We start from the raw sequence: 230,686 nt of genomic DNA, 5'->3' as shown, positions 1-230,686 counted from the left end.
CAATGGTGAGCACATCCACATCCTGTCCAAATTGGTATACTGCGTCGTAATCCATCAAACTGCCCTGAACAAATTCGTTGCATGCAATTTTACAGGGGGCATCTGCCGCCGCATCCATTACTTTGGTGTAAATGTCCCATTTACGGGTTTCGTAGAGCATCATCTTGCCCAATTGTCCTCCTCCTAAGATTCCCAGTTTAAAGTTGGATGAAAAAAATTGCATTGATCAGCGAATTGGAATGAAAGCAAAAATACATGAAATCCATGAAGGTATGAAAGATCTAAGGTTATACCACCTGTAAAAATGCTATCTTTGCCAACCTGACCATAACGAGAATACTGTGATCAAGCTTCACGATAAATTTTTTAAACCTTATCTTAAAGAGGAGCAGATCCTCAATGCCATTGCAAAAATGGCCAAGGACATCGCCAAGGATTATAAGGATGAGGTGCCTTTGTTCGTAGGGGTCCTCAATGGTGCCTTTATGTTCGTTTCCGATTTTTTGAAGGCCTACCAACATCCATGTGAAGTTTCCTTTGTGCGATTGAGTTCGTACCAGGGACTCACCTCCACAGGAATTGTGGAAACCTTATTGGATGTTCCTGAGGAAATGGAGGGAAAGAGCGTAATCATTTTGGAGGATGTTGTGGATACCGGCCGCACATTGAAGCAGTTGGTACACCTGTTCTCCAATACCAATGTAAAGGAATTCAAGATAGCTGCCCTGTTCTATAAATCGGAAGTGTATAATGGCGAGTATCCGATAGATTATATCGGATTGGACATCCCAGATAATTTTATCGTGGGATATGGACTGGATTACAACGAGTTGGGCAGGAACCTGAGGGAAGTTTACCAATTAAATCAAGCTAATATGATCAACATAGTGCTTTTTGGCAAGCCAGGGGCCGGAAAAGGTACCCAGGCCGGGTTTTTAAAAGAAAAGTATAATCTAAAACACATTTCTACTGGGGATGTTTTTCGCTATAACATCCAAAACGGTACAGATTTGGGCAAGTTGGCCAAATCTTATATCGATAGAGGAGATTTGGTTCCCGATGCGGTGACCATAGACATGCTGAAGGACGAAGTGGAGAAAAATCCGGATGCCGCTGGTTTTATTTTTGATGGATTTCCACGTACTGCTGCCCAGGCCGAAGCATTAGACAATTTTTTGGAATCCAAGAATATGAGGGTAGATGCCACTATTGCCTTGGAAGCCGATGATGATATTTTGGTGGCCCGTTTGCTGGAGCGCGGGAAGGTAAGCGGTCGTTCCGATGATCAGGACGAAAGTAAGATCCGTAACCGTTTTGACGAATACAACGAAAAGACGGCACCTCTTAAAGCCTACTACCAAAAGCAGGGCAAGTTCCATTCTGTGAACGGAATCGGGGAAATTGATGAGATCACCACTCGTTTGAGCCAGGTGATAGAATCTTTGGATTGATTTCTTATGGCCATTTAGGCCTTTTGCTTTTAAACTAAAACCGATAAGATGACCGAGGGCAATTTTGTGGATTATGTGAAGGTACATGTCTCTTCCGGTAACGGGGGCAAGGGCTCTGCGCACCTGCACCGTGAAAAATATGTGGCCAAGGGAGGTCCCGATGGTGGTGATGGCGGCCGTGGTGGCCACGTAATAGTACGGGGCAATAAAAACCTTTGGACGCTTTATCACTTCAAGTTCCAAAGGCATTTTAAGGCAGGCCATGGGGAACATGGAGGTAAAAGCCGAAGTACGGGTGCCGATGGTACCGATGTGTATATGGAAGTACCCTTGGGTACAGTGGTACGCGATACGGAAACCAATGATATCCTTTTTGAGATTACTGGGGACCAAGAGGAAAGGATTCTTTTGGAAGGTGGTATGGGTGGTCGTGGAAACTGGCATTTTAGGACCGCTACTAACCAAACCCCTCGTTATGCGCAACCTGGTATTCCTGGTCAGGACACCCAAGTAACTTTGGAATTGAAAGTTTTGGCCGATGTAGGACTTGTGGGATTCCCAAATGCTGGGAAATCTACCTTGCTTTCTGCCATGACCTCGGCAAAACCAAAGATTGCCGATTACGAGTTTACCACACTGAAACCCAATTTGGGCATTGTGGAATATCGCGATTTTCAAAGTTTTGTGATGGCCGATATCCCGGGCATCATTGAAGGGGCTGCCGAAGGCAAAGGTTTGGGCCACTATTTCTTACGTCATATTGAACGGAATGCCACCCTATTGTTTTTGATTCCTGCCGATAGCAAGGATATTAGTCAAGAATACAATATCCTTTTAGGAGAATTGGAGCGGTACAATCCGGAGTTATTGGATAAAAACCGATTCGTTGTGATCTCCAAATGTGATATGTTGGATGCTGAACTCATACAAGAAATGAGCGAGGATATGATGGAGGATTTTAAAGATGTTCCCTATATGTTCATCTCCTCAGTAAGTGGTTTGGGCATACAAACGTTGAAAGATAAACTGTGGGCACTGTTGAACGAATAAAGGCCCTTCTTTCCTTATCCAATCATTTAATTGTCTAATTTTAAGGGAATCAGATTTGCCATTTATGCGCTTTGTATATTCCTTTTTATTGGTTTTCCTGTTGCTCTCCTGTACTTCCGTAAGAGTGAATTATGACTATGACAAGGATATTGACTTGTCAAACTATACTACCTATAACTACTATTCCGATATGCATACCGGCCTCAGTCAATTGGATGAGAAACGTCTAATACGCATTTTGGATTCGACCATGTCAATAAGAGGCTACCGATTGGCCGAAGAGCCTGACTTCTTTGTGAATATCCTAAGTAATGAATTCCAAGGGGCCCCTAGCAGTTCTGTAGGAGTTGGTATCGGTGGAGGAGGACGTAACGTTGGCGGTGGCATATCCCTTGGGTTACCTGTTGGTAGTCCCGGTATCCAGAGGAACATTCAATTCGATTTTGTGGATGCCCAAAGGGATGCCCTGTTCTGGCAAGCCACCGCCCAGAGTGGTTATAGGGAGAATGCCTCGCCCAGTGTCAGGGAAAGCAATTTAAGGGCTTTGGTGAAAAAGGTGTTTTCCAAGTTCCCACCAAAAGCTAAATAGCAAAGATTCAGCTACATGTCCGAAATATTCATCATTTCTCATCTTTTACCGTTCAAGTAATCCTATTTACCATTGGTCATAATTCCGGTTTCAGGACAATTGACTTGTTTTACTTTAGCCAAACAATCACAAATCAAAAAGCCATGATCGTACTTGCAAAATTGATTATCGCCGTATTAGTAAGCATTCTGCTATAATCAGGCAGGCCATCTGTAAAACAAAAAGTCATGAAAAAACTTAGAACATCGCAAATAGTAATCATCGCCGTTGGTATCATAGGCGGTCTCATAGGTATCTTCGGAAAATTTGATGGATGGGATTACAATACCTATTTTCCATTTTTCTATTCTGGAATGACCATGGTTTGGATCTCCTTTTTGCCAAACAAAGGATGCTGTTGTAATCTTTTCAAAAGAAAAACAGCACAAAATTAGTAACCAACAGCAGAATGGGCAATAATTTGCCATTTGCGGTATTCCGTAAATTTGGACATATTGCCGGCGTTATATGGAACTAAGCGGAAAAAGAAGAACATATGCCTTTTGGATCCTCCAACTTATAGGTTGGGGATTTATCAATTCCATTGTGCTGCTCGTTCCGAAGGAAATCAGTGTGGAGCTTTCCATTTTCTCCTTTATTTTTGGCATGTTCATTGGGATAGCGGCCACCTCTATGTTAAGATGGTATTTAAAAAGGTTTGTATCCTTTGATGACTTCAAATGGATTGACCTAGGCAAGATTTTTATTGGTCTCTGCCTTACTGCCTTCATATTTGCTGGTTTGAACATTGCTTTTGGCTATCTCTATATAAAAATTGGATTTGTATTGACCGAGGCAGAAAAAGTAATGTTCAAAGGGTATAACAATCTTTTGATGCAGATTCTGAACTCGTTCTTTTTAGTGGGGGCTTGGATGGTTACTTATTTGGTAATCAAATTATTGCTTAAACTGAATCAAGAGCGTATCGAAAGATTGGAACTTAATACCAGCCTGAAACAGGCCCAATTGAATACCTTGAAAGGACAGATCAACCCCCATTTTATGTTCAATAGCCTGAACAACATCCGCGGGTTGATGTTGGAGGATGTGAACCGTTCCCGGGAAATGCTAACAAAGCTATCCGAGATTTTGAGGTACTCCCTGACCAAGAACAACGTAAACGATATTCCAGTTCGGGAAGAATTGGAGGTGGTCGATAATTATATAGACCTATCCAAGATTCAATTTGAGAATCGCTTGGATTTTATTAAACAAGTGGACCCTGAAACCTTGGATATGAAAATTCCACCCATGGTGATTCAATTGTTGATTGAAAATGCCGCAAAGCACGGTATTGCCAACCTAAAGAACGGGGGAAGAATTGTATTGACTATTCAACGGATGGATGATGGGCTGTTGATCGAGGTCAGGAACACTGGTAAGTTGAATATTTCCAAGGATTCCACGCAATTGGGGTTGCAAAACATCAAACAGCGCTTAAAATTGTTATATGCCGACAAGGCATCCTTTACCTTGGAGGAGATTTCCGATGAAGTGATGGCCAAAATCATAATTCCCATGTCATGAAGATAAGAGCGGTCATAGTGGAAGATTCCCGTTTGGCAAGAAATGAATTGAAGGAACTCATCAAGCTGCATGAGGACCTTGACCTTATTGGTGAGGCCAAAAATGTGGACGATGGTGTGGAACTGATCCATTTGGAAAGGCCCGACCTCTTGTTTTTGGACATCAACATGCCCGAAAAAGATGGATTTGAGCTCCTCGAGATGTTGGATGAAGTGCCCATAACGGTATTTACCACCGCCTATGATGAGTACGCCATAAAGTCGTTCGAGTACAATGCGCTCGATTATCTTTTAAAACCTGTTAGTGAAAAACGCTTCGGTATTGCTTTGGAAAAAGTAAGGGCCAAATTGGAAACCAGGAACAACCAAACTCAGGCAAAAAAACTGACAGAAGGCAGCCAAATTTTCATTAAGGATGGGGAATCGTGCTGGTTGGTAAAAGTAGGGGACATTGCCTTGTTCGAGATTGTTGGAAATTACACCAGGGTCTATTTTGCCAGCGAAAAACCGCTCTTATACAAATCGCTCAATCAAATTGAGGAAAAACTTCCGGATGAATCGTTCTTTCGTGCCAATCGGCAACAAATTGTCAACACGAATTTTGTTGAGGGCGTAGTTCCCTGGTTCAATGGCAAGTTGAAATTGACCTTGACGAATGGGGAAGAGGTTGAAGTTTCCCGGAGACAATCCTACATCTTTAAAGACCGGATGAGTTTATAAAAAAGGCCTTCTTAAGAAGGCCTTTTTAAATATTATGCACGGAGGATATCCTTGTATCGATCTTTGTAGCCCACAAGGACCACTATGTTCAAGATCAAAAGGGCCAAGGCGGGAGCTATGGTGTCCGGTGCCATGGTTATATGGAAGAGTACGGCGCAGACCGATACACTCATCAGGATCAAGGCCATTAGTGCTCCATATTTGTTAAGGATAAAGGCAATTCCTGAAACAACTTCCACCAATCCTACCAAAAGCAAGGTTTTGGATGTGGTAAGCGCTGTAAAATAAGTCATCAAACCATCTGGCATTTCTTCTGGGGCAGGGAGAAAGGGGTAAAGTTTGTTCGCCCCAAAAACGATGACAAAAAGCCCCAAAAGGATACGGGCAACCAAAAAAACTTTTGAATTCATAGGTGATTGTTTTGTGGATTAGACAATAAATGTACCTAAAAATCAAGCATCCTATAATTTTAAAACGACCTAATTTATTGAAAATGAAACATTTTAAAGTGATTTCAACAACCCGCCATCAATAGGAACGTTGGTTCCAGTGATAAATGCTGCTTGGTCCGAGGCCAAAAAAGCAACCAAATAACCGTACTCATCAGGTTTTCCAATTCGTTTCGTTGGAACTTGCTCCTCCATGTTGGCACGGACCTCATCTGGAGAGATTGCGAGTTTTTCAGCTTTTTTGGAGTTGAGTTGTGCAATCCGGTCAGTATCAAAATAGCCAGTGAGGGTACTGTTCACTGTGATGCCATCTTTGGCAACATCATAGGCCAAACTCTTTGCCCAAGTAACTACAGCCGCCCGAATGGAATTGGATAATGCCAGGTAGTTCAGAGGTTCCTTAACAGAAATGGAGGCGATATTGATGATGCGCCCCCAATGTTGTTGTTGCATATGGGGAAGCGCCAGTTGAGTGGTTAATACAACGGATTTGAAAAGGAGATCGAACGCCTCTTGATAGTCGTCCACATTTTTTTCGAGGGCACCACCCGCTTGTGGTCCTTGGGTATTGTTCACCAAAATGTCCACGGTATTTTTTTTAAAATAGCTGGTCAGGGTTGTTTTGAAACTCTCAAAATCTGAAAAATCGACCACCAGATATTGATGTTGTTGGCCCTGTTCAGTGTCCAATTCCGAAACAATGGTCTTCATCCGCATTTCGTTTCTGGCCATAAGGGTCACTCTGGCACCACTGGCCGCTAATTGCCGGGCAATGGCCTCTCCGATTCCTTTGCTGCTGCCCCCCACAAGGGCATTTTTTCCTTTTAATGAAATGTTCATGTTATTTGTATTCTTCCCTTACAGGACTGAAAATATCCATTAATTTACAGGCAGTGATGGCCTTTCCACTATGAGGGGCATTGGATGGGATGATAACGACATCACCTGGACCATAAGTTTTTGTCACTCCGTCCAGGGTGAATTCAAAAGTGCCTTCCACCACATGCATGATCTGTTCGTGTATATGATGGTGTTCAGGAACTTTGGCACCAAGCTCCACCTCCCAGAACGCCCAGCTCATTTGTTCACCATGTACCAATTTTCCATGATAGCCCGGCATAATTTCCTTTGATTCGATTTCCGATAGGTTCATTGTTCTCAATTTTACCACCAAGATAAAAATTAATAGGGGTTTCATTGTTTGGTTTGGGTCAGGCAATGGCTATTTTTGAACCATATTCGAATTTGATGCACATACATTTTATTGCCATAGGGGGTAGTGCCATGCACAATTTGGCCCTTTCACTACAAAAAAAAGGATTTACGATCACAGGGAGTGATGACGTGATTTTTGAGCCTTCCAAAAGCAGGTTGGAGGCCAAAGGACTGTTACCGAGGGAATTTGGTTGGTTTCCCGAAAAAATAAGCAAAGGTTTGGATGCAGTGATCTTGGGCATGCATGCCAAAGCCGATAATCCGGAGTTGCTCAAGGCCCATCAATTGGGACTTAAAATCTATTCCTACCCTGAATTTTTATATGAGCGATCAAAATTCAAGACCCGGGTAGTGATTGCAGGAAGCCATGGGAAAACGACCATTACGTCCATGATCCTTCATGTGCTCAAGTACCATGGTATTGATGTGGATTACATGGTCGGTGCCCAATTGGACGGATATACAGACATGGTTCACCTAACGGATGAAAATGATTTTATGGTTTTGGAAGGGGATGAATACCTATCCTCCGCCATTGATCGTAGGCCCAAATTCCACTTATATCAGCCCAACATTGCATTATTGAGCGGTATCGCCTGGGATCATATCAATGTGTTCCCAACATTTGAAAGCTACGTGCAGCAATTCCGCATTTTTGTGGATAGTATAGTGAAAGGTGGAAGCATTACCTATTGTGAAGATGATCTAGAAGTGAAAAAACTGGTGGAGGCTACCGAAAACCCGATTCGAAAGTTTCCGTATTCGGTGCCTGCTTACCGAGTGGAAGATGGTGTGACCTTGCTCGAAACCGAAGAAGGTGAAATGCCTTTGGAAATTTTTGGCGAGCACAATTTGACCAATCTGGCCGGGGCCAAGTGGATCTGCCAACAAATGGGTGTGGACGAGGAGGATTTTTATGAGGCCATTTCCACGTTTAAGGGAGCCTCTAAACGGTTGGAGAAAGTTGCGGAAGGCAAAAATAGTGTTGCGTACAAGGATTTTGCCCATGCACCAAGTAAAGTCAGGGCAACAGTGAATGCCGTTAAAGAACAATACCCAAACCGAAACCTGTTGGCCTGTTTGGAGTTGCACACCTATAGCAGTTTAAATCCGGAATTTTTGGCGCAATACCGCCATACCTTGGATCAGGCAGATCAGGCAGTGGTATTTTACTCGTTGGATGCCTTGAAGATCAAGGGGCTGCATGAAGTAACCCCGCAACAAATTTTGGATGCCTTTGGTAGCCCCGACATTAAGGTTTTTACCGACGCAAAGGATTTTCAGGACTTTGTATATGCGCAACAGTTTGAAAATTCAACGCTGTTGTTGATGAGTTCAGGTAATTATGGCGGCCTTGATTTTGATAGATTGGCTGGGATGTTTTAAACCCCGAACTGCCGTAAGTGATGATCTAGATGTTTGTACTGCATCTGGCCCCATTGCTCCGGGGTGAAATATCCAAAAACGGGATGCGGGTCCCATTCGGTCTTGTCTTTTTCTTGGTGAAAGTCGTTGATCAACGCTACTAATTTATCCTTCTCCACTGAAAAATCCTTTTCCTCGACTACTTTTAGTCCTTTGGCCGTAGGAAGGTTGTGTCGCCAAGGCTTGTCGTTGTATAGGGTTTTTCTGAACATTTTGCCCATAAGTTTCAATAGGGGATTGGCGTTTTTATAGGTATTGGTCCTTCCCAACCCTATTTTGAGCGGAAATTGACAGTGGTGCAGCATTTGTCCCACCTTCATTTTGCCCCATTGCCCTTCCGATTTTGCCGTTAAAAGTTCTATCCTAGCTAGAATTTCAGCATGGGCAGCATCATTAAAAAGTGATTTCATGTGGAAGGGTTTATCCTGAAAAATACATAAAATTATTCTCCTATCTTTAGACCATGCAAGAAAAACCAGTTTCCTTTTCCATAAAAAATTGGGCAGATGATGACCGGCCAAGGGAAAAATTGGTGCAAAAGGGCAGTTCCATTTTGTCAGATGCAGAGCTAATAGCCATTTTGATAGGTTCGGGAAGCAGAAGTGAGAGTGCAGTAGAACTTTCCAAACGTATTTTGGCGTCGGTGGACCACAACCTGAACGAGCTTGGAAAACTTTCCGTGAACCAGTTGATGCGATTTAAGGGTATTGGCGAGGCCAAAGCGGTGACCATAGCCGCGGCACTGGAAATTGGAAGAAGGAGAAGGGCGGAGGATACCAAAAAGATTGCCAAGATAACCGGTAGCCATGATGTTTTTGAACTGTTGTATCCCATGATAGGGGAACTGCAGCATGAAGAATTCTGGATCATTTACCTGAACAATTCCAACAAGGTAGTGCACAAGGCACAGTTGAGCAAAGGCGGTATCACGGGAACTTTGGTAGATGTGAGATTGGTATTGAAACAAGCCCTTGAACTAGGCGCGGTGGGTATCATTTTGGCACACAACCACCCCTCGGGTACCCTAAAACCAAGTGCGGCGGACAAACAGATTACCCAAAAATTGAAAACTGCTTCCGAGGCTTTGGATATAAAGGTGCTGGACCATTTGATTATAGCCCAACACGATTATTTCAGTTTTGCGGACAAAGGAATATTATAGCCCATGCTGTTGATATTTACCCATAAGGTTACAAATAGGCTTACCTACACGGCCAAACAGATTTTTGAAAAAATTCTTGGTGTGGAGGTGACCTTTGCCACCAAGGTGGAGGATTTCATCAAGCATAATGGCCCTAAAATGACCTATTCCAAACAGCCCCTACAGAATGAATTCTTTATCCGTAGTAACGATCTTCTGTTCGAACAAGGAATCAATGATTTAGAGATAAAAGTTTCTGATTGGGGTGGTGTTCCCTGCTTTTTTTCGAGTGGGGAGAAAAGTTCAATACCGTATGATATTTTTTCGGCCAGTTTTTTTCTACTGAGTCGATACGAGGAATACCTGCCCCATGTAAAGGACAGTGTGGGACGGTTTCCTGTAAAGGAAAGCTTGGCCTATCAGTATAAGTTTTTGGAGTTGCCCGTTGTGGATCTTTGGGCCTACAAATTATTGGGGGCTCTAAAGGAACGTTTTCCCAAATTGGAACATCGGGAAAGGACGTACAATTTCACCTCCATCATCAATGTTACCACATCACATGCCTTTAAAATGAGGGGAGTGGCACGAACTTTAGGTGGATTGTTCCTTGACCTTGGCAATTTTAAGTTCGGTTATGTTTGGGACCGTATTTCGGTATTGTTGGGCCTAAAAAAAGATCCTTACGATAATTTTTATGAGTTGGTGGAAATACATAAGAAGTTTCCCATCAAGACCATGTTCTTTTTTCAGTTTGCTAAGCATTCGGCACATGACAAAAATGTCTCTCCGAACAACAATAAATTTCGATATCTCATCAAATCCATTGCCGATTACAGTATCGTATCCCTCAGCACCTCTTTTCTTTCCTCGACTGACAAGAATGTATTGAAAGAGGAAAAGAAACAATTGGCCAATCTTGTGCATAGACCCATCAACTATTCCAGATTAAGGTACAACAGGGTCAATGTGCCTGCCGCGTACCGAAATTTGGTTGAAACCGAGTTTACCGATGATTTTTCCATGGGCTATACCCACGAGATTGGTTTTAGGGCCGGAACCTGCACACCATTTCATTTTTATGATATCAATATGGAGGTAAGGCAACCGTTAAAAGTGCATCCCTTTGCATTGCATGATTATGCCTTGGTTAGTTTCAAGAATCCCTCGGAAGTGTTTGAGAAAATGGATAGGGTCTATCGTACGGTGAAACAGGTAAATGGAGATTTTGTCATGGTATTTTCCAACGAACTTTTGGGTGGAAAGCACAGGATGGACTGGATGGAACTGTATCAATCGTTCTTAAAGCGTTATTATGTTTGAACACGAGGTTACGGACATTTTTTTTGATCTTGACCATACCCTGTGGGATTTTGAAAAGAACTCTGCCCTTACCTTTGCCAAAATATTGGCAGAAAATAAGGTGGATGTTGATCTTGCTTCTTTCCAGGAAATCTATTCGCCGATCAATTTTCAGATGTGGGCCCTTTACCGCGAAAACAAGATCGGTAAATCGGAACTTCGGTACCAACGGTTGAGACAGACTTTTGATGCCCTTAATGCCCCTATATCCGACGAACTTATCAATATATTGGCCCATGAATATATTGAGCAGTTGTCCACATTTACCCATTTGCTGCCGAATGCAGTGGAAATCTTGGAATATCTATCGCCCAAATATAAGCTCCATATTATAACCAATGGGTTCCAAGAAGTACAGGAACGTAAACTAAAGGGAAGCAGCATCCATCATTATTTTGATCAGGTGGTAAATTCGGAGATGGCTGGGGTTAAAAAGCCTCATCCCCGCATTTTTGAACTCGCCTTGGAAAGGGCTCGGGTACAACCAAGGAACACGCTTATGATCGGGGACGATCTGGAAGCCGATATACAAGGGGCAAGGGCAATAGGGATGAAAGTGATCCATTACAATTCCAACAATGCCACAACCCATGAAATCTGCATCATGATTAACGATCTGATCGAAATAAAAAACATTTTATAGAGTTATAGTAACAGCGGTATACTCCGTTACGGACACTGGAAATGTTTTTGGCTATGAAAAGATCATTTTACCTACTCCTCTGCATCACTGCAGCGTTGTTGCTTTCCCAATCCTGCACAGAGCCCCAGGATTTTAGTCAGTTTGAAGACCTGAGCATTACCCCAACTTTGGCCACGGGCCTATTTTATATGGAATCCGACGAGGAAACCATCAATGAGGCCGGGTCCTTGGTTACCTTTTATTCGCAAACCGTAAATTTTGATGCTTTTAACGAACAATATGTAGCAGAACATTTGATTGAAGGTACCATCACTTACGAAATTGTGAATACCACGAGTAAGCAACTGCGTATCACGATCGAGTTTTTGGATGAAGCAGGAAACACTTTGGATGTCGAGCAATTTGATGTAGAGGCCGATCCATCGGGAACCAATATTTGGGAAGTGGCCTATGGTCCAGGGGGCAAAAGTTTGGATATTTTGGCCAATACCTCAAGCCTTCGAATCACTGCATTCAACTTTGGGGATGCTTCCAGTGTTTCTGCCCAAACGGAGCCAAAGATCAAATTTAAGTCTGCTGCCGAGTTTTTATTTAGGTTGAAATGAGGGGGCGGTTCTATTTTCTATACCTATTTCTATTCGGAAGTTCCGTTCTTTGTGCGCAGAACAAGGAACTGCTCTACGATTTTTATGAAATTCCACAGTCCTTGATGATCAACCCAGGGGTGAAGACCTCCGAAAAATGGCATGTGGGTATTCCGGTGATTTCCGGATTGTCCGTTCAAGGGGCCACAAGTGGTGTTACCGTGAACGACCTCTTTGCCAACGATGGAATTGATTTCACCACAAAGGTCCAAGAACGTGTTTTGGATGCGATGACCCGAAAGGACGATTTCAGTACCACCAGTCAAATTGAAGGAATTACGGTGGGTTTTAGGGGTAAAAATCGCCCTGATGACTATTACTCCTTCGGAATGTATGGAGAAACCGATATCATTGTTTATTGGCCAAGGGATTTGGCCCTTTTGGCTTTTGAAGGTAACGGTGGCAGCAATATTGGTAGAAGTTTTGATCTTGGCGATCTGAACCTTCGCGGTGAGATGATCAACGTGTTCCATTTTGGTATCAATAGAAAGATGACCGAATCCCTTACCGTTGGGGCCAGGGCCAAATTATATTCCAGTATTTTTCAATTTCAGTCCATAAAAAACTCAGGTAGTTTTAGGACCACGGTGGGGCAGGACAATATTTATGTGACCTCTATAGCTGCTGACATGCAATTGCAGACCGCTGGCGTAAAAGGTTTTTATGATATTGTTGAAGAGGATACCGGTACCACCAAAAAGGATGTGACGAGCCTTTTTACCAATCGCGTATTGTTGGGAGGCAATTTAGGACTTGGGTTCGATGCAGGTTTTAGTTATCAGTTAACCCCACAGACTACCATTACAGGGAGTATTTTGGATGTCGGTTTTATCTATAATAGCAAGGATGTTTGGAACTATAACCTCAATGGTAGCGCTGCTACCGAAGGTATTTCAGTATACTTGCCCGAGGATATTGATAATTTGAACAACGATCTTTGGCAAGAACTTATTGATGATATTGATGCAGCATTGCCACATGGCGAAAACCAACAGTCCTATATTTCCTTTAGGCCGGTTAAGGCATATGGGTCTATTCGTTACGATTTTGGCGAGGCGGGCGGCAACCCGTTCAACAATTGCGGATGTGGGGTGAACGAACAGGGAGGAGGTGGCAATCGGGACTACTATCCAAACAGTGTAGGGGGGCAGTTGTTCATGATGAAAAGGCCACGGGGGGTACAAGCGGCCTTGACCGGGTTTTATCAAAAAAGATTTGGCAGGGTGTTGGCATTGAAGACTACCTATACCATCGATAAATATTCCTTGACCAATATGGGCCTTGGGCTTAATCTTCAAGCAGGTCCCGTTAATTTTTATATCCTTGGGGACAACCTTTTGGGCTATTCCAACATAGCCGACAGCCATTATGCTTCTTTACAGTTCGGAATTAATATCATATCTTGGAACGATAATTGATTTATCTTCCTTATGAAGCTGAAAGTTGTATATATTTTGTTGTTTGCAGTGGGATTTAGCACTGCTATGAAGGCCCAATTGAACGATTACAAGTACATCATTGTGCCCAAAAGTTTTTCTATTTTCAAAAAGGAAAATGAATACCAGACCAGTACCTTGATCAAGCACTATTTTGTACAAAATGGTTTCAATGCGGTGTATGAGGATGAGCTTCCTGACGATTTGATTACCAATAGATGTTTGGGTCTTGAAGCCGATTTGATCAATAACTCTTCCTTGTTTACCACCAAGACGAGTATTGCCCTAAAGGATTGCCATAATGTGGAGGTCTTTCGGTCTTTGGAAGGTACGAGTAAGATAAAAGAATATGCTGGTGCCTACAAGGAAGCCATTCAACAAGCTTTTGTTTCGTTTGCAGGTTTGGATTATAGCTATCAACCCAAACAGACGGAAACACCAAAGGACCCTGTGGTTATTAGCTTTAAGGACGATGTAAAAACGGTTGTGGAAAAAGAGAAGGATAAAGTTGTGGAACAAAAGGCCACAACGGAAGAGCAAGTATACAAAAGTGTGGAGCCAAGACCTTCTAACTTTACCAAATCGTTGCCAACAGAAGGGGCCAAACCAGTTACCGTGGATCTTTTATATGCCCAACCCATTGAAAATGGGTATCAATTGGTAGACAGTACGCCGAAGGTAGTTCTAAAATTGGAGTCCACATCCATGGACAATGTTTTTTTGACCCAATTTGAAGGAAACAATGCTGTAGTGTTCAATAAGGATGGCAAGTGGATCTTGGAGTATCAGGAAAACGGGAACAAGCACCAAAAGGAGCTGAACATCAAGTTCTAATAATCGTATTTATCTTTCCAACGGATCTTTAAAAAATCTTTCATGGCCTTTTCCCTAGCGTTGTTTCCGGGATGATAAAAGGTGGTTCCTGCTATTTCCTCAGGTAAAAATTCTTGTTCGGCAAAATTGTTTTCATGGTTGTGGGCATAGTCGTAGCCTTGTCCGTATCCCAAATCTTTCATGAGTTTGGTGGGAGCATTTCTTATGGCCATTGGAACGGAAAGATCTCCGGTCTGCCTTACCACTTGTTGCGCTTCGTTAATGGCTATGTAACTTGAATTGCTTTTTGGTGAACTTGCCAGATAGGTGGCGCACTGACTTAGAATGATGCGTGCCTCGGGATGCCCAATGGTGTTCACGGCCTGGAAAGTGGTATTGGCCATCACTAATGCGGTCGGATTGGCATTTCCAATATCCTCCGAAGCCAGGATGACCATTCTTCGTGCAATGAATTTTACATCCTCACCACCTTCGATCATTCGGGCCAACCAATATACCGCGGCATTGGGATCGCTTCCCCGAATGGATTTGATGAAAGCAGAAATTATGTCGTAATGTTGCTCCCCGGTCTTATCGTACAAAACGGTGTTCTTTTGTACCTTGCCCATGACCAGATCATTGGTGATTGCAATAGAATTCCCAGGTTCGGAATTTACGATCAATTCAAAAATATTCAGCAATTTACGGCCATCTCCACCAGAAAGTCTCAACAAGGCTTCGGTTTCCAGCAGGTCGATTTTTTTGGATTTGAGGACACTGTCCGTTTTTATGGCACGTTCCAAAAGGGCAATTAGGTCCTCTTTTCCAAAAGGGTTAAGAATATAGACCTGGCAACGGGACAGCAATGCGGGAATCACTTCAAAACTTGGGTTTTCGGTTGTGGCTCCGATCAAGGTCACCCAACCTTTTTCCACGGCTCCCAATAGGGAATCTTGTTGTGACTTACTGAACCTGTGGATTTCATCAATAAAAAGGATGGGGTTTTTGGATGTGAAGAGTCCGCCACTTTGTTTGGCCTTATCAATCACTTCCCGAACGTCCTTAACCCCACTACTAATGGCACTCAGCGTATAAAAGGGGCGTTGGCTTTCTGTTGCAATGATATTGGCCAAAGTGGTTTTTCCCGTCCCGGGAGGACCCCATAAAATCAGGGAAGGGATCACACTGTTCTTGATCTGGTTGGTCAATGCGCCATGTTCGCCTACCAAATGTTGTTGACTGATGTAATCTGCCAAGGTTTTAGGCCGTATCCGTTCTGCCAAAGGTTCGTTCATGGTGATAAAAGTAAGACAAATTTAGAGGTGATGGTTGTTGTTATCGGCGCTAGATTTTAACCAAAACTGACAATTTGTGTAAATTGGATACTGTGGTAAGTTATTTGATTCTCGATTGAAGTATGAAGCCATCTGAACCTTTCAAAATCCCTATAAGTGTGGTATTGGTGCCGTTGGTGGCCATGTTATGCATTTGGTCGGTATATTGGTATGAAGTTGCTGCCGGGGTCAACCTGAACGATTATGGCATATATCCACGGAAAATGTGGGGTTTGAGGGGAGTGGCGCTGAGCCCGTTCATTCACGGGTCCGTGGAGCATCTTTATAACAATACCATACCGTTGGCCATTTTGCTGGCCTTCCTCTTTTATTTTTATGAAAAGGTAGCCCTAAAAGTCTTGGTTTATGGGGTGTTGCTATCCGGATTGCTAACTTGGACCATAGGAAGACCATCCTATCATATAGGGGCCAGTGGCGTTATCTATGTTTTGGCTAGCTTTATCTTTTTCAAAGGAATTCTGGCCAAATATTTCAGGTTGGTAGCACTTTCATTAGTAATAGTTTTTATTTATGGAAGTATGATCTGGTACATTTTTCCAGTGAGGGAGGAAATTTCATGGGAAGGGCATTTGGCAGGTTTTATAACCGGATTGATATTGGCCTTTTTGATAAAGACGGAAGTGCCCGAAGTCAGAAAGTACGATTGGGAAAGGGATGATTTCAAGGAGGAGGATGACCCTTTTCTGCAACACTTTGATGAGAACGGCAACTTTATAGAAAACAAAGAAATTCCGGAAGAACCACCAATCCAGATCAAGTATCATTTTAAGAAATCCGAGGAAGATTAAAGCTGTTTTAGACGTTGACGGACAACTTCATACAAGAAAACGCCACAGGCCACGGAAACATTTAAAGAACCTATGTTGCCCAATAAGGGAAGTTTGACTTGATGGTCTACCATTCCCAAGACAGAAGGGGAGATGCCCTTTTCCTCAGAGCCCATGATGATGGCCGTTGGCCGATCAAAAGCAATGGCATAGATGTCTTCATCGGCTTTTTCGGTAGCGGCAGTAATGGCAATACCTGAAGATTGAAGATAAAATAAAGCGTCCTTTAGATGGTCCACTTTTGCGATCGGTACGTTGAAAACGGCTCCAGCGGAAGTTTTGACAGTGTCATCGTTGATGGGGGCAGACCCATTTTTTGGCACGATGATTCCATGTACACCGCAACATTCGGCGGTGCGAATAATGGCGCCAAAATTGCGTACATCGGAAACTTGATCCAATAGCAGAAAGAACGGCGTTTCTTGTTCGGAAAGGACTTTTTCCACCATCGCTTCAAAATCTTGAAATTGAACAGGAGAAATTTGGGCCACAACACCTTGATGGTTGTTACGGGTCATCCTATTCAATTTTTCGATGGGAACATAGGAGGAGCTGAGTCCAGATTTACGGATAGTGCTCTCCAGCTCTTTGAAAAGATCGCCTTTCAACCCTTTTTGAATGAATATCTTGTTAATGGGCTGGTCGGCATGTATTGCCTCCAAAACGGCACGGATGCCATAAATGAGCTGGTTGTCTTTCATGGCACAAAAGTAAATAAAAAACCGCCAAGACAATTGACGGTTTTTATGATTACTGTTCTTTTCGATTTAGGATAAACCCATTGTTATTTTGGGATTTTGTCCTATTTGAGAACCGATGAATTTTTATTGTTGGGCGTCGATGAACTCAAACAATTTTATAAGATCGGCCTCTTCCTTCATATCAATTTTATTTTCCTTGATGTAGGTTTTGATCTTGGTCTTAACCGGCTCTTTGTACAACTTCAAAAGTTGGCCTTCCTTAAGTGGAATCTCGTCGATTCTGTTGACACCTTCTTTTTGGTAGTAATATTCGGTAAAGTGTGTAAACCTATTGGGCACCGCCTTAACAAAGGAGTTTTGTGCTCTTTGTCCTTCAGTGAACTTCACCTTGTCCCTTCTGTATAGATCAATGTTCTTTCCATCGAGCAACGTGGTCAAATATCCATTGGTGGTATTCCCTTTTTTGTCGATAAAAGTGGAAAAACCCATAGGTTTTCCATTAACCATTATTCTTATGGATTTGTCTTTCACGAGGCTGCTCACTTTTTCCTCGGGCAAAATGGTTTTTTTGATTTCTATCTCTTCATTGTAAGCATTGTACCTGTAGTAAAAAGATCCCATGCTTTCTTCATTATAAAATACCGGGGCCGTGGCAAAATTGTCGTCCGTGTAGGGTGATCCGGAAAATTCGTCTATCCCCGTCTTTTTGGCCAAACGGTCATATTGGTCGTCCATATCCCCAATGACACTTGCCACCATGGCGTTGGAAACTCCGGCACTGCCGCTGGCAACCTGTACTTGACCTGCGTATTGCGCAAAAGTGACATTGATTGCGAAGAGGGAAATAGAGAATAAAATAATCTTTTTCATGTGATTGCTGTTAACGTGTTGATTTACAAACGGCTTGTAAGTTATAAAAAATAGTTTGAGAATTTTCTTAATATATATCAAAAATAAGCCGTTTGTATTAAAAGGATACTTTTTATGGTGTGATATTATTTTGATTTTATCAATAAAAATTTTGTTTGATATGGGGACAATAAAAAAGCCGCTTCTTAAGAAGCGGCTTTATGTATGTTGTGAAGATTGAATTAATCTTTACAGAAATCAATGGTGATTGGTCCAGCAGGTGCATTAGGACCAACATCTGCAACAGTATTTCCAAATGGTGTTATAATCTGGAAAGAGATTTCTCCATATTGATCACCGGGGAAATTGAAATCCGCAGAGGTAGTCCCGGCAGGAATTTCAAAAGTTGCCGTACCGGTGAAACCATCGTTAGGGGAGCAATCGCCACTTCCAAGGAAAGTTCCAGCGGCTGCTGTATAAGGTGAACACATACCGACTTCAATCACGGTACCGTCATTCAAGGTAATGGTAATACCATCTCCACCATTACCGTCGTTGGTCTGCCATCCATCACCATAGGAATCCTGCATTTCGATAGTCCAAGTACCAGGAGATGGTGCTTTTGGAGGACATACTACAGTAGAGGAATACAGGAATGGAGAGCGGAAGAATGATCCTGTTGAAGTATCAGAGTTATCACCATTAGAGAACCTTCTTCCATCAACCATTACAGCCACAAAACGAATAGCGAAGGTGTCGCTTCCGTCAACATTGGCTTCGGATACCCCAAGTGCACTCAACATTTCTGGAAGTGTGATTTCATAGGTATAACGGGGTAACCCAAACTCACCGGTGTAAAACTCAGAGGAAGGAATGGTAGAAACCAATTCTTCGCTGGACGAATAATCAGTACCTCCTTCAGCAATTGTGTTATCGTTAAAAGTGATATAAACCTCCAAACTCTGGACCAAAGAACCATTCTCCTTTGTCTGCACTTCAACTTCTACAGAGAAATTGGAATCGGATTGACCGATTGGCAGTTCATCGGAAATGATTCTAACTGTTCTTACAACAGCACCACTCGTGGTGTTGTCGAATACTTCATCCACCACGGTGTTGCTTTCTTCACATGAGTTAAATGTGAATACTGCTAGCGCTGTTGTCGTGGCTAAAAGTAATTTATTTATGATTTTCATGATTTTCAATTTTTTTAAAAGTTATTGAGCTAGAGGGAACGCTGGTGACGCTGGGTTGGTATCCCAGAATACCTGTCCTTTCAAATCCGTCTTTTGGGTCAGATTAGGATTGGTGATCACCTCGTTCTGAGGGTACAGGAAGGTTCTTGGGAACGGACCAGGGTTTGCTTCCCAGTTTGGTGCCAAATTGGTTGGGTAACCTGTTTTTCTGTAGTAGTTATAGGCTTCCACAGAACCACCATAAAGGGCAACAAAATACTGGTTGGAAAAGATGTTCATCTTGTCGTCACCGGTAGCTGCATTGAAATCGGCAATGATGCCGTTAATCCAATCTGTTACCTCAGTCTCAGTTGGGGCATAGCTCAAGTTTCCTGTTGGATCCAAGCCACCAAAAGTCATTACTTTGTCAATGGACTCCTGCAATGCTTCCCTGAAAAAGCCGGCAACAACATCATTGGCTGCACCTTTGGCAATGGCATTGTCAGCCTTCCAGAATTTTACATAGGATGAAAGGATGATAGGCTCGATACCGGCACCGCCTCCACCTTTACCCAGACCAACGGTTGGGTCATAAGTAGAATCATCTGGATCAACATCAAAGTCGTTGTCATCAAATTTACCGGCAGCTGGATATACGCCAGGAGCAGTTTTGAAGAAACCATCTGGTGGTCCACCTTCATTGTTACCGTGAGATCTTCCCCAATAACCATTTGGAACGCTGCAATAAGCCCATCCACTATCCACATAATGTTGTGGTGGAACAGCCAAGGAACAGGCCAAGGTCTCCTCATTTGGATCGGCATCAGCGCCAGGAGTGGCACCTACCTGACGGTAGAAATAGTAACGAATCCTTGGGTCTGGAGTACCTCCTTCGTTCAACATATATTCCATCAACCAGTTGGAACGATAACCACCAGCACCACTAGGAGTGTATCCTTGAGCGTAGTCAGGGTGGCGGGTGTCAGGTTGCAATTCACGGCTTCCATATTGGAATTGGAAATCGTCCTCTGCATCATCAATGTAATTGTTGCCTGCAATCACTTGATCGAAGGCGGTAGTGTTTCCTGTGGTAACGTAGGCCTTCAGTCTTAAGGAGTTTACTACCTTGATCCAGTTAGAGGTGCTGCCATCGTAGAAGAAATCGGTGGCTCCATTGGTGCTAGGACCAGCAGCGAACAATGCTTGTGCTTCACTCAACAAAGCCAAGGCACTTGCGTATACTTCTTCGCCAGAATCCATTAAAGGGGCTGGAAATTCCAAAGGATTTCCTGCTTGCGAATATACCGCTTCACCAAGATAGTCGGTCAAAAGCATCAACATGTGCGCCTGAAGGGTTTTCCCTACCGCAATATGGAATGAATAGTCTACATCGGTAATCGCGTTGATGTCGATCAATGCTTGGATGTTGGTGAACATACCCATGGATACATTACTGATGGATCCACCACTACTATAGGTTCTTGACCAGATACCATCAAAAGTAGATCCTGGGTAGTTGTTAAAATAATCCCTACCGCTCATATAATCGATCCTGGTAAGCTGGCCACCCAAATTGCTAATGTCCCTAATGTTGTTGACATAGGCCAATTGAATTGAATTCAATAGCAACGCCGGATCTGCCTGATCGGCCGCAAGGTCATTTGGACTTACTCTGAGGTCCAGATCGGTTGTCTCACAAGACTGCAAGAATCCTGTTAACAAGAGAACAACGGTTATATATTTAACTATATTTCTCATAATATTTTAGCTATTTTTTTTTGATTAGAACGTTACTTTGACGCTTATACCATATTTTTTGGCACTAGGACCGTTGATAAAGTCAAATCCTTGAGAGTTACCAATACCAGCTCCTTGAACGTTCGGGTCAAAGCTGGCACCCTTTGGAGTGTTGTAAGCTTCATACCATAGGTTGAATCCTTGTGCGGTGATGCTCAAAGAACCGAATGGGGTTTTATCCAAAAATTTGGATGGGAATGAATAGCCCAAAGAAACTTCCTGAAGTCTTACAACAGAGGCATCGTAAATCTTCAACTCGGCAGGACCGAACAAAATGTTGTCGAAGTAATAAGATGAGTTGTTGGTTTGAACGGTGTTTGGTTCACCTGTTGTTTGGTTCACACCAGGAAGGATATATGTATTTTCCCTATCCAATGTTTCGGTGATCAAACCACGACCCAACAAGGTAGCAATGGTACTGGACATCATATCTCCACCTTTGGTCCAGTTCACTTGGAAACCGAAGTTCCAGTTTTTGTAAGAAATGTTATTGATGAAGTTGCTGATGAAATCAGGGTTTGGATCCCCAATGATCGGCACATTGCCATCTAGGTCTTGTTCAACAATGACATAGTCACCCACATCGTTCACCAAGAAGTTTCCATCGGCATCCCTGCCAACGGCAGTACCAACGATTGATCCTAGTGGTTTTCCTTTGATGGCAGCGTTACCACCAACAAATAGGGTAGAGCTACCAGCATAGATAATAATGTCCTGCTCTTGCTCTGTGACCACCGGTTTGTAAGTAGAGAAATTGGCTCTAGTACTCCAGTTGAATCCACCCGGGCTATCGCTACGGAACCAATCGATAGAAGCATCTATTTCAAAACCATCTCCTTCAATCTTACCAACGTTACTTTGCGTGAACGTAAAGCCAGTTGATGGGGAAAGAGGTTCTGAAACGATCAAATCTTTGGTCACACGGTTAAAGTACGTGAAATCCAATGAAACCCTGTTGTTGAAAAATTTGGATTCGAAACCAAGCTCGTATTCAGTCAAAAGCTCAGGTTTCAAATCTGGGTTTGCCTTGAATCCAGCAACCTGGTTGGTAGTGGTTTCCCCGCCCTCGCCAAAAACTTGAGTGCTTTGCTCAACAATACTAACGGTTGGGTAACCAGTTGGGAAAGTAGCTGAAGAACCAACACCTGCTCTCAATTTCAAGAAATTAAGACCGCCTTGCGATTGCAATTCTGGAAAAGCAGCGGTAGGCAAGAAGGAGATGCTTCCACTGGGGTAAGTTCTACTGTTGTTCTCTGTGATCAAGTTGGAAACCCAGTCAGTCCTGGTAGAACCTGTCAAGAATAACATATTGTCATAATCCAACGTTACCTGACCTAAAATACCGGCAATGTTTCTTCTTTCGGTATACTGGATAGGTGTTTGGTTGGAATAGTTGAAGTGACGTGTTACACCGTAAACCAACTGTCCTGTACTGGCAACACCCTGTCTGTCATAAATATTTGATCTTGTAGTGGCACCTGCGGTAAAGGTCATACCCAATTTCTCGGATAGGTCATAGTTACCGTTAAGGGCCAAGTAATGATCCCAAATGGTGTTGTTGTTGTCAAATGTGTTCAGGAATCCGAAAATTGCAGAAGTAAAACCAACCCCACCTTTGTTGGAGTATTGTGTGTTTCTCTCGTTGTAGAAGTCCATACCACCCCTATAGGTAACATCCAAATTGTCAGACAACGCATAAGTGGCTGACGCATTCCAGAAGAACCTGTTGGTCAACTGGTTGTTAGAGATGTTGTTCAAAATCCATCTTGGGTTGATGATGTCATTTCCATTTCGGTAATATACACTGGATTTATCGATGGGGTTTTCATAAGGAAGACCCATCAAATCCACGTTTCTTGGTGTGAAGAATACGTGTCCGAACAAGGAAAGACCCAAACTACCGTTACCTCTACTCGCAGCAATTGGTGGCGAAGTATAGTCGGTTCTTGAGAAGTTCATGGCAGCACTGATGGTAAATTTGTTCGTCAGTTTGCTTCTACCACCAACAGAGATATTGAATCTGTCCAATTTGTTTCCTGGTACAAAGCTCACATCGTTCAAGTAACCAGTGTTCACGTTAAAGGAGGTGTTGCCATCGGCAGTTCCACCATTAATGTTCACAGAAGTACTGCTAACACCACCTGGACTGAAGAAATCCTCAACGCTGTCATAAGGTTTCCATGCATACCTTGCATTTTGAAGTTCAGGGAATGCTGCCCTTGTTTTGGCAATTGAGGTAGTGGAATAAGGGTGCGGTACAGTACCTTGGTCGTCAATGGCAGCCTGGTTACCCCAACCTGCTACTCCATCTCTTCTAAAACTTGGTCCCCAGTTACTAAAGAACCAACCGAAAGCTTGGTCAAAACCACCACCGTACTCATCTTGGTAGTCTGGCAAGGAAGCCATCGCGTTCACAAAGTAAGATTGGTTCACGGTAATCTCTGTTTTCTTGGAACCACCTGAACCTGCACCGGCTTTAGTGGTAATCAAGATAACACCGTTTTTACCTTGTGTACCATACAGAGTGGCCGCAGCCAAACCTTTCAGCACTTCTACATTGGCAATGTTGTTAGGGTCCAAATCCAAGAACCTGGAAGAACCAGTGTTTCCCGAAAGGAATCCTCCGGCATTGGTATCGCTACTGAAAGGTACACCGTCTACTACGAAAAGTGCTTGGTTACTTCCGCTGAAGGAGCTCAAACCCCTGATTACAACGTTGGTACCGGAACCGGCCATACCACCGGCGGCTGTAATGTTAACCCCGGAAGCCTTCCCGCTCAAAACCCTGGCCACGTCACCATCCGCACGTTGCTCAAGATCTTCCTCACCTACTGAGGATACGGCGTAACCCAAGGCTTTCTTCTCGCGCTTGATACCTTGTGCGGTAACAACTACTTCTTCAAGGGCCTGGGTGTCTTCCACCATTTGCACATTGATTACACTTGCTGCGCCAACAACACGTGTGGATGGCTTTTGACCTATGTAAGTGAAGAGAAGGGTTTGCCCTGCACTTGCACTGATTGCATAGTTACCATCAAAATCTGTTTGGGTACCGGTAGTGGTCCCCTCAACGACAATGTTGACTCCAGGTAGCGGGAGGCCATGGGCATCCGTAACAGTACCTGTAATCGTCTTGTCTTGTGCAAAGGATATATGCACAACAAACGCCAATAATAGCGTTAACAATCCATTAAGTTTTGTTCTCATTGTTAAATTATTTGAATTAGCTGAGGGCTAAAATCATAATTTCATGTTAATAATCCAAACTAATTTTATAAAATCTTTAAGAGTCCCTCTCTAAATGCAATAAGTGCAAAATGTTTATGAATGATTGATAAGTCTGCAATTTGCAGGGGGGTGAATTGATCTTAATGCAAATTATCCCTTGCTTGCCCCGCAAATACTAGGGGTCTAACTTTGGCAGATGTGGAAATGATTTTTTTTGACGACATTTAAAGAGCCTTATTGCGTTCAAAAAGGCTTAAGTTAAAATTAACATGATGTTAAAATGGGTTGTATACCTTATTATATAATTTGCTTCTAGGGTTCAAAATTGAATTGGTAAGAACAAGAATTATTTTCCCAACTTGAATGGAGAATGGTCATTTAAGATTAGAGTTCAATATTTTTATAGAAGATTACAGGCCTGTTTTTGCCATTCGTTGGTTTTCCCCTGGAAAGTTTTTTTTCGGCCAGGTGTAAAATTAATTCCCATCCATTTGAATTATTCCGAAATATCACTACATTTGCAGCCCTCAAAATGAGGGTTATTCAGTTTTTAAAAGAAATTTAATGCCAACAATTTCACAATTAGTACGAAAAGGAAGGGCCACGATTACCAAGAAGAGTAAATCGGCTGCTTTGGATTCGTGTCCTCAAAGAAGAGGGGTTTGTACGCGTGTGTATACCACTACACCGAAGAAACCAAACTCTGCAATGCGTAAAGTTGCCAGGGTAAGGTTGACCAACGGTAAAGAGGTGAATGCCTACATCCCTGGAGAGGGACACAACCTTCAAGAGCACTCGATAGTATTGGTAAGGGGCGGAAGAGTAAAGGATTTGCCTGGTGTTCGATACCATATCGTTCGCGGTGCGTTGGATACTGCCGGTGTTGCCGGTAGAACACAGCGTCGTTCAAAATATGGTGCTAAGCGTCCTAAAAAGTAATCAACTTTAAGAAGAAGCGATGAGAAAAAAGCAGGCAAAGAAAAGACCGTTATTGCCAGACCCAAGATTTAACGATCAACTTGTTACACGTTTTGTGAACATGATGATGTGGGATGGTAAAAAGTCAATTGCATTCAAGATTTTCTACGATGCAATCGATATTGTTGACCAGAAAAAGACCGACGAGGAGAAAACAGCCTTGGAGCTATGGAAAGATGCCCTTTCCAATGTAATGCCGCACGTAGAAGTAAGAAGTAGAAGGGTTGGTGGCGCTACATTCCAGATTCCAATGCAGATTCGTCCGGACAGAAAAATATCCACTGCCATGAAATGGTTGATCAGTTACTCCAGAAAGCGTAACGAGAAATCCATGGCCCAAAAGTTGGCTTCCGAAATATTGGCTGCTGCCAAAGAAGAAGGTGCTGCCGTGAAGAAGAGGGTTGATACCCACAAAATGGCCGAGGCCAACAAAGCATTCTCACACTTTAGATTTTAATCAGAAATGTCAAGAGATTTAAAATACACAAGGAATATAGGTATTGCAGCACACATTGATGCTGGAAAAACAACTACTACTGAGCGTATTCTTTTCTATACAGGTGTGAGCCACAAGATTGGTGAGGTGCACGATGGTGCTGCCACTATGGACTGGATGGAGCAAGAGCAGGAACGTGGTATTACCATTACTTCGGCTGCTACCACTTGTTCTTGGCAGTTCCCAACAGAGCAAGGGAAACCAACTGAAGATGCAAAATCATACCACTTTAATATTATCGATACTCCCGGACACGTGGACTTTACCGTTGAGGTAAACCGTTCTTTACGTGTATTGGACGGATTGGTGTTTTTGTTCAGTGCCGTTGACGGTGTTGAGCCACAATCTGAAACCAACTGGAGGTTGGCCGATAACTATAAAGTGCCACGTATCGGTTTCGTGAACAAAATGGACCGTCAAGGATCTAACTTCTTGAATGTGTGTAAACAAGTTCGCGAAATGTTGGGATCAAACTCTGTACCAATTGTATTACCAATTGGTGATGAGGCAGATTTCAAAGGTATCGTAGACCTAGTGAAGAACAGGGCTATTGTATGGCATGATGACAACTTCGGATCTACTTTTGATGTTGTGGATATTCCTGCCGATATGGAAGCTGAAGTAAGGGAATATAGAGCTGCTTTGATCGAGGCGGTGGCTGAATATGATGAGGCTTTGATGGAAAAATTCTTCGAAGATGAAGATTCCATCTCCGAGAATGAAATCCACGCTGCACTTCGTGCCGCTGTAATGGATAGGGCCATTATCCCAATGATCTGTGGTTCTTCCTTCAAAAACAAAGGGGTTCAGTTCCTATTGGATGCTGTTTGCCGTTACTTGCCTTCTCCAATGGATAAAGAGGCTATTATCGGTATTAACCCTGATACTGAAAAAGAAGAAAGAAGAAAACCAGACCCAAAAGAGCCTTTTGCCGCATTGGCATTTAAGATTGCTACCGATCCTTTCGTAGGGCGTTTGGCATTCTTCAGGGCTTATTCTGGTCACTTGGATGCAGGTTCATATATTTTGAACAACCGTTCTGGTAACAAAGAGCGTATCTCCCGTATCTATCAAATGCACGCCAACAAACAAAATGCCATCGAGTTCATCGAGGCTGGAGATATTGGTGCGGCTGTTGGATTCAAGGATATCAAAACCGGGGATACCCTTTCTGATGAAAAACACCCAATCGTTTTGGAAAGCATGCAGTTCCCTGATCCAGTGATCGGTATCGCTGTTGAGCCAAAGACCAAGGCGGATGTTGATAAAATGGGTATGGCTTTGGCCAAATTGGCCGAAGAAGATCCAACCTTCCAGGTGAAAACCGATGAAGCTTCGGGTCAGACCATTATTTCTGGTATGGGTGAGCTTCACTTGGACATCATCGTGGATCGTTTGAGACGTGAGTTCAAGGTAGAGGTAAACCAAGGTAAGCCTCAGGTAGAGTACAAGGAAGCCCTTACTGCCAAAGCGAACCATAGAGAGGTTTATAAGAAACAGACCGGTGGTCGTGGTAAATTTGCGGATATCGTTTTCGCAATGGAACCTGCTGCTGAAGGTAAAGTTGGATTGGAGTTTGTAAACGAAATCAAAGGAGGTAACATTCCTAAAGAATATGTGCCATCCGTAGAAAAAGGATTCAGGGAAGCCATGAAAAACGGACCTTTGGCCGGATTTGAGATGGATAGTATGAAAATTACCCTTATCGATGGATCTTTCCACCCTGTGGATTCTGATTCGTTGTCCTTCGAATTGGCTGCAAAATTGGGCTATAAGTCGGCTGCCAAAGCTGCCAAGGCGGTGTTGATGGAACCAATCATGAAATTGGAGGTTCTTACACCAGAGGAGAATATGGGTGATATTGTAGGTGACTTGAACCGTAGAAGGGGACAAGTAAACAACATGGACGATAGGGCCGGTGCAAAGGTTATCAAAGCTGAAGTACCACTTTCTGAAATGTTCGGATACGTAACTTCCTTGAGGACCTTGTCTTCGGGAAGGGCTACATCCACTATGGAATTTTCACACTATGCCGAGACCCCTTCCAACATTGCAGAGGAAGTGATCAAAGCTGCCAAAGGAATAACAGCATAATTATCAGCAAGATGAGTCAAAAAATTAGAATTAAATTGAAGTCTTACGATCACAATTTGGTGGACAAATCTGCTGAAAAGATCGTGAAAACAGTGAAAACCACTGGTGCGGTGGTAACGGGACCTATTCCATTGCCAACGAACAAGAAGATATTTACGGTTTTGCGTTCACCCCATGTGAACAAAAAATCTAGAGAGCAGTTCGAATTGAGCTCTTACAAGAGACTTTTGGACATTTATAGCTCTTCATCAAAAACCATCGACGCCCTCATGAAGCTTGAGCTTCCTAGTGGAGTTGAGGTTGAGATCAAGGTCTGATAGGTTTTGAGTATTGGGTTAAAGGTTTTTGCACTTAGAAAGTGATTTAAAACTGTCAACTTAAAACTTAGAACTAAAAAAAAACATGTCCCTGACGATGGTCCGGGAAAAACGGAGAAAGAAAAAAAAATCTGGGTCAGAGCAGAATTATTTTCTTGACCCAATTTTTTTGCCAAGTGATTGGCGTAACAAAAAGTAATCAATTAATAATTAATAAATATGTCTGGGTTAATAGGAAGAAAAATCGGCATGACCAGCATTTTTGACGAGAATGGAAAAAACGTTCCATGTACCGTTATTGAAGCTGGACCATGTGTGGTTACCCAAGTCAGAACCGAAGAGGTTGACGGGTACAAGGCCCTTCAACTTGGTTTCGATGACAAGGCAGAAAGACATGCTAACAAGGCCGAAACAGGTCACTTTAAGAAAGCAGGTACTTCTACCAAAAAACAAGTCATTGAGTTCCAAGGATTTGAAGGAGAATACAAATTGGGAGACACCGTAGGTGTTGACATTTTTCTTGAAGGAGAGTTTGTTGACGTGGTAGGTACATCCAAAGGAAAAGGTTTCCAAGGTGTTGTTAAGCGTCATGGTTTTGGTGGTGTTGGTCAATCAACCCACGGTCAGCATAACAGGTTGAGAGCTCCAGGTTCCATAGGTGCTGCTTCTTATCCTGCCAGAGTTTTCAAAGGAATGAAAATGGCCGGTAGAATGGGTGGTGATAGAGTGACTGTACAAAACTTAAGAGTATTGAAAGTGGTTCCAGAGAAAAACATCTTGGTTGTTAAAGGATGTGTACCGGGTCACAAAAATTCATACGTAACTATTCAAAGGTGGCAATAATGAAGGTAGCAGTATTAGATATCACAGGAAAAGAGACCGGAAGAAAGGTAGAGCTTTCTGATGAGGTTTTCGCCATTGAGCCCAATGAGCATGCCATTTATTTGGATGTTAAGCAATATTTGGCCCACCAAAGACAAGGAACCCACAAAGCCAAAGAAAGAGGGGAGATCTCCGGAAGTACCCGAAAGCTTAAAAAGCAAAAAGGTACTGGTACCGCTAGGGCTGGTAGCATCAAGTCTCCGGTTTTTAGAGGCGGTGGTCGTGTGTTCGGTCCTAGGCCAAAGGATTATTCCCAAAAGTTGAACAAGAACCTTAAGCGTTTGGCCAGAAAATCTGCCTTGAGCCTTAAGTCTAAAGAGAACGCTTTGGTAGTGGTTGAGGATTTCAATTTTGAGGCTCCAAAGACCAAGCAATTCGTTAGTTTCTTGACTTCATTGGGATTAGAAAATAAAAAGTCTCTTATTGTGTTGGGCGATACAAATAATAACGTATATTTGTCGTCGCGTAATTTGGAGCGTTCCGAAGTTGTAACTGGTTCAGAATTAAACACTTACAAAATTGTTCACGCGAACAGTGTAGTGCTTACTGAAAGTGCTTTGGAAGGAATTGAATCGAATCTAAAGAAATAAGAAAATCATGAGTGTGTTGATAAAACCGATCATTACGGAAAAAATGACCGCTGACAGCGAGCTACACAATCGCTATGGTTTCTTTGTTGACCCAAAGGCCAACAAGTTGGAAATCAAGGCTGCGGTAGAGGCTACTTATGGTGTTTCTGTGGAAAAAGTTCGAACCATGAACTACGGTCCAACGCGTAAGAGTCGCTATACAAAAACCGGAATCCAACATGGAAAAACGAATGCCTTGAAAAAGGCGATCGTTGATGTTGCCGAAGGTGATATTATTGATTTTTACAATAATCTATAAAGACAAGAGATGTCAGTTAGAAAATTAAAACCGATAACCCCTGGTCAGCGTTTTAGAGTAGTAAACGGATTTGACGCGATTACTACTGATAAGCCGGAGAAAAGCTTGCTTGCTCCGTTAAAAAGAACAGGTGGTAGGAACAGTCAAGGTAAAATGACCATGCGCCATATTGGTGGGGGTCATAAGAGAAGATATCGTATTATCGATTTCAAAAGGGATAAACAAGGAGTGGATGCCACCGTGCAGTCTATCCAGTACGATCCCAACAGAACTGCATTTATTGCCTTGGTAGAGTACGCAGATGGTGAAAAAAGATATGTGATCGCCCAAAACGGATTGCAAGTGGGTCAAGCCATTCAATCCGGAACTGGATCAGCCCCTGAAATTGGAAATGCACTTCCATTGGGTGAGATTCCGTTGGGTACCATTATTTCATGTATCGAATTGAGACCTGGTCAAGGTGCCGTTATGGCCCGTAGTGCCGGTACATTCGCCCAATTGATGGCAAAGGACGGTAAGTTCGTAACCATTAAATTGCCTTCTGGTGAAACCCGTATGGTATTGGCCACTTGTTTGGCTACCGTAGGAGCTGTTTCCAACTCCGACCACCAATTGTTGGTATCTGGTAAAGCAGGTAGAAGCAGATGGTTGGGCAGAAGACCAAGAACTAGGCCAGTGGCTATGAACCCTGTGGATCACCCAATGGGTGGTGGTGAAGGTAGGGCTTCAGGAGGTCACCCAAGATCTAGAAAAGGTATTCCGGCTAAAGGTTACAGGACCCGTTCCAAGACCAAGGACACCAACAGGTACATCGTAGAACGTAGAAAGAAATAAAAGAAAAAGTAAATGGCACGTTCGTTAAAAAAAGGACCATTCGTTCATAATAGTCTGGAGAAAAAAGTCCAGGCCAATATAGAGACAGGAAAGAAGACAGTTATCAAAACGTGGTCAAGAGCCTCTATGATAACCCCAGACTTTGTGGGACAGACCATCGCAGTGCACAACGGAAAACAATTTGTTCCCGTTTATGTAACCGAGAACATGGTAGGACACAAACTTGGAGAATTTTCACCAACACGATCCTTTAGAGGTCATGCTGGAGCTAAAAACAAAGGTAAAAAGTAAGTAAGCAATGGGAGTTCGTAAAAGACAAATGGCCGAAAGGTTAAAGGAAGAGAAAAAGCAACTTGCTATCGCAAAGCTTAACAATTGCCCAACATCTCCAAGAAAGATGCGTTTGGTGGCAGATTTGGTAAGGGGAAAACAAATAGAGATGGCTTTGGCCATCCTAAGGTTCAATCCTAAGGAAGCCTCTAGAAAGTTGGAAAAACTTTTGCTATCCGCCATCGCCAACTGGGAAGCTAAAAATGAGGACGCCAGTATCGAGGATGCTGATCTTTACATCAAGGAAATCCGTGTAGACGGTGGAACCATGTTGAAGAGATTGAGACCAGCTCCACAAGGTAGGGCCCACAGAATCAGAAAACGTTCCAATCATGTTACCATGATCTTGGAGTCCAATAACAACGTTCAAAGCTAGAAGAAGAATATGGGACAAAAGACCAATCCAATAGGAAATCGCTTAGGAATTATCAGAGGATGGGAATCCAACTGGTACGGAGGAAACGATTACGGCGATAAGCTGGCTGAAGACGATAAGATCAGAAAATATGTCCATGCCCGTTTGGCCAAGGCCAGCGTGTCAAGGGTCATTATCGAGAGAACCTTGAAATTGATCACCATCACCATCACCACGGCCCGTCCTGGTATCATCATCGGTAAAGGTGGACAAGAGGTTGATAAACTTAAGGAAGAGCTTAAGAAGATCACCAACAAAGAGGTTCAGATCAATATTCACGAGATTAAGAGACCTGAATTGGATGCCAATTTGGTGGCTGCCAGTATCGCAAGACAGATCGAGAGCAGGATTTCATACAGAAGAGCCATCAAAATGGCTATTGCAGCAGCAATGCGTATGAATGCAGAAGGGATCAAGGTTCAGATTTCAGGACGTTTGAACGGTGCTGAGATGGCTCGTTCAGAATCTTATAAAGAGGGAAGGATTCCATTGTCCACTTTCCGTGCCGATGTGGATTATTCCTTGCAAGAAGCCCACACTACCTATGGTAGATTGGGTGTGAAGGTTTGGATCATGAAGGGTGAGGTCTATGGAAAAAGAGAACTTTCCCCATTGGTGGGATTGAGTAAGGCTCAACCAGGAAAAGGCGGTAAACAAGATGGTGGTAAAAAACCACGCCGTAGAAAGTAATAAGATAAAGTAAGGTAAGATGTTACAGCCAAAAAGAACAAAGTTTCGTAAGGCCCAGAAAGGGCGTATGAAGGGAATCTCTCAAAGAGGCCACCAACTTTCCAACGGAATGTTCGGTATCAAGTCCTTGGATTCAGAATTCATCACCGCCCGTCAGATAGAGGCTGCACGTATCGCTGCGACAAGGTACATGAAGAGACAAGGTCAATTGTGGATCAAGATATTCCCGGACAAGCCCATTACCAAAAAACCTCTTGAGGTTCGTATGGGTAAAGGTAAGGGGGCTCCTGAATATTGGGTGGCCATTGTAAAACCTGGAAGGATCATGTTCGAGGTGGCCGGGGTTCCCCTAGATGTTGCCAAGGAAGCCTTGAGGCTTGCGGCACAAAAGTTGCCTGTTAAGACCAAGTTTGTGGTAGCTAGGGATTATTCCGCCTAATTTTTAATTGAGAAGAAAGATGAGACAATCAGAAATAAAAGAACTTTCAATTGAAGAGCTAAAGGAAAAGTTGGCCGAGTTGAAAAAACAACATGCCGACCTAAAAATGGCCCACGCCGTTACTCCTTTGGAAAATCCTTTACAGATCAGAAAGACCAGAAGGACGGTGGCAAGACTTGCAACTGAATTAACTAAAAGGGAATTACAATAATTGGTTCTGCCTTATGGAAAACAGAAATTTAAGAAAAGAAAGAATAGGCGTTGTTACCAGCAACAAAATGGAGAAATCAATTGTGGTTTCTGAGGTAAAACGAGTTAAACACCCTATGTACGGTAAATTCGTTTTGAAGACCAAGAAGTATGTAGCCCACGATGAAAAGAACGATTGCAACGAAGGTGACACCGTTAAAATAATGGAAACCAGACCTATGAGCAAAACAAAGTGCTGGAGGTTGGTAGAAATCCTAGAAAGAGCTAAATAATTATGGTACAGCAAGAATCAAGATTAAAGGTTGCGGACAATACCGGTGCAAAAGAAGTTTTGACCATCCGCGTACTGGGAGGTACAAAGAGAAGATATGCTTCCCTAGGTGACAAGATTGTTGTGTCCGTTAAGGAGGCAACTCCCAACGGTACCGTGAAGAAAGGTTCTGTTTCCACAGCCGTTGTGGTTAGGACGAAAAAGGAAGTAAGAAGACCTGATGGATCTTACATCCGTTTCGACGACAACGCCTGTGTATTGTTGAACGCTGCTGGTGAGATGAGAGGTACCCGTGTATTCGGACCTGTTGCAAGGGAGTTGAGGGACAGACAGTTCATGAAGATTGTTTCATTGGCGCCAGAAGTGCTATAAAAGAATTATCAGAGAGATGAAGTTGAAAATCAAAACAGGGGATACGGTCAAGGTCATTGCGGGAGACCACAAGGGCAGTGAAGGTAAAGTACTTCAAGTGGACCGTGAAAAGAACAAAGCTATCGTGGAAGGCATCAACGTGGTGTCCAAACACGAAAAGCCAAGTGCTAAGAATCCTCAAGGAGGCATAATCAAAAAGGAGGCACCTATCCAAATCTCCAACCTAGCTTTGATCGATCCAAAATCTGGAGAGGCAACCCGTGTGGGGTACGAAGTAAGGGATGGTAAAAAAGTTAGGGTTTCCAAAAAATCCAATGAAGTAATTTAGTCATGAGCTACATTCCAAGATTAAAACAAGAATATAAGGAGCGTGTGATCAAGGCTCTTACCGATGAGTTTGGGTACAAGAACGTAATGCAGGTACCTAAGTTGCAAAAGATCGTAGTAAGCCGTGGTGTTGGTGCTGCCGTATCCGACAAAAAGCTTATCGATCACGCTGTTGACGAGTTGACAATGATCACTGGTCAGAAAGCAGTGGCCACCCTTTCCAAAAAGGACGTTGCTACCTTTAAATTGAGAAAAGGTATGCCCATCGGAGCCAAAGTAACCTTGAGAGGTGAGCGTATGTACGAATTTTTGGATAGATTGATTACCTCTGCCCTTCCAAGGGTACGTGATTTCCAAGGAGTAAAAGCTACCGGTTTTGACGGTAGGGGTAACTACAACTTGGGTATCACCGAGCAGATCATCTTTCCTGAGATCAATATTGACAGGATCAACAGGATCAATGGTATGGACATTACCTTTGTTACCTCCGCTGAGACTGATAAAGAAGCAAAATCATTGTTAACCGAATTGGGAGTACCCTTTAAAAAGAACTAGTATGGCCAAGGAATCAATGAAAGCCCGTGAGAGAAAAAGGGCGAAAATGGTTGCAAAATATGCCGAGAAAAGAAAAGCCCTGAAAGAGGCCGGCGATTATGAGGCACTTCAAAAGCTTCCAAAAAATGCATCTCCGGTACGTATGCGCAACCGTTGCAAATTGACCGGAAGACCAAGAGGTTACATGAGAACCTTCGGTATATCAAGGGTTACTTTCAGGGAAATGGCCAACCAAGGTCTTATCCCGGGAGTTAAAAAGGCAAGTTGGTAATTTAGATAAAGAAAAGAAATGCTTACAGATCCAATTTCAGATTATTTGACCAGGATTAGAAATGCCAGCAAGGCAGGTCATAGGGTAGTGGATATCCCCGCTTCCAATCTAAAGAAACAGATTACCAAAATATTGTTCGACCAAGGATATATTTTGAGCTACAAATTTGAGGAAGACGAGGTACAGGGTAATATTAAGATCGCCCTTAAGTACGACAAGTTCACCAAAGAACCCATCATAAAGAAACTACAAAGGGTTAGTAAACCCGGTTTGCGCAAGTATGCTGGTTCCGATGAGCTTCCAAGGGTCTTGAACGGTTTGGGTATTGCAATTGTGTCCACCTCCCACGGAGTGATGACTAGCAAACAGGCCAGACAAGAGAATGTGGGTGGCGAAGTATTGTGCTACGTATATTAATAGAGAAAAGAGTAGAAAAATGTCAAGAATAGGTAACAATCCAATTACAATTCCTGATGGAGTGACTGTTGAGGTAAAAGACTCAATGGTGACTGTAAAAGGTAAGCTTGGGGAACTTTCACAAGAGTTTTCAGAAGTTGAAATGAAAGTGGAGGATAGCAGTGTATCGGTAGAAAGACCTTCCGATTCCAAGGAACATAGAGCAAAGCATGGTCTATACAGGGCACTTGTGGCCAATATGGTGAAAGGTGTTTCACAAGGATGGACAAAGGAGTTGGAATTGGTAGGTGTTGGATACAGAGCCAGCAACCAAGGACAAAAGTTGGATTTGGCCCTAGGATTCTCCCATAACATTATTCTGGATATTGCTCCAGAGGTGAAAGTTGAGACTGTATCCGAAAAAGGGAAAAACCCTATTGTTAAACTAACATCTCACGATAAGCAATTGGTAGGGCAGGTAGCCGCCAAGATCAGGTCTTTCCGTAAACCAGAACCTTATAAAGGAAAAGGTATCAAGTTTGTTGGTGAGCAATTAAGAAGAAAAGCAGGTAAATCAGCTTAATAATTAAGACTATGGGATTATCTAAGACTGAAAGAAAATTACGCATCCGAAGAAGAATCAGAAAAGTATCCTTCGGAACTGAAACAAGACCAAGATTGTCTGTGTTCAGGAGCAATAAAGAAATATATGCCCAGTTGATCGACGACAACAAAGGGGTAACTTTGGCATCCGCCTCATCTAGGGATAAGGAAATCGATGCAAATGGTACCAAGAGCGATGTCGCCACAAGCGTGGGCAAGGCCATAGCGGAAAAGGCCCTTAAGCTAGGAATCGAGGCCGTGGCATTTGATAGGGGAGGAAACCTATATCACGGAAGAGTAAAATCATTGGCTGAAGGAGCTAGGGAAGCAGGACTAAAATTCTAAGAAAACTATGTACCAGAATTACAAGAACGTAGAGACAGTTAAGCCAGGTGGACTGGAGTTGAAAGACCGTTTGGTCGGAGTACAAAGGGTTACCAAGGTAACCAAGGGAGGTAGAGCCTTTGGTTTTTCAGCGATTGTCGTTGTAGGTGATGAAAACGGAGTTGTTGGACATGGTTTGGGAAAATCCAAAGAGGTTGCCACGGCTATTGCAAAAGCCATTGAGGATGCCAAGAAAAACTTGGTTCGTATTCCTTTGAACAAAGGAACCCTTCCCCATGAGCAAAAAGGTAAATTCGGTGGTGCCAGGGTATATATACAACCAGCATCACACGGTACCGGAGTTATTGCCGGTGGAGCCGTTAGGGCGGTATTGGAAGCTGTTGGTATTCACGATGTATTGTCAAAATCACAAGGTTCCTCTAACCCTCACAACGTGGTAAAAGCTACTTTTGATGCCTTGTTGCAATTGAGAAGTGCCGATACCGTAGCCAAGCAAAGAGGAGTTTCTTTGGAAAAAGTCTTTAAAGGATAAATCGAGGATAGTATGTCAAAGATTAAGGTAAAACAAGAAAAAAGCGCCATCAAAAGGCCAGAGAACCAAAAAAGAACTTTGGAGGCTCTTGGTTTGCGCAAGATAGGACACGTTGTGGAACACGAAGCAACACCTAGTATCCTTGGAATGATTAATAAGGTAAAACACTTGGTTTCCACTGAGGAAGCCTAAATATAAAGGCACATGGATCTAAATAATCTTAAACCAGCCGAAGGCGCTGTGCACAAGGAAGGAAAACGTGTAGGTAGGGGTGAAGGTTCCGGTAAAGGAGGTACTTCTACCCGTGGTCACAAAGGAGCCAAGTCTAGATCTGGATATTCCAAGAAAATTGGATTTGAAGGAGGTCAGATGCCATTACAGAGACGCGTTCCCAAGTTCGGTTTCAAGAACATCAATAGAAAAGAGTATAAAGGAGTCAATTTGGGCAAATTGCAAGAATTGGTAGAAAAAGGTGCCGTTAAAGGTGAAGTAACCTTGGATACCTTGATCGACAACGGATTGGCACACAAAAATGATTTGGTAAAGATTTTGGGTGATGGTGAATTGAAAGCATCCCTAAAAATATCTGTACATAAATTTACTGCTTCCGCTAAGGCCGCTATCGAGGCTGCTGGAGGTGAGGCAATAAATTTATAAGGAATAGAGCAGCATGAAGAAATTTGTTGAGACCATATCTAATATCTGGAAGATCGAAGAGCTGAGACAGCGCATCATCTTAACTCTTGGGCTATTGTTGGTATACCGATTTGGTGCCCAAGTTGTGCTTCCTGGTATTGATACAACCCAATTGGCCCAGTTGACCTCTCAAACGGAAAGTGGGATTTTGGGTATATTGAATGCTTTTACGGGTGGGGCGTTTGCCAACGCATCCGTTTTTGCCTTGGGTATCATGCCCTACATCTCCGCATCCATTGTGGTACAGTTGATGGGAATCGCGATTCCATATCTACAAAAACTTCAAAAAGAAGGAGAAAGTGGTAGAAAGACCATCAACCAGATTACCCGTTGGTTGACCATCGGTATCTGTATTGTTCAGGCCCCAGCTTATTTGTATGGATTGGGAGCTTTGGGTGTGCCGGATAGTGCATTCGTTTTGGGCAAAGGATTGGATTTCATCGTGCCAGCAGTAATCATTTTGGTGACTGGGTGTGTATTTGCCATGTGGTTGGGTGAGAAAATCACCGACAAGGGTATCGGAAATGGTATCTCCCTTTTGATCATGGTGGGTATCATCGCTAGGATGCCCGTCGCATTTGCACAAGAATTTGATTCAAGGACAAGTTCTGGTAATGGTGGCCTAATGTTTATTTTGATCGAAATCATCGTCTGGTTCTTAGTCATCTTGGCAAGTGTTTATTTGACCATGGCTGTAAGACAGATTCCTGTTCAGTATGCACGCAGAACCGCTTCTGGTGGATATGAAAAGAACATCATGGGAGCAAGACAGTACATTCCTTTGAAGTTGAATGCTTCTGGGGTAATGCCTATCATCTTTGCCCAGGCCATCATGTTCGCACCAAGTTTGTTGGGTAGAACGTTCAACAATACCGCTGCTGGTCAGTGGATGGAGGTTCAGTTTGCGGATCCTTTTGGCCTAGCATATAATTTATTATTTGCAGCGTTGATTGTGATTTTCACCTATTTCTATACTGCGATCACAGTGCCTACCAATAAAATGGCCGATGATCTGAAGAGAAGTGGTGGTTTCATCCCAGGTGTTCGTCCAGGTAAAGAAACTGGGGACTTCTTGGATCATATCATGTCCTTGATTACCTTGCCAGGTTCCATTTTCTTGGCCCTTTTGGCGGTTTTGCCTGCCATTGTGGTAAAGTTGATGGATGTTCAATCAAGTTGGGCCTTGTTTTATGGAGGAACTTCCCTATTGATTATGGTAGGTGTTGCAATAGATACTGTACAGCAAGTGAATTCTTATTTGTTGAACAGGCATTATGACGGCTTGATGAAAACCGGCAAAAACAGAAAAGTAGCATAGTTTATGGCAAAGCAGTCGGCAATAGAACAAGACGGGACTATTATTGAAGCATTGTCTAATGCAATGTTCAGGGTAGAATTGGAAAATGGGCATGTTGTTACGGCGCACATCTCGGGAAAAATGAGGATGCACTACATCAAATTACTCCCAGGGGACAAAGTAAAGTTGGAAATGAGCCCATACGATTTAACAAAAGCAAGAATTACTTATAGATACTAGTTACAATGAAGGTAAGAGCATCAATAAAGAAGAGAAGTGCCGACTGCAAGATTGTTCGCAGAAAAGGCAGATTGTACGTAATCAATAAAAAGAATCCTAGATTTAAACAAAGACAAGGGTAATTATGGCAAGAATTGCAGGTGTAGATATACCTAAACAAAAGCGTGGCGTTATATCGCTTACCTACATTTTCGGTGTGGGCAAGAGCAGGGCGCAAGAGATTTTGAAGACAGCCCAGGTAAGCGAGGATACCAAGGTTTCAGATTGGACCGATGACGAGATCGGTAGAATTAGGGATGCAGTTTCCGCTTTCACTATCGAAGGTGAGCTTCGCTCCGAGACCCAAATGAACATCAAGCGTTTGATGGATATCGGTTGTTACCGTGGAATCCGTCACAGAGCTGGTTTGCCACTAAGGGGTCAACGTACAAAGAACAACTCTAGGACCAGAAAAGGAAAGAGAAAAACTGTTGCTAACAAGAAAAAAGCAACTAAATAATAAAACATAGTCATTAGTCTTTAGAGTTAGAAGAATCTGTTTGAAATGTAAAAGTCTAGGATTCCAATAACTAAGAACTAACACTAGAAACTAAAAAATATGGCAAAGACAAATACCAAAGTCGCTAAAAAGCGCAAAGTAATCGTAGAATCTACAGGAGAGGCGCACGTAGTGGCTTCCTTCAACAATATCATCATTTCCCTTACCAATAAAAAGGGTGATGTGATCGCTTGGTCCTCTGCAGGTAAAATGGGATTCCGTGGATCTAAGAAGAACACCCCATATGCTGCCCAGGTAGCAGCCGAGGATTGTTCCAAAGTAGCTCACGAAGCAGGGTTGAGAAAAGTGAAGGTTTATGTAAAAGGACCAGGTAACGGTAGGGAATCGGCTATCCGTTCCATCCACAACGCAGGAATCGAGGTTACCGAGATTGTTGACGTTACCCCACTACCACACAATGGTTGTAGACCTCCAAAAAGAAGAAGAGTTTAATCAATTTTAATAATGGCCCGATAAGGGTCTTCACCAGAAGGCGCAGTTTAGATTATCGAAGGATTAGCCTTAATTCATAATCGCGCATTCCAATTTTAAGAAGATGGCAAGATACACAGGACCAAAAACAAAAGTCGCCAGAAAGTTCGGCGAAGCAATTTTCGGGGACGACAAGTCTTTTGAGAAGAAAAATTACCCTCCAGGGCAACACGGTGCCAACAAGCGTCGTGGAAAAAAATCGGAATATGCTGTCCAGTTGATGGAAAAGCAAAAAGCAAAATACACGTATGGTATTTTGGAAAGACAATTCCGTAACCTGTTCGAAGAGGCCAAAAGAAAAGAAGGTGTAACCGGTGAGATCCTACTTCAATTGTGCGAATCCCGTTTGGACAACGTGGTGTACAGAATGGGAATCTCTCCCTCAAGAAGAGGTGCACGCCAATTGGTTTCACACCGTCATATCACCGTTAACGGTGAGGTAGTGAACATTCCTTCCTACAAATTGAGAGCTGGCGACGTAGTTGGTGTTAGGGAGAAATCAAAATCCGTTCAGGCCATTGAAGATTCATTGTCGGCGAATAGTTCCGTTTATGAATGGATCACTTGGAACTCTGAGAAAAAAGAAGGCACCTACGTGTCCGTTCCAGAAAGACTTCAGATTCCAGAGAACATCAAGGAGCAACTGATCGTCGAATTATACTCTAAATAAGAATTCAACATTAATCCAATTATGGCATTACTTAATTTTCAGAAGCCCGATAAAGTTATAATGATAGATTCAACAGATTTCGAAGGGAAATTTGAATTTCGCCCTTTGGAACCTGGCTACGGATTAACAGTTGGGAATGCGCTGAGAAGGGTATTGCTTTCCTCTTTGGAAGGTTTCGCCATCACTTCTGTGCGCATAGATGGAGTTGAACATGAGTTTTCTGTTATCCCAGGCGTTGTTGAAGACGTAACTGAGATCATACTGAACCTAAAACAAGTTAGGTTTAAAAGACAAATTGATGATGTTGAAAGCGAGACCGTTTCCATTTCAGTAAACGGAAAGGAACAGATGACCGCTGGAGATTTCCAAAAGTTCATTTCAGGATACCAAGTCCTTAATCCCGATTTGGTAATCTGCAACATGGATCCAAAAGTGAGCATCAACTTGGAGATCGTTATAGAAAAAGGACGTGGATACGTTCCTGCCGAGGAGAACAAAAAATCCAACGCACCGCTTGGTAGCATTGCAGTGGATTCTGTTTACACTCCGGTCAAGAACGTAAAGTACAGCATCGAGAACTACAGGGTTGAGCAAAAGACCGATTACGAAAAATTGGTTTTTGAGATCATCACCGATGGTTCCATCCACCCTAAAGATGCGTTGACTGAAGCTGCAAAAGTTCTGATCCACCACTTTATGTTGTTCTCTGATGAGCGCATCACTTTGGAGGCTGACGAAATTGCACAGACCGAAACCTACGATGAGGAATCTTTGCACATGCGTCAGCTGTTAAAGACCAAATTGGTAGACATGGACTTGTCTGTAAGGGCATTGAACTGTTTGAAAGCCGCCGAGGTGGATACCTTGGGAGATTTGGTTTCTTTCAACAAGAACGATTTGATGAAGTTCAGGAACTTCGGTAAAAAATCCTTGACAGAATTGGAGGAGTTGGTCATCAACAAAGGTCTCCAATTTGGAATGGATTTGAGCAAATACAAATTAGATAAAGATTAATTAATCATATTTTGCTCTCCCTTTTGGGATTTGGCAGCAAGATGATAAACTGTAAAAATGAGACACGGTAAAAAAATCAACCACCTAGGAAGAACATCGGCCCACAGAAAGGCCATGTTGGCCAATATGGCTTGTTCCTTGATCGAGCACAAAAGAATCAACACCACTGTCGCCAAGGCCAAAGCTTTAAAACAGTATGTTGAGCCTTTGATAACCAAGGCAAAGACAGAGAACAACCAGACAGCCGAAAAAGGCATGCACAATAGAAGGATTGTTTTCAGCAGCTTGAGAAACAAACATGCCATCACCGAATTGTTCAGCACCGTTGCTGAAAAAGTAGGTGACAGACCGGGTGGATATACAAGAATCATTAAATTGGGTAACCGTTTGGGTGACAACGCGGATATGGCCATGATCGAATTGGTCGATTTCAACGAGTTGTACAACGCCGGTGAGACCAAGAAAAAATCTACAAGAAGAAGCAGAAGAAGCGGAGGTGCAAAAAAAGCGGAGGCTCCGGCACCTGCAGCAGCCCCTGCGGCTCCAGAAGCAACAGAAACCAAAACTGATGATTCTGAAGAATAAAAATAATGTTATTAACTATTGCATTAGTGGAAAAAGGATAAGTGAGAACTTATCCTTTTTTTATGTTTTTTTGCCATAACTGAAATTTTAGAACACGACATGAAGTATCACACAAAGAAAAGAGCATTGATTTTGTTGGCCGACGGAACCATTTTCTATGGTAAAGCTGTCGGCGGAAAAGAAGGTACCGCTGTTGGGGAAGTATGTTTCAACACAGGGATGACAGGGTATCAGGAAATTTTTACCGACCCATCCTATTACGGTCAACTCATGGTGACCACCAATGCCCATATCGGTAATTACGGTACCAATGAAGATGAAGTGGAATCCGATTCCGTTAAAATAGCAGGGCTGATCTGCAAAAATTTCAGTTATGAATACTCCAGGCCCAATGCCGATTCGAGCCTGTTGGATTTCTTGAACAAAAGCAACTTATTTGCCATTTCCGATGTGGATACCCGAGCATTGGTAAGTTACATTCGGGACAACGGTGCCATGAATGCCTTGATCTCTACACGTGTGGACGAGATCGATATGTTAAAAGAAGAGTTGAAGCAGGTTCCTAGCATGGAAGGCTTGGAACTTTCATCAAAGGTGTCTGCCAAGGAGCCTTATTATTATGGTGATGAAGATGCCCGGTACAAGATTTCGGCCTTGGATATCGGAATCAAAAAGAACATTTTGCGCAACCTGGCCAAAAGGGGAGCCTACATAAAAGTGTACCCATACAATACGCCGTTTTCAGAAATGAAATCATGGAACCCTGATGGATATTTCATTTCCAACGGGCCCGGGGATCCAGAACCTCTGACCGATGCCATTGCAGCTACTAAGAAAATGATCGAATCCGACAAACCCGTTTTTGGAATTTGTTTGGGACACCAGGTACTGGCCTTGGCCAATGGCGTGTCCACCTATAAAATGCATAACGGTCACAGGGGAATCAACCATCCCATCCTTAATTTGATGACAGGCAAAGGAGAGATTACTTCCCAGAACCATGGTTTTGCCGTGAACAGGGAAGAAACCGAGGCACATCCAGAGTTGGAGATCACCCATGTGCATTTGAACGACCAGACCGTAGCCGGCATACGAATGAAGAACAAAGATGTATTTTCGGTACAATACCACCCAGAGGCAAGTCCTGGACCGCATGATGCCGATTACCTTTTCGACCAGTTCTTCGATGCCATCAAAACAGCAAAAAACTAAAACGTTATAGTTTTATTTTTAAGCATTTATGTACGTTTTGTGTGCAATATGTTAAAGTTAAAAGGCACTGCTTTTGTATCTTTACCTAAATAATCACAACTATAAATATTGAATAAAAAATGAGCATTATTATCAACATTCATGCAAGACAGATATTGGATTCAAGGGGTAATCCTACCGTTGAGGTAGATGTAGTTACCGAAAATGGTACTTTGGGACGCGCTGCCGTTCCATCAGGAGCCTCAACAGGGGAGCATGAAGCTGTTGAGTTGCGTGATGGGGGAAACACTTTTATGGGCAAAGGTGTTACCAAGGCCGTGAACAACGTAAATTCCATATTGGCCGAAGAGTTGATTGGAACCTCGGTTTTTGAACAAAACTATATCGATCAAACCATGATCGAACTGGATGGTACCCCAAATAAATCCAAATTGGGCGCAAATGCCATTTTGGGTGTTTCATTGGCTGTGGCCAAAGCTGCTGCCAATGAGTTGGGTATGCCTCTTTACCGCTATGTTGGTGGTGTAAGTGCCAATACCCTTCCTGTTCCCATGATGAACATTATCAACGGTGGATCTCACTCAGATGCGCCCATTGCTTTCCAAGAGTTCATGATCATGCCGGTAAAGGCCAAAGATTTTAGCCATTCCATGCAAATGGGGACCGAAATATTCCACAACCTTAAAAAAGTGTTGCATGACCGTGGTTTGAGCACTGCCGTGGGTGACGAAGGTGGTTTTGCCCCTACTTTGGAAGGTGGTACCGAGGATGCCTTGGATACCATCGGAAAAGCCGTTGCCAAAGCAGGCTACAAATTGGGTGATGACGTAATGATCGCGTTGGATTGTGCCTCAGCAGAATTCTATGTGGATGGTAAATACGATTACACCAAGTTTGAAGGGGACAAAGGTAAGGTGAGGACTTCTGCCGAGCAGGCCCAGTACCTTGCTGACCTTTGTGAAAAATATCCGATCATTTCCATTGAAGATGGTATGGATGAGAACGATTGGGAAGGTTGGAAACTTTTGACCGAGAAGATTGGAGACAAAGTTCAGTTGGTAGGGGACGATTTGTTCGTTACCAATGTGGAGCGTTTGTCAAGAGGTATCGAAAATGGTATTGCCAACTCCATCTTGATCAAAGTAAACCAGATTGGAACCTTAACAGAGACCATCGCAGCTGTCAACATGGCCAAAAATGCTGGATATACCTCGGTAATGTCTCACCGTTCCGGGGAAACCGAGGACAATACCATCGCCGACTTGGCTGTAGCATTGAACTGTGGTCAGATCAAGACCGGTTCTGCTTCTCGAAGTGACCGTATGGCCAAGTATAACCAATTGTTGAGAATAGAGGAAGAATTGGGTGATACTGCTTACTACCCACAAGAAAAAGCCTTCAAGATTAAATAATCATAATGATTTATTGGTTTACAAAAAACCTTTCCCATTTGGGAAAGGTTTTTTTTTGCTACAGTAATAAACTTTGTCTAAATTGAATATTCAACAGAATAAACCTTCAAAATTTCCCATATGAACAATTTCCTTTTTGTATCCGCAGAAAATGATGCCCTTGCCAATTGTAAAGCTGGAGGTATGGGTGACGTGGTTCGCGATGTGCCCAGACAAATTTCTGAGCGTGGGGATAAGGTACACGTTATTGTGCCGGCCTACTCAAGATTGCATCATGGGGGATTGCCGAAGGCAACATTGAATTTTTCATTGAGGGGATTGAATTACACCGCAGAATTGTTCGAAGTAAAACCCAAGAAAGAATTCCCTAACATCTTCCATTATGTGCTGCACCACCCTGAAATTGAAGCAGGGGATATTGCCCATATTTACCACAACGACCCTGAGGAACCCTTCTATACAGATGCCATTAAATACTTCATTTTTTGTACAGGCGTGGCGGAAGCCATCAAAAAAGGGGCATTTGGGGATTTGGATGTGGTTCACCTGCACGATTGGCATACCAGTCTATTGTTGTTTTTGAGACAATACCATCAAGAGTATACCAACCTAAAGGATATAAGGTTTGTGTACAGCATCCATAATCTGGCCATACAGGGTATCCGTCCCTTCAATGGCAATTATTCGTCTGTAAAGAACTGGTTCCCCAGCGTGCCGTTGGATTATCAGCGATTGATGGATTACAGGTATCAGGATTGTATCAACCTGATGGCGGTGGGTATCCGTTTTGCGGATGCGGTGCACACGGTTTCACCTTCCTATAAAGAAGATGTACTACTGCCCAGTTCGCCACCTGAATTCATAGGGGGAGAGGGATTGGAAAAGGATTTGCAGCAGGCCGATGCGGAAGGAAGGCTCTTTGGAATCTTGAATGGGTGCAATTATAAAAACATCAATAAGGAGAAAAAAGGAAACATCTACCGAAATACGGTAAAGGCACTGTTTGGGTGGTTGCAACAGGAAGACAAAAAATACAAGGCCGATTTTTTGGCCCATACCGGTGAAAAGATCATGGATTATGTGGAAGATAGGCCCAAGTTTATCGCTTCAAGTGTGGCTCGACTTACCGAGCAGAAATTTTATTTCATCATGCGTTCACCCGAAGCATTTGTGGAAATCCTTAAAAAGCTGGAAAAGGTGGATGGTATTTTCATGTTGTTAGGTACCGGGGCGCCAGAATATGAGGACCTTTTCCGGAAACTGAGCTATCAGTATAAAAACTTCATCTTTACGAACGGTCAATCCGAAAAACTCATCGACTCCATGTATTTGGAATCTGATTTATATTTTATGCCAAGTCTGTTTGAACCCTGCGGAATTAGCCAAATGCTGGCCATGCGCAACGGCAATCCATGTTTGGTGCATCACACAGGCGGATTAAAGGACACCGTGGAGCATATGAAGACGGGTTTTAGTTTTGATGGTAATACCTACGATGAGAAAATTGAGAACATGCTCCAAGTGTTTGACGAGGCTTTGGATGTTTTTGCCAATGACAAGCCTACCTGGAAGAAAATTCAAGCCTCTGCCAAGAAAATGCGCTTCACTTGGCAAAAGTCAGTGGACCAGTATTACGAGCTTTTGTACAAATTGGACTAGCTAGGTTTTACCCATTAAATTTTATTGTTAACAACAGCACAAATAGCGGTCGGAAATTGTTAATGGTCGCGCTTTTTCGTAATTTCCGCATTCTATTTTTACTAAACTATTAAAATATAAAATGTCGGATACAGCTATACTCGAATATGAGGGAAAACGGTATGAATTCCCTGTAATTAAAGGTACGGAAGATGAATTGGCTATAGATATCAATACCCTTAGGGCCACAACAGGAATGGTGACCATAGATCCCGGGTACAAGAACACAGGATCTTGCGAAAGTGCCATCACCTTTTTGGATGGTGAAAAGGGAATTTTAAGGTACCGTGGGTATTCCATTGAAGAGCTAGCTGAAAAGGCCGATTTTTTGGAAGTTGCTTATCTTTTGATTTTTGGCGAATTGCCAAATAAGGAGCAACTGGCCAAATTTCACCACGACATTAAAGAAGAGTCCCAAGTGGATGAGGAGATGAAGAAGATTTTGGATGGATTTCCAAAAGCGGCCCACCCAATGGGTGTCCTCTCATCCCTTACCAGTGCCTTGGTGGCATTTAACCCCAGTTCCGTAGATGTGTCTTCCGAGAAGGCCATGTACAACTCCATTGTACGTATTTTGGCCAAGTTTCCGGTATTGGTGGCATGGACCATGCGTAAGAAGAAAGGACTTCCGCTTGATTATGGGGACGACACCTTGGGTTACGTGGAAAACATCCATAAAATGATGTTCAAAAGACCCAATCAAGAGTACAAAAAGGACCCCATAGCCATCGATGCTTTGGACAAACTGTTGATTCTTCATGCGGATCATGAACAAAACTGTTCTACTTCAACGGTACGTATTGTGGGATCTTCACATGCTGGTTTATTTGCTTCATTGTCAGCAGGGATTTCCGCTCTTTGGGGGCCATTGCATGGTGGTGCCAACCAAGCCGTTTTGGAAATGTTGGAAGCTATTGAAGCAGATGGAGGGGATACCAAAAAATATATGGCGAAGGCCAAGGATAAGGATGACCCTTTTAGATTGATGGGCTTTGGACACAGGGTGTACAAGAACTTTGACCCTCGTGCTAAGATCATTAAGAAAGCCGCGGATGACGTTTTGGGCAACTTGGGTATAGATGATCCGATATTGGACATTGCCAAAGGATTGGAAAAAGAAGCTTTGGAAGATCCATATTTTGTAGATAGAAAATTATACCCCAATGTAGATTTCTACTCTGGAATCATCTATAGGGCGTTGGGTATCCCTACCGAAATGTTCACTGTAATGTTTGCCCTTGGGCGCCTACCAGGATGGATCGCCCAATGGAGGGAAATGCGCCTAAGAAAGGAACCAATAGGAAGGCCACGTCAAATTTATATAGGCGAAAACCTGAGACCCTTTGTGCCTTTGGAAAAAAGGTAAGATTTGGGATGACACATAAAAGAAAAGGGCGGTATTACCGCCCTTTTTTGGCTTATAGTTGTACGGGGGAACTGTGGTTCAGGAACCGATCACTATCATAGCACATTCGCATGATCTCACAATGGTAATATTTTCGAATATCGGATATATCGGTATTCTCCAACATGGATTTTGACCTTAGGAATTCCTGATGTATAAAATTATGTGCATCAATGGAGTTCAGGCTCTGTAAAGTGGAATCCATGGACTTACTATACTTTTTAAGCGAGGCGTCTACCTTCATTGTACTCCAATCCCAACTATTGCTGGGATGGTTTGCCATCGAGTTGAAATCCCTTGGAAAATCCTCTTGGGAAATGCAGTCCTGGTATTTCACGGAATAATTTGTTGAGATGTTTTGGTTGATGCTTTTTGAATCATCAATTTTACCAATGGCACGAAAAGCATTCATGCTTCCCAAAACGGCGAAAGCACTTGCTAGTAGCATGGATGAAAATAGCAATTTTTTCATAAGTAGGAAAAATCTTATTACAAATGTAGTTATTATTTATTTTCATCCATCGATTTTCATCTCTAAAATGTTAGAAATGCATAATTTTTAAATATTTGATAAACAATAGGTTGTGTTTTTTTTATTTTTTGATTTCCCAAAAGTGAAAGCCTGGTCTTACCTATACATTGTCCTTTTTTTGTAGGTGTAAAATACGGACTAAAACACTAGATTTGCCATAGAATTTATGTGGAAAAATCCCAAATGTTTTTTTCAGTGAAGACTGCTGGGACATAAAATCCGCACACTTATGATACAATTGAACATTAAGGACGAAACCAGTCCTTTAAAGGCCGTGATACTGGGAACCGCAAAGAGCAGTGGCCCAGTCCCAAATGCTGAAGAAGCGTACGATCCCAAGTCGTTGGAACATATTTTAGCGGGCACCTATCCCAAAGAAGAGGATATGGTCAAGGAAATGGATGCCTTTGCCCAAGTATTCCATAAATATGATGTTCAAGTGTTCCGACCCGAAGTCTTGAAAGATTGCAACCAGATTTTTGCACGCGACATTGCCTTTGTGATCGAGGATAAATTGTTTCATGCCAATATCTTACCGGATAGGGAAAGAGAGTTTGAAGCCATTCACGAGGTTTTGGACAGAATCGATCCCAACAAGATCATCAGGCCGCCGGAAGAAGTGCACATAGAAGGTGGTGATGTGATGCCCTGGAACGACCATATCTTTATCGGCACCTATACCGCACCGGATTACAAGAACTATATTACGGCCCGGACGAACAGGGAGGCCGTGGAGTATATTCGGGATATGTTCCCAGATAAAACCGTAAAATCCTTCGAGTTGCGAAAATCCAATACGGACCCTAAAGAGAATGCCCTTCATTTAGATTGTTGTTTTCAACCTGTGGGAAAGGACAAGGCCATTTTGCACAAAAACGGATTTTTGGTAGAGGAGGAGTACGAATATTTGGTGGATTATTTCGGCCCGGACAATATCTTTGAAATCGATAAGGAGGAAATGTACCAAATGTTCAGTAATGTATTTTCCATATCCCCGGAAGTGGTGGTATCGGAGCGTAACTTTACCCGGTTGAACCATTGGCTTCGCGATCAGGGTTTTACCGTTGAGGAAATTCCCTATGCAGAGATTGCCAAACAAGAAGGGCTATTGCGTTGTAGCACCATGCCCTTGATCAGAGAATAAATGAATACCACTTCCTGCTGCCACAGGTAAGCCAAAAACATACAACAGTTGAGAGCACAGATTACCAACACCATTCTTATGGTTCGTCCCGTGAGTTTTCGGATGAACGAACAAACGGCGGTCAATAATTATTTTCAGGAAGACCCACATCTAAAAAATACCGTGATCAACCAACGGGCACAGGAAGAGTTCGACCAGTTTGTAAAAGTACTTCGGGAGCATGGCGTTAATGTCATTGTGGTAGAGGATACCTTGGAGCGCGATACCCCGGATTCCATTTTCCCGAATAATTGGGTTTCCTTTCATGAAAATGGAACGGTTTGTATCTATCCCATGTTTGCACAAAATCGCCGTAAGGAACGCCGAGAGGACATCCTGGATCTTTTGGAAGAGGAAGGATTTGTGATCAACGAAGTCATGGACTATACGGTTGCGGAAGAGGATGATATCTTTTTGGAAGGAACGGGCAGTATTCTCATGGATAGGGTAAACCAAAAGGCCTATTGTGCCCTTTCGGAACGGGCCCACGAGGAACTGTTCATTGAGTTCTGTGAGGATTTTGATTGTTTCCCCGTTATTTTCCATGCCAACCAGACCGTGGATGGCAAACGACTTCCCATTTATCACACCAATGTGATGATGGCCTTGGCGGAGACCTTTGCGGTTATCTGTTTGGATTCCATTGACGATAAAAAGGAACGTAAGAACGTGGTGGAACACCTCAAAATGGACGGTAGGGAGATCATTTCCATCACAGAGGAACAAATGTGCCACTTTGCGGGGAACATGTTACAGGTAATCGGCGCGAATGACCAACGCTATATGGTCATGAGTTCCCAAGCGTACAAAAGCCTTACGGATGCACAGATCAAGGCCATTGAAAAACACGGTCCCATCATCCACAGCTCTTTGGATACCATAGAGCTTTGCGGTGGAGGCAGTGCCCGTTGCATGATGGCAGAGGTGTTTTTGCCCAAAGCTTAACTAGTTGCGATGATCCTGTACATTGCTTATTGTTCATTGCTCATTGATTATTGAACATTGTTTATTGTAAACTGTTCATTGATAATTGACCCTTGAATTCATTATCTTCGACCATGCGCAGAAATTTTGAAATTTTGGGTTTTACCATGTCGTGTTTTGCCGTGGTCACCCAATTGATTTTGATGCTTCACAACCGGGAGGCGGGCGTAGGAGAAACCATGTTACGCTTTGTAAGCTACTTTACCATTCTAACGAATGGTTTGGTCTCCTTATACTTTGCCGTTCGGGTGTTTGGTCTTAAACGGCGTATGTGGGTGCTGTTCCATAGAAGGGCGACTCCCATGGCCCTTACGGCGTTTATTTTGGTGGTGGGATTGGTGTACCAAGTAGCACTGCGCAAGATTTGGAACCCCACTGGTTTACAAATGATCGTGGATGAACTTTTGCACACCATTGTTCCCGTGTTCATGTATGTATATTGGTTGATGTTCCAAGCCCGTAACTTGGTCATGTGGCAGGAGCTTCGTTCATGGTTGCTCTTTCCTGTGCTGTATTTGGGATGGGTACTGCTTAGGGGCTATTATTCCGGTTTTTATCCATACCCGTTCTTGAATATGGACCAGTTGGGCACAGGTACCTTGGTTTTGAATATTTCCATGGTATTGGCCTTGATGCTCTTGGTCATGGCAGCGCTTTATTTCCTCGGAAGACTCCTCCGACCCAAACAATGAACAATGAGCAATGAACAGAAAGCAATTTCAAGTTGTTGTCCCACCCTGTCATTTTGAGTGAAACGAAAAATCTCTAGGGGGTTGACACGAATTGCACTAATTTTTACGAATATCCTAATTGTCATTTCGAACGAATGTGAGAAATCTAAACCTGTTTGGGATTTCTCAATCGTTGCGTTGCCCCTCATTTCGAAATGACACTTTCCGTCATGCTGAACTTGTTTCAGCATCTCACTTTTTTGGATGGGATTCCGTGTCAAGCACGGAATGACATTACCCTGTCATTTGGAGCCATGTCCTGAGCGTAGTGATGGAGCTACGAAAAATCTCTTCTAGGGGATTGACACGAATCGCACTAATTTTCACGAATATCCTAATTGTCATTTCGAACGTCCCGATAGTTATCGGGAGTGAGAAATCTAACCCTATTTGGGATTTCCCAATCACTGCGTTGCACCTAATTTTTTGAATGACACAACGTACCTCTCTGATGCTGATGGAGCCATTACGGAAAAGCGTAAGTAATTTCAAGCATAAAAATGTATATTTAGTTGATTTTTAGATGTTTCTATGCCCAAATATTTGTTTAGAATAAAAAGCACTCAGCTGATTCGCCTTAAAAAATAACACTTTGAGAATGAGTACTGTAATAAGGTTTTTAAAAAATAAGCTTGTTCTTTTTACAATTCTTTTGTTAATAACACTCTTTCTGTCCAAATGGCTTACTGGGGCTTATTTTCCTTCAACAACAAACGAGAATTTATGGTTTTATTCTGGCATCTTTATGGTGCTAGTTTCTTCTTTTTTTATTGAAGAATACTATACTTCTCCAAGAAATATTCTAGCAAATCTTCTGCCTTTAGTTGTGATTTTAGTTTCGGTAAGGCAAATTTTTATTTCAAATGATCATGATTGGTTATGGTGGGTTGGCTTTTCCTATATTTTGATAATTTTATTATGTGCATTTTTATCAATTGTATTAAATGATGAAGACCAAAGCTCCAGTAATATTAAAAATATTATCAGCGAGATTTGTAAAAATTTAGCTACCACCTTTGGTAAAGGAAGACTGGTTTTTTCAGCCATGTTTTTATATTTTCTTTTGACTTTTTATTCTATCAATAATATCAGAGTTTTAACCTTAATGTTGTTTTGGTGGTTTGTAATTGTTGTAGAACCTCAAAAGCTAATCAATAGGCTTTCAATTAAAAAAAGAATAAAGGATAATTCGATTGGAAGGATTATTAGCGTTCAATCAAAAAAAGTTTTTCTTGTACGTTTATTTCAGGACAGCTTAAAATCTAAAACATTTGATTTAGTTAGGTTTAAGTATGCGGCACAGGATGATGAAGTAACCGTTTGTTATGGGTTCATTCTTGAAACCTTTTTACTTGATGATCAAAAATGGGTTAAAGTTTTGTTGACAAAGAAAGAATTGAACATCGAGTTGAAAAGAATTGTAAAAAGGAATATTGTGTACAAAATAGATGTAGAGGAATCAGTACAAGGTATTATTGATCGATTCGTTGGTGTGGTTGTTGAGGGGTCAGATATTGGAAAAATTTGCTTTGAATGTTATAATTCAAGTAAAATACAAGAAGGAGATTTACTTGAGATTGAGCTTGAAGATGTAAAAGTTTACTACCAAATAATTCAAGGGATAACACAGGAGGAAAATGTTGAGAGAAGGAATGAAACTGGTTTCATCCGTGGAGAAGCCATTCAGTTAGGTGCTTGGAATCATGAGAATTGTTCATTCGAAAAATATGGTTGGGTACCTGATATAAACTCTATTGTGCTTCTTGCAGAAACGGATAATATTGAGCATCCGGAGATTGAATACCCTGAATATATATTAGGAACTATACCCAATACCTCCCTGCCTGTGGTTATTAATTTAGATGATGCAATTAGTCATCATTTTGGAATACTTGGGGTGACAGGTTCTGGAAAGTCATTTATCACTTTTGAAATATTAAAAGAACTTCAAAACAATCACAAAATTATTTGTGTTGATTTTACGGGTGATTATTTGGGGAAATTAAATGATCTCAAATTAAACCCTGTGCCAATTATGGATGATCCTAAAGGTTTAATTATAATTGAGGAAATGATTGCCAAGAAACAGGCTGCTGTCAATGCAAAAACCAAAGACCCAGAAACAATCTTAAATTTTAAAAAAGATATTCAGAAAAAGCTAAATGATTATGTCTTAAAATTTATTGAAGGTGATGATAAAATTGGCTTATTTGAATTACCAGATTTATCGAACACTTCATTTGTTTTAGAGTTCACGCAGTTCTTTTTAGAAAATGTTTTCAATATTGCCAAAAATGGTATTGATGAAAAAATATGTATTGTTCTAGAGGAAGCCCATACAGTCGTTCCTGAAACAACATTTCTAGGTGATTTGGGTGATTACGGTAGCAATAAAGCAATTGTTAATAAAATAGGTCAAATTGCATTGCAAGGAAGAAAGTACGGAGTTGGATTATTGGTAATTGCGCAAAGAACGGCAAATGTATCTAAAACAGTATTGACACAATGCAACACTATTTTGTGTTTTCAAGCTTTTGATGAAACCAGTTTTTCCTTTATTGGTAATTATTTAGGTAAAGATATGGTTACAACTCTCCCTAACTTGATGAAATACCATGCTATTGTCACCGGAAAAGGGGTGAAATCTAATGTGCCAATGATTGTTGACTTGACAAGAAAAACTGAAGCTTGAACTTTATGAATTGTTCCTCAACCCCACCACAATCCCCCTAAGCGCAGCCACCACCTGTTGCACTTCTTTGCGGTCAAAGGTATCTTCTTCCAAATAGAACAACATTTCTATATTTAGGTCTAATACTTTTGCCAGTTCCTCAGGAGTGCCATACGTATCTTCAATCCATTGCAATAAAGTAGTTTCCTTTCCCATCCTTACCTTTAGGTAAGCAAGTAAGGCATTTGGGTCAAAAGCTTACATGCCATATATGGCAAGTCATCTAGCCAACCCCAACAACTAAAAACTAGGAACTTAAAACTTAAAAACTACTGCTCTTCTTCCGAAACCGTAAAACCACGGATGGCTTGGTTGGGCTCCATGATGTTATAACCCTTCCAAAACTCGGGATCATAGTTGGGCATATAGGTAGCGCGTACGGTCTTGTCCTCCTTGTAATTGGTAAAAGTGCCTTCGGCAATCTCTTCTTGGTTAAAGACCACCAATTCCCATTTATTGGTCATGTTCATGCGAAAATCGATGTTCAACAACAGCTCGTTCTGTTTGCGACGACCCTTTACATGCTTGTTCTTTTCCACCACTTTTAGGGGTCGGTCCACGGCAAAGTAGCGTCCTTCGGCAAAATCCATGAACTGAAGATCGTATTTGCCACTGGGCAATTTGGCGAAGCGCATGGTGCCTTTGTACACGTTTTCGCGGTAGGTAATGCCCAACAACCTAAAATTGCGCAGGCGTTTCGTGTTCTCAAAGTCGAGGCGCATAATGGCAAAATCCTCAATGTTGATATACAGTCGGCCCCTGAACTCGGCACTGCTACGCTTGGGCTTAAAGTCGATGACGTACACCCCGGCATCATTGATATCGGCATAGCCCACCAATGTAAACTCGTAGCGGTTCGTTTTTTCAACCAGGTCCAGTTTGGTGTCCTCCTTGTAGTAGAGTTGGCTCAACATTTCGCGAAGCTCGCCCCGTTGGCTGTCCGTTAATCCGGAAATGCTGTCCTTTTGCATTTGGGACTTTACCTTTTTCATCTGTTCCACCCGCTCGTCATCAAACGTATCGATGATGGAATCCACTTCTATCTTTTCACTAAAGATTCCCGATTTGATCTTGAGGTACGAACCAGGTTTCACATTCTTTTTAAAAATCTCCTCCATGTGTTCGGCCAATTCCTCAAAAGAGCTTACGTCCTTTTTGTCGAACAGGTCCGCTGCTTTAAAAATATCAAGCTTGTATTTGGTGTGGTGCTTGTACAAGTCGCCCAAACTTTCGGTATAGTGATGCGCATTTTTGGGGATGGAGTTGGCAATGCTGTCCATAAGTTCCTTGTTCAGTTCCTTGATGGACGACTTTTCAAAACCAAAATCCACTTTTTGCATATTGGCCAGTTCGGAGGTCCGAAGGAAAAAACGTTGCTTTATGGGGTCTTTGTTCACATTCTGGGGAATGCGTTCCTTCATTTTCTCGATGATGTCATCCACCTCCAGTTCCTTGTCGAACACGTATACCCCACTCAGTTCAATGGCTTTGGAATTTAGCAGGATGATACTGTCCTGCAATTGTTCCAAGGAGTAACCCTTTTTCTCATACCCCATAGAGGTCACATATATGGAATCGGGCAAAGTGGCACCTGCGTCCAACACAAAACTGAAACGGCCTTCCTCGTTGGTGATGGTGCCTTGGTGCTCTCCATATTGCACGGTGGCATAGGGAATGCCCTTCTTTGTCTTGGCATCTACCAAACGGGAGCTTACGGTCTGTGCCGAAAGGGACAATCCAATGAAAAGGGTAAATAAATGGATCAGTGTTTTATTGATTGACATAGCTTTTTTTAAAGGTTCTACCATAAAGACACCTTTTGGGGGCCAAAGGTTGCTTCGGTGATTAGACGAGCTTTTGGGGAATTTGTGACAAAGAACGTCAAACAATGGTCAATAAACAATTCACAATGAGCAATGGTCCATACCGTTCTTTTGTTTTTTCAATAACGGCTAATTGGAGATTGTTCGTGCGATGTTCCGGATCATTCCTCCAAAAATAAAAACATGGAAAGGAAGCACGGAATACCAGTACAATCGTCCCCAAAGGCCTTTGGGCCTAAAAGTGGCGGTTTGGAACAATACGCCATCCACAATCTTAAATTCGAGCCAAGCTTCTCCCGGAGTCCTCATTTCTGCAAATAGCAGTAAACGTTTGGCTTTTCGGTCGGCCAATAGCACGCGCCAAAAATCCAGTGCATCTCCTGGATATAACCGATCGGGATGCGTCCTGCCACGGCGCAACCCGGGTCCCCCAGCGAGTTTATCCAAGAACCCCCTTACTTTCCAAAGCGAATTCCCATAATACCAACCCGTTTCACCCCCAATTTTCCAAATGTTGTCCAGAACGGTTTCCTCATTTTGAATGGCAAGGGATTTTCGGTCTTGGAGCACCCCATATTTGGGAACCTGTATGTAGGTTTCAAGATCCTCCTTGATCTGTCCACTGGCAATGCTGTCCTTCCAACTGCTCACCACTAAATTTTGTTCAATTTTTTTGAAGGCCATATCAATGGCTTCTTCATAGGTATTTGCCGGTACACCTAGCATTTCCTGTAATCGGTTATCCTTGGCCACTACTTCCATCTTCATGCTGTCCACAAGATTCACGGCCAGTTTATAAGAGGTTGAGGTAACAAAATACAGCCAATAGGAAGAAAGTTTGGGAGTCATCACAGGAACGGTAAGAATCCAATTCTTAAATCCCCGGACCTTGGCATAACGTTGCAACATATCCTTGTAGGTGAGGATGTCCGGACCACCAATATCAAACGATTGATCGTAGGTCTGTGGATTTCCCAATACCTTGGTCAAAAATTGAATGACATCCCGAATGGCGATGGGCTGGGTTTTGGTGAGCACCCATTTTGGAGTGATCATCACCGGTAATTTTTCACACAAGTCCCGAATGATCTCAAAGGACGAACTCCCCGATCCAACAATGATCCCTGCCCGAAGGACGGTCAATTGGAAAGATCCTTGGTAAAGGATGTCCTCTACATTTTTTCGGGAACTGAGGTGCCTTGAAAGTTGTTTGTCATTTACAATACCACTGAGATAGATGACCTGCTTACATTGGGTCCCTTCCAACAATGTATTGAAATGCCTGGCAGCTAGGGCCTCCTTTTCATCAAAATCGGTAATGGAGGAAGCCATGGAATGGATCAGGTAATATGCCGCTTCAATGTCAGTAGGGAGCGCTTGCTGGTTGGAATCGTCCAAAAAATCCAATTCCACTACTTCAATCTTTTTTCTAAGATGGGGTTCTACGGATAGTCGCTTCTCATCACGAACCGCACAAACCACATGATGGCCCATATCCAATAAGTTGGGCAATAATCGCATTCCAATATAACCGTTGGCACCTGTCAACAAAATCTTCATAGATCTTCGATGTTTGTAGGCAGATTATCGGCGCGGTGATCCAACAGCTTTCGGAAGAATTTTTGAACGGCCATACTGTCCGAACGCACCTTGATGAAATGGTGGTCCATGAAAATGGAATGGATGGCCATCTCGCCTTTATAAAGATTCAGTTTGTAGTATGGGATTACCAGACCGAAGGTTTCCAACAAGGAACGGAACCGGACAATGATGCCCTTGGGGCGTAGTTCAATATTGCAGGTGTTGAGGTTATTGTCCAGAATGAGCAGGTTATGGATTTCCACGCTGGCTTCGGTTATATAAAGTTTGGGACTGCCAATACCGCCCATGGCAAAGCGTTCCTTTAAGGGAAAAGGCTTACCAACGGCCTCGTCTATTTTTTTGGTGATGTTTTTATCAGTGTACGAAACGTTCAGAAGCATCTTTACAGTTTTTGTCCAAACCGCAGCAGGTTTCCTTCGCCATCAAGGGCAGAAAACTCCCGAAGTCCCCAAGGTTTGTTGCCAAGGGGCCCATTGGGGTGCACCACGCCTGTCTTTTTCAGTTCGGCATAGAGTCCATCCACATCGGTCACATGGATGTAGCAGCTGGTGTTCTCGGGGAAAATCTTATCGTTGCATTTGGCAATGTGCAGTTCTATTTGGTCCCGACCGATCACGGCATAGTGGTCATCGACCCACCCTTGTTTGTCGAAACCAAATTTTTCACGATAAAAAGTGACCGATTTGCGCACATCCATTGCGAATAGCACCGGAACGGCACGTTGTAAATGCTCCATTTGCTAGTTTTTTCTAAAATTACGGATTCTGCGATGTCAACACCACACCAGATTGCCAAAAAAGGGCAAAAAATGTGTAATTTTGCGGGCTGAAAAGCCTTTTAGATGAGTTTGCAGAACGATTTGACCCAAAAAGTGATCGAGGCGGTAAAACAACTGTACCAAGTTGACCTGCCCGCGGTGGAATTTCAACCTACCCGAAAGGATTTTGAAGGAGATATTACCGTGGTGGTATTCCCCATGTTACGCTTTGTAAAGGGAAATCCTGTACAGATCGGTACACAAATCGGGGAATACCTGCAGCAACATGTGGAGGAAGTGGCCAAATGCAATGTGGTCCAGGGCTTTTTGAACATTGTGATTTCGGAACGTTATTATCTGAATTTCTTCAATAGCATCAAGGATGAGGTGGATTTCGGTTATGTGAAAATACCATCCAAAGGAGCCACCATGGTGGAATATTCTTCACCCAATACCAACAAACCGTTGCACTTGGGGCATATCCGGAACAACTTATTGGGTTATTCGGTTGCTGAAATTTTGAAGGCCTCCGGTAAAAAAGTGTACAAAGCGCAGATCATCAATGATCGGGGCATCCACATCTGCAAAAGCATGTTGGCTTGGCAGAAATTCGGAGAAGGGGAAACCCCAGAATCCTCTGGAATGAAGGGGGATCACTTGGTGGGGAAATACTATGTGGCTTTCGATAAGGCCTATAAGGAACAGATTGCCGAATTAGTGGCAAGTGGAACACCCAAGGATAAAGCAGAGAAAGAAGCGCCCATCTTGTTGGAAGCCCAAGAAATGCTCCGCAAGTGGGAAGCCGGTGATGCAGAAGTAGTTTCCTTATGGAAAACGATGAATGGTTGGGTGTATGAAGGTTTTGATACTACCTACAAAAACCTCGGGGTCGATTTTGATAAATTGTACTACGAGAGCGATACCTACTTGTTGGGCCGTGATGTGGTGAAAGATGGTCTTGAAAAAGGGGTCTTCTTTAAAAAAGAAGATGGTAGTGTGTGGATCGACCTGACCGAGGATGGCTTGGACGAGAAAATCGTATTGCGTTCCGATGGCACCGCGGTGTATATGACCCAGGATATTGGTACGGCCATCCAAAGGGTGACCGATTTTCCGGATATCAACGGAATGGTGTATACCGTGGGGAACGAGCAGGACTATCACTTTAAGGTGCTTTTCCTCATCTTGAAAAAGTTGGGGTATAACTGGGCCGAGAAATTGTACCACCTGAGTTATGGGATGGTGGACTTGCCTAGCGGTAAAATGAAGAGTAGGGAAGGTACGGTGGTAGATGCCGATGACCTTATCCAAAACATGGAGGAGACCGCCGAGACCATTTCCAAGGAACTGGGCAAACTGGATGGCTATTCCGAAGAAGAAAAACAAAAACTATATCGAACCATAGGTTTGGGGGCGTTGAAATATTACATCCTAAAGGTGGATCCTAAAAAACGAATCCTGTTCAACCCGGAAGAGTCGGTGGATTTTCAAGGGAATACGGGTCCGTTCATTCAATACACCTACGCTAGGATCCAATCCATTTTAAGAAAGGCAGATTTTGACGTCTTGACTGTGCTCAACGTGACCATGGAGCTTCATGAAAAGGAAAAGGAACTGTTGAAACAGATCCAATTGTTCCCGGAAACCATACAACTGGCGGCCGAAAATTACAGTCCGGCCCTTATTGCCAACTACACCTACGATCTGGTGAAGGAGTTCAACTCGTTTTACCAACAGGTGTCCATTCTCGGGGAAACGGACGAGCAAAAGAAAAACTTCAGGGTGCAGTTGTCCAAAAAAGTAGGGGAGGTGATCCAATCAGCCTTTAGACTTTTAGGGATAGAGGTGCCCGAAAGGATGTAATGCAACAAATTTCCGAAGCAGATAAGCAGTTGGCAGCCATCATTTTGATGTGCGGACTCTTTTTTTTTCTGGCCAAGGCCATTTATGAAAATGTGGCCAAGGAACGGCTTACCCTATTCAACTTGTTGCATCCCGTTAAAAAAATCACGGTCAAAGAGCGGCAGTTCATTTCCCAGTTCTTACAACCTTTCCATATTCTGAACCCAGAACAACGTAGAACATTTCTGGAACGTTTCGCTTGGTTCAAGTCGAAAAAACCCTTTATTTTTTATGGCAACATTGAGAATAAGGAAGAAATAAAGGCTTATGTGACGGCTTCTGCAGTACTGTTGACCATGGGGATGAACAACTATCGGTTTGAGAAATCCATCGTGCGGGTCATCATTTATCCAAGTAAATATTATTCCAAAATTTCCCGAAGACATCATATTGGGGAATATAATCCGAGGTTGCGAACCTTGGTGTTTTCTGCGGAAGGTTTGAAGGATGGTTTTGGGATCCCAAATGACAATGTGAATTTAGGAATTCATGAAGTGGCGCATGCCTTGATGATCGAAACATTGAGAAAACCAACATTTGAGGCCAAGAGTTTTCAAGTGGGGTTGGTCAAGATCAAGAAACTGTACGAGACCGATGCTTTTTCGGAACTGTTATCTCAAACCACTTATTTTAGGGAATACGGCAAGATCAATTTTGTGGAATTCTTTGCAGTGATCACAGAAAACTTTGTTGAAACTCCCCAAGTCTTCAAACAGGATTTCCCTGACTTATATGAAATTGTTCGGAGAATGTACAATTTCGATTTGAACGATACCAGTTGGAAGATCAAAAGTTGATCCTAAAACTCAAATTAGGGGTCAGACCCAACGATACATTGTCCACGGTTTCAATTTCGTCCTCATCGTTCACCCGATAGTATCTGTTCAGTGTGTTTTTCCGGTTGGTCACGTTCAGGACCGAAAGACCGGCATTGGCGTTGATCCTCGGGCTCAATCTAAAACTGTAAATGGCCGAGGCATCTGCCCTAAAATACTCAGGTAGTCTGCTGCTGTTAGGGGATTTAAAGTTGATCCGCGATGGAGTATAATCGGTATCCAGACCTTGGTCGCCATCCATGGGTTCGGTAAAGGGTTTACCCGTTCTGTAATTAAGGCCAATACTCAATTTTAGGTTGTTGTAGGTGTAGGTTCCGGCAAAGGTGAGCGTGTGTCTAATGTCCAGATTATTGGGGAAATTTTGGGGCACAATGGAGTCAAAAGTGTAATCGTTCTTGTTATAGGCATAGCTCAACCAAGTGCTATAATTCTCTCCTTTTTTATTGACGAGGAATTCAATGCCCTTAACGTCATAACTTCCAATTTCTCCAGAAAATTGGTACTGGTTCTGAAACCCTTGGGTACTGGTACTGATGCCATCCACTTGTTTATAGAAACCTTCCAGCCCCACATAAAAGTGGTTTTTTTCATAATTCATTCCAACAGAGCCCTGCTTGCTTTTGGTTACGGGAAGGGAACTATCATTGGAGAGGATCCATCTGCGTTTCTCAATTCCCAAAAAGTTTTGTTCCAAATCCACCACTTGGTTGGTGGTCTGGCTCTTGAATTCGCCCAAAACTTCTACCCTTAAATAATTGGCCAGTTTAACGTTGAGATTCACCCTGGGTTCAATCAGCAATTCCTTGAAGGTGTTCAAGTTTTCAATAAAATTGAACCGGGCGCCCACTTTAGCGATAAAGGTATTTTCCGGGGAGTGATAGTCGAACTGCGTATAGGGTGCATGTATCCTAACAACCCCTTTTACTTTGCTATTGAAGTCAGGCTCGTTTAGTACCGTGACATTGGTGATACCCGTCTCAATATATTGGTAGCCATTGTTCCAATTGAACTGGTCGGTCAATTGATAGTCCGTGTTCAGTTTTACGGCGTTTTCAATGACTTCGTTTTGTTGGAACAATTGCTGTACCTGGTTCCCGAAAACGTTCTGTGCATCCAGATTATATCGGGAATAATACATGTTCAAATGAGAAGAGAACCTATTGTTCCACTGACTTTGCAGTTGTCCACCAACGGATAGGTTGTCCTGTTTCAACAGGCTTATATTGGTTTCCCTGTCCGTTATGTTGTTCTCTGCATATTTAAGGTTGTTCTTGATGTGGATGGCACTGAACCTTAATTGGTGGTCATCGTTGATGTTGTAGAGAATCTTTCCTGAAAAATCATAAAAGAAGAAATCCTCTTTTCTTTGGATTTCATCATCCACCGAGTTATTGTTCTGGTCCGTAATCTCACTGTCCTGAAAAGCACGGTCAAAAAACTGGTTGTAGGTTGGGGAGTTCAAAAAATCGGTAGCCGATCGTCTAGCGGCAAACTGAATCCCCAATTTATCGCTAAGGGGAACTTCGGTATAAAAATCCCCGCTGATAAGGTTAAACCCGGCACCACCTTTCCATTGCTCTGCTATTTTGTTGCTGGTTTCCATTTGGATCACGCCGCTCACGCCATCACCATAAGCAGCTGGAGTGCCATTTTTATAAATAGTGACTTGGTCGGTCAAATAGGGATTGAAGGCGGATATCAACCCAAAAAAATGTCCGGATTGATACATTTTGATACCGTTCCACAACACAAGGTTCTGATCGTTGGTGCCACCCCTCACATTGATGTCGGACACCGTCTCATCAATACTTTTGATACCCGGGAGTGCTTGAACAGTCTGAAGTATATCAGGTTCTATCTGCCCGGGAAGAATACCAAATTCGGCTGTATTCAAGGTGATACTTGCATCTTTTTCCTTAATGATACCAGTGGTGAGGAATTGATAAACGATGACTTCGTTCAGTTGTTCCATGTGTGGTGTCATCAAAATTTTAGGACATTCCCCTAAACCGAGGAACTCAGCAACACTCATGTTTTGGGTAAGGAATCCCAAATAACGGATTCGTATGGAAGCATCTTTTGGAACATCTTGTATGGAGAACTTTCCATCGTCGTCTGTTATCAATGCCCGGTTGGTTCCCAAGATTTCAACGGTGGCGCCGGGTATGGTATTGCTGGCAAAATTATCCAGTACCATTCCACACAAATCAACGTGGGAGTTTTTGATTAGGGTGTAATAACGGTCGTTGAGTTTTTTGTATTGAATTTGAAACTGCTCTTGAATGTAAGATAGTATATCTTCCAATGACTCCGGTTTTTTTTGGGCATCAATAGTTAAACCTTCAAGGTCTTCATTGATATAGGAAAATTTTACGTTGAAACGTTCCTCTAAGGTCTTGATATAGGAAACAAGGGCAATGGAAGGTTGTTGTTCTTCCTGGGCATGAATGGAAACCAAACAAAAAAGGAAAAACAAGAAACCCAATATGAGGTTTGAATGCTTATTACGGCGTGTTCCCAGCATAAAAAAGTACGTTATCGCCTTCTACTCTGTACTTGATTTGAGACGGGGTACTTATACTTTTTAACGCCATATCGAGGTCTGTGTTGTTAAAGGTACCTGTAAAATTGATATCTGTGTTCACATTTTGGGTAGTGACCTTCACATTGAACTGTCGCTCCAATTCGGCAAGAACGTATTTGAGTGGGATGCGCTCAAAGCTACTCTCGTTGTTCATCCAAGCGGGAACGTCACCTTTTGGCATTGGCGATTCTACAATTTCACCGTTGATGACCATAAAGGAGGTGCCGGCGGGCAACTTGGTTTCCATTCCTTGGTAGGTTACGCTTACCAATCCTTCAAAGCAGGTGACTTCAAAAAAGTTTTGTCTGTTTTCCACATTGAACTGGGTTCCCAAAACGGCTACGGTGCCCTGATCGGTAGAAACGGTGAATTTTTTTCCTTTGGAAACCTTAAAGAAAGCTTCCCCTTTTAGTTTTATGTTACGTTGTTTGTCCCAATTCTTCTTACTGTAAGTTACCTGGGATTCTACGTTCAAAAATATTTCGGAGGCATCCGGAAGGGTCACTTCGGTACGTTGAGCGTATTCAGTAGAAACGGTTTCGTTCAAGGTGTTCACGTAAAAATAGGAACCGGCGAGCAATATGGCAATTACCGCGGCCACCTTTAAGAAATTCTTGAAAGGGTTCAATGTAATGACCTTGGGTGCCGTGCCAATAAGCTCTTCCTTCAAATGGGCGAGGGCTTGGTCCACATCAAAGTCGGGGGCCTTTAAAGTATTGGTGACCTCCATCAGCTTTTGGTACGAAGCATACTCAGCAGATGCTTTAAATTCTGCCAGCTCCGTTTCCGAAAGCTCTCCGTTGAGCCACTTTGCCAAGTAATTTTCTTGCATGGTTTCTATGCTTTACCTTGTTATAACAATCAACTCCTTAAAAACCCTACCGCTACTTTGTTGAAAATCAACATTTTTATAAAATCAGGTTTCAAAGTAGTTTCTATTTTGTGTTGAATTATGTTAAACAATTACAAATCAATTATTTAAATTTCAAATACCATCTATATGTTCGCGAAGGCTTTTTAATGCCAAATGCATTCTTTTTTCAATGGCCTTTACACTAACGCCTTCCATTTCGGCAATTTCGGCGTATTTCTTCCCATCTACCCGGTTGAGCAAAAAAGTGGTTCGTTGATTTTCTGGTAAGGCGTTCAGGGCATCCTCCAATTTTTGCTTGTATTCTTTTTCCTCCATTAAAAATTCGGGAGATTCATGCGAGCGGTCATTGGATGCATCGGCATATTTCATCCTGACCTTTTCCGCTTTGATCACATTAAGGTACAAGTTGTTGGCCACGGTGTATACAAAAGACTTGGCTTTATCTGGACTCACCTTGGCACAGTTCTCCCAAAGCTTCACAAAAGCTTCCTGTACGGCATCGTGTGCTTTCTCCTCGTTTCCGAACTTATAAAAGATATAATTGAAAACCGTTTTGGAATGGGCTTTGAAAACGGAACTGAAAATATGGTCTTCGCAGACGTTGCTCATTTGGCAAAAATTGTAAATCCAATCAAAGATATTTTAAAAAAAATTAAGATAAAGTAGGGTTTTTTTTAAGATGGTTGTTTCACTATCGAATTATAACCCCAAAATTCAATTCGTTATGAAAAAGTTGATGAACAACGTTTTGCGCGTAGCACTAGTTGTACTTATTTTTAGTTTTGCTTCCTGCCAAGAAGAATTTGAAGTAGTTGGCGGAGGTTCAGAGGAACAGACCATCTCTGCAAGTTCCTCCACAGCCGTACTTATTGAGGATACTTGTTCCCATGATGGCTCTTTTGACAATATTGTGGATGGTGCCAGTTGTTTCGCCGTCCAATTTCCATATACCGTTGAGGTAAATGGAGTTCAGGTTACCATCGATTCTGAAATCGACCTTAAGGTAATCGAGGAAATTTTTGATGAATTCGATACTGATGACGATATTTTGGATATCGCTTTTCCAATCACCATTACGTTGGCCGATTTTAGTGAAATTACGATCAATAGTATGGATGAACTTGAAGCCATGGCCCGCGAATGTTTGGAAGGTGGCGATGATGATGATATCGAGTGTATCGATTTTGTTTATCCCATTACCTTGTTCACTTTTGATGTGAATAACCAACAGACTGGTGAAATTACTGTAGAAACTGACAGGGGTATGTGCAGGTTCTTCTCCGAATTGGAGGATAATGAACTGGTAAGCATTGAATACCCCATTACCCTTAAAAAATATGATGGTACCCAAGTTGTGGTGACCAACAATGCCGAATTGGCGGCTGCATTGCAATTGGCCAAGACCGAGTGCGATGAGGATGATGACAATGATTACAATGATGACGACTTTACCAAAGAGGAGTTGGATGCTTATTTGGTTACCTGTCCATGGGAAGTACGCCAGATCATCAGAAACGAGGTAGACAATACCGAACAATATTTTGAGCACATCATGACCTTTACCGAAGATGGTAATGTAGTGCTGGGTGGAGGTGCCAACGTATCCATTACAGGAACTTGGACTACTACTACAACTGATAATGGAGTGTACTTAAGATTGAACTTTGAAGCAATGGTCGATTTCAATATTGAAGGTCAGGTTTATGAACTTGAAGATGGTGTCATTAAACTGTACCAAAATAGTGGCAACAGGATCGTACTTAAAAAGAGATGTGATGTTGACCCAATTGGAGAAACCGATCCAGATACTTTAAGGGCCATTTTGAACGAATGCCAGTGGGTGATCAAAAAAGTCAAGAACCAAGGCGAGGAAGTTGAAAGACTTTTGGGCTATCAATTTGAATTCTCGGCGGAAGGAACCGTAACCTTGAGCAATGGTGTGGATGTTAAAGAAGGTACTTGGGAATTGGGTTACAACAGCCAGTTGCAATTGTCCCTAATGATCACTATGGGTGATGAAGCCGCCGTAAGTTTTGAATGGCCGGTACGTGAATTGACCCAAACCCGATTGAAATTCGAGATTACCGATACCGATTATGAAATGGTTCTCTTGAGTGTTTGTAACGATAGTGCCGATGATGGTGATGTATTGGAGATCAGGAACATTGCCATGGGTGGCCCTTGGAACGTGGCCCTTTACAAAGAAGGTGAAGTGGACATGACCGCTTCCTACACTGGAATGGACTTTAATTTCAACGCTATGTATCAACTTGAGGTATCTGTAAATGCTGATCCTATTGCCAATGGACTTTGGAGGGTATTGCGTGACTCCGAGGACGGGTTGAAATTCTACATCAATTTTGATAGTACCGATGAACTTGGGGACCTAACGGACGATTGGAAGATTGTTTCCATCACCTCCACAAGAATTGAACTCTCCGATGAGAGTGGCGATGGAACTATAGAGACCTTGGTATTCGAGAAACCTTAATTAAATAACCAATTACAACGAGAACACTATTTGCTATGAAAACCTCAGTATTAAAATTCGCATTCATTATGCTGATTGCTTTTGCCAGTTGCAGCACTGACAATAACGATGAAGGAACAACCGATAATTTGACCGCTTCCCAAATAACGGAGCTAAACGGAATTGCCTTGAGTGGTGATTGGGTCATCACCTACTTTTTCGATACCGATAAGGAAGAAACTTCAAATTTCAACGGTTATACCTTCAAATTTAATGCTGATGGTACGCTGGTTGCATCCAATGGCACCACAGATGTCAATGGAACATGGTCCATTACGGATTCCAATTCCAGCGATGATGATAGCAACAAGGACAGTGATGTAGATTTTAATATTTTATTCGCTTCACCTAACAATTTCGAGGATTTGTCAGATGATTGGGATATTGTTTCCTTCACCTCTACTCGAATTGAGCTTATTGATGTAAGTGGTGGTAACGGGGGTACGGATAAACTGGTATTTGAGATCAACTAGATAAATTTCCCCAATCTTTTTTTAAAAAAAGGACGGCTCTCCCCAAAGCCGTCCTTTTCTTTTTTTATTATTCTTAAATTTGTGCTTCCTTTTAAACAAAGAGAACCTATGTTCGACAATTTAAGCGAAAAACTGGATAAGGCGCTCCACGTCCTCAAAGGGCATGGACAGATTACGGAGATCAATGTTGCGGAGACCCTCAAAGAGATCAGGAGGGCCCTGTTGGATGCTGACGTCAACTTTAAGATAGCCAAGGATTTTACCAATAGGGTGAAAGAAAAGGCTATGGGTCAAGATGTATTGACCACCCTTCAACCAGGGCAATTGATGGTGAAGATTGTGAAGGACGAACTCACCGAACTCATGGGAGGAGATGCCGAAGGAGTCAACCTTTCCGGTAACCCTTCCATCATTTTAATGTCCGGTCTGCAAGGTTCGGGTAAAACCACTTTCTCCGGAAAGTTGGCCAATTTTCTCAAAAATAAAAAAAGCAAAAAACCTTTATTGGTAGCCTGTGACGTATACAGGCCTGCTGCGATTGATCAGTTGCACATCGTTGGGGAACAAATCGGGGTAGAGGTTTATTCCGATCGGGAGAACAATGATCCTGTGGCCATAGCCAAGGCAGGTATTGCCCACGCCAAGAGTTTGGGCTGTAATGTGGTCATCATCGATACCGCGGGTCGTTTGGCCGTGGATGAACAGATGATGGCGGAGATTGCCAACATCCACAAGGCGATCCAACCGCAAGAGACCTTGTTCGTGGTTGATGCCATGACAGGTCAAGATGCCGTGAACACCGCCAAGGCGTTCAACGATGTCCTGAATTTTGACGGGGTAATCCTTACCAAACTCGATGGTGATACCCGTGGTGGTGCCGCCATTTCCATCAAATCCGTGGTGAACAAACCCATCAAGTTCATCGGTACGGGAGAAAAAATGGAAGCCATCGATGTGTTCCACCCTTCTAGGATGGCCGATCGTATTTTGGGCATGGGTGACGTGGTCTCATTGGTGGAGCGTGCCCAGGAGCAGTTTGATGAAGAGCAGGCGCGAAAGATCCAAAAGAAAATTGCCAAGAACAAGTTCGGTTTCGATGATTTCTTAAGCCAGATTCAACAGATCAAGCGCATGGGGAACATGAAGGACCTCATCGGCATGATCCCTGGAGCCGGAAAGGCCCTTAAAGGCTTGGATATTGACGATGATGCCTTCAAACACATTGAGGCCATTATCCATTCCATGACCCCGGATGAACGATCAACCCCTTCTTTACTCAATGCCAGTAGAAAAAAGCGGATTGCTTCAGGTAGTGGAACCTCCATACAAGAAGTGAACCAGTTGCTGAAACAGTTCGATCAAATGAGCAAGATGATGAAAATGATGCAAGGCGGCGGCGGTAAAAAGATGATGCAGATGATGCAGAATTTGAGGTAATTTAACGGCGCTATTTCGGCACACCCACTATACTAATGAAAAAAACCTTGTTCGATCTTACCAAAGAGGACTGGAATACGCTTTTTCCAGTAGAATTGGTAGACCATGACCCCAATTGGAAATCTATTTTTGAAGCTGAAAAGCATCTGATTTTCAATGCTATTGGGTCTGACAGGATTTTGAGGATCGAACATTTCGGAAGCTCTTCCATACCAAATATTAAGGCCAAACCTTACATTGATCTATTAATCGAAATTCCTGAAAATCTGCTGTTTGATGAAACCCTTATTGAACAGTTCAAGGATTTGGGATATACGCATTTTAAAGTACCTGCCAGAGAGGGAATCGATGCCTACATGTCCTTCGGGAAGGGATATAATTTGGACGGGGTTAAGGAGCAGATATTCCACATCCACATGTGTCCCAAAAACAATATCATGTGGGAACAGATTCAATTTCGGGATTATTTGATTGAACATCAAGATAGGGCCCAGGCCTACGAAGACCTTAAGGTTGGGTTGGCGGCAAAGTATCGGAACGATAGGGGAGCCTACGTGCTCGGTAAAACCGAATTCATCCAAGAAACACTGAAAATCATTACCTTAAATAACCAAAAATAAGACCATGGAAATCCTCGACGGAAAAAAGATATCGAACCAGATCAAAGAAGAAATTGCCGTTGAAGTGGCACAAATGAAGTCAAGGGGAGAAAAAGTGCCCCATTTGGCCGCCGTCTTGGTGGGTAATGATGGTGCCAGTCTTACCTATGTGGGCAGTAAGGTACGATCCTGCCAAAAAATCGGTTTCGAATCCACCTTGATCCATCTTCCAGAGGAAACTTCCGAAGAAGTATTGTTGAAACAGGTGCACGACCTCAACAACAACTCCGATATTGATGGCTACATTGTTCAATTGCCATTGCCCAAACACATTGATGAGGAAAAGGTTTTGATGGCCGTAGATCCCGATAAGGATGTGGATGGGTTTCATCCCACCAATTTTGGAAAAATGGCGCTTGAGATGGAATCCTTTATTTCGGCAACTCCCTTCGGGATTATGGAACTATTGGGTCGTTACAATGTGGAAACGGAAGGCAAACACACCGTGGTAATCGGTCGTAGCCATATTGTGGGTAGGCCCATCAGCATTTTGATGAGTCAAAAAGGAAAACCGGGCAATGCTACGGTAACCTTGACCCATAGCCGTACTAAGGATATCAAGGCACTTACCCTTCAGGCGGATATTGTGGTATCCGCATTAGGTGTTCCCAATTTCTTAAAGGCCGATATGGTAAAAGATGGCGTGGTCGTAATTGATGTAGGCATCACCCGTGTAGCCGATGATTCACATGAAAAAGGGTATTACATTACCGGCGATGTCGACTTTGAAAATGTAAGCAAAAAAGCGTCCTACATCACACCCGTTCCCGGAGGTGTTGGACCCATGACCATTGCCATGCTCCTCAAAAATACATTGTTGGCGAGGGAGCGCCACAACGCCAAATAAGCTAGTTCGGCTGCTCTTGTACGGTATCCGCTACTTGGGTGGCTTGTTGTTCCTCATCTGGATTGATGTAGTCAAATTCGGTATCGCTTTCGTCATTGGTGCAGCTAGATACCGCCATGGATGAGAACACAATGGTGATCAAAAGTAGAATTGTTTTCATATTCGTAGGATTTGGGATGGCCCTTGGGCCTGTTCTACGCACTTATAACGATTTGCTTGCTAAATTCTTGTTTTTCTGAACAAATATTCGATAACTTACTTCCTTGTAAATCAAACGATATGGCCAAAAAAGTAAGGAATAAGGTTGCTTGGATAGTGTTTGTGTTGCTGGCCATTGGTATTGGTCTTTATCCCTTGTTCTATCTTGTAACTTCTGGCGAGTTTGGCCTGCTGTTGGGTAAAGACGAGGCTGTCCGGACGAGTGAAGTCTGGCGTTTCGCCTTTTATGGGCATATTATTTTTGGTGGATTGGCCTTGTTGTCTGGTTGGTCACAGTTCAGCAAAAAACTGCGAACCAAAAAACTGAATCTGCACAGAAACTTAGGTAAATTCTATGTGATTTCCGTTCTCGTCAGCGGTCTTTGTGGCATCTATTTGGGAATCTATGCCACAGGTGGCATCATTCCATCAGTTGGATTCATCAGTTTGGGGATTGTATGGCTCTTCACGACCATATGGGCCTATTTGGCAGTGAGGAAAAAGGACTTGACCCTTCACCAAGGGATGATGATCTATAGCTACGCCGCTTGTTTTGCTGCCGTGACCCTTCGTATTTGGCTGCCCTTCCTTACCATCATTTTTGGTGAATTTCTATTGGCCTATAAAATTGTGGCTTGGCTCTGCTGGGTGCCCAATATGATTTTTGCCCATCTGTGGGTTCGAAGAAAGGGACTTACCTTGGCGTAATCTATTTGGCGAACAACTGCCCCATATCCTTAAACGCCTTGAATTCCAAAGCATTTCCTGCAGGGTCTAAAAAGAACATGGTAGCCTGTTCTCCCACTTCTCCTTTAAAACGGATGTAGGGTTCGATGACAAATGCGATACCCTTGGCTTCCAGTTTTTTGGAAAAGGATTCAAAAGTGTCCCAAGGCAAAACCACACCATAATGGGGAACTGGCACATTTTTTCCATCAACAGGGTTGGTGTGCAGCGCTTCTTCGGATTTGGGTTTGTAATGGATTACCAATTGATGTCCGAAAAGATTGAAATCTACCCAATGATCGGCAGATCGTCCTTCCTCGCATTCCAATACTTCTCGGTAAAAAGTCCTGCATTCATCCAAATTGTGAACGGGGATGGCCACATGAAAAGGGGTAACGTTTTGCATCTTCTATTTTTTCTGAAAAGTAGGATAACTTTTTTAAGCTTGCAAAAATGAGATGATTTGATCGTTCACATCGTCCTGGTGCATGGAATGTCCGAGTCCTTCTGTACTGATCAACGTACTGCCCTCCCAATTTTTGTTCACGGCCACCGAGGCATGGTAAGGAGTAATCTGGTCTAATTTATCATGGAACAAAAGACCTTTTTTACTGATGGATTGGGCAAATTTTGAAGTGGAGAATTCATTGATGCGAAAACCAAAACGATTCAAAACATAGGCATCAAGTTGCTTCATCACGCGATCGTTGAACTTTAGAATGTTCTGAAAATGCTGCATGATCTCGTGAAACTCAGAAGGGGATCCTATAGTGACCATTTTCTCCACTTCTGGACTTGGATTTTTGTATTGGTTGTAGATAATGGTCATCCCACCAACCGAATGCCCAATCAAATGTTTGGGGTTGTATTTTTTGACCATGTGGTTCACTGCAATTTCATACAGCGGAACGTATAAATGCTTACCGGTTGAGTAGCCATGGGATGGTGCATCGAATGCAATGATATTGAAATCTGCCTCCCGAAGCTTTTTGATAAGATTGCGCCAACGGAACGTATTGCTCTCCCAACCATGGACCAACAAAACGGTTTCCTTGTTCCCGGGCCAGTGATAGGACTGTATCTTATGTTCTGCCACTTCCTCCATGGCCAATTTGGCCCCGTTTAAATAATCGGCCTGTTGTGGCATTACCCTACCTTTTCTAACCGTGCAAAATAAATGAAAGGCACTGTCGGCTGCTTTTTGGGGAGCGACCAAGGTGTACACATTGTAATATTGGCCGTAAGCCAAGGGCAATATCTTTTTGAGCATTTTCTTCATTAGGTTACTTTTTGTAACTTACTCTTGATTTGAAACTAAAATTACATATTCCTTTTCGAACAAGAAAGAGGTGACGAACTGAAAACTAGGTGTTTATATGGAAACTATTGCTGAAAATCAGAAAGTTAGAACCGTAAAAAAATTAGAAAAAATGTTCGGGCATATTGATTACAGGAACCCACCGGAACTTTGTCCCGTGCGTGACGTCATGTCCGTGGCTTCGGATCAATGGAGCATTTTAATCCTTTTATGGTTGGGTTATTTTTCCGTTTTACGCTTTAACAAACTCAAAAAGTATGTGTATGGCATATCCAACAAAGTCTTGAGCCAGCGTTTAAAAATCCTTGAGGCGGATGGGTATATTGAAAGAAAAGCCTATCCGGAAGTTCCCATTCGGGTAGAATACAAACTTACCGAATTTGGACAATCCTATGTGGAAAAACTATTGGAACTCGCCGAATGGATGCACGATAATAGTCCTAAAGTTATCGCCAATCGGGAACAGTATGGATTGAATTGATGCAAATAGATCACTGATCTATTCCCATCCCAACATCAGATATTTCAACTTGGCCTCATCAGGGATTTGAACTTCTTCAATATTGGACATGGTGAACCTGAGATTGCCCGGAAGTTCTTTCTTGTCAATCGTAAAATAAAGATTGCTTTCCTTTGGGAAGATCACAACACTGTTCAAAGTGGTCACGATTTTTTTGATGGGGTATTTCTTTTTAAGCTCCGCAAAGGTACTTTTCAATCCAATGCCTTTGTCGGAAACATACCTTGGATCCATAATCCTTACATTTTCAATACTTTGGATACTGTCCTTACTGGGCGTTATAGAGAGTAAATGCTTACCACCTTTTTCATAGATCTCTATTTTGCTCGATTTGGTTCCTGAGACAATCCTTGTGGTATCCATAACAACGGAATCTAGGGCGAAGACAGATTTCAGTTGGTTTACTTTGGTGGTTTTGGTCATGGGACCCACACTGGTTTCCGTAATTAAGAAGGTAGTATCCTTTTCGCAGGATTGTAATAGAATAAGGCCCAAAGTTAGGGCGATTGCTTTCGCGGTATTTTTCATAAAACTATCGGATCACTTTTTTTAATACTCCCAAGACTCCCCTAATGAATGTGGCACTGGTAAGCACTTTTACCACAGGGTTCATGCGGGTGCTACTGCGGGATGTGGTAGTTCTTCCAGTAGTGGTTTTTTGTTCTTTTACTTTTTCGGCTTCTTTCTCAGCCTTTTCCATTTTTGCATTGAGGATCTCGTAGGCACTTTCACGGTCCACTTCCTCATTGTATTTTTTGATCAACTTGGATTTGCCAAGCACCTCCTTTATCTCGGTATCGGTCAAAACATCCATGCGGCTCATTGGGGCTCGCATCATGGTGGCCGCAAGCGGGGTAGGTCTTCCTTTTTCATCCAAAGCGGAAATAAGGGCCTCCCCTGTACCAAGTGAAGTCAATACTTCGGCAGTATCGTAAAACTCGGAGATAGGATAGTTCTGTGCCGTTAATTTGATTGCCTGTCGATCTTTGGCGGTAAATGCCCTTAGGGCATGTTGCACCTTCAAACCTAATTGTGCCAGCACATCGTCCGGCACATCGGTTGGGTTTTGGGTCACAAAATACAGCCCGATTCCTTTGGAGCGGATCAATTTTACAATGCTCTCGATTTGATTCAAAAGAGCCTTGGAAGCATTATCAAAAATCAGGTGGGCCTCATCAATGAACAGCACCAATTCCGGTCTGTCACTATCACCCTGCTCGGGAAAAGTGGAATAGATTTCTGCCAAGAGGCTCAACATGAAAGTGGAGAACAATTTAGGGCGGTCTTGGATATCTGTCAATCGGATGATGTTCACATAACCTCTTCCATTTTCATCGATTCGAACCAGATCTTCCACATCAAAGGATTTTTCACCAAAGAATAGATTGGCCCCCTGTTGTTCCAACTCAATGATTTTTCTCAATATGGTCCCTGTGGAACTGGTAGAAATACGTCCGTACGATTCCTGAAATTCTTCCTTTCCTTCCTCAGTGGCATATTGCAATACTTTCTTAAAATCTTTTAGGTCGAGGAGCGGTAACTTGTTATCATCACAATATTTGAAAACCACGGCCACAATACCTTCCTGGGCTTCGGAAAGGTCCAAGATCCTTGACAACAACACTGGTCCGAATTCGGATACGGTGGCTCTTAAACGAATCCCGTCCTGGTCTGAAAGCGACATAATCTCCACCGGAAATCCTTTGGACTCAAAGGGCAACCCTATCTTGGCATGGCGCTCATCTATTTTTGGGTGTCCAGGACTAGGCTGGGCAATACCACTCAAATCCCCCTTCAAGTCCATCAATAATACTGGAATCCCTTTGTCGGATAGATTTTCAGCCAAAACCTGAAGGGTCTTGGTCTTACCGGTACCCGTGGCCCCGGCAATCAAACCGTGACGGTTGAGGGTTTTTAGGGGTATCTTCACAAAGGCATTGGTCATGGTTTCCCCATCCAGCATAGCAGCTCCCATAACAATGGAATCGCCTTTCATGGTGTAGCCTTGCTCTATATGTTCAAAGAATTTTTCTTTGTCGCCCATGGTGTTCAATTTCCGATAAAAATAGGGTAATTTTAAGCAAAACTAAAAAACGAACTATGAAACCTTTTCACTACGCCGTGTTGTCGTTATTGATGAGCGGGGTGATGGCCACAACCTACGCCCAAGAAAGTACCGAAATCATTTTTCATAAGTCACATGAACCAAAAAAGCAGAATGCCCCCTTCAGTGATGCCGTTCAGGCCGGGAACACCTTCTATTTGGCTGGGCAAATAGGTATGGACCAAGCCACCAGAACCTTGGTGGGTGGTGGTGTGCAGGCGGAAACCGAACAGGCGATTAAAAATATTGCGGATGTTTTGGCCCAACATGAAATGACTTTGGACAATGTGGTAAAATGCACCGTGATTTTAAGTGATATCTCCGATTTTGCCGCCTTTAATGAAATCTACACCCAATATTTTACCAAAAAACCGGCACGGACCACTTTTGCCGCTAGCGGTATTGCGGCCAATGGCAAGGTGGAAATTGATGTCATTGCCGTTAAATGACCCAGGCTATCGTTAAAATTCCAGTGTATTAATGGAAAGTGTATTCCGAAGGATAAGTTTGTATCTTTCTAGTTATCGCATTAAACAATCACATGCAGTTTTGGTATCGATTTAAGGATAAAAAAGCGTCCCTTTTAATTATGGGTCTTCTACTTTTTTGCCTTGATTTTGCCCAAGCCGCCTACAATGTGGCTCCGGAAATTTTTGCTGAAGGTGACCAAGTATATTGTCCGCTGACAGCAATTCCCATCGTGACCAATTTTGATATCATTGATCCTGACGATACCGGAATAGATGCCTTCTATATTCAGATTTCCACAGGATATCAGCGAGGATTTGATTTGTTGTCCCTGACAAATTCCCATCCCACTATTTCAGCTAGTTGGAACAGTCAAGAGGGGAAACTTACCCTAACAGGAACAGGCGGTGGTTCCATGTTGTACGCAGATCTAATTGCCGCAGTAAAAGATGTGATCTTTGAAAGCACTTCAGAATCACCAACCGAGGAAAAGTTTTTCTCCTTTACCATTGGCAGTGCCAATTATCTGCCCGAAACAGGGCATTACTATGAATATGTCCCTCAAGTTGGTGTCAATTGGGAAGATGCCCGAGTTGCCGCACAAAACAGGATTTATTTTGGGCTGCAAGGCTATTTGGTTACGGTGACATCGGCCGCTGAGGCACAAATTACAGGAGAACAAGTAGCCGGAACGGGTTGGATAGGTGGATCGGATGCCCAAACAGAAGGAGTTTGGAAATGGATGACAGGTCCGGAAGCAGGACAGATATTTTGGAACGGAAACTATACTGGCAGTACGCCAAATTTTGCATTTTGGAACACTAATGAACCCAACAACCTTAATGATGAGGATTATGCCCACGTCACCGCGCCAGGAGTTGGGATCATCGGGTCTTGGAACGATTTGCCCATTGGAGGAGGTGATGGAGATTATCAGCCCAAAGGCTATGTGGTAGAATATGGAGGAATGCCAGGGGATCCTGTGCTGAACCTATCAGCGAGTACAAAGATTACCGTTCCCAAAATTTCAGTGATTTCTTCAGGCACCAGATGTGGCCCCGGTACAGTTATTCTTGAGGCAACTGCCACCTTGGGCCAAGTACTCTGGTTTGATGCTGAAGGAAACAACCTAGGGTCTGGGGATAGTTTTGAGACTCCTTTTCTGGATAGCACATCTTCTTTTTATGTCTTGGCTTCCTATAATGGATGCACAACGGGTCAAAAAGCTCTGGTTCAGGCAGAGGTGAAGGTGGTGCCCGAAATCAATGATGGGATTACCCTAACCAACTGTGATGGGGATGGTGTTCCCGATGGGTTTACCAATTTCGACCTTACCCAATATCTCTATCTGCTGAGCGCAAATTATGAATCGTTTAACTTTTCGTTCTACCTCACCGAAATGGATGCAGAAAACGAGGTGAACCAAATTACTGCCAACAACTTTAACAATGCAGTGACCAATGAGCTTTTTTTCAGGGCCAATGGGGTTGGGGAGTACTGCCATGCTGTTGGGTCGCTATATCTTGAAGTGTCCACTACTTCATTTCCCGAAGGCTATAGTTACGATTTGCAAGCATGTGATCAAGGGGAAAATGATGGTATTGCCAAGTTTAACCTTCAAGATGCTGAGGCCGATATGATGGCACAGTTTCCTTTGGAAAACGGTTTAACGGTGACCTTTTATCAAACGGAAGATGATGCACTTTATAAGCGGAACGAGATAGGAAATATAGGAATGTATTCCAACAGTGTTCCCTATTCCGAAACCTTGTTCGTTCGGGTGGATGATGAAGGTTCGGGCACCTGTTTTGGCGTGGGGGAATACCTTACGTTGACCGTATGGCCCATTCCTTCCTTCGAGTTGGAAAGTGAATATTCATTCTGTACTGGAGGACAAGTTGTGGTTTCGCCCATGAATACCGCTGGCAGTTACTCTTATTCTTGGCGAAATGCTGCCAACGATGAAATAGGAACGGCAGCTACCATTTCTATTTCTGAAGTGGGAAGCTATAGTGCCGTAGGTACTTCCGAAGAAGGTTGTATATCGGCGCCTGTCTATTTTGAAGTAACTGAATCAGGTCCACCCCACCTGTTGCCAGAGTATGTTGTGGTAGATGATGACGAGGATACGGGTACCATCACCATTCTGAATGAGAATGGGGAGTTGGGTCTGGGGGAATATGATTTTTTTTTGGATGAATTATATGGTACTAATGGTAGAACCTCTGTGTTTAAAGATGTGGAACCGGGCCTGCATACCCTTTTTGCTGTGGATAAAAATGGCTGCGGAATGGATTGGATTCAAGTAGGGGTGGTGGGAGTACCCAAATTTTTCTCGCCTAATGATGATGGTGTCAATGATATTCTCGGAATAAAGGGAATCACTAATGAGTTTTATCAAGAAGGCAGTTTTTCCGTCTTTGATAGGTATGGCAAATTATTGGTTCAATTGGACCCCCTTCTTCATGGGTGGACCGGTTTTTATAATGGACGACCCTTGCCGCCCTCCGATTATTGGTATGTGCTGCAGTTGGTGGACCATGATGGGGCCCTCCATCTGAAAAAGGGACATTTCACCCTAAAGCAATAATAAAAAGATAGCTGGGAATCAACGGGCAGTAACGTATCTTTGCACCATGGTTGAAAACAACGTGATGGATTTGGTGGAAAAGGGCCTGATGCTTCCCTTGATGGAAGAATTTTATACCATTCAAGGAGAGGGGTTCCATAAAGGAACAGCGGCTTACTTTATTCGGGTGGGTGGTTGTGATGTGGGTTGCCATTGGTGCGATGTGAAGGAAAGTTGGAATGCTGAAACGCATCCTCCAACCGCCATTGAAAGTATCATTTCCAATGCCGAAAAATATTCCGATACCATTGTGATCACGGGTGGAGAACCGTTGACGTGGGACATGGGTCCACTTACCGAAGGTTTGAAGGCCAAAAAGATGAAGACCCACATTGAAACTTCCGGGGCCTATCCACTCACAGGGGTTTGGGATTGGATTTGTCTGTCCCCAAAAAAGAACAAATTGCCCGTGGGAGATGTGCATCAAAAAGCGGATGAATTGAAAGTCATCGTCTACAACAAACACGATTTTATCTTTGCCGAAGAACAGGCCGCCCAAGTAGGGGGAAATTGTATCCTTTACCTACAACCGGAATGGAGCGTGCGAGACAAAATGGTACCCTTGATCGTGGACTATGTCATGCAGCACCCCAAATGGAAGGTTTCCCTACAGACCCATAAATATTTGAATATCCCTTAAGCAAGACTTTAGCGACCACCATATTTTTGCAGGTCCAACAGGCATTCCGAATCAAATTCCGGAATAGACGCCAAACCTTTGGATGCACGGTTCTGCATGGTCTTCAACAAGGAAGTCCCAAATTCGAGTTCGGCACGCATCAAACAACCGGCCACGTTACAGTGGTTGGAGGCATCTGGGTCTTCATGATCGTTGACCGATTGGGTGCTTAAATTGACCAATCCGAACAAATGCCCAAATTCATGGAACAAGGTAGCGGTCTCCACATCGGCAACAGTTACTACAGAACTGGCATTGGCCAAATCCCTAATGGTGGCCTCATATGCGATCATGGAGGTATTTCGATATACAGCACCCAACGTCACGGTCCCTTCGTCTGGATTGTCAGAATCCGAGGGAGCATCGGCAAAGTAGATGTAAATGGCCAAGGTGGAGCCGTCGTTGTATTCGGTCCTATTTTTGTTTTCCAAGTCGACCACTTCATCAAGGGTCAACGTTTCCTCGCCTGGAGAAGTCAGAGGAGTGTATTTGAACTCAATGTTTTCCTTATAGGTGCGGGCCCTTAAAAAATTCTCAAAATTGGTAATGGCTTCGGTTGTAGGTTGATGACCGGAAACGTATCCTATTTCAATCAAAAGTTTATCAAAATTGGTATTGGCCAAAAGGTCACTGGCGGAGGCTCCCGTTGTCAATCGGTTTCCTGATTTGTCAATAGTGGATGACGAATTTGAAGATGTAATATCGGAATCCTTGGAGCATCCGATTAAGAGCATCAATCCAAAAATGGTGTACAATACATTTCTCTTTTTCATATATAGCAAATATAAAATAGAACGTTCCATATCGGAATCTATTACCTTTTTAAGGTGAGCTTGGCCAAATAGTCGTAATGTTTACCAGAAACGATCAGTTCACATTCCAACCCGTTGGCCCAACAAGCATTTTGCAAGGTATTATAATCCAAATAAATCCAATCAAAGGGTTCTGTTTTCCATTCTTTGTATTGCATGGTAAAGTTCACCTCTCCGTAATAGTGTCCGTTGTTCGGAATCCAAAATCCGCCATCCTCATCTTCATCAAACATATAGATGATATCGCTGGAATCTAACAATATTTGTCCATTTTCCCTCAACAATGAGGCCAAATGTTGTAGGAATGCGGTCAAATTGCTAAGCGTCCCTGCCAACCCTATGCCGTTCATCAATAACAATAAGGTATCGAAGGTATCACCAGAATAGTCTAAAATTGGACTTAATATGGTCTTTTGAACACCTCTTTCCTTGGCTACGGCAATACACCCTTCGGAATTGTCCAAAGCAGTCACATCCAAACTCTTGTCCTGGAGATAAAGGGCATGGCTACCCGCACCACAACCAATGTCCAAAACCTTGCCGTAGGCCAGTTTAAGGGCTTTTTGTTCAATTTTGGGCATTTCTTTAAAGTTTCTGAATAGGTAAGGGATAGGGATTACATCCTCCTCGTCCAAGGAGGAAAAAGTTTTAATGTCCTCTGTATAGTTTCCTTGTTGAAAGTCCATGACGGCCTTGCCTAAAACATCTGCCATGAAATTGGTGTTTTTACAAAGGTGGGACTTTAATTGCAGAGTAAAGTTTAATTTGGATAAGTTTGTGCGATATGGATGAAATTCTTGATGGGTTGCCCCAAAAGGCCAAAGAAAAGCATGCGGAGAACAAAAAATTCTTCAGCAAACTAAAACAGCGTCCGCCCAAGGACCTGGATTATGTAATGCAAGGACTTCACGAAGCGGAATTTGAACGTACCGATTGCCTTACCTGTGCCAATTGTTGCAAGACCACAGGTCCTCTTTTCACCAATGTGGATATAGAGCGGATTGCAAAACATTTTCGGATGAAACCCTCGCAGTTCATCGATACCTATCTCAGGGTTGATGAAGAGAACGATTACGTGCTCCAAAGTGTACCCTGTACTTTTTTGGGAGCCGATAATTATTGCTCTATTTACGAAGTAAGACCCAAGGCCTGTCGCGAATTTCCACATACCGACCGGAAAAAATTCCAACAGATCAGCAACCTCACCCTTAAAAATGTGGCCATTTGCCCAGCTGCCTTTAATATTGTTGAGGAAATGAAAAAGCGAATTAAATTTTGACGATTTTTTATATTTGAAAGTATGGAGCAGATCATTTCATACTTTGAGACCATTCCTTCCTCACACCGAAGCCTTATTTTGGTAGGTGGAATCACTTTTTTCTGGATTTTGGAAGGCATAATGCCGTTGTTTGGTACTCCCTACAAAAAATGGAAGCACTCCGTTCCCAATTTCTTTTTGACTATGACCACGATCATCGTGAATTTTCCGCTCGCCTTTCTGTTGCTCAAGACTTCGGATTGGGCCGTGGAAAACCAATTTGGCATCATTAATTGGTTGCCAGCGATGCCGTTGTGGTTGTATGTGTTGCTAGGGGTCATGTTGCTGGACTTGATTGGAGCCTATGCTGCCCATTGGGTGGAGCATAAGGTGAAACCGCTTTGGATGGTGCATTTGGTACATCATTCAGACCATCATGTAGATACCACAACTGCCAATAGACACCATCCATTGGAGAGTTTGATACGCTATACCTTTACCTTGGCAGGGGTCTTGATCGTGGGCGCTCCCATCGGTATCATTATGCTCTATCAAAGTTTGTCCGTGGTGTTTTCACAATTTAACCATGCCAATATTAGACTGCCCAGAAAGGTGGACAACGCATTGAGTTGGTTTGTGGTAAGCCCGGATATGCACAAAGTGCACCATCATTATCAATTGCCTTATACCGATTCCAACTACGGAAATATTTTTGCCATTTGGGATAGGTTGTTCGGTACCTATATGACCATGGAAGTGAAGGATATTGTGTATGGTGTAGATACTTTTCCCGATGAAAAGGAGAACAGCAGTATTACTGGATTGCTCAAGCAACCCTTTCATAAATACAGAAGACCAACTACCGAGCAAAGGGAGGTAATTTCGAAATGAGAAGCTTTGCTTCGATTGAGAAATCTTTAATGTTTTGAGACATCTCGACTGCGCTCGATGTGACAACAAGAAAATTCGAGAGCATTCGAACAATTCCTGCCTGCCGGAAGCAGATGTGTCAAACCCTTACTTATTTATTCGTAGATCAAATACTTCTCCCTAATTTTCTTGAAGTTTTCCAGGTCGTCTTGCCAAGTGGCTTTGATTTCATCTTCGGAAAGTCCCGCCTCTATTTGTTGCTGCAACAAAGTCGTTCCCGCATGTTTGGTGAACCCACTGGTCAGGAAAAATTTGGACTTGTCCAATGTATTCTTGTAGGCGTCGATAACCCATCGTAAGGTCATTTCGTTCATTCTTGGGCTTTGGGAAAGGTCTTTTCCATAACAGGTTTTACCTTCCTCTTTGGGAGTTTTGGAACCGAAATTGGGTTCTGGCACATAGCTGAATTCATATTGGGTACTATCCATAAACGAGGCCCCATATCGCTGGAACTGAAACTCAGTGCCCCTACCCGCATTTACATTGGTGCCTTCAAACAGACCCAAACTTGGGTATAAGGTGATGGAAACATCATTGGGCAGGTTAGGCGAGGGACGAATGGGTAAATGATACTTGGAAGCGTGCGTATAGTTTTCAAGTTGGACAACCGTTAAGTCAGCCTTGCTGCCGTTTTCCAACCAACCTTCACCATTCAGCATTTGGGCATATTCGCCCATGGTCATTCCATACACCAATGGAATCGGTTGCAGGCCCAAATAGCTGGCATGTTCCTTCATCATGGTAGGTCCGTCCACATATTGTCCGTTCGGATTGGGTCGATCAAGCACCATGATGGGTGTTCCGAGTTCCGCGCAGGCTTCCATCACCAATTGGAGTGTGGCGATAAAAGTGTAAAAGCGGACTCCAACATCCTGAATGTCAAATACCATCACATCCAATTCGTCCAACTGTTGCTTGGAGGGTTTTCGGTTTTTTCCATAAAGGGAGATGATGGGCACCCCAGTTTTGGCATCCACACCATCCTTCACATGTTCCCCGGCATCGGCAGTGCCACGAAATCCGTGTTCCGGGGCAAAAACTTTTTTTACATCAACCCCAAGGGAAACCAAGGAATCCACCAAGTGGGTGTACCCTTTGTCATGAAAAATAACGCTGGTGGGATTCGCTACGATACCCACCTTCTTGCCTTGTAGCATAGGTAGGTATACTTCCGTACGGTTTGCGGCCACTTTTATTTCAGGAAGAGGAGTGATAATTTCCCCAATTGGTGTGTTGATCTCCTGTTTTTGCTGGCCCTTGCAACAAGAAAGCGCCAAAAACAATAAGAAAACAGTACTTTTGAGATTAGATAAAATGGGCATCCGTTGAATTTAGAATTGTTTATTGCCAAACGCCTGATTACAGGGAAGGAACATAAAATTAGTATTTCCGCCCCTATAATAAAAATCGCTATTGCTGCAATTGCGATCGGTGTGGTCATGATGCTCATCGCCATAGCCACAGGTGTTGGGTTGAAAAACAAAATTCGCGAAAAGGTCTCGGCTTTCAATGGCCATATCCAGATTTCCAATTACGACAACAATACTTCCGAAGTTTCCGTTTCAGCTATTTCAATCCATCAAGATTTTTATCCCGAGTTCAAAAATGTGGATGGGGTACGCCATGTGCAGGCTGTGGCCACCAAAGGTGGAATCATCCGCACCGAGGATACCTTTGAAGGAATGCTGGCCAAAGGTGTCGGCCCCGATTATGATTGGAGCGCCTTTAAGGAATATCTGGTAGAGGGTAGGTTGCCAGATTACACGGGAAAGCTCAATGATGAGGTGTTGATCTCAAGGATGATGGCCAATCGTCTACAGTTAGGGATAGGCGAAGATTTTTTCTCCTTCTTTTTGAAGGATGGGGATGCTTCCCAGATTCCCAATAACCGAAAGTTCAAGATTGTGGGCATTTATGACAGTGGATTTGAGGAATTTGATGCCACCTACGTATTTGTGGACATTCGCCATATACAGCGGATGAACAAATGGGAAGCTGACCAAATCGGTAATTTTGAGGTGTTTCTGGACGATTTTGACCAATTGGAGGAAAAAAGCAATGAAATCTATGGCAAGACGGTTTCCAGTCTCGATACCCAGAACATCAAGACCAAGTATTACCGCATTTTTGAATGGATCCAACTCTTCGATTTCAATATTGCCCTGATCATTGGGATCATGATCATTGTGGGAGGTATCAACATGATTACCGCACTATTGGTATTGATTCTGGAGCGCACCCAAATGATAGGTATATTAAAGGCTCTTGGTTCCGCCAATTGGAGTATCCGAAAAGTGTTTTTGTACAATGCGGCTTACTTGATTGCCATTGGACTGTTTTGGGGTAATTTGATAGGATTGGGAATCATTTTCCTTCAGGCTGAATACCGAATGTTCAAGTTCCCAAATCCGGAGGAATATTATATTGAGTATATTCCGGTCCATATGGATGCCCCAACCGTTTTATTGCTCAACATCGGGGTTATGTTCTTGTGCCTTTTGATGCTTTTGGTACCATCATACATTATTACCAAAATTACGCCTGTGAAAGCCATACAGTTTGAATGATCACTGGGACCTTTCCTTTTAAATTGATACATTAGGGACAAAATAATCCATCATGACCCTAAGACCGTTTTTCACTTGCATTTGCTTGGTATTTGCCGTTTCCATAACGGCGCAAAAATTGACCCGGACCGAAAAAAAGATTGTTGCCACGATTGAAAAGAACAGCGACGAAGCCATTTCATTTTTGGAAAAAGTGGTGAATATCAACAGCGGTACTTTAAATGCGGAAGGTGTGAAAGAAGTTGGCATGGTGTTCAAAGATGAGTTTGACCATATCGGTTTCCAAACCAAATGGATCGACATGCCTGCCGAAATGGACCGTGCAGGACATCTGTTTGCGGAAACCTCAGGCAACAAAGGCAAGAAATTGGTATTGGTAGGTCATTTGGATACCGTTTTTGAAGAAGATAGTCCGTTCCAAAAATTTGAAAGGGTAAATGACAGTATTGCCCACGCTCCCGGTGGTAACGATATGAAAGGCGGGGATGTGATCGTGCTGTATGCCCTAAAGGCATTGTACGATAATGGCTTGTTGAACGATGCCCAAATTATCGTCGCTTTTACTGGGGACGAAGAAAGTACAGGGAAACCGTTGGATATCAGTCGGAAGGATCTGATCGAAGCTGCCCAAAGGAGTGATGTTGCCTTGGGATTTGAAACATCCACAGGGTTTAATTATGCCACGGTAGCGCGCAGGGGAGCCTCTGGCTGGGAAGTGGAAGTAGAAGGAAAACGAGCCCATTCTTCAGGTATTTTTAGCGAGAGTACCGGTGCGGGTGCCATTTTTGAAATGTCGCGCATTCTTCATGAATTCTATACTGATGTAAAAGGTGAAGATCTGTTGACCTTCAATCCTGGAATATTGTTGGGAGGTACCTTTGTAAATTATGATCCTTCCACAGGTAAGGGAGATGCCTTTGGAAAAAGCAATGTGGTGGCTCAAAAAGCAATTGTAAAAGGAGGTCTCCGATTTATTTCCGAAGAACAGAAAGAAAGGGCACGTGAAAAGATGATGGAAATTGTAGGCAACAATCTTCCCAAAACTTCTGCCACGGTCAGCTTTACAGATAGCTATCCTGCCATGCAGCCTACCGAGGGAAATATGGGATTGTTGGGTATTTTGAACGAGGTAAGCCTTGATCTGGGTCAAGGGGAAGTATTGGCCTATGATCCAGGAAGACGGGGAGCTGCGGACGTTTCTTTTATAGCCGAATATGTGGATTGTTTGGATGGATTGGGAACCATGGGGTCGGGGGCGCATACTCCTGAAGAAACTGTGAACTTGAACACCATCAAGGATCTCACCAAACGGACAGCCATTTTAATATACCGATTGATAAACGCCAAATAATGGTCAAATTGAAAAGCAGAGATTGCACGGTTGGCATAGATGCTGGCGAGTTGGCCAGTTTTGTGCGCGGTGGCCATGAATTTATTCACCAAAAAGGAAGTCCTGGTTGGGGGAGTAGTGATACGGAGATGTTCCCGATCATCGGTCCTTTGGACAAGGCCAATTTTAGAGTTCAAACCCCTAAAGGTAAAGCCGTCCAGGACCAGCACGGTTTGTTGAGGCAAATCCCTTATGAATTGATTTTACAAACAGAATCTACCGCTGTTTTTGCAAAGGAATATACAGCGGGTACCGAAGTGAAAAATTCCAAATACCCTGCAAAATCTACCGAACCTTTCATGGACTGGCCCTACAGTTTCCGATTTGAAAAATCCTTTGAATTGAAGGAGGGGGCATTGGAAATTATTTTTCGGGTTTCTGGGGAAGAAGGCATGCCGTTTATGTTGGGATACCATCCTGCGTTCAGGCTCCATTCCGATGCACCGATGATTATTGCCAATGATCAAGAAATTTCCTTGGGTGAAGTTTTGGCCGTGGGCAGTAGGGCGTTTCAGGTGCCTAATTGTACTTCCATCACGTTACAGGATGAAAAGCAGATAACCATTGGAACCAAAGGTTTTGGGCATTTCATGTGCTGGACGGAAGTAAGGAATATGATCTGTATCGAGCCGATTTCCTTTTATCCCTACGCAGTGGAGCAAAAAGAGTTGGACCAAGGGTTTCAATACCTAAAGGACAAGGCTGAATTCAAGGTCGTGATAAAACCAAACTTGTAGCCTAGCTGAATTTTTTCTGGAGTTCTTGCACAACTTTTTCGGTCTTCAGATTGCGCTCCTGTCTTTTTAAGATGTTAGGTTGTGCTTGTCTCACACCGCAATCGGCAATGGCGCAACGTTCACAGGTTACCCCAACATCATATGTTTTAATGGATGGGTCGTTCAAAAAAGCAACCTTTTTTTTAAGCTCGGAATTGATCAACAACCCCAAACTTACACTTCTGTATTGATCCTTTTTAAAAGGGTCTACCGTGGCACTGGAGAAAATAAGATACGAAAGCCCATCACTGGGGTAATGCGATATCTGTACATCCATGTGGTGTTCCTCCCCCGTTTTGGCAATTTCCTGCAATACCCGAATGGAAACCCATCGCCTGCAATACTTTTCATTGGTTTCATTGCCATGGGGCGAATGATGATGGGTCAAATGGAGTTCTTTGGTAATATCAAAACGGTTGGAGTCCTTTTTATGACTCAAACGAAGAAAGAAAAGGTTCTCCAAATGGTAATCGTTCGGCAGAATATTGGTCAAACGCTGATAAAGGGATTCAGGTGAGGCATTGTAATAATTTTTGATTCCCGTTAAAAAGGTCTTGTCGAACTTGGGCTTGGACAGGAAAGAGTCTACATGCTTTTTGATGAGATCCCGTGGGATGACCAAAGCTCCCGCAAAGTAGGAGGCATAAAAATTGTTGAGGACCTGGTCAAAATTATGGAACTTGATCCAAGTGAACGTGTAGAGGCGCTCCTCAATATTTAAAAAATTATAACCGATTTCTTTGGCATAAATAAAAGTACGCTGGGCTTCATCAATATGGTTGGCCACCAAAAGGGTTTTGGTCTTGGGAATGAACATGGAACGCAGGTTGTCCAATTCCTTGTACTTGGTCAGTTCCTCATTATTGATGGTATACCCGTACTCTTCCACCAAAATTTCTTCCAGTTCCGATGAACTTACTGATTTTTTCAAGTCCACTTGATATGCTTTGGCAAACTGGATAGCAGTATCTTCCAAGTCTGGAAAAAAATTGTTGCTGGCTTCTTGAAAGGAACGGAGGGAAGCCAAATAAAAGTTTTCCTTCCCAAAGTTATAATGTTTGGCGATTTCTATGATGGTGCTGATAAAGGCGTTCACCTTGGTCGGGGCATTGGCCACGATATCGATGAGGTCACTTTCCTTGATTCCGAACAATTCCAGGGGCAGTTCCTTAAAAACCTTGGATTGTAACAGTTCGCCAACAGGAGCGAGGTTTTTGTCCAATTTTAAGGAAACCAAGCTATCATAGGGCACTTCCAGCTTTTCGGCCAGAAGGGCGATCTTATCCGTTTTAGGGTATTTCTTGCCTTTTTCAATCTCGTTCAGGTACGATTTTGAAAGTCCCGTAAGCTTGGAAAGACCAAATAGGGATAGCTTTCGCTTGGTCCTTACCTGCTTCAATTTTAGGCCAAAAATCAATTTGATGTATTCCTCTTCCATTTTTCTTGATCAAAGATAGGCTATTTTGCGAATCTTCTAAAAATAGCGTATTTGTACAAAAAAGCGAACGTTCGCTTGTTTTTCTCAAACGTTTGCGTTAATCTTGTTGAATAAAATGATACTGTTATGGAAGAAGCATTGATTACCAGTACACAATTGCAGTTTGCAAAGGAGGTAGAACACTATTATCCTGAGCTGTTGACCGATGGTGCCTTGGAGTTTTTGATCGCATTGCACCAAAAATTCAACAGGTCCAGATTGCAGTTGTTGGAAGAACGAGCAAAACGACAAGTACAATTTGATTTGGGTGAATTCCCAAATTTTTTACCTGAAACAGAACAGACAAGGACTGCCAATTGGAAGGTTAAACATATCCCGGATGATTTAAGGGACCGACGCGTGGAGATTACCGGACCCGTAGATCGCAAGATGGTCATCAACGCCTTGAATTCGGGTGCCAAAACTTTTATGGCTGATTTTGAGGACAGTAATGCACCCACTTGGTACAATTGTATGCAGGGGCAACAAAATTTGATCGATGCCAACAACGGGACCATTTCCTATTTCGACTCCAAAAAGGGAAAAAGTTATGAATTGAACGATGAGGTGGCCGTGCTTCTGGTTCGCCCTCGGGGACTGCACTTGAATGAAAGACATATTCTCATCAATGGAGAAATGACCTCGGGAAGTTTGGTGGATTTTGGACTGTATGTTTACCATAACTCGGGTGTCCTGAGAAGAAGAGGTTCGGCCCCCTATTTTTATCTGCCAAAATTGGAGCATTATCTGGAAGCCAGATGGTGGAACGATGTGTTCACCTTTGCGGAAGAGTATATTGGTATTCCGGTAGGTACGTACAAGGCCACGGTTTTGATTGAAACCATTACCGCTAGTTTTCAGTTGGACGAAATCATCTACGAACTGAAAAACCACATTGTGGGACTCAACTGCGGACGCTGGGACTATATTTTCTCTTACATCAAAAAATTTAGGAACCATCCGGCCTATATTTTGCCGGATCGTGACCAGGTGACGATGACCGTTCCGTTTATGGATGCCTATTCCCGATTGGTCATACAACGATGCCATAAAAGAGGTATTCACGCCATGGGCGGGATGGCGGCACAAATTCCTATCAACAATGATCCTGTGGCCAATGAAAAAGCTTTGGAAAAAGTACGCTTAGATAAAGAACGCGAGGTAAAGAACGGGCACGATGGTACCTGGGTGGCGCATCCTGGATTGGTAAAGATTGCCATGGATGTTTTTAACAAGTACATGCCAAAAGCCAATCAATTGGAGAAGTTGAGGGAAGATGATCATATTTCTGCCACGGATTTGATTGCCATTCCCGATGGTACAATCACCGAAAAGGGTATTCGAAAGAACATTTCAGTGGGGATTTTGTATTTGGAATCTTGGCTAAGGGGCAACGGCTGTGTGGCCATCAACAACCTGATGGAAGACGCAGCAACGGCCGAGATTTCCAGGACCCAAGTGTGGCAGTGGCTCAAGTTCAATGCCCGGTTGGATGACGGCAGAAAGCTCACCAATGAACTATACCAATCCATTTTTGGAGAGGAAGTGGTAAAGATCCGGCACTTGGTAGGGGAGGGCAACCTGCACAACACCAAATTTGAAGAGGCCATTGCCCTGTTCGATAAATTGGTGAGAGCCAACGAGTTTGAGGAATTCCTTACGATAAAAGCCTATAACCAGATATAGGTGCACTGGTCATATCAATAAAAAAATCCCAAGAATGCGCGAACATTACATGGGATTCAAGTCAAATTTCGAATTATAAAATTATGGAAAAAAAGGAGAAAATTCAAGCTTTGGTAACGGATTGGACCGTGAACCCTAGATGGAAAGGTGTTGAACGCCCTTATACGGCGGAAGAAGTCATCAAACTTCGAGGGTCGTATGAAATAGACCATTCCATTGCGCGGATGGGAGCCGAAAAACTTTGGAAAAAGTTGAACGAACAGGATTTTGTGGCAGGATTGGGTGCCTTGACGGGCAATCAGGCCATTCAGGAAGTGGAAGCCGGTTTGGATGCCATTTACCTTAGTGGCTGGCAAGTGGCGGCCGATGCCAATCTTTCAGGGGAAATGTATCCCGATCAATCCCTGTATCCTGCAAACAGTGTGCCCATGGTGGTCAAACGCATCAACAATGCTTTGTTACGTGCCGATCAAATCCAAACGGTGAATGGCGTTGCCGAAAAAAAAGATTATTTGGTGCCGATCATAGCCGATGCCGAAGCTGGTTTCGGGGGAAACCTAAATGCCTATGAACTTATGAAATCCATGATAGAAAATGGGGCTTCTGGAGTGCATTTTGAGGACCAATTGAGCTCCGCAAAAAAATGTGGACACTTGGGAGGCAAGGTTTTGGTCCCTACCCAAGAGGCCATCAATAAACTGATTGCGGCCCGTTTGGCAGCCGATGTCATGGGGGTGCCCACCATCATCATTGCAAGGACCGATGCCGATGCCGCCAATTTGTTGACAAGCGATATAGATGAACGAGATCATAAATTTTTGACAGGGGAACGCTCTTCCGAAGGATTTTTCTATGTAAAAAATGGCCTGGAGCAGGGGATAGACCGAGGTTTGAGCTATGCTCCCTTTGCGGACCTGATCTGGTTGGAGACCTCTACACCAGATTTGGAACAGGCCAAAAAGTTTGCGGAGGGTATCCACAACAAATACCCTGATAAAATGTTGGCTTACAACTGTTCACCATCCTTCAACTGGGCGGCCAAGTTGAGCATGAAGGAGATGGAAACGTTCAGGGAAGAACTGGCGGCCATGGGTTATAAGTTTCAGTTCATCACCTTGGCAGGTTTCCATGCCTTGAATACGAGTATGTTCGAACTTTCCAGATCATATAAGGAAAGGGGAATGGCTGGGTATTCCGAATTGCAGGAGCGGGAGTTCGCCTTGCAAAAGGATGGCTTTAAAGCCGTAAAACACCAAGGATTTGTAGGAACTTCCTACTTTGATATGGTACAAAACGTTGTTACGGCCGGCAAGGCAAGCACCATGGCCATGAAGGGCAGTACCGAAACGGCACAATTTTAATTTTGGGAATTTTTCAATCTGTAGTTATTTGCTCATAATTCCATGCCCCCTTTTTAGGGGGCTTTTTTATGTATCAGGATATAGGGGTAGTGATTTGAATGTTTGTGTTTTTGAGCAAATAGGCCCCGAGAATACTTTCGGTTTCGATGGTGTTCTTTTGGGGAGTGATGTAGGCCTCGATATCCTCAAGGGTGGAAACCTCTGAGTCATTATCGATAAAACCGTAGCCTTTGTAAATGCCATCAGCAATCAGTACAACGGCACTTTCATTTTCGTCCCTGCCTTTTTCTTTGATGATCTTGACCTCTGAAGCCAATAGCTTCATGTGTGAAATGGCCTCTTGCACCTTTTCGTTATAGTGCTCCACAGGTTCCTCTCCCTTGCAAATGCCCCCACAAGTGGTAATTTCGTGGTGGGAACATGCTGTATTGGTTTGTTGCAAATGACAGTAGCGTGGGCAAAGGGAGAAGGTTTTACAGATTTGTTCCAAATAGGCCCTGCATTCCGTCTGGCCGTAAAAAATCTTCAATGGATTAGGGGCTCCCTTTATGATGTTGTATGCCAAATGCACAATCCCATTACGATCTTCGTAGGCAAAAATGGCATATTGCTTTACAATTCTTTTTTGGGCCCTGTTGTAGGGTGGAAAAAGACGTTTGATTTCTGCGGATTCCATCAAAAGAGCCACCAATTCGCTACCGGACAATTGATAATCAATGTGGGCGGTTTCACTGCACATTTGAATTTCCTTGGTGGTTTTATCGTAAAAATGTCCTAATACCCTTTTTTTTAGGTTGATGGCCTTACCGACATAAATGATTTCCCCCTTTTGGTTTTTGAAATAATAGATCCCAGGTTTTGAAGGAATTTTGTTGAACACCGATTTAGGAAGATGCGGGGGCAAAGTAGCTTCTTGACTTCGGGCATTCAGAAATTTTTTGAAAATGCCATCTGCACCTTCCATGTTGATCAATTTTTTAAACAGTAGCATGGTGGCATGGGCATCGCCTCGGGCCCGGTGGCGGTCAACCAACGGAATTTGAACAGAGGAGCACAGTTTTCCCAGACTATAGGAGCTAAGTCCAGGGATCAAACTTCTTGACAATCGTACCGTGCACAGTTTTTTTCGGGTGAAGTCGATACCAATTTGACGAAATTCTTCCTTGATCACCCCATAATCAAAATTCACGGAGTGGGCCACAAATATGGCATTTTCGGTCATGTTCAAAATGTTGTCCGCAATTTCGGCAAAGGTAGGTGCGTGTTGCACCATGTGATCATCTATACCGGTCAGTCCAGTAATAAAATAAGGAATGGGGCATTCGGGATTCACCAAGGTAGTAAACTCATCCACCACGTGGTCCCCGTCAAACTTAAAAATGGCAATTTCGGTCACCTTGTTCCCTTTAATGCCATTTCCCGTAGTCTCTATGTCGATAATGGTGTACAGAATCCTAGAATTTGTATCATTAAAGTTAGGGTTTTTCTAAGGGATCCAAAAACATAGACTTTGTGAATAATCGATGTTGGGAACAATGTAACGAGAAGAAGTTAAAATCAAAAAATAAGTGTTAAAAATATACTTGTTAACATTAAATTGATAGGATTGAATCCTCTAAAATACAAAAAAGTATATTGATTGGTCAATATAGTATCAAAACCGGATAATATTTCCCAAAATCTTGAACGTCTTAAGTATACATTTACAAGTGTAAAATTAACGCTTCTTAATCTTTAATTCAATTTAAAGAACCGAAACGATGAGTTTTAAGTGACGAATAATTCAAACAAACTAAAAATGTATTATGAAATTGGCTAACTTTTTATTTAAAGCATGTTTAGGGACCAAAGGTTTAAAAATGCAGCTTTTGTTTTCCATGTTTTGCCTCTTTGCCGTTCAGGCAGGGTTCTCCCAACAGAAGATTACCGGTAGCATTACAGATGAGCAAGGTGTTCCCATTGCCGGGGCGTCCGTGCTGGAAAAAAATACCGCTAACGGTGTTGCTTCGGATTTTGATGGAAATTTTGAAATTACCACTTCGCGACCAAATGCGGTATTGGTATTTTCCTACTTGGGCTTTTTGGCCCAAGAAATATCCGTTCAAGGGTCCGCAACATTAAATGTGGTGTTGAAAGAAGATCTGCAGCAACTTAATGAGGTAGTGGTAATCGGTTACGGTACGCAAAAAAGAGCCGATGTGACGAGCTCGGTTGCTACGGTAAAATCTGAGAATTTTGTTCAGGGTAATGTTAAGGATGCTGCTCAATTGATTCAAGGCAAGGTGGCGGGTCTTTCGGTTTCGGCCCCGTCTGGGGACCCAACGGAAGGCACTCAGATCAGTCTTAGGGGTACTTCTTCTATTTTGGGCGGTACAAACCCTTTGGTATTGGTAGATGGTGTGCCCGGCAGTTTGTCAACGGTAGCGCCGGAAGATATTGCATCCATTGATGTACTGAAAGATGGTTCGGCTACGGCCATTTATGGAACCAGGGGTACCAATGGCGTAATCATCATTACCACCAAAAAAGGTAGTAACGATATGAAATCTACCATAGAATACAATGGTTATGCTTCCCTTTCAACTATAGCCAACAGAATGGACTTTTTGGACGCCAACGAGTTGCGTCAAAAGTTTAGCGAGGGCTACACTTTCAACGGGGCCAACCTTCAGGATTACGGTGCCAGTACTGATTGGGTGGATGAAATTACTAGGGATGCCTTCAGCCAGGTTCACAATGTGATCTTTAGGGGAGGTAACTCTACTTCTAACATGACCGCTTCTGTTAACTATAGGGATATAGAAGGTATTTTTTTGAAATCGAACAATGAAAAATATACGGCCCGTGTCAGTGTAAACCACGCCATGTTCGACAATAAACTTAAAACCAATGTAGGGGTGATCCTAAGTGAACAAACCTACAATGCATTGGGCGATGGCTACAGTTTTAACCCTTACATTTATAGACAGGCCATTATAAGAAACCCTACGGAACCGGTTTATAATGAAGATGGTAGCTGGTATGAAAGGGATGTGTATTTCTATGACAACCCCGTGGCCTATATCCAAGAGACCATTGGTCAGAACCGTTACAGAAACTCCCGGTTCGATTTCTCCCTAAGCTATGACTTTGGAGATCATCTGACCTTGAAAGGATTGTATACCCGTAAAGGAAATTCCAATATCAGGGGCTTCTATCAGACCAAGAACCATGTATCCACTACCAAAAATGGCCAGGAAGGTTTTGCATCTCGTGGTACCGATGATTATGTGGGCAATTACGGCCAGTTCACGGCAGATTATAACAATGCCTTTGGCAAGCACAGGGTTACTGGATTGGTAGGTTACAATTATGAGGACAATACCAATGAAGGGTTTTATGCAACCAACCGCCGTTTCCCAACAGATGGGTTTACTTATAATAACCTGGGAAGTGGACAAGGGCTTCAGTTGGGTGAGGCCGGTATGGGAAGCTATAAGGATTCCGATAAGTTGATAGCATTCTTCTCTAGGGTAACCTATAACTATGATGACCGTTATCTTTTAATGGCAAGTTTACGCCGTGAAGGTTCTTCGCGCTTTGGTGAGGATTACAAATGGGGTAACTTCCCGGGTATTTCGTTGGGTTGGAGAATTGATCAAGAATCCTTTGCGGATAATTGGGATTGGTTATCCAACTTAAAACTGAGAACAGGTTTTGGAGTTACCGGTATCAATGCAGGTTCCAACTACCAGTCGTTAAGCGGACTTACCTATGGCACTTATTTCTTGAACAATGGACAATGGGTAAGACAGTTGGTGCCTTCTCGAAACGCCAATCCAAACTTGCGTTGGGAAAAAAAGGAAGAGTTTAACCTAGGTATTGATTTTGGATTCTTGGAAGGACGTATCAACGGTGCCATAGATTATTACGACAGGACCACCAAGGATGCCCTTTACAACTATAGCGTGCCAACTCCACCTTATTTCTATGGAAGCATTGCCGCCAACGTGGCCGAGATCAAAAACTCTGGTTTGGAATTTCTTTTGAACGTTACCCCTGTACAAACGGATAACCTTCAGTGGACAGCCAACTTGACGTACTCTACAAACACGAATAAAATTGTTTCCCTGTCCAATGACGAGTTTCAGTTGACCAACGATTTCTTTGATGAAGGGTATACTGGGGAACCTATCCAGATCAGTACCCATAGGGTACAGGAGGGTGAGCCCATTGGTAATTTCTATGGTTTGAAAAGTGTGGATATTACGGATGATGGTATCTGGATCATAGAAAGACCTGATGGAACACGTGTTCCGGCCACCGAAGCCACTAATGATGACAGACAGGTTTTGGGCAACGGTCTTCCAAAGGCCTACTACAGCTGGAACAACACGGTGAGGTACAAGAACTGGGACCTTATGGTGAACCTTAGGGGAGCCTTGGATTATCAAATCTTGAATTTTTCCCGTATGTTCTATGAAAATCCGACCATTAGCTATAACACTTTGGACTCTGCCTACGATTTGGTATACGGCAAGGCCGTTTTGCAAGATGTACAACGTTTTGTGAGCTATTATGTTGAAGATGGCGATTTCTTGAAGATAGACAACGTTACATTGGGCTACACCTTGCCAAAGGACGCTATCAAGTTTGCCCAAACCTTCCGAATCTATGCATCGGGTCTTAACCTGGCTACCATAACTGGCTATAAGGGTATCGATCCCGAAGTGAACAGGAACGGACTTGCGCCTGGTAACGATGAAAGGGATAAATATCCTTCTACCAGGACATTCACATTGGGCATCAATTTTACATTCTAAAATAAAAGACTATGAAAAGTACAATCAACAAAGTGATTTCACTTAGACTACGAATTTTTACACTGGCGATTGGTGCTCTCTTCCTTCAAATAGGATGTACCGATCTTGAGGAACAAGTGTATTCCGAAGTAACGGAATCTTCCTTTACCCCATCGGAGTCGGATATTGTTTCCGTAATGGCTTCAGCCTACACTCCCCTGCGTTTTGTAATGGGATGGCAAGGGTATTTTGACCTGCAGGAAGAACCTGCCGATATGTTTGTGACCCCAACAAGACCCAATGGATGGGATGATGGGGGTACCTATAAAAGAATGCATTTTCACGAATGGACAGAGACCCAATGGCAACCTAGGAATACTTGGATTACCTGTTTCAACGGGATCAACTCTACCAACAGGGTAATCTTGCAGATTGAGTCAGGACAACTTCCCGTAAGCGAGGAACAGGCGAAAAGTATCGTTGCCGAAATGAGGGCCCTAAGGGCGTTGTATTATTCCATGTTGGTGGATACCCATGGCAATGTTCCGATTATTTCAAGTTATAGTGATGAGCTTCCGGTACAGAGTAGCCGTACCGAGGTGTATAACTTTATCGTTTCGGAATTGACCGCGGTTATACCTGATTTGAGTGGGACTGTAGATCAGTCAACGTACGGTCGGGTAACCAAATGGGGTGCCCTACAGGTTTTGGCAAGGGTTTATTTAAATGCTGAAGTGTATACTGGAACGGCCCAATGGGGAAAAGTGATAGAAACCTGTGACCAAATCATCAATAGCGGGGCGTTTGAGCTTTCTTCCAGCTATTCGGATATTTTCAGCACCAACAATGATGGAAACTCGGAATTGGTCTTTGCCATTCCTTATGATCAAATCTTTGCACCTCAATGGAACGCCCACATGAAAATGTTGACTCCCGATCACCGATTGGTTTTTGGAATGCAGGCACAGCCATGGGGAGGTTCTAGCTGTAACCCGCAGTTTATCAATAGTTATGACCCTAACGACAAGCGACTTTCAGATACATGGTTGATGGGTGATCAATTGAATGCCTCTGACGGTAGTGTGGTCATGACCTTGGTAAATGAAATGCCCAGTATTTATGGTTGTGAGTTTACCGAAGGATTCAGATGTGGCAAGTACGAAATCGAACCAGGGGCCACAAGTGGTCTTAGTGTAGACTTCCCGTTCCTAAGATATACCGATGTGTTGATGATGAAGGCAGAGGCTTTGTTAAGAACAGATAGAAGCGATGAGGCGGCGGCCATTGTAACCCAAGTACGCATGCGTTCTTTTGACAATCTTGCCGATGCTACGGTCACTGGAGCAGAATTGGAAGGCGATACCACCGTTGAATATGGTACGTTGGCAGAAGATGGAACCATTGCGGATCCAGGAGATCAATCCGTGGTGCCCTATGGGCGTTTCTTGGATGAACTAGGCTGGGAATTTGCTGCAGAGGCGAGAAGAAGATCTGATATGATCCGTTTTGGAGTATACCAAACCAAAAATTGGTACAACCATACACCAAAAGGAGACTACACTACTTTGTTTCCTATTGGTCTAGAAGAGTTGAACACCAATACCAACCTTACCCAAAATCCAGGGTATTAAACAGGAATTCAGCATTTAAGTGCGTTTTCAATTAATAATTGTTTGAGTTTGTTAGTTAAGAAAGCGAATGGGGTTCCATTCGCTTTCGATTTTAAGGTGTAGCCATATCTTAAAATAGGATAATTAGTAGTACATAGAGAATAGTGGATTCGGTTGGCCTTTCTTTTAGGAAGGCCAATCTTGTTTTTTTGGGGGTGCAAGAATACACTGTATTGACCTATGGTCAATGACAGGACTATGGTTGCTATGGGCTTTGGATTGGCTTTTGTTCCCGGTCCCTGGATCTAAAACTGGGACCTGTACTGGGTAGGTGTGCAACCCTTGAGTTCTTTGAACTTTCGGTTAAAGTTGGCAATGTTGCTAAAACCACATTGTTCGGAGATCAAAGAAATGGGAAGCTCGGGCTTGTTGATGATCATTTTACAGGCACTTTCAATACGGATTTCGATTAAAAATTGAAAAAAGGTCTTGTTCGTCCTTTTTTTGAAGTACCGGCAAAAAGCATTCTTGCTCATATTGGCCCGTTCCGAGATTTCCTCCAGGGAAATTTGTTCATGGTACTTTTCCATGGCATATTCATACACATTGCTCATGCGTTTTCCTTCGTCGTCCGAATAACTTTTTCGGTACACAAAAGAAGAAAGAGGTTCCGTTTTCGATTTGGTGATTTGGCTGATGACCAGCAATAATGTGGCAATTTGCTCCACTTTGTTTTGATGTTCCAACAAACTGAATAGGGAAATGATCTTATCCTGGTTGGATAGCACTTTCATGCCGTATTCCGACTGTTTAAAGAATTCATTTGTCAATGAAAGGTCGGAAAGCTTAAAAAAGTCCTTTCCAAAGGAATTGTAGTCAAAGAACAACGTATGCATGACCGATTCTTTGGTTGCATTGGCATCACTTCTAAAAACATGGGGTATGAACCCACCGATGATCAAAATATCACCCTCTTTGTATTCATTAATGGTATCTCCAACGATCAAAGTGCCGGAACCTTCCTCAACATAGCTTATCTGTATCTCCCCGTGTTGGTGCAGTTGGTCATACAGTATCTTCTCCCGATCTACTTGGTACACCAAGGCTTCATCCTTGGGTTTTGGGATTTTAAAAGGTAGAACTTTCACTGTGTTTTTTACAAATATTATTAAAAAAAATCGCATTGGTCAATATACGGGTTAATATAGTATTATAATAAGCTAATAATATGAACATTTGTTGCGGGCAACTCTTTTTACTTTTGTAGTCTAAACAATTGACTATTATGATTAAATGGGAAGGCGTTATGCCTGCTTTAACCACTAAATTTACTAGCGAGGACCGATTGGACCTTGCCATGTTCGAGAAAAATGTAAAGGCTCAAATGGAAGCTGGTGTTCATGGCATCATTTTGGGGGGAACCCTGGGTGAGGCCAGTACCTTGGAACAGGATGAAAAAGAAACCTTGATCAAAACTTCCCTGTCCATCGTGGAAGGCAAGATTCCGGTAATCATCAATATTGCGGAGCAGAGTACCAAGGCTGCCATTGCCGTTGCCCAACATGCGGAACAAGTAGGCGCACAGGGACTGATGTTGTTGCCGCCCATGAGATACAAGGCCACCGATTATGAAACCGTTGCCTATTTTAAGGCTATAGCTAACAGCACCTCACTTCCCATTATGATCTATAACAACCCTGTGGATTATAAAATAGAGGTAACTTTGGACATGATGGAAGAACTGTTGGAATGTGACAACATCCAGGCCATCAAGGAATCAACAAGGGATATTACCAATGTTATCCGTTTGCAGAACAGGTTCGGGGACCGCTTAAAGGTCTTTACAGGTGTGGATACATTGGGTCTTGAAAGCTTGGTCATTGGTGCGGATGGCTGGGTGGCCGGACTGGTTTGTGCCTATCCTGCGGAAACTGTTGCCATTTACGAATTGGTAAAGGCCGGAAGGATTGAGGAGGCATTGAAAATTTACAGATGGTTCATGCCTTTGTTGGAGTTGGATATCAGCCCTCAATTGGTACAGAACATTAAATTGGCCGAGGTGGCCACGGGCATCGGTACCGAAAATGTAAGGGCACCAAGATTGCCACTTCAGGGAGAGGAAAGAGAAAGGGTTCTCAAGGTTATTGAGACTGCCATGGCATCCAGACCTGAACTGCCCGAATATAAAAACCTTAAAAGTGTAGTATGATTACAGGTAAAAACTGTATCGCAGGAGAATTTATCGCAAAGGGCAAGGTGGAATTCAGAACCATCAACCCAAAATTGAATATGGAGAACCCTACCATTTTTGTGGAAGCCACAAAAGAGGAAATAGGGGGAGCCGTGGACATGGCATGGGAAGCCTTCAAGGTTTTCCGAAAAATGTCGGGTACCAAAAGAGCTGAATTTTTAAATACCATAGCCGATGAAATATTGGCTTTGGACCAAGAACTGGTAGATACGTACATGTTGGAATCTGGGTTACCGGAAGGTAGGGCCGTAGGAGAAAGAGGTCGAACCGTTTTCCAGCTAAGGACCTTTGCCGAGTTGGTGGCCAAGGAGGATTGGCGTGAGAACACTTTTGATGCCGCCCAACCCGATCGTAAACCCCTTCCAAAGGACGATATTAGAAAAACCATGATCCCATTGGGCCCCGTGGCCGTTTTTGGGGCCAGTAATTTTCCTTTGGCGTACTCTACCGCAGGGGGCGATACGGCAAGTGCATTGGCTGCCGGTTGTCCGGTTATCGTAAAATCGCACCCCATGCATGCCGGTACTTCTGAATTGGTCGCTACGGCCATTGTAAAGGCGGCAGAAAAAACAGGAATGCCGAAAGGAGTGTTTTCCAGTATCAATGGTGGAATCCAAGCTGGCGTGGATTTGGTCAACCATCCGAAAGTTAAGGCTGTTGGGTTTACAGGAAGTATTGCTGGTGGCAGGGCGTTGTTCGACCTAGCTTCCAAAAGGGAGGAACCGATTCCGGTATTTGCGGAAATGGGGAGTATCAACCCAGTGATCATTACGCCCAATGCTTTGGCCAAAAGGGCATCGGAAATAGCCAAGACCTATGCAGGATCCATCACTTTGGGTACAGGTCAGTTTTGTACCAATCCCGGTTTGTTGCTAACGGTCCAAGGTTACCATACCCAAGAGTTTATCCAAGAACTGGCCAAGGAGACCATCGCCCTAGATCCCCAATGCATGTTGCACCCCAACATCAAAAGTGGGTACGAAAAGAAGGGAGAGAATGTCACCTCGCAAAGTGGGGTAACCGTTGTGGGGAAGGTAGAAGGAACATTGGAGCCCAATTATGCAGCATCGGTCGTCGCCACGGTTTCGGGAGCCGATTTTTTGGCCAATCCAAAATTGCACCAAGAGGTCTTCGGACCTTTTTCCATGGTGGTCCAATGCAAAAACGAAGCAGAGCTTCTTCAGATCATTGAAGGTTTGGAAGGCCAATTGACCGGTACTATCATTGCCGAGAAGGATGATGACATGGATTTGATCGAACTTGTGGATACCCTTCAAAATAGGGTGGGCCGGATTATCTATAACGGTGTCCCAACCGGGGTAGAGGTGTGCCCGTCCATGCAGCATGGAGGTCCCTATCCCGCATCTACCGATTCAAGGTTTACGGCGGTAGGTATCCATGCCATTAAAAGATGGGTGAGACCGGTGAGTTATCAGTCCTTTCCACAGGAATTATTGCCCGATCATTTAAAAGGGTAAGGTTCACTTAAAGAGAATATTGCATAAAATAGGATAGTTTTAAAGACCTGCGAGTGGCAAGAAAAACTTTTTTTTGTGTAGATGCACATACCTGTGGCAATCCCGTGCGGGTTGTTGCAGGGGGAGGTCCCAATCTTTTGGGCGCAAACATGAGTGAAAAAAGACAGCATTTCCTAAAGGAATATGATTGGATCCGCAAAGGACTCATGTTCGAACCAAGAGGGCACGACATGATGAGTGGAAGCATTCTTTTCCCACCGCATGATCCCCAAAATGATTTTGCCATTTTGTTCATCGAGACTTCTGGGTGTTTGCCCATGTGCGGACATGGTACCATTGGAACTATTACGATTGCCATAGAAGAAGGACTCATCACACCAAAAATTCCTGGTAAGATAAGAATGGAAGCCCCTGCGGGATTGGTGGAAATTGAATACCAACAGACCGGGAAAAAGGTAGATTGGGTGCGATTGGTGAATGTAAAATCCTATTTGGCCGCCGAAAATTTGACAGTGGAATGTCCAGAGTTGGGTAAACTCACTTTTGATGTGGCCTACGGAGGTAACTACTACGCCATCGTGGATCCACAAGAAAACTTTAGCGGTGTACAGGATTTTACGGCTGGCCAAATCATACAATACTCCCAAGTGGTGAGGAGGCGTATCAACGAAAAATATCCTGACCTATTTATCCATCCAGAAAATAGCACCATTCGCGATGTAAGCCATATGTTGTGGACGGGTGAACCCATTGATCCTACCTCTTCAGGAAGGAACGCCGTTTTTTATGGTGATAAGGCCATTGATCGTTCTCCTTGCGGAACAGGTACGTCGGCCCGAATGGCACAACTGCATGCTAAAGGAAAGTTGAAACAGGGCGAACCGTTTATCCATGAAAGTTTTATCGGGAGCAAGTTTGTGGGTAGGGTGGAACAAGAAACCACCTTGGCCGACAAGAAGGCGATCGTTCCGAGCATTCAAGGTTGGGCGCAGGTAACGGGCTATAACAACATCATCATAGATGATGACGACCCCTACGCCCACGGGTTCCAGGTTTTATGATGTAATCAGCTAAAAATGAAGAGAATAGTTGTTGTGGGAGGTGGTATCTCCGGGCTTTGTAGTGCCTATTATTTGGTAAGGGGAGGGCACCAGGTAACCGTTTTGGACCGTACGGATATATCCACAGGAGCCTCTTTTATAAATGCAGGGTACATAACACCGAGCCATTTTATTCCCTTGGCCGCCCCAGGGATTATTACCCAGGGCATCAAATGGATGTTCAATGGTTCCAGTCCCTTTTACGTCAAACCGAGATGGGATATGGAATTCTTCAAATGGGCCTTGCTTTTTAAGAAAGCCGCCACGGCTTCGCAAGTAAAGAGGGCCGTTCCCATAATCAAGGAACTTAATCTGAAGAGTAGGGAGCTGTATGAGCAAATGGTTGCCGACCTTGATTTTGCTTTTCACTACGAGAGAAAAGGTGTTTTGATGGCATACAGTACGGCCAAAAGTGAACATGAAGAGCATGAAGTAGCCGAAAAAGCCATAAAATTGGGATTGGACGCCGTGGTGTTATCCAAGGAAGAATTGCAAAAAATCCAACCTGTGTTATCGGACAAGGTGTTGGGTGCTGTGCATTACACATGTGATGCCCACATGACTCCCAATCAATTCATGAAGGGTATGAAAACTTGGTTGAAATCAAAAGGTGTTATTTTTGAATACAACCAGGCCGTGGATAGTTTTTTGTTAGATGGGAATTGCATAAGCGCGGTGAAAACCCAGGATTCCGTTTTTGAGGCCGATGCGTTTGTGTTGGCCAGTGGAAGTTGGACCTCCCAGTTGGCAAAATCCTTAAAACTGAACATACCCATCCAAGGGGGAAAAGGTTATAGTATGGATGTGCACCGTCCAACGGGAATTACATTGCCCACCATTTTGGTGGATGCCAGAGCCGCCATTACCCCAATGGAAGGTTTTACCCGTTTTGCGGGAACCATGGAATTTTCGGGCAACAATAGCACCGTTCGCAAAGAGCGTGTGAATGCCTTGGCCAATGCAGTCAAGGAACATTATCGGGAAGTGGAAATCAATGAAAATGAAAAGCAAAATGCTACCTCTGGGTTAAGACCGGTATCACCTGACGGTCTGCCCTTCATTGGTAGAACATCCAAATATTCCAATTTGACCATAGCCGCTGGGCATGCCATGATGGGATGGAGCCTTGGCCCCATAACCGGTAAATTGATTGCCGATGAAATTGACAATAGATCTACTTCAATCAATCTTGACCCGATATCCCCCGATAGATATTAACACCGCCATTTCAATTTGTCCCATGCTATTCTGACCTTTATAGAAGCCGATATTTCATATCACTTGACCAATTATCCGTATTTTTTTGCCCATTGTAGGATGTTAAGGGTAATATAGTATTGGTTTGTGGTAATATGAAAGGGTAAATCAAAGGAGATTATCTCTAGTTTTAGGCTTATTTAAGTTATGAGATCTTTTGTCAAAAAAATAAGTGTACTTTTTATACTTATAACCTTTGGAGCTGCATTTGGGCAGGGAACGGTAAAGGAATATAAAAAGGCCATTGCCTTGGACTCCCTATTTCGGAATAAAGTGTTCAATACCCCTTCTGAATTTCACTGGCTACCCAACAATCTACTTTGGTATGTAAACAATACGTCTCAAGGAAAGGAATATTTGTGGGTAGATCCTACGACCGGTATCCAGAAAAAGTGTTTTGATCAAGTGGCGTTGGCCAAATTGCTTACCGACCAATTAGATAAGGACGTGGACTCCGATAATATGGAAATCACTGAATTGGATTTTGATGCCAGCTTCAGGGAAATCAAATTGGTGTTCAATGGAAAAAGACTTTCCTATTTGCCGGGCTCCAATAGTTTGACCGCACTTGATACCATAGAAGAAAAGAAAGGTTGGGAGCGGGGTTATTGGGGAAGTAGGTTCGATGAAACCAAGAATCCACCGGTAGTCTCACCGGATTCTACCATGACGGCCTTTATCAAAAACAGTAACGTTTATATCAAGGAGAACAAATCGGGAGAGGAAACCCAGTTGAGTTACGATGGGGCACCCGGGTTTTTCTATTCAACCTACCTAAAATGGTCACCTGATGGCAAGAAGATCATGGCGTACAAAGTCCGGCCTGGGGACGATCGCAAAATCTATTTTGTGGAATCTAGCCCAACAGATCAATTTCAGCCCAAATTGCAATCCAGGGACTATTTAAAACCTGGTGACGAATTGCCGTTTAAAAGTCCACAACTGTTTTTGGTGGATTCCAAAAAGCATATTGAAATACCCACCAACGAGTTTAACCATCAGTTTGGTCTGAACAATATGGATTGGCGGGAAGATAGCCGTGCCTTTACCTTCGAATACAATCAAAGGGGACATCAAGCCTACAAAATTATAGAAGTAGATGCTTCCACAGGAAAAGTGAAGGTGCTGGTGAATGAGACCAGCAACACCTTTATCGATTACAGTAGCAAAAAATACCGGTATGATGTTAAGGATGGACAAGAAATCATCTGGACATCGGAACGGGATGGCTGGAACCATATTTATCTGTACGATGGTAAAACCGGACAGGTGAAAAAGCAGCTTACCAAAGGGGAATGGGTGGTGCGCAAGGTTGTTCATGTAGATGAGGAAAAAAGGGAGGTCTACTTCACGGCCAGTGGGTTGGACAAAGACCAGGACCCTTATTTTATCCATTATTGCAAGGTGGATTTTGATGGAAAGAATTTTATCCGTTTCACCAAGGAAGATGGTAACCATGACGTAACTTTTTCCGAGGACTACAGGTATTATGTGGATCAGTATTCCAGGGTTGACACACCACCTATGACCGTATTGAAATCGGCCCAAGGGAATAAAAACATGAAGACCTTGCAACAGGCGGATCATGCTGCTTTGCTTAAGGAAGGATGGATTGCTCCCGAAGTCTTCACGGCAAAGGGGCGTGACGGAAAAACCGACATCTGGGGTGTCATTATTCGCCCCACCTCTTTTGATCCCAACAAAACCTATCCTGTAATCGAGTATATTTATGCAGGGCCTCATAGTTCGTTTGTGCCAAAGGATTTTAGGGCCTACTACTGGTCCATGTCCTCAATAGCAGAGTTGGGTTTTATTGTGGTTCAGATTGACGGAATGGGAACATCCAACCGCTCCAAGGCCTTTCATGACGTTTGTTGGAAGAACCTGAAGGATGGAGGTTTTCCCGATCGCAAGCTTTGGATCCAGGCCGCCGCCAAAAAATACCCATACATGAATGCGGACAACGTGGGAATTTTTGGAACATCGGCAGGTGGACAGAACGCCGCTGCCGCCTTGGTATTCAATTCGGATTTTTACGATGTGGCCGTTTCTTCCTGTGGCTGCCATGACAACAGAATGGACAAGATCTGGTGGAACGAACAATTTATGGGCTATCCCGTCGGACCCCATTATGCGGCATGTTCCAATGTGGAAAATGCGGCCCAAATGGGTGGCGATTTAATGCTCATCTTGGGAGAGGTGGACGATAACGTGGATCCAGCAACCACTATGCAATTTGCCAATGCCCTGATTAAGGCCAACAAGGATTTTGAGTTGGTTACCATTCCGGGTATGGGCCACTCCTCTGGAGGCGATTTTGGGGAGCGAAAACGCAAGGATTTTTTCGTGGAACATCTTTTGGGGGTTACCCCTCCTTCTTGGGAAGAAGTCTATAATTAATTAAAAACTATAATTGAACTGGAAATGTTCAGAATAAAAGTAATGGCATCAGAAATGAAAATGATCAAACGATTTTACTTCACCATGTTGGGCCTTGTTGTGGGGATGTCAACAATGGTGGGCCAAAGCGGTAACCAAATATTGGATGGTATCGGCGAAACGGGAATGATAGCCCGATATATCTTCAACGGGGATGCCAAGGATTGGTCCCGGAACAATCTACATGGCAGGATTTATGGTCCCAACGCCAAGTTTGAAGATGACGAAAAGTTTGGTAAAGTGCTTTTGTTGCCTGGAGATGACAAGACCTATGTTTCCATTTCGGGTGAGGCAATAGAAGGTGAAGAATCTTTAAGTATTACCGCATGGGTCAATTTCAGCTCCGAGCAAATGGGTCAGACCCTTTTTGATTTTGGCAAGGATGATAGGACCCATTTTTTTGTATCTCCTTTTGGAACCAAGAAAAAGGAAGGCTACCAGGCACAGATCATTCAAAATGGCAAGCAGAAATATGTGGCCCTTTCCAACGATATTAAAATAGAGACAAACCAATGGGTGCACTTGGCGGTGGTCCTTGACATTCCTTCGAAAACCATGGGAATCTACATCAATGGGAAGCAAGTGGGAAAGGTGGAGCACATGGAAATGGAGTTGAAAGAGTTGTTTACACATGAAAACCAGCTTTACATTGGAAGATCCATTGCATCGGGCAATCCATTTCTCAATGCAAAGATCCATGATTTCAGATTGTACAGAATCCCCTTAAGTGAACAGCAGATAGAAAGGATTCGGTATATAGCCTTAAAGGGAGGTGATGAAGTGGTCAAAAGAGAAAAACCCGTGGACAACCTGCCCCAATTTGAGCCGAGCAACCCGCAACTGTACAATACATACTTGACTGGAGTCCCAAATGTAGAGGTAGAGACCGTGGTGGGCTACCTTCCTAGGTTACCACGTTATGTGAAGGGTACTTATAAAGATGGTGTGCAAGGTCCGGAAGTTAGGGTATTGTGGCCATCCCCAACCGATAATTCCAGTGTTCAACAACCCGGCACATATGAGGTGATAGGAAAAGTGGCCGGAACCAATTTTCAACCCAAAGCGATTATCACCGTTAAAAATGGTGAAACTGGAGGTACGCCCCATCAAAACTTGGAAGCATTTGAATTGGAGGATGTTTCTCTGGATTATGATGCCTTGGGAAATCAAACAAAATTCATAGAGAACAGGGACAAGTTCATCAATACCTTGGCGCAGACCAATCCTGATAATTTTCTCTATATGTTTCGAAATGCTTTTGGCCAACCACAACCTGAAGGAGCAACCCCGTTGGGCGTTTGGGACAGTCAAGAGACCAAGTTGCGTGGCCATGCCACCGGCCATTATCTCACGGCCATAGCCCAAGCCTACGCCAGTACGGGATATGACAAAAATTTACATGCCAATTTTGCTCAAAAAATGGATTATATGGTGAATACCCTTTATGGGCTTTCCCAACTTTCTGGGCATGCAAAGGAAGCAGGTGGTCCATACGTTTCCAATCCCACTGAGGTGCCCCCTGGTGCTGGTAGGGAAGGGTTTGATTCCGATCTGAGCGAGAGTGGTATACGTACCGATTATTGGAACTGGGGAGAAGGATTCATCAGTGCCTATCCTCCCGATCAGTTCATCATGTTGGAAGGTGGGGCCAAGTATGGTACCCAAAAAAACCAAGTGTGGGCTCCATACTACACCTTGCATAAGATTTTGGCCGGGTTGATGGATATCTATGAAGTGACCGGTAACCAAAAGGCCTTGGATATCGCCAAGGGAATGGGAAACTGGGTTTATGCCCGTTTGAGCCAAGTGCCAAAAGATACCCTTATCAGCATGTGGAATACCTATATTGCTGGAGAATTTGGAGGGATGAACGAAGCCATGGCACGTTTGTATCGAATCACTAATGAACACCGCTATTTGGAGGTGGCACAATTGTTCGATAACATCAAGGTGTTCTTTGGTGATGCAGAACATTCACACGGATTGGCAAAAAATGTGGATTCCTTTAGAGGCCTACATGCCAACCAACACATCCCACAGATTATGGGAGCCCTAGAAATTTATCGCGATTCCGAATTACCCGAATACTTCCGAGTAGCGGACAATTTTTGGTATAAGGCCAAGAATGATTACATGTACAGCATTGGGGGAGTGGCCGGTGCCCGTAATCCTACCAATGCGGAATGTTTCATAAGTCAACCTGCTACCTTGTATGAAAATGGGTTTTCCGCAGGTGGGCAGAACGAAACCTGTGCCACCTATAACATGCTCAAGTTGACCCGCAACCTCTTTATGTTCGATCAGCGAACCGAGTTGATGGACTATTATGAACGTGGACTTTACAACCATATACTTGCTTCCGTGGCCGATGACAATGCAGGCAATACCTACCATGTGTCTTTACGACCCGGTTCCATGAAAAGGTTTGGCAATGCAGATATGTCAGGTTTTACTTGTTGTAATGGAACTGCTTTGGAGAGCAGTACCAAACTACAGAATTCCATCTATTTTGAAAGTCACGATCATAAGGCATTGTATGTGAACCTGTTTGTTCCATCTACCTTGCAATGGAAAGAAAGGAATATCATCGTGGAACAGAAAACCACTTTCCCGAAGGAAGATCATACACAATTGATTGTAAAAGGAAAAGGAAAGTTCGACCTTAACGTTCGCGTACCCCAATGGGCCACCAAAGGGTTTTATGTAAAGATCAATGGTAAGGAAGAGAAAGTATCGGCCCAACCTGGAACTTACCTGACTTTGTCCCGAAATTGGAAAAACGGGGATACCGTCGACATTCAGATGCCATTTCAGTTTCATTTGAATTCTGTGATGGACCAACAGAACATTGCCAGCCTATTTTATGGTCCCATTTTGTTGGCGGCCCAAGAACCGGAGGCAAGAAATGATTGGCGTAAAGTAACCCTGGACGCCGAGGATCTTGGAAAAACCATACAAGGGAATCCCCAGAAATTGGAGTTCACCATTGATGGGGTGGTTTTTAAACCCTTTTATGAAACCTATGGAAGGCATTCCGTGTATTTGGATGTAACCCTAAAATAAGTATCAGCAAGAAAAAGAGACAACAATTTAATACCTTGGAAGACCAATAGATGCACCCAAGGTGTATCCCAAAAAACCAACACAAACATGATCAAAATGGGTTTAAAGAAAATCGGGACTTTGGCAATTGCCTTGATGGGTACCCTTGCCTCGGCACAGAACAGTAAATTGGCCGACATTGTGACGGAGTTCGAAGCGGACAATTGGGCGTTGAACCGTACCTACAATGTCCACGAATCCCAAGAATATTATCAAAGGTTCAAAACTTTTTATTCTGATTGGGAGAAAAAGATGGACGCCGTGGATTTTGACGGGCTCTCACAACAGGGAAAGGTGGATTATGTGTTGTTGAAGAACCAAGTGACCAAGGGGTCCTATTTTTTAAACCAGGATTATGATGAATTCAAACAAGTAGAGCAAGTAGCGGCATTTGCCAAGGATATCTACCCGTTCATCAAGGAAAGAAGAAGAGGGAAAAGACCCGATGCTAAAAATTTAGCACAGATTCTTCAAAATGCATCAAAGACCATAGCTGCTGATACTGAAGCTTGGAAATCCAAACCTTTCAAAGATTGGCAAACGGCCGACAAGGCTTCGGGAGTGGTGGTATCTCTTCAAAAAGGACTGGAAGAAGCCTATAATTTCTACTACGCTTACGACCCGAATTTTACCTGGTGGGTGAAGGAGCCATACAAAAAAATCAATGAAGAGCTTACTACCTATGCCGAGTTCCTCAAAAACAACTATTCACAGAACAGTGTTAAGGATGATGGAAGCGGAATCATAGGGAAACCTATTGGTGAGGCGGCCCTCAAGGAAAGTTTGGCCATGGAGTTCATACCTTACACCCCTGCAGAACTCATCAAGACGGCAGAAGAACAATTTGCGTGGTGCAAAAGCGAGATGATCAAGGCATCACGCGAATTGGGTTACGGTGACGACTGGAAAGCTGCTTTGGAACATGTGAAGAACACCTATGTGCCAGCCGGGGATCAACCCCAGGCCATCATGGACCTGTATTCCCATTCCGTGAAATTCATAGAGGAAAGGGATTTGATAACCTTACCAGAATTGGCCAAGGAAACATGGGGCATGGAAATGATGAGTCCGGAGCGCCAAAAAGTGAACCCTTTCTTTTTGGGAGGAAGGGATATCATCATCTCGTATCCTACTTTGGACATGGATCATGACGATAAATTGATGAGTATGCGTGGCAATAACCCCAATTTTTCGTTTCCCACGGTACAGCATGAATTGTTGCCGGGCCATAATTTGCAGTACTTTATGACCAGTAGGCACAAGAGCTACAGAAGACCCTTTTCCACTCCATTTTGGACAGAAGGTTGGTCACTGTACTGGGAAATCATTCTCTGGAACAAGGATTTTCCACAAACACCCGAGCAAAAAATGGGCATGCTTTTTTGGAGGATCCACCGTTGTGCGCGGATCATCTTCTCCTTAAAATTCCATTTGGGTGAAATGACCCCGCAGGAATGTATCGATCTATTGGTGGATCAAGTAGGGCACGAGTATGCCAATGCAGAAGCCGAGGTGCGCCGTTCCTTCACTACCAATTATCCGCCTTTGTACCAATTGGCCTATATGATGGGTGGCCTGCAGTTTTATGCGCTCCGAAATGAGATGTTGGAAAAGGGTTGGACGGAGAAACAGTTCCATGACAGGGTGATGCAGGAAGGTAGGATGCCCATTGAACTATTGCGAAGCTTGTTACAAGATCTTCCCTTGAACAAAAATTACAAGACCAAGTGGAAATTCTCCACTCAGTTCAAGTAGCAATGATGACAGAATAGATGAATTGTACTGGACAGAACCGATTGTCCATTCCTTTACTATCAAAACAGAACAAACAACCAAAATGAAGCATATCAAACTTTGGATGGCTGTCCTTCTATGCGCCATCATATTACCTGAAGCACAAGCGCAACAGACCTATTGGAGTCGCGTTGAAAAGAGGGAATCCACCTTGGGGGTTTCCGATGTATATCAAAAATTTGAAACGCCGGATTTCAGGTTGAAATTGGTGCGAGCTTCCCAAACCGTTGCCGCTTTGAACCCAGTCAAAGAACCTTATTTTGATTTCACTCCAGGTGACCGATTGGAAATTAGGGACAAGGATAGTCTGTATCATTTGGGAGACATCAATCTTAGAATCAAGGAAGCCAATGACGAGTGGAAAAAGTATTCCACTGCATATCACCGGGCTACAGTCACTCCTTTGTCAACCTCTGGAAATATATTGGCCGCCGCCGATTTGGCCAATACCCTGCCATCCGATATTCCGGTTTCGGTAAAACGCTATTACGAATTGGATAACGACAAGCTGGTCATACGTTTTGAAATTACAAACAAGTCGGGTGCGCCTATTGAAATTGGAGCATTGGGTATCCCGATGATCTTCAATAACATTCTGGAAGGCAAGTCGCTTGTGGAGACCCATGCCCAAAATGTGTTCTTCGATCCCTATATGGGAAAAGATGCCGGGTATCTGGAAGTAAAACGTTTAAGCGGAAGAGGACCGGCCCTTTTGGTATTGCCGAAAGAAAACATGGCTTTTGAAGCTTACCGACCTTTATTGGACGACCCCACCCCGAAGAGCATTGTGTTTGAAGGTTTTCATGAGTGGATGGTATACAGCAAGGCTTATGCAGATAACGAATGGAAAGGGGTGGAGCAGTGGAATGAACCAACCTCTATTGTCTTAAAACCTAGGGAATCCAAGAACTTTTCCTTCAAACTGGTCTTGTCCGAAGGGATTAAGAACATTCAAGAAACCTTGGTGCAGGAAGAGCTACCGGTTGCCGTTGGTGTGCCTGGGTACGTGTTGCCTCAAGATATAAAGGGCCAGCTTTTCATTCAATATAAAAATGAAATTGCCTCTTTGATGGTTGAACCGAAGGGAGCTTTGGAGGTCAAACCCGATGGCAAAGCTCCATCCGGCAGTCTAAGATATGTGGTCCAAGGCAAAAAATGGGGTAGGGCCAGACTTACCATTACCTATACCGATGGTGTACAACAGACCGTAAATTATAAAGTGATCAAACCTGAATCCGAGGTGATCCGAGATTTTGGCCATTTCTTGACTACCGAACAATGGTTCGATGATCCCAACGATCCTTTTGGAAGAAATCCATCCCCCATCACCTATGATTATGAGAAAAAGGAACAGGTTACTAAAGATGGAAGGGCATGGATCAGCGGATTGAGTGATGAAGGTGGTGCAGGTAGTTGGTTGGCCGCCATTATGAAACAATTGGTTCAGCCCGATCGGGAAGAAATTGCAAAACTGCAACATTTTGTGGATGAAACCCTTTGGGGAAACATCCAATACAATGAAGGGCCGAACAAATATGGGGTAAAAAAGAGTGTGTTCTATTATGCCCCTGATTCCCTTCCCAAAGGCACTTATGACGAAAAGATAAACTATAATACCTGGGCAGCGTGGGACCACAAGCATGCCAACGATCCAGGACGATCGTACAACTACCCCCATGTGGCCGCAGCTTATTGGACGATGTACCGGTTGGCCCGCTACCATCAAGGATTGGTGGACAACCATTCTTGGGAGTGGTATTTGGAAAATGCCTACCAGACCAGTGTGGCCATGGTAGAAAAAGCACCCTATTATGCCCAATTCGGTCAAATGGAAGGATCTGTTTTCCTTTTGATACTGAAAGATTTGCAAAATGAAGGATTGACCAAAGAGGCCACCGATCTGGAGAACAGAATGAAGGAAAGGGCCGAACACTGGCGGGCGTTGGACTACCCTTTTGGTAGTGAAATGCCATGGGATTCCACAGGTCAGGAAGAAGTGTACATGTGGTCCGATTATTTCGGGTTTGACCGAAAAGCTTTCATTACCCTTAATGCCATTTTGGCCTATATGCCCACCATGCCCCATTGGGGCTATAATGGCAACGCAAGGAGATATTGGGACTTTCTGTACGGTGGAAAGGCAGGGGAAACCTCTCGAGTGGAACGACAGATCCATCACTATGGTTCCTCGTTGAATGCCATCCCGGTACTGAACCAATTCAGAAAAAAACCGGACGATTTGTATTTGTTGCGAGTCGGTTACGGTGGACTTTTGGGAGGTATTTCCAACATTACCCAAGACGGTTTTGGTCCAGCAGCCTTCCATTCCTATCCGTCGACCCTCAAAATTGATGGCATTTCTGGGGATTACGGTTCCGGTTTTTATGGCTATGCAGTGAATACCTCTTCCTATTTGGTAAAAGATGAACATTTGGGATGGCTGGCCTTTGGAGGGAACCTTGCCCAAAAAGGGGATGTGGTAGAAATGGAAATTACCACTGCGGCCAAATCCAGGGTATTCATTGCCCCAAAAAACCTTTGGATGACCTTGGATGCAGGAACCTTTAAAAAAGTATCCTACAACTTGGTTACGGGTGAAGTGATGGCAACGCTGAATAATAAGACCGAGCATACACCGGTAGCCTACCTAAGGGTTGATGGGACTGTGACACTTCCTTACAAAATGGTAAGGGGCGCCTATGAAATTGAGTTGGGCAAGAAAGAAATCCAAATCAAACTTTAGCGGCCAGACATGAGGATTAGGGTTGTAACGATACTTTTGTGCCTTTTTGGGTTGCTTTTGTGTAGTTGCAATTCAAGTGCACCACAACCTGAGGTGGTGAAATCTTCACATGGGACCAATCCTATTTTACCAGGGTATTTTGCAGACCCGACCATAAAAAAGTTTGGGGGCATTTATTACATCTATGCCACTACCGATAATGAAATGCTCGCTTCTGGGGTACCCACGGTATGGTATAGCAAGGATTTTAAAAATTGGTACAATCATACCATGGAAGTGCCATCTTTGGAATCGGTGAACCTCAGGAATTTTTGGGCACCGGATATCATTGAAGGCTCGGATGGGAAATATTACCTGTACTTTGGGAATTGTCAGGCGGGTTGTAATATCTATGGTTATGTGTCGGATTCTCCAGTGGGACCGTGGAAAAAGTTGAATGAAGAGGATATACCGGTCATTGCCCACAACTATCCCCGTGAAGGTTTCCCTTCTTTGGATGCACAATTTTTTAAGGACGATGATAATAAAATCTATGGTTATTGGGGCACTTGGGTGCATTACAATGGCGGTTATGCCGTTGGGGAACTGGATACCATCAGTATGGCCAAAATGAAGAATGCCAAAAACATTCCCTTGGAACAGACCCCGGAACCTTTTGAGGCAGCCTACATGATGAAAAAGGGCGATAAATATATTTTTATGTATTCTGGAGGTTCCTGTCATGATGAAACCTATCATGTTAGGTATGCGTATTCCGATTCGCCTTACGGACCTTTTTTACCAGGGGAGAACAATCCCATTTTGGCCACTAATGAAGATGGAACGGTCCATGGGCCGGGGCATCATTCCGTATTGGAAGAAAATGGCCATTACTACATAGTGTATCATAAGCACGATTATCCCATGACCAGGGGAGGGCTGTCACGGCAGGTCTGTGCAGATGAAATGGTTTTCGAGAACGATTCCACCCTCAAGAAAGTGGAACCGGGCGCCAGGCCTATTTTTGGGGATATGGCATCCGAGGTCCCTGAAAATAAAGCTTTATATGCAAAGGCAACAGCTTCGTCATCATACCAGCTAAAATCCTTGCAATACGATTACGAGTACCAACCTTCCCATGCCACGGATGACCACAATGCCACCCTTTGGAAGGCTAGTAACAATACGTTTCCACAAGATCTTACTATTGATTTGGGTCGGATGATCAATATCAAAAGGGTGATGACCCAATTTGAGTTTGCCGGATATTACTACCAATACAAGTTGGAGTATTCCAAGGATGGAGAATCATGGCAACTTTTTACCGATCGTTCCCAAAACAGGGTGCCGGGAAGTCCTATGATCGATGATGGCGATGCAAAGGGGCGTTATATGAGGTTGACCATTTTAGGGACGGAGAAAACAGGGTTATATGCGTCCGTTTGGAACATCAAGGTATATGATTCGTTATTCGAAATTCCGTTGCAAATGCGGGGCAAGCCTTCCAGTGAAGGGCCGGGTACGGCCAGTACACATCAACAATTGATAGGTATTGATGCTAAGGAAATGTCCCAAGCAGTTGGGCTGGATTCCATTAGGAATCATGGAAGTTTAGGAGGAAAATTCATGAGAAACGGACAGGTGGCCCTTTCCGTGGATGATGAGGGAGTGAAGGCCTTTGAGTTTGTTGAGGGGGCCTTGGTTCTGGATCGGCCTGTTCCCAAAGGTCTGGAGTGGAACGGGGCTTACACGTTGGCCACGTGGGTAAAAAACCCTGAAATTGGGAAGGAAGGGGAGTGCTTGGCATCATGGTGCGACAGGTTTCGTTATAACTTGGCCAATAGCTATAATGCCATGCACTACAATAGTGGTAATTATGGTGCAGCTGCCCATTTGGATGGTCATTTTGATATGGGTTATAACACTATACCGTCTTCGGGTATTTGGCATCATTTGGTACTCACTTTTGATGGGGTAGTCGAAAAAATATATGTAGATGGAGAATTGGATAACTCCCAAGTCATGGTGCTTGCTTCCCAGATTCAGGATGCAGAGTTACGAATAGGAGCTTCCGACGTAGGCGAGCACTTTTCCGGTTATTTATCTTCGGTAAAGATGTACGATTATGCTCTGGATTTGGATGAAATCAACGATTTGATGAAAACCTCCAATCCAAAATTCAAGGGTAAATAGGAAAATAAGGGTTTTTTGTTCTAAATCTTAAAGTTGAAACCATGTTCTTCTACCTTTTTCTCATATTTTTCCTTGTCGAAAATGTAGAGATAGGCACCTTTTCGGGAAACGGTCATATCTTTTTCATCCAATTTCACGAGCACATCTAAAGAATTGATTTTATTGATGAAATTCCTTTTGTCCAGTTTCTTATCCAAGATGGATTCATACAGGTTCTGGAGTTGTCTCATGGTGAATTTTTCAGGCAGTAGTTCAAATCCAATGGGATTGGTCATTGCCTTACGTCGGAGTCTTGCAATGGCCTTTTGTACCATCTCGTCATGGTCGAAGATAAGCTCTGGAGCCTTCTTCAGTTCGATCCAACTGGCAGAATCGATTTGTATGCCATCAAAATTATGGGCATTCACATCGATTAAGGCATAATAACAAACGGATATGGTGCGTTGACCTGGATCACGGTCCACTTTGCTGTACGTATACAGTTGTTCCATGTAAATATCGCTTAGGCCCGTAAGGGTCTTCAAAACCCGCACTGCGGCCTGATCAAGGTTCTCGTTCTTCTTAAGAAATCCACCGATCAAAGACCATTTCCCTTTTTCCGGCTCAAAGTTTCGTTTGATCAATAATATTTTTAAATCCTTTTTATCGAATCCAAAAATGATACAGTCAACCGCCAAAAGAACCTGATCTTCTTTCTGATAATAATTGAGTTGTAAGTTGGCATCTTTGGCAACCTCCATGTTATCTAAAATTTTCATGAGGTCTAAAATCTTAATTCTATTATTATAAAACAAATAAAGGTCGGGGAATCCACGGTAAAACTTATAAGTGTTAAATATACATTTTTTTAACGGAATGTTTGCATTTCCAAACTTTCTTTCCTTTATTTATGGTGTTTAAAAAACACTTGTAAAAACAATGAACCGCAATTTCTAGGATTTAACGGAATGGTTTGCTTTTGAGTGGAACCGTAAAACGTTTTCCCAATAGTGTAATGCCTTGTCCTTTTAAATGGATGTTCTGCGTTGAATCTTGAAAAATAGTTTTTAAAGCCCTGATATTTAAAGAATTATATTGAATATATAATTAAGTTTGGTTAATTTTTGAATTCCGCATCCAACTAGGGGTGCGGAATCTATTATTAAAACAATTTATGAGTCGCGCCATATTTTTAAGTGCTTGGCAGCTTATAGGTTACAGATAGATCTGATGGATTTTGGTGAATCACTAGTGAAACATATAATATATACTGCTATGAAAGGATTGATTTGGATTATTGGTGTTTTTGTTTCGGTGGAAGTTTCGGCGCAGACCACAGTTGCCATATCGGAACCATTCGAGCCGGTAACCATAAGCAAACACATTTATGGTCATTTTTCTGAACATTTGGGACGTTGTATTTACGATGGCCTTTATGTAGGTGAAGAAAGCAAGATCCCAAATAAGGATGGTGTTCGCGCCGATATCATCAAAGCTTTACAGGAACTAAAGATTCCGAACCTTAGATGGCCCGGCGGTTGTTTTGCCGACACCTACCACTGGAAGGATGGCGTGGGCCCAAAGGATAAGAGGCCTACCATGGTAAACAGATGGTGGGGAGGGGTTACAGAGGATAATAGCTTTGGCACCCATGACTTTTTAAACCTGTGCGAGACCTTGGGTGCGGAACCCTACTTGGCGGCCAATGTGGGCAGCAGCACAGTAAAGGAGTTTACCGAATATGTGGAGTACGTGCTGCACAAAAGTGGCAGTCCCATGGCCGAATGGCGTAGACAAAACGGTCGAGAAGAACCATGGAAGGTAAAATATTGGGGGGTTGGTAATGAAATGTGGGGCTGCGGCGGTAATATGACCGCAGAGCATTATGCCAATGTTTACAGGCAGTATGCAACTTTTATGACCGATTGGTCCAATAATGATGGTATTTTCAGGATTGCTTCAGGGGCCAATGTGGATGATTACCATTGGACCGAGGTTTTGATGCGGGATATACCTAAGCATCTGATAGAAGGGGTTGCACTGCATTCCTATTCCTTTGTGGAATGGAACGATAAAGGTTCATCCGTAGACTATAGTGAGGAAGAATACTTTTCAACCATGAGGACCGCCCTCAAAATGGACACCTTGATCGTGAACCATACAGCCATCATGGATAAATACGATCCAGACAATACCATAGCACTGGTGGTCGATGAGTGGGGAGGATGGTATGATGTGATGGAAGGTACCAATCCCGGTTTCCTGTATCAGCAGAATACACTCCGAGATGCCATGATTGCGGGAACTACCCTTAATATTTTCAATAATCATGCGGATAGGGTCAAGATGGCCAATTTGGCCCAAACAGTCAATGTATTACAGGCAGTGGTGCTGACCGAAGGTGAAAAAATGCTACTCACCCCTACCTACCATGTTATGAAAATGTACAACGTGCACCAAGATGCAGCGTTGTTGACCGTTTCCTTTACTTCGCCCAAGTACGTATTTCAAGGGAGCGAATTGCCTGCTATTTCCATTTCGGCCTCCAAAAATAAACAAGGGAAAGTCCATATTTCATTGGTGAATATTGATGCACACAAAGAACATGTCATCAATCTTTCGTTGGAGGAGTTTGGTACAAAACAATTTACCGGAACGATCCTGACTTCCGATGACCTGCAGGACCACAACACTTTTGAGAATCCGGATAGGGTAAAACCCAAAGCATTTTCAAAGATAAAAATCAAAAAAGGACAGGCAGAAATTGTCTTGCCGCCATTTTCAGTGGTAGTGCTTCAATCGGAATAAAGGGAAATCCCGAAGGGACAAACACATAAAAACCAGATAAATGAACCTAAAATATTCGCCCTGTTTTAATCGATGCTTACTTCTTGCAATCACCCTAATTTGTTTGTTTGGGTGTAAAAAAAATGAAATGGTAGCCGAGGCTGAGACTGCGGAGATAACTTCGACCGGATATCCTATCGAGGCCATCAATATTAGAAATATTAAATTGAAGGATAAATTCTGGCTCCCCATTATCGAGAGGGTTCAACAGAAGACCATTGAGTACGCCATAGAAAAATGTAGGGAAGAAGGACGATTTGACAACTTTTTGATTGCCGGTGGGAAAATGCCAGGAGAGGTAAAAGGGGCCATGCCCTTTGATGATACCGATGTGTATAAGATTATTGAGGGGGCTTCCAATTCCTTGATCAGTTCACCAAATCCGGAACTTGAAAAATTGATGGATTCCTTGGTGTCCATCATCAAAGTAGGCCAGGAATCGGATGGTTACTTGACCACTTGGAGAACCATCAATCCTGCAAAACCACCCGCAAAGTGGGTAGAAGTGAAGGAAGGAAAAAGATGGGAATCCCTCTTCATGAGCCATGAGCTATACAACGCCGGCCACCTGTACGAGGCTGCCGTGGTACATTTTAAAGCAACCGGAAAGCGCAACTTTCTGGACATTGCTATAAAAAATGCCGATCTTATGGTGGATACTTTTGGGGATGGCGATGGCAAAATTGCCGCAGTTCCTGGTCACCAGATCATTGAGACCGGACTCATACAGTTGTATCAAGTGACCGGCAAAAAGGAGTACATGGATTTGGCAAAATACTTTCTTGACCATAGGGGAGATTCCGAAAACCATGAATTGTTCGGTCCGTATTCCCAAGACCATTTTCCAGTGGTCGATCAGGACGAAGTAGTGGGGCATGCCGTAAGGGCTGTATACATGTACGCTGGAATGACCGATATCGCTGCCATTGAAAAGGATACCGCTTACCTAAAAGCGGTAAATGCGCTATGGAACAATATGGTGGACAAAAAAATGTACATTACGGGCGGAATAGGTGCCAAACACGACGGAGAGGCCTTCGGGGAGAACTACGAACTCCCCAATTTAACTGCTTATAACGAAACTTGCGCTGCTATTGGCGATGTGTATTGGAACCATAGGTTACACAACCTTACGGGAGATGTAAAGTACTTTGATGTCATAGAGAGGACCCTTTACAATGGATTGATTTCAGGGCTTTCCTTGGATGGTCAACAATTCTTTTATCCGAATGCCTTGGAATCGGACGGAGTTTACAAATTCAATCAGGGAGCCTGTACAAGAAAGGACTGGTTCGATTGTTCCTGCTGCCCTACCAATGTGATTCGATTCATTCCCGCCATGCCCGGACTCATCTATTCCAAAACCGGGAATACACTCTATGTGAATCTCTATGCTTCAAACGAGGCTACGGTTGAACTAAAAGACCACCATCTTAAAGTGAAACAAGAAACCATGTATCCTTGGGATGGCAAGGTAAAATTGACCATTGATCCCGACCAAGCAGGAGAGTTTACCATGAAGCTAAGAATTCCAGGGTGGGCAAGAAATCAAGTACTGCATGGCAATCTGTATCATTTTTCCTCTCAAATGGAGGATCGAAACATAATCAGTGTCAATGATGAGCAAGTGAATGCCAAGCAAGAAAATGGCTATTTCACCATTTCAAGAACTTGGCAAGCAGGCGATGTGGTGGAACTGAGTTTCCCTATGGAGGTAAGAAAAGTGATGGCCAACCAATTGGTTGAAGAGGACAGGGGCAAAATGTCCCTTGAGTATGGCCCTCTGGTATATGCGGTCGAAGAAATGGACAACAAGATCGATTTTGACCAAATAGGTTTATATCCCAGTGATCGATTTAAGGTGGAACTGAAACCCGATCTATTGGGGGGTGTGAATACGGTTTCCAATGAACATTTGACTGCCATTCCTTACTATGCCTGGTCAAACAGAGGCGTGGGTAAAATGAAGATTTGGTTGCCTGTCAAGGAAAATTAATAGGATTCAAAAAGCAATACATGAAAGTTCCTTTTCAAAATATGTTGGTAATCGGGGTGTTGGCCGCCAGTTTTTTGGGCTGCAAGGACCAAGTAACCAATACATCTGAAACATCACCTGCCAACTTGGAACATCACTTAGTGGTTGACCTCAAGGATACAGGTATCAAGATTCAACCCACCATGTACGGTATCTTTTTTGAAGATATCAATTTTGCTGCGGATGGAGGTCTGTATGCCGAAATGATCAAGAACCGCTCCTTTGAGTTCACCTTGCCCAAAATAGGTTGGGTAGAACCCAATAGCGATCGACATTCCTTCAACAACCAATCAGGGATCATGTCCGTGGTAAAATATGGAGGCGAAGGAACCAACCATAATTTTGCTCGGGTTGAGGTAAGGGATCCCCAAGGCTATGTTTTGATCAACGAAGGATTTAAGGGCATGGGTGTACACGAAGGTGCCCAGTATGATCTTTCTCTGAAGGCGGCTAAACATTCGGGTGACATTCAAAAAATCCATTTTCAGTTAGTAGATTCTTTGGATCAGGTATTGGGGGAAGCCACCATTCTTCCTGATGGCAGGGATTGGAAAACGTATGACACCAGTTTCACGGTTTTCAAAACAGAAATGAAGGCCAAGGCCAAGATTACTTTCGAAGGCAAAGGAGAAATCGATTTGGATATGATCTCCCTTTTTCCAAAAGATACTTGGAAAGGAAGGGAAAAAGGACTTCGGAAGGATCTAGTGCAATTACTGGCCGATCTTCACCCTGGATTCCTTCGTTTTCCCGGAGGTTGTGTTGTGGAGGGTAGAACCTTGGCACGACGGTACCAATGGAAAAAAACGGTGGGAGATATTGAGGATAGGGAAATTTTGATCAACCGTTGGAACACCGAATTTGCACATAGACCGGCCCCGGATTACTACCAAAGTTTTGGACTCGGGTTCTTTGAATATTTTCAACTGTCCGAGGATATTGGTGCCCAGCCCCTTCCCATATTAGGATGTGGAATGGCTTGTCAGTTCAATACCGGGGAGTTGGCACCCATGGACGAATTGGGACCCTATGTACAGGATGCCCTTGATCTTATCGAGTTTGCCAATGGCGATATGAATACGGCTTGGGGAAAAGTAAGGGCCGAGATGGGTCATCCAGAACCCTTTAACATGAAATATATCGGTATTGGAAATGAACAATGGGGACCAGCTTACATTGAAAGATACATGGTATTTGAACAGGCCATTAAATCCAGATATCCAGAAATTGTGATCGTTTCGGGCAGTGGACCTTTCCCTGAGGGGGATTATTTTGAATATGGTTGGGACCAACTTAAAAAGTTGAACGCCGAAATCGTGGACGAACATTATTATCGTCCCCCACAATGGTTCAGGGAAAATGCCGATCGTTATGACAGTTATGATCGAAACGGTCCCAAGGTTTTTGCGGGCGAATATGCCGCACAAAGTGTGGCCACCGCAAGTCCTGAAAACAGGAACAACTGGGATTGTGCCCTTTCCGAAGCTGCTTTCATGACAGGTTTGGAACGCAATGCAGATGTGGTTTATTTAACATCCTATGCCCCGTTGATGGCCCATGCCGAAGGTTGGCAGTGGACCCCGGACATGATCTGGTTCAATAACCTTCAGTCGTTCGGAACAGCAAATTATCAGGTACAGAAAATGTTTTCTACCCACGCCGGCACGGATCTATTGTCCATTACCGAAAATGGGGAGGAGTTGATAGGACAAGATGGGCTTTATGCCACTGTGGTGAAAGATGCAACTACAAACGAGATCATTATTAAGGTAGTGAACACATCAAACGGACAACAACACATAAGTATTGGCTTCGGGGATGAGGTGCTGAAGGGCAAGGTCGGGGTATTGACTTTGGCCATGGATGACCCACAGGCAGAAAATTCCTTTGCAGATCCTTTAAAGATCAGTCCCAAAGAAAGTGTCTTGGAACTCAAGAAAAGTAAATTGGATGCACTATTGCCTCCCCAAGCTTTGGTTATTTATCGAATCAATATTTAAATAAAAATAAAATTTATCCTTTGGATAAGCTCATAATTGGAGGTTAGTTAAGAAGAATGAAAAAGTATGTAATTGGATTGGATTATGGTTCGGATTCCGTGCGGGCCGTAATGATTGATTCCCAAAACGGGGCAGAACTGGCTTCGGAGGTATTTTGGTACCCACGCTGGAAGGAACAGAAATACTGCAGGCCCGAGATCAATCAGTTTCGGCAGCACCCATTGGACCATATTGAAGGATTGGAGCATGCCGTAAAATCAGTGATGGAGCAAAGCAGAGTTGAACCTGAAGCCGTTCTCGGAATCTGTATCGATACCACGGGTTCGTCTCCCATGCCCATCATCAAAGATGGAACTCCATTGGCCATGGTAAAGGGTTTTGAAGAAAATCCCAATGCCATGATGGTTCTTTGGAAAGACCACACGGCCGTTGAGGAAGCCAATGAGATCAATGAACTGGCCAGGACTTGGGGCGGGGAAGATTATACCAAATACGAAGGTGGAATCTACTCCTCCGAATGGTTTTGGGCCAAAATCTTGCATGTGGCAAGGGAAGACAAAAAGGTAGTAGATGCCACCTACACGTGGATGGAACATTGTGATTTTATTACCTATCTCATTGCTGATGACAAAGACCTTGCTACCTTTAAAAGAAGTAGATGCGCCGCTGGGCACAAGGCCATGTGGCATGAGAGTTGGGGCGGGTTGCCAAGTAAGGATTTTTTGAAAAGGCTGGATCCTTATCTGGCCGATTTGCGCGATTCCCTTTATGATGAAACCTATACATCGGATCAAGTAGCAGGTCATTTGAACCCGGAATGGGCGGAACGATTGGGACTGACTACCAAAACCGTTGTTACCGTAGGCACTTTTGATGCCCATGCAGGTGCAGTGGGTGCCAAGGTAGATCATCATGCCTTGGTACGGGTGATGGGGACTAGTACTTGCGATATCATGGTCTCTTCCAACGATGCAGTTGGGGACAAGACAGTAAAGGGAATATGTGGCCAAGTTGATGGCTCTGTAATTCCTGGAATGGTTGGTTTGGAAGCAGGTCAGTCCGCTTTTGGTGATGTTTTGGCTTGGTTCAAAAATGTGTTGGAATGGCCTTTGGACAATTTGGTCATGAAATCTTCTTTGTTGTCCGATCAGCAAAAGAAAGATTTGAAAGATGAAATGGAATCCAAGTTTATCCGTGAATTGGCGAAACAAGCAGAACATATTCCACTGACGGAAACCGTACCCATTGCCTTGGATTGGGTCAACGGCCGAAGGACCCCCGATGCCAACCAAGAGTTAAAGAGTGCGATGATGGGGATATCACTCGGAACCAAGGCACCACATATTTTTAAGGCTTTGGTGAATGCCATTTGTTTTGGGGCCAAGATGATCGTAGATCGTTTTGAGGAAGAAGGAGTGAAGATTGAAACGGTGATTGGTATTGGAGGTGTGGCCAGAAAGTCACCCTTCATCATGCAGACCTTGGCCAATGTGTTGAACATGCCCATCAAAGTAGCCGAATCTGACCAAGCTCCCGCATTGGGGGCTGCTATTTACGCCGCAGTCGCATCTGGGATTTATGACAACGTAATTGAAGCCAGTAAAGTGATGGGCAGTGATTTTGAAGCAGAATATTTTCCACAGGCGTCCCAAGTGGATGCTTATTCCAAATTGATGGAAGCATACAAACAACTGGGAACTTTCGTGGAAGACCAAACCAATAAAAATAAATAACCCATGAGCTCAAAATACAAATCGCTCAAAGAAGAATGCTACGAGGCCAATATGGAACTCAATGCCTTGGGATTGGTGATCTACACCTTTGGGAATGTTAGTGCAGTGGATAGGGACAAAGCCGTTTTTGCCATCAAACCAAGCGGGGTTCCGTATGAAACTTTGAAACCCGAGGACATGGTGATCTTGGACTACGATAACAATGTGGTGGATGGCAATATGAGGCCCTCATCCGATACCGAAACCCATAGTCACCTCTACAAAAACTGGGAAAGCATTGGAGGAGTGGCACACACCCACGCCATGTATTCCGTTTCATGGGCCCAAGCACAGAGGGATATTCCCGTTTTTGGAACCACCCATGCCGATCATTTGACCCAAGATATCCCGTGTGCCCCTCCCATGGCAGACGAATTGATACAAGGGAATTATGAGCACAATACCGGTATCCAGATATTGGATTGTTTCAAAGAAAGGAACTTGGACCATAATGAGGTCGAAATGGTGCTAATCGGTAACCATGGACCATTTGCTTGGGGAAAGAATGCGGCCAAGGCCGTGTATAACAGTAAAGTTTTGGAAACTGTGGCTCAGATGGCCTATCTCACGCTTCAGATCAATCCGAACGCACCCAGATTAAAAGATTCACTCATAAAAAAACACTACGAGCGTAAACATGGCAAAAATGCCTATTACGGTCAATAATATAATTTAAAACTAAATGAAAATATCCTCAAAAGAAATCTGGTTTGTAACAGGAAGCCAACATTTATATGGACCGGAAACCTTAAAACAAGTTGCTGACAATTCAAAGAACATTGTGGATGGATTGAACGGTTCGGAAAAAATTCCGTTAACACTTGTTTTCAAACCGGTGGTGACCACACCACAAGAAATTTTGGCGCTTTGCAGGGAAGCCAGTAACCAGGAAAACTGCATCGGTATTGTAGCTTGGATGCATACGTTTTCCCCTTCTAAAATGTGGATTGCCGGACTTTCTGTCTTAAGTAAGCCATTATGCCATCTTCATACCCAGTTCAATGCAGAAATTCCTTGGGACAGCATTGACATGGATTTTATGAACCTGAACCAAGCCGCCCACGGGGATCGTGAATTTGGGTTTATGATGTCGCGTATGCGAAAAAACCGAAAAGTAGTGGTCGGTCACTGGAAAAGTGAAAGGGTACAACAAAAATTGGGTGTTTTTGCCCGAGTGGCTTTGGGTGTAGATGAACTCAAACACATGAAAGTGGCCCGTTTTGGGGATAATATGCGTGAAGTTGCCGTAACCGAAGGCGACAAGGTTGCCGCCCAAATGCGGTTTGGTGTGGCTGTAAATGGATACGACTCTTCCGATATCACCGATCGTATGGACAACATTGGACAAAACGCCATCGATAACCTTGTGGAAGAATACGAGGTAAGTTATGATTTGTCTTCATCCCTTCAAAAAAATGGGGCTAAACGAGAATCCTTGTTGGAAGCTGCCAAGATTGAACTGGCCATGCGTTCCTTTTTGGAGGAAGGCGGTTTTAAGGCCTTTACCGATACTTTTGAAAATTTGGGGAAACTTCGTCAATTACCGGGTATTGCCGTACAACGTTTAATGGCAGATGGTTATGGATTTGGCGGTGAAGGCGATTGGAAAACAGCTGCCATGGTCCGCACCATGAAAGTAATGGCCGAGGGATTGAATGGGGGAACCTCCTTCATGGAAGACTACACCTACCATTTTACCCCGGAAAGGGAGTACGTTCTGGGCTCGCACATGCTAGAGATATGTCCATCCATCGCCAGTGGAAAACCCTCATGCGAGGTGCATCCTTTGGGCATTGGGGGTAAGGAAGACCCCGTTCGTTTGGTGTTCAACTCCCCAGCAGGAAACGCCCTGAATGCTTCATTGGTGGACATGGGCAATAGGTTCCGATTGATCGTGAACGAAGTGGAAGCGATAAAGCCAATGGCAGATTTGCCTAAACTGCCTGTAGCTAGGGTGCTTTGGGATCCCAAACCGAACCTGGATATTGCTGCAACAGCTTGGATCTATGCCGGTGGCGCACATCACACGGTCTATACCCAGGCTTTGACCACGGAATATATGGAAGATTTTGCCGATATTTTTGGTATTGAACTTTTGGTGATCGATGCAGATACCAAAATCAGAAGTTTCAAGGACCAATTGCACGCTAACGAAGCCTATTATCATTTGTTCCAACACGGGATGTAGGCCACACATAAAAATTAACGAATAAACCATAATCATGAAAACAGTACAACCTTCCTTATTTTGTTTTGTTTTTCTTTTAACACTTCTAAATTTGGGATGTAAAGAGAACAAAAAGGAAAGCCAAACAGACATGGAAACCGAAAACACCTCAATGGAAAGTGACCACATTGTAAAATCCACCTTTGGCGAAAAGCCAGACGGAACAACAGTGGATAAATACACCTTAAAGAATTCCATGGGCATGGAAGTGGACGTGATTACCTATGGGGGAATCATTACGCGATGGACCGCTCCGGATAAAAATGGAAAGTATGATGATGTAGTGCTCGGTTTTGATGACCTAAAATCCTATTTGGACGGCAATCCATACTTTGGAGCCTTGATAGGTCGCTACGGGAACCGTATTGCCAAAGGCAAATTTTCCTTGGATGGGCAAACCTATACCTTGGCCACCAATGATGGGGAAAACCATCTACATGGTGGGTTAAAGGGGTTTGACAAAGTCATCTGGGTGGCAACTCCTAAAAGTACCGATGATGGTGCCGTATTGGAATTGACCTATACCAGTGTGGACGGGGAAGAAGGCTATCCCGGTAATTTGGAAGTGAAGGTAACTTACACCCTGACAGGCGACAATCAACTTGAAGTACTTTACGAGGCCGTGACAGACAAACCTACCGTTGTAAACCTTACACAGCACAGTTATTTCAACCTCTCGGGGGATTTTACCCAAAGTGTGCTGGACCATGAACTCTTTTTGGATGCCGATGCATACCTTCCTGTGGATGGTGGTTTAATTCCGACAGGAGAGTTGAGACCCGTTGCAGGTACCCCTTTCGATTTTACAACATCCAAAGTAATGGGCAAGGAAATAGGAGCCGATGACGAGCAATTGAAATTGGGCAAGGGATACGATCATTGCTGGGTCTTGAATGAAGAAAAGGGAGGATTTGGTCTTGCAGCAACCGCATATCATCCGGCCACAGGTAGGGTATTGGAAGTATATACCGATGAGCCTGGAATCCAATTTTATAGCGGAAATTTTCTCGATGGTACACTCCCGGCTCAAAAAGGTGGCGTGTACGGACAAAGAGCCGGCTTTTGCTTGGAGACCCAACACTATCCGGATAGTCCCAACCAACCTAATTTTCCTTCCGTCCGTTTGAACCCTGGGGAAACCTACAAAACGAAGACCACCTTTAAACTAACCACCAAATAGCAGTGCCATGAAAACATTGGATTCTTTTGACTGGATCACGATATCCATCTATTTTTTGGTCCTGTTGGGCATAGCGGTTTGGGTAATCCGCAAGAAAAAGGAAAGTACCGAGGATTATTTCTTGGCAGGCCGAAATGTGGGATGGTTTGTAGTGGGTGCCTCTATTTTTGCATCAAATATCGGTTCTGAACACGTAGTGGGATTGGCTGGAGCAGGTGCCGGAAACCGTCTGCCCATGTTGATCTATGAGATCCAAGCATGGATCGTATTGATCTTGGGTTGGGTATTTCTTCCGTTTTATGCAAGGGCGGGTGTTTTCACCATGCCCGAGTTTTTGGAAAAACGTTTTGACGCCCGTTCCCGATGGATTTTATCCATTTTCTCCATAGTGGCCTATGTGTTGACCAAAATTTCGGTTACCATTTATGCCGGTGGTATTGTGGTTTCTGCTTTGTTGGGAATCGATTTCTGGACCGGTGCCATCGCCACGGTGGTCTTGACCGGGGTGTATACCGTGCTTGGTGGTATGCGGGCCGTTGTCTATACCGAAACCCTTCAGGCTATCATCTTAGTGGTTGGCGCGGCAGCCCTAACCATTATTGGGTTAGATCATGTGGGTGGCTGGCAAAGTATGAAGGAAACTGTTACACCGGAATACCTGAATATGTGGAGGGCGGCTTCGGACCCTGATTTTCCATGGCCTCCTTTGTTGATTGCCAGTACCATCACCGGTATTTGGTATTGGTGTACCGATCAGTATATTGTTCAACGGGCCCTTACGGCCAAGAATATCAAGGAAGGTAGGAGAGGAACCATTTTCGGTGCCTTGTTAAAACTGATGCCCGTTTTCTTGTTCCTGATTCCCGGGGTCATTGCCCTGACATTGAAAATGAGGGGAGAACTCAACTGGGACAGTCCCGATCAGGCCTTTCCTGTGTTGATGAGCAATTTGTTGCCATCCGGGCTTCGTGGATTGGTGGCAGCAGGACTTTTGGCAGCCTTGATGAGTTCCTTGGCATCCGTTTTCAACTCCTGTTCCACCTTGTTCACTGTGGATATCTATAAAAAATTAAGACCCAATACCCCTGAGAAGAAGTTGGTGCGCACCGGACAGATTGCCACGGTCATTACAGTGATCATCGGTATTGTCTGGATTCCGATCATGGCCAATATTTCAGGAGTTTTGTATGAGTACCTACAGAGTGTACAATCCTATATTGCCCCTCCGATCACTGCGGTATTCCTGTTGGGTATTTTCCACAAGCGAATCAATGCACAAGGTGCCTATGTAACCTTGATTGTTGGTTTTGTGGTAGGGGCCTTACGCATCATTCTGGAACTGGTCAAGGATTCATTGGATCCAGAAAGTTTTTGGTTCCTATTGGGTGATATGAACTTCCTGTCCTTTGCCTCATGGTTCTTCCTGTTCTGTATCATTTTGATTTTGGTAGTGAGCTACGCCACCGCGGCACCTGCCCCAGAAAAGGTGATGAACCTTACTTATGGTACCATTTCAGAAGAAGAGAGAAAGAAAAACAAGAACAGTTACAATTGGAAAGACATTGCTATTTCAATAATCATCTTGGCCATTGTGGCCTATGTGATGGTTTGGTTCAATGGAAAGTAAAAGAGACTTTAAAGATATAAAAAAGCCCATCCAAAGGATGGGCTTTTTTATATCTCCAAGTTACCCGCCAATTGTTTCAGAATAATTTCGGAAACCTTGGCCTGAAATTTAGCGTTGCTATGACGAACCTGTGCATTGATGTAGTTAAGTTGGGCTGTTCTGAACTCGATGGTGGGTATAATGCCGATTCTGTACTTTTCTACCGTAATGTCTAAATTTTCCTTGGCAATGGCCTCATTTTTTTCCTCCAGTTCCATGAGGCTGATATTGGTCAAATAGGTCTGGTAAGTGGTATTGACCATGGATGCCAATTCCTGTTCTTGTTGTGATATGGCAATTTCAGCATTTTGAAGGGCCACCTTGCTCTTCTTTTCGTTTCGGGTTTGGTTAAAACCGTCAAAAAGGTTTAAGGTGGCACCAAATCCATAACTAAATCCTTTGGAATCGGAACTTGTTGCAAAGCCCAACTCCGATTTTGAATTAGCGATGTTATATCCAGACGTTACAAAAACGGATGGGTATCTTGCAGCCTTTATCTGTTTAAGTTCCAATTCACTGATCCGTTTATTGATTTTTTCGGCCTGCAGTTGAGGGTTCTCTTCGGCAACCTTGGCTTCCAGTTCTTCCAGTTCCAATTTCTGGTCCACAAAGATTTCAGGGATTACCCTAAAATCAATTTTTAGGTCGCGTGCCAACTGTTCGTTGAGTTGGGTCTTGGTATTCTTGTAAAGCTCCTGTTGACGTTGCATCAAGGTTCGGTCGGTGTTCAGGTCCACTTGGGCGTTCAACACTTCCAATTTGGACGCTTTTCCAATCGTAAATCTATTGTGGGCCAATTCTACCCGTTGTTCGGAGATCAATAAGGTGCTATCCAATGCGGATAATTGTTGTTGCTGTTGCACAAGGTCATAGTACGTGATCATGATCTCGCCCACCTTGGTCAATATGGCCTGTTTCAGTTCGGCTTCCCCCAATTTTTGGGTCTCTTTCAATTGCTCAAAATTGGCGAACATGCTAAATCCATCAAAAATGGTCCATTCTAAAGCTACTCCGTAATTGAAACTGCTGTTTTTTACGTTATCACGATCTTGTACAGTACCATCGTTACGTACTTGGGTGAGGCTTTGTACACTGTTATTGTCCGTAAGGTTGGCCCCCAATTGTGGCAACATTCCTGCCTGCCCCGGACTAACTCCCAACTCATCTATTTTAAGGTCATTCCGGGCCGTTTTTATTTGGTAATTATTTTCTAGGGCAATCTTTACGGCTTCGTCAACCGTTAAAACTTCTTGGGCGAATCCAAAGGCGAGCCCACCCAACCAAAGCAATAGTATGCAGATTCGGTTCTTCGTATGCATTCTAGGACAGTTCAAGGGTTTTGAATTCTGGTCTTTGGACTTTTTTTCTGGACCACATATAATAGAGGGCAGGAATCACGAACAAGGTCAACACCAGTGAGAACAAAGTTCCCCCGATAATCACCACACCCATACCGGTTCTACTTGCTGAGGCTGCACCCAGGGACAGGGCGATGGGCAAAGCACCCAAAGCAACGGTAAGACTGGTCATCAATATGGGGCGAAGCCTGGAAACCGAAGCTTTCATGATAGCCTCCATTTTTGTTAGATTTTCATCCTCCTCCTGCAATTGATTGGCGAATTCCACGATCAGGATACCATTTTTAGTCACCAACCCTATCAACATGATGGTCCCGATCTGACTAAAAATATTCCAGGTTTCCCCAAAAAGCCAAAGGGAGAACATGGCCCCGGCAACCGCCATAGGCACTGTCAATATGATAATGAAGGGGTCGATAAAACTTTCAAACTGGGCAGCTAAGATGAGGAAAATGAGTAGGAAAGCCAATCCGAAGGCAAAAGCCGTGTTGGAGCTACTTTCCACAAAATCCCTTGATTCCCCACCCAAATCCGTAGTAAAGGTGTCATCCAAGACACGGTCTTTAATTTCGTTCATGGCGTCTATACCATCCCCAATACTTTTTCCCGGGGCCAGATTGGCAGATACGGTAGCCGACATATATCGGTTGTTGTGGAACAATTGTGGCGGGCTACTGTGTTCCTCAATAGTCACCAGATTGTCCAACTGGATCAATTGTCCTTCCTTGTTCTTCACAAAAATGGAGGTAAGGTCCATGGGTTCGTCACGGTCTTGCTTATCAAATTGCCCGATGACCTGATATTGTTTTCCATTCATCAAAAAGTATCCGAAACGTTGACCACTCAAAGATAATTGCAGGGTTTGGGCCACATCGCGGACAGATACCCCAAGGCTTTCGGCCTTTTCCCTATTAATGGAAACGTAAATCTCTGGTTTGTCGAACTTCAGATTCACATCCACGAAAGAAAAGGTGGGGTCTTTTTCCGCCTCGGCCATAAATTCAGGAATCTTTTCTTCCAACTTCTCGAAGTTTTTGGCTTGGATGATGAATTGTATCGGTGGTCCCCCACGGCGATTGACCGAAATGGTCGGCCTTTCCGAAACATTGGAGCGTCCGCCGACGTAGGCTTTGGCCCAACGCCCAAGATCTTCGGCGATTTCGTGTTGTGAACGTTCCCTTTCGCCCGGATCTACCAGGGCCACGTTGGCACGACCACTATTTACCGAGGATGAACCAAATCCTGGCGATGTAAGCACCAAACTCACTTTTTTCTCTGGGATGGAATCATTTATGAGGTCAGTGATATCGGTCATGAGGCGGTCCATGTATTCGTATGAGGACCCTTCGGGCGCAGTTACGTTCAAGCGCACGAATGCACGGTCATCATAAGGTGCCGTTTCTTTTTGTAGAAGGGAATAGAATAACACAATCAATCCGATACAACCAAAAAGGATTGGAAAACTTAGCCACTTGCGTTGCATGAATTTTTCCAAGGAACTTTTATAGGACTCGTTCATGGCCACAAAATATTTTTCAGTGACCACATAGAATTTGGATTTACTCTGCTTGCCCGGTTTGGTAAGATAGGCGTTCAGCATTGGGGTAAGGGTAAGTGACACAAAGGCGGACACCAGTACCGCCGTGCCCAAAACCACCCCGAACTCACGGAACAATCTTCCTACAAATCCTTCCAAAAAGATAACAGGCAAAAATACTGCCGCCAATGTGATGGATATGGAAATGACCGCAAAAAAGATTTCTTTGGAACCTTTGATAGCAGCCTCTATAGGGTTCATGCCCTCTTCTATTTTTTTATAGATGTTCTCGGTGACCACAATTCCATCATCTACCACAAGCCCTGTAGCCAGTACAATGGCCAAGAGGGTCAACACGTTGATCGAGAATCCCAATAACCACATAAAAAAGAACGTGGCAATCAGCGAAACGGGAATATCCAGCAAAGGACGTAAGGCCAAGGACCAGTTCCTGAAGAAGAGATAGATTACCAAGATTACGAGTATGATGGAAATCAAAATGGTCTCTGCCACTTCGGTTACTGCTCTTTTAACAAATCGGGTATCATCAATAACGATGTTCAACTTAAAGTCCTCTGGAAGGTCTTTTTGAAGTTTTTCGTATTCCTTGTAGAAGGCATCGGCGATTTCAAGGTAGTTGGTCCCTGGTTGTGGTACCACGGCCACGGCCACCATTGGTTGGCCTGAATCGCTCATTTTGGTCTCCATGTTCTCGCCTTCCAAACTAGCCCTACCAATATCGCTCAGTTGTACCAATTTTTCGCCATCGGCCATAATGATGATATCGTTGAACTGTTCTTCGGTATTCAGGTTGCCCAAGGTCTTTACGGTCAACTCGGTGTTTTCCCCTGTAAGTTTACCTGAAGGCAATTCAATATTCTGGGCCAAAAGAGCAGCCCTCACATCTGCAACTGTAAGCCCATAGGAAGCCAATTTCAAGGGATCGATCCATAATCTCATGGCATACCGGCGTTGTCCCCAAATTTGAACTCCGCTTACCCCAGGGATGGTCTCGATTCGTTGGGCAATTACATTTTCCGCGTAATCGGAAAGCTCCAAAATATTTTTATTATCGCTTTGCACCGTCATGGAAATGATCCTTTCCGCATCGGCGTCGGCTTTAGATACCACTGGTGGCGCGTCAAGATCTTCGGGTAGGCTGCGCAAGGCTTGTGATACTTTGTCACGAACGTCATTGGCAGCAGCTTCGAGGTCTTTGTCCAGATCAAACTCCACACTGATGGAGCTTGAACCTTGCACACTGGAAGAGGTAATGTTCCGTATCCCGTCAATAGAGTTGATGGCTTTTTCCAAGGGCTCCGTGATCTGGGACTCGATGATGTCCGCATTGGCCCCTGAATAACTGGTACGTACAGATACCACTGCTGGGTCGATGGATGGAAATTCCCTAACACCTAAAAAAGTATATCCGATAATCCCGAAAAGGATTATCGTAATGTTCAACACAATTGTAAGAACGGGCCGTTTTATGCTTATGGTTGAGAGGTTCATTGTACGTTGGTCTGCGGTTCAAGTTCTTCAAGTTTAACCTTTACAGGCGAACCATCCTTCAGTGCCATGACACCGTAGGTCAAAATTGTATCCCCGGGTTTTAGGTTCGTCAATACTCTGACAACCTTACCGGTACGTGAGCCAATTTGTACATCGACTTCTTTGGCCTTTCCATTTTGATACACAAAGATCCTTTTACCATTTTGAACCGGGATCAATGCTTCAGAGGGTACCAATAAGGCATCATCTATAGTTTCCAATGGCAAGCTTACATTGGCGTAGGCTCCTGGATAAAGACCGTTTTTCCGATTGTCGGTAATCGCTCGCATCCTTAACGTTCTGGTATTGATGTCCACCTCTGGGTCGATGGCATAAATGGTGGCCTTATATTCTTCTTCTGAATCGGAAGTTGTAAACGTAAGTATGGTGCCCACACTGATTTGGGAGGCGTATTTTTCAGGTACCGAAAAGGTGATTTTCAAATCGTCGGTATTCACCAGTTTGGCAATTACCGTAGATGGGGTAACGTAGGTTCCCATTGATATGGAACGTAATCCGATGGTCCCTGAAAAAGGTGCCCTTATAGTAGTTTTGGACAATTGTGCGGCAATTAGGTCGGCTTCAGAAGTGGCCGACTGGTAATCTGCACTTGCAATATCATATTCCTCTTGGCTGATGGCCTGTTTCTCCAACAATAATTTGGCCCTTCGTTCATTTTCCGAAGCCAATTTTTTGGCAGTCTGGGCCTTTGACAACTGGGCTTGGAGTTCAATGTCGTTTACTTTGAGGAGTACTTGGCCTTTTACGACCTTGCTTCCTTCCTTAAAGTTGATGCTTTCAACAACTCCTGAGACCTCACTTCGGATTTCAATCTGTTCATCGGCTTCCAAGGTACCGGAAATAGAGATGTTATCCTTGAAGATCTGAGGTTCAAGGATCATTCCGGATACTGTGGTAACTTGAGGGCCAGTATCCATATTCTTGCCTATTTCAGCGTTGGACATGATTCTATAGGTGATAAGGGCACCTATTCCAACAACTAACAAGATGTAGACTATATGTTTTACTTTCATTTTGGTTTGGTGGATGGCATTGGGTTTCAACAAGAAACCGCACAGTGCCAAAGATAGAGTTTACCCAGAGTTCTTTAAAAAAGCATGTTGGTATTTTAACAGGCGAATCCCTTGAACGTCCAGATGTTATGGGTTAACGACAAAATAGGCGGTGCGAACCACAATGTTCAATGTTAAAATTGTTAAAATTGGCCAAAGCGGGATTGACCTATGTCATTTTCCAGGTGAACGTGTAGCGGTACCTTTAGGAAAAGAGACAGTCATGAGAACGGTACTTATCCCAACGGATTTTTCCAAAAACGCGCTGCACGCACTACGTTATGCCCAGGAATTGTACAAATGCGAGCGGGCTTGCTTTTTCATTTTCCATGCCTATGCCGATGAGGTGTATGGAGAGTACAAAACTGCTTCACACGAACAAATAGCACAACGGAAGGCCGACAAAAAGCAAGAAATAGAAAGGAACTTGGACCAAATGCTGGAGGAAGTTGTGGGAACTCCGCCCAATCCGCTGCATACCTATGAGTCAATTGCAAGTTTCGATACCTTGGTTGATGGAATCAATGACTTTGTGGATGATATGAACATTGATTTGGTGATCATGGGTACCAAAGGGGAAACCAGCAATCATAAAACCACATTTGGAAGTTACACCATAGAGGTGTTCAAATATGTAAAATGCCCGGTACTGGCGGTTCCTGAGGAGTTTGAATACAGGCAACCCAAGAATATCCTCTTTCCAACGGATTATATGTTGCCCTACAAACGGAGGGAGTTGAAATTATTGGGTGATCTGGCCGGTAAGTTCAAATCCAATGTGTATTGTTTATACATTACCGATTTTGAAGAGCTTAGTCCTAGACAGGAAGACAACAAAATGTTTTTGGAAGAAGTCTTGACCAGACCCTACATATTTTTTGAGACCACTGGGGTCCAGAATAGGGCAGATGCCATTATGGAACAAGTAAGTGAAAAAAATGCGGATATGCTGGTTATGGTCAATTCCCGCCATTCTTTTTTTGAGGACATGCTCTACCGATCTACCGTTGATCTTCTGAGTTTAAAGATGAAAATCCCCTTTTTGGTAATGCAGAACCTTAACCGTTGAAAACAAAGCGAATCATATTGCCTACCGATTTTTCCAAAAATGCCTGGAATGCCATGATTTATGCCCTTGCTATTTTTAAAGAAGTCCCTTGCGATTTTTATGTTTTGAATGCTTTTCAGGTTGGCACATCGGGGTTGGGGACCAAAATAGGCATGGCCAATGATACCCATTTCTTCAATTTGTTGAAAGAGGAATCGGAACGGGAGGTGAACAAGACTTTGGACCAACTCCATCAGATCAGCACGAATCCAGACCATCATTTCCATGGATTGTCCATTGCGGACAATTTGGTCAATGCCATTGGCAGAACCGTCTATAATAAGGGTATGGATTACATCATCATGGGAACCAAGGGGGCATCTGGTCTAAAAGAGGTTTTTATGGGAAGCAATACCTACAAAATCATCCGCGAGATTGATTTTTGCCCCATCATTGCTGTTCCGGATGATTATCAATGCACTGAAGGATTAAGAACCATTCTATTGGTTACAGGCTATGAACATCTTTTTGAATCCTATGAACTCAGTCCCGTTGTACAGTTGGCGGAAATGTTCCATGCCAAAATTCAAATGGCACATGTAACGGATGGAAATCTTACCAAGGAGCAGGAACATTCCAAAAAGACCTTAAAATTGAAATTCAAATCGGTCCCCATTGATTTTATAGAAGTGAAAAAGGAGACCACGGTTCAGAATTCCATACAAAAAATAATAGGGGATGACCAAGCCATAGATCTTGTGGCCATGATCAATCATGATCGGGGTTTTTTTGAAAGATTGACCCGTGAGCCTGTCATCAAAAAAATTGCCTTTAATTCCATAGTTCCTTTTTTGGTCATTCATCTATTTGAATAGGCTTTAGGTTTCAATGATTTCAACTTAAATGATCCATGATGAAATGGTAACCTGGACTTTTAACTTAACCGAATCTTCCAATTTTCTTGCTCAAAGGACGTGATGATATGTTTTTGGCAATTACATAAAAGACCGCGCCACCTGAACAATATCCGCTTTTTGGATGACACCCGATTGCCTCCAAAGCTGTTTGCCATTTTTAAAGAACATCATGGTGGGCACGCCCCTAACTTGGTAGGTATTGGCAAGACCTTGGTTTTTGTCCACATCTATTTTAACAATCTTCAAGGAATCCCCAAGTTCTTGTTTCACCTGACTAAGGATTGGGGCCAACATTTTGCAAGGTCCACACCATTCTGCTGAAAAGTCGATAAGCACCAGTTGGTCGGTATTGATCAGGTCCGAAAAATTACCTTTCATGGCTTCAAAATTTAAGAGTATACAAGTTATGAAAACTAGAAATCATCGCAATTGATGAAAGTCATCTTATCCAATTTGTGACATTTCCATCTTCAATTGGCAATGACTCAACTTCTTTTTCTAAATTTAAACGCTGCACAAACAAAACAAACAAAAGTGATGCGTACCAAATTCTCATTATTGTTCTTCTCTTTATTGTCCATGATGTCCTGCAAACAAGAAAATAAAAAAGAAGAGCCCCAAGCATGGAGGACCAAAAAAATGGCCTTGGCCAATGAAACACACAACCAATTGTTGGAAGTGGAAAAAGAACAAGGATGGGAATTGCTTTTTGATGGAAAAACCTTGAATGGATGGCATTTGTACAACAATCCTGACGCCGATTCGGTTTGGGAAGTAGTAAATGGTGAAATCCATAGCGACGCCAATGATGAATCGTTGATGGCAGGGGATCTGTTGACAGACAACGCCTATGAAAATTATGAACTTACCTTGGAGTGGAAAATCGCTTCTCGCGGCAATAGCGGTATCTTTTTGAACGTACAGGAAAAGCCGGATATTCCCACGGCATGGCAAACTGGTCCTGAATACCAAATTCTGGACTCTGAACACATGGATTATAAGCTTCCTGCGAAACGGCCAGGTTGCCTGTATGTTTTTGCACCTCAGGAAAACGCAGTGGAAATGAAGTCAGGGGAATGGAATTCCACCCGGATCAAACAAGTGGATGGCAAAGTGGAGTTCTATCTGAACGGGGTATTGACAGGGGAACAGGATTTTAACGATCCGGAATGGAAGAAAATGATCGCTGCCACCCATTTTGTCAATTATCCTGAATTCGGTAAGGCTACCCAAGGCAAAATTGCCCTTCAATATTGGTATTTTGAAACCTGGTTCAGGGATATTAAAATAAGGAAGCTTTAAAATTTGGGTGCTGGTAAAAACCATCAGGATCGGGTCCTATACGGCCACAGGGTTTTTCTCCATTTTGCGCTTCAAAATATCGATATAATCCGTTGCAAATAGGAATACATCTTTGAAGGTATGGGGATTGGGCATTTCATGGCCGTTCACAAAAAAGGAAGGAGTTTGGTCTATCCCTACCTCATTGCACCACTGGACAGAATTTTGAATGATTTTCATTGTGGACTCGTTAAGTTTGTCAAAGGAAGCTACAGGACCATATTCATTCTCCCATCTATTTTTGCCCATTTCATACCAGTCTCCGATAATTTTTCGGGACATCATCTTCCTTTTGTCCAAGCTCTGGTCAATGGACCAAATCCTTTCTATGTAGATATGTAGCATTTGGCAGACTGCAAGGAATTTTTCACTTTTAGTTTCAACGTCGGATGTTTTCAAATAAAATCTTATTCGAACCCCAATATCGGTAGGATGCCTATCCAAGATTTTTTCCAGATTTTTGTGCGCAATGGCACAGTGGTCACAAAAGGGATTGCTTACAATAAGAAACTGCAATACCCCTTCAGGATTTCCATACGCTATTTCCATGCCCCAAGGTGAAGTGTCCACTTTTTTGTGCAGAGGCAGAAGTGCATCGAACCAGATAGGGTTTTGCCTCCATTTCCGTAGCATGGTATTCTGATGAGGTATGCTTAGGTTTTGTATCAACTTTGGTTTTAGGATTATCCACGATACGGCCAGGGCATAAGGTATAAGAAAGTTGGTGATGGCTTTGAGGGTAAAAAGTGACCCTATCTGGGAAGGATACTGATCAAGGACATAACCAAATAAAGTAATGGCCTGTAGCCAAAGTACAAAAAGTAAAGCCGAACAAAGGGGACAAAAAGATTTAAGCTTTGTTTGATAATAAATGGAAAAAGGAGTGAACAAGAGACCTGGTATTTGAAGGATGGACAAGAAAGTCACCTTCTCCAACGGTGGTGTTTCTGTGAACATAGCTACATATAAAAGGGATCCGCCGAAATAGATGAGGGCAAGATCACCCAAACTTAAATACCGACCCAATTTTCCGTATTTGGAGTGTAAGACGGTGCTGCAACCCGTATCATCCGTTTTGCAAAAAAACTCGGAAACATTGCTTTTTAACCCTATTTCCTTGGAAACTATTAGGATAGAAAAGAAGAATCCCACGGCAAACAGCATAAAACTTATGGGCATGATCCATAGGGCGCTATAAATCAGATTGACGGAAAAAAGAAGGATAAGAACGGATACCAATGATACCACCATCATTTTTTCAACCCGTTCGCCTGAATAAACTTTGAGATGCTCTGGATGTTCCAGTTTTGAACTTTCGTCCAAAAGTAATGTGATCCCGGTCCAGCCTGCCAGGTCTTTTGTGTCAAATTCCCCTTTTGAATTTCTGTGGACAATACGAAAACCTGCTTCACCCGAATCAAAAGCAAAATGGATAAACAACCTGTTGGGAAACAGTTCTTGGGGCGAGTCCTTCTCAATCCTGATGACCTTGTGGCTGATTTGGAACTCATCCAGTAAATCTGTAAAACTTATCAAGGCAGGGTAGTGGGGATGGGCCTGCATCCATTCCTTTAGGTAACTCTTGCTCACTTGGTAACCTGATACCCTTAGGAACTTGTATGCATCTTCAAAAAAGTCCATTGAGAATATAATATCGATTAAATATATACTTATTTTCCATGTTTAAAGTAAGAAAAAACTTAATATATTGTATTTATGAAAATTACGCAGACCTTTTGGACGGGACTAAACGATGGTGTGACCAACCTGGATATCAAGGCGGGGTGGAGGTCTGCGGAATACCATTGGATGTCATGGGCTCTCAGCTGTTTAACGTTGCGAAGACAATATGAACGTGTGGAGCTTTATACCGATGAGTTGGGCAAACACATATTAATTGACGTGTTAAAACTTCCCTATACCAAAGTACACCTCATATTTGATGAATCCTTTCAATGCAGGCCCGAGCTGTTTTCTTTGGCAAAGATCAAGACTTATTCCGTTCAGGATGAACCGTTCTTACATGTTGATGGAGATATATACCTATGGCAACCCTTTCCAAAATCATTTTCTGAGGCTGGACTTATCGCATCAAATCTGGAAATGGACCTTTTCTTCAATAAGGAGATTCTGGAAACCGTACATGAAAAAGGATTCAAAATCCCAGACCATTTAAAGGAGAAACACAAGGATGACCATATTTATGCGTGTAATGCAGGAATCTTAGGTGGTGGTGACCTGGATTTCATCAAAAGATATTGTGAAGAAGCCAATGCACTCATTTCGAAAAATCCAGACAAATTGGAGCTTGTGGACGTTGGCAAATTGAATTGGTTGATAGAACAGGTTTCGTTGTACTATCTATCAAAGAAAGAGGAGGTTTCAGTGTCCTATTTGTTCGAAGAACCGGTCATAAATCCATTGTATGAGGATTATTGGAGATTTTCGGACATCCCCCATGTAAAACTTATCCATCCCGTAGGAGGTTGCAAAAAAGAGGCTTTTGTACTTAACCATCTTTCAAAACGACTCCGGTTAGAGTACCCCTCCGTATACTACAACATACTATATCAATGTCAACACATTGACGTGGAAAATAGGCTGTATGCTTACTTCCACAATGGTCCTTTGCATATGATAAATGGTAAAAAAAAGACCGACCTAAATGTTGCAGAGTATATAAATGGTACTGGCGTTAAAAGGACTTTTGCAAGAACCATTCATCTGTTACATCGGATAGATGATGTTTACCTGGCCAATTTTTGGGAGTTGAGTAATCATATCAATGCAAGAAAACAGGACAAATTTACCGGATTACTGGAAGAGGTCTATGGATTGGAAAGAAACAAATATATTATGTTGTCCAAACTGAACGAAGACCATGTGGGTATTAAGGAACACTTGTATTTGCAAGATATGCATCGTTATGCTTTGGCATCAAGGTTCTTTTTTAGTGAAAATTGGATGGAACATGGGATTGAGCTTGCAGAGGGAGTTGAAGTTTTTGAAAGCTCATGGGATGTTAATGTGCTCTCAGAAAATAACGATGGAAGTATGCTTATGGAAAATTTGGATGATACTGGCGTAAGATATGTGATTACACTACATCCTAACATTATGAATCTTGATATTGTTGAAACAAGACATGATGGCCTGGACGCAGCCCTTCTCAGCCACATAGGTAAAGGTAATATCCGAGCGTTGGCATCTGAACTGACCAAATATTTTGAAGACGACCTTACCATTGACAATGTACAATACCAAAAACTTCTTTTTGATACCATAAAGCGAATGGCCTTTGAAAACCTAGTAGAAGTCAAATAATTCAAGGGATTTGTCCACAAATGGAATTGTGATATTGGTAAATATATTTTATTGTAAAAATTATATTACTAAAAATGTAGGATTTTATTTAAATTTTTATAATTTAAGGGTGTTAAATATTTACTAATCATTTATTTCTGAAAACTATGAACAAATTGAATTTAGGACAGGAACTGTCCAAGAACGAACAAAAGAAGATCCTTGGGGGAGCAACCTTGACATGTTGGAGCAACAACCTGCATGATTATGTTACCGTGTACAATTTCTCTAACTGCTCTTATGGACCGGCTTATTGCCAAGGGGCCCATAATGGATATGTTACATCCTGTTCTTGATCAATCTTTAAGGCCATAAAAATGAAAAGATTGAGTCTTGGGCAGGAATTGTCCAAAAACGAACAAAAGAAAATTCTAGGTGGAGGGGTGATCTGCTACGCTCCTCACAACCCCCCGGAATATCAATACGTAACGGTGGGCAACCCCGTCGTGAACTGTTCTAACGGACCTGCATATTGTGCCGGAGTTTATTATCAAGGATCCATGGTGTCTTGTTGGTAATCCACAACTAAAAGTTGAACCTAAATATTCTAAATCATGAAAAAGTTGGATCTCGGACAAGAGCTGTCCAAAAATGAACAAAAGAAGATATTGGGTGGCGCGACCTTGAGGTGTGACCACCAATATGCACAAGTCGTCTACAATTTCCCAACGTGTTCACAAGCAGCTGCGTATTGTTCAGGTGTTTGGCACTCCGGGATAGATTACTGCTATTAAAGCAGGGTAATCGAAAATGAAATTGGGAATACTTCATGGGGTATTCCCAATTGTTTTTACGGCATATTGAGTAAATGTCAAATTAGCTTTTACCCTTTGAAAAAAAACTTTCCCTTCTACAAGCAGCCCGATCTAAAGGATTGCGGCCCTACATGCCTAAAAATAGTTGCCAAATATTATGGTAAGCTCATTTCGTTGAAGCAGATCAGAGAGCTTACAGAAACCACGAGGGAAGGTAGTAACCTATTAAAATTGAGCGATGCAGCTGAAAAAATCGGATTTAAGTCCTTAGCTCTAAAGACCAACTATCAAAAACTCAAAAATGCCCCACTTCCCCTTATTGCCCATTGGGACAAAAGCCATTTTGTGGTCATCTATAAGATCAAGGATGATGTGATCTATATCTCCGATCCGGCATTTGGACTGATTTCTTTTCAAAAAGAAGAGTTCTTGACCCGTTGGATCGGGAACAATGCCAATGAGGCCACGAACGAGGGTATTGCACTTTTACTTGAGGTCACCCCAAAATTTAGATCACAAAAATGGGAAAGGACGGATAAGAAGTCCTTGCTCTTCCTCTATCAATATCTTTTCAAATATAGAACACTGGTAGTTCAACTTTGTGTAGGGCTTTTGGTTGGCAGCTTGTTGCAACTGATTTTTCCTTTTCTTACCCAAAGTATTGTGGATATTGGGATACAGAACCAGGATATCAGTTTCATCTATGCAGTTTTATTTGGACAGATTTTACTTTTTTTGGGTAGGATAAGTGTGGAGTTTTTTAGGAGTTGGATCTTGCTCCATCTTAGTACACGGATCAATATTTCCCTGATATCCGATTTTTTTATCAAATTGATGGCCCTGCCCATCTCTTATTTTGATACCAGGATGACCGGCGATATCATGCAACGGATCAACGATCATAGCCGTATAGAACGTCTTCTTACAAGTGACACCCTTAATACTCTTTTTTCCTTGGCCAACCTTTTTGTCTTTGGTTTGGTGCTTATCTATTATGACATATCCATTTTCAGCATATTCATAGTGGGAAGTGCCCTTTATGTGGTTTGGATATTGTTCTTTCTGAAACGCAGAAAGGAACTGGACCACAAACGTTTTTCCCAGTTGAGCCAAGAACAGAGCACGGTCATTGAGTTGATCAACGGTATGCAGGAAATAAAAATGAACAATGCCGAAAAAAAGAAACGATGGGGCTGGGAATTTGTCCAGGCCCGACTCTTTAAGGTGAACATGCAAAACCTGGCCTTGGAGCAGACGCAGGAAATTGGATCCTCCTTTATAAATGAGTTGAAGAATATTGCCATTACGTTCACCTCGGCCATCATGGTGATCAACGGGAACATTACTTTGGGTATGATGCTCTCCATCCAATATATAATAGGTCAGTTGAATTCACCTATTTTACAGTTGGTCAATTTCATTAGAACAGCACAGGATGCAAAGATAAGTTTGGAACGATTGGGAGAGATTCATGACAAGGAAAATGAAGAAAACGAGAACAGGACCTACATATCCAGGATCGGTCCTGATAATGATATCAACATCGATAATATCTCATTTAGGTATTTGGGGAACGATGTCAATGTGATGAATAAATTATCACTGACAATTCCTGCTGGAAAAAAAACAGCCATAGTGGGCATGAGCGGAAGCGGCAAAACCACTCTCATGAAACTCATCCTTAAGTTTTATGAGCCAAACGAGGGTAAGATTTTGTTTGGGGACCATAACCTGCGCGATATATCACATACCGCTTGGAGGGCAAGTTGCGGAGTGGTCATGCAAGAAGGCTATATTTTTAACGATACCATAGCCGGTAACATCGCTGTAGGGGTAGATGTAATCGATGAGGAAAAACTGCTCCAGTCCGTAAAATTGGCCAATATCTATGAGTTTGTACAATCATTGCCATTGGGGTTCAACACCAAAATCGGGAATGAGGGTATAGGTATCAGTACGGGTCAAAAGCAGCGCATATTCATTGCCCGAGCCCTATATAAAGACCCCCATTTTCTATTCTTTGACGAGGCGACTTCCGCATTGGATGCCTCCAATGAATCCGAGATCATGGAAAACCTTGATGTTTTTTTTAAAAACAGGACCGTCTTGATCATTGCCCACCGTTTGAGCACGGTACAGAATGCCGATCAGATCGTGGTACTTGAAAAGGGGATGATAAAGGAAATTGGCAACCATGAATCCCTAATTACCAAAGGCGGTGCATATTTTAATCTGGTAAGGAACCAACTTGCCCTTGAAAAGCTAAAACTGACCAATTGACCATGGAGGGGAAGAAGGATGTAATAAAGTTGAATCTAAGGTCTGAGGAAGTTCAGGAGATTCTTGGTACACCCCCATCTTGGATCGTAAGGTGGGGCATTACCTTGGTCTTTGCCTTTGTGTGTATTCTTATTGCATTGTCGTTCATTATCAACTATCCGGATTTTGTGTCCGCTAAAGTGTTGATCACGACCAAAAACCCTACTGAAAAAGTAGTGGCCCGTTCTTCTGGTCAGATTGAGAGCTTTTTTGTGAAGAATGGAGATTCCGTAACCAAGGGTGAGGAATTAGCTATCATTAAAAACATTTCCAACTATGGGGATCTGTCCCTTTTGATGCAAATTGTGGATACCATCAATTTGGTGGAAAACGGATTTCAATTTCCGATGGAGACTACTTCCGCATTGACCTTGGGTGATATAGAATCCTCCTATTTAGAGTTTGAGAAAAGTTACTTGGAATTCACTTTATTAAAAGAACTATTTCCATATGAAAACCGATTGAGTGGCAACAAAATATCCTTAGAGGAAGTAAGAAGCCAACTTTCTGAACAAATGGAACAAAAAAAGATTTTAGAGGAAGAACTCAACCTAAAACAGATAGAATATGACCGATACAAAGTATTGTTCCAAAAAGGGGTGATCTCCCAACAAGAGTTCGAATCCAAAGGCCTCGATTTTCTTCAAGCCAAAAAAAGCATGAACAGTACGGTAATTTCGATCTCACAAATGAGGGAGGCCCTCTCATCGGCGAACCAAGATTTAAGGGCAACCTACATCAATAAAGAGCTGGAACATGCCCGGACCAGGAAGAATCTGTTGCATTCGTTCAACGCTCTAAAAAAGGCCATCAATGATTGGAGGTACCAATACGTTTTGTCCGCTTCAATTGATGGTGTCGTAAGTTTCAATGAATTCTGGGGAACAAACCAACAGGTGACGGAAGGTGATGTTGTTTTTACCATCCTTCCGAAAAAAAAATCGGACTTTGTGGGTAGGCTTACCATCGCTTCCCAAAATGCAGGAAAGATCAACGTAGGCCAAAAGGTACTGATCAAGTTGGATAATTTTCCCTACCAGCAGTTCGGAATGCTGATCGGCATTGTGGAAAATATTTCCATTTCACCGGATACCCAAGGAAACTATGTTGTGTATATTTCGTTAAAGGATGGTATGAAGACATCTTATAACCAGAAAATCGATTTTAAGCAAGAAATGCTCGGTACTGCAGAAATCATAACTGAGGACCTAAGCTTAGCTGAAAGATTGTTCTACAAGGTGAAGAATTTATTTAGCTATTGAGCATCCATGAAGGTTCGGTCCCATAAGAAATTAAAATGCTTACCGAGGCATCGTTGATTTGGTTCTGGGGTTATACAAATCGATGGAACAAACTTGGGATGCTCAAAAGGGAAATTGCATTATTTTTATTTTCGATCATTAAAAGAGCAACTTTTACAGGTCCAATTTGGAAAAAGAGCATAAAGGATCAAGGCAGAAGGCTTTCTCTTATTTTTCAACTTAATTTTGTGATGAATTTGACTATATTGAGTGCAGCCTTCCAGTAATGGATGGTGCTATGGTCATTAATCCACCGCTAAAACAGAGTAGTGTGCTACGCAGTAAATACGACCCACAACAAAGAATTACCGTTGCAGTTGATTGTATTATTTTTGGGTTCGATTCGGAAAAACTAAAATTGCTTCTATTCCGAAGGAAAGTGGAGCCTTTTAAAGGTTCATGGTCCCTTATTGGTGCATTGATTAAAAATGATGTGTCCTTGGATCAAGGGGCCAGTGAAATACTTTATCGGCTAACAGGTCTTAGGGATGTATATCTAAAGCAATTGAAGACCTACGGTGCCGTGAACCGCGATCCTGTTGAACGGGTTATTTCCGTGGCCTATTACAGTTTGATCAGGATAAACGAATTTGATCTAAAGGCTGTGGAGGACCATGATGCCAGATGGTTTGATTTGAAAGATGTACCGGACCTATTGCTAGACCATGGTAGAATGGTCCAGGATGCCATCAGAAGCTTAAGGCTGATGGCGCGGAACAGACCCTTGGGATTTGAATTGCTTCCACAACTTTTCACATTGCCCCAACTACAGATTCTTTATGAAAGTATCTATGATACTAAATTTGACCCGAGAAATTTTAGAAAAAAAATTCTTTCCTTGAACATATTGGAGAAAACGGACACGAAAGACATGTCGGGTTCAAAGAGAGGTGCCTTTTTATATAGATTTAGAAAGAATTCTTTGGATGGCTCATCAATGAGCAACGGAGAATTTGAAAAACTTAAAGAAGTTATTCAATTCTAGTTGGATTTGATTCACAGTTACGTGGCTTCAAAAAAATAGTAAGTATTGCTTCAAAACATAAGGCGTAACGATGGCAAGTACGCATGGTTCATAATGGCTTTGGTCATGTATTGACTTATCTTTTGCAAGCAGGGGATTTACGGAACGCTGGCAATGTAGCTCTTGAAGAAAAGGACGATCTGATTGAATCTTGCGTCGTATATCACTTTATACATCCGTTTCCGGTCTGCGGAAATAGTTTTTGGGATGTCCATAAAACGGGACCACTATGCCAGCAAAATTTATTCGGACTGTGCCAAGGATTTTATTCCCACTGTTTTCTCCTGAGCAAAACCTTGGCATAATCACGGGCCATTTTGTCTCCATAATCTTGATACGATCTTTGGGCCCACTCCAATGCTAGGTCCGTATTGCCCAATACTTCATTTGCCACGGCAATATTATAGGCGGCCCTGCCTGCCGATTTACTTTTACGAACGTTGGCAATTTCTGACCAAATGGAAATGGCTTCGTTCCAGTTGGCCACCTCGGTACGGCGCCAACCGGCATCAAAAAGGCGTTTGTCCCGCCCCTTACCTTTTTTGTACATATCTCTTCTGACCCTAAAAAAACTGGGATACAATCGACTTGTATAATCCAACCCTGAAGCATAGGCCGTTTCCGGAAGGGCTGTCAACGGAATTCCGCCGTTGGCCAGGTCAAAATCCATAAAATGGGTTTGTTGGAACTGGTCCAATATTGTTTTGGTGCTCGGATCATAAAGACGCCAATAACTTACTACGTTCACCCGGGCTCGACGTGGTATCCTGCCGCTGGGCTTTCCGGTTTGCAACACGGAGGATACCTGCTCCACGGCGGTATTCAACACAAAATCAGAGTTGGAATCGAAGGTTTCCAAAACCAAAAGGGCATCGGATTCCGTTTCATCACAAATCTCACTTACTTTTTCCCAATCCAGTATATCGGGGGTTTTCCGGGTGCCGGTTCCGGGTAATCTCAAAGTGGTTGGAATGACCAACCGAATATCATCTTTGTTCCTAAGCCCATCAAAGATTCCCTTAATGGCTTCGTCCGAAGCCAATTTATCGGAACCAACAATTTCTCCAGTGGCAATCGATTCCAAGGTTTTGTTAGGTTTTTCTTCTTCGTTCGTAAGGCAACGGTTTACTACGGCAATATCATCTATTTCCCTTGGAAGCACCAAAACTGGTTCTTGTGGGTAGTTCAAATAGACGTAGCCAGAACTGGCGCAAGAAAATAGACTAAAGCAAAATGTACCAATGATGAAGAGGTGAGGTTTTTTCATGATTGTAAAATTTGGTGGGGAGTAAAAAAACAACAAACGTGCCAAAAAAAAATGAAATTTTGAATCCCATTCCTAAAAACGTTTAAGCATATATTTTATTTTCAATGGGTTAGAATGGGATGTGAATAAGTTTCAAATTGATTTGGTCAAGAATGGAATTTTTATAGATTTTGTCAAAAATGGAATGACAGAGTCTTTAGGTTGATAAAATGATAAAAAGTATTATAATTCCAGCTTTGAAAAAAGATTAATCTTACAATTTTTTATATATTGAGCCATCTCAACCAACACTATGAAACACCTAAGACAACAGGTTTACATGTCCTTTGGGGTATTGCTGGTAACAGTAGTTCTTGTAATGGGCATTTTGCTTCGAAATGGATTTTTCGAGTAAACCGAATTACAATTTATTCTACATTTTTATCGGTTCGAGGGTAACCTTAGTTGCTCATGAGCCGAATGAGAAAGTTAACCCCTGTATTCATTGTGCTACAGGGGTATAAAGTGGAGCCGGAGGGATTCGAACCCTCGTCCAAACAAGCAATAACAATGCTTTCTACATGCTTAGTTTTCGTTTGGTTGTCGGCGCACGACCGACCGAAAACCGCCTATCGTACGCTTAGCCTCTTAAGTTTTACGACCTTATCGAAGCCATAAGATCGCTATGTTGACTTTTATGGTGCCCCTTTACGAATCGCCGCCAACAAGGGCTATTCAGGGACATCTCGCTTCTCCGCCTAGCGGAGACGAGGCATTATCCTACTATAATTCAGATTATGCGGCAAGAGCGTAATTATTATCGCCATTTAAAAGGTTGGAACGGAGATTAACGAGCATCAATTCCATTGCTCGGCATGCTTACATAGCCATTGGTCTTGCTGTCAAAACCGGTCGGCCCCAATATGTTCAAGAACTTTCCCCAAAAGGATCGCAAAGTTAATCAAAAGTTTGCTTACCCTTTCCAAACCTCTTATTTTGGTCAACAATTATACCAAACCATTTTATGAAATTCGGAATCATTCGAGAACGTAAAAACCCGCCAGACCGCAGGGTGGTGCTCTCCCCTTCAGCATGTCAAAATGTCCTTTCCCAGTTTCCGAAAGCCCTGATTTTAGTGGAATCTTCCCCTATAAGGGTGTTCACGGATGATGAGTACAGGGAAAAAGGGCTTGAAGTAGTGTATGGCATGGATGCCTGTGAAGTGCTTTTGGGGGTGAAGGAAGTACCAATTGATGCCTTGATATCCAACAAGAAATATTTTTTCTTTTCGCATACCATAAAAAAGCAACCATATAATCGGGAATTACTTCGTGCGGTTTTGGATAAGAAAATTGAATTGTATGATCATGAAGTGATTACAAATCCAAAGGGACAGCGGCTTGTTGCTTTTGGTAGATATGCCGGTATCGTTGGGGCTTACAATGGCTTCAGAACCTATGGATTCAAGTTCAATCTGTTCCAATTGCCAAAGGCAGAAACCTTGAAGGATCAACAGGCACTGATTTCAGAACTAAAAAAATTGCACTTGCCCAATATCAAGATTTTGCTCACCGGTAGGGGCAGGGTCGGTAATGGGGCCAAGGAAATGCTGGATGGCATGGGGATAAAAAAAGTAGGTGTCGACGATTACTTGAAAAAGACCTTTTCTGAACCCATCTATTGTCAGATAGATGCATCGGAATACAACAAGCGTAAGGATGGTGTAAGGGGCAGTAAAATGGATTTCTTTCAAAACCCTCACGAATACAGATCTAATTTCTTTCGGTTTGCCAAGGTCACCGATTTTTATATTGCCGGACATTTTTACGGTGACGGTGCCCCGTATCTATACACAAGGGAAGATGTTAAACATCCCGACTTTAATATAAAAGTGGTGGCCGATATCAGCTGCGACATTGATGGGCCAGTGGCCACGACCATTAGGGCGTCAACCATTGCGGAGCCGATCTATGGTTATGACCCTATGACCGAATCCGAAACGGATTTTAGGCAAGAAAAGGCCATCGCGGTCATGGCGGTGGACAATCTGCCTTGCGAACTGCCCAGGGATGCCAGTATTGGATTCGGGGAAGCATTCTCCAAATATGTGATCCCTGCCTTTTTCAACAATGATGAGGAAGGTATCCTGGAACGGGCCCGGATGACCCAAAACGGCAAGCTTACCCAACGATATGCATATCTTCAGGATTATGTGGATGGTAAGGAATAGGCCATAAATCGAGAAACCATTTTTTTGGCTTGCAATCAATTGTTTTTTAGTATATTGTTTGTCCTATTATTCTGAAAAGTGCATTTTAATTGGTTGACTTTGGGCGACGAGAACCCGGCCACAAAAAGGGCCTGCATCGATATGGAATACAGCCTAAGGCCCAGGATCACCAAATTTTTATTGAAAAAAATCGATGGGGAATGCTGTGGGGACTTCTCCTGTTTCCATTTTGATGTGGATCTCAAGCGCAAATGGGTATGGATATCCGAAAAGACCCCAAGGGAATGCATCAAGAAAATCTTACCCGATTTTGACATCGAGATCAATGGTTCCGTTGTTCCTTCGGTGGCTTAAGTTTAATCCTCGACCTTGAGAGCCCATTCAATGGTGGGTTGTTGCTTTGGAGCCACATAGGCACCCAATGCTTTCAGTTTTAAGGTTATCCCGTCTTTTTTGTCCAAAGTTTTAATGTTGATGGTCTTTGTGCCACCTGCAGGAACCGTGAATACTGGGGAACTTGAATAGAATGTGTAGGGCATTTGGTTTTCAAAGACGAGGTCACTACTGGAAACGTTCTTCAAGGTAACTTCCAAAATGGAAGTTTTGTTAATGTATTGGGCCTTTTCAACTTCTATGCAAGCATGCAAGAGCGGAACCAGGTTTTCCTTCTTTCCAACCAATAAAGAATTGAAAACGGCCACTGTTCTCCCTGTGAAAAGAGCCTCCTTTAAGGATTCTGCGGTTTTTTCCTTGGCGAAAACCAGTGTTATGGGACGATCATGTCCTTTTTCGATATAATCCCAATCAATAAGACCATGAATATCGCTGGTTCCCATAATGGTCAAATTGTTTTCCAATGCCAATGCCAAGGACTCTTCTGCATAATCCCCGGTATTGATTACCTCAATACCATGGAGTTCACCTTTTTTGATACGCTCTTTTTGAAAATCACTCAAAATAGGCGTTCCTTGTGGTGATTGTGCGTACCACGCTGGGTGGTTCCAAAAGATAAAAGCACCCTGATCCTTGGCCTCTGCAAAGGAAGTTTCCGCCTTTTCGTTCAACAATTTGTTGGCATCCTGTATAAAAACCGCATTATTGTGCCCCATAGGAGCCTGTCTGGTAATTTCAGACCCATGGATGATCAATAGGTCATGATCCTTGGCTTCCTGCAACGCCAAATGATATGATCGGTTGCGGTCAGGGTGGGGTATGTCTTCCTTGTGGGGCTGGTATTCCAAATGCTCCGTTAATGAGATCACATCCAGATTATCGCGAAGCGCTTCCATTACACGAATGGTGGGCCAAACGTTTCCATCGGAAAAAACAGTGTGTTGGTGCAGGTCGGTCTTCAAGGTCTTGTATCCAGAAACATCTGGGAAAGTGATGGCCCGAGAACTTTTGTGCGAATGATCCTGCGCAGATACGGCCAAAGTGGAAACAAGAGCAATAAAAAGAAAGTGGAATTTCATATCGGTGGTTTTCTCAAAAGTATGAAACTGATTGGTTCCTAACATTAATAAACTGTAAACAAAAAATGGTCTCACCCTTAACTTAGATGAGACCATTGCGTATCCAACTAATCTGAAATACTGGCCCCTGCCCAATCTATTTTACGGGAGGTGAACATGATGATGGACAAGATTACAAAGAGCCCAATACTTCCCACCAGAAGGGCGTAGTCCTCTATCTGGATAATGACCAAGATAAAGGTGTACAATCCCAGCATGGACCCCAATATTAACAGTGTAAATTTATTGCTCTTCAAAATTGTTCTGGAGTATACGGTTATCAATGTTACCACCGAAGCCCCCGATATCAAATAGGCAAAGAGGTAGTTTTTATGTTCTGATATGGAGATCAGTAGCGTGTAGAACATGACCAATGCCAAACCGATCATCAGATATTGAAATGGATGAATATGTATTTTGCTGCTGATCTGTATCAAAAGGAACACCAACAAGGTAAGACCAATAATCATAAGTCCATATTTGCTGGTGCGTTCGGTTTTTTGATAATCATCCACTGGGATTAAGAATTCCGTGCCGAATGAAAATTCGTTTAGATCAGGCAATTGATCAAAAAAGGATTGGCCAAAGCGCCGGTTAGTTTCCAAAACCTTCCATTTGGCAGTGAAGCCTTTGTCCGATATTTCCTTGCCCTCTGTCTCGGGAAGAAAATTTCCGTTAAAACTAGGCGAGTGCCAGTTGGAGTTCATGGAAACTAGGGTCTCTTTCCCTATGGGAACAAACTGTAAACTAGTACTACCATTGATGGTGATTTCGGATTCGAAGCCCATAGGTTTTTCTTGTAGTTCATCAAGATTTTTGACAAAGCCGGACTCCAGGGTGTTCATGTAGGAGTTGTCAAACTTAGGATTGAGCGTATATTCTGTATCTCCCAATTTGATGTTTACTGTGTTCCGGATGCCTTTTAAATTACTCACCTTGAATAAAACAGTGGCCTTATCCCAAAGAATATCCCCATCTTTCAATTCAATTTCAGTGAAACTGGGTGAGGCGAACTTTCCATTAATGGTTGAAGCCGCACTAAAAACCACAGATTCATATATGCCACGCTCCAATGGTTTAGTGGAAACGTCGGAACCTATTTCCAAATTATTTGGAAAGAAATAGGCATGCTGCCGAACAGCTTTTTGATTTATCATGTAGGTTTTTGTTGACTCGTTGAAGATTTTCTCCTCTACATATTGCTGGTAAGGTATTTTAAGGATTGGGCCATTGATGATGACCTGCCCTCCCCATTTTGAATTGATTTCTTGGATTACTTCTGCTTGTCTAAATCCACGTTCCCGTATCAAATCGCTAACAAAACCTAATGGTATCAATAGAATGAGTATCAAAAAGCCTACTGTGATCATTTTTGCTGATATGGAATGTTTCAGCCAGTTTCCGAATCTTTGTTTTTGTGATGTCATGTTATTAAATATTAAAGTACTTTGAAATTCAAAGTGAATGGATAAAAAAATTATTCTGGGTTCCTGATAAGATGCTCCAGAGCATCAATATGTTTTTTGAAAGCTTTCCTGCCCACACGTGTGATGATATATTTGGTGTTGGGTTTTTTGCCAATAAAGGATTTTTCTATTTTGATGTATTCTGCATTTTCAAGGGTTTTGGTATGGCTTGCCAAATTTCCATCGGTAACGTCCAAAAGTTCCTTAAGCCGATTGAAATCCACCTCTTCGTTCACCATAAGAATGGACATGATGCCCAATCGTATGCGATGGTCAAACAACTTGTTTATGTTATCAATAAGTCCCACTTTATGCCTTATCCTCTTTTAAATACATGATACTTCCATACACAATGTGCAAAATGCCAAAACCCAGTACCCAAAACCAAAAACCATAGCCAGGAAATGCAGCACAGATTAGGCCAAGGACAATTTGGGTGTAACCAAGATATTTTACCGTGCCAATGGTGTATTTTGATGCATTCACCAATGCCAAACCATAGAAAATGAGCATGAGCGAGGCGGTGAGGCCATAGTGTTGGCTGTTCAACTTGATAAGGATATAGATACCCCCGGTCACCAAGGGGACAAAAAAATTGACGAGCAATCGTTTGGTCGTGTCGTCCCAAATTTTTTCATTGTTCTTTTTTGCCTTTCTGGTGGTTAACAAATAAGCAGTGACAAAGCTTAGCACAGCCACTAGGATTAATATACCCATAATTAGTTTAAAGTTCCTATTGTGTAAGGTGACGTAGTCATCAACCCCAGGAAGTAAAAAAAAGTAGGCAACAAGAGAACCGATGATAGCATATATTCCGGCCAGTATTCCTGATAGGCCACTTAATGATATGAACCGGGAAGAACGGTTCATCAAATCTTTAATCTGTGAGATATCATCCAAATATTTTTTTGAATCCATTTTAAAGTACTTTGAAATTCAAAGTTATAATTAATTTTCATTTGAACTAATTTTTTTTGAGATTGTGTATCTAAATAAATTGAAGGATGAACCCTGCAGAAAACTATATCCTGAATCAAGTAGAACCTTTTAGAAGCATCTTATTGCAATTGCAGGTGTTGGTAGAAACAACAATACCAGAGGTCAGGTTGGATTATAAGTACAAGTTGCCCTTTTACTATTTAAACAACAATCCGTTTTGTTATTTCAACGCTTCCTTAAAAAAGGGTTATGTTGATATGTGTCTTTGGAACTCGGCCCATTTGACCGTCCATCAAGATAAATTGGTTACTGATGGGCGAAAAGTTATGAAGTCATTACGCTATTTTAACCAAGAGGAAATAGATGGTAGGATTGTTGTTCAACTTTTACTGGAGGCCAAGTCGGTCAACCACAAAGGATTCTATAAAACTAAACATCGTTAGTGGCAATTTTACTTTTAGATTTCCCTAGTTTGAAGAAAGCAATCCACAATGCTACCAACCCTAAGATCAGCCATAGCAAGTCAACCAACATTACTTGTTCATGGCCATTCCTGTATGCTTCCCAAAGCCAATTGCCTGACATAATACCATTAACCACAGGTATCCAAAGCGCCAAAATACCGCCAGATATTAAAGTCCACCGGTTGGTGAAGCCAATATTGTTTTTGAAGATGAAAAAGAGTGTGGTGATCAACCATACCGGGAAATAGGTACGGTACAGGAAGGTCATGTCCACATTTTGGGAGCATTTCACAATAATGAATTCCAAGGCGGTAACGGGGAACATGGACAAACATACGGCCATGTATACATTGGCCACTTGCTGATTGAACCTGCGTCTTTTTTCGGGCACGTTCCTTTTGTCACGGGCTACTAGCCAGATCATGACCCCGGACAAGATTACAAAGCAGGATACCAATCCGAGGATAAAAGAAATCACCCGCAAGCCATAACCGGCATAGTCTCCAAAATGGAGGCGGAACATGATGTTCTTTACGCCATCCAGATAAGAATTGTTGGTCATGGGAACTTTTTCTTCTACTACAGATCCGTCTTTAATTTTATAGATTCGGTGACCTATACCATTGAGCTTGGAACCATATCCCAAGTGCCCACTAATGGATGCATGCATATTGACATCCCCAAAATTGAAAAGATGCACCTCTTTTACCCGGAAATCCGGCCAATCGTGTTTCATTTCGGCAATCAATGGATCTATTTGGACGGGTTCTTCCAGCTTTTCGTTGTGAAAGGCATAAACAGGATGGTTGTATTCCAGATCTTCATACAGTTTGTTCTGGTCCCCATTGTACAGTCCCATTACAATAGGTAGAATCAAAATTCCCTTCAATAAAAAGAAGGCACCGGTCACGGCATAAACAAATTGAAACGGAAACCCGATCACGCCCAAAGCGGTATGGGCATCAGTCCAAACCGTTTTCAGTTTGGCCCATGGTCTAAACGTGTAAAAGTTGGATACGATTTTGTTCCAGTGTACCAAAATTCCGGTGATGATGGCAAAAAGAAAGAAGAATGCCACCAATCCCGCCAAATAGCGTCCGTACGGGTAGGGGATTTGATCCAAAAAGTGAAGGCGATATAAAAACTCGCCCAAGTGATAGGAACTCCTATAATCCGAGGTGGTCTTATCCTCGGTATCCATATAGAAAAAAGCCCCGACCTTGTCTTTCTCCGTGGCCAACGAATCTTTGGAAGCCGATAAGCTTACCGAAATGCTCCGTTCGTTGAAATAGTGGTAGAGTTCCACATCCCTTCCCTGGAGGTTGTAATTTTCGGAAAGATCTTTCAAATACTGGTCTACACTCCCCGGAATGGCATCTTCTTGGGAAACTTGGTGTCCACGTTGCCAATTGGCAATCTCGTCCCGGAAAAAGGAAAAGGAACCCGCAAAGAAAATAACGTAAAGTGCCACACTGATCACAATACCACTCACGGTATGCGTATGAAAAAGGATGTTGTAAATTCTGTTCCCCATAAGATCAAACAATTGGAAGGATTTGGATCCCGAAATAATATACCAAGCCTAGGGTTGCACTTACAAGCAGATAAAGACCCCAAATTTTCCAACCATTTTTGGCCAAAAAGGCAACCACCATCAAAATGGCCCACAAAATAAAAGCGGTGAAAGTACTGGTGATGATGATGTTTACATGGTCGAACCAACTGGCCAATGCCAAATGGAACATGACGGCCACTACCAAGCCACCTATGATTGCAGCGGTGATTTTGGCAAAGCGTTGCCATGGGGACTGGGTCAAATATTTTTTGTTGGCTGGCATCTTAAAACAAGAATAATTCGAAGATTAGGGATGATATAAAAGCAATGGCAAGGATTCGGTAATTCAGTAATTGTAGTGGGGCCAAAAGAATGACAAGGCTGGCAAAGGTCATTAATAGGATGCTAAACGTGAACACTCCAGAACCCCATCCCCATTGGTAACAGCTAAGCCCCAATGAAATGATCATTAGGGCAGTGCCGATAAATTTTGAGGTGCTTGCATGTTCACCGACCCACTTTTCCATACCAAAACTATGGATGACCACCATTTTTTTAGAGGTACCGTAGAAGAGATAAAAGGAAATGAAAATGAGCAGTGAAACGAAGGTGACCATAACTTGCAAAGCTGTTATTTAATGCAATGTGTGGCGCAGTGCCAAATAAATTGATAATCCTCGCCTTTGTAGGTGCCAGGAACTTCTTCTTTGATGGTGGTCTCCACAATGTATTTGGTATCCCAAGGTCTTGCAAAGGAAACCTGACCATTGTCGTCGGTATATAAAGTCTTGGACCAAAGATCTGCGACATATACCTTTAACTCATTTTTGGCCAAGGGCTCACCTTTATAAAAAACCTGAAGCTTTACTTCAGAGTTTTCATTGGCCAATTGTTTTACCACGATTCCATTTGGGTTTGCCGTTTGGGTATCTCCATCAGTCATCCCTACCTGTACTTTTGCAGTGGAGTGGTAGTGGGTCTTGAAAATACCAAAATCATATTGCGTATAATCGATGACGTCAATTTCATTGTTGTTAAGGGCAACGGTGTACACCCCGTTTTGGGTAGGGGTAAAATAGGCCAGATAATGATCTTCCTTGGCTTCGGTCTTCAATTCGGTCTTGGTTCCATCCGGGGCAATTACCCAAAGGGTAAAGTTGGCTACTGATGGAAAGGCTTCGCCTTCCACCTTTTCGATGACACCATAGGTGTACTCCCCAAAATGGACTCGGACTTCATGTTTTTGGCCCGATTTTGCGTTGCCGTTGGTTTCAATCCATAAGTAATGGGCTTTGGCCGATAGGGATGCAAAGAAGAAAAGGAGATATATAAGTCTTGTTTTCATGATAAGGTTTTAAAGGGTCCCTGTGCTCAGGGACCCAGTTAAATTTTTGATTAAAAAGTATAGGAAACGGTCAATCTGCCATTAATGCCAGGCTCGGATTGCCAGTATAGGTAACTTCCATAGTTGGCGCCGGAATATAGGTACTCATCCAAAATGTTGTTGATGTTCACCTGTACCCTGAAATGATCGTTTCTCCAAGAAAGGGCACCATCCAATCGGAAATAATTAGGTAGATCGGATTGGTTGTCCGCTGCCCAGGCCCATGTGGAACGGTCCACTTGATATTGGTAGCCCAAAGAGGCACCAAAACCTTTTAAGGTGGATGATTCGGCAAAGTTGTAGTTCAGCCATCCATTGGTGACATGCTTGGCAAAACCGGCCACCAGATTCCCGGATTGATCCTCCACATTCGTGTTGGCATAGTTTAGGACGAGGTTCAGCTCTGGGGTAATCTGTCCCTGTGCATCAAATTCGATTCCTTTGGATTCAACCTCTCCGGAATAGATGGAGAAATTGTCATTGGGGAATGCAGGATCACCCACTAGGATCTTGTTCTTATTGATTTTATAAACACCTAATGAGGTTACCAATCTTCCATCGAAAAAGTTGGCTTTGATTCCCCCTTCAATATCTTTTCCTTCCACAGGGTCGTTCAAAATATCGCCTGAACTGTTTACGCCGCTCTGGGGTAAAAAGGATTGGTCATAAAGGGCATAGGCCGTCAAGGAAGGGATAATGTCCACGCTTAATCCAACTCTGGGGGTGAAAACATCATCAGTTTCGGTTTTGCCTAGTGAGTACAGGTTGGTGTATCTTCCAGCGAGGGTCAATCGGATGTGATTTTCCAAAAATCCGATTTCATCCTGGGCGTAATAAGCCCTAACTGTACTGGATCCATATGGGGTTCCACCATTTCGGTATTGAACCGATACCGAACGATCAAAATTGGTCTCAGGACTTACGCCGTAAACAGGATTGTAAATGTTAAAAGGTCCATCGGTGTCCACTGGAGAAGATTCGAACCAATCGGCCCAATAGGTTTTGTCACTATAGTCAAAACCGCCCATGATCTTATGGGAAATACTACCGGTATTGAAGTCGCCATAGATGTAGACCTGTCCAAATTTTCCGATGGAAAGGGCATCCCATTTTGAAGTATATCGATATGCATCGCCATTGTCTGCCATGGACAGCAACCAAGTGGAGTTTCCTACTTGGTCATAGCGCAGGTATGCCAATTGTCCTTCCATGCTCCAATGGTCTGAAAATTCATGTTTCAGGTTGGCAAAGAAGGTCACTTCCTGGATATCGGTAATGGGATAATCGTTGTTGGTAAATTTAAAATCCCTGTCCAAACTGGCATACCCTGCGCTTGCTGGCGCGAAGATGTAGGCAGAACCCAAATAGGATTCCGCTTGTTGAAGGTTCATTTCCGTAGTAATGGAGGTCTTGTCCGAGAACTTATAGGTCAAAGATGGAGCGATCCCATATCGGGTAACATCTTCATTGCCTCTGTGGCTGTCGGTGGTTTGATACATGGCATTGAAACGACCCAACAACTTGCCATTTTCGGAAAGTTTACCACTAACATCAACAGTTCCTCTAAAGAAATCAAAACTACCAGCTGAGAAGGATGCATTGGCAATAAATTGCTCAGTGGGTTTTTTGGTCACTACGTTGTAGAATCCTCCAGGTTCCCCGGCAGACATCATAAAGCCCGCAGGACCTTTCACAAATTCAATGCGCTCTACGGTATTCATGTCCTCGGACAAGGGTCCCCAAGTATCCTGGATATTGACACCATTCCTAAAGGCGGGCAAACGAAATCCACGCATATGGATACGGGCAAATTGTCCCCAATGCTCCAACATGGTCACACCGCTCACGTTACGGATCACTCCGTCCATGATATTGGTTGCCTGTTGGTCCCTTAAAAGATCGGCACTAACGACCTGCACATTTTGGGGCAGTTTCGCCAATTCGGTCTTTAGGCGAAGGGAAGTTGAAGGTTTGTTTTCCACATATTTGTTATGATGGCCTTCAACAATTACTTCGTTCAATTGTTCCTGTTGTTCCGAAAGGGCAACAGTAGGTACTTTGGTGGTCTGATTTGCTGAAATGGAAATGGCAGCTTTTTTTGTTCCATAGCCTACCATGGAGAAGGTCAACTCGTATAATCCAGGTGCCAAATCGTTGATCTGATAATTCCCAGAATCGTTAGTGGTTGCTCCTAAACTGGTATTGGAAAGGGCAATGTTCACGTTGGATAAAGGGCTGTTCCTTTGGTCGGTCACTAATCCTTTAAGATTTCCGGTTTGGGCTTGCGAAGTGCAGAAAACTGCCAAACACAGGAGAAGTACTATATTCTTCATTTTATTATTTATAATTGGTCTAAATAAATTTCAAGTACAAATTTATATTTCAACACTTGTTTGGCCAAATAATATTTAGACTAATTATAAATAAAACTTAAAATAAATTTTAAATTATTGAAAATCAGTAATTTTTAAAAAGGATAATGTGATTTAATCATCTCTAGAGAGAATTGACAGTGGTCCTAATGGCCGTTAAATCGGTCAATAGCTTTTCCAATAAACTTAGATCCAACATGTTGGCCCCATCACTTTTGGCATTGGCAGGGTCAAAATGGGTTTCCATGAAGAGTCCATCCACGCCAGCGGCAATTCCAGCCCTGGCCATGGTGCCGATCAAGGCGGGCCTACCACCTGTTACTCCAGAGGATTGGTTGGGCTGTTGTAGGGAGTGGGTCACATCCAAAATCACAGGGGCATATTGTTTCATGGTAGGGATGCCCCTAAAGTCCACGATCATATCGTGATAACCGAACATGGTTCCGCGATCGGTGATGATAGCTTGTTCATTTCCCGTTTCGGTCACCTTGGTCACGGCATGTTTCATACTTTCTGGACTCATGAACTGTCCTTTTTTCAAGTTGACCACCTTGCCGGTTTCTGCAGCAGCTACCACCAAATCGGTCTGGCGTACCAAAAAGGCAGGGATCTGGAGTACATCCACATATTCGGCCGCCATAGCGGCATCGGAAATTTCATGGATGTCCGTTACTGTGGGTACCCCAAAGGTATCGGAGACTTTTTTGAGAATTTTCAATGCTTTTTCATCGCCAATACCCGTAAAGGAATCGATACGGCTACGGTTCGCCTTTTTAAAACTTCCTTTGAAAATATAGGGAATCTTGAGATGGTCCGTAACGGCAACCACTTTTTCGGCAATTCGCATGGCCATTTCTTCCCCTTCAATGGCACAAGGACCGGCCAAAAGGAAAAAGTTGTTGCTATCCGTATGTTTTATCTGAGGGATTTTGGTGATGTCCATTTCTTAAAGTTTGCACAAATATACTACATAAGCTTGGTAACCTTTTTAGATTTATCACAATCAAAACCCTCAATTATGACCCAAAAATTACTCCTTGTTCCCTTTATGGGCTTATGCTGTTTTTCCGTCTTTTCACAATTTTATGAAAAGGGGAGGACCTTTGATCTGATCAATCTGGAACGCCATCAATTCAAGTTTGATTTATTGAGTCCTGGATTCAGTTATGAATTGGGATTGTTCAAAAACCAAAGTGTCTCTATCGGTTTGGGTTTGGCCACTGCCACTTATGGGGAAGGATATGCGTTTGGGTTGACCATGAATAACAGGTATCGCTATTACCACAATTTTCAAAGACGCATCAATAGGGATAAGAATGTTTCGGGCAACTCTGGAAATTACCTAGCCGCGGCCCAGGCCATTTTCTTTTCCCAGTTGCGGATATCTTCCAATATTGATGGACCAAAGGATTTTAACCTCGGTTTTTATGGGATGGTATACGGTATCCAACGAACCTATAAAAACGGGTTCAATTTTAATGCGGAACTGGGTGCCGGGCTTTACAAGGGAGATGGTGTTCCTGATGGGTATGGGCCATTGATCCATTTTACTTTTGGATGGGTGGCGACCAAGCAAAAATCTAGAGAACCACAGTTTGATTAAAACACATTCGCCAATGAGGAATTTTGGGAATCTGAATACTTTTTTTAAAAAGTATATGTTATAACAGTACCAAATGTACCTACTATGCGCCGTTTCCTTTTGTTGGTGATGTTGTTCACTGGCTTTTTGAGCCATTCCCAATATGGCAAAAACTGTGAGATACGCCAGATAAAACTGAACATCTTCAATCCAGGCCTTGAATATGAGATGGGTGTTGGGGTTAACAGTACTTTGGACTTTAGGGTAGCATGGCAAGTGGCCTTGGAGCCGGCCAGTAGCGAACCCATGCAAAATCTGGACTTTTTCCCTGCCATTACCACCCAATATCGGTTTTATCACAACTTCAACGGTCGTTACCATCGTCGTCGTTCCATTTATGGCAATTCCGGAAATTATATCGCTCCAACAGCTGCCCTTTTTTCGCCCGGACAACGTACCGTTGAAGGACGGTTGGTTGATGGTGTGCATGGTTATGGCGGATTGGTATACGGCATTCAACGCAGCTATAATTCAGGAATCAGCTTTTCCATTGATGCCGGCGCAGGGTACTATGCCGGACCCTTTAAAGGTGGCATTTACCCCGTTGTGAACCTCAGTATTGGTTTCATCATCAGCGAAAAACGGTGGTGTGTGGGTCTGTAGTACTCAAACTGCCACAAAATCAATAAGATAAAAATAACATTCGGGTGTATTGACAAGAAAAAAATAGCAGTATCTTTGCGGGCTTAAAAATCAGGTTATGTCCAACATCAAAAATATTGCAATCATTGCCCACGTAGACCACGGTAAGACTACCTTGGTGGATAAAATCATGTACCATTGCCAGTTGTTCCGCGATAATGAGAACAAAGGCGATTTGATTTTGGACAACAACGACCTGGAAAGGGAACGTGGGATCACTATCGTATCCAAAAACGTTTCCGTGGTGTACAAGGGCACCAAAATCAACATTATCGATACTCCTGGGCACGCCGATTTTGGAGGTGAAGTGGAGCGTGTACTCAATATGGCGGACGGGGTACTGTTGTTGGTGGATGCCTTTGAAGGTCCTATGCCACAGACCCGTTTTGTATTGCAAAAGGCCATTTCCCTTGGTTTGAAACCCTGTGTGGTTATCAATAAGGTGGACAAAGAAAACTGTACACCAGAAGAAGTACACGAAAAAGTGTTCGATTTGATGTTCGAATTGGGTGCCGAGGAATGGCAGTTGGATTTTCCAACGGTTTACGGCTCCGCCAAGAACAACTGGATGGGCGAGGACTGGAAAGAGCCAACCCAGAATATTGAACCTCTTTTGGATATGGTCATCGAGCATATCCCAACCTTTAAGCCTCAGCAGGGGTCTACCCAAATGTTGATTACTTCTTTGGATTATTCCTCATTTACGGGACGGATTGCCATTGGAAGGTTGCAACGGGGCATCCTTAAAGAGGGTCAGAATATTTCTTTGGTGAAAAGAGATGGAAAGATCATCAAATCCAAAGTAAAGGAATTGTACACATTTGAAGGACTGGGAAGAGTAAGGGTACCTGAAGTGATAGCCGGTGATATCTGCGCCATTGTAGGTATGGAAGGTTTTGAAATCGGGGACACGGTTGCTGATTTTGAAAATCCTGAAAAATTGAAGACCATCGCCATTGATGAGCCAACGATGAGTATGTTGTTCACCATTAATGATAGTCCATTTTTCGGTAAGGATGGAAAGTTCGTTACCTCAAGGCACATCAAGGAAAGATTGGAAAAAGAGCTGGAGAAGAACTTGGCCCTAAGGGTACAAGAAACTGGTAGCGCAGATAAATTCATGGTATTCGGGAGAGGGGTATTGCACCTTTCCGTATTGATCGAGACCATGAGAAGGGAAGGCTATGAACTTCAAATCGGGCAGCCACAGGTTATCATCAAGGAGATTGATGGTGTTAAATGCGAGCCTGTAGAGCACTTGACCATTGACCTTCCAGAGGAAGTTTCCGGCAAGGCCGTGGAAATGGTATCCATCAGAAAAGGGGAGATGATCAGCATGGAATCCAAAGGATCCCGTATGTTGTGCGAATTCATGATTCCATCCCGTGGTATCATCGGTCTAAGGAACCAATTGTTGACCGCCACCGCAGGGGAGGCCATTATGGCACACCGCTTTATGGAATATCAACCATTGAAAGGTGAGATTGCACAGCGTTTGAACGGTTCCTTGGTTTCCATGGAAAATGGTACCGCCATTCCCTATTCCATTGACAAACTTCAGGAAAGGGGTAAATTCTTTATTGATCCGGGAGAGGATATTTATGAAGGACAGGTAATTGGTGAAAACTCCCGTGGTGATGATATGACCGTGAACGTGACCAAGACCAAGAAGCTTTCCAACGTGCGTTCTTCAGGAGCAGACGAGAAGGCCAAAATTGTACCTGCGATCAAGTTTTCTTTGGAAGAAGCGTTGGAATATATCCAAAAGGATGAATATGTTGAGGTTACTCCCAATCACATAAGAATCAGAAAGATATTCTTGAAAGAAGTAGATCGTAAGCGTAATAAGCCGATCTAACCTTTAGCGCTTAAATGCCCGTGGTGCTGTTCGCGAAGACAGGCCACGGCTGCACCTATAATGCCGGCGTGGTTCATAAGCTCTGCCTTTACGACCTCTGTCTCAATATTGATAAGGTGGCTGAATTCTTCCCATTTTTTGGAAGTTCCACCGCCTACAATGATCAGGTCGGGGCTTACGATCAGTTCTACATATTCCAAAAATTTGTTGAAACGTTTGGCCCATTTTTCCATGCTCAGGTCCTCACGGTCTTTAGCTGAGGCTGCCGCCCATTTCTCAATTTTCTTGTGCTTTTTATAAGGTATCTGTCCCAGTTCAAAATTAGGGATGAGTACCCCGTTTAAAAAGGCACCACTGCCCAAACCGGTTCCAATGGTGATCATGATCACCAATCCAGCCTTTCCCTTGCCTACTCCGTAGTTCATAGAGGCATATCCGGCTGCATCGGCATCGTTGAGTACCGTAAACTCGTGGCCAGTGGTTTCGGTGAAAAGTTCATCTATATTGACGCCTACCCAACTTGGGTGAAGGTTGCCTGCCGATTTGCAAACCCCATTTTTTACGATGGAAGGGAAGCCACATCCGACGGGACCACTATAGTTAAAATGCTCCACTATTTCAGCCACTACTTGGGCCATATCGGCCGGTTTTTTGGATTTTGGAGTGGCGATTCGGTAACGTTCCGTCAGCATTTCACCGGTTTCTGCATTTACCAGGGCGCCTTTGATGCCCGTTCCACCAATATCAATACCAAGAATTTCCATAGAAGGAGGTGTCATATTATTGGAACAAAGAAACGAAAACTTTTTTGGTTTGATTGTTTATTGGTTTTTTATTGGAGGTTGGCCAAAAAGAAAGAACCAAACCAATCTCTCTGTTGTTCAGGATTATAAAATGCAGCTAAAAAACACGCCACACATAACGTCATCCAAACTTTACCCTGAAGGTCTTGGTGAAATTAAATTGCCTTTTGGATGACCTCAAAAACCTTGCTACCATCACATTTAAGAGTCTTGTGCGGGTATTTTAAAATGAGGGCGTAATCATGAGTGGCCATGATGATGGTGCGCCCATTTTGGTTAATGTCCTGAAGCACCTTCATGACCTCCACACTGGTCTGGGGGTCCAGGTTCCCGGTTGGTTCGTCCGCCAAAATGAGTTCGGGGTCGTTCAAGAGCGCGCGCGCAATGGCAATACGTTGTTGTTCCCCACCGGAGAGCTCATGCGGAAATTTAAAACCTTTGGTTTTCATACCCACCTTGGTCAAGACCTCTTCGATCTTGTCGCTCATTTTTTTGGGGTCCGTCCATCCCGTGGCCTTCAAAACAAATTGAAGGTTATTGTTCACATTGCGATCGGACAGCAACTTAAAATCCTGAAAAACAATGCCCAGTTTTCTTCGTAAAAAGGGAATGTCTTTTTCTTTTAACATCTTCAGGTCAAAATCCACTACATTTCCCTCGCCCTGTTTTAGGGGAAGGTCGGCATAAAGCGTTTTCATAAAACTACTCTTGCCACTCCCGGTTTTTCCTATCACATACACAAATTCACCTTTTTTCACTTCAAGGTCGATGTGGTTCAAAACCATGTTCTCGTTTTGGAATACGGCTACATCTTGTAATTTTACAATAGTCTCGGGCATAGTGTCACTTTCTGGAATAAAGGTACTAAGTTCTAAAAATATTCGCCATTATTGTCCTGTCAATAAAAACAAGTTTAAACCTAAATATACTTTGGCTTAAATTTTGACGTTATGTAAAAGTCAATCGAGAACAGCGTAGAACACTATGAATCGAACAAACCTCCTTTTTATTCCCATTTGGTTGGGATCTTTTTTTATACTTTCTGCCCAGGAAACCAAAATTTATTCCCACGAAAACAAAGCTTACCAAGATGCTCTGGCGTTGTACAACGATCAGCAGTACCAAGCAGCGCAGACCATTTTCGAGAAAGTCAAGGCCAACACCAACGATTACGAGACCGAGGCCAACAGTGCCTATTATGCCGCCAACGCGGCTATTCGGTTGAACCAGCGTGGTGCCGATAAAATGATGGAGGATTTTGTGGAGCGATACCCGACTTCCACCAAACGCAACTCTGCTTTTTTGGATGTGGCCGATTATTATTTTGAAACGGGGAAATACCCCTATGCCCTAAAATGGTACAAAAAGGTGGACGAGTCCTCCATGTCCTACGGAGATAGGGAACGCTTTAATTTCAACAATGGTTATGCGCTCTATGCCTCCAAGAAACCGAAGGAAGCCGAGCGGTATTTGAGCAAGGTGTCCACTTCCCAAAAATATGGCTCTCAGGCCAAATATTATTTGGGTTACATCGCCTACGAACAGGATGATTATACCGGGGCCAGTGCCCGGTTCGACCAGATTACGGACCCCGAATTGCTCAATGAGAAATTGTCCTATTATCAGGCCGACCTGAATTTCAAGCTTGGAAAATTTGAGGAAGCCATAGCCATGGCGGAAAAGCAATTGCCCAAATCCAATAGGGAAGAAGTATCCGAACTCAACAAAATCATTGGGGAGAGCTATTTCAACTTAGAAAAATACGGGGAGGCTATCCCATATTTGGAAAAGTACAGGGGCAAACGCGGCAAATGGAGCAATACCGATTACTATTTGTTGGGGTACAGTCATTATAAATTGGGCGATTACCAAAGTGCCATCCAACAGTTCAACAAAATCATCGGGGGCACCAATGATGTTTCCCAAAATGCCTATTATCATTTAGCGGAATGTTATCTAAAGTTGGATAAAAAACCGGAAGCCTTGAACGCATTTCGTAATGCATCCCAAATGGATTTTAGCCCTCAGATCCAAAAAGATGCCTTCCTCAACTACGCCCGTTTAAGCTATGAGGTCGGGAATGCATACGAACCGGTTCCGCAGGTGCTGACCGCTTATTTGGAAAAATATCCAAAGGATGAACACCAATTGGAAATCCAGGAACTTTTGGTGGATTCCTACATCACCTCCAAAAATTTTGAAGGTGCCATGAAACTTTTGGAAGAGAACAAAAATTACGCGAGCAAGGAAACCTATCAAAAAGTAGCCTATTATCGTGGTGTGGAACTTTTTATCGATGGGGATTATGAAGGCGCGTTGGAGCGTTTTTCAAAATCCTTGAAAAGTGCCGATAATGCTAGTTTTCAGGCAAGAGCATTGTATTGGAAAGCCGAATCCGCCTACCGATTGAACCGTTTTGATGAAGCCTTGGTCGATTTTGTGAAGTTTCAGGGACTGCCCGCGGCCAAAGCCATGCCCGAATATCAGGAATTGGATTATAACCTGGGTTATTGCTATTTTAAATTGAAGGATTACAACAATTCCATTGCCTATTTCAAGAATGTAGTCAACTCCGGTGCCCTAGACGACGAGCGAAAAAATGACGGATACCTTCGGTTGGGGGATGGGTATTTCGTGACCAGTCAATACCAATTGGCCATGAAGGCTTATGATACATCATCAAAAATGAACGGTCCCGAAAGGGATTATGCAGCCTTCCAGAAAACGCTGTGCAGTGGATTTTTGGGCAACAACAAGGCCAAGATTGATGGTCTCAACGATTTTTTGAACATGTTCCCAACTTCTTCCCTTCGGGATGATGCCCTTTTTGAACTCGGTAACACGTATATCGCCAATAATCAAGAACAATTGGGATTGCAAACCTATGACCGATTGGTACAGGAGTTCTCCAAGAGCAAGTATGCCCCACGCGGACTTTTGCGTGAAGGTTTGGTGCATTACAATGCCAGTAGGAACGAACAGGCATTGACCAAGTTGAAGGAAGTGGTGCAGAAATATCCGAATACCCAAGAGGCCAAACAAGCTGTGGCCACGGCCAAATTGGTCTATGTGGATGAAGGCCGGGTGAGCGAATATGCCGCTTGGGCACGTAACCTAGATTTTGTGGAAGTTACCGACGCTGAACTGGACAACGCCAGTTTTGAATCCGCCCAACGCAAACAAATGGAAGGCAAGACCGATGCCGCCCTTCGTGGTTATGAGGATTACCTGAAACAATTCCCGAACGGGCTGCATGCCCAAAATGCCAACTTTGCATTGGCGCAGTTGTATTTTGCTGCCGGAGATAAGAACAAGGCACTACCTAAATACAAGGCCGTTGCCGATGGAGGCAATGGGGAATATACCGAACAGGCCTTGACCCGGGTCTGCGAAATTTATGTGGAAAAGCAGGATTACACCAGTGCCATTCCCTATTTGAAACAATTGGAGAATTCGGCGGAAATTACGGAGAACCGAACCTTTGCACAATCCAATCTTATGAAAGGGTATTATGGACAAAAGGATTATTCCCAGACCTTGGCCTATGCGGAAAAAGTGTTGAAGGCACCAAAAATCGATGACCGTATCAAAAGTGATGCACAGATTATGATTGCACGCTCGGCCATTGCCACGAACAATGAAAACTTGGCCAAAACCGCCTATCAGGAAGTGAAGAAAATCGCCACAGGCGAGTTGGCGGCAGAAGCATGGTACTATGATGCTTTTTTCAAAAACGCTGATGGTAATTTTGAATCGTCCAATGAGTCGGTGCAAAAATTGGCGAAGGATTATTCCGCCTACAAACAATGGGCCGGTAAGGGATTGGTGATTATGGCAAAGAATTTCTACGGTTTGGGCGATGCCTTCCAGGCAACCTATATTTTGGAGAGTGTGATTACCAATTTTGCGGAATTCGATGAAATTGTCATCGATGCCAAAACACAATTGGCGACCATCAAGGCGAAGGAGGCCGAGAGCAATTCATCCGTAAACCCAAACCAAAATTAAATCGAGACACAGCATGCAAACGAGAGCAACCTATATATTTTCATTACTTTTTTTGAGCCTTTTTGGAGCGATGTACGGTCAGGACAAGACCGATGATATTGGTACGGAAACGGTGACGGTGGTAAAACCATATTCCCCCACCGTTTCAGATGCCTTCAAGATAAAGTCAACACCAAGCCTCAACGATTCCATCGTCCTTCAAAAAAAGAAAATTGATTACAGCATATTTTCTGTGCCCGTGGCATCCACGTTCACGCCGGCCAAAGGGAGGGCCTCCGGGGTCAAGAAGACCCCACCGCCAACCTTGTACAATTCCTATGCATCGGTAGGGTTGGGCAATTACAACAATGCCTTGGTCGACTTTTACACCAGTAGGGAGTTCAATCGAGGAGAAGACCTTTTGGATTTCGGCCTAACCCATAATTCGTCTCGAGGCGATTTGGATTCCACACCTTTGGATACGGATTTTTACAATACCAAATTGGATGTTACCTATGGTAAAAAAGACCGTTATATGGACTGGGGAGCAGCCGTGGGGCTTCAACATCAACTGTATAATTGGTACGGTATCCAGAATGATGTGTATTCCGAAGATCTTGTGGCCAGTATGGACGAGACACAGAACTATTTCAATGCGGAGGCCAAGGCGCACTTGAACATGGAGGATTCGTTTTTCAAGCAAGGAAACATCTTGTTGAGACGTTTTTGGGATGCTACCGAATCAGGGGAAAATAGGGTAGTGGTGAATCCTACGATCGAATTGCCCATCACCGAGGAACTCATCACTATTGCGGCCAAGTTCGATTATGTGGGAGGTAATTTCAAGAATGCCTCCTTGAACAGCACCACCAATGATGGTGAAATCAACTACAGCCAATTTCAGGCGGGGGTTACCCCAAGTTTGTTGATCTTGCGTGATGATCTTACTGTGAACCTTGGCGCCAACATTGTGTATGGTTTGGATGCGGAGAACAGCGATAGCAATTTTTATATCTATCCCGCGGTTACCGCTTCCTATCGGGTCATGGAAGATAATGTGATTGCCTATGGCGGTATTGAAGGACAGTTGAAGCAGAACTCTTACCATGATTTTGTGGACGAAAACCCATATGTATCCCCCACTTTGGATATTCAACCCACCGACCAACAATATGAAGGGTATGTGGGCTTGAAGGGGCAATTGACTTCCAACATCGGGTATAACTTCAAAGGGTCGTATTTGGCCGAAAACCGTAAGCCCTTGTTTATCCATAACCCCACAAATATTTTACGGGATGACGAAAAGAGCTATTATTATGGCAATTCTTTCCAGGTATTTTATGACGATGTAAAGACGTTGGGTGTTTTTGGGGAAATCAATGTGGATGTGAACCGAAACTTCACCTTGGGTGTCAATGCCGAGTTCTACGATTACGATACGGAAACCGACAATCCCGCTTGGAACCTTCCTTCCATTAAAGGGTCTTTGTTTATGGATTATCAGATTACGGAACAATGGTACATGGGTGCCAATCTGTTTTATGTGGGTGAGCGCGATGATTTGCTGTCGCAAAGAGCAACAATTGATTCCGAACTGGAGTTTATGCAAGTAACCCTAGATGGCTTTTTTGATGCCAATGCCCATGTGGGGTATCGGGTGAACGATCAGTTGTCCATCTTTGTGAAGGCCAGCAATATTGCCAACAATAATTACCAGCGATGGGCCAATTTTAGGGTACAGGGCTTTCAGGCTTTGGCCGGGGTATCATATAAGTTTGATTTCTGATTTGTAGGATTATACGCAATAAATAGCAGGTTGGGTCGTTTAATACTTCCTGCCAATCTTTTGAAAATCATTTGATTGGTGGTTCCAAGTAAATTGGAAGCCATGCGATTACGACTTTTGCACATAACCACCCAGCTTGTTCTTTGCTTCTGTTTTGCGATGGGTTTTTCCCAAAATTTAGTGCAAAACGGGAGTTTTGAGGAATATAGTTCCTGTCCTGAAAAAATGAGCAACCTCAACAAGGATGCGGATTATTGGAGTGCCCCCACTTTGGGAACCACAGATTACTTCAACGAATGTAGCAAGACCAAGTTGGGCATTCCCATGAATTTTAAAGGAAAGCAAGATCCTTTTGATGGTAGCGCCTATGCCGGACTTTATCTGTACGCCCCTGACGATTATAGGGAGTACATTCAGGTACCTTTGACCCAAACCTTGGAAAAAGGTAGTCGATACCGGCTGACTTTGTTTGTGAGCTTGGCCGAAAAATCGGATGGGGCGGTTATGGATATGGGGGCCATTTTTGCCGAAAAGCCGCTATCCATTCATACCAAAAGACATTTGTCGCAAGGTGTGCTCTTATCCGTGGCAACCGAAACCACCCCCATAAAACAGTTCCCTGCCCATGACTATTACGAAGACAAGCAGAAATGGATGGAACTGAGCTTTGATATGGTGGGTAAAGGATTTGAAAAACATCTTATCCTCGGTAATTTTAAAAGCAATGCAGGAACCAGTTATCTCGATTTTGGACATACCACCAACAACAAAGGGGGGTATTCCTATTATTATGTAGATGAGATTTCGTTGACCTACTTGGGTCCAGATTATCAACCAAATGAAGTGTACGTGTTGGACCATGTCAATTTTAATTTTGACAAATTTGATCTTCAGCCCAAGGCCAAACAAAGTTTAAGGGATGTGTATGATTATTTGCAAAAACATCCAAACTTGATGGTTTCCATTAGTGGCCATACCGATGACCTTGGATCTGATGAATACAATAATGTCCTTTCCAAGGAAAGGGCACAGACCGTGGCCGAATATTTAATGGCTTTAGGACTCGATAAAAGGAGAATTACCTCCAAAGGTTTTGGCGATAAAATCCCATTGGATTCTTCACTGACGGATGAGGCAAGGAGAAAAAACCGTAGGGTAGAATTTGTGATGACCGAGTTCGAGGACGAAAACCCATAATATTTCAAGGGCATTTTTTATTTTTGGAACAAACCATCATCCAAAATGAAAAAACTAGCACTCCTTTTTTTTATCCCTTTATTTTTTGCTTGTAGCCCCAAGGAAGAAGTGGACCTTATTGTCTACAACGCCAACATTTATACCGTGGATGATACTTTTTCCATGGCCTGTTGTGTGGCCATAAAGGACGGGAGATTCATCGCCGTTTCCAATAATGCCGATATCTATAAAAAATACAAGGCCAAAGAAGAATTGGATGCTAAAGGGAAGACCATTGTTCCGGGATTGATCGATGCCCATTGTCATTTTTACGGACTAGGGTTGAACCAGCAGGTCGTGGATTTGGTGGGTACCACCAGTTTTGATGAGATTTTGGAAAAGGTAGTGGCATTTCAAAAGGAACGGCCATCGGATTTTATCCGAGGACGGGGCTGGGACCAGAACGATTGGGAAGAAAAGGAATTCCCAACGAAGGATAAACTGGATGAATTGTTCCCTAACACCCCCGTTGCTTTGGAACGTATTGATGGGCACGCCTACCTTGTTAACCAAAAGGCATTGGATTTGGCTGGGATTAACACAGAAACCAAAGTGGAAGGTGGGGAAATCGTGACCAAGGAAGGTAAGATTACGGGTGTTTTGGTGGATAACCCCATGGGATTGGTGGATGCTGTCATTCCACAACCATCCAGAGAGCAGCAAATACAGGCCCTAAAAGATGCAGAGCGTATCAGTCTGGATTATGGACTCACCACGGTTAATGATGCCGGTCTTTCACGCGCTACCATAGAATTGATTGATAGTTTACAGCAAGCGGGAGATTTGTCCATCCGCGTATATGCCATGGTATCCAACTATCCGGAAAATTTAGATTACTTTTTGGACAAAGGAATTGTTAAAACGGACCGGCTGGATGTTCGTTCTGTAAAAGTATATGGCGATGGTGCTTTGGGTTCAAGGGGAGCAGCTTTAAAAGAGCCTTATTCGGATAAGCCTGGTCATTTTGGTGCCATGGTAACCCCCGTTACCGAAATTGGGGCCTTGGCCGAGCGTATTGCCGCTTCCGATTATCAAATGAACACCCATGCCATTGGAGATTCGGCCAATGTAGTGGTGCTACGTGCTTATAAAAAAGCCTTGGAGGGCAAACCGGACCGTCGTTGGAAGGTGGAACATGCCCAGGTAATATCCATGGAAGATTTCGATTATTTTAAACTGGGCATCATTCCATCCGTTCAGCCGACACATGCCACGAGTGATATGTACTGGGCCGAAGATAGATTGGGGCCTGAACGTGTGCAGGGGGCTTATGCCTACAAGAAACTTTTGGATGAAGCTGGCATAGTAGCCTTGGGAACCGACTTTCCCGTAGAACAGGTAAGTCCATTCTTGACTTTTTATGCCGCGGTGGCCCGTCAGGATTTGAATAATTATCCAGAGGGTGGTTTTCAGATGAGAGATGCCCTGTCTAGGGAAGAAACGTTGAAAGGTATGACCATTTGGGCAGCCTATTCCAACTTTGAGGAAGGCGAGAAGGGAAGTATTGAGCCAGGTAAGTTCGCCGATTTTGTAATCTTGAGTAATGACATCATGACGGTTCCCGTTTCGGATATTCCCAATCTAAAGGCGGAGCAGGTTTTTGTGGGCGGAGAAAAACTCAAATAAAGACTACCGGTCATTCTGAACGCAGTGAAGAATCTATTTCATCTCAAATCAGATCAAATAAAAAAGCCCCAAATAGGGGCTTTCGTTTATAAATAATATGGTTTAAATGCTAATCGGCACGGTAACCCTTGTGGTCCCCCATCCCATGACCATAGCTCCGCTGTCATCAAAAGCAATGGAAAAAGCCTCTAATTCTTCATCGTCAGCACTGGTCTTGGCCATTACCCGGGCAACATCAGCCTCACTATCATAAGAAAAGGCGCCCCATTGGTTCAGGTTGCTGTTCAAGATTACGGTCCACTCTCCTTCACCTGGAATAGTAAAAAGGGAATACGTTCCCGCTTTAACGGTCTTGCCTCCAATGGTGGCATCCTTGTAAAAAGTGATTTCGGTGCATTCATTGGCACCGGTTCTCCATACTTTCCCTTCTGGGGCAAGTTCGGTCAAGCTACGTCCTTTCAATTGTGGTCTGCTGTAAATGACCTTGATGGATTTTTGGGGAACTCGCGAACTGGTCGGGAAAGTGACAATATCCGCAGGACTTTTGTCCAACCCGCTGAATTTTTGGGCAGTTACTTCAGTGGAAAATACCATGGTAACAGCTAGGAGTGTAAATAGGAATACATTTTTCATGATTGTGATTTTAGTAGTTTTCAAAACTGGGGCCTAAAAAGGTCCTTTCGGTTTATAAAGACGTTAAAAAAGGATAAACTTACAAAACGTTGGGGATTACTATGGTATTTTGAGAATATGGTTACAATCTAATAGAGGTTTTCTTTTTGAAATTACAATATGGAATTAATAAGTTATTTATTGTTTTATTTATAAAGTATCAGGTTCATTTTTGTATCAAAATTGTTACTAATTTATTTGAATATGTGTGGTATTGTATGCGCATTTGATGTGAAGGAAAGTACAGAAGTACTTAGGCCCCAATTGTTGGAGATGTCTAAGAAAGTAAGGCACCGCGGACCGGATTGGAGTGGGATTTATGCTGATGATAAAGCGATTTTGGCCCATGAGCGTTTGGCCATCGTGGATCCAGCTTCAGGAAAACAACCGTTGTTGAGCGCCGATGGAAAATTGGTATTGGCCGCTAACGGTGAAATTTATAACCATCAACAATTGAGAAAACAGTTCGAAGGGAAATATGAATTCAAGACCCAATCGGATTGTGAAGTGATCTTGGCATTGTATCAAGAAAAAGGGGTTGACTTTGTGGATGAAATGAACGGTATCTTCGGATTCGCCATTTACGATAGTGAGAAAGACGAGTACTTTATCGCTAGGGACCACATGGGAATTATTCCACTTTATATCGGATGGGACAAAAACGGAACCTTTTACGTGGCTTCCGAATTGAAAGCATTGGAAGGAACCTGCTCCAAGATCCAATTGTTCCCTCCCGGACATTATCTGCACAGCTCCGATGGTGAGTTCAAGAGATGGTATTCAAGGGATTGGATGGAGTATGACGCCGTTAAGGAAAACGAGACCAGCATTCAGGCCATTAAAGATGCCTTGGAAGCTGCAGTGCACCGTCAGTTGATGTCAGACGTTCCTTATGGCGTGTTGTTATCCGGTGGATTGGATTCCTCCGTAACCTCCGCCATCGCCAAAAAATATTCCCAAAAAAGAATCGAGTCTGGTGATACTGCTGATGCCTGGTGGCCCCAATTGCACTCCTTTTCAGTAGGATTGGAAGGCTCCCCTGACCTTGCCGCCGCACAAGTGGTGGCCAAGCATATTGGAACCATACATCACGAGATTAAGTTTACCATCCAAGAAGGTTTGGATGCCATCAAGGATGTGATCTATAACCTGGAAACCTACGATATTACCACCATTAGGGCCTCCACACCCATGTATTTAATGGCTAGGGTCATCAAGTCGATGGGTATCAAAATGGTGTTGTCAGGAGAAGGTGCTGATGAACTTTTCGGTGGATACCTTTATTTTCACAAGGCACCGAGTCCAAAGGATTTCCATGAAGAAACCGTGCGTAAGTTGGATAAACTTCACATGTACGACTGTTTAAGGGCAAACAAGTCCCTGGCAGCATGGGGCATTGAAGGCCGTGTGCCTTTTTTGGACAAAGAGTTCATGGATGTGGCCATGCGTGTAAACCCTAAAGACAAGATGATCAACGGGGAGCGCATGGAAAAATGGGTAGTGAGAAAAGCATTTGAGTCCTACCTTCCTGAAAGTGTGGCCTGGAGACAAAAGGAACAATTTTCGGATGGCGTAGGCTATAGCTGGATAGATACCTTGAAAGCGATGGTTGCCGAGGAAATTAGTGATGAACAGCTGAAGAATGCACACTTCAAGTTCCCGATACAGACGCCGACCACCAAAGAAGAATATTATTACCGTTCCATATTTGAAAGTCATTTCCCTTCGGATGCGGCTGCATTGAGTGTTCCTCAGGAACCTTCAGTGGCCTGCAGCACCAAGATAGCGTTGGAGTGGGACGAAGCGTTCAAGAACATGAACGATCCTTCGGGCAGGGCCGTTGCCAAAGTGCACACCGATGCCTACGTGAAATAGCAGTAATTAGCAATCAAGAATTTGGAGCAGGAGAAGTTTTGTTTCATTTTCAATTAGTCGGAAAAGCCCCTCGATCGAGGGGCTTTTTGTTCTGTTTGACATCCCATTGGGAACTAGGCCCCCATATCCTGTTTTTCCACAGATTTTGTTGATAACTTAGAAGGTTCATAAGCCCTCCGAAGCCTAATTAAAAAGGGTATTCTTTATATTTGTAGGATTTGAAAAATTCTAGGTAAATACAGAGAATATATGAGCGAAGAAGCTAACAAGAAACAATACTCGGCGGATAGTATCCAGGCCCTTGAGGGCATGGAGCACGTACGTATGAGACCTTCCATGTATATTGGGGATGTAGGGGTCAGGGGGTTGCACCATTTGGTATATGAGGTGGTGGACAACTCCATTGATGAGGCCATGGCCGGTTATTGTGATGCGATAGAAGTAATCATTAATGAAGATAATTCCATTACTGTTAAGGACAACGGTAGGGGTATACCTGTAGGGTTGCATAAAAAGGAGGGAGTTTCCGCCTTGGAGGTGGTTATGACCAAGATCGGTGCCGGTGGTAAATTTGATAAAGATTCGTATAAGGTTTCTGGAGGTCTCCATGGGGTAGGCGTTTCCTGTGTGAATGCCTTGTCCAACCATCTAAGAGCCACCGTTTATAGGGAAGGAAAAGTATGGGAGCAGGAATATGAAAAAGGGAAGGCCCTTTATCCTGTAAAAAGTATCGGGGACAGTGATGCCACGGGAACCGTGGTCACCTTTATTCCGGATGATACCATCTTTACCCAGACCACGGAATTTAGTTATGAGACCCTTGCCAACCGTATGCGTGAGCTTTCCTATTTGAACAAAGGAATCACCATCGACCTAACCGATAAGAGAAACAAGGACGAAAAAGGGGAATTCATTCATGAAACCTTCCATTCCGAGGAAGGACTGAAAGAATTCATCAAGTTCTTGGATGGTAACCGTGAGCCGCTCATTCAGAGCGTGATTTCAATGGAAGGGGAGAAGAACGGAATCCCTGTGGAAGTGGCTATGGTCTACAACACAGGTTATACCGAAAACCTTCACTCCTACGTGAACAACATCAACACACACGAAGGAGGTACTCATCTTTCCGGCTTTAGGAGAGGTTTGACCACAACGTTGAAAAAATATGCCGATAACTCCGGCATGTTGGACAAACTAAAATTTGAAATTTCCGGGGATGACTTCCGAGAGGGTTTAACAGCCATTGTTTCCGTTAAAGTTGCCGAACCACAGTTTGAAGGTCAGACCAAGACCAAATTGGGTAACCGTGAGGTGACCAGTGCCGTGAGCCAGGCCGTTTCCGAAATGTTGACCGATTATTTGGAAGAGCATCCAGAAGACGCCAAACAGATCGTTGAAAAAGTAAAATTGGCCGCACAGGCCAGACATGCTGCCGCCAAGGCACGCGAAATGGTGCAACGTAAAAACCCAATGAGTGTTGGGGGATTGCCCGGTAAACTTTCCGATTGTTCAGAACAGGATCCAACCAAATGTGAGGTGTTCCTAGTTGAGGGAGACTCGGCAGGTGGTACCGCCAAACAAGGAAGGGACAGGAACTTTCAAGCCATTCTTCCGCTTAGAGGTAAGATCCTGAATGTGGAAAAGGCCATGCAGCACAAGGTCTTCGAAAACGAAGAGATCAAGAACATCTATACGGCCCTTGGGGTCACCATTGGAACCGAAGAAGACAGCAAAGCATTGAACCTGGAAAAACTGCGTTACCACAAAGTGGTGATCATGTGTGATGCGGACGTGGATGGTAGTCACATCGAAACGTTGATCCTTACCTTTTTCTTCCGTTATATGCGCGAATTGATCGAGGGTGGACACGTATACATTGCCACACCTCCTTTGTATTTGGTGAGAAAAGGAACCAAGCGGCGTTACGCATGGAATGATAAGGAACGCGACGAGATTGTAGCGTCCATGAACGGTGGTGTCAACATTCAGCGCTACAAAGGTCTAGGTGAGATGAACGCGGAGCAACTGTGGGATACAACCATGAACCCGGAGTTCAGGACCTTGCGCCAAGTGAGTATCGATAACGCTACGGAATCTGACCGAATCTTCTCCATGTTGATGGGGGATGAGGTACCACCAAGACGTGAATTTATCGAGAAAAATGCCGTCTATGCTAACATAGATGCATAGATAACACCTATTTCACAACAAAAACTCGCCCCTGAAAGGCGAGTTTTTTAGTTTTAGGAAAAATTTTACAAAATGAAGAAAATTGTTTTGTTGATGGCCTTGGCCTCAATAACCCTGGGAAGGGCGCAAGACCTGAACGATATATTTGTTTCAGGTGTAGCTGATGCAGAACGTTTTGCCAATGCCTATTTGGCTCCCGTTTCAGAAGCATCCATTTACAGTATTTCAAACGGATGGTACAATTCTGCCGATTCCAAACCTTTGGGAGGATTCGAAATTTCCATTATTGGGAACATGACCGGATTTAGGAACAAGGACGACAAAAAAGCATTCCTTTTAAATCCGGCAGATTATGAAAACCTCGATTTTGTGCAGAATCCTGGTCAAGCACGCCTTGTTGCCACAGGTTTAGGAGATATTGAAGGGGTGGAAGTATTTGTTGAAGGACAGAACGGTCTGTTCCGAGAAGAGTTTGAACTTCCTTCCGGTCTTGCCTCCGAAAATTTGAATTTTATTCCCTCTGGTTATTTGCAAGGAAGTGTTGGATTGGTTAAAGGTTTGGAAGTAAAAGCGCGTTTTTTACCAAAGATCAAGTTTGATGATGACGCGAAAATTGGATTGTTTGGGGCTGGTCTACAGTACGATTTCACCAAAATGCTTCCGGCCGATAAGGTTCTTCCAGTGGCGATTGCTGCTGTGATAGGATATACCAACTTGGATGGAGAATATGATTTTACTGATTCTTCAACCATCAACGGTAGCAATCAGCGCATCGAAGCCAACTTTAAAACATGGAACTTTAGTGCCGTAGTGTCCACAACCAAAATTCCAGTGATCAATTTCTATGGAGGTTTGGGCTATATCACCGGTAAATCGGACATTGACCTTTTGGGTACCTATGAAGCCAGAGGGCCATTTTTCACCGAGACCGTTGTAGATCCATTTACGGTATCCAAAGATGTAAGTGGCGTTTCTGCCAATTTGGGAACCAAGATCAAGTTGGGATTCTTTAGGCTCAATGCCGAATACAATATTTCCGAGTTCAGCACCTTTACCTTTGGTATCAACTTCGGATTCAGATAAACATCAACTACCAACCGACCAACCAATAAAGAAGGCCCCAATGTTCGTTGGGGCCTACTATTTTCATATAAGTTGGTCTTCCGTCTATTCCCTAGTGGCGAAGACCGAGCCGTTCCCTAGGGCCAAAATTTCAGGATCTTGCGCTTTCAATAGGCTCACCGTAACATCGGTAACCTGTGGGTCGCCATATATAATGGTATAGGTGCCGTTGTCAACGGACCATTTAAAATCGGTGTAAAAAACCAGCCTGTTATTGGAATAGCTCTGGTACCTGCCCAGGTACACATCATTGAAAATCCATTCTTCCCGAGTGGTATCGCTACTCTTGTTGTCGATATTGGAAGTCTCGACTTTGGCCCAGATACCCAAAATGGGATCGTTGTTCTCTGGGATACTGCTACAGTTGCTTATGGCAATTATGCCTATAATGGACAACAATGAAAAGAGCTTTTTCATAGGTCAGTAGGTTAAATTGGTTTTGGGACTATTAGAACGTCCTTTTGTAGGAAAGTATTGCACCCATTTCTTCAAAATTGTTGTGAAATTCCAATTCTTCGATGAAAGGAAGCTTTTGTTAACATTTCACGATTCGGAAGATTTTGTGATTCTAACAAAATTGAGCAGCTAAAACTGGTGAAATTCAGTTTTTTTCTGCCTTAAATGCCGTATTTTTGAGCATTAAAATTTAAACTTATACAAATGAAAGTTACCGTAGTTGGAGCAGGCGCAGTGGGAGCAAGCTGCGCAGAATACATAGCAATGAAAAATTTTGCATCTGAAGTAGTTTTGCTGGATATCAAGGAAGGATACGCCGAAGGTAAGGCCATGGACCTTATGCAAACGGCATCTCTAATGGGTTTCGATACCAAAATTACAGGAAGCACCAACGATTACAGTAAAACGGCTAACAGCAACGTAGTGGTGATCACATCAGGAATTCCGCGTAAACCAGGGATGACCCGTGAGGAATTGATCGGAATTAATGCCGGTATCGTGAAGACTGTGGCAACCAACCTTTTGGAACATTCCCCAAATACCATCTTTATTGTGGTGAGCAACCCAATGGATACGATGACCTATTTGGTACACAAAGCTACAGGATTGCCTAAGAACAGGGTCATTGGTATGGGCGGTGCCTTGGATAGTGCCCGTTTCAAATACAGATTGGCCGAGGCTTTGGGTGCCCCTATTTCCGATGTTGATGGAATGGTGATCGGCGGCCATAGCGACGTGGGAATGGTTCCTCTTATCGGCCATGCCACACGTAACAGTATAAAGGTTTCCGAATTCCTATCCGAAGAGCAAATGAGCTGGGTCGTGGAGGAGACCAAAGTAGGCGGTGCTACCTTAACCAAACTTTTGGGTACCAGTGCTTGGTATGCCCCTGGTGCCGCAGTATCTTCTATGGTACAGGCCATTGCATGTGACCAAAAGAAAATGTTCCCATGTTCCACCATGTTGGATGGAGAATATGGATTGAGTGACATCTGTATCGGTGCCCCTGTGATTTTGGGCAAAGATGGTATCGAGAAAATCGTGGAAATCGAATTGTCCGATGCCGAAAAAGCTAAAATGGCAGAAAGTGCCGATGGGGTTAGAAAGACCAATGCACTTTTGTAGAAATAACCATATTTGACCGACCAGAGAATTTGTCATTTTGGGCATGATCGGACCTTGGGTTTGCTAAGATGTATCCAAGGAAATTCTGATCCGTCCGAAATGACATTTTAGCATTAACAGCAAAGGCTTGATACCTTTATTGCAATTACATCATTTTCTATTGGCAAATCTTATCGGAAATGATATATTTGCACGCTGTTTAAGAAAACTTCTAAAAATTTAATAATCAATGCAAAATAAAGGACTTATAAGGCTTTTCGCAATCCTTTTTGGCTTGGTGAGTGTCTATCAGTTGTCTTATACTTTCATCACCAATAAGTTGGAGAAAGATGCTGAGGACTATGCAGTTAGCCGAATTTCGGAAGCAGAGGACGATTATGTGGCCAAGCGTGAAGCTTTAGAGGCATCGTATTTGGATTCCATCAGTGACAACACTGTGTTGGGTTTTACGAGCTATGATGATGCCAAGAAAAAGGAGTTGAACAAAGGTCTTGACTTGAAGGGAGGGATCAATGTTACCTTACAGATTTCCGTTAAGGATATTTTGAAGGGATTGGCCAACAACACCAAAAACCCCGTGTTCAACAAAGCTTTGGCAGATGCCGACAACGCATCCAAAAGTAGCGATCAGACCTATTTGGAGCTTTTCTTCGAAGCTTTTGACAATCTCAAAGGAGACACCAAATTGGCGTCACCGGATATTTTTGCCAACAAAGGACTTAGTGACGAGATTAATTTCCAAATGTCCGATGATGAGGTAAAACCGATCATCAGAAGAAAGATTGATGAGTCCATCGTTTCTGCATTTGAGGTATTGCGTGAGCGTATCGATGGTTTTGGAGTAACCCAGCCGAACATTCAACGTGAAGGTAACTCCGGACGTATTTTGGTAGAATTGCCAGGTGCCAGGGATATTGCCCGTGCCCAAGAATTGCTTTCCAGTACCGCCCAATTGGAGTTTTGGGAAACCTATTCCCAAAGTAACCAAAGCTTGGGAACTTTCTTGGTGAACGCCAACGAAAGGTTGAAGGAAATCCTTAAACCAGAGGAAAAGAAAGAGAAAGTGGCAAAACCAGAATCTGAAATCGATTCTTTGCTATCCGATGTGGCCCAAGATTCTTTGGATATGACCCAAGAGGCCAACCCATTGTTGGGAAAACTGATTCCAGCCAACCCAGGTAGCCATGCCATTGCAAGGGCCATGGTCAGTGATACCGCCGAAATAGGTGGCTATCTAAGAATGCCTGAGATCAAGCGATTGTTGCCAAACGATATCCAATTCACCAAATTCCTTTGGGAAAGAGCAAGTAAGGATGTGGAAGTGGTGGAATTGTACGCTCTTAAATCCAACAGGGATGGAACCCCAAGGATCAGTGGTGATGTGGTTTCCGATGCACAGGATACGTTTGACCAGTTCAACAAACCTGCGGTTAGTATGACCATGAACACCCGTGGAGCCAAGGAATGGGAAAAATTGACCGGGGATGCTTATAACAACCAAACCGGTATTGCCATTGTTCTTGATAATAAAGTATATACCGCTCCCGGTGTTTCTTCGGGACCCATTTCTGGAGGGCGTTCTGAGATTACTGGTACGTTTACCGTAAACGAGACCAAGGATATAGCTAACGTATTGCGTGCGGGTAAACTACCTGCATCTGCAGAAATCATCCAGTCTGAAGTAGTTGGTCCATCATTGGGTCAAGAGGCTATCAACAGTGGATTTATTTCCTTCATCATCGCCATGGTGTTTGTCTTGCTATGGATGATTTTTTACTACGGAAAAGCTGGACTTTTTGCTGATATTGCTTTGGTTTTCAACATCTTGTTGATTTTTGGTGTATTGACCAGCCTTGGTGCAGTATTGACATTGCCCGGTATTGCCGGTATTGTGTTGACCATCGGTATGTCCGTAGATGCCAACGTATTGATCTACGAGCGTATCAAGGAAGAATTGGCCAAAGGAAAAGGAAAAGCACAGGCCATCGCCGATGGTTTTGGAAATGCCCTTTCCTCTATTTTGGACGCCAACATTACAACGGGCCTTACAGCTATTATTCTTTTCATTTTTGGTTCAGGACCAATTAAAGGATTCGCGACTACCCTTTTGATCGGTATCGTGACTTCTTTGTTCACTGCCATCTTTGTTACCCGATTGATGATCGACTCCTATACCGCGCAAAAAGGTAGAAGACTGGATTTCACTACAGGTATCACCAAGAACCTATTCAAAAACGTGAACATCGATTTCTTGGGAAAACGCAAGATAGCCTATATCGTTTCTGGAATTTTGGTTGCTATCAGTGTGTTCTCATTGTTTACAACAGGGTTGCAACAGGGTGTTGACTTTATCGGTGGACGTTCGTACCAAATCCGTTTCGAGAAAGTGGTGAATCCATCCGAGATTGCATCTGAATTGAACGATGTATTCGGTAGTGGAACCAGTGTTAAGACTTTTGGTGATGCCAACCAGATAAAGGTGACCACTCCATATAAAGTGGATCAAGAAGGTGTGGAAATCGACAATGAAATCCAGAACAAGCTATATACAACCCTTCAAAAATACCTTCCAGATGGAACTTCCTTTGAAGACTTTACCGTTGGGGCTTCCGAAAAATCAATCGGTATACTGCAATCCGTAAAAGTGGGGCCAACAATTGCCGACGATATCAAGAAAAATGCCTTCTTGGCCATTTTGGGATCTTTGGCGGTCGTTTTCCTATACATCTTATTGCGCTTCAGAAAATGGCAATTCTCATTGGGTGCCGTTGTTGCGGTATTCCACGATGTGATGATCGTATTGGGTATCTTCTCCTTGACCGGCAAGATCATGCCTTTCAATATGGAAATTGACCAGGCTTTCATCGCTGCGATATTGACCGTGATCGGTTATTCATTGAACGATACGGTGGTAGTTTTCGACCGTATCCGTGAAATTACCAATATAAAAGGTTTAAAAGGTGGAGAGAACATCAACGAAGCCTTGAACAGTACTTTGAGCCGAACCTTGAATACCTCGTTGACCACTTTGATCGTATTGTTGGCCATCTTTGTATTCGGTGGGGAGAGCCTTCGCGGATTTATGTTCGCCATGATCATTGGCGTGGTTGTGGGAACCTATTCTTCGATATTTGTGGCCACCCCATTGATGTTCGATTCGCTCAAGAAAAAGATTGCTGCTGCTACAGGAGCATAGTTTAAGTTTTTTAGATTACACCAAGTAAAGGGCCACACGCACAAGTGGCCCTTTATTATTTTATACAACCTACAACCCGATGTGTTAAAATGCGCTTTCCTTTCCAATAGAACCCTCTGGACGGGGATTCAATGTGTACAGATATTTTGGGGTAAGACCAGGTTCTGTCCGATGTGATACGAATACAATGGCAGAATCACTTTCTACCGCAATTTTATTGACCAAAGCTACAAACAGCGCAGCGTTGGCATCGTCCAATCCAGCTGTAGGTTCGTCCAAAATCAAAAGAGGAGGGTGTTTCACCATGGCGCGGGCCACCATCACCAATCTTTTGTCCCCAGCGGAAAGGTCACGGAAATAATCTTCCCTTTTATCATAAAGACTCAACAACTGTAGCCATTGGTGGGCCAGGTTTTTTTCAATATCTGTCGGTTGAACGTATAATCCGACCGAGTCGTGGAGCCCTGAGATGACCATGTTTTCCAAACTGTGGTATCCCTTGAATTTGTCGGTTATAGCGGGAGTGTAGTATCCAATTTTTTGTTTCAGGTCCCAAACACTCTCTCCACTTCCTTTTCTTTGTCCAAATAAAGTAAGGTCCTGACCATAACCTTTGTGGCTGTCCCCCGTTATCATGGAAAGAATAGTGGACTTCCCACTGCCGTTAGGGCCCATCAATTGCCAAAATTCTCCTTGTTTTATGGTCCAATCGATATTTTGAAGCACCTGTCGGCCATCAAAACTTACGGAAACCTTCTTCATTATCACCAATTCAGCATGCTCAGAAACCAATTTTTCCAAGGGTGGTGGAATACTGCCTTCAAAAATGACCGGGGCTGATTGATTCTCCTGCCAGAACATTTCGGGTGATTCGTAGGTTTTAAGGATGTCGGCATCCAATTTTAGGAAATCAGTGGTGATGGGTAATATGTCATCCAAACGACTCACCAGTTGGATCAAAATACGCGATGCACCAATCTTACACAATTGCTCCTTCAAACTTGCTTGAGTGGCCACATCCAAATTATCATACGGATTGATGAGTATCAAAAAATCAGGGTTTTTTTGTAGCAAATGATGAAGAAGTGCCTTTTTTTGTTCCCCACTGCTCATGGTCTTGAGGGATTGCGGCTTATCCTTGGTCAAAATTTTAATATCGTGCCGTTCCTCTTCTTCCATATAACGGTCAATTTCCGAACGGGAAAATAACAATCCGTGGAGGGTGTTTAGTTCAAGGAGCTCCTCAATGGGTTTTTGTTGAAGCAATTTTTCAACCACTTCTTGGGTGGTCGAGGTGTTGTTGGTAAGGATGGCGTAAATTTTGGGTTGATCCATGAAGTGGGCACTAAAATCCCAAAATTACGATTATCCTTGGTTTACCCGAAAAATATGGACCGGATTGTCTTTGTAGGTAGTGGTCTTTTCCAAAAACATTCCATTTTTTAGTGCTACTTTTTGGGAAGGAATATTGTCCACGTGGATGATGGAAATCAAGGAATCCGAAAAATGGTTCTGGAACGCAAATTGTTTGCATTTTTGAGCCGCTTCAAAAGCAAAGCCCTGTAACCAAGATTCGGGCAAAATGGAATATCCGATTTCCAGTTCTTGGATGTCATCAACCTCTTGAACCAAAAGTCCACAGATGCCCACTAATTTTCCGGATTGCTTTTGGATGAGTGCATTCATGCCGCCCAAATCCTTTTCATACCGTTCAAAAATACGATCAAACTGTATTTGACATGCTTCCATGGGGTCCGATGGCAATCCTTCCCAAAACTGAGTGGAACGGGAATCATAATAAAACGCAAGCCAATCATTAAAATCGGATTCTCGTATCCTTCGGAACAACAGTCGGTCCGTGGATTCATTTTCCAATAGATATTTGGACATCAGTTTCGGGTATAGGAAATGCTATCACCCACTTTTAGGCCCCATTGGTCTGATAATCCCGCATTGATTTCCAATACATATTTAGCGGGAAAATTGGATGGCAGGCTGGTTTCGTCATACGCTTTGGCATTTTTCTGAAAGCTTACGATTTTCTGATTTTCATCAATATAGATGATATCCAGCGGGAATTCTGTATTCTTCATGTAAAAGGAACGAACGCTTACATTAGGGAATATGAAGAACATGCCACGATTTTTTTCCATGGAAGGACGGTACATCAATCCAGTTTGTGTTTCGTATTCGGTTTCGGCTATCTCAATATCCAGATCCACCTTGGTGGAGTCGGATTGTATTTTCCAAATGGAGAGGTTTCCTTCCTTGGCAAAGGCAACCGTTTCGGTTTTGATTTCCGTTTTGCTATCCGTCTTGCAAGAAGTAAGGACCAATAGAAAAACCAAAAGCAATCTTTTTAAAACAAACATAACTTATTCTTTTTCAAGAGGCGGCCTGAACATAAAGAACAGACCGATGATGATCATAGGAATGCTCAACCATTGTCCGGTAGTGAGCACACCTCCCAAGGAATCTTCAAAACCGCCTTGGCTTTTCTTGAAGAATTCCACCACAAAACGAACAATGAACAAAAGGGCCATGAACAATCCGAAAAGATATCCGGGTTTGTCCTTTTTGTTGGTTTTCCAATACAATTGGTAAAGGATGATGAAAACAAAGATGTAGCAGATGGCCTCGTACAATTGTGCTGGGTGGCGGTAGGGAATGGATTCCAGTATGTTGGAAAATTCAGGGTTGTGCTGAATGGCTTTGTAGGCAGCATTTTCAGTGGTTTCCTTAGTCAATGACATGGCTTTGTATGCAGGCATATCGTCTGAATCCCTGATAAAGCGAGTGGCCAAAAAATAGGATTTGTCCACTATTCTCCCATTGATCTCTGAATTGAAAAAATTGCCCAATCTAACAAAACAGGCCCCAATGGCGGAAGGGATCACCAATCGGTCCAACAACCAGAGCATTTTAATATCCTTCCATTTTCTACAGTACAGCCACATCCCTATAATGGCGGCAATGGTGGCTCCATGGCTGGCCAAACCTGTAAATCCAGTAAACTCATAACCGTTGATGATTCCAAAGAGATTACCGTTGGAACTTTCCCTGATCGGAAGTAATATTTCCACTAAATGGTTTTTGTAGTAGTCCCAATCATAAAAGAAAACATGGCCCAAACGGGCGCCCAACATGATGGAAACCACGGTGTAGATGAAAAGGGAGTCCAGCTTTTCCATGGATTTCTTCTCGTTCTGGAAGATTTTTTTCATGATGAACCAACCCACCACAAAGGCTGCGATCCAAAGCAGATTGTAATATTTTATCTGTATGAAACCCAGCTTAAAAAGGGTTCCTTCGGGGTTCCAGTCAAATCCTAGGAAATACATCTACATAAATTTTGGACTAATATAACTACTTTGAATGGTTGATGGGCGGGATTAAGGAATTTTTGGCTTGGGTTACCAAAATATAACCCTTCTCATACCTTGGATTAAGGTACGGGATCATAACCGCTACCTCCCCAAGGGTTGCAACTGGCAATACGTTTGATGGACAACCACCCTCCTTTGAACAATCCGTGCTTTTTTAAGGCTTCCAAAGTGTAATGGGAACAGGTAGGGGTGTAGCGACACGTTGCAGGAAACATGGGCGAAATAAGGTATTGGTAGAATTTGACCAATAGAATAAACGGCGCTATCAAAATTTTCTTCATGAAAAACTCGGTAAGAGGATACAAGGTAAAAAAAAGCCCCGACAAAGTCGGGGCGAAATCTATGCTTCTTCAGATGCGTACTCAACAGGTTGTAGATGTTCCCGTTCCTCATCCGTAAACAGTCGTGACTTGATGACAAAACGCAATCCCAAAGGGATTTCCAGACTAAAACTGGAACCTCTTCCCGTAGTGATGTCCACGGTAAGTTGGGTGTGTTTCCAATATTCGAACTGATCTTTACTCATGTAAAAATTGCAACCATGAATGGTGCCCAATTTCACATCGGTTTCGTTAAGCATCAATTCTCCCTTCGGAAAACACATGGGCGATGAGCCATCGCAACACCCGCCACTTTGATGGAACATGAGTTCGCCATGTCTTTCCCTCAATTGGTCGATGATCTTTGTGGCCCTATCCGTTACCAATACACGTTCTGTCATATACTTGTTTTTAGAAAAAGCCCAACTTGTTTTTGTCGTAAGAAATCAGCATGTTCTTGGTCTGTCTGTAGTGGTTGAGCATCATTTTATGGGTTTCCCTACCAATACCGGACTTTTTGTAACCGCCGAACGGTGCATGGGCAGGGTAGGCGTGATAACAGTTCACCCAAACCCTACCAGCCTGAACCTGTCTTGAAATCTTATACGCCTGGTGCATGTCGCGCGTCCAAACCCCAGCTCCAAGACCGTAAAGGGTATCATTGGCAATTTCCAAGGCTTCGGCTTCATCTTTGAAGGTGGTTACACAAACCACGGGACCAAAGATCTCTTCTTGGAACACGCGCATTTTGTTGTTTCCCTCCAAAATAGTGGGCTGAATGTAATACCCGCCTTCCAAACCTTCGTTGTAAGCTGCCTCGCCTCCGGCAAGCACCTTGCATCCTTCTTCTTTTCCTATTTGGATGTAGTTCAGGATTTTTTCATACTGGTCGTTGGAAGCCTGTGCGCCCATCATGGTGTTTGGATCTAAGGGGTGGCCCAATTTCACAGCTTTGGTGCGTTCCACCACACGCTCCATGAACTTGTCGTAAATACTTTCCTGTACCAAGATCCTGGATGGACAGGTGCATACTTCGCCTTGATTTAGGGCGAACATTACGGCACCTTCCAAGCACTTGTCAAAAAATTCGTCATCGGCATCCATGACGCTTTCAAAGAAGATGTTGGGCGATTTACCACCCAACTCCAAGGTAACAGGGATGATGTTTTTGGATGCATATTGCATGATCAACTGCCCTGTGGTGGTTTCCCCGGTAAAGGCTATTTTATTGATCCTTGGGCTAGAGGCCAAAGGTTTGCCTGCTTCCAAGCCGAAACCGTTCACCACGTTGAGCACGCCTGCTGGAAGGATGTCCTCGATCAATTCCATCAATACCAAAATACCCACTGGGGTTTGCTCTGCAGGTTTCAAAACCACACAGTTTCCTGCGGCCAGGGCAGGGGCAATTTTCCATGCGGCCATCAACAAGGGGAAGTTCCATGGAATGATTTGACCGACCACACCAAGAGGTTCCAACACGTTCATGGAAACCGTGTTGGAATCCAATTCACTCACCGAACCTTCTTCGGCACGGATTACCCCGGCAAAATACCTAAAATGATCTATGGCCAAGGGAAGGTCGGCGGCACGGGTCTCCCGAATGGGCTTACCGTTGTCCCAAGTTTCGGCCCGGGCCAACACTTCAAGATTTTGTTCCATACGATCAGCAATCTTGAGCAACAAATTGCTCCTGTAGGTGGCCGATGAGTTGTTCCATTGTGGCGCAGCGGCCCAAGCTGCGTCAATGGCCTTATCGATGTCTTCAGAGGTGGATCGGGCAATTTTGGTGAAAGCGTTGCCATCTACCGGCGAAATGTTATCAAAATATTCTCCTTTGGTGGGTGGGGTCCATTTCCCGCCAATGTAGTTCTCATATTGGTCTTTGAACTTGGGTTTGTCCAAGACACTGCGTTCCGTGGTTTGCACATTGCTCATAATACGTACTTTTAGTTGTTAATGTTAATTTTTATGTGGTGGACCCTGTTGGTCCAACTGACTGATTTTAAAAGTATTGATTTTGAACCCCGTACATCTGACGTATTCTATTATTGATATGAACAATCCTCTTTGTTTTTATATTTTTAACAATATTCGATAAGATAATTTTTATATTTAATAATGATTTATGTAATAAATTAAGGAGTGGATATTTCGTATGCAGCTTTCTAATAAATTTTTTAAGGAACGCAAGCTTGAACATTTGGTGGAGAACCAAACCTCTTACACCTTGAACAATGCGGCCATGCATGTGTTCGAGACCCATCTTCAAGCGGAGCGCGTGATGCTGCAGTTCGATCAACCTGTGCTGGCTTCCATGCTCATCGGTAAAAAGGTGATGCATCTTCGAGATAAAAAAGCTTTTGACTTTTTACCGGGAGAATCCCTGATATTGCCTCCAAAGGAAGTGATGCGTATCGATTTTCCGGAAGCGAACCAGGATAATCCCACTAGGTGTCTGGCCATGGCCATTTCCGATGAAAAGATCAACAAGGTCATCAATTTGATGAACGATGAAATGCCCAAGCACGATGGTACCGAATGGGCCCTGATGGATTACAATTACCACTTTACCAATGATGCCAGTATTTATGGTATCATTCAACGGTTATTATATCTCTTCACGGAAAACCATCCTTCCAAGGACTTTTTTGTGGACAACATGCTTCAGGAACTCATCATTCGTATCCTGCAAGGAAATGCGAGAGAGACCTATGTGGAACATGCCTCCAAGTTGGGGTCCCATAATAGGTTGGCCTATGTAATCGAATACATAGGAGCACATTTACATGAACCCATTTCGGTAAGCGACCTGAGCAAAAAGGCCTGTATGAGCGAGTCCCACTTTCATAAGACCTTTAAGGAAGAATTGGGGATTACGCCCATTGACTATATCAACAGCGAGCGTATCAAATTGGCCGTTAAATTGTTGAAAGATCCTACTCGAAAAATCAAGGAAATTTACTTGGAATGCGGTTTTGAAAACCGTTCGTATTTCAACAGATTGTTCAAAAGGAAAATAAATGTATCACCAGGGGAATACCAATCCAAATTCATGGATGATACCTTGCGTTGATATCAATTGAGGGTGAATGTAGTGCCATCCTTGCCATCTTTCAATTGAATGCCCAAAGCACCCAATTCGTCACGGATCTTATCCGAAGTAGCAAAATCTTTATTGGCACGAGCCTGGTTCCTGATTTGGATCAGAAGGTCCATAACCCCATTGAGGGCATTGGAATCATCCTGGGCCAAAGCTTGGTTTTCCACACCTAGTACATCATACACAAAGGCCTTCAGTGTAGTTTCCAATTGGGATTTGTCCTCTTCGGTGATGGTTTCTTGGTCTTCCTTAATCAGGTTGATGTGTTTCACGGCATCGAACAAATGGGCAATGAGGATCGGCGTGTTGAAATCGTCGTTCATGGCATCGTAGCACTTTTGCTTCCATGTCTCCACATCAAAATCCGATGTAGCTCCCGTTTTCAAGTTTTCTAGATTACCAATAGCTTCCATCAAACGATTGTACCCTTTCTCTGAAGCTTGTAATGCCTCGTCACTCAAATCCAATATGCTGGTATAATGGGCCTGCATCATGAAAAAGCGGACCACCGCAGGGGAATAGATCTTGCTCAAGATAGTATTTTCCCCGCTAAAGATTTCTGATGGATAAATGTTGTTGCCTGTTGATTTGGACATTTTTTTTCCGTTGAGGGTCAGCATATTGGCATGCATCCAGTATTTTACGGGGGACTTGCCGGTACTGGCCTCGGCTTGGGCAATCTCGCATTCATGGTGTGGGAATTTCAGGTCCATTCCACCACCATGAATATCAAAAGTTTCTCCTAAGTATTTGGTGCTCATGGCCGTGCACTCCAAATGCCATCCCGGAAAACCGTCGCCCCAAGGGGAAGGCCACCTCATGATATGTTGCGGTTCGGCTTTTTTCCAAAGGGCAAAATCCTGTGGATTTCGTTTCTCGTCCTGGGCAGTTAGTTCTCGCGTGTTGGCAATCATATCCTCCAACTTTCTCCCACTCAATTTGCCGTATTCATGGTCTTCATTGAATTTGACCACATCAAAATAAACGGAGCCATTTATCTCATAGGCATATCCTTTTTCAAGGATTTCCTTAATAATTTCGATTTGTTCAATGATATGTCCGGTTGCCGTGGGCTCTATGCTTGGTGGCAACAGGTTGAATTTTTGGAGTGTATTGTGAAAATCCACGGTGTAGCGTTGCACTACTTCCATGGGCTCTATCTGCTCCAATTTTGCCTTTTTTGCAATCTTGTCCTCTCCTTCGTCGGCATCGTTCTCCAAATGCCCGGCATCAGTGATGTTACGTACATAGCGAACCTTAAAGCCCAGATGTTTGAAATATCTAAAGATCATATCAAAGGACATGAACGTGCGGCAGTTGCCCAAATGCACATTGCTGTACACCGTAGGGCCACAAACGTACATGCCAATGTATCCTTCGTTTATGGGTTGAAAGGTTTCTTTTTTTCCGGTAAGTGAATTATGGATGCGTAATGGTTGGTGTTTGTAAAGTTGCATTTAAACGTTTCGGTTTAAAATTCGGTTTCTAGGTTGATGTAATCCAAAAATTCCCTGCGTACGGCTTCATCCTTAAATTTACCACCATATTCAGCGGTAACGGTACTACTTTCAATGTCACGGATACCTCTAGAATTAACACAAAGGTGCTTGGCGTCGATTACACAGGCTACATCTTCAGTACCCAGAACTTTCTGCATCTCCTTAACGATCTGAATGTTCAAACGTTCCTGAACCTGTGGTCGCTTGGCGTAGTAATCCACGATACGGTTCATTTTGGAAAGTCCGACTACGGTTCCGTTTGAAATATAGGCAATGTGCGCTCTGCCCACAATCGGCAATAGATGGTGTTCGCAGGTAGAATAAAGCACAATGTTCTTTTCCACCAACATTTCACCGTATTTGTATTTGTTGTCAAAGGTGGAAGAAGTTGGTCTTCGGTCCGGATGGAGTCCTCCGAAAATTTCCTTCACATACATTTTGGCTACCCTTTTTGGGGTGCCCTTCAAACTATCGTCATCAAGGTCAAGACCCAAGGTCAACATTATTTCCCTGACACTATTTTGGATGCGTTCTATTTTTTCCTCGTCGCTCAATACAAAAGCATCATTGCGCATAGGGGTGTCCGTTGAAGAGCCAACGTGGTCGTTACCTCTTTCCTCATATTGTTCTTCCAAAGCCCGCTCTAGTTTCATAGCTGTTTCTTCAAGACAGCAAAGATAACACTAATGAATGATTTAACATCTGCTATCCGTTGTTTGACAACATAAATTATTGTTAACCTATATCCTGCAATACTTTTATAATGCCCAAACCTACAGTCTTTTATGGTAAAGTCAGTCGTAAAGACCTTATTCTTCTTACTCATTTGTCAATTTGCGCAGTCCCAGGTTGCCCAAGATTGTTCGGATGCCATTCCTATTTGTAACAATACGCCCATCAATGGGGGTACTAATGGCTATGGTATTGATGATTTTTATGGTGAGGCAACCACAGGATGTTTGGAACAGACCGTTTCTGGTTCCATTGAATCCAATTCTGCCTGGTACCGATTTAGGACCGCTGCCGCAGGACAATTAGGTTTCAACATTGGACATAATAACATAGAAGATTGGGACTTCGCCCTTTACAAAGCTTCGGATTGCAACACTTTGGGAGATCCCATTCGTTGCAATTTCTTTGATAACAGTGAAGGGGTCAGTTTTATTGGGGTTGGAGAGGATCCCACCGGGAATACCGATTCCGTGCATTTTGAACAATGGCTGCAAGTAGAGCCTGGTGAGGACTATTACCTGTTCATCAACAACTTCAGCAATGTAAACTCTGGTTTTTCCATACAGTTTACAGGAGATATTTGGGCGAGCCATCCTTATGATGCCTTGGATTGTTCTATTGTAAGTAATTTGTTGGGCCCTCCAGTGGCAGCTTGCGAGAATGATATGGTACTATTGGATGCCACAACTTCTGGAGCTACAAATTATTCATGGTTTGTGAATCAAGGAAACGGATACCAGCAGATTGCCGGAGCCTCGACGGCCAATTATGAAGTGACCAGTTCAGGTCAATATAGGGTTGTAGTGATTACGGGAAGTGGAAACATCATCAGTGATGTGCAAGTTGGATTTAACCCGGTTCCGTCTACAGGAACCCTAACAGATGAGTCTTTTTGTCAAACTTCGGGAATTCTTTTCGATTTGGAATCCAAAGATCAAGAGGCACTTGATGGGCAGGACCCTTCTGAATTCATGGTCAGTTATCACAATTCATCATCCGATGCCGTAGCAGGTGTCAACCCTTTGCCCAGGCAGTATTTGGTGAGTCCAGGTCTGGAAACCATTTATGTAAGGACCACTTCCTTGGCCAATCCAAATTGTTATGATGCTTCTGAAAGCTTTGTGGTGAATGCCGCGGAAACCCCTGAATTGAACTTTAACGAACAAGCCGTTATCTGTGAGGCAGTGGGTAGCATCACTATTGGAGAAATGTACCCCGATCCCAACTATACTTATGCATGGAATACAGGGGAGTCCACCCCGAACATTACCGTTTCACATGAAGGGGAATATACCTTGACCGTTACCAATACATCCAACGGAACCGTTTGTGCAGCCAGTAAAACGGTGACGGTTTCCATATCTACAATGCCCGTTATCTCCAGTATCGATATTGAGGATATGAGCGCCAACAATACTGTCACTATCAACACGGATGCCCTCGGTGAATATGAATTTCGCTTGGGTGATGGGGATTATCAGACCAGTAATGTGTTCGAGGGTGTTGCCCCGGGCATCCATAAAGTATATATGCGAGATTTGTACGGTTGTGGTGAAGTGGAGGATGAGATCGTCGTTGTAGGTTTCCTTTCCATTTTTTCACCCAACGGAGATGTACTCAATGAAACTTGGCAGATTGAAGGCCTTTCCACCTTGAATTCGCCCATTGTCACCATTTATGATCGTTATGGAAAACTTATCAAACAGATGAATGAGTTTGATCCCGGGTGGGATGGCAGTTTCAATGGAAAGCCATTACCTTCCACGGATTATTGGTTCAAGCTGTCCTACATTGGAGAAGATGGAAACCGTACGTATGCCAAATATCTCCAAAGTCATTTTTCCTTGAGAAGGTAGGTTTGGTGCATTTCATCGATTAACCGCACATTTTTTCGATGAAGGTATACTAAACGCATCATTTGTAGAGTTATAGAGGTTATGTAGGATAACCTTTTTAGCCCCAAAATTCTATGAGAGCCCTATTTAGCGCTATCTGTGTTTTCTTTTTGACCTTCATTACAGCGAGCGCGCAGAACTCCCCGGATTGTAGAACGGCCATTCCTGTTTGTGCAGATGCTCCCATTATGGGTGTTACCGATGGTAGCGGTGATATCGATGATTTTGACCCCGAAGTAATTACCCAGACCGGATGTCTGGAAAAAGGAAGTGTGAGTTCGGCGAATATAGAAAACAATTCCGGGTGGTTTGTGTTCAGGGCAGGGACCGATGGCCAGATTGGTTTTGATATAGAGGCTGTTCCTGTAAACCCAGGAGGACCCATCACTGCGGAATGGGATTTTGCACTATATGGTCCCTTTGACCAAACTGCAGGACAGAATTTTTGTACCATTATTGGTGATGGAACTTCACAACCCATTCGATGTAATTACGAATACAACGATACGGGCTTTACCGGAATTGGGGTGAACCCGGTTGATGGTAGGGAAGGGGCACCTTTTGTGAAAAGTAGCCAGAACACCTATGATGAATGGTTGGATGTGAACGCAGGGGAAATCTACTACCTCTACATCAACAATTACAACACCAATTTTGATGAAGAGCCGGAGTCGTTTATCTTGACCTTTACAGGAAGTTCGGTTGATGAAGACCAGAACACGGCTTTGGATTGTACCCTTCGCGATGAATTTTTAGGATTGGATATCGTGGCCTGTGAAGGTGATCCTGATATTACCTTGTCCGCATTGAACTCCCCAGCCGGATCGGATATTGCCTCAGTGGAATGGACGGTGGATTACGATGATGATGGCACCATTGATGCTACTTTGGTAGGGTCGGGTCCTTTTGGTGCGGAACTTGTGGTGAGTAGCCCAAATTCAGGACGGTATTTTGCAGAAATTACGACAGCATCCGGAACCCCGCCCACAGTAGTGGACCAAGGGGGGATATTGATAACCTTTTATGGTATTCCGAATCTTACCGTTAACGTACTGGACGATTTTGTGAACAGCGATCAGACCGACCCCTATAATGTGGAATTTATTCCAGATGGGGATGGGGATTATGAATATGCCATTAACGGAGGAGAGTTTCAGGATGACCCCATTTTTTATGATGTACCACCTGGTATGAATACCGTAATCATCAATGATAAAAATGGCTGTGGTACCTCGGATCCCATACCGTTTTTGATTGTGGGTTACCCTAAATTCTTTACACCCAATGGCGATGGGGTCCACGATAATTGGAATGTGTATGGAGTGGAACAACTCAGCAATCCCATGGTCTTTATTTTTGATCGTTACGGAAAGCTGTTGAAGCAAATGGACCTCAATTTTGGATGGGATGGTACCTTCAACGGCAGGGACATGCCTTCGTCCGATTATTGGTTCCGTTTGGATTACGATCGCGATGATGAAGGAGTTCTTGTGGCCACCCAGGTTCGAAGGCACTTCTCCTTGGTGCGATAAAAAAAGGCCGGAATTTCTTCCAGCCTTCTATTTTTTTCAATTTTATATTTTAAAATTTCACACTGTAACCGAGTGAAATATTGGTGTTGATTTGGTTCACCAAAGCGGCATTGTCAATTCCGGCATCAAAGAAATAAGAATTTACATCCTGCTCGGTTCTGCTAAAGGCCAGATCCAATCTGCTTCCTCCAAAATTATAACCGATACCGGCAGAAAATCCGGTTAGGTCGCCCACTAGATCTCCATTTTCATATGGACTGCTCTCAAATCGGTAGCCAGCACGTAAACTTACCTCTTCAATTCGGTACTCACCACCCACACGGTAAGAGTTTACTGCACCAAGCGCATTGGCAATAAATGCGTTTTCAGAAGAAAAGCTAGGGTCGGACGTTGGTCTTAGCTCCGCTTTGGACATATCCTGATAACTGTAATCGAAACTGATCAGTCCATCCTGGCCAAAGACCATGGCAAAGCTTCCTGTAAATTTCTCCGGCGTTTTAATGCGGTATTCATCGTACAGGTTTACAATGTTAAAATTGATAAAATCGATATCGGAAACCGCCAAGGATGAGTTGATTCGTTGTGAGGTATCATCCGTTAAGGTATACCATGTTGGGGACTGGTAACTACCACCTACCCGAATGCTCTCGTTCAATTTGGCAATGGCTCCCAATCCGAATGAAAATCCATAACCTTCGGTATGCAACAAATTATCAAAACTGGTGAATTGGATCGGGGAAGCCTGATCATATCCATCTTCATCCAAATAGGTGATTCGGTCATATAGGATGTTGTGGAAGTTCAAGTTGGCACCGATGTATAGGTTCTCCTGATACTGACCGGCAAAGTTTAGGGTGAACTTGCTGTTGTAGCCGCTGGTATTTTGCAGGTATTGTTGGTTCACACTTCCATATTCAGCGTTGGAGAAATAGGAGGTGTTGGCATCGTCATCAGCAGTGGGTTCAATGATGCCCGCTTGAAAGCCCAAAAAGGCCTGTTGGGCGGCATACCCCATGTTGGCGCCGATATCCAAATAGGCTTCCTCAATATATTCTCCTTGCTGCACGCGAAGAGGCCCCAATTCCTGTCCCTGCGCAAAGTTCAGGAAATAGTTGTCAATACCTACTTGGGTATTGCCCCTAGCATAAAATTCGTTGTCAAAATTCTGGACCATGTCATAATTGAAGGCCAAGGCAATTTTTTTCCATGGGCTATTGTTCGACTTGAAGACAAACACACCACCTATTTGGTTCAGTTCCAAAGAATTGTCCTTGTTGTTGCTGGTACTGTTTCCAAAAAGGGCATCGTTGTTCCGGTTATAGTTGGATCCGGTGATGCCAATTTCGCTAAAATTGAAGACCGCGGACCCTGCAGGGTTGACGTTAAGGGCTGAAAAATCACCGCCCAAGGCTCCAAATGCGCCACCCATGGCCTGAAACCTAGCGGTTCCCAGCATATTTTCGGTACTGTAGCGCAACACGTCATCAATAGTTTGGGCACTTGCAAAGGTGCATGCCAATACCATTATGAAAATTGAGATTCTTTTCATTTCTTATGATTTAGATATTGAGAATGTTAGTAGGGTTTATGGTCTGCCTCCCCTGCTACCGGATGATCTGGAGGCTCCACCAGAAGATCTACTTACACCACCAGAGCTTCTTGAACTGCCCCCACCCGAACTTCTAAAACTACCTGAACTTCTGGAAGTGCTTCCGCTGCTGCGGTAAGTTCCTGAACTTCTTGGTGCGCTTGAAGACCGGCTAAAGTTACTGGTCCTTGGTGCTGCATTGCCCGAGGACTGGTAGCTTCTGGTGCTCCTACCTGAGTTATAGCCAGGCGATGAATAACTTCTGGTTGCCGAACCACTCCTGTTATAGGTGCCACTGCTTCTTGTTGAAGGAACGGTTCCATAGGAACGGTAGGTTCTGCTGCTGCCATTATAACTTGGATTGCTGCGTGTAGTTCTAGTGGTTCGGTAGGCTTGGTTCCTGGCCACGGCATCCGCGTTGATCGATCTACGAACAGATGAATTGCTATTATAGCTTCTGGAACTTCTATTGGCCATGTTACTGCGCGCCACTGTATTGTTGGAGCGACCGCTGTTAGTTCGGTAGGCATTGGTATTTCTATTACTTCTGGATGCCAAACCAGTACTGTAATTTCTGGCATATCCTCTTCTTCCGGACATGTAGGCGTAATTTCTGCCATAGTACCTGTTGTTGTAATAGTAGGGTCTGTTCCAACTGCCGTAGTATCCGCCCCATCCATAGTAGCCAGCATATCCCCATCCATAATAAGGGTAACCCCAGCCATAGTATCCGGCCCATCCCCAACGGTTATATCGCCATGGGTTGTACCATCCCCAAGAAAAATAAGGGTTGTACCAACCATAAGACCAGTTGTTATATGGGAATCCCCAGCCATAGTACCCGGCCCATCCCCAACTGTTGTCGTATACATTGATGCTCACGCTTGCAGGGTTGTCTCCCCAGCCAGGATTGCCATTATAGGTATTGAACTCACTGTCGTAAGTGAAATAATCGTCTTCATTTCCTAAGGGAATGGAATCGGTCGCCATTCGACTTGAATAACTATCCACATCGGTAAAAATCTCACTGTCCAAAATTTCACCATATTGGTCCGCCTTTTCACCGAAGTAATCCCCATACATATTGCTTTCTTGCCGCTCGTAACGAACCGCATCGGGATTTCTTTTCTCCACTTGGACAACCCTGTTGCCATTGGAGTAAATGCCATCGTCATAATAGGAAGACTGTTGGTATGTGCCGCATGAAGCCAGCAATAGAGTGACGACACCGAATGTGGCAAAAATTTTGATTTTGCTGAGGGGTAAAGACTTTAACATGGCGCAATTTTTATTGTTGAACATACTAAAAATAACTAGTTTTACCGAATTATTTTATTAAAGAAATCACAAGTTTTGTGCCAAACTAGAGCAGATGGGTAAAAATTTAACGAGCCGAGCAGAAGATTATTCCAAATGGTATAATGAACTTGTTGTAAAATCGGATCTTGCGGAAAATTCAGGAGTAAGGGGATGTATGGTCATCAAACCTTATGGTTATGCCATTTGGGAGAAGATGCAGGCCCAATTGGACAAGATGTTCAAGGAAACAGGTCATGAGAATGCCTATTTTCCCTTGTTCATCCCAAAATCCTATTTGAGCAAAGAGGCCAGTCATGTGGAAGGCTTTGCCAAGGAATGTGCCGTAGTAACACACTATCGACTTAAAAACGCCGAGGATGGTAGCGGGATTGTGGTGGATGAAGATGCCAAGTTGGAAGAAGAATTGATTGTTCGCCCAACATCCGAGACGATCATTTGGGATACCTACCGAAAGTGGATACAATCTTACCGTGATCTACCGCTAAAGATCAACCAATGGGCCAATGTGGTGCGTTGGGAGATGCGTACACGATTGTTCCTGCGTACAGCTGAGTTCTTATGGCAAGAAGGGCATACGGCCCATGCTACTAGGGAAGAAGCTATTGAAGAAGCAGAGTTGATGATGCATGTTTACGCCGAGTTTGTAGAAAACTATATGGGTGTGCCCGTAATCAAAGGAACCAAAACAGCCAGTGAGCGTTTTGCAGGCGCAGAGGAAACCTATTGTATTGAAGCTTTGATGCAGGATGGTAAAGCGCTACAAGCTGGGACCTCACATTTTTTAGGACAGAATTTTGCCAAGGCCTTTGATGTAAAGTTTGCCACCAAAGAGGGGGGGCAAGAATATGTATGGGCAACCTCATGGGGGGTTTCTACCCGATTGATGGGGGCCTTGGTGATGACCCATAGTGACGACAATGGTTTGGTATTGCCTCCAAAACTGGCACCTATTCAAGTGGTAATTGTACCTATTTATAAAGGAATGGATCAGTTGGATGCCATTTCTGAAAAGGTGGAACCATTGGTGATGCAACTTCGTGCCAAGGGAATTTCAGTGAAATACGACAACAGGGATACCCATAAACCTGGTTTCAAGTTCAATGAATATGAACTGAAAGGTGTGCCTGTGCGTTTGGCCATTGGTCAACGCGATCTGGAAAACGGAACCTATGAAGTAGCCCGAAGGGATACTTTGGAGAAGGAATCCGTAAGTGCTGCGGAAATTGTTGGCAAGGTGGAAGCGTTATTGGAGGACATCCAGAGGAACGTCTATCAAAAGGCAATCGATTACCGTGCGGAACACATTACCCGAGTGGATTCATACGAGGAGTTCAAGAAAGTGATCGAGGAAAAAGGCGGTTTTGTGTCCGCTCATTGGGATGGAACACCGGAGACGGAGGACAAGATCAAGGAAGAGACCAAGGCCACCATTCGTTGCATTCCGTTGCACGAGGAACAGGAAGAAGGTACTTGTATGGTGACGGGTAAACCTTCCTTGCAAAGGGTGCTCTTTGCAAAGGCCTACTAATTAGGTTGTAAAAATTATATTTTACTGTTGCAAGACTTAAAAATAGTTGTATTTTTGCATCCGCAATTGTGCAACCATGGCCCGTTCGTCTAGGGGTTAGGACGCCAGGTTTTCATCCTGGTAACAGGGGTTCGATTCCCCTACGGGCTACAAAGTTCAATAGACATGGTGTTCTTTGGGAGTTTTAACTTCCAAATTTAAAATTTAAATGGCCCGTTCGTCTAGGGGTTAGGACGCCAGGTTTTCATCCTGGTAACAGGGGTTCGATTCCCCTACGGGCTACAAAAAAGGAATTTACAAAGTATAATTTAAGATAATGGCAAACCATAAGTCAGCATTAAAGAGAATCAGAAGAAACGAAGCGGTACGTTTGCGTAATAGGTATCAGCACAAAACCGTGCGTAATGCCATCAAAAAATTACGTGGTGAAGAAGATAAAAAGGCCGCTGAGGCTTTGTTGCCCACTGTGGTTGGTATGATCGATAAGTTGGCCAAGCGCAACATAATCCATAACAACAAGGCAGCGAACCTTAAGAGCAAGTTGATGAGCAAGGTTGCTGCTATGTAAGCCTTATGCGAAAAATATATTGAAGAACGCCTCCAATTTGGGGGCGTTTTTGTTTTTTGTACTTACCGGAAGGAAGAACGTCTTCCCAAAAGGGCACCGATCATAAAGGTTCCGTACATGAAAATGATCAGTACTTTCAAAACTTCCCGTAGTTGGAGTTTGGCCCAGATCAATGGAGCTTCATAAGCAATTAGGAACAGATAAGGGAAAATGGCATGAAAAACCGATAGGCCCAAAGTGGTCCAGAACATGAGGTTATTTTTTATTGGATATGTTCCTTCTTCACTTCGCTTTTCTTTGATGTAAAGTCCGATATCGAATAATAAAACCATGGAGGCAATCAAGTCTGCATAGTACAGGTTCATATGCAACGGATCTTGAAAGAACAAACTGATTAAATAGGAAAGCAAACTGATCAATCCTCCATAAGCCACCCACCTTTTGTGTTTTTTACTCTGTAAAACCTTCCAATAGATGTAAAAGAAAAAGGAAAAGGCTATCACGGAGTAAATGTTGAAGATGATCACATTGTGCCAATCGTATTTTTTCTCCGAAAAGAATTGAAATTGATCCGTGTGCGTTACCAAATATCCCAACAATTCCGTTAAAAAGGTATACATGAGGTAGATGGGATAGTATTTGAGCGGTGTATCAAAAAAAGTGCGGTAACGGACTACGGCCACTAGCCATACAATAATATAAAAAGGCAGAAAGTATTGTTCGGTGATAAAATTATAAAACTCCTCCATTGTGGTCCGTGGCAGCTGTTCTACATTGGTTTTGGTTGGGACTTAAATGTACACAATAAAAAACGCCCCCGAAAAAGAGGCGTTTATATTTAAATCGTTTTTTACTATCGGAAGGCTTTTCTTTTTCCCATTAAAAGTCCGAAGATGATAAATGCATACATTAATGCAATGGAAATAAGTAAAATAGGTCTGAAGTAGGCTAAAATCCAAAGATCTACTTTAAGCATGTAGATAAACAATATTAAAGGGAACGAGAGATAAAAAACCAGTAATCCAATGCTTATCCAAAACAACAGGTTGAACTTTAAGGGCTGCGAATTTCCTTCAGTGTATTTTTCCTTTAGATATTGCACAATAATGAACACCAACATTAATGAACCTATAATGTGTGCATATGTGGTTTGATTATGTAAAGGATTGTAGGCAATGGCATTCACTATATAGGACAATGTACAAACAATGTTAAAGTAGAAAATCATTTTTTTGTTGATTCTCTTATCCAGTACTTTTCGGTAGACTTCAAAGAAAAAAAGAAAGAAAACAAGCTGATAAATGTTATAGATGATCACATTATGCCACGTATAACGATCATCGGAGAAAAACTGAAAGTTGTTATTGTACTTTATCAGAACCCCCAAAAGTTCTGTGAAAAATGTATAAATAATAATCATGGGAAGATACTTCAACGGTGTGTCAAAATATGTCCTATACCTCACTACTGCAACAATCCATGTAACTAGATAGAGGGGCAAATAAAAGTGCTCGATTAAATTATCAATCAGTCCTTCAAGCATATTCCATTAAAAATCGGTGAAAGGTGGTGGTCCTGATCCACCATGGTTCAAATCCAAACTTTTATCTCCTGTCTGGAATAGTGTTGGAGCAAAACTGGCATAGGATTTTTCCCCGTCAATCGAGTTTTGTCCCATTCCCTTGGTGCCTACAGCATCTTTAATCAATTTTGCTTTTCCGTCCGCACCAATATAAAATCCATAATCCTCGCCATCTACTTTCATGGTAGGAACGATGAACATGGAATTTTGCCTAGGATGTACAATTTTCTTTCCATCAGGGAAATGTTCTTTATCGGGATAGTTGGCAAAGTAAAACCGAAGTGAAGAAATTTCCACATTGGCCATACTTGCCTCTTGCTCAATATAAGCCATGTATTGTTTAATTTCCGCATAGGTGAAAGAGGTGAATCTGGCTGCCTCAAATTTGGTATCAGGACTGCGTTCCGCTTCGTATTGGTGAATCATGTCCACCCTGTTCTTGGTGTAATTATCGTACAGGGATTTGGATTCTTCCAAAGAAATGATCCCTTCTGGTGGAGACACTTTTTCTTCTTGGGGAGGTTCTGAATTCCTAGGTTCATCCTTTTTGGGTCCTTGTTGGCATGCACCCAAAAAAAGCACAAAGATGCTTAAAAAAGCAAGAGCAACTTTTCTGTTGTTTTTCATGGTATAAGTAATTTATAGTTCAGTTTTGAGGAAACCAATTTAAAGATATGTCTTTTCTTTAAATTGGGTCAACAAAAAACCCTTCAAGAAATTTTGAAGGGTTTTTAAGTTATTGATATTTAGATTTTTACTACTCGTTCATTGTGAGTAAAAATTCTTCGTTGTTTCGCGTTTGCTTAATACGTTGCTCCATAAATTCCATGGCTTCCACTGGGTTCATGTCGGCAAGGTATTTTCTAAGGATCCACATGCGCTGAATGGTGTTTTCATCCAACAAAAGATCGTCCCTTCGGGTTGAGGAAGAAATCAGGTCAATGGCAGGGAAAATCCTTCTGTTGGAAATCCTACGATCCAACTGAAGTTCCATGTTACCGGTACCTTTGAATTCCTCAAAGATCACCTCGTCCATTTTGGATCCGGTTTCGGTAAGGGCCGTGGCAATGATGGAAAGAGACCCTCCATTTTCAATGTTCCTGGCCGCTCCGAAGAATCGTTTTGGTTTGTGCAGGGCGTTGGCATCCACACCACCACTCAATACTTTACCAGACGCTGGTTGTACGGTGTTGTAGGCACGTGCCAATCGCGTGATGGAGTCCAAAAGGATCACCACATCATGGCCGCATTCTACCAATCTTTTTGCTTTGTCCAAAACAATGTTGGCAACTTTTACGTGTTCAGAAGCTTCTTTGTCAAAAGTAGAGGCAACCACTTCCCCGCGAACATTACGTTGCATATCGGTTACCTCCTCAGGTCTTTCATCAATTAATAGAATGATCTGGTAAACCTCTGGGTGGTTGGCCGCAATGGCATTGGCAATGTCCTTCAACAACATGGTCTTACCCGTTTTTGGCTGGGATACGATCATGCCCCTTTGTCCTTTTCCGATAGGGGAGAACAGGTCCATGATCCTAGTGGAAATGGTGCTCTGTTTTTCTGCCAATTTAAATTTTTCCTTAGGGAACAAGGGGGTCAAGTGTTCAAAGGAAACCCTGTCCCTGACCACTTGAGGGTCAAGGCCGTTGATTTTGTTCACCTTGATCAAAGGAAAATATTTTTCACCTTCTTTTGGAGGTCTTATGTTCCCTAAAACAGTATCCCCGGATTTTAGTCCGAACAAACGGATCTGGGATTGGGATACATAAATATCGTCAGGGGATGAAAGGTAGTTGTAATCCGAAGATCTTAGGAACCCATAACCATCCTGCATAATGTCCAACACCCCTTCACTTTCAATAATGCTGTCGAATTCAAATTCAGGTTCTTTGTACCTATTTTTTAGGTCTTTGTCAAAGTTGCTGTTCTTTTTATCGTGGTGGCTGTTCTTCTTATCGTGGTGACTGTTCTGGTTTGGATTTATATTCTGATTTTGGTTAGGATTCTGATTGGGATTTTGGTTTTGGTTCGTCCTCCTGTTGTTATTTTGGTTCTTTTGGGGATTACCCTGTTTGTTTTCCTTTTTAGGGGGGTGTTCCTTTGTATCCTCCTTTTTTTCAGCAACTTCTGCTATTGGTTTCTTTTCGGGAACAATTTCGGTTTTGGCCTTTTGGTCGTTATTGGGTCGTGGCGTTCTGACACGTTTTGGTTTAGTATCGGTTTTGATGTCCGGAGTTGCCACGGTTTCCGCAACTGCCTTTGGGTTAGAGGCTTGAACATCAAGGATTTGGTATACCAAGTCCAGTTTTTTGAGGGTTTTGAATTTGGGAACATTAAGATCCTTCGCAATATCTTGCAATTCAGGAAGCTTTTTAGCTTTTAGATCGGAAATCTCGAACATTAAGTAAAGAATAAGTTAGACTTGTGTAATTCTGAATATTGAAGTAAAAGTTATTTGGGTGCTACTGGAGGAAAGTTTTCCTAGGTAGGTGCTTTGCTAATAACAGCACAATAATACAAATAATTTTTGAAGATTAACGCTACAGTTATCAAAAAGACGTCTATTTTTGCATTTTGAAATCGATTTGCACAATGATTCAACGAATTCAGACGTTTTTTTTGCTGGTTGTGGCCCTGTTGGTAGGGGTGCTTCCCTTTTTTCTGAATCTTTGGGTAGAAGTGGGAGGTAAAGAGGTGTTTGCACAGGATGAAGTATTGGTGAGCATCGTTTTTTACGTTTCGGCCGTGTTGGCGGTCGTTTCAATTTTGATGTATAAAAACAGACAAAATCAATTTGTGGTGAACAGATTGAATATGATATTGGACCTTTTTTTACTAGGATTTTTCGTTTATCGATCGCTAAGTCTATCCGGAGGAACTGTAGTTTCTGAGAAGGGTATTGGGATGCTGATTCCTGTATTTTCTATCGTTTTTCTGGTCCTGGCCAACAGGGCTATCAAAAAGGATGAAGATCTTGTAAAATCTGTTGATCGCTTGCGTTGAACCTAACATCTTAGTAGTATTAGTGCGAAAGAATCCCGGCCTTGGTCGGGATTTTTGATTTTAAAGATTATCTTTTTCCCAATTCGATCACTTCCAAATCCGTGATCTTGTCCCCGTGGATCACAAAGCGTAGCATAGTCCGCACCTGATGGAACCCCTGCTTGCCACAAGCACCCGGATTCATGTGTAGCAAGTCCAATTTTTTATCGAACATCACCTTTAAAATATGGGAATGGCCACAAATGAACAATTTGGGCGGATTCCTTTTGATTTCCTCTCGGATCCGCACATTGTACCGATTGGGATAACCACCAATGTGCGTGATCCAAACATCTACCTCTTCGCATAGGAACCTATTGTTTTCGGGAAATGTCATTTGGATCACATGGTCATCGATATTGCCGTGCACGCCCCTTACCGGTTTCAAAGCCTTCAATTGATCCGTGACCGATAGACTTCCGATGTCTCCAGCATGCCATATTTCATCGGCCTGCGCAGCATATTTAAGGATGATATCGTCCATATGTCCATGGGTGTCGGAAAGCAACAAAATCTTGGTCATAACGCTAAAAATATGCTAAAAAAACAGGGCTGGAAAAATGTTGGAAGGGATTGGATTATCTTTATCGACTTAAAAGTAAGGGATTCCTTTGAGATATTTCATCCAATTTTCCTATTTCGGTAAAGCATACCATGGGTGGCAGGTACAGCCCAATGCCATTACCGTGCAGGCTGTTTTGGAAAAAGCCCTTTCTACCTTGTTGAGGGAAAAATTGGAAGTGGTCGGTGCAGGAAGAACGGATGCCGGGGTACATGCCAAACAAATGTTCGCCCATTTTGATCATTCCGGTATTGAAGATCCTGAGGAATTGGCTTTTAGGCTGAATTCGTTCCTACCGGAAGATATCGCCGTGCAAAAAATTTATAGAATGATTCCCAGTGCCCATGCAAGGTTTGACGCCTATGAACGTGCTTATGAATACTGGGTAGTTCGGGAAAAGAACCCATTTTACTTGGATCATGCCCATTTGGTGAAATATCCTTTGGATATGGAGGCCATGAACACGGCGGCCCAGTTATTATTGGAACACAAGGATTTTGAAAGTTTTTCCAAATCGAATACCGATGTGAAATCCTATACCTGTGATGTTCGGAAGGCATTTTGGGAAGATCGGGGGGATATTTGGGTGTTCACCATCACCGCCGATCGATTTTTGCGGAACATGGTCCGTGCGGTGGTCGGGACCTTATTGGAAGTCGGGTTGGGCAAGATGAAGCCGGAAGACATCCATTCGGTAATCGAAAGTAAGGATAGGGGTGAGGCAGGGGTTTCCGTCCCAGCAAAAGGTTTATATTTGACAAAGGTTTTATATCCAAAAGAGCTATTTAATGAGCAAAACTGATGATGTAGGTAAAGCGTTCGACTTTAGGTTGTTCAAACGGATTTTTGCACACACTAAACCCTACAGGGGTATATTTTGGTTGGTGGCACTTGTGGCCATTTTGTCAGCAGCATTTGCCATAGGTATTCCAATTTTGGTGAAAAACATCATCAATGATTCCCTGGAAAACAAGGATGGACAGCAATTGCTCACCGCTGTCATGTGGATGCTCATCTTCTTGTTGGGCCAGGTAATTACCCAATTACTGTTCAATTATTATGCGAACCTTTTGGGCGAGTCGGTGATCCGTGATATTCGGATCCGCCTGTTCGAAAAGATGACCAGCTTTAAAATGACCTATTTTGACAACTCCTCCATAGGGGTTTTGGTTACCCGTGCGGTGGCCGATATGCAACGTATAGGGGAAATTTTCAGCCAAGGATTTTTTATGATCGTGGCCGATGTGCTCAAAATGATTTCGGCGGCCATTATAATGCTAGCCATCAATTGGAAATTGGCTTTGATCGTATTTGCCATTCTTCCGGTGATATTGATTGCCACTCGACTCTTTCAACAAGCCATGAAAGTAGCCTTCATAGAGGTACGTTCCCAAGTGGCCAACCTCAATTCCTTTGTGCAGGAACGCATTGCAGGGATGAAGATCGTACAGTTGTTCAATCGTGAGGAAATTGAAAAGGAAAAGTTCAGGGCTATCAATGAAAAGCATCAGAATGCGTGGTTAAAAACGGTTTGGTACAACTCCATCTTCTTTCCGGTCGCGGAAATCTCCAACTCCATCGGAATTGGTCTGGTGGTGTATTTTGGGGTGGTCCAGAATATTGAAAACGTAAGCTTGGACAACAAAGGAGCTATTGTGGCCTTCTTTTTCCTGATGGATCTTTTGTTCCGTCCGTTGCGACAGATTGCGGATAAATTCAATACCCTACAAATGGGAATGGTAGCGGCTGGCCGTGTTTTCAAAATTTTGGATACGGATAGCCACATTGCCGATGAAGGTAGTTTGGAGAAAAAAGATGTGATGGGCGATATTGAATTCAAAGACGTACGTTTTAGCTATGTGAAGGATGAAGAAGTATTACATGGAATTTCCTTCCAGGTGAAAGCAGGGGAGACCGTGGCCATTGTGGGTGCCACAGGAGCCGGAAAGTCCACTATCATTAACTTGCTCAACCGCTTTTACGAAATCGATTCAGGGCATATTTTGGTAGATGGCATCGATATCAAGGAGTATACCTTACGTTCGTTGCGGTCCCATATTGCCATTGTGCTCCAGGATGTGTTCCTTTTTGCGGATACCATTGCGCATAACATTTCCCTCCGTGATGAATCCATAACCACGGAACAAGTGGAGGCAGCGGCCAAGCAAATTGGAGTGCACGAGTTCATTTCCAGTCTGCCCGGGGGGTATCAATACAATGTGAAGGAGCGTGGCACCATGCTTTCCAGCGGACAGCGACAGTTGATTGCATTCCTGAGGGCGTATGTGAGCAACCCCAGTATTTTGATTTTGGATGAGGCTACTTCCTCTGTGGACACCTATTCCGAACTATTGATCCAACAGGCCACTGATAAGATTACCGAAGGTAGGACTTCCATCATCATTGCGCACCGATTGGCCACCATCAAAAAGGCGGACAAGATCATTGTTATGGATGAAGGCAAGATCATAGAGGTGGGAACACACAAGGAACTCCTTAAAAAAGGCGGGTACTACAACGATCTATATACAGCCCAATTCTTGGCGGAAGAGGTGGCATAGTTATTTTTTGGGAGCAAAGTCCTCTAAGGTAATTTGACCTGTAATTAAAAGGATTACAGGTATCATAGCGGAAACCAAGAAATACATAATTCCTAATAAAAAGTAGAACAACAGAATTCTTGCGGCCAATGCCATTCCTGTTGAAGATGATATTCTTGCAACTACGTAACCAGAATAAACTACCATGGATAGTGATCCAATAATTGAAAAACCAAAATAAATACTTGGAGCAAAGGCTAAGGTAAGTATCGACGGGATGAACGTAAATAGACTGAAATGTGCCAAGGTATACATGAAAATAATTGTCCTTTCAGCAAAATTGTACTTTTTCTGATCAAAGCACAACCAACCTGCAACAGCCATTACCGGAATGTAAAAGATGAAAAGGAGGGCTTGATAATCCAAAACAAAATCCATTATTTTTTTTTGAAATACCGTTTCGGCGCCTGTATTAAAAACATCAAAATCCATATCTCCCAATGATCTGGCCATCAGGAAAACGATAAATCCAGATAGGGTAAGTGCTATTCCAAAATAACTGATAGGGTTCAGATATTTTTTCCTTTGACCGTGGAGGTAGCCTTCAATAACTACTTCAGGTTTGGTAAAAAGATGGGTAAATGTCCTTAAAAAGGTATTGTCCAAATTGAAGTAGCGATCTAAAATATCGTGCCAAAGGTTTTTGATTGTGATTCGTTTCTGAATGACCTTTCCGCCGCAATTTGGGCAATAGAGATAATCTGTCCTCAATGCTCCTTCACAGTTTTTGCACCTCATTACTCCAAATCTTTTTTGATAAGCCTGACGAGGTCTTCCGTTCCTTTAAAAGGAACAAACTCCCCATTTTTGATATAGGATATGGCTCCGGTTTCTTCACTGACCACCAAACAAAGGGCATCCGTTTTTTCCGTGATGCCCACGGCGGCGCGGTGTCTCAGGCCGAATCGGAGGGGAATGTTCCGATCATTGGAAACGGGTAAGATCACCCTAGTGGCCGTGATAAAATTATCCTGTACCACAATGGCCCCATCATGCAAGGGACTGTTCTTGAAAAAAATGCTCTCCAAAATGGGTTGTGTTACCTGAATGTTCATGGCGTCACCGGTGGATTTTATAAAATCGAGGGAATTGTTTCGTTCAATGACAATGATAGCACCTGTTTTGGTCGCCCCCATCCGTTCACAAGATGTTATGATGGCATCCACATCGGTGGTAGTGGAAATGGCCTCCTGCTTTAAAAACTTAAAATGTTTGAGGAAACTACGCTTGGTGGCAAAGTTGGTGGAACCGATCATCAACAGAAATTTGCGTATTTCTTGCTGAAAAACAATGATCAAGGCAATCAGCCCGATGTTCATGAAACCGCCCACCATGCTGCTGATCATTTTCATCTGGAGCAGTTCGGTAAGTTTCCACAGGGCCCAAACAATCACGATCCCAATAAAAATATTGATGGCAACGGTGCCCTTGACCAGCTTGTAAATGTAATAGAGTAAAGCGGCCACAAGGACAATGTCGATGATATCGGTAATCTTGAACTCGAGAAAATTTAGAAAATCCAACCGCGGTGTTTTTGTAAAAATAGCAAAATTAGGAGAACAAAAAATCAGAGGGCATTTGCTTTCAATGCTTCCACAAGTTTAACACATTCTACTGCTTCCTTTATATCATGGGCCCTGATGATATTGGCACCTTTTAATAGGGCAATGGTATGCAGGGTCGTGGTGCCGTTCAAGGCTTCTTGTGGTGTGGAACCCAATATTTTATAGATCATAGATTTTCTGCTCAAACCGATCAAAAGGGGCAACCCAAAGGTTTGGAACAAGTCCAGGTGGTTCAACAAAGTGTAGTTCTGTCCCGTGGTCTTGGCGAAACCGAACCCTGGATCTATGATAACGTCATTGATTTTGAGTTGGGTCGTTTGCGCTATTTTTTCGGAAAAATAATAACGCAAGTCTTTGATCAAATCTTCGTAAATGGCTTCCTTTTGCATGGATTGCGGTGTGCCCTTCATATGCATCATAATGTATGGAACTTGAAATTTGGCAATCGTGGCGAACATGTTTTCGTCTAAATTTCCTGCAGATATGTCATTGATGATGGCCGCTCCGTGGACAATACTTTCCTCGGCAACCTTACTTCGGAAGGTGTCTATGGAAATCAAGGTCTCAGGAAAATGTTTCAGGATAAGTTTCACAATGGGGATCATCCGTTTCAGTTCTTCCACTTCCGGAACATGTTCGGCGCCAGGCCGGGAACTGTATGCACCCATATCCACAAAAGTGGCCCCGTCATTCAACATGCTTTCCACCCTTTTCAAAATGGCGCTTTCGCCCTTGTAGGAACCACCATCAAAAAAAGAATCCGGGGTAAGGTTCAAAATCCCCATCACCTTGGGTGTGGCAAGGTCGATCAAATCACCTTTGCAGTTTATGGTCATAAAAAATACCTGCTTTGTTGGGTTTCATTATCTTTGGCAATGTGCATCCAAGCACATTCAATTGGACGAAATTTACGCAAATTAGCAACAATACATGCAGCAGACTTCCCAACAATACGATACGGTGATCCAAACCTGCCGGGAATTGTTTTCGAAAAAAGCACAAGATTATGGCACCGCATGGCGCATATTGCGACTTCCATCGCTGACCGACCAAATTTTCATCAAGGCGCAGCGCATCCGAAGCCTGCAACAAAATGCAGTGAGAAAAGTGGATGAAGGGGAGCAGTCCGAGTTTATGGGAATCATCAATTACGCTATCATGGCCTTGATCCAGATCAAGAAGGGAGTTGTGGAACAACCCGATCTTACAGCGGATGAGGCCATTGCCCTGTATGACGAAGAAGTTGCCCTTACCAAAAAATTGATGGAAGACAAGAACCACGATTATGGTGAGGCCTGGCGCGATATGAGGGTTAGTTCCCTAACTGATTTGATCCTGCAAAAAGTGTTGCGCGTAAAGCAAATAGAAAACAACCAAGGCGCAACCTTGGTGAGCGAGGGCGTGGATGCCAATTATCAAGATATGGTCAATTATGCCGTGTTTGCCCTAATTCATTTAAGCGAAGAAAAATGAAATATCTAGTTTGGATTTCAAGAGTCATCGTAGGGATACTCTTTATCATCAGTGGTTTGATTAAATTGAACGATCCCATGGGATTTTCGTTCAAATTGGAGGAATATTTTAGCCCTGGCGTGTTGGATCTTCCCTTCTTAACACCATTGGCATTGGGTATTTCAGTGGTATTGGTCATTGTTGAGGTGATTTTGGGAGTTTTATTGCTCCTTGGTTTTAAACCCAAGTTTACGGTGTGGAGCTTGTTATTGATGATCGTTTTCTTCACGTTTTTGACCTTTTATTCGGCGTATTTCAACAAGGTGACCGATTGTGGTTGTTTTGGCGATGCGGTAAAGCTGACGCCCTGGGAATCCTTCACCAAGGATGTCATTCTTTTGATATTGATCCTAGTGCTTTTCTTCGGAAGAAAATATATTCCACCCTTATTGAATCCAAAAACCAACTGGATCGTTGGAGGTGTGGCTTTGGTGGCCTGTGCCCTGTTCGCCAATCATGTGTTGAACCACTTGCCATCCGTGGATTTCAGGCCATATAAAATTGGAGCGAACATTCAGGAAGGAATGTCGGTACCCGAAGGTGCTCCAAAACCTGTTTACGAGTATGCCTGGAGATTTAAAGTTAATGGTGAGGATAAAATTGTGCTGACTAACGGAGATTACCCATCAGTGGATGGGGAATTTGTGGATGTGGAAACCACGGAGATCCAAAAAGGATACGAACCGCCCATACATGATTTCACCATTGAAAAAGAGGGACAGGATCATGCGGCAGAGTTGTTGGATGAGAACAAACTGGTGATGGTAATCGCTTACGATTTGGCCAAAAGCCGTTACGATGCTTTTTCCGAAGTAGCGAAAGCAGCCAAAAAAGCCAAGGAGAAGGGGTATAAAGTAATCGGTATGTCGGCATCCAGTGATGAAAATGCAAATGCAATAAAGACGAAATACGGTTTGGACTTTGATTTTTACTTTACGGACGAGACAACGTTAAAGACCATTGTCCGCTCCAATCCGGCCATTTTGGTCCTAAACCGGGGGACGATTAAACAAAAGGTACATTATAACGATATTGAAGAACTTACTTTTTAAATACTAAAGAAGACAAGATTATGAGAACAAAAATAGTGGCAGGTAACTGGAAGATGAACAAGAACCTTCAAGAAACGGAAGCATTGCTGTCAGAACTTTCGGCCATGTTGCCCGATAGCACTGCCGAAGTGATCGTGGCACCAACCTTTGTAAACCTACAGGCAGCCGTCAATTCACTACAAAGTTCAACCATGCAAGTAGCGGCCCAAAACATGCACTTTGCTGACAACGGTGCCTATACAGGTGAAATTTCCGCCGATATGCTTCTTAGCTTGGGCGTGGACATCGTTATTCTGGGTCACAGTGAGCGTAGGGCTTATTTTGGTGAGGACGATGCCCTGTTGGCCAAAAAAGTAAAGACCGCTGTGGAAAAAGGACTGAAAACCATTTTCTGCTTTGGTGAAGAGTTGGAGGATAGAAAATCCGGGAATCATTTTTCCGTGGTGGAAAGCCAATTGAAAAATGCCCTGTTCGATTTGGATGCTAGTGCTTGGAAAAGTATTGTTTTGGCCTACGAGCCCGTTTGGGCCATCGGAACGGGTGAAACCGCTTCTCCGGAGCAGGCGCAGGAAATGCATGCCTTTATCCGTAAAACCATTGCCGATGCGTACAATGCAGCCGTGGCGGATGCTGTTTCCATTTTGTACGGAGGTAGTGTAAAACCGAACAATGCTGCGGAAATCTTCTCCAAACCCGATGTGGATGGTGGATTGATCGGGGGAGCCTCATTGGTGGCTTCCGATTTTGTGGCGATCATTGAGGCCATATAACAAAGCATATGGCCATAGTTTACTTGGAATACAATTTTAAGATCAAACCTTTACAACCCGCGACCGATATTTTGATCGCGGAATTGGGGGATGCCGGTTTTGAAAGTTTTGTGGAAACCGATGAGGGCCTTTTGGCCTATATCCTAAAAGAAGAATGGAAGGAAGGACTGTTGGATGACCTGTTTGCCATGCAGCACCCTGATTTTGAAATTACATGGACCAATACCGAGATCGAGCAACAGAACTGGAACGCGGAATGGGAAAAAAATTTCCATCCGATACAAGTTGGGGGCCGCTGTATGGTTCGTGCCCCTTTCCACGACCCGATCCATGTGGAATATGATATTGTGATCGAGCCCAAAATGAGTTTTGGAACCGGGCACCATGAAACTACCCACATGATGCTCCAACATATTTTGGATCATAAATTTGAAGGTAAATCCGTCTTGGATATGGGTTGTGGAACCGGAGTGTTGGCCATTTTGGCAATGAAGAAAGGAGCAACTCCCGTAGAGGCCATTGATATTGACGAGTGGTGTGTCATCAATTCACTGGAAAATATAGAGCGGAACGACTGTGCCTCCATTCAAGTGGAACAAGGTACCAGTGAGTTGTTGGTGGGTAGAAAATATGATATCATTTTGGCCAATATCAATCGGAACATCTTACTGGATGACATCCCGGTATACGCCAATTGCCTCAACGAAGGAGGGGCCTTATTTCTAAGTGGCTTTTATTTACAGGATTTGGATGCCATTTCTTTAAAATGTGCCACCCATGGTTTGGAATTTGAAAAAAAGTTAGAGAAGAATAACTGGGTTTCAGCAAAATATGTAAATTAGAAAGACATAAACTCTACGAAAAATGGGCACTAGAGAAAAGGAACTGGAAGATGTCCTTCTTGATGAAGAGACTGTGAACCAGAATGAGATCGTACTTTTTAATGATAACGTAAATACCTTCGACCACGTTATTGAAACCCTTATTCATGTTTGTGAACATACCCCGGAACAAGCGGAGCAATGTTCGCTGATCGTGCACTACAATGGAAAATGTACGGTGAAGACGGGGGAGTATACCTATCTTAAACCCAAGTGTACCCAATTGTTGGAAGCAGGGTTGAGTGCTGAAATCGTGTGATCTGACATACCCTTTTAGATTTGTGAAAACATAGTGCATGAATGTTTTGGCCTAGTTCTTTTACGAATTCATTTGAAACATTGTAAAAACCAGCCGGACTTTGTCCGAAAAGCAATATTGAAATATCACTAAAACCAACCAAAACCTTCCTATAACCTTTTATGAGCGAGTTTTTTAAGGCCGAACTGAAAGACCGTTTTTTGGAATACGCCTTGGAACGCACCGACTATTTCGAAATACAGACCCTTTACGATGAATTTCTAAGACCAAACTACAATCTGCAGTTTGTAGAAAAATTGGTGCGTGAAATTCTAGAATACGACCCCGATCTCTTGGATGTCATGAACGGTAATGGAATGGAGATGTTCCTATTGGCATCCACCAATACTACCCAGGATTTTTTGGACGAAGGAGGCTTTATGGATATTTATGTGAAGGAGGAAGAAAAATGGGATGTTTTTTTAGATCAGCTTTCTAGCACTAAAAAGTTGTCCAAGGATGAAAAGAAGCTCATCAAACGGGGCAATCCTGGCCTAAAAAGGGAAAAAACATTGTTAATAGTGTTGATATCTGCCATTGCGATTAGTTTTCTCTTCACTTTGGGAAGTATTTTCAAAGAAACCTTATGGGAGCCCGATTATGTCCCGGTAGATGAGTTTGAACGCAAGATACAACAGTTGCAAGAACAATACATCCAGGAAAATCGGCGATTACAAACACAATTGGAACAAGCAGAACACGCACTGGATTCCCTTACAAAATAATGTTCCAATTTTCTTGTTGTTTTGGGTCGATGGGAATCACCCTTGAAACGACCTTTTCCATTTTCCCCAGTGTATCCTTGATCTGCTTTGGGTTCACGGAACAAAAACCCATCACCAATCCATTCTCATTAGTGGGTTGCACATAGTATTTGCTCAAGGCGTGTGCCAGGATATTGTGGTCCAATAATTCCTTTTCCAAGGCCACATCGCTTATTGGACCTCTTATATGGGCTATCACATGTAAACCAGGGTTTGAGGTATCCAAATGAAAATAGTCCCCCAAACCCTTGTTGAAGTGCTCCGCAAAGATTTCCTTTCGTTCCAGGGAAACCTCCATCACGTTCCGTAGGTGCTTGTTCAGATAATCCCGTTCAATAAAAAGGCTCATGGCCTTCTGGTTCTCCCGGGAAACAAATCTGCTTGATTGGCGGTAAAGGGCGGTAACCGCATCCAATAAATAATAGGGAACGATCATATAGCCCAATCGCATGGAAGGGTGGATCAATTTATTGAAGGTTCCCAAATAAATGGTCCTTTCCTGTTGATCCATCCCAAAAAGGGAGCCCAAAGGTTTCTCCCAATTGCTGAACTCGTGGTTATAGTCATCTTCGATAATGAAAGTTTCTTTTTCGGATGCCCATTTCAACAGTTCCTTTCTACGGGTCATACTCATTTTAATTCCCGTAGGGTATTGGCAAGATGGGGTGGTATAGACAAATTTGGGATTTTTACAGGGTATTCCATTTAAGTTAAGCCCCTGCTCGTCCACTTGGCCGGCACAGATCTGCGCCCCCAAACTTTTGAAAAGGCCATGGGCCATGGGATACGTTGGGTTTTCCACCACTACCTCATCATGGGTTTCCAGCAATATGTTGGATACCAGATATAGGGAATGCAAGGAGCCTGTGGTCACGATGATCTGCTCCGGGTCACATTGGATATCCCGATAAATTCTCAGGTAGTTGGCCAAGTTGTTGCGAAGGCATTGCAGTCCGATGGTATTGCTGTATGACAACTCAGAAGGCGTGATGCACCTCCAATAATCATCGATAAGTTTTTTCCAAAGCTGCACCGGAAAAATATCCAGCGGAGGAAGTCCTGGCCTAAAGGCCACTCCTTTGTTGGAATCCTCTCCGGGCCAATGCGCATTTTCAGAAAAAGCCTTTCCTCTGTTGGACAAGGAGGGGTAGTTTCCTTTTGCTGCAACCGATGGGATCTTGAGCCTCAGTTTCTTGTTCTTCGGGCACAGCACATAGTATCCAGATCCCTTTACCGCCGTAATGTACCGTTCTACCAACAATAGGTCGAATGCCTTGAGTACCGTACTGCGGGAAATGCCCAAATCATTGGCCAATACCCGAGAGGGCGGCAACTTGGAATCCGGCTCCAAGAACCGATTAAGAATGGCTCTCTTGAATGCGTCGTAGAGACTTAAATATAGGTGAGGTTGGGGTTTGGCATCCAAGGAAAAGCCATTTCTGATGAGAAGGCCTTTCATGTTGAAATGCATAATTGGTATGCTAAATCTGATAAGATTGGTATGCTGAAGGTAGATGTTTATCCTTTAATTTTCAGTTTTTTTAACATAAAGTTCACTATGAGAATCCCAAATCTTACACTTCGAACTTTTCTTGTCCCAATTATCCGTAAGCGAATTCTGATGAATTGGTCCGGGACAGGAAAAGTTGTCCAAAACCCTTCTGTCATACCGATATACTCAAAACATTTTGGAAAAAATAGATCTTCCATACCCCTTGATGGTCAGTATTGATGGGGCTCCGCTACTACTGGTCCACAATACTGCAAATCGTATCCAAAACAACTTAAACGAAATTGATCATGTTGAAAACCCGATTCTTATGTTTATCCATGCTGCTCTTTCTTATGGGGATGGTGTATGGTCAAAAACAAATAACCGGAACCGTAGGGGATATCAATGGACCGCTACCTGGTGCCACAGTGCTGCTCAAAGGAACCAATGTGGGGGTCACCACCGATTTTGATGGCCACTTTGCCATTACCCTTCAAGACGGGTATGATACTTTGGTTTTTAGCTATATCGGGTACCAGACCAAGGAGATCATTGTAGGCCAGCAATCTGTTTTACAAGTGATGCTTGAAGAAAGCACCCAATCGCTTCAAGAAGTGGTGGTCACGGCACAGGGTATCAAAAAATCAAAGAAGGCGCTTGGCTACGCTATCGCCAATGTGCAGCCTGAAGAAGTGGAAAAAAGGCCCGAAGCGGATTTGGCCCGAACCCTTCAAGGAAAAGTGGCAGGGGTTTCCATAACTCCAGCCGATGGGCAAACGGGCTCCTCATCTACCATCCGGATCAGGGGTACCGTTTCCCTTACCGGGTCCAATGCACCGTTGATCGTGGTAAACAATATTCCCTTCAACGGATTGTTGCGGGATATTGACCCCAACGATATCGAAAGCATCAGTATTCTAAAAGGATTCAATGCCGCTGTATTGTATGGTAGTGAGGGACGGAACGGGGTCATTTTAATTCAGACCAAGAGTGGCTCGGCCAAAACTGGGGATGCCAGTACTACCGTTACCTATTCCTCAACCGTTTATACCAATACCGTATCGCAATTGCCCGAGTTCCAGAACACCTATTCCAACGGAACGGAGGGCATCCAATTCAACCAAACGATCATTTCCAATTTTGGTCCCGCCTTTTCCACTTTAGGAGAAGTGCCACATCCATATGCAACCATGGCCGATATCTTTCCAGAATATGCGGACCAAACCATAAAAATTGCGGCCAAACCCAACAATGTCAGGAATATTTTCAGGTTGGGCATTGGTACCACCCATTCCTTGACCTTGGCCACCACTAGGGAAAAATTAGGGTTCAATCTATCCGCAGGGTATACTGATGAGCAGGGTATCATAGCGAATAACGACCTGAAACGCTTTAACCTTTCGGTGGGAGGAAAGGTCCAACTGATGGAGAAACTCAACCTATCGGCCAATTTGGGGTATTCCACCCGAAAAGTGAACTTAGTGAACGATGAGGATATCTTTAGTGTGGTATACCATTTGCCCCGATGGATCGATTTAACCGAGTTGCCGTATCAAAATCCATTGACCGGGGGGTCGGTCTACTATCGGAACGATACCAATCCCCTTTGGATCTTGCATAATTCTGGCAATTATGATGACAAGGTAAGGGTCTTCGGAAATTTCACGGCCGACTATCGATTGGCTAATCCGTTGAACGTAACCTATCGGGTTGGTTTTGACAGTGAAACGTATTCAGGTTTTGACTATTCCAACAAAGGTGGGTATGATGGGGACTACCTATATGGTTATTTGAACATTGGGGATAGCAAGGAAGTGGTGGTCAACCAAACCTTAATGTTCAATTTTAACCAAGACGTCATTAAAAACCTCAATTTGGAGGCACAACTAGGTATTAATTCCCAATTGACTAGGTATGCAGGTAATTCTTCCAATTCGGACGGGCAAATTGTATATGGATTTTTAAGACCGACCAACTATACCACCACTGAGGCAGATTATGGCACCTCGGAAGAAAACTTGGCAGGGGCGTTCGGGCAGTTGCAATTTGCCTACAAAAACTATTTCTATGCTACCTTTTCAGGAAGAAATGATTGGGGCAGTACCGTGGAAGTCGCCAACCGAACCTTGTTCTATCCTGGAGCTTCGTTCTCCTTTATTCCCACCTCCGCGTTCAATTTTGGAGGTGAAACCGTCAACTATTTGAAGTTCAGGTATGCCTATGCCACTTCCTCAGGTTATCCTCCACCGTACAGGACCCGGAGCACCTTGGTCATCGATCCATTACGGTTTGCGGCAGAGGATGGGGTGTATCCTGTCACCAATAGGTACAGTACTCGTTATGCCAACCTTAATTTAAAACCAGAGTTGCACAAAGAAGTGGAGGTAGGGATGGAGGCCAAACTTTTCCATAATCGGGTCACTTTGGAAGCATCCGCCTATATGCGGGTATCCAAAGACCAAATTGTGGAGTCCCGGTTGACACCGTCCTCTGGCTATGACGACCAATACATCAACTTGGGGAGGATTGACAATGAAGGTATTGAGGTAGACTTGGGAGTGGATATTTTTAGAGGCCATAATTTTAGATGGAACCTTAGGAACATTTTTACCGCCGATGAGTCCTTGGTTGTACAGACCACCCCAACAGGTGCCGATATCTTTATTACTGAAGATCGGTACGCCGTGGAAGGACAACCTTTTGGTGCAATCAAGGGTGATTATGCCCTTCGTGATGAGAACGGTAACTTGCTGATCAGTGGCAATGGTTCTTCAACCAGAGTGGGAGAGGTCATCACTAGTGATGATGTTGGATTGGACAACAAGGTAATTGGGGATCCCAACCCCGATTGGAAACTTACCACCATCAACACCTTTGGATACAAGGGTTTTACCCTTTCCGCCCAGATGGAGTATACCCACGGTGGGGAAATTTATTCCAGCAGTGTGGTGAATATGCTGCAAAGAGGTTCCGCCAAGGAGACCGAGAATAGGGAGGGCACCTTTATCATTCCCGGATATTTGGCAGATGACGACACTGGCGAACCCCTGCTCGATGCCAACGGAGATCAAATCCCGAATACCATTCAATTGAATGCCAGCAGGGTAGGGTATTCCAATTATTACAATGCCAACGACCTTGGCATGTGGGATACCTCCATTTTCAGATTGAGGGAAGTTTCCCTTGGTTATACCCTAAAACCAATGAAAGGTCAAAAGTTGCCCTTCCGAAAAATAGATATTACCCTTTCAGGAAGAAATCTTTGGTATAGGGCGCCCAATTTCCCAAAGTATGCGAACTACGACCCGGAAAGCGATGGCTGGGAGGGCGATAGCACAGTGCCATCTACCAAAAGGATTGCCTTTGGCGTATCGGTAACATTTTAACCCTATCAAAAGATTAAGAAATGCATAGAACAGGAAAACTAATTGGAAAAATAGCTTGCGCTTCCTTTTTACTTTTTGGGTGCGAGGTTTCCAACTTCGATTTGCAGGAGAATCCAAATTATTTGACACCGGAAAGTGCCGATCCCGAATATCTCTTGAACGAGATTCAGTATCGATTCCAACATTTTATGGGTAACATGATCTTGAATACCGACGATGTGATGCGCTATGAGGCCATGACCGATACTTACCCGTCAATTGTTTCTGTGGAAGTGTTGGATGGCAGTTCCAGCAAGGAATGGGAAGGCTATTATGAGGCACTGAACAATTCCAGGACCATTTCTGAACTGGCCGAAGGGGACGAAACACTGTTGCTCCATGATGCCATCAATAAGCTGCTGGTCGGGTACATGACCATTACGATGGTAGATTACGTAGGCAAGATTCCCTATTTCCAGGCCGTAAATCCGTCCGAATATCCCAATGCACGCTTGGACGATGGAGAAGATGTTTACCTAAGTGTTTTGGAGGACATAGACCAAGCTATTTTGGATATTGAAGCATCCACTTTCCAATTTTCCACAGACCTGTTTTATGAAAGCGACAAGGATAAGTGGATTGCCTTTGCCCATTCCTTAAAGTTGAGAATTTTGGTACAGACCCGGTTGAACAGCTCGTCCATTGGAATTACCAATCCGGTTACGGAAATCAATAAGCTTTTAGAGGGAAATTTGATCGATACTGAAGAGGAGGATTTTCAGTATACCTATGCCAACGTGGTGGAGCCCGAAAGCAGGCATCCCTATTTTCAAAGGGGGTATGTGAGCGATTTCGGTCAGTATATGGGCAACTATTTTATGTACATGTTGAAGGACTCCAAAAGCCAAAAAGACCCCCGTATCCGATATTATCTGTACCGCCAGGCTGCGGAAGACCCTCTGATCATACCCTATAACACTTGTATGGACGAACCCAATGTAGTGTACTGCTACCTTGGTGAATATTACAGGGGATTGGACCATGGGGAGAGCCGAACCGGTTATGGCGACAATAAGGAAAGGACCGTCTATGGTCTTTATCCTGCAGGCGGAGCCTTTGATGAGGACCAATTTGTTACTGCATCAAAGAGCACCAATTTAAATGGCACAGGTATCCTTCCTTTACTCACTACCTCCTTTGTGAAGTTTTTGTCCGCAGAATCCGCATTGACCCTTGGGACCAATGGCGATCCGGCCGAACTTTTGGAGCAGGCCATTCGCGCTTCCATGTACAAGGTAATGGGTTTCGGGAGTATAAAGTCCGGTTTTCTGGCAACTGAAGAAAGTGTAGATGCCTATGTGGAAGAAGTACTGACCAACTATGCCAACGCAGCATCGGATGAGGAAAGATTGGACATCATTATCACCGAATATTATCTGGCAGCTTTTGGGAATTCCATTGAAGCTTATAATTTTTACCGACGGACAGGATTTCCATCCAATATCGAAGTGCCTATCGATGACAACAACCCCACCTTTCCGCGAAGTTTTCCCTATTCGGCAGATGAGGTGGAGACGAACCCTTTCATTAAACAAAAGAAAAATACGGAACGTGTCTTTTGGGACACCAACCCCGAAGGCTTCATTAAATGATCTGAAAACGCTTTGACCATGAAGAAGAACTTGAAAATCATTATTGGTTTGGTATTGGCCTTGGGCTGTACAAATGATTATAATACATTGCAGGATATCACTTTTCAAGGTGGATATGTAGCCTTCACCGAGGAGCCTGACCTCAGTTTCAATATTCTGAAACTCGACACGGAATCTTTCACCGGCACATTGTACGACCCCAATGCAAATGCCACCAATTATACCCTAAAAGCTTTTTTTGGGGATTTGGAAACGGAAACCTTGGTGGATATCAGTTCCTTTCCGGCCACTATTTCGTTCACCATTCCTGAGATTTTGACAGAATTTGGGTTGACCATTGACGATATTGACCTGAATGACAAAATCACCTTTGTAGCGGTGGTTACTACGCCTACAGGGATATTTGATGGCCGTTCACCGGATTATGATACCAACAATATCAACCAAGGTGGTGACACAACCGATAGATTGAAGTTCCCTGGCCATTACAATGCCATGGAATTTTCATTTACCTTTTTTCAACCTGAAGGGGTGAAAATAAGGGGAACATCCTTTGAAGAAGTTCCTGTGGGTCTGGAAGATGCCGTTTATGTGCGCAATGGTGGGAATGATGAAACAATTGATCTTGTCAATGGTGAAAACCCACCTTTTGTGGATTATGTGGCAAAGGGAACGGGTAAGGATGATGAATTGGGATTTGATTCCGAATACATCTCAATTACCAATATAAGTGATAACAGTTTAGGTTTTTCTGAAGAACGAATCGGCGTGTTTTCGCTACTGGAAGATTATGAGGCCTATCCTGATGGGGTACAAGGTTTCCATTCCGAGGATGCCGATGGGGCCATACGCATCACCTTTGATCCCGTTTATGTACCTGAGGGGCAAGAAAATTCCGGGGTGTCTTTTGAAGTCTATTTTGGGGTTACCGGTTGGGAAGAATTGGATGGGCTACATGCCTATGCCAACATCACCACGGATGATGATAGTGGCGTTTTGGAACTGGCCGGTATTTTCAGTAACGAAACGGAAAACATAGCTGGTCAGTGGCTTAAAATTGACAGTGGTTACCAAAAAGGGATTCGGTCCTATCAACTGGTCATCCAAATACAATCTGGCGCCACTGCTGAGTCCTTCGATCTGGATAACATTATTATCTACGAAGCTCAAGAAGAGCAATAGCCCATGTTTGGCCCAATGTTGTTTCAAGAATCATGAAAATTCCAATTATTATATTGATTGCCACAGTTTGTTGGGGTGGATGCGTGCCCAAGAATCAGGAAGTGGATATCTTGATCAAAAACGGAATTGTCTATGATGGGCTCAACAAAGAGCCGCAAATGGTGTCCATTGCCATCAAGGCAGATACCATTAGCTACATCGGAAACCAGGGAAAGGTGAATTTTTTATCCAAAAAAATCATCGATGCCAAGGGCTTGATCGTTGCTCCGGGATTTATCGACCCACATACCCATGCGGATAGGGAATTGGAAAATCCAAATGAATCCCATAACAAGCCTTTTCTTTTTCAGGGGATTACAACGGTGGTGGTGGGCAATGATGGTAGTAGTCCCTATCCCATTTCCAAATACGCCAAGCTATACGAAGAACAAGGTATCGGAACCAATGTCGCCTTTTTGGTGGGGCAGGGGACCCTTAGGGAAAAAGTGATGGGAAAAGTGGACCGCCAACCCACAAAGGAAGAAATGACCCAAATGAAAGAATTGCTGCAACAGGAGATGGAGGCAGGTGCCTTTGGCATGTCGACAGGTCTTTTTTACGCGCCGGGAAGTTATGCCACTACTGAAGAGATAGTCGAGTTAGGTAAGGTTGTGGCCAAGTTCCATGGCATTTATGATACCCATTTACGGGATGAAGGTACCTATTCCATTGGATTGGCAACTTCGGTAAAGGAAGCCTTGGAAATAGGAAAAGAGTCAGGAATGCCCATGCATATATCACATATCAAATGTTTGGGCAAGAAAGTTTGGAAACAAAGTGATTCCATTATCCAAATTATTGACAACGCCATTAAAAGCGGTTTGGAAGTCACCGCAAGCCAATATCCATATTTGGCCAGTGCCACTGGTTTGCAGGCAGCAGTTGTTCCCCGGTGGGCAGAAAGTGGAGGCAAGGATTCTTTGTTCATCCGATATGGGGATACCAACCTAAGGCCATGGGTCTTAGACGAGACCCAACAAAATATAGAACTCAGGGGAGGTCCGGAAAAATTACTGATTATCAATGCGGCACAAAAGGAATATGTGGGCAAAACATTGAGGGAACTTTCCGAAACCTTAGGATTGCCTCCCAATGAAACCGTTTTTGAGATCCTAAAAAAAGGGTACCCCCGCGTGGCCTCCTTCAGCATGGACCCATATGATGTGGAAAATTTTATGAAACAGGATTGGGTGGTCACTGGTTCCGATGGGAATACCGGACATCCTCGAAAATATGGCACTTTCCCCAGAAAATACAAGTATCATGTAAAGGAAGGAGCCATTACTTTGGCTGATTTTATCAACCATAGCTCTTCAAAGACAGCCCAAATATTCCGAATGAAAAAAAGAGGGGCCCTGGTCGTGGGCAATTATGCCGATATCATCATTTTTGACCCGGAAGCCTTTGGTGATAAGGCGGATTATGAAAATGCTTTCCAATTGTCCGAGGGATTGAGGCATAGTATCATCAATGGAAAAATGACTATTGAAAATGGAAGTTTTACTGAAAATCTGAATGGAAGAATCTTAAAAAAAGAATGATTATGAAAACGAAGTCCTATCTTAAAAACCTACTGAAAGCGTATGTATTTTTAATGGTTATGTCGGCCGCCTCTTGTTCCTCCAATAATGACGGGAACGCACCAATTGAAGTGGACAGTGAATCTCCCTCAAAACCAACTGGACTTGTGGCTACAAATGTTACACAGCGTTCCTTGGACCTGATCTGGGAACCAGCAACGGACAATGTGAAAGTAAAGAACTATTGGCTGTATCAGGATAATGAGTTTTTGGTGGGTTCGGGGAAACCCTCCTATTTTTTGGATGGTTTGGAACCGGGCCGAACGTATACTTACCAAATTCAAGCCAATGATGCCGCGGGCAATGCATCGGAACTGAGCGATCCCCTGGAAGTATCCACCATGGATCTCTTGACTGCAGAGCTTCAGTACGATTCCGGTAACCTAGAGGTATATTTAGGCACCTTAATGGATGCCGTTCCCGGTGTTTCTGGAAACAATTACAAAGTGCCCACCGATAATGATTTGGATCAATGGGGTCTCATCATTCATGCCCTCTTGGAGAATAACATTGAACAAGCCGTGGACCAAGCGGTTTATGTAAATTATCAAGTGGTGGAATTTACCGATACCGAATCCACTCCCAACCAAGTGTACTATATTTTAAAAGAGTTTAGTATCAGGACCAACTATTGGGGAACCTTTGTTTTTAGTAAAACACCGAAAAAGCAAAATCTGGTCTTGGCTGCACCTCACATTTTGCATGACCAGAACACCGGATACCAAGCCGCGTACGTTTTTAGACAGAATGTGGCCAAGGCCCTGTTCATCAGTGGCGCCCACAGGTGTAACAGAGAAGAACCTACCGATTGTTCCGGGACCACCAAGGCATGTAGCAACAATTATGCACCTTATCGGGTATCCGACGTTCCCCACAATATTTATTCGACCTTTCAGAGGACTACAGAAATCATGTATGATGAATTGCCTGGAAGTGTCTTCGTACAACTTCATGGGTTTTCCAAAGAGGCTTCCGATCCTTATGTGATCATGAGCAATGGCACCAATAAAACGCCAGCTAAGGATTATGTGTCCCTTATAAAGAATGCCCTGTTGGAAGAGGACAGTTCGCTCACCTTTAAAATTCCTCATATAGATGTTAATTGGACTCGTTATGCAGCATTTGACAATACCCAGGGACGATTTATCAATGGGTCTCCCAACCCTTGCAACGTAGAGGCAACCAATACCACAGGTAGATTTGTGCATATCGAGCAGGAAAGCTCCAAGCTTCGATCCAGTAAGACAGGTTGGCAAAAGGTAAGTAATGCTTTGGGCAAGGTTTTCTAATGAAAAAAGCTGCGGCGCAAAAATGGGCCGCAGCTTTTTCAAACTCTTTTTTAGAAAGCTATAAAACTTTCAATTTATCCTTTCATTCCAGGTTGAAGGATCTTGTAATTTGCGTTGGCTTTTGCTTCGTCAACAATTTTTTTCACGTCTTCCAACAATTGCTTGGCATCGTAAATAATACCATCCTTGATGGTGTATTTTATACCACCCACACGTTGCACGGTATTATCATCCTTTAGTTTTATGGCTCCAGTGCCGTAAAGCACTTTAAGGTTTACCAGGGGATTTTCTTCCAAAATGACAAAATCGGCCAATTTGCCCACTTTAATGGTACCGATTTGGTCATCCATGCCCAGGGCCTCGGCCCCGTTCAGTGTGGCTGCCTTGATTACTTCCAAAGGATGGAAACCTGCCTCACGTAACAATTCCATTTCCCTTGGGTACGCAAAACCGTAAAGCTGGTAGATGAACCCGGCATCAGTGCCAACCGTTACCCTTCCGCCACGGTTTTTATATTCGTTCAAGAAGGTCATCCAAAGTTTATAGTTCTCTTTCCAAGCGATTTCTTGTTCGGTACCCCAAAAGTGCCAGTACGAACCATGCGATTGTCGGCTAGGGGCGTAAAAATCCCAAAGGGAAGGTAAGGTATAGGATTCGTGCCACTCTGCTCGGCGGGCTCGTTGCAGATCGCGGTTGGCTTCATAAATGACCATGGTTGGTGAAATGGAGAAATCCAACGAAATAAGCTCATCCATGACCTCGTTCCATTTTTTGGAATATGGTCTGGCTGCTTGGGTCCAAAGTTGTCCTGCCTCACCAAATCGATCTTGTTCGTTTTGATAGTTATAATCCAAGGAATAGTTTTGGACGGTCCTGTCATCGAACATGGCTTCTGGTAGGCCATACCAGTGTTCCATGGAGGTGAGTCCGGCCCTGGCACTGTTCAATACGTTCCATCTGCCAACATACAATTGGGCGTGGTGGGTCTTGGAACGTAATCCCAATTTTTTGTTCTCTTCCAAGGCAGCTTGCATCACTTCGGGCAGTCCTCCACCAAATTTGATACCATCCGCACCTTTTTTGGCATTTTCGCGGACCCATTCACGGGCTGCTTCTGGGGTTGTGATATCGCCCCGACCTGGTTCCCCGTTCAAACTGTTGCCAAACCAATTGTATGCTTTTATGCGAGGTGCCGTGATTTCATTTTTCTCACTCTTCTTCTTTTGGTCCAACACCCAATCGATTCCATTACCGGAACCTGGGTCGCATATGGTCGTGATTCCATGGGCCATCCAAAGTTTGAATACATACTCGGCAGGAGTGCCTTGGCTGCCACCTCCGATATGGGCATGGGTATCCACAAATCCAGGTAAGAGATACATGCCTTCGGCATTCAGTTCCTTGCCGCCTGGCTTCAATTTGGGTCGTCTATCAGGGTGGATGTCCATTCCCGGAAACCCAACTACTTGCACAGAAGCAATTCTGTTATTTTCCACCACAATATCGATGGGGCCAATGGGTGGGGAAAGTGTACCATCTATAACGGTGACACCTCTAATAATAAGCTGTGACCAAGGACCTTCGCCTTCGGTACGGGTAGGGGCTTTTTCAACTTGTGCTTGTGAAACAAGACAAAATAGGCCGAATAAGGCCAAAAGGAATTGAGTTTTGTTTTTTTTCATGGGTTGGTGGTAAGGTTGATCATTGTTCCAATAATGTTAAGCCATTCTTTTTGAATTATCCTGTTTAGGGTTGTTAAAAATTAAACTTATATACCTGAATACCGTGATTTTTACATTTATTGACATGCTAATTTAACCAACCTTAATGTTTTTTGTTAAATTGTTAGCAACTAAAACATTGCTAACCATTGAATACTTGCTACAATCACTTTCATTTATTAAAAGTGGGGATAAGTTTTGCATTGCTGATCTTATGGTCCCCATTGATTTCTGCCCAGGAAGATAATATCACTATAACAAAGGCCGAACGAACTCCTTCAGAGTTTTTTGCGGAATTGGAGAGACAATCTGGATACTCTTTTTTTTATCTTGAAGAATGGATGGGAAATATTGATGTCAATAAAGATTATTCCAATTCTTCTATAACTGTGGTATTGGATGACCTTTTTTCTGGGACTAATCTGAATTACTATGTTCTGGAAGGGGAGAAGCGTATTTTCCTGCTTCAGAATGGTATTATTTATGACGAATTGCCCGCCGCTTTCCTAGGTTCACAGGATAGTCTGATTTCGAAAACGAATAACATCGTTGCTCAAAATGCGCCTCCACCTACCTTTTATGCCGAAACGAAGGTACAGTCTGCGGACAAATTACCTCTGATTCGTATTGGCAAGGCCGATCAGCAAAGTTTAAGGGAAGCCTATACCTTATCGGGTAATGCAATCAATGACAGAACTGGTGAACCTATTCCCGATTTGGCCATTAGGGTAAAGGGCAAGGGAATAGCGGCCATTACCAATGAAGCAGGGAATTATACCATTGAATTGCCTGCCGGTTATAACGTTATTACGACCAGTGCCATGGGGATAAAGGATTCCGAAAGGGAGGTGATCATGTACAACAGTGGTACCTTAAATCTCAGTTTGGGAGAAAGCTTGGAGCAATTGGATGAGGTTGTGGTGGAAGCGGATGCCGTGAGCAATGTGGAAGAAGCCATTACCAGTAGTGAAGAAATTGAATCCGAAGAATCCAAAAACATTCCATTGGTATTGGGAGAGCGCAATATTTTGGAGGTGGCCAAAGCCTTGCCTGGAATATCGTCGGCTGGTGAAGGTGCATCAGGACTCAATGTAAGGGGAGGCAAAACCGATCAGAACCTTGTGATGCTGGACGATGCGGTAATTTACAACCCTACTCATTTCTTCGGTATTTTTCAGGCTTTGAACCCCTTTACTACGGAAAAGGTAAATATCTACAAAGGGGCCGCTCCGGTGGAGTTTGGGGGGCGACTTTCATCCGTATTCGATATTGAAACCAAAAATGGTAATGTCGAAAAAATATCTGGCGAAGGCTCTATCGGGCCTGTCACTGGGAATTTAGCCTTGGAAATCCCCTTTAAAAAAGAAACGTCTTCCGTGGTGGTCGGAGGAAGAGGAGCCTATGCCGACTGGATCCTACGTTCGTTGGACGATGAATCCTTGAGCAATAGCGAAGCTTCTTTTTTTGACGGAATCGTGAAATACCATCATCGGTTCAATGAAAACAGTGAAGTTCGTGCTACCGCCTATTACAGTAAGGACAAGTTC

Annotated in this window: 209 protein-coding genes, 2 tRNA genes and 1 other RNA gene (2 of these 212 only partly in view); 138 read left to right on the top strand and 74 right to left on the bottom strand. The window is 43.3% G+C overall.

Annotated features, from left to right (window positions below; genetic code table 11):
- On the bottom strand, positions 1–223 hold the beginning of the coding sequence (locus GTK07_RS10380; RefSeq protein WP_163635172.1) for a 5-(carboxyamino)imidazole ribonucleotide synthase. It extends 932 nt beyond the left edge of the window; only the first 223 of its 1,155 coding nucleotides appear in the window; it begins with the start codon at positions 221–223; its stop codon lies beyond the left edge, outside the window.
- A gap of 118 nt (positions 224–341) precedes the next feature.
- Between GTK07_RS10380 and GTK07_RS10375 the strand changes: the two genes are divergently transcribed.
- The 6 genes from GTK07_RS10375 to GTK07_RS10350 all read left to right on the top strand — a co-directional run bounded on the left by GTK07_RS10375 (position 342) and on the right by GTK07_RS10350 (position 5,375).
- Positions 342–1,451 carry an adenylate kinase gene (locus tag GTK07_RS10375; RefSeq protein WP_163635171.1) on the top strand — a complete coding sequence of 370 codons (1,110 nt, stop codon included), beginning with the start codon at positions 342–344 and terminating at the stop codon, positions 1,449–1,451.
- Positions 1,452–1,499: 48 nt separating this feature from the next.
- Positions 1,500–2,501: a GTPase ObgE gene (gene obgE / locus GTK07_RS10370; protein WP_163635170.1), complete on the top strand. Its 1,002-nt coding sequence runs from the start codon at positions 1,500–1,502 to the stop codon at positions 2,499–2,501.
- A gap of 64 nt (positions 2,502–2,565) precedes the next feature.
- A complete protein-coding gene (locus GTK07_RS10365) occupies positions 2,566–3,090 on the top strand; it encodes a DUF4136 domain-containing protein (protein WP_163635169.1) in 525 nt (174 codons plus the stop codon).
- A 227-nt stretch (positions 3,091–3,317) separates the two neighbouring features.
- A complete protein-coding gene (locus tag GTK07_RS10360) occupies positions 3,318–3,524 on the top strand; it encodes a hypothetical protein (RefSeq protein WP_163635168.1) in 207 nt (68 codons plus the stop codon).
- A 73-nt stretch (positions 3,525–3,597) separates the two neighbouring features.
- A complete protein-coding gene (locus GTK07_RS10355) occupies positions 3,598–4,656 on the top strand; it encodes a sensor histidine kinase (RefSeq protein WP_163635167.1) in 1,059 nt (352 codons plus the stop codon).
- Complete coding sequence (locus tag GTK07_RS10350) at positions 4,653–5,375, top strand: LytR/AlgR family response regulator transcription factor (protein ID WP_163635166.1); 723 nt, start codon at positions 4,653–4,655, stop codon at positions 5,373–5,375. Before GTK07_RS10355 ends, GTK07_RS10350 begins: the two co-directional genes overlap by 4 nt.
- A 32-nt stretch (positions 5,376–5,407) precedes the next feature.
- On the opposite strand, the gene GTK07_RS10345 is transcribed toward GTK07_RS10350, so the two are convergent.
- The 3 genes from GTK07_RS10345 to GTK07_RS10335 all read right to left on the bottom strand — a co-directional run bounded on the left by GTK07_RS10345 (position 5,408) and on the right by GTK07_RS10335 (position 6,977).
- Positions 5,408–5,785 (bottom strand): DoxX family membrane protein, encoded by a 378-nt coding sequence (locus GTK07_RS10345; RefSeq protein ID WP_163635165.1) that lies wholly within the window; start codon positions 5,783–5,785, stop codon positions 5,408–5,410.
- Between the two features lie 93 nt (positions 5,786–5,878).
- Positions 5,879–6,664: an SDR family oxidoreductase gene (locus tag GTK07_RS10340; protein WP_163635164.1), complete on the bottom strand. Its 786-nt coding sequence runs from the start codon at positions 6,662–6,664 to the stop codon at positions 5,879–5,881.
- 1 nt (position 6,665) lies between these two features.
- Complete coding sequence (locus GTK07_RS10335) at positions 6,666–6,977, bottom strand: cupin domain-containing protein (protein WP_163635163.1); 312 nt, start codon at positions 6,975–6,977, stop codon at positions 6,666–6,668.
- Between the two features lie 95 nt (positions 6,978–7,072).
- On the opposite strand from GTK07_RS10335, the gene GTK07_RS10330 reads away from it, so the two are divergent.
- Positions 7,073–8,425: a UDP-N-acetylmuramate--L-alanine ligase gene (locus GTK07_RS10330; protein WP_163635162.1), complete on the top strand. Its 1,353-nt coding sequence runs from the start codon at positions 7,073–7,075 to the stop codon at positions 8,423–8,425.
- Here the strand turns inward: GTK07_RS10330 and GTK07_RS10325 are convergent.
- On the bottom strand, positions 8,422–8,874 hold the full coding sequence (locus tag GTK07_RS10325) for a DUF1569 domain-containing protein (protein ID WP_163635161.1): 453 nt from the start codon (positions 8,872–8,874) through the stop codon (positions 8,422–8,424). The two genes, GTK07_RS10330 and GTK07_RS10325, sit on opposite strands and share 4 nt — an antisense overlap.
- Before the next feature lie 53 nt (positions 8,875–8,927).
- Here GTK07_RS10325 and radC point away from each other — a divergent pair, with 53 nt between their 5' ends.
- The 6 genes from radC to GTK07_RS10295 are packed head-to-tail and all read left to right on the top strand — an operon-like array spanning position 8,928 to position 14,521.
- Positions 8,928–9,626, top strand: a complete 699-nt coding sequence (gene radC, locus GTK07_RS10320) for a RadC family protein (RefSeq protein ID WP_163635160.1) — start codon at positions 8,928–8,930, stop codon at positions 9,624–9,626.
- Between the two features lie 3 nt (positions 9,627–9,629).
- Entirely contained in the window at positions 9,630–10,925 is a 1,296-nt protein-coding gene (locus GTK07_RS10315; RefSeq protein WP_163635159.1) for a polysaccharide deacetylase family protein, read from the top strand.
- On the top strand, positions 10,918–11,607 hold the full coding sequence (locus GTK07_RS10310) for a YjjG family noncanonical pyrimidine nucleotidase (RefSeq protein WP_163635158.1): 690 nt from the start codon (positions 10,918–10,920) through the stop codon (positions 11,605–11,607). Before GTK07_RS10315 ends, GTK07_RS10310 begins: the two co-directional genes overlap by 8 nt.
- A 53-nt stretch (positions 11,608–11,660) precedes the next feature.
- A complete protein-coding gene (locus tag GTK07_RS10305; RefSeq protein ID WP_163635157.1) occupies positions 11,661–12,212 on the top strand; it encodes a hypothetical protein in 552 nt (183 codons plus the stop codon).
- Positions 12,209–13,669 (top strand): DUF5723 family protein, encoded by a 1,461-nt coding sequence (locus GTK07_RS10300; RefSeq protein WP_163635156.1) that lies wholly within the window; start codon positions 12,209–12,211, stop codon positions 13,667–13,669. Before GTK07_RS10305 ends, GTK07_RS10300 begins: the two co-directional genes overlap by 4 nt.
- A gap of 12 nt (positions 13,670–13,681) precedes the next feature.
- Positions 13,682–14,521, top strand: a complete 840-nt coding sequence (locus tag GTK07_RS10295) for a hypothetical protein (protein WP_163635155.1) — start codon at positions 13,682–13,684, stop codon at positions 14,519–14,521.
- On the opposite strand, the gene GTK07_RS10290 is transcribed toward GTK07_RS10295, so the two are convergent.
- Complete coding sequence (locus GTK07_RS10290) at positions 14,518–15,795, bottom strand: replication-associated recombination protein A (protein WP_163635154.1); 1,278 nt, start codon at positions 15,793–15,795, stop codon at positions 14,518–14,520. The genes GTK07_RS10295 and GTK07_RS10290 overlap by 4 nt on opposite strands.
- Before the next feature lie 122 nt (positions 15,796–15,917).
- On the opposite strand from GTK07_RS10290, the gene GTK07_RS10285 reads away from it, so the two are divergent.
- Entirely contained in the window at positions 15,918–16,643 is a 726-nt protein-coding gene (locus tag GTK07_RS10285) for a rhomboid family intramembrane serine protease (protein ID WP_163635153.1), read from the top strand.
- Here the strand turns inward: GTK07_RS10285 and rlmB are convergent.
- The 5 genes from rlmB to GTK07_RS10260 form a co-directional block, all read right to left on the bottom strand.
- Complete coding sequence (gene rlmB / locus GTK07_RS10280) at positions 16,640–17,383, bottom strand: 23S rRNA (guanosine(2251)-2'-O)-methyltransferase RlmB (RefSeq protein WP_163635152.1); 744 nt, start codon at positions 17,381–17,383, stop codon at positions 16,640–16,642. The genes GTK07_RS10285 and rlmB overlap by 4 nt on opposite strands.
- Before the next feature lie 123 nt (positions 17,384–17,506).
- Positions 17,507–18,253 carry a hypothetical protein gene (locus tag GTK07_RS10275; protein WP_163635151.1) on the bottom strand — a complete coding sequence of 249 codons (747 nt, stop codon included), beginning with the start codon at positions 18,251–18,253 and terminating at the stop codon, positions 17,507–17,509.
- A 221-nt stretch (positions 18,254–18,474) separates the two neighbouring features.
- Positions 18,475–19,428 (bottom strand): hypothetical protein, encoded by a 954-nt coding sequence (locus GTK07_RS10270; protein WP_163635150.1) that lies wholly within the window; start codon positions 19,426–19,428, stop codon positions 18,475–18,477.
- Between the two features lie 21 nt (positions 19,429–19,449).
- A complete protein-coding gene (locus GTK07_RS10265; RefSeq protein WP_163635149.1) occupies positions 19,450–21,165 on the bottom strand; it encodes a SusD/RagB family nutrient-binding outer membrane lipoprotein in 1,716 nt (571 codons plus the stop codon).
- Positions 21,166–21,189: 24 nt separating this feature from the next.
- A complete protein-coding gene (locus GTK07_RS10260) occupies positions 21,190–24,411 on the bottom strand; it encodes a SusC/RagA family TonB-linked outer membrane protein (RefSeq protein ID WP_163635148.1) in 3,222 nt (1,073 codons plus the stop codon).
- A 585-nt stretch (positions 24,412–24,996) separates the two neighbouring features.
- Here GTK07_RS10260 and rpsL point away from each other — a divergent pair.
- The 36 genes from rpsL (at position 24,997) to GTK07_RS10080 (ending at position 47,897) form a co-directional block, all read left to right on the top strand.
- The gene (rpsL, locus tag GTK07_RS10255; protein ID WP_013305196.1) at positions 24,997–25,371 is read left to right on the top strand and encodes a 30S ribosomal protein S12; all 375 of its coding nucleotides are present in this window, start codon (positions 24,997–24,999) and stop codon (positions 25,369–25,371) included.
- A 19-nt stretch (positions 25,372–25,390) separates the two neighbouring features.
- Positions 25,391–25,867, top strand: a complete 477-nt coding sequence (gene rpsG, locus GTK07_RS10250; RefSeq protein ID WP_163635147.1) for a 30S ribosomal protein S7 — start codon at positions 25,391–25,393, stop codon at positions 25,865–25,867.
- A gap of 6 nt (positions 25,868–25,873) precedes the next feature.
- Positions 25,874–28,000: an elongation factor G gene (gene fusA / locus GTK07_RS10245; RefSeq protein WP_163635146.1), complete on the top strand. Its 2,127-nt coding sequence runs from the start codon at positions 25,874–25,876 to the stop codon at positions 27,998–28,000.
- Between the two features lie 11 nt (positions 28,001–28,011).
- On the top strand, positions 28,012–28,317 hold the full coding sequence (rpsJ, locus tag GTK07_RS10240) for a 30S ribosomal protein S10 (RefSeq protein ID WP_010519396.1): 306 nt from the start codon (positions 28,012–28,014) through the stop codon (positions 28,315–28,317).
- A 219-nt stretch (positions 28,318–28,536) separates the two neighbouring features.
- The gene (gene rplC, locus GTK07_RS10235; RefSeq protein ID WP_163635145.1) at positions 28,537–29,160 is read left to right on the top strand and encodes a 50S ribosomal protein L3; all 624 of its coding nucleotides are present in this window, start codon (positions 28,537–28,539) and stop codon (positions 29,158–29,160) included.
- The gene (rplD, locus tag GTK07_RS10230) at positions 29,160–29,789 is read left to right on the top strand and encodes a 50S ribosomal protein L4 (RefSeq protein ID WP_163635144.1); all 630 of its coding nucleotides are present in this window, start codon (positions 29,160–29,162) and stop codon (positions 29,787–29,789) included. The genes rplC and rplD overlap by 1 nt, the downstream gene beginning before the upstream one ends.
- Before the next feature lie 7 nt (positions 29,790–29,796).
- Positions 29,797–30,087, top strand: a complete 291-nt coding sequence (rplW, locus tag GTK07_RS10225; RefSeq protein WP_163635143.1) for a 50S ribosomal protein L23 — start codon at positions 29,797–29,799, stop codon at positions 30,085–30,087.
- Between the two features lie 9 nt (positions 30,088–30,096).
- Entirely contained in the window at positions 30,097–30,921 is an 825-nt protein-coding gene (rplB, locus tag GTK07_RS10220; protein ID WP_163635142.1) for a 50S ribosomal protein L2, read from the top strand.
- Between the two features lie 12 nt (positions 30,922–30,933).
- Positions 30,934–31,212, top strand: coding sequence for a 30S ribosomal protein S19 (rpsS, locus tag GTK07_RS10215; protein WP_163635141.1), 279 nt, complete (start codon positions 30,934–30,936; stop codon positions 31,210–31,212).
- A gap of 7 nt (positions 31,213–31,219) precedes the next feature.
- Entirely contained in the window at positions 31,220–31,627 is a 408-nt protein-coding gene (gene rplV, locus GTK07_RS10210; protein ID WP_073181014.1) for a 50S ribosomal protein L22, read from the top strand.
- Between the two features lie 9 nt (positions 31,628–31,636).
- Positions 31,637–32,356 carry a 30S ribosomal protein S3 gene (rpsC, locus tag GTK07_RS10205; protein ID WP_163635140.1) on the top strand — a complete coding sequence of 240 codons (720 nt, stop codon included), beginning with the start codon at positions 31,637–31,639 and terminating at the stop codon, positions 32,354–32,356.
- 19 nt (positions 32,357–32,375) lie between these two features.
- On the top strand, positions 32,376–32,795 hold the full coding sequence (rplP, locus tag GTK07_RS10200) for a 50S ribosomal protein L16 (protein ID WP_163635139.1): 420 nt from the start codon (positions 32,376–32,378) through the stop codon (positions 32,793–32,795).
- Positions 32,796–32,814: 19 nt separating this feature from the next.
- Complete coding sequence (gene rpmC, locus GTK07_RS10195) at positions 32,815–33,006, top strand: 50S ribosomal protein L29 (protein WP_090293759.1); 192 nt, start codon at positions 32,815–32,817, stop codon at positions 33,004–33,006.
- A gap of 13 nt (positions 33,007–33,019) precedes the next feature.
- Entirely contained in the window at positions 33,020–33,277 is a 258-nt protein-coding gene (rpsQ, locus tag GTK07_RS10190; protein WP_119639413.1) for a 30S ribosomal protein S17, read from the top strand.
- A gap of 2 nt (positions 33,278–33,279) precedes the next feature.
- Positions 33,280–33,648, top strand: a complete 369-nt coding sequence (rplN, locus tag GTK07_RS10185) for a 50S ribosomal protein L14 (RefSeq protein ID WP_072881245.1) — start codon at positions 33,280–33,282, stop codon at positions 33,646–33,648.
- Positions 33,649–33,664: 16 nt separating this feature from the next.
- Positions 33,665–33,976, top strand: coding sequence for a 50S ribosomal protein L24 (rplX, locus tag GTK07_RS10180; RefSeq protein WP_119639414.1), 312 nt, complete (start codon positions 33,665–33,667; stop codon positions 33,974–33,976).
- A 2-nt stretch (positions 33,977–33,978) separates the two neighbouring features.
- Complete coding sequence (gene rplE / locus GTK07_RS10175; protein WP_163635138.1) at positions 33,979–34,530, top strand: 50S ribosomal protein L5; 552 nt, start codon at positions 33,979–33,981, stop codon at positions 34,528–34,530.
- 1 nt (position 34,531) lies between these two features.
- Entirely contained in the window at positions 34,532–34,801 is a 270-nt protein-coding gene (gene rpsN, locus GTK07_RS10170; protein ID WP_116218582.1) for a 30S ribosomal protein S14, read from the top strand.
- Positions 34,802–34,819: 18 nt separating this feature from the next.
- The gene (gene rpsH / locus GTK07_RS10165; protein WP_163635137.1) at positions 34,820–35,218 is read left to right on the top strand and encodes a 30S ribosomal protein S8; all 399 of its coding nucleotides are present in this window, start codon (positions 34,820–34,822) and stop codon (positions 35,216–35,218) included.
- Between the two features lie 19 nt (positions 35,219–35,237).
- On the top strand, positions 35,238–35,780 hold the full coding sequence (gene rplF, locus GTK07_RS10160; RefSeq protein ID WP_163635136.1) for a 50S ribosomal protein L6: 543 nt from the start codon (positions 35,238–35,240) through the stop codon (positions 35,778–35,780).
- Between the two features lie 11 nt (positions 35,781–35,791).
- Entirely contained in the window at positions 35,792–36,145 is a 354-nt protein-coding gene (gene rplR / locus GTK07_RS10155; RefSeq protein WP_163635135.1) for a 50S ribosomal protein L18, read from the top strand.
- A 7-nt stretch (positions 36,146–36,152) separates the two neighbouring features.
- Positions 36,153–36,677, top strand: a complete 525-nt coding sequence (rpsE, locus tag GTK07_RS10150) for a 30S ribosomal protein S5 (protein WP_163635134.1) — start codon at positions 36,153–36,155, stop codon at positions 36,675–36,677.
- Positions 36,678–36,689: 12 nt separating this feature from the next.
- Positions 36,690–36,869 (top strand): 50S ribosomal protein L30, encoded by a 180-nt coding sequence (rpmD, locus tag GTK07_RS10145; protein WP_119639420.1) that lies wholly within the window; start codon positions 36,690–36,692, stop codon positions 36,867–36,869.
- A 12-nt stretch (positions 36,870–36,881) separates the two neighbouring features.
- On the top strand, positions 36,882–37,334 hold the full coding sequence (gene rplO, locus GTK07_RS10140; RefSeq protein ID WP_163635133.1) for a 50S ribosomal protein L15: 453 nt from the start codon (positions 36,882–36,884) through the stop codon (positions 37,332–37,334).
- A gap of 13 nt (positions 37,335–37,347) precedes the next feature.
- Complete coding sequence (gene secY, locus GTK07_RS10135) at positions 37,348–38,691, top strand: preprotein translocase subunit SecY (RefSeq protein WP_163635132.1); 1,344 nt, start codon at positions 37,348–37,350, stop codon at positions 38,689–38,691.
- Between the two features lie 3 nt (positions 38,692–38,694).
- Positions 38,695–38,910, top strand: coding sequence for a translation initiation factor IF-1 (infA, locus tag GTK07_RS10130; protein ID WP_008239515.1), 216 nt, complete (start codon positions 38,695–38,697; stop codon positions 38,908–38,910).
- A gap of 5 nt (positions 38,911–38,915) precedes the next feature.
- Complete coding sequence (ykgO, locus tag GTK07_RS10125; RefSeq protein ID WP_010519235.1) at positions 38,916–39,032, top strand: type B 50S ribosomal protein L36; 117 nt, start codon at positions 38,916–38,918, stop codon at positions 39,030–39,032.
- A 2-nt stretch (positions 39,033–39,034) separates the two neighbouring features.
- On the top strand, positions 39,035–39,409 hold the full coding sequence (gene rpsM / locus GTK07_RS10120; RefSeq protein WP_163635131.1) for a 30S ribosomal protein S13: 375 nt from the start codon (positions 39,035–39,037) through the stop codon (positions 39,407–39,409).
- 99 nt (positions 39,410–39,508) lie between these two features.
- On the top strand, positions 39,509–39,901 hold the full coding sequence (rpsK, locus tag GTK07_RS10115) for a 30S ribosomal protein S11 (protein WP_163635130.1): 393 nt from the start codon (positions 39,509–39,511) through the stop codon (positions 39,899–39,901).
- 103 nt (positions 39,902–40,004) lie between these two features.
- The gene (rpsD, locus tag GTK07_RS10110; protein ID WP_163635129.1) at positions 40,005–40,610 is read left to right on the top strand and encodes a 30S ribosomal protein S4; all 606 of its coding nucleotides are present in this window, start codon (positions 40,005–40,007) and stop codon (positions 40,608–40,610) included.
- A gap of 21 nt (positions 40,611–40,631) precedes the next feature.
- A complete protein-coding gene (locus GTK07_RS10105) occupies positions 40,632–41,624 on the top strand; it encodes a DNA-directed RNA polymerase subunit alpha (RefSeq protein WP_163635128.1) in 993 nt (330 codons plus the stop codon).
- A gap of 57 nt (positions 41,625–41,681) precedes the next feature.
- A complete protein-coding gene (rplQ, locus tag GTK07_RS10100; protein ID WP_163635127.1) occupies positions 41,682–42,209 on the top strand; it encodes a 50S ribosomal protein L17 in 528 nt (175 codons plus the stop codon).
- Positions 42,210–42,308: 99 nt separating this feature from the next.
- Entirely contained in the window at positions 42,309–43,421 is a 1,113-nt protein-coding gene (gene carA, locus GTK07_RS10095) for a glutamine-hydrolyzing carbamoyl-phosphate synthase small subunit (protein WP_163635126.1), read from the top strand.
- 119 nt (positions 43,422–43,540) lie between these two features.
- Positions 43,541–44,833 carry a phosphopyruvate hydratase gene (gene eno / locus GTK07_RS10090; protein WP_163635125.1) on the top strand — a complete coding sequence of 431 codons (1,293 nt, stop codon included), beginning with the start codon at positions 43,541–43,543 and terminating at the stop codon, positions 44,831–44,833.
- 120 nt (positions 44,834–44,953) lie between these two features.
- Positions 44,954–46,492 carry a glycogen synthase gene (locus GTK07_RS10085; RefSeq protein WP_163635124.1) on the top strand — a complete coding sequence of 513 codons (1,539 nt, stop codon included), beginning with the start codon at positions 44,954–44,956 and terminating at the stop codon, positions 46,490–46,492.
- Between the two features lie 121 nt (positions 46,493–46,613).
- Positions 46,614–47,897, top strand: coding sequence for a citrate synthase (locus GTK07_RS10080; protein ID WP_163635123.1), 1,284 nt, complete (start codon positions 46,614–46,616; stop codon positions 47,895–47,897).
- A 52-nt stretch (positions 47,898–47,949) separates the two neighbouring features.
- Here GTK07_RS10080 and GTK07_RS10075 read toward each other — a convergent pair whose 3' ends face one another.
- On the bottom strand, positions 47,950–48,408 hold the full coding sequence (locus GTK07_RS10075) for a hypothetical protein (protein ID WP_163635122.1): 459 nt from the start codon (positions 48,406–48,408) through the stop codon (positions 47,950–47,952).
- A gap of 289 nt (positions 48,409–48,697) precedes the next feature.
- Here GTK07_RS10075 and GTK07_RS10070 point away from each other — a divergent pair, with 289 nt between their 5' ends.
- From GTK07_RS10070 to GTK07_RS10055, 4 genes are all read left to right on the top strand, one after another.
- On the top strand, positions 48,698–49,612 hold the full coding sequence (locus GTK07_RS10070; protein WP_163635121.1) for a dimethylarginine dimethylaminohydrolase family protein: 915 nt from the start codon (positions 48,698–48,700) through the stop codon (positions 49,610–49,612).
- A 78-nt stretch (positions 49,613–49,690) separates the two neighbouring features.
- Positions 49,691–50,596 (top strand): citrulline utilization hydrolase CtlX, encoded by a 906-nt coding sequence (gene ctlX / locus GTK07_RS10065; protein WP_163635260.1) that lies wholly within the window; start codon positions 49,691–49,693, stop codon positions 50,594–50,596.
- A 113-nt stretch (positions 50,597–50,709) separates the two neighbouring features.
- Positions 50,710–51,327 carry a Pr6Pr family membrane protein gene (locus GTK07_RS10060; RefSeq protein ID WP_163635120.1) on the top strand — a complete coding sequence of 206 codons (618 nt, stop codon included), beginning with the start codon at positions 50,710–50,712 and terminating at the stop codon, positions 51,325–51,327.
- Positions 51,328–51,964: 637 nt separating this feature from the next.
- On the top strand, positions 51,965–54,058 hold the full coding sequence (locus GTK07_RS10055) for an ATP-binding protein (protein ID WP_163635119.1): 2,094 nt from the start codon (positions 51,965–51,967) through the stop codon (positions 54,056–54,058).
- 3 nt (positions 54,059–54,061) lie between these two features.
- Here GTK07_RS10055 and GTK07_RS10050 read toward each other — a convergent pair whose 3' ends face one another.
- The 5 genes from GTK07_RS10050 to GTK07_RS10030 all read right to left on the bottom strand — a co-directional run bounded on the left by GTK07_RS10050 (position 54,062) and on the right by GTK07_RS10030 (position 58,258).
- Positions 54,062–54,253, bottom strand: a complete 192-nt coding sequence (locus GTK07_RS10050; protein WP_163635118.1) for a hypothetical protein — start codon at positions 54,251–54,253, stop codon at positions 54,062–54,064.
- Positions 54,254–54,366: 113 nt separating this feature from the next.
- Entirely contained in the window at positions 54,367–55,905 is a 1,539-nt protein-coding gene (locus GTK07_RS10045; protein WP_235932765.1) for a carboxypeptidase-like regulatory domain-containing protein, read from the bottom strand.
- Positions 55,906–56,049: 144 nt separating this feature from the next.
- A complete protein-coding gene (locus tag GTK07_RS10040) occupies positions 56,050–57,480 on the bottom strand; it encodes an SDR family oxidoreductase (protein ID WP_163635117.1) in 1,431 nt (476 codons plus the stop codon).
- Positions 57,477–57,902, bottom strand: coding sequence for a hypothetical protein (locus GTK07_RS10035; protein ID WP_163635116.1), 426 nt, complete (start codon positions 57,900–57,902; stop codon positions 57,477–57,479). The genes GTK07_RS10040 and GTK07_RS10035 overlap by 4 nt, the downstream gene beginning before the upstream one ends.
- A gap of 2 nt (positions 57,903–57,904) precedes the next feature.
- Positions 57,905–58,258 (bottom strand): bleomycin resistance protein, encoded by a 354-nt coding sequence (locus GTK07_RS10030; RefSeq protein ID WP_163635115.1) that lies wholly within the window; start codon positions 58,256–58,258, stop codon positions 57,905–57,907.
- A gap of 105 nt (positions 58,259–58,363) precedes the next feature.
- On the opposite strand from GTK07_RS10030, the gene argS reads away from it, so the two are divergent.
- The gene (argS, locus tag GTK07_RS10025) at positions 58,364–60,142 is read left to right on the top strand and encodes an arginine--tRNA ligase (protein WP_163635114.1); all 1,779 of its coding nucleotides are present in this window, start codon (positions 58,364–58,366) and stop codon (positions 60,140–60,142) included.
- The gene (locus GTK07_RS10020; protein ID WP_163635113.1) at positions 60,142–60,978 is read left to right on the top strand and encodes a zinc-dependent peptidase; all 837 of its coding nucleotides are present in this window, start codon (positions 60,142–60,144) and stop codon (positions 60,976–60,978) included. Before argS ends, GTK07_RS10020 begins: the two co-directional genes overlap by 1 nt.
- Here GTK07_RS10020 and GTK07_RS10015 read toward each other — a convergent pair.
- The 3 genes from GTK07_RS10015 to GTK07_RS10005 form a co-directional block, all read right to left on the bottom strand.
- Complete coding sequence (locus tag GTK07_RS10015; protein ID WP_235932764.1) at positions 60,968–63,493, bottom strand: carboxypeptidase-like regulatory domain-containing protein; 2,526 nt, start codon at positions 63,491–63,493, stop codon at positions 60,968–60,970. The two genes, GTK07_RS10020 and GTK07_RS10015, sit on opposite strands and share 11 nt — an antisense overlap.
- A gap of 28 nt (positions 63,494–63,521) precedes the next feature.
- On the bottom strand, positions 63,522–64,433 hold the full coding sequence (locus tag GTK07_RS10010; protein ID WP_163635111.1) for a FecR family protein: 912 nt from the start codon (positions 64,431–64,433) through the stop codon (positions 63,522–63,524).
- A gap of 153 nt (positions 64,434–64,586) precedes the next feature.
- Complete coding sequence (locus GTK07_RS10005; RefSeq protein WP_163635110.1) at positions 64,587–65,084, bottom strand: RNA polymerase sigma factor; 498 nt, start codon at positions 65,082–65,084, stop codon at positions 64,587–64,589.
- 115 nt (positions 65,085–65,199) lie between these two features.
- Between GTK07_RS10005 and GTK07_RS10000 the strand changes: the two genes are divergently transcribed.
- The 5 genes from GTK07_RS10000 to folD all read left to right on the top strand — a co-directional run bounded on the left by GTK07_RS10000 (position 65,200) and on the right by folD (position 70,421).
- The gene (locus GTK07_RS10000; RefSeq protein ID WP_163635109.1) at positions 65,200–66,966 is read left to right on the top strand and encodes a hypothetical protein; all 1,767 of its coding nucleotides are present in this window, start codon (positions 65,200–65,202) and stop codon (positions 66,964–66,966) included.
- A 35-nt stretch (positions 66,967–67,001) separates the two neighbouring features.
- Positions 67,002–67,478: a hypothetical protein gene (locus tag GTK07_RS09995; RefSeq protein ID WP_235932763.1), complete on the top strand. Its 477-nt coding sequence runs from the start codon at positions 67,002–67,004 to the stop codon at positions 67,476–67,478.
- A 108-nt stretch (positions 67,479–67,586) separates the two neighbouring features.
- A complete protein-coding gene (gene ffh, locus GTK07_RS09990; RefSeq protein WP_163635108.1) occupies positions 67,587–68,915 on the top strand; it encodes a signal recognition particle protein in 1,329 nt (442 codons plus the stop codon).
- Between the two features lie 35 nt (positions 68,916–68,950).
- A complete protein-coding gene (locus GTK07_RS09985) occupies positions 68,951–69,535 on the top strand; it encodes a GrpB family protein (protein WP_163635107.1) in 585 nt (194 codons plus the stop codon).
- Positions 69,536–69,539: 4 nt separating this feature from the next.
- Positions 69,540–70,421 (top strand): bifunctional methylenetetrahydrofolate dehydrogenase/methenyltetrahydrofolate cyclohydrolase FolD, encoded by an 882-nt coding sequence (gene folD / locus GTK07_RS09980; RefSeq protein ID WP_163635106.1) that lies wholly within the window; start codon positions 69,540–69,542, stop codon positions 70,419–70,421.
- 1 nt (position 70,422) lies between these two features.
- On the opposite strand, the gene GTK07_RS09975 is transcribed toward folD, so the two are convergent.
- On the bottom strand, positions 70,423–70,581 hold the full coding sequence (locus GTK07_RS09975) for a hypothetical protein (protein WP_163635105.1): 159 nt from the start codon (positions 70,579–70,581) through the stop codon (positions 70,423–70,425).
- Positions 70,582–70,700: 119 nt separating this feature from the next.
- Here GTK07_RS09975 and GTK07_RS09970 point away from each other — a divergent pair, with 119 nt between their 5' ends.
- Positions 70,701–71,327, top strand: a complete 627-nt coding sequence (locus tag GTK07_RS09970) for a DUF2306 domain-containing protein (protein WP_163635104.1) — start codon at positions 70,701–70,703, stop codon at positions 71,325–71,327.
- Between the two features lies 1 nt (position 71,328).
- On the opposite strand, the gene GTK07_RS09965 is transcribed toward GTK07_RS09970, so the two are convergent.
- Positions 71,329–71,751 carry a VOC family protein gene (locus GTK07_RS09965; protein ID WP_163635103.1) on the bottom strand — a complete coding sequence of 141 codons (423 nt, stop codon included), beginning with the start codon at positions 71,749–71,751 and terminating at the stop codon, positions 71,329–71,331.
- A 33-nt stretch (positions 71,752–71,784) separates the two neighbouring features.
- Entirely contained in the window at positions 71,785–72,624 is an 840-nt protein-coding gene (locus GTK07_RS09960; protein ID WP_163635102.1) for an alpha/beta hydrolase, read from the bottom strand.
- Positions 72,625–72,775: 151 nt separating this feature from the next.
- On the opposite strand from GTK07_RS09960, the gene GTK07_RS09955 reads away from it, so the two are divergent.
- The gene (locus tag GTK07_RS09955; protein ID WP_235932762.1) at positions 72,776–73,144 is read left to right on the top strand and encodes a winged helix-turn-helix transcriptional regulator; all 369 of its coding nucleotides are present in this window, start codon (positions 72,776–72,778) and stop codon (positions 73,142–73,144) included.
- A gap of 18 nt (positions 73,145–73,162) precedes the next feature.
- Here GTK07_RS09955 and GTK07_RS09950 read toward each other — a convergent pair whose 3' ends face one another.
- Both GTK07_RS09950 and GTK07_RS09945 read right to left on the bottom strand, forming a co-directional pair.
- Entirely contained in the window at positions 73,163–73,711 is a 549-nt protein-coding gene (locus GTK07_RS09950) for a hypothetical protein (RefSeq protein WP_163635100.1), read from the bottom strand.
- A gap of 4 nt (positions 73,712–73,715) precedes the next feature.
- Positions 73,716–75,227: a helicase HerA-like domain-containing protein gene (locus GTK07_RS09945; protein ID WP_163635099.1), complete on the bottom strand. Its 1,512-nt coding sequence runs from the start codon at positions 75,225–75,227 to the stop codon at positions 73,716–73,718.
- Positions 75,228–75,283: 56 nt separating this feature from the next.
- Here GTK07_RS09945 and GTK07_RS09940 point away from each other — a divergent pair, with 56 nt between their 5' ends.
- From GTK07_RS09940 to GTK07_RS09930, 3 genes are all read left to right on the top strand, one after another.
- On the top strand, positions 75,284–75,736 hold the full coding sequence (locus GTK07_RS09940; RefSeq protein WP_163635098.1) for a Rid family detoxifying hydrolase: 453 nt from the start codon (positions 75,284–75,286) through the stop codon (positions 75,734–75,736).
- Between the two features lie 92 nt (positions 75,737–75,828).
- Positions 75,829–78,345, top strand: coding sequence for a T9SS type B sorting domain-containing protein (locus tag GTK07_RS09935; protein ID WP_163635097.1), 2,517 nt, complete (start codon positions 75,829–75,831; stop codon positions 78,343–78,345).
- Between the two features lie 46 nt (positions 78,346–78,391).
- The gene (locus GTK07_RS09930) at positions 78,392–79,024 is read left to right on the top strand and encodes a 7-carboxy-7-deazaguanine synthase QueE (protein WP_163635096.1); all 633 of its coding nucleotides are present in this window, start codon (positions 78,392–78,394) and stop codon (positions 79,022–79,024) included.
- An 8-nt stretch (positions 79,025–79,032) separates the two neighbouring features.
- On the opposite strand, the gene GTK07_RS09925 is transcribed toward GTK07_RS09930, so the two are convergent.
- Both GTK07_RS09925 and GTK07_RS09920 read right to left on the bottom strand, forming a co-directional pair.
- Positions 79,033–79,836, bottom strand: a complete 804-nt coding sequence (locus GTK07_RS09925) for a hypothetical protein (protein ID WP_163635095.1) — start codon at positions 79,834–79,836, stop codon at positions 79,033–79,035.
- A 41-nt stretch (positions 79,837–79,877) separates the two neighbouring features.
- Entirely contained in the window at positions 79,878–80,588 is a 711-nt protein-coding gene (locus GTK07_RS09920; protein WP_163635094.1) for a class I SAM-dependent methyltransferase, read from the bottom strand.
- Between the two features lie 71 nt (positions 80,589–80,659).
- On the opposite strand from GTK07_RS09920, the gene GTK07_RS09915 reads away from it, so the two are divergent.
- Together GTK07_RS09915 and GTK07_RS09910 are read left to right on the top strand one after the other, a co-directional pair.
- On the top strand, positions 80,660–81,154 hold the full coding sequence (locus GTK07_RS09915) for a YkgJ family cysteine cluster protein (protein ID WP_163635093.1): 495 nt from the start codon (positions 80,660–80,662) through the stop codon (positions 81,152–81,154).
- Positions 81,155–81,175: 21 nt separating this feature from the next.
- Positions 81,176–82,024 carry a sterol desaturase family protein gene (locus tag GTK07_RS09910; protein WP_163635092.1) on the top strand — a complete coding sequence of 283 codons (849 nt, stop codon included), beginning with the start codon at positions 81,176–81,178 and terminating at the stop codon, positions 82,022–82,024.
- Positions 82,025–82,158: 134 nt separating this feature from the next.
- Here the strand turns inward: GTK07_RS09910 and GTK07_RS09905 are convergent, their stop codons facing one another.
- Positions 82,159–83,385, bottom strand: a complete 1,227-nt coding sequence (locus GTK07_RS09905) for an exo-beta-N-acetylmuramidase NamZ family protein (RefSeq protein ID WP_163635091.1) — start codon at positions 83,383–83,385, stop codon at positions 82,159–82,161.
- A gap of 3 nt (positions 83,386–83,388) precedes the next feature.
- Between GTK07_RS09905 and GTK07_RS09900 the strand changes: the two genes are divergently transcribed.
- Genes GTK07_RS09900 through GTK07_RS09890 form a run of 3 tightly spaced genes read left to right on the top strand, consistent with a single transcriptional unit; the run spans position 83,389 to position 86,757 of the window.
- The gene (locus tag GTK07_RS09900; protein ID WP_163635090.1) at positions 83,389–84,630 is read left to right on the top strand and encodes an ABC transporter permease; all 1,242 of its coding nucleotides are present in this window, start codon (positions 83,389–83,391) and stop codon (positions 84,628–84,630) included.
- Positions 84,631–84,682: 52 nt separating this feature from the next.
- Positions 84,683–85,981: a M20/M25/M40 family metallo-hydrolase gene (locus GTK07_RS09895; protein ID WP_163635089.1), complete on the top strand. Its 1,299-nt coding sequence runs from the start codon at positions 84,683–84,685 to the stop codon at positions 85,979–85,981.
- Entirely contained in the window at positions 85,981–86,757 is a 777-nt protein-coding gene (locus GTK07_RS09890; protein WP_163635088.1) for an aldose 1-epimerase, read from the top strand. The genes GTK07_RS09895 and GTK07_RS09890 overlap by 1 nt, the downstream gene beginning before the upstream one ends.
- Before the next feature lies 1 nt (position 86,758).
- Here the strand turns inward: GTK07_RS09890 and GTK07_RS09885 are convergent, their stop codons facing one another.
- Entirely contained in the window at positions 86,759–88,234 is a 1,476-nt protein-coding gene (locus GTK07_RS09885) for a helix-turn-helix domain-containing protein (RefSeq protein WP_163635087.1), read from the bottom strand.
- Positions 88,235–88,360: 126 nt separating this feature from the next.
- On the opposite strand from GTK07_RS09885, the gene aceB reads away from it, so the two are divergent.
- Both aceB and aceA read left to right on the top strand, forming a co-directional pair.
- Positions 88,361–89,959 (top strand): malate synthase A, encoded by a 1,599-nt coding sequence (gene aceB / locus GTK07_RS09880; protein ID WP_163635086.1) that lies wholly within the window; start codon positions 88,361–88,363, stop codon positions 89,957–89,959.
- 83 nt (positions 89,960–90,042) lie between these two features.
- A complete protein-coding gene (gene aceA, locus GTK07_RS09875) occupies positions 90,043–91,320 on the top strand; it encodes an isocitrate lyase (RefSeq protein WP_203583771.1) in 1,278 nt (425 codons plus the stop codon).
- Between the two features lie 73 nt (positions 91,321–91,393).
- Here aceA and GTK07_RS09870 read toward each other — a convergent pair whose 3' ends face one another.
- Positions 91,394–92,770 carry an exonuclease domain-containing protein gene (locus GTK07_RS09870; protein WP_163635256.1) on the bottom strand — a complete coding sequence of 459 codons (1,377 nt, stop codon included), beginning with the start codon at positions 92,768–92,770 and terminating at the stop codon, positions 91,394–91,396.
- Between the two features lie 409 nt (positions 92,771–93,179).
- On the opposite strand from GTK07_RS09870, the gene GTK07_RS09865 reads away from it, so the two are divergent.
- Positions 93,180–96,122 (top strand): SusC/RagA family TonB-linked outer membrane protein, encoded by a 2,943-nt coding sequence (locus tag GTK07_RS09865; RefSeq protein ID WP_235932761.1) that lies wholly within the window; start codon positions 93,180–93,182, stop codon positions 96,120–96,122.
- An 11-nt stretch (positions 96,123–96,133) separates the two neighbouring features.
- The gene (locus GTK07_RS09860; RefSeq protein ID WP_163635084.1) at positions 96,134–97,732 is read left to right on the top strand and encodes a RagB/SusD family nutrient uptake outer membrane protein; all 1,599 of its coding nucleotides are present in this window, start codon (positions 96,134–96,136) and stop codon (positions 97,730–97,732) included.
- A 284-nt stretch (positions 97,733–98,016) separates the two neighbouring features.
- Here GTK07_RS09860 and GTK07_RS09855 read toward each other — a convergent pair whose 3' ends face one another.
- Positions 98,017–98,859: an AraC family transcriptional regulator gene (locus GTK07_RS09855; RefSeq protein ID WP_163635083.1), complete on the bottom strand. Its 843-nt coding sequence runs from the start codon at positions 98,857–98,859 to the stop codon at positions 98,017–98,019.
- Between the two features lie 137 nt (positions 98,860–98,996).
- On the opposite strand from GTK07_RS09855, the gene GTK07_RS09850 reads away from it, so the two are divergent.
- The 9 genes from GTK07_RS09850 (at position 98,997) to GTK07_RS09810 (ending at position 116,047) form a co-directional block, all read left to right on the top strand.
- Positions 98,997–99,920, top strand: coding sequence for a dihydrodipicolinate synthase family protein (locus GTK07_RS09850; protein WP_163635082.1), 924 nt, complete (start codon positions 98,997–98,999; stop codon positions 99,918–99,920).
- The gene (locus GTK07_RS09845; RefSeq protein ID WP_163635081.1) at positions 99,917–101,440 is read left to right on the top strand and encodes an aldehyde dehydrogenase (NADP(+)); all 1,524 of its coding nucleotides are present in this window, start codon (positions 99,917–99,919) and stop codon (positions 101,438–101,440) included. Before GTK07_RS09850 ends, GTK07_RS09845 begins: the two co-directional genes overlap by 4 nt.
- A gap of 53 nt (positions 101,441–101,493) precedes the next feature.
- Positions 101,494–102,501 carry a 4-hydroxyproline epimerase gene (locus tag GTK07_RS09840; RefSeq protein ID WP_163635080.1) on the top strand — a complete coding sequence of 336 codons (1,008 nt, stop codon included), beginning with the start codon at positions 101,494–101,496 and terminating at the stop codon, positions 102,499–102,501.
- 15 nt (positions 102,502–102,516) lie between these two features.
- Positions 102,517–103,758: an NAD(P)/FAD-dependent oxidoreductase gene (locus tag GTK07_RS09835; protein WP_163635079.1), complete on the top strand. Its 1,242-nt coding sequence runs from the start codon at positions 102,517–102,519 to the stop codon at positions 103,756–103,758.
- A gap of 186 nt (positions 103,759–103,944) precedes the next feature.
- Entirely contained in the window at positions 103,945–106,197 is a 2,253-nt protein-coding gene (locus GTK07_RS09830; RefSeq protein ID WP_163635078.1) for a S9 family peptidase, read from the top strand.
- Between the two features lie 24 nt (positions 106,198–106,221).
- On the top strand, positions 106,222–109,299 hold the full coding sequence (locus GTK07_RS09825) for a beta-L-arabinofuranosidase domain-containing protein (protein ID WP_235932760.1): 3,078 nt from the start codon (positions 106,222–106,224) through the stop codon (positions 109,297–109,299).
- A gap of 96 nt (positions 109,300–109,395) precedes the next feature.
- On the top strand, positions 109,396–111,093 hold the full coding sequence (locus tag GTK07_RS09820) for a DUF885 family protein (protein ID WP_163635077.1): 1,698 nt from the start codon (positions 109,396–109,398) through the stop codon (positions 111,091–111,093).
- Positions 111,094–111,175: 82 nt separating this feature from the next.
- Complete coding sequence (locus GTK07_RS09815) at positions 111,176–113,875, top strand: DUF5695 domain-containing protein (RefSeq protein ID WP_163635076.1); 2,700 nt, start codon at positions 111,176–111,178, stop codon at positions 113,873–113,875.
- A 96-nt stretch (positions 113,876–113,971) separates the two neighbouring features.
- Positions 113,972–116,047: a family 43 glycosylhydrolase gene (locus tag GTK07_RS09810; protein ID WP_313790795.1), complete on the top strand. Its 2,076-nt coding sequence runs from the start codon at positions 113,972–113,974 to the stop codon at positions 116,045–116,047.
- Between the two features lie 20 nt (positions 116,048–116,067).
- Here GTK07_RS09810 and GTK07_RS09805 read toward each other — a convergent pair whose 3' ends face one another.
- On the bottom strand, positions 116,068–116,805 hold the full coding sequence (locus GTK07_RS09805; protein ID WP_417939145.1) for an NUDIX hydrolase: 738 nt from the start codon (positions 116,803–116,805) through the stop codon (positions 116,068–116,070).
- 496 nt (positions 116,806–117,301) lie between these two features.
- Between GTK07_RS09805 and GTK07_RS09800 the strand changes: the two genes are divergently transcribed.
- From GTK07_RS09800 to GTK07_RS09765, 8 genes are all read left to right on the top strand, one after another.
- On the top strand, positions 117,302–118,834 hold the full coding sequence (locus GTK07_RS09800; RefSeq protein ID WP_163635074.1) for an alpha-N-arabinofuranosidase: 1,533 nt from the start codon (positions 117,302–117,304) through the stop codon (positions 118,832–118,834).
- 127 nt (positions 118,835–118,961) lie between these two features.
- The gene (locus GTK07_RS09795) at positions 118,962–120,869 is read left to right on the top strand and encodes a glycoside hydrolase family 127 protein (RefSeq protein ID WP_235932759.1); all 1,908 of its coding nucleotides are present in this window, start codon (positions 118,962–118,964) and stop codon (positions 120,867–120,869) included.
- Positions 120,870–120,889: 20 nt separating this feature from the next.
- Positions 120,890–122,908, top strand: a complete 2,019-nt coding sequence (locus tag GTK07_RS09790; RefSeq protein ID WP_235932758.1) for an alpha-L-arabinofuranosidase C-terminal domain-containing protein — start codon at positions 120,890–120,892, stop codon at positions 122,906–122,908.
- Between the two features lie 56 nt (positions 122,909–122,964).
- Entirely contained in the window at positions 122,965–124,641 is a 1,677-nt protein-coding gene (locus GTK07_RS09785) for a ribulokinase (RefSeq protein WP_163635072.1), read from the top strand.
- Between the two features lie 3 nt (positions 124,642–124,644).
- Positions 124,645–125,346 (top strand): L-ribulose-5-phosphate 4-epimerase, encoded by a 702-nt coding sequence (locus GTK07_RS09780; protein ID WP_163635071.1) that lies wholly within the window; start codon positions 124,645–124,647, stop codon positions 125,344–125,346.
- 16 nt (positions 125,347–125,362) lie between these two features.
- Positions 125,363–126,868: an L-arabinose isomerase gene (araA, locus tag GTK07_RS09775; RefSeq protein ID WP_163635070.1), complete on the top strand. Its 1,506-nt coding sequence runs from the start codon at positions 125,363–125,365 to the stop codon at positions 126,866–126,868.
- A gap of 34 nt (positions 126,869–126,902) precedes the next feature.
- Positions 126,903–128,087, top strand: a complete 1,185-nt coding sequence (locus GTK07_RS09770) for an aldose epimerase family protein (RefSeq protein WP_163635069.1) — start codon at positions 126,903–126,905, stop codon at positions 128,085–128,087.
- Between the two features lie 7 nt (positions 128,088–128,094).
- Entirely contained in the window at positions 128,095–129,714 is a 1,620-nt protein-coding gene (locus GTK07_RS09765; RefSeq protein ID WP_163635068.1) for a sodium:solute symporter, read from the top strand.
- A 47-nt stretch (positions 129,715–129,761) separates the two neighbouring features.
- Here the strand turns inward: GTK07_RS09765 and GTK07_RS09760 are convergent, their stop codons facing one another.
- Genes GTK07_RS09760 through GTK07_RS09750 form a run of 3 tightly spaced genes read right to left on the bottom strand, consistent with a single transcriptional unit; the run spans position 129,762 to position 135,233 of the window.
- Positions 129,762–131,072 carry a TolC family protein gene (locus GTK07_RS09760; protein WP_163635067.1) on the bottom strand — a complete coding sequence of 437 codons (1,311 nt, stop codon included), beginning with the start codon at positions 131,070–131,072 and terminating at the stop codon, positions 129,762–129,764.
- A gap of 1 nt (position 131,073) precedes the next feature.
- Positions 131,074–134,160 carry an efflux RND transporter permease subunit gene (locus GTK07_RS09755; protein ID WP_163635066.1) on the bottom strand — a complete coding sequence of 1,029 codons (3,087 nt, stop codon included), beginning with the start codon at positions 134,158–134,160 and terminating at the stop codon, positions 131,074–131,076.
- Positions 134,157–135,233, bottom strand: coding sequence for an efflux RND transporter periplasmic adaptor subunit (locus tag GTK07_RS09750; RefSeq protein ID WP_163635065.1), 1,077 nt, complete (start codon positions 135,231–135,233; stop codon positions 134,157–134,159). Before GTK07_RS09750 ends, GTK07_RS09755 begins: the two co-directional genes overlap by 4 nt.
- A 262-nt stretch (positions 135,234–135,495) precedes the next feature.
- Between GTK07_RS09750 and GTK07_RS09745 the strand changes: the two genes are divergently transcribed.
- Both GTK07_RS09745 and GTK07_RS09740 read left to right on the top strand, forming a co-directional pair.
- Positions 135,496–136,341: a universal stress protein gene (locus tag GTK07_RS09745; protein WP_163635064.1), complete on the top strand. Its 846-nt coding sequence runs from the start codon at positions 135,496–135,498 to the stop codon at positions 136,339–136,341.
- On the top strand, positions 136,338–137,195 hold the full coding sequence (locus GTK07_RS09740; RefSeq protein ID WP_163635063.1) for a universal stress protein: 858 nt from the start codon (positions 136,338–136,340) through the stop codon (positions 137,193–137,195). The genes GTK07_RS09745 and GTK07_RS09740 overlap by 4 nt, the downstream gene beginning before the upstream one ends.
- 120 nt (positions 137,196–137,315) lie before the next feature.
- Here GTK07_RS09740 and trxA read toward each other — a convergent pair whose 3' ends face one another.
- Positions 137,316–137,615: a thioredoxin gene (gene trxA, locus GTK07_RS09735; RefSeq protein WP_163635062.1), complete on the bottom strand. Its 300-nt coding sequence runs from the start codon at positions 137,613–137,615 to the stop codon at positions 137,316–137,318.
- 159 nt (positions 137,616–137,774) lie between these two features.
- On the opposite strand from trxA, the gene GTK07_RS09730 reads away from it, so the two are divergent.
- Entirely contained in the window at positions 137,775–138,539 is a 765-nt protein-coding gene (locus GTK07_RS09730) for a 3-keto-disaccharide hydrolase (protein WP_163635061.1), read from the top strand.
- A gap of 36 nt (positions 138,540–138,575) precedes the next feature.
- Here the strand turns inward: GTK07_RS09730 and GTK07_RS09725 are convergent, their stop codons facing one another.
- The gene (locus tag GTK07_RS09725; protein WP_163635060.1) at positions 138,576–140,219 is read right to left on the bottom strand and encodes a thioredoxin domain-containing protein; all 1,644 of its coding nucleotides are present in this window, start codon (positions 140,217–140,219) and stop codon (positions 138,576–138,578) included.
- A 75-nt stretch (positions 140,220–140,294) separates the two neighbouring features.
- Between GTK07_RS09725 and GTK07_RS09720 the strand changes: the two genes are divergently transcribed.
- The 6 genes from GTK07_RS09720 to GTK07_RS09695 all read left to right on the top strand — a co-directional run bounded on the left by GTK07_RS09720 (position 140,295) and on the right by GTK07_RS09695 (position 147,301).
- On the top strand, positions 140,295–141,902 hold the full coding sequence (locus tag GTK07_RS09720) for a DUF6734 family protein (protein WP_163635059.1): 1,608 nt from the start codon (positions 140,295–140,297) through the stop codon (positions 141,900–141,902).
- A gap of 146 nt (positions 141,903–142,048) precedes the next feature.
- Positions 142,049–142,237 carry a hypothetical protein gene (locus GTK07_RS09715; RefSeq protein ID WP_163635058.1) on the top strand — a complete coding sequence of 63 codons (189 nt, stop codon included), beginning with the start codon at positions 142,049–142,051 and terminating at the stop codon, positions 142,235–142,237.
- 21 nt (positions 142,238–142,258) lie between these two features.
- Positions 142,259–142,459, top strand: a complete 201-nt coding sequence (locus tag GTK07_RS09710) for a hypothetical protein (protein WP_163635057.1) — start codon at positions 142,259–142,261, stop codon at positions 142,457–142,459.
- A gap of 312 nt (positions 142,460–142,771) precedes the next feature.
- Positions 142,772–144,976, top strand: a complete 2,205-nt coding sequence (locus tag GTK07_RS09705; RefSeq protein ID WP_163635056.1) for a peptidase domain-containing ABC transporter — start codon at positions 142,772–142,774, stop codon at positions 144,974–144,976.
- A 2-nt stretch (positions 144,977–144,978) separates the two neighbouring features.
- The gene (locus tag GTK07_RS09700) at positions 144,979–146,277 is read left to right on the top strand and encodes an HlyD family secretion protein (protein WP_163635055.1); all 1,299 of its coding nucleotides are present in this window, start codon (positions 144,979–144,981) and stop codon (positions 146,275–146,277) included.
- Positions 146,278–146,587: 310 nt separating this feature from the next.
- Entirely contained in the window at positions 146,588–147,301 is a 714-nt protein-coding gene (locus tag GTK07_RS09695; protein WP_313790794.1) for an NUDIX hydrolase, read from the top strand.
- Positions 147,302–147,605: 304 nt separating this feature from the next.
- On the opposite strand, the gene GTK07_RS09690 is transcribed toward GTK07_RS09695, so the two are convergent.
- Both GTK07_RS09690 and ssrA read right to left on the bottom strand, forming a co-directional pair.
- A complete protein-coding gene (locus tag GTK07_RS09690) occupies positions 147,606–148,607 on the bottom strand; it encodes a DUF6340 family protein (RefSeq protein ID WP_163635054.1) in 1,002 nt (333 codons plus the stop codon).
- A gap of 502 nt (positions 148,608–149,109) precedes the next feature.
- Positions 149,110–149,506, bottom strand: a transfer-messenger RNA (tmRNA) gene (gene ssrA / locus GTK07_RS09685).
- A 104-nt stretch (positions 149,507–149,610) separates the two neighbouring features.
- Here ssrA and GTK07_RS09680 point away from each other — a divergent pair.
- Together GTK07_RS09680 and GTK07_RS09675 are read left to right on the top strand one after the other, a co-directional pair.
- Complete coding sequence (locus GTK07_RS09680) at positions 149,611–150,816, top strand: NAD(P)-dependent oxidoreductase (protein ID WP_163635053.1); 1,206 nt, start codon at positions 149,611–149,613, stop codon at positions 150,814–150,816.
- A 99-nt stretch (positions 150,817–150,915) separates the two neighbouring features.
- Positions 150,916–151,170, top strand: a complete 255-nt coding sequence (locus GTK07_RS09675) for a hypothetical protein (protein ID WP_163635052.1) — start codon at positions 150,916–150,918, stop codon at positions 151,168–151,170.
- Between the two features lie 2 nt (positions 151,171–151,172).
- On the opposite strand, the gene GTK07_RS09670 is transcribed toward GTK07_RS09675, so the two are convergent.
- From GTK07_RS09670 to GTK07_RS09655, 4 genes are all read right to left on the bottom strand, one after another.
- Complete coding sequence (locus GTK07_RS09670; RefSeq protein ID WP_163635051.1) at positions 151,173–152,288, bottom strand: Sb-PDE family phosphodiesterase; 1,116 nt, start codon at positions 152,286–152,288, stop codon at positions 151,173–151,175.
- A gap of 107 nt (positions 152,289–152,395) precedes the next feature.
- The gene (creD, locus tag GTK07_RS09665) at positions 152,396–153,754 is read right to left on the bottom strand and encodes a cell envelope integrity protein CreD (RefSeq protein WP_163635050.1); all 1,359 of its coding nucleotides are present in this window, start codon (positions 153,752–153,754) and stop codon (positions 152,396–152,398) included.
- A gap of 50 nt (positions 153,755–153,804) precedes the next feature.
- The gene (locus tag GTK07_RS09660) at positions 153,805–154,101 is read right to left on the bottom strand and encodes a winged helix-turn-helix domain-containing protein (protein WP_163635049.1); all 297 of its coding nucleotides are present in this window, start codon (positions 154,099–154,101) and stop codon (positions 153,805–153,807) included.
- 1 nt (position 154,102) lies between these two features.
- Positions 154,103–154,711, bottom strand: a complete 609-nt coding sequence (locus GTK07_RS09655; protein WP_163635048.1) for an MFS transporter — start codon at positions 154,709–154,711, stop codon at positions 154,103–154,105.
- 86 nt (positions 154,712–154,797) lie between these two features.
- Here GTK07_RS09655 and GTK07_RS09650 point away from each other — a divergent pair, with 86 nt between their 5' ends.
- Complete coding sequence (locus GTK07_RS09650; protein ID WP_163635047.1) at positions 154,798–155,175, top strand: DUF1801 domain-containing protein; 378 nt, start codon at positions 154,798–154,800, stop codon at positions 155,173–155,175.
- On the opposite strand, the gene GTK07_RS09645 is transcribed toward GTK07_RS09650, so the two are convergent.
- The 6 genes from GTK07_RS09645 to kdsA form a co-directional block, all read right to left on the bottom strand.
- Positions 155,162–156,730 carry a PepSY-associated TM helix domain-containing protein gene (locus GTK07_RS09645; protein ID WP_163635046.1) on the bottom strand — a complete coding sequence of 523 codons (1,569 nt, stop codon included), beginning with the start codon at positions 156,728–156,730 and terminating at the stop codon, positions 155,162–155,164. The two genes, GTK07_RS09650 and GTK07_RS09645, sit on opposite strands and share 14 nt — an antisense overlap.
- Before the next feature lie 4 nt (positions 156,731–156,734).
- Positions 156,735–157,034, bottom strand: coding sequence for a hypothetical protein (locus tag GTK07_RS09640; protein WP_163635045.1), 300 nt, complete (start codon positions 157,032–157,034; stop codon positions 156,735–156,737).
- Position 157,035: 1 nt separating this feature from the next.
- Entirely contained in the window at positions 157,036–157,368 is a 333-nt protein-coding gene (locus tag GTK07_RS09635; protein ID WP_203583769.1) for a hypothetical protein, read from the bottom strand.
- A 14-nt stretch (positions 157,369–157,382) separates the two neighbouring features.
- Complete coding sequence (locus tag GTK07_RS09630) at positions 157,383–158,096, bottom strand: DUF4198 domain-containing protein (RefSeq protein WP_163635043.1); 714 nt, start codon at positions 158,094–158,096, stop codon at positions 157,383–157,385.
- A 50-nt stretch (positions 158,097–158,146) separates the two neighbouring features.
- Positions 158,147–160,468, bottom strand: coding sequence for a TonB-dependent siderophore receptor (locus GTK07_RS09625; protein WP_163635042.1), 2,322 nt, complete (start codon positions 160,466–160,468; stop codon positions 158,147–158,149).
- Between the two features lie 163 nt (positions 160,469–160,631).
- On the bottom strand, positions 160,632–161,450 hold the full coding sequence (kdsA, locus tag GTK07_RS09620; RefSeq protein WP_163635041.1) for a 3-deoxy-8-phosphooctulonate synthase: 819 nt from the start codon (positions 161,448–161,450) through the stop codon (positions 160,632–160,634).
- A 75-nt stretch (positions 161,451–161,525) separates the two neighbouring features.
- Between kdsA and GTK07_RS09615 the strand changes: the two genes are divergently transcribed.
- The 3 genes from GTK07_RS09615 (at position 161,526) to typA (ending at position 164,649) form a co-directional block, all read left to right on the top strand.
- Positions 161,526–162,110 (top strand): hypothetical protein, encoded by a 585-nt coding sequence (locus GTK07_RS09615; RefSeq protein WP_163635040.1) that lies wholly within the window; start codon positions 161,526–161,528, stop codon positions 162,108–162,110.
- Positions 162,111–162,194: 84 nt separating this feature from the next.
- Positions 162,195–162,752, top strand: a complete 558-nt coding sequence (locus GTK07_RS09610; protein WP_163635039.1) for a hypothetical protein — start codon at positions 162,195–162,197, stop codon at positions 162,750–162,752.
- 97 nt (positions 162,753–162,849) lie between these two features.
- A complete protein-coding gene (gene typA / locus GTK07_RS09605) occupies positions 162,850–164,649 on the top strand; it encodes a translational GTPase TypA (RefSeq protein ID WP_163635038.1) in 1,800 nt (599 codons plus the stop codon).
- On the opposite strand, the gene ppgK is transcribed toward typA, so the two are convergent.
- Together ppgK and GTK07_RS09595 are read right to left on the bottom strand one after the other, a co-directional pair.
- Positions 164,646–165,413, bottom strand: a complete 768-nt coding sequence (gene ppgK, locus GTK07_RS09600) for a polyphosphate--glucose phosphotransferase (protein WP_163635037.1) — start codon at positions 165,411–165,413, stop codon at positions 164,646–164,648. The two genes, typA and ppgK, sit on opposite strands and share 4 nt — an antisense overlap.
- A gap of 194 nt (positions 165,414–165,607) precedes the next feature.
- Entirely contained in the window at positions 165,608–166,291 is a 684-nt protein-coding gene (locus GTK07_RS09595) for a cell division ATP-binding protein FtsE (RefSeq protein WP_163635036.1), read from the bottom strand.
- A gap of 145 nt (positions 166,292–166,436) precedes the next feature.
- Here GTK07_RS09595 and GTK07_RS09590 point away from each other — a divergent pair, with 145 nt between their 5' ends.
- The 4 genes from GTK07_RS09590 (at position 166,437) to GTK07_RS09575 (ending at position 174,087) form a co-directional block, all read left to right on the top strand.
- On the top strand, positions 166,437–169,460 hold the full coding sequence (locus tag GTK07_RS09590; protein WP_163635035.1) for a tetratricopeptide repeat protein: 3,024 nt from the start codon (positions 166,437–166,439) through the stop codon (positions 169,458–169,460).
- 13 nt (positions 169,461–169,473) lie between these two features.
- On the top strand, positions 169,474–171,225 hold the full coding sequence (locus tag GTK07_RS09585; protein WP_163635034.1) for a TonB-dependent receptor: 1,752 nt from the start codon (positions 169,474–169,476) through the stop codon (positions 171,223–171,225).
- Between the two features lie 180 nt (positions 171,226–171,405).
- Positions 171,406–172,422, top strand: a complete 1,017-nt coding sequence (locus tag GTK07_RS19405; protein WP_163635033.1) for an OmpA family protein — start codon at positions 171,406–171,408, stop codon at positions 172,420–172,422.
- A gap of 45 nt (positions 172,423–172,467) precedes the next feature.
- The gene (locus tag GTK07_RS09575) at positions 172,468–174,087 is read left to right on the top strand and encodes an amidohydrolase (protein ID WP_163635032.1); all 1,620 of its coding nucleotides are present in this window, start codon (positions 172,468–172,470) and stop codon (positions 174,085–174,087) included.
- A 102-nt stretch (positions 174,088–174,189) separates the two neighbouring features.
- Here GTK07_RS09575 and GTK07_RS09570 read toward each other — a convergent pair whose 3' ends face one another.
- Complete coding sequence (locus GTK07_RS09570) at positions 174,190–174,720, bottom strand: DUF2911 domain-containing protein (protein ID WP_163635031.1); 531 nt, start codon at positions 174,718–174,720, stop codon at positions 174,190–174,192.
- Between the two features lie 243 nt (positions 174,721–174,963).
- On the opposite strand from GTK07_RS09570, the gene asnB reads away from it, so the two are divergent.
- The 3 genes from asnB to GTK07_RS09555 all read left to right on the top strand — a co-directional run bounded on the left by asnB (position 174,964) and on the right by GTK07_RS09555 (position 179,907).
- A complete protein-coding gene (gene asnB / locus GTK07_RS09565) occupies positions 174,964–176,634 on the top strand; it encodes an asparagine synthase B (protein WP_163635030.1) in 1,671 nt (556 codons plus the stop codon).
- Positions 176,635–176,883: 249 nt separating this feature from the next.
- Positions 176,884–178,824 (top strand): DNA topoisomerase (ATP-hydrolyzing) subunit B, encoded by a 1,941-nt coding sequence (gyrB, locus tag GTK07_RS09560; protein ID WP_163635029.1) that lies wholly within the window; start codon positions 176,884–176,886, stop codon positions 178,822–178,824.
- A gap of 72 nt (positions 178,825–178,896) precedes the next feature.
- Entirely contained in the window at positions 178,897–179,907 is a 1,011-nt protein-coding gene (locus tag GTK07_RS09555; protein ID WP_163635028.1) for a DUF6588 family protein, read from the top strand.
- Positions 179,908–179,991: 84 nt separating this feature from the next.
- Here GTK07_RS09555 and GTK07_RS09550 read toward each other — a convergent pair whose 3' ends face one another.
- Positions 179,992–180,363, bottom strand: coding sequence for a hypothetical protein (locus GTK07_RS09550; RefSeq protein WP_163635027.1), 372 nt, complete (start codon positions 180,361–180,363; stop codon positions 179,992–179,994).
- A 243-nt stretch (positions 180,364–180,606) separates the two neighbouring features.
- On the opposite strand from GTK07_RS09550, the gene mdh reads away from it, so the two are divergent.
- Both mdh and secDF read left to right on the top strand, forming a co-directional pair.
- Positions 180,607–181,527, top strand: coding sequence for a malate dehydrogenase (mdh, locus tag GTK07_RS09545; RefSeq protein WP_163635026.1), 921 nt, complete (start codon positions 180,607–180,609; stop codon positions 181,525–181,527).
- Positions 181,528–181,756: 229 nt separating this feature from the next.
- Entirely contained in the window at positions 181,757–184,723 is a 2,967-nt protein-coding gene (gene secDF, locus GTK07_RS09540; RefSeq protein ID WP_163635025.1) for a protein translocase subunit SecDF, read from the top strand.
- Positions 184,724–184,807: 84 nt separating this feature from the next.
- Here secDF and GTK07_RS09535 read toward each other — a convergent pair whose 3' ends face one another.
- The 7 genes from GTK07_RS09535 to exaC form a co-directional block, all read right to left on the bottom strand.
- Positions 184,808–186,058, bottom strand: coding sequence for an ATP-binding cassette domain-containing protein (locus tag GTK07_RS09535; RefSeq protein WP_163635024.1), 1,251 nt, complete (start codon positions 186,056–186,058; stop codon positions 184,808–184,810).
- 30 nt (positions 186,059–186,088) lie between these two features.
- The gene (locus GTK07_RS09530; protein WP_163635023.1) at positions 186,089–186,613 is read right to left on the bottom strand and encodes a GNAT family N-acetyltransferase; all 525 of its coding nucleotides are present in this window, start codon (positions 186,611–186,613) and stop codon (positions 186,089–186,091) included.
- Entirely contained in the window at positions 186,613–187,095 is a 483-nt protein-coding gene (locus GTK07_RS09525; RefSeq protein ID WP_163635022.1) for a DUF192 domain-containing protein, read from the bottom strand. The genes GTK07_RS09530 and GTK07_RS09525 overlap by 1 nt, the downstream gene beginning before the upstream one ends.
- Positions 187,096–187,098: 3 nt before the next feature.
- A complete protein-coding gene (gene lgt, locus GTK07_RS09520) occupies positions 187,099–188,064 on the bottom strand; it encodes a prolipoprotein diacylglyceryl transferase (protein WP_163635021.1) in 966 nt (321 codons plus the stop codon).
- Positions 188,065–188,168: 104 nt separating this feature from the next.
- A complete protein-coding gene (yidD, locus tag GTK07_RS09515) occupies positions 188,169–188,390 on the bottom strand; it encodes a membrane protein insertion efficiency factor YidD (protein ID WP_163635020.1) in 222 nt (73 codons plus the stop codon).
- Between the two features lie 59 nt (positions 188,391–188,449).
- A complete protein-coding gene (locus GTK07_RS09510) occupies positions 188,450–188,830 on the bottom strand; it encodes a DUF779 domain-containing protein (RefSeq protein WP_163635019.1) in 381 nt (126 codons plus the stop codon).
- Between the two features lie 10 nt (positions 188,831–188,840).
- On the bottom strand, positions 188,841–190,364 hold the full coding sequence (gene exaC / locus GTK07_RS09505) for an acetaldehyde dehydrogenase ExaC (protein WP_119639546.1): 1,524 nt from the start codon (positions 190,362–190,364) through the stop codon (positions 188,841–188,843).
- 220 nt (positions 190,365–190,584) lie between these two features.
- On the opposite strand from exaC, the gene GTK07_RS09500 reads away from it, so the two are divergent.
- Positions 190,585–191,502 (top strand): AraC family transcriptional regulator, encoded by a 918-nt coding sequence (locus GTK07_RS09500; RefSeq protein ID WP_163635018.1) that lies wholly within the window; start codon positions 190,585–190,587, stop codon positions 191,500–191,502.
- 2 nt (positions 191,503–191,504) lie between these two features.
- Here GTK07_RS09500 and cysS read toward each other — a convergent pair whose 3' ends face one another.
- Both cysS and folE read right to left on the bottom strand, forming a co-directional pair.
- A complete protein-coding gene (gene cysS, locus GTK07_RS09495; RefSeq protein WP_163635017.1) occupies positions 191,505–192,986 on the bottom strand; it encodes a cysteine--tRNA ligase in 1,482 nt (493 codons plus the stop codon).
- A 14-nt stretch (positions 192,987–193,000) separates the two neighbouring features.
- Positions 193,001–193,681 (bottom strand): GTP cyclohydrolase I FolE, encoded by a 681-nt coding sequence (folE, locus tag GTK07_RS09490; protein WP_163635016.1) that lies wholly within the window; start codon positions 193,679–193,681, stop codon positions 193,001–193,003.
- A 132-nt stretch (positions 193,682–193,813) separates the two neighbouring features.
- Between folE and GTK07_RS09485 the strand changes: the two genes are divergently transcribed.
- Together GTK07_RS09485 and GTK07_RS09480 are read left to right on the top strand one after the other, a co-directional pair.
- Positions 193,814–195,616, top strand: a complete 1,803-nt coding sequence (locus GTK07_RS09485) for a T9SS type B sorting domain-containing protein (RefSeq protein WP_163635015.1) — start codon at positions 193,814–193,816, stop codon at positions 195,614–195,616.
- A gap of 113 nt (positions 195,617–195,729) precedes the next feature.
- Complete coding sequence (locus tag GTK07_RS09480) at positions 195,730–197,187, top strand: T9SS type B sorting domain-containing protein (protein WP_163635014.1); 1,458 nt, start codon at positions 195,730–195,732, stop codon at positions 197,185–197,187.
- 49 nt (positions 197,188–197,236) lie between these two features.
- On the opposite strand, the gene GTK07_RS09475 is transcribed toward GTK07_RS09480, so the two are convergent.
- Positions 197,237–198,736 (bottom strand): OmpP1/FadL family transporter, encoded by a 1,500-nt coding sequence (locus GTK07_RS09475; protein WP_163635013.1) that lies wholly within the window; start codon positions 198,734–198,736, stop codon positions 197,237–197,239.
- A gap of 36 nt (positions 198,737–198,772) precedes the next feature.
- Positions 198,773–200,053: a hypothetical protein gene (locus GTK07_RS09470; RefSeq protein ID WP_163635012.1), complete on the bottom strand. Its 1,281-nt coding sequence runs from the start codon at positions 200,051–200,053 to the stop codon at positions 198,773–198,775.
- Between the two features lie 94 nt (positions 200,054–200,147).
- Between GTK07_RS09470 and proS the strand changes: the two genes are divergently transcribed.
- The 4 genes from proS (at position 200,148) to rpsT (ending at position 202,191) form a co-directional block, all read left to right on the top strand.
- Complete coding sequence (gene proS, locus GTK07_RS09465) at positions 200,148–201,623, top strand: proline--tRNA ligase (protein WP_163635011.1); 1,476 nt, start codon at positions 200,148–200,150, stop codon at positions 201,621–201,623.
- 78 nt (positions 201,624–201,701) lie between these two features.
- Positions 201,702–201,773: transfer RNA gene (locus GTK07_RS09460), tRNA-Glu, on the top strand.
- Positions 201,774–201,833: 60 nt separating this feature from the next.
- Positions 201,834–201,905: transfer RNA gene (locus GTK07_RS09455), tRNA-Glu, on the top strand.
- Positions 201,906–201,939: 34 nt separating this feature from the next.
- Positions 201,940–202,191 (top strand): 30S ribosomal protein S20, encoded by a 252-nt coding sequence (gene rpsT, locus GTK07_RS09450; RefSeq protein ID WP_097047262.1) that lies wholly within the window; start codon positions 201,940–201,942, stop codon positions 202,189–202,191.
- Positions 202,192–202,253: 62 nt separating this feature from the next.
- Here the strand turns inward: rpsT and GTK07_RS09445 are convergent, their stop codons facing one another.
- From GTK07_RS09445 to rho, 4 genes are all read right to left on the bottom strand, one after another.
- Complete coding sequence (locus GTK07_RS09445) at positions 202,254–202,940, bottom strand: hypothetical protein (RefSeq protein WP_163635010.1); 687 nt, start codon at positions 202,938–202,940, stop codon at positions 202,254–202,256.
- Between the two features lie 104 nt (positions 202,941–203,044).
- Positions 203,045–203,611 (bottom strand): hypothetical protein, encoded by a 567-nt coding sequence (locus GTK07_RS09440; protein ID WP_163635009.1) that lies wholly within the window; start codon positions 203,609–203,611, stop codon positions 203,045–203,047.
- 129 nt (positions 203,612–203,740) lie between these two features.
- Positions 203,741–204,400, bottom strand: coding sequence for a hypothetical protein (locus GTK07_RS09435; protein WP_163635008.1), 660 nt, complete (start codon positions 204,398–204,400; stop codon positions 203,741–203,743).
- Positions 204,401–204,530: 130 nt separating this feature from the next.
- Positions 204,531–206,174, bottom strand: a complete 1,644-nt coding sequence (gene rho / locus GTK07_RS09430; protein WP_163635007.1) for a transcription termination factor Rho — start codon at positions 206,172–206,174, stop codon at positions 204,531–204,533.
- Positions 206,175–206,365: 191 nt separating this feature from the next.
- Here rho and GTK07_RS09425 point away from each other — a divergent pair, with 191 nt between their 5' ends.
- Positions 206,366–206,776, top strand: a complete 411-nt coding sequence (locus tag GTK07_RS09425) for a DUF4293 domain-containing protein (RefSeq protein WP_163635006.1) — start codon at positions 206,366–206,368, stop codon at positions 206,774–206,776.
- A gap of 67 nt (positions 206,777–206,843) precedes the next feature.
- Here the strand turns inward: GTK07_RS09425 and GTK07_RS09420 are convergent, their stop codons facing one another.
- On the bottom strand, positions 206,844–207,338 hold the full coding sequence (locus tag GTK07_RS09420; protein WP_163635005.1) for a metallophosphoesterase family protein: 495 nt from the start codon (positions 207,336–207,338) through the stop codon (positions 206,844–206,846).
- 88 nt (positions 207,339–207,426) lie between these two features.
- Between GTK07_RS09420 and truA the strand changes: the two genes are divergently transcribed.
- Positions 207,427–208,179, top strand: a complete 753-nt coding sequence (gene truA, locus GTK07_RS09415; protein ID WP_163635004.1) for a tRNA pseudouridine(38-40) synthase TruA — start codon at positions 207,427–207,429, stop codon at positions 208,177–208,179.
- A complete protein-coding gene (locus tag GTK07_RS09410) occupies positions 208,166–209,938 on the top strand; it encodes an ABC transporter ATP-binding protein (RefSeq protein ID WP_163635003.1) in 1,773 nt (590 codons plus the stop codon). The genes truA and GTK07_RS09410 overlap by 14 nt, the downstream gene beginning before the upstream one ends.
- Here the strand turns inward: GTK07_RS09410 and GTK07_RS09405 are convergent, their stop codons facing one another.
- Genes GTK07_RS09405 through folP form a run of 3 tightly spaced genes read right to left on the bottom strand, consistent with a single transcriptional unit; the run spans position 209,939 to position 212,378 of the window.
- The gene (locus GTK07_RS09405) at positions 209,939–210,715 is read right to left on the bottom strand and encodes a DUF3667 domain-containing protein (protein ID WP_163635002.1); all 777 of its coding nucleotides are present in this window, start codon (positions 210,713–210,715) and stop codon (positions 209,939–209,941) included.
- Positions 210,715–211,500: a diadenylate cyclase CdaA gene (cdaA, locus tag GTK07_RS09400; RefSeq protein WP_163635001.1), complete on the bottom strand. Its 786-nt coding sequence runs from the start codon at positions 211,498–211,500 to the stop codon at positions 210,715–210,717. The genes GTK07_RS09405 and cdaA overlap by 1 nt, the downstream gene beginning before the upstream one ends.
- Positions 211,501–211,544: 44 nt before the next feature.
- Positions 211,545–212,378, bottom strand: coding sequence for a dihydropteroate synthase (gene folP, locus GTK07_RS09395; protein WP_163635000.1), 834 nt, complete (start codon positions 212,376–212,378; stop codon positions 211,545–211,547).
- 94 nt (positions 212,379–212,472) lie between these two features.
- Here folP and GTK07_RS09390 point away from each other — a divergent pair, with 94 nt between their 5' ends.
- The 6 genes from GTK07_RS09390 to GTK07_RS09365 all read left to right on the top strand — a co-directional run bounded on the left by GTK07_RS09390 (position 212,473) and on the right by GTK07_RS09365 (position 216,780).
- Positions 212,473–213,015: a DUF1599 domain-containing protein gene (locus GTK07_RS09390; RefSeq protein WP_163634999.1), complete on the top strand. Its 543-nt coding sequence runs from the start codon at positions 212,473–212,475 to the stop codon at positions 213,013–213,015.
- The gene (locus tag GTK07_RS09385) at positions 213,012–214,106 is read left to right on the top strand and encodes a BT_3928 family protein (RefSeq protein ID WP_163634998.1); all 1,095 of its coding nucleotides are present in this window, start codon (positions 213,012–213,014) and stop codon (positions 214,104–214,106) included. Before GTK07_RS09390 ends, GTK07_RS09385 begins: the two co-directional genes overlap by 4 nt.
- 20 nt (positions 214,107–214,126) lie before the next feature.
- Positions 214,127–214,876, top strand: coding sequence for a triose-phosphate isomerase (gene tpiA, locus GTK07_RS09380; RefSeq protein ID WP_163634997.1), 750 nt, complete (start codon positions 214,127–214,129; stop codon positions 214,874–214,876).
- An 8-nt stretch (positions 214,877–214,884) separates the two neighbouring features.
- Positions 214,885–215,718 (top strand): 50S ribosomal protein L11 methyltransferase, encoded by an 834-nt coding sequence (gene prmA / locus GTK07_RS09375; RefSeq protein ID WP_163634996.1) that lies wholly within the window; start codon positions 214,885–214,887, stop codon positions 215,716–215,718.
- 22 nt (positions 215,719–215,740) lie between these two features.
- Complete coding sequence (locus tag GTK07_RS09370) at positions 215,741–216,016, top strand: ATP-dependent Clp protease adaptor ClpS (protein WP_163634995.1); 276 nt, start codon at positions 215,741–215,743, stop codon at positions 216,014–216,016.
- Between the two features lie 161 nt (positions 216,017–216,177).
- A complete protein-coding gene (locus GTK07_RS09365; protein WP_163634994.1) occupies positions 216,178–216,780 on the top strand; it encodes a hypothetical protein in 603 nt (200 codons plus the stop codon).
- Here the strand turns inward: GTK07_RS09365 and pdxR are convergent.
- A complete protein-coding gene (gene pdxR / locus GTK07_RS09360) occupies positions 216,770–218,278 on the bottom strand; it encodes a MocR-like pyridoxine biosynthesis transcription factor PdxR (protein WP_163634993.1) in 1,509 nt (502 codons plus the stop codon). The two genes, GTK07_RS09365 and pdxR, sit on opposite strands and share 11 nt — an antisense overlap.
- Before the next feature lie 341 nt (positions 218,279–218,619).
- Here pdxR and GTK07_RS09355 point away from each other — a divergent pair, with 341 nt between their 5' ends.
- Genes GTK07_RS09355 through GTK07_RS09335 form a run of 5 tightly spaced genes read left to right on the top strand, consistent with a single transcriptional unit; the run spans position 218,620 to position 227,418 of the window.
- Positions 218,620–221,697, top strand: coding sequence for a SusC/RagA family TonB-linked outer membrane protein (locus GTK07_RS09355; protein ID WP_163634992.1), 3,078 nt, complete (start codon positions 218,620–218,622; stop codon positions 221,695–221,697).
- 20 nt (positions 221,698–221,717) lie between these two features.
- Positions 221,718–223,328, top strand: a complete 1,611-nt coding sequence (locus GTK07_RS09350; protein ID WP_163634991.1) for a SusD/RagB family nutrient-binding outer membrane lipoprotein — start codon at positions 221,718–221,720, stop codon at positions 223,326–223,328.
- A gap of 18 nt (positions 223,329–223,346) precedes the next feature.
- Positions 223,347–224,510: a hypothetical protein gene (locus GTK07_RS09345; RefSeq protein WP_163634990.1), complete on the top strand. Its 1,164-nt coding sequence runs from the start codon at positions 223,347–223,349 to the stop codon at positions 224,508–224,510.
- 32 nt (positions 224,511–224,542) lie between these two features.
- Positions 224,543–226,090, top strand: coding sequence for an N-acyl-D-amino-acid deacylase family protein (locus tag GTK07_RS09340; protein WP_163634989.1), 1,548 nt, complete (start codon positions 224,543–224,545; stop codon positions 226,088–226,090).
- A gap of 2 nt (positions 226,091–226,092) precedes the next feature.
- Positions 226,093–227,418: a fibronectin type III domain-containing protein gene (locus GTK07_RS09335; protein WP_163634988.1), complete on the top strand. Its 1,326-nt coding sequence runs from the start codon at positions 226,093–226,095 to the stop codon at positions 227,416–227,418.
- Positions 227,419–227,492: 74 nt separating this feature from the next.
- On the opposite strand, the gene GTK07_RS09330 is transcribed toward GTK07_RS09335, so the two are convergent.
- Positions 227,493–229,100: an amidohydrolase family protein gene (locus tag GTK07_RS09330; protein WP_163634987.1), complete on the bottom strand. Its 1,608-nt coding sequence runs from the start codon at positions 229,098–229,100 to the stop codon at positions 227,493–227,495.
- A gap of 224 nt (positions 229,101–229,324) precedes the next feature.
- On the opposite strand from GTK07_RS09330, the gene GTK07_RS09325 reads away from it, so the two are divergent.
- On the top strand, positions 229,325–230,686 hold the beginning of the coding sequence (locus GTK07_RS09325) for a TonB-dependent receptor (RefSeq protein WP_313790791.1). The gene runs 1,401 nt beyond the window's last position; 1,362 of the gene's 2,763 nt are visible here — the first part of the coding sequence; its start codon is at positions 229,325–229,327; its stop codon lies off the right edge, out of view.

Origin of the sequence: Flagellimonas sediminis (assembly GCF_010500845.1) — a bacterium.
In the GTDB taxonomy this organism is placed as follows: domain Bacteria; phylum Bacteroidota; class Bacteroidia; order Flavobacteriales; family Flavobacteriaceae; genus Flagellimonas; species Flagellimonas sediminis.
Note: the sequence above shows the minus strand (reverse complement) of the source record. Positions and strands in the feature narration are given on the sequence as shown.

Coding starts and splice junctions, on each gene's coding strand:
- obgE (WP_163635170.1), top strand. CDS start 1,500: ATGACCGAGGGCAATTTTGTGGATTATGTGAAGGTACATGTCTCTTCC.
- GTK07_RS10365 (WP_163635169.1), top strand. CDS start 2,566: ATGCGCTTTGTATATTCCTTTTTATTGGTTTTCCTGTTGCTCTCCTGT.
- GTK07_RS10360 (WP_163635168.1), top strand. CDS start 3,318: ATGAAAAAACTTAGAACATCGCAAATAGTAATCATCGCCGTTGGTATC.
- GTK07_RS10355 (WP_163635167.1), top strand. CDS start 3,598: ATGGAACTAAGCGGAAAAAGAAGAACATATGCCTTTTGGATCCTCCAA.
- GTK07_RS10350 (WP_163635166.1), top strand. CDS start 4,653: ATGAAGATAAGAGCGGTCATAGTGGAAGATTCCCGTTTGGCAAGAAAT.
- GTK07_RS10345 (WP_163635165.1), bottom strand. CDS start 5,785: ATGAATTCAAAAGTTTTTTTGGTTGCCCGTATCCTTTTGGGGCTTTTT.
- GTK07_RS10340 (WP_163635164.1), bottom strand. CDS start 6,664: ATGAACATTTCATTAAAAGGAAAAAATGCCCTTGTGGGGGGCAGCAGC.
- GTK07_RS10335 (WP_163635163.1), bottom strand. CDS start 6,977: ATGAACCTATCGGAAATCGAATCAAAGGAAATTATGCCGGGCTATCAT.
- GTK07_RS10330 (WP_163635162.1), top strand. CDS start 7,073: ATGCACATACATTTTATTGCCATAGGGGGTAGTGCCATGCACAATTTG.
- GTK07_RS10325 (WP_163635161.1), bottom strand. CDS start 8,874: ATGAAATCACTTTTTAATGATGCTGCCCATGCTGAAATTCTAGCTAGG.
- radC (WP_163635160.1), top strand. CDS start 8,928: ATGCAAGAAAAACCAGTTTCCTTTTCCATAAAAAATTGGGCAGATGAT.
- GTK07_RS10315 (WP_163635159.1), top strand. CDS start 9,630: ATGCTGTTGATATTTACCCATAAGGTTACAAATAGGCTTACCTACACG.
- GTK07_RS10310 (WP_163635158.1), top strand. CDS start 10,918: ATGTTTGAACACGAGGTTACGGACATTTTTTTTGATCTTGACCATACC.
- GTK07_RS10305 (WP_163635157.1), top strand. CDS start 11,661: ATGAAAAGATCATTTTACCTACTCCTCTGCATCACTGCAGCGTTGTTG.
- GTK07_RS10300 (WP_163635156.1), top strand. CDS start 12,209: ATGAGGGGGCGGTTCTATTTTCTATACCTATTTCTATTCGGAAGTTCC.
- GTK07_RS10295 (WP_163635155.1), top strand. CDS start 13,682: ATGAAGCTGAAAGTTGTATATATTTTGTTGTTTGCAGTGGGATTTAGC.
- GTK07_RS10290 (WP_163635154.1), bottom strand. CDS start 15,795: ATGAACGAACCTTTGGCAGAACGGATACGGCCTAAAACCTTGGCAGAT.
- GTK07_RS10285 (WP_163635153.1), top strand. CDS start 15,918: ATGAAGCCATCTGAACCTTTCAAAATCCCTATAAGTGTGGTATTGGTG.
- rlmB (WP_163635152.1), bottom strand. CDS start 17,383: ATGAAAGACAACCAGCTCATTTATGGCATCCGTGCCGTTTTGGAGGCA.
- GTK07_RS10275 (WP_163635151.1), bottom strand. CDS start 18,253: ATGAAAAAGATTATTTTATTCTCTATTTCCCTCTTCGCAATCAATGTC.
- GTK07_RS10270 (WP_163635150.1), bottom strand. CDS start 19,428: ATGAAAATCATAAATAAATTACTTTTAGCCACGACAACAGCGCTAGCA.
- GTK07_RS10265 (WP_163635149.1), bottom strand. CDS start 21,165: ATGAGAAATATAGTTAAATATATAACCGTTGTTCTCTTGTTAACAGGA.
- GTK07_RS10260 (WP_163635148.1), bottom strand. CDS start 24,411: ATGAGAACAAAACTTAATGGATTGTTAACGCTATTATTGGCGTTTGTT.
- rpsL (WP_013305196.1), top strand. CDS start 24,997: ATGCCAACAATTTCACAATTAGTACGAAAAGGAAGGGCCACGATTACC.
- rpsG (WP_163635147.1), top strand. CDS start 25,391: ATGAGAAAAAAGCAGGCAAAGAAAAGACCGTTATTGCCAGACCCAAGA.
- fusA (WP_163635146.1), top strand. CDS start 25,874: ATGTCAAGAGATTTAAAATACACAAGGAATATAGGTATTGCAGCACAC.
- rpsJ (WP_010519396.1), top strand. CDS start 28,012: ATGAGTCAAAAAATTAGAATTAAATTGAAGTCTTACGATCACAATTTG.
- rplC (WP_163635145.1), top strand. CDS start 28,537: ATGTCTGGGTTAATAGGAAGAAAAATCGGCATGACCAGCATTTTTGAC.
- rplD (WP_163635144.1), top strand. CDS start 29,160: ATGAAGGTAGCAGTATTAGATATCACAGGAAAAGAGACCGGAAGAAAG.
- rplW (WP_163635143.1), top strand. CDS start 29,797: ATGAGTGTGTTGATAAAACCGATCATTACGGAAAAAATGACCGCTGAC.
- rplB (WP_163635142.1), top strand. CDS start 30,097: ATGTCAGTTAGAAAATTAAAACCGATAACCCCTGGTCAGCGTTTTAGA.
- rpsS (WP_163635141.1), top strand. CDS start 30,934: ATGGCACGTTCGTTAAAAAAAGGACCATTCGTTCATAATAGTCTGGAG.
- rplV (WP_073181014.1), top strand. CDS start 31,220: ATGGGAGTTCGTAAAAGACAAATGGCCGAAAGGTTAAAGGAAGAGAAA.
- rpsC (WP_163635140.1), top strand. CDS start 31,637: ATGGGACAAAAGACCAATCCAATAGGAAATCGCTTAGGAATTATCAGA.
- rplP (WP_163635139.1), top strand. CDS start 32,376: ATGTTACAGCCAAAAAGAACAAAGTTTCGTAAGGCCCAGAAAGGGCGT.
- rpmC (WP_090293759.1), top strand. CDS start 32,815: ATGAGACAATCAGAAATAAAAGAACTTTCAATTGAAGAGCTAAAGGAA.
- rpsQ (WP_119639413.1), top strand. CDS start 33,020: ATGGAAAACAGAAATTTAAGAAAAGAAAGAATAGGCGTTGTTACCAGC.
- rplN (WP_072881245.1), top strand. CDS start 33,280: ATGGTACAGCAAGAATCAAGATTAAAGGTTGCGGACAATACCGGTGCA.
- rplX (WP_119639414.1), top strand. CDS start 33,665: ATGAAGTTGAAAATCAAAACAGGGGATACGGTCAAGGTCATTGCGGGA.
- rplE (WP_163635138.1), top strand. CDS start 33,979: ATGAGCTACATTCCAAGATTAAAACAAGAATATAAGGAGCGTGTGATC.
- rpsN (WP_116218582.1), top strand. CDS start 34,532: ATGGCCAAGGAATCAATGAAAGCCCGTGAGAGAAAAAGGGCGAAAATG.
- rpsH (WP_163635137.1), top strand. CDS start 34,820: ATGCTTACAGATCCAATTTCAGATTATTTGACCAGGATTAGAAATGCC.
- rplF (WP_163635136.1), top strand. CDS start 35,238: ATGTCAAGAATAGGTAACAATCCAATTACAATTCCTGATGGAGTGACT.
- rplR (WP_163635135.1), top strand. CDS start 35,792: ATGGGATTATCTAAGACTGAAAGAAAATTACGCATCCGAAGAAGAATC.
- rpsE (WP_163635134.1), top strand. CDS start 36,153: ATGTACCAGAATTACAAGAACGTAGAGACAGTTAAGCCAGGTGGACTG.
- rpmD (WP_119639420.1), top strand. CDS start 36,690: ATGTCAAAGATTAAGGTAAAACAAGAAAAAAGCGCCATCAAAAGGCCA.
- rplO (WP_163635133.1), top strand. CDS start 36,882: ATGGATCTAAATAATCTTAAACCAGCCGAAGGCGCTGTGCACAAGGAA.
- secY (WP_163635132.1), top strand. CDS start 37,348: ATGAAGAAATTTGTTGAGACCATATCTAATATCTGGAAGATCGAAGAG.
- infA (WP_008239515.1), top strand. CDS start 38,695: ATGGCAAAGCAGTCGGCAATAGAACAAGACGGGACTATTATTGAAGCA.
- ykgO (WP_010519235.1), top strand. CDS start 38,916: ATGAAGGTAAGAGCATCAATAAAGAAGAGAAGTGCCGACTGCAAGATT.
- rpsM (WP_163635131.1), top strand. CDS start 39,035: ATGGCAAGAATTGCAGGTGTAGATATACCTAAACAAAAGCGTGGCGTT.
- rpsK (WP_163635130.1), top strand. CDS start 39,509: ATGGCAAAGACAAATACCAAAGTCGCTAAAAAGCGCAAAGTAATCGTA.
- rpsD (WP_163635129.1), top strand. CDS start 40,005: ATGGCAAGATACACAGGACCAAAAACAAAAGTCGCCAGAAAGTTCGGC.
- GTK07_RS10105 (WP_163635128.1), top strand. CDS start 40,632: ATGGCATTACTTAATTTTCAGAAGCCCGATAAAGTTATAATGATAGAT.
- rplQ (WP_163635127.1), top strand. CDS start 41,682: ATGAGACACGGTAAAAAAATCAACCACCTAGGAAGAACATCGGCCCAC.
- carA (WP_163635126.1), top strand. CDS start 42,309: ATGAAGTATCACACAAAGAAAAGAGCATTGATTTTGTTGGCCGACGGA.
- eno (WP_163635125.1), top strand. CDS start 43,541: ATGAGCATTATTATCAACATTCATGCAAGACAGATATTGGATTCAAGG.
- GTK07_RS10085 (WP_163635124.1), top strand. CDS start 44,954: ATGAACAATTTCCTTTTTGTATCCGCAGAAAATGATGCCCTTGCCAAT.
- GTK07_RS10080 (WP_163635123.1), top strand. CDS start 46,614: ATGTCGGATACAGCTATACTCGAATATGAGGGAAAACGGTATGAATTC.
- GTK07_RS10075 (WP_163635122.1), bottom strand. CDS start 48,408: ATGAAAAAATTGCTATTTTCATCCATGCTACTAGCAAGTGCTTTCGCC.
- GTK07_RS10070 (WP_163635121.1), top strand. CDS start 48,698: ATGATACAATTGAACATTAAGGACGAAACCAGTCCTTTAAAGGCCGTG.
- ctlX (WP_163635260.1), top strand. CDS start 49,691: ATGGTTCGTCCCGTGAGTTTTCGGATGAACGAACAAACGGCGGTCAAT.
- GTK07_RS10060 (WP_163635120.1), top strand. CDS start 50,710: ATGCGCAGAAATTTTGAAATTTTGGGTTTTACCATGTCGTGTTTTGCC.
- GTK07_RS10055 (WP_163635119.1), top strand. CDS start 51,965: ATGAGTACTGTAATAAGGTTTTTAAAAAATAAGCTTGTTCTTTTTACA.
- GTK07_RS10050 (WP_163635118.1), bottom strand. CDS start 54,253: ATGGGAAAGGAAACTACTTTATTGCAATGGATTGAAGATACGTATGGC.
- GTK07_RS10045 (WP_235932765.1), bottom strand. CDS start 55,905: ATGGTAGAACCTTTAAAAAAAGCTATGTCAATCAATAAAACACTGATC.
- GTK07_RS10040 (WP_163635117.1), bottom strand. CDS start 57,480: ATGAAGATTTTGTTGACAGGTGCCAACGGTTATATTGGAATGCGATTA.
- GTK07_RS10035 (WP_163635116.1), bottom strand. CDS start 57,902: ATGCTTCTGAACGTTTCGTACACTGATAAAAACATCACCAAAAAAATA.
- GTK07_RS10030 (WP_163635115.1), bottom strand. CDS start 58,258: ATGGAGCATTTACAACGTGCCGTTCCGGTGCTATTCGCAATGGATGTG.
- argS (WP_163635114.1), top strand. CDS start 58,364: ATGAGTTTGCAGAACGATTTGACCCAAAAAGTGATCGAGGCGGTAAAA.
- GTK07_RS10020 (WP_163635113.1), top strand. CDS start 60,142: ATGCAACAAATTTCCGAAGCAGATAAGCAGTTGGCAGCCATCATTTTG.
- GTK07_RS10010 (WP_163635111.1), bottom strand. CDS start 64,433: ATGCAAGAAAATTACTTGGCAAAGTGGCTCAACGGAGAGCTTTCGGAA.
- GTK07_RS10005 (WP_163635110.1), bottom strand. CDS start 65,084: ATGAGCAACGTCTGCGAAGACCATATTTTCAGTTCCGTTTTCAAAGCC.
- GTK07_RS10000 (WP_163635109.1), top strand. CDS start 65,200: ATGAAAAAGTTGATGAACAACGTTTTGCGCGTAGCACTAGTTGTACTT.
- GTK07_RS09995 (WP_235932763.1), top strand. CDS start 67,002: ATGAAAACCTCAGTATTAAAATTCGCATTCATTATGCTGATTGCTTTT.
- ffh (WP_163635108.1), top strand. CDS start 67,587: ATGTTCGACAATTTAAGCGAAAAACTGGATAAGGCGCTCCACGTCCTC.
- GTK07_RS09985 (WP_163635107.1), top strand. CDS start 68,951: ATGAAAAAAACCTTGTTCGATCTTACCAAAGAGGACTGGAATACGCTT.
- folD (WP_163635106.1), top strand. CDS start 69,540: ATGGAAATCCTCGACGGAAAAAAGATATCGAACCAGATCAAAGAAGAA.
- GTK07_RS09975 (WP_163635105.1), bottom strand. CDS start 70,581: ATGAAAACAATTCTACTTTTGATCACCATTGTGTTCTCATCCATGGCG.
- GTK07_RS09970 (WP_163635104.1), top strand. CDS start 70,701: ATGGCCAAAAAAGTAAGGAATAAGGTTGCTTGGATAGTGTTTGTGTTG.
- GTK07_RS09965 (WP_163635103.1), bottom strand. CDS start 71,751: ATGCAAAACGTTACCCCTTTTCATGTGGCCATCCCCGTTCACAATTTG.
- GTK07_RS09960 (WP_163635102.1), bottom strand. CDS start 72,624: ATGAAGAAAATGCTCAAAAAGATATTGCCCTTGGCTTACGGCCAATAT.
- GTK07_RS09955 (WP_235932762.1), top strand. CDS start 72,776: ATGTTCGGGCATATTGATTACAGGAACCCACCGGAACTTTGTCCCGTG.
- GTK07_RS09950 (WP_163635100.1), bottom strand. CDS start 73,711: ATGAAAAATACCGCGAAAGCAATCGCCCTAACTTTGGGCCTTATTCTA.
- GTK07_RS09945 (WP_163635099.1), bottom strand. CDS start 75,227: ATGGGCGACAAAGAAAAATTCTTTGAACATATAGAGCAAGGCTACACC.
- GTK07_RS09940 (WP_163635098.1), top strand. CDS start 75,284: ATGAAACCTTTTCACTACGCCGTGTTGTCGTTATTGATGAGCGGGGTG.
- GTK07_RS09935 (WP_163635097.1), top strand. CDS start 75,829: ATGCAGTTTTGGTATCGATTTAAGGATAAAAAAGCGTCCCTTTTAATT.
- GTK07_RS09930 (WP_163635096.1), top strand. CDS start 78,392: ATGGTTGAAAACAACGTGATGGATTTGGTGGAAAAGGGCCTGATGCTT.
- GTK07_RS09925 (WP_163635095.1), bottom strand. CDS start 79,836: ATGAAAAAGAGAAATGTATTGTACACCATTTTTGGATTGATGCTCTTA.
- GTK07_RS09920 (WP_163635094.1), bottom strand. CDS start 80,588: ATGGCAGATGTTTTAGGCAAGGCCGTCATGGACTTTCAACAAGGAAAC.
- GTK07_RS09915 (WP_163635093.1), top strand. CDS start 80,660: ATGGATGAAATTCTTGATGGGTTGCCCCAAAAGGCCAAAGAAAAGCAT.
- GTK07_RS09910 (WP_163635092.1), top strand. CDS start 81,176: ATGGAGCAGATCATTTCATACTTTGAGACCATTCCTTCCTCACACCGA.
- GTK07_RS09905 (WP_163635091.1), bottom strand. CDS start 83,385: ATGCCCATTTTATCTAATCTCAAAAGTACTGTTTTCTTATTGTTTTTG.
- GTK07_RS09895 (WP_163635089.1), top strand. CDS start 84,683: ATGACCCTAAGACCGTTTTTCACTTGCATTTGCTTGGTATTTGCCGTT.
- GTK07_RS09890 (WP_163635088.1), top strand. CDS start 85,981: ATGGTCAAATTGAAAAGCAGAGATTGCACGGTTGGCATAGATGCTGGC.
- GTK07_RS09885 (WP_163635087.1), bottom strand. CDS start 88,234: ATGGAAGAGGAATACATCAAATTGATTTTTGGCCTAAAATTGAAGCAG.
- aceB (WP_163635086.1), top strand. CDS start 88,361: ATGGAAGAAGCATTGATTACCAGTACACAATTGCAGTTTGCAAAGGAG.
- aceA (WP_203583771.1), top strand. CDS start 90,043: ATGGAAAAAAAGGAGAAAATTCAAGCTTTGGTAACGGATTGGACCGTG.
- GTK07_RS09865 (WP_235932761.1), top strand. CDS start 93,180: ATGCAGCTTTTGTTTTCCATGTTTTGCCTCTTTGCCGTTCAGGCAGGG.
- GTK07_RS09860 (WP_163635084.1), top strand. CDS start 96,134: ATGAAAAGTACAATCAACAAAGTGATTTCACTTAGACTACGAATTTTT.
- GTK07_RS09850 (WP_163635082.1), top strand. CDS start 98,997: ATGATTAAATGGGAAGGCGTTATGCCTGCTTTAACCACTAAATTTACT.
- GTK07_RS09845 (WP_163635081.1), top strand. CDS start 99,917: ATGATTACAGGTAAAAACTGTATCGCAGGAGAATTTATCGCAAAGGGC.
- GTK07_RS09835 (WP_163635079.1), top strand. CDS start 102,517: ATGAAGAGAATAGTTGTTGTGGGAGGTGGTATCTCCGGGCTTTGTAGT.
- GTK07_RS09830 (WP_163635078.1), top strand. CDS start 103,945: ATGAGATCTTTTGTCAAAAAAATAAGTGTACTTTTTATACTTATAACC.
- GTK07_RS09825 (WP_235932760.1), top strand. CDS start 106,222: ATGTTCAGAATAAAAGTAATGGCATCAGAAATGAAAATGATCAAACGA.
- GTK07_RS09820 (WP_163635077.1), top strand. CDS start 109,396: ATGGGTTTAAAGAAAATCGGGACTTTGGCAATTGCCTTGATGGGTACC.
- GTK07_RS09815 (WP_163635076.1), top strand. CDS start 111,176: ATGAAGCATATCAAACTTTGGATGGCTGTCCTTCTATGCGCCATCATA.
- GTK07_RS09805 (WP_417939145.1), bottom strand. CDS start 116,805: ATGAAAATTTTAGATAACATGGAGGTTGCCAAAGATGCCAACTTACAA.
- GTK07_RS09800 (WP_163635074.1), top strand. CDS start 117,302: ATGAAAGGATTGATTTGGATTATTGGTGTTTTTGTTTCGGTGGAAGTT.
- GTK07_RS09795 (WP_235932759.1), top strand. CDS start 118,962: ATGGTAGCCGAGGCTGAGACTGCGGAGATAACTTCGACCGGATATCCT.
- GTK07_RS09790 (WP_235932758.1), top strand. CDS start 120,890: ATGAAAGTTCCTTTTCAAAATATGTTGGTAATCGGGGTGTTGGCCGCC.
- GTK07_RS09785 (WP_163635072.1), top strand. CDS start 122,965: ATGAAAAAGTATGTAATTGGATTGGATTATGGTTCGGATTCCGTGCGG.
- GTK07_RS09780 (WP_163635071.1), top strand. CDS start 124,645: ATGAGCTCAAAATACAAATCGCTCAAAGAAGAATGCTACGAGGCCAAT.
- araA (WP_163635070.1), top strand. CDS start 125,363: ATGAAAATATCCTCAAAAGAAATCTGGTTTGTAACAGGAAGCCAACAT.
- GTK07_RS09770 (WP_163635069.1), top strand. CDS start 126,903: ATGAAAACAGTACAACCTTCCTTATTTTGTTTTGTTTTTCTTTTAACA.
- GTK07_RS09765 (WP_163635068.1), top strand. CDS start 128,095: ATGAAAACATTGGATTCTTTTGACTGGATCACGATATCCATCTATTTT.
- GTK07_RS09760 (WP_163635067.1), bottom strand. CDS start 131,072: ATGCATACGAAGAACCGAATCTGCATACTATTGCTTTGGTTGGGTGGG.
- GTK07_RS09755 (WP_163635066.1), bottom strand. CDS start 134,160: ATGAACCTCTCAACCATAAGCATAAAACGGCCCGTTCTTACAATTGTG.
- GTK07_RS09750 (WP_163635065.1), bottom strand. CDS start 135,233: ATGAAAGTAAAACATATAGTCTACATCTTGTTAGTTGTTGGAATAGGT.
- GTK07_RS09745 (WP_163635064.1), top strand. CDS start 135,496: ATGAGAACGGTACTTATCCCAACGGATTTTTCCAAAAACGCGCTGCAC.
- trxA (WP_163635062.1), bottom strand. CDS start 137,615: ATGAAAGGTAATTTTTCGGACCTGATCAATACCGACCAACTGGTGCTT.
- GTK07_RS09730 (WP_163635061.1), top strand. CDS start 137,775: ATGCGTACCAAATTCTCATTATTGTTCTTCTCTTTATTGTCCATGATG.
- GTK07_RS09725 (WP_163635060.1), bottom strand. CDS start 140,219: ATGGACTTTTTTGAAGATGCATACAAGTTCCTAAGGGTATCAGGTTAC.
- GTK07_RS09720 (WP_163635059.1), top strand. CDS start 140,295: ATGAAAATTACGCAGACCTTTTGGACGGGACTAAACGATGGTGTGACC.
- GTK07_RS09715 (WP_163635058.1), top strand. CDS start 142,049: ATGAACAAATTGAATTTAGGACAGGAACTGTCCAAGAACGAACAAAAG.
- GTK07_RS09710 (WP_163635057.1), top strand. CDS start 142,259: ATGAAAAGATTGAGTCTTGGGCAGGAATTGTCCAAAAACGAACAAAAG.
- GTK07_RS09700 (WP_163635055.1), top strand. CDS start 144,979: ATGGAGGGGAAGAAGGATGTAATAAAGTTGAATCTAAGGTCTGAGGAA.
- GTK07_RS09690 (WP_163635054.1), bottom strand. CDS start 148,607: ATGAAAAAACCTCACCTCTTCATCATTGGTACATTTTGCTTTAGTCTA.
- GTK07_RS09680 (WP_163635053.1), top strand. CDS start 149,611: ATGAAATTCGGAATCATTCGAGAACGTAAAAACCCGCCAGACCGCAGG.
- GTK07_RS09670 (WP_163635051.1), bottom strand. CDS start 152,288: ATGAAATTCCACTTTCTTTTTATTGCTCTTGTTTCCACTTTGGCCGTA.
- creD (WP_163635050.1), bottom strand. CDS start 153,754: ATGACATCACAAAAACAAAGATTCGGAAACTGGCTGAAACATTCCATA.
- GTK07_RS09655 (WP_163635048.1), bottom strand. CDS start 154,711: ATGGATTCAAAAAAATATTTGGATGATATCTCACAGATTAAAGATTTG.
- GTK07_RS09650 (WP_163635047.1), top strand. CDS start 154,798: ATGAACCCTGCAGAAAACTATATCCTGAATCAAGTAGAACCTTTTAGA.
- GTK07_RS09645 (WP_163635046.1), bottom strand. CDS start 156,730: ATGGGGAACAGAATTTACAACATCCTTTTTCATACGCATACCGTGAGT.
- GTK07_RS09640 (WP_163635045.1), bottom strand. CDS start 157,034: ATGCCAGCCAACAAAAAATATTTGACCCAGTCCCCATGGCAACGCTTT.
- GTK07_RS09635 (WP_203583769.1), bottom strand. CDS start 157,368: ATGGTCACCTTCGTTTCACTGCTCATTTTCATTTCCTTTTATCTCTTC.
- GTK07_RS09630 (WP_163635043.1), bottom strand. CDS start 158,096: ATGAAAACAAGACTTATATATCTCCTTTTCTTCTTTGCATCCCTATCG.
- GTK07_RS09625 (WP_163635042.1), bottom strand. CDS start 160,468: ATGAAGAATATAGTACTTCTCCTGTGTTTGGCAGTTTTCTGCACTTCG.
- kdsA (WP_163635041.1), bottom strand. CDS start 161,450: ATGGACATCACCAAAATCCCTCAGATAAAACATACGGATAGCAACAAC.
- GTK07_RS09615 (WP_163635040.1), top strand. CDS start 161,526: ATGACCCAAAAATTACTCCTTGTTCCCTTTATGGGCTTATGCTGTTTT.
- GTK07_RS09610 (WP_163635039.1), top strand. CDS start 162,195: ATGCGCCGTTTCCTTTTGTTGGTGATGTTGTTCACTGGCTTTTTGAGC.
- typA (WP_163635038.1), top strand. CDS start 162,850: ATGTCCAACATCAAAAATATTGCAATCATTGCCCACGTAGACCACGGT.
- ppgK (WP_163635037.1), bottom strand. CDS start 165,413: ATGGAAATTCTTGGTATTGATATTGGTGGAACGGGCATCAAAGGCGCC.
- GTK07_RS09595 (WP_163635036.1), bottom strand. CDS start 166,291: ATGCCCGAGACTATTGTAAAATTACAAGATGTAGCCGTATTCCAAAAC.
- GTK07_RS09590 (WP_163635035.1), top strand. CDS start 166,437: ATGAATCGAACAAACCTCCTTTTTATTCCCATTTGGTTGGGATCTTTT.
- GTK07_RS09585 (WP_163635034.1), top strand. CDS start 169,474: ATGCAAACGAGAGCAACCTATATATTTTCATTACTTTTTTTGAGCCTT.
- GTK07_RS09575 (WP_163635032.1), top strand. CDS start 172,468: ATGAAAAAACTAGCACTCCTTTTTTTTATCCCTTTATTTTTTGCTTGT.
- GTK07_RS09570 (WP_163635031.1), bottom strand. CDS start 174,720: ATGAAAAATGTATTCCTATTTACACTCCTAGCTGTTACCATGGTATTT.
- asnB (WP_163635030.1), top strand. CDS start 174,964: ATGTGTGGTATTGTATGCGCATTTGATGTGAAGGAAAGTACAGAAGTA.
- gyrB (WP_163635029.1), top strand. CDS start 176,884: ATGAGCGAAGAAGCTAACAAGAAACAATACTCGGCGGATAGTATCCAG.
- GTK07_RS09555 (WP_163635028.1), top strand. CDS start 178,897: ATGAAGAAAATTGTTTTGTTGATGGCCTTGGCCTCAATAACCCTGGGA.
- GTK07_RS09550 (WP_163635027.1), bottom strand. CDS start 180,363: ATGAAAAAGCTCTTTTCATTGTTGTCCATTATAGGCATAATTGCCATA.
- mdh (WP_163635026.1), top strand. CDS start 180,607: ATGAAAGTTACCGTAGTTGGAGCAGGCGCAGTGGGAGCAAGCTGCGCA.
- secDF (WP_163635025.1), top strand. CDS start 181,757: ATGCAAAATAAAGGACTTATAAGGCTTTTCGCAATCCTTTTTGGCTTG.
- GTK07_RS09535 (WP_163635024.1), bottom strand. CDS start 186,058: ATGGATCAACCCAAAATTTACGCCATCCTTACCAACAACACCTCGACC.
- GTK07_RS09530 (WP_163635023.1), bottom strand. CDS start 186,613: ATGTCCAAATATCTATTGGAAAATGAATCCACGGACCGACTGTTGTTC.
- GTK07_RS09525 (WP_163635022.1), bottom strand. CDS start 187,095: ATGTTTGTTTTAAAAAGATTGCTTTTGGTTTTTCTATTGGTCCTTACT.
- lgt (WP_163635021.1), bottom strand. CDS start 188,064: ATGTATTTCCTAGGATTTGACTGGAACCCCGAAGGAACCCTTTTTAAG.
- yidD (WP_163635020.1), bottom strand. CDS start 188,390: ATGAAGAAAATTTTGATAGCGCCGTTTATTCTATTGGTCAAATTCTAC.
- GTK07_RS09510 (WP_163635019.1), bottom strand. CDS start 188,830: ATGACAGAACGTGTATTGGTAACGGATAGGGCCACAAAGATCATCGAC.
- exaC (WP_119639546.1), bottom strand. CDS start 190,364: ATGAGCAATGTGCAAACCACGGAACGCAGTGTCTTGGACAAACCCAAG.
- GTK07_RS09500 (WP_163635018.1), top strand. CDS start 190,585: ATGCAGCTTTCTAATAAATTTTTTAAGGAACGCAAGCTTGAACATTTG.
- cysS (WP_163635017.1), bottom strand. CDS start 192,986: ATGCAACTTTACAAACACCAACCATTACGCATCCATAATTCACTTACC.
- folE (WP_163635016.1), bottom strand. CDS start 193,681: ATGAAACTAGAGCGGGCTTTGGAAGAACAATATGAGGAAAGAGGTAAC.
- GTK07_RS09485 (WP_163635015.1), top strand. CDS start 193,814: ATGGTAAAGTCAGTCGTAAAGACCTTATTCTTCTTACTCATTTGTCAA.
- GTK07_RS09480 (WP_163635014.1), top strand. CDS start 195,730: ATGAGAGCCCTATTTAGCGCTATCTGTGTTTTCTTTTTGACCTTCATT.
- GTK07_RS09475 (WP_163635013.1), bottom strand. CDS start 198,736: ATGAAAAGAATCTCAATTTTCATAATGGTATTGGCATGCACCTTTGCA.
- GTK07_RS09470 (WP_163635012.1), bottom strand. CDS start 200,053: ATGTTAAAGTCTTTACCCCTCAGCAAAATCAAAATTTTTGCCACATTC.
- proS (WP_163635011.1), top strand. CDS start 200,148: ATGGGTAAAAATTTAACGAGCCGAGCAGAAGATTATTCCAAATGGTAT.
- rpsT (WP_097047262.1), top strand. CDS start 201,940: ATGGCAAACCATAAGTCAGCATTAAAGAGAATCAGAAGAAACGAAGCG.
- GTK07_RS09445 (WP_163635010.1), bottom strand. CDS start 202,940: ATGGAGGAGTTTTATAATTTTATCACCGAACAATACTTTCTGCCTTTT.
- GTK07_RS09440 (WP_163635009.1), bottom strand. CDS start 203,611: ATGATTATTATTTATACATTTTTCACAGAACTTTTGGGGGTTCTGATA.
- GTK07_RS09435 (WP_163635008.1), bottom strand. CDS start 204,400: ATGAAAAACAACAGAAAAGTTGCTCTTGCTTTTTTAAGCATCTTTGTG.
- rho (WP_163635007.1), bottom strand. CDS start 206,174: ATGTTCGAGATTTCCGATCTAAAAGCTAAAAAGCTTCCTGAATTGCAA.
- GTK07_RS09425 (WP_163635006.1), top strand. CDS start 206,366: ATGATTCAACGAATTCAGACGTTTTTTTTGCTGGTTGTGGCCCTGTTG.
- GTK07_RS09420 (WP_163635005.1), bottom strand. CDS start 207,338: ATGACCAAGATTTTGTTGCTTTCCGACACCCATGGACATATGGACGAT.
- GTK07_RS09410 (WP_163635003.1), top strand. CDS start 208,166: ATGAGCAAAACTGATGATGTAGGTAAAGCGTTCGACTTTAGGTTGTTC.
- GTK07_RS09405 (WP_163635002.1), bottom strand. CDS start 210,715: ATGAGGTGCAAAAACTGTGAAGGAGCATTGAGGACAGATTATCTCTAT.
- folP (WP_163635000.1), bottom strand. CDS start 212,378: ATGACCATAAACTGCAAAGGTGATTTGATCGACCTTGCCACACCCAAG.
- GTK07_RS09390 (WP_163634999.1), top strand. CDS start 212,473: ATGCAGCAGACTTCCCAACAATACGATACGGTGATCCAAACCTGCCGG.
- GTK07_RS09385 (WP_163634998.1), top strand. CDS start 213,012: ATGAAATATCTAGTTTGGATTTCAAGAGTCATCGTAGGGATACTCTTT.
- tpiA (WP_163634997.1), top strand. CDS start 214,127: ATGAGAACAAAAATAGTGGCAGGTAACTGGAAGATGAACAAGAACCTT.
- prmA (WP_163634996.1), top strand. CDS start 214,885: ATGGCCATAGTTTACTTGGAATACAATTTTAAGATCAAACCTTTACAA.
- GTK07_RS09370 (WP_163634995.1), top strand. CDS start 215,741: ATGGGCACTAGAGAAAAGGAACTGGAAGATGTCCTTCTTGATGAAGAG.
- GTK07_RS09365 (WP_163634994.1), top strand. CDS start 216,178: ATGAGCGAGTTTTTTAAGGCCGAACTGAAAGACCGTTTTTTGGAATAC.
- pdxR (WP_163634993.1), bottom strand. CDS start 218,278: ATGAAAGGCCTTCTCATCAGAAATGGCTTTTCCTTGGATGCCAAACCC.
- GTK07_RS09355 (WP_163634992.1), top strand. CDS start 218,620: ATGTTGAAAACCCGATTCTTATGTTTATCCATGCTGCTCTTTCTTATG.
- GTK07_RS09350 (WP_163634991.1), top strand. CDS start 221,718: ATGCATAGAACAGGAAAACTAATTGGAAAAATAGCTTGCGCTTCCTTT.
- GTK07_RS09345 (WP_163634990.1), top strand. CDS start 223,347: ATGAAGAAGAACTTGAAAATCATTATTGGTTTGGTATTGGCCTTGGGC.
- GTK07_RS09340 (WP_163634989.1), top strand. CDS start 224,543: ATGAAAATTCCAATTATTATATTGATTGCCACAGTTTGTTGGGGTGGA.
- GTK07_RS09335 (WP_163634988.1), top strand. CDS start 226,093: ATGAAAACGAAGTCCTATCTTAAAAACCTACTGAAAGCGTATGTATTT.
- GTK07_RS09330 (WP_163634987.1), bottom strand. CDS start 229,100: ATGAAAAAAAACAAAACTCAATTCCTTTTGGCCTTATTCGGCCTATTT.